The sequence below is a fragment of the Enterobacter cloacae genome (assembly GCF_013375935.1).
Classification (GTDB): domain Bacteria; phylum Pseudomonadota; class Gammaproteobacteria; order Enterobacterales; family Enterobacteriaceae; genus Enterobacter; species Enterobacter pasteurii.
The window spans coordinates 3,901,593-4,125,460 of the sequence record NZ_CP056117.1; the positions used below are offsets into that span (position 1 = coordinate 3,901,593).

Genomic DNA, 223,868 nt, shown 5'->3' on the forward strand with positions numbered 1-223,868 from the left:
TTCGCGTCTATTCTGAGCGCCGTTGCCCGTCTGCACAACGCGACGCAGCTGGGTAAAATCAGCTTCCTGACCATCGGCACCTTGCTCTTCACCACGCTGATTGCGGCGCTGGTGGGTGTGCTGGTGACCAACCTGTTCGGCCTGACCGCAGAGGGCCTGGTTCAGGGCAGCGCTGAAACCGCGCGTCTGACGGCGATCCAGACCAACTACGCGGGTAAAGTGGCCGATCTTACCGTTCCGCAGATGGTGCTCTCCTTCATTCCGAAGAACCCGTTTGCCGATCTGACCGGTGCAAGCCCAACCTCGATTATCAGCGTGGTTATCTTCGCCGCGTTCCTGGGCGTGGCTGCGCTGAAGCTGCTGAAGGACGATGCGCCTAAGGGCGAGCGCGTTCTGACGGCCATCGATACCCTGCAAAGCTGGGTGATGAAGCTGGTACGTCTGGTGATGCAGCTGACGCCGTACGGCGTGCTGGCGCTGATGACCAAGGTGGTGGCAGGCTCGAACCTGCAGGACATCATTAAGCTGGGTAGCTTTGTGATTGCCTCATACCTGGGTCTGGGCATTATGTTTGTTGTGCACGGCATCCTGCTTGGCGTGAACGGCGTTAGCCCGCTGAAATACTTCCGCAAGGTCTGGCCGGTGCTGACCTTCGCCTTCACCAGCCGTTCCAGCGCGGCCTCTATCCCGCTGAACGTGGAAGCGCAGACCCGTCGACTGGGCGTGCCGGAGTCTATCGCCAGCTTCTCTGCCTCCTTTGGTGCCACCATTGGACAGAACGGCTGTGCGGGCCTCTACCCGGCAATGCTGGCCGTGATGGTTGCGCCGACGGTGGGCATTAACCCGCTGGATCCGGTCTGGATTGCGACGCTGGTGGGTATCGTAACCATTAGTTCCGCAGGTGTGGCGGGCGTGGGTGGCGGGGCGACGTTCGCCGCGCTGATTGTTCTGCCTGCGCTGGGCCTGCCGGTGACGCTGGTTGCCCTGCTGATTTCCGTAGAGCCGTTAATCGATATGGGTCGTACCGCGCTTAACGTCAGCGGCTCGATGACCGCCGGTACGCTGACCAGCCAGTGGCTGAAGCAGACCGACAAAACGGTTCTGGAAAGCGAAGACGACGCCGAGCTGGCGCACCGTTAATTCACGACTGTTAAAAAAACCGCCTGATGGCGGTTTTTTTTTGTCTGCTACTCTTCAACCTCTTCATCCTGGCGAACCTGCACCGCCCAACGCTGCGCCGACTCCGGCACCGTAAATGCGGGAGACCGACGGAAGTGCTCGCCGATCAGCACAAAGGCCACGTATTTACCCCGCAACATCCAGACATCGCGAAAACCATCCACTTTCTGGGCGTGGTCTGGCGGCGCGGGTTCAACGCGGGGCACATAGCTAATAACCTGGCGGTTTTGTTGACGAAGAGGTTTCATAAGCGACTGGTTCACTAAAGCAAATTCTTAAAGCAGGAAATTTCTATCATAGCCGATCCTCACCCCGCCCGTCGCGCCCGGCGTGTGGCAGATGGCTCCTTTCGCTAATCAATCGCTCTGAAAACACTTAGTTCGCCTGCTAATTCATAACATTGTTCTATCCTTAATAGGGTTTTTAGGAATGAACAAAGGAGAAGCGTGCAATGTCGAACAATGATAAACCACATCAGTCACCCATTCATGGCACCGAAGAATCTCAACCGGGAATGGATTCACTCGCCCCTGCTGACGGCTCTCATAAACCATCCCCGGGCCCTTCCGCACCGGGGGAACAGCCTACCGCACCGGGAAGCATGAAGTCCCCCGATGCGGAAAACGAGAAGTTAAAATCCCTCGATCCGCACCGCAAAGGTGGCGAAGGTTATGCGCTGACCACCAATCAGGGCGTGCGTATCGCCGATGACCAGAACTCCCTGCGTGCCGGAACGCGCGGCCCGACGCTGCTGGAAGATTTCATTCTGCGGGAAAAGATCACCCATTTCGACCATGAGCGTATTCCTGAGCGTATCGTTCACGCGCGTGGCTCCGCGGCGCACGGCTATTTCCAGCCGTATAAAAGCCTGAAAGAGGTAACCAAAGCGGATTTCTTATCCGACCCGAATAAAATCACCCCGGTGTTCGTGCGCTTCTCCACCGTACAGGGCGGCGCTGGCTCGGCCGACACGGTGCGTGATATTCGCGGCTTCGCCACCAAATTCTACACCGAAGAGGGTATTTTCGACCTCGTCGGCAATAACACCCCGGTTTTCTTCATTCAGGATGCGCATAAGTTTCCTGACTTTGTCCATGCGGTAAAACCAGAGCCTCACTGGGCCATACCGCAGGGACAAAGCGCCCATGACACCTTCTGGGACTATGTCTCGCTGCAGCCGGAAACCCTGCACAACGTGATGTGGGCGATGTCTGACCGCGGGATCCCGCGCAGCTACCGCACCATGGAAGGGTTTGGTATTCATACCTTCCGTCTGATCAATGCCGAAGGTAAGGCAACGTTTGTGCGGTTCCACTGGAAGCCGGTCGCGGGGAAAGCGTCCCTGGTATGGGATGAAGCGCAGAAGCTCACCGGTCGCGATCCGGACTTCCACCGCCGCGAACTGTGGGAATCCATTGAAGCCGGAGATTTCCCGGAATACGAGCTGGGGTTACAGCTGATCCCGGAAGAGGACGAGTTCAAATTCGACTTCGACCTGCTCGATCCGACCAAGCTTATTCCCGAAGAGCTGGTGCCGGTTCAACTGGTGGGCAAAATGGTGCTTAACCGCAACCCGGACAATTTCTTTGCCGAGAATGAGCAGGCGGCGTTCCACCCGGGCCACATCGTGCCGGGGCTGGATTTCACCAACGATCCGCTGCTTCAGGGCCGCCTCTTCTCCTACACCGATACGCAGATCAGCCGACTCGGCGGGCCAAACTTCCACGAAATTCCGATCAACCGTCCAACCTGCCCGTACCACAACTTCCAGCGTGACGGGATGCACCGCCAGGATATTGACACCAACCCGGCGAACTACGAACCGAACTCCATTAACGATAACTGGCCGCGTGAAACGCCGCCGGCACCGAAGCGCGGCGGGTTTGAGTCGTATCAGGAGCGCGTTGATGGAACGAAAATTCGCGAGCGCAGCCCGTCCTTCGGCGAATACTACGCCCATCCTCGCCTGTTCTGGAACAGCCAGACCCCGATTGAACAGCAGCATATTATCGGCGGCTTCAGCTTTGAGCTGAGCAAGGTGGTGCGCACGTACATTCGCGAGCGCGTGGTCGATCATCTGGCGCATATTGATATTCAGCTTGCCCAGGGCGTGGCGAACAACCTCGGAATTACGCTCACCGACGAGCAGTGCCATGCCGCACCGCCGAAAGACGTGAACGGGCTGAAAAAGGATCCGTCCCTGAGCCTGTATGCGGTACCCGGCGGGTCAATTAAGGGCCGCGTGGTGGCGATCCTGCTGAACGATAAAACCCGCGCCAGCGACGTGCTGGGGATCATGAAGGCGCTGAAAACCCAGGGAGTGCATGCCAAGCTGCTTTACTCACGCATGGGCGAAGTAACGGCCGATGACGGCTCTGTCCTGCCGATTGCCGCCACCTTTGCGGGCGCACCGTCGCTGACGGTTGATGCGGTGATTATGCCGTGCGGTGACGTAGAGAGCCTGCTCGGCAACGGTGATGCCGCCTATTATCTTCTGGAAGCCTATAAGCACCTGAAGCCAATAGCCCTGGCAGGCGATGCGCGGAAGTTTAAAACCCTGCTGAAGGTGCCGGACCAGGGAGAAGAAGGCATTGTTGAGGGGGATAACGTTGACGATGCGTTCATGACCCGGCTGTTTGATCTGCTCGCCGCGCACCGCGTGTGGTCGCGCAGCAGTAAAACCGACCAGATCCCGGCGTAAGCAAACCATACCCGGCTGTGCGGCCTGATGCCCGCGCCCCTCTCCCACGGGAGAGGGAAACAATAGTAAAAACGGTAACCCAGGGGTTACCGTTTTGCTTTTATCGCGACACCGGCACGTTTTAAAGATCCCTGAACGTCCCCAGACGATACCCACGTTCGGCAATCGCGTGCTTCAGCGACGCCGATGTCAGAACATACAGTTCATCCAGGCGCGGCCAGCAGTAGGCGCTCTTACGCACGGTCTGGTCGATAAACGCCGGGTGCGCCATCACCTCAAGCGAGCGTTCCCCTTTTGCGGCAGAATCGTCCAGCACCCTGAGGAACAGCGCTTCGTCGATCGCGTCGCCGTAAAATGCGCTGCTGAACCCGTCCGTTGCCGTCACGGCGACCTCCGGCAACCCGCGCACGTCACGATCCACGCGCATCGCCACGCCTTTGCGCTGGGCAAACTCTGCCACTATCGGAAAAATCGCCGGGATCATATGCACATGATGGTGACTGTCAATATGCGTTGGCTCACGGCCAAACGCGTCGACAAAGCGATTAAACTGGCAGTCCAGCTCGCGGGCAATCTCATCGAGCGGCAGCGCGTTCTGCTCCGCCAGTTCCCAAATCCATTTCCCCAGCTGCCCGTCGCGCGTCAGGCCCGGCATTGGCGACAGCGGTAACCCAAGCGTCAGCACAAAGTGCATACCCACGCCCAGCTCTGGTACCTCACGGCTCAGCTGAGCCGCGTGTTCTGCCGCCTCGCCGTTGATAAGCGCTGTTGTGGAGGTCACGACGCCCCGGCGACAGGCCTCAATAATGCCGTAGTTCTGCCCTTTCGACAGGCCAAAATCATCGGCATTTACGATCAGCAGGTTTTCCATCGCGCCTCCTCTTAACGGTGTTTGAGCTTCTCAACCGTGGCGGCAAAGTTTGGCAGCCATTTTTCATGCGCCAGGATCATTTCGCTCGCGAGTTTTTCGGCATCACGGTCAGAATGCACCAGCGGGCTCAGGTTCAGCGCCAGCAGCACGTCATTCAGCTCGCCGCTCAGCGCCGCGTTGCTTGCGGCCACTTCAAAGCCCTTGATGGTATGAATGAGGCCCATCACCTTATCGTCGAAGTGGGTAATGCGCGGATGCGGTTTCGCTCCCTCGCGCCCAAGAATACAGGTCATCTCAACGGCCCAGTCTGCCGGAATATTGTCGATGTGCCCATGATGCGGAACGTTCACATAGTGCTCGGCCTGCTTGTCATTGTAAATGGCGTTGATCACCTCACACGCTGCATCCGAATAGTACGCCCCGCCGCGCTGCTCCAGCTCTTTCGGCTTCACGTTGAGGTTCGGATCTTTATACAAATCAAAAAGCTGCTTCTCCACTTTCTGCACAACCTGCGCACGCGCGCCGCCTTTGTAGTACTCGCCCATTTCAATCGCCAGCATCTCTTTCTGCTTGAAGTAGTAGAGCAGATACGAGCACGGCAGCAGATTCAGGGAGCGGATCAGCCCTTCGCTGAACGGCAGATCGAAAATGTTTTTCACCGAGGCCGCGGTCAGGCGACCGGAGGCGACGCCGTCGAGCAGCTCCGCAAAGCGCGACTGCCCGTTCACCATCACGTCCTTGATAAATACCATGTGGTTGAGGCCGAACAGGTCAATGGAGAGTTCATCGCTATCGGTCAGTTCCAGCACGTCGCGAATGAACATTTTCATGCCGATCGGAATGTTGCAGACGCCGATAAAGCGTTTAAAACCGGTGTGGCGATAGACTGCCTCGGTCACCATCCCGGCCGGATTGGTGAAGTTAATGACCCAGGCGTTCGGGCAAATCTCTTCCACGTCTTTAATGATGTCAAAAATCACCGGAATGGTACGCAGGCCCTTAAACAGGCCGCCTGCGCCGTTAGTTTCCTGGCCCAGATAACCGTGGCTCAGCGGAATACGCTCGTCAAGCTCGCGCGCCTTCAACTGACCAACGCGCAGCTGCGTGGTTACGAAGTCTGCATCCTTCAGCGCCAGGCGGCGATCCAGCGTTTTATGCACGGTTAACGGCACACCGGCTTTTTCAACCATGCGTTTGCACAGGTCGAAAATAATATTCAGCTTTTCCTGGCCTTCTTCCACATCCACCAGCCATAACTCGCTGACCGGTAATTCATGATAACGTTTCAGGAAACCTTCAAGTAATTCCGGGGTATAGCTGCTGCCGCCGCCGATGGTCACGACTTTTAATTTCTGTTGCATAATATCTCCCTTAGCGTATCAGGTTAACCGCCTGCAAGGTATAGCGTTCTCTTCCAGCTATTTGGGCAAGCAATTACGTCAATGTTCGTCGCGGATAATCCGCGGAAGGTTAATTTATTACCGTTAAATTTTTGCGGTAACTGTTCGGTGTGAATGAAGTAAACTTTTTAAAGGTTTTAATAAACAGGCTGGGGCTACTGTAACCGGATTCGTAAGCGATATCGGTGACCGAGTAGTTAGTAATTTCCAGCTGTTTTTTGGCAAAATTAATGCGGATTTCATTAATAATTTGCACCGGGGTTTTGCGGTAATAACGCTGCGTGGCGCGCGTTAAATATTCCTGAGATTTACCCGACAGCGCCACCATATTTTCAAGCGCGTTATCGCTGAACTGCCCTTTGTCGTGCATCAGCTCCACGGTACTGCGCAGCCACTGCGGAATATCATCAACCACCTGCTGTTCTTCACGGTGATGGCGAAGACGGTTCATCACGTAGAACGTCACGGTTTCAATAAATTCATCAAATTCACTGTCGCGGAAGTTCAGCGAGGCTATAACCGTTTCAATCCAGGTCATAAACTCGTTTTTGACGCGATACACCTGTGACGCCACGAAGCAGAACGGCACCAGCGGCAGATAGTGCTTTTCGAAGAAGCGCCGGCTCACCCCCACGTTCAGGATCCGCGTAGCACCAAATTCATAAAAGCTCTGGTGATAAGAGCCCATCGGCAGAAAGACGAAATCGCCGCGCTCAAGCAGGACGCGCTTACCGTTGATCTCCTGGTAGTATCGGCCGGTCAGAACAATCGTGAACTCGTAGTAGTCATGCTGGTGCAGACCACTGGCGCTCTCCGTTTTGTTGTAAATAACCACGTGAAAATTTTTGCCATTAAACAGCTGCTGCTCATGTGCGGTTTTGATTTCCATCGTGCTGACCTCCTGATGCCTGTTCGGACTTACTGCATCTTCTCGTGAAGCTCAATGAGCTCTGCCACCAGCTCGCGCGCCAGCATGGAGGTCATCAGGTGATCCTGCGCATGAACCAGCACCAGGCTCACCTTCATCTTCCCTTCGCCCTGATCGCCTTCAATGAGCTTCGTCTGCACCAGGTGCGCTTCGTTTAACGCAGTGCGGGACTGATCCATCATGGTTTTCGCGGCGACAAAATCGCCCTGCTTGGCCTGCTTGAGCGCGGCATACGCCAGGCTGCGCGCCTGCCCGGAGTTGATGATAAGGCCCATCACCACTTCTTCCAGATCGTTCTCTGCGGCCTCTTCGGCAACGATACTATCCAAATCTAACATCTTTTAGCTCCTTTTCGCCGGCGCGGGTTGCCCCGCGCCGTGCAATTTTTAGAATTTCAGTGCGAGGGCGATATCCTCTTCGCTCTCTTCTTCATCGATAACCGTTGCGGCTTTGTTGGCAATCGCCACGAACGGCATGTAGAGCAGGGTTGCAATTCCGAGGTTGAATATCGCCAGCAGGAAGGCGGCTACGCTACCGTTGGTGTTGAAGAACGCGCCCAGACCGGCCGGCATCGTCCACGGTGCAATGTTGGTCACCGGCGGGATAATGCCCAGGTAGTACGCCGTCAGCGTAATCGCAGCCAGCAGCGGTTGAACCAGGATAAAGGGAATGAACATCACCGGGTTCATGATAATTGGCAGACCAAACAGGATTGGCTCGTTGATCTGGAAGATACCTGACGGCAGGGCCAGCTTCGCAACCTGACGATGGTCAGCGCGGCGAGAGACAATAAAGACCGCGATGATAAGACCCAGCGTCGCCCCGGTCCCCCCCAGGAAGATATAGGAGTCAAGCATCGGCTTCGCCCACACATGGAAAGTTTTACCGGCTGCCAGCGCCGCGTCAACGGAGCCGTACTGCTGGTAAAGCGCAACGTTTTCCAGTGCCCACGGGGTCATAATGCCGCTGTCCAGCGCCGCCAGTGCCAGTGAACCATGCACGCCGAAGAACCACAGCAGGGAGGTAAAGATGACATACGCCCAACCGACCACGCTACCCATCGACGCCAGCGGCGTTGAGATAGAGTCCATGATGATCTGGTGGAAGTTAGTCCCCCAGTGAGAGAGCGCCCAGGCAATAATCCCCATGATGGAGAGAATAATGAAGCCCGGAATCAGCGCGGAAAATGAACGAGAAACGGAGGCCGGTACGCTATCCGGCAGGCGGATAACCCAGTTGCGGCGAATGATAAAGGTGAACATTTCGGCCACCACCAGCCCGATGATAATACCGGAAATGATATTTGCCCCGCCCAGCCAGTTAGCGCCAACCGCATAGGCATCGCCCACGCTGTACGGTGTAACGGTCATAAACGCGGCAATAGACAGTAAGCCCGCCGCCAGCGGATCCACCTTACGCTCTTCCGCCAGCGCCATTCCTATAAAGAAAGGCGCCATCAGCGACATAATACCCAACGTACCGTTGTATACGTTGCCGCCAATGGCTTTCAGGCCGTTAAGGGTTTCAATAGTGGATGCGTCTAACCTAATTCCTAATGAATAAAAAAAGGAACCTTCACCAAAGCTCAGAAAAACGTTGTTAATTAAAACGAACATTGCCCCTGCTAACGTCAACGGCATTAATTTAATAAAACCGTTTTTAATGGCGTTAACGTGAGGCTGCTTTCCTATTTTAACAGCAAAAGGAAGGAGTACCTTTTCAAGTGAAGCGATAACTTTACTCATAGGAAAATACCCTTAAATGCCGCAACGCGGGTTACGGCGTATTGTGTGTGAAATTACTCTTTGACGGGAAAAATAAAAAATTAATTAGCAGCTTTTTTAATCGCCGCAACAGCAGCTTTTAATACACCTAAACCATCAATTTTGCCGTACAGGCCAGAATCGATCACTTCGACCGGCTTATTCGGCAGCAGACGCTGAATTTCTGGCAACATATACGCAATTTGCGGACCCAGCAAAATAACGTCTGCCGTCCGGCCCTTTTCACCCGCCAGCGTTTCCGGAAACGCTTCAATCACCACGGGGACTTCATATTTTTCAGCCTGCGCGCGCATCTTTGAAACCAGCAGTGAGGTTGACATGCCCGCAGAGCAGAACAGGTAGATATGTTTCTTTTCCATGATAACTTCCCTCTTGTTTGTCTGACCGCCGTCGCGCTATCACTCGACTCGCTCTCCTGGCTGACGGACAGTGTGCTGAACATTGTTTGTCGTTGAAGTGAGTATACGCAATGGTACAGGGAGGGGATAATTCTGGATAGGCTGAAATTGTCTCTCATTGACCTGGCTTGTTGACTACCTTCACATTTCAGGCAAATAATTCGCGGCAAGAATTAAGATTTACGCAGGTATAAAAAAACCGGCCTTCAGGCCGGTTTTTTAACGCTCTCAGGCAAGCGCGGTTACTGCGCCTTAGGTGCCTGTGGGTCGGTGTCGTATTCAGCACAGGTCTGGTAACCAGAATTGATCACGTGACCGGTATCGTCCAGAGCAACAAAGTACGTCTCTGCCTTACCATCACGTTGACCCAGAATATAGGTCTGGCAGGTACCGCGCGCGTGGATCATGGTGACCTCAGATGAAGGTTTACCGGCAATAGCCGCAACCTGCGAACGCGTCATGCCTTTCTTGACGTCTTTAACCACTGGCTGTGTGAACTGATCCGCGGTGCGATCGTAAGCCGTACACCCTGCCAGCATAGTCAGTACCGCCGCTGCGCTTAAAATTCCTGCTACGTTCTTGTTCATATTCCGTCCTCTTGTTTATCAGCGTGTTAACTAAGCATGGGATAAAAATTACTATTGTTCAACTTTGCGAGTTACGCCAGGCGAATTTCGGAAAATTCTAATAAAACAACGATAAGCTGCTAAATCGCTGTAAAACGATACACTCAAAACTGTGATCCTTGTCGTTTTCCCGACAAAGGGTTAGTTTTAACAGATCACTTTCTGTTTGGTTCTGCATAGGGAGGGCGTAATGGCTCTGCAACAAGAGATTATTCAGGCGCTGGGCACGAAACCTGCGATTGATGCAAATGAAGAGATCCGTCGTAGCGTTGATTTTTTGAAAGCTTATCTGTCAGCACATCCCTTCCTGAAGACGCTGGTGCTGGGCATCAGCGGCGGGCAGGACTCCACTCTGGCCGGTAAGCTTAGCCAGATGGCCATCTCCGAGCTGCGCGAAGAGACCGGTGACGCCGCGCTGCAGTTTATCGCCGTACGCCTGCCGTACGGCGTTCAGGCCGACGAGCAGGACTGCCAGGATGCTATCGCCTTTATCCAGCCGGACCGGGTGCTCACCGTGAACATTAAGGGTTCGGTGCTGGCAAGCGAGCAGGCGCTGCGCGAAGCCGGTATTGAACTGAGCGATTTTGTCCGGGGCAATGAGAAAGCCCGCGAGCGCATGAAGGCGCAGTACAGTATCGCCGGGATGACCAAAGGGGTTGTCGTAGGAACCGACCATGCGGCGGAAGCCATTACCGGTTTCTTCACTAAATACGGCGATGGCGGCACGGACATCAACCCGCTCTTCCGCCTGAACAAGCGTCAGGGCAAGCAGCTGCTGGCTGCGCTGGGCTGCCCGGAGCATCTCTACAAGAAAGCGCCAACGGCCGATCTCGAAGACGATCGCCCTTCCCTGCCGGATGAAGCGGCGCTGGGCGTGACTTATGACAACATTGACGATTATCTGGAAGGCAAAACGCTCGACGACGCTACCGCTAAGATTATCGAAGGCTGGTATCTGAAAACCGAGCACAAGCGCCGTCCACCGATTACGGTGTTTGACGATTTCTGGAAAAAGTAAAAGCAGAACGGTAACTCAGTTTTGCAGGCCGGGTGAGGTACCGCCGCCCGGCTCTTTTTTAACCACCCAACTCCTGCTACACTGTATGCCTGAACAGTATATGGAGCAGTATGTGAGCAGGCGTCAATCCGCCCCGCGTCTTGAGTTTGAAGCGGCGGCTATCTACGAATATCCCGAGCATCTTCGCCCCTGGCTTGAGGCACTGCCTAAACAGCCTGGCGTCTACTTCTTTCACGGCGACAGCGACACCATGCCGCTCTATATCGGCAAAAGCGTCAATATCCGCAGCCGGGTAATGTCGCACCTGCGAACGCCGGACGAAGCGTCAATGCTCAGGCAGTCGCGGCGCATCACATGGATAGAGACGGCAGGCGAGCTGGGCGCGCTTCTGCTCGAAGCCAGGCTTATCAAGGAGCAGCAACCGCTGTTTAATAAACGCCTGCGCCGCAACCGCCAGCTTTGTTCCCTGCAGGTCAACGCCGGAAAACCGCAGGTCGTCTACGCGCGTGAAGTCGATTTTTCGCATGAACCGAATCTCTACGGCCTGTTTGCCAACAAGCGTGCCGCGCTGCAAACCCTGCAAACGCTGGCAGATGAATTACAGCTTTGTTATGGCCTGTTGGGGCTGGAAGCCACCACCCGCGGGCGCGCCTGTTTCCGCTCCGCGCTGAAGCGCTGCGCCGGAGCGTGCTGCGGAAAGGAGAGCGTTGAAGAGCATCATGCCCGCTTTATGGCGGGCCTGGCCTCCATCAGCGTCAACTGCTGGCCGTGGGACGGCGCCGTGGCGTTGAAGGAAACCCGCGACGGCATGACGCACTATCACATTATCCGCAACTGGCTCTGGCTTGGCGCCGTCGAAAACCTGAATGACGCAGCCGCTCTGCTGCGCACCCCTGCGGGGTTCGATCAGGACGGCTATAAAATTCTGTGTAAGCCGCTGTTAACCGGAAAGTATGAGATTATCGTGCTTAATGACCCGGCAGCCAGGTGATTTCGCTGAACAGCAGCGTGCCTTTCGATGCCAGTAAACGAAGGGTATGCGTGCCCTCTTCCCAGCTGGCTCCCTGATCGGCGGTCAGCAATTTATCTCCCAGCTGCCAGGCACCGCTTAACACGAACGCCACGCCGCCGCGTGACGCGAAGGTGGTGAACGTACGATTAGCGACGCGCACCTTAGCCTGACAGCGGTCCCGCCGGGTCATGATGTTAAAGTCCATCGACATCTTCCCCTCCGTGAGCACGGCCTTCACCGCCAGATCCCCCGCAAAGCCGTAAGGCTGATGGTGCTTCAGGGTATGGCAAAACGCGCTGCCCGCATCCAGGGTCACTTCGCCGCCTTCCAGCAGCGTAATCACCCGGTCAACGCCCGGAAAGCGGAGAATTCGCCGTTGCTGGCGATGGAGGCAATGCTGGCCCGCCAGAAAAACTCCCGCGTCGCGGGAGGGAAACAGCAAATCTCACGCGTCTCACCCGCGCCGTTACGCCAGAGGCTGACCGGCATTTTACGGATATCAAAGAATTCCATTACCACTCCTGAAGGACGCACCGTGCGTATGGGCATTTTCACAGGGGTATTATCGGCAGCGGTAAGGCCAGACCTTAGGCATGGAATAAAAGAAAAACCGCCGGTCCTGTCCACAGCGTTTTCGCTTTTGTAGACAGGAGCCCGGCGGTCTTAAGAGTGTGAGCCGATTATTCGGCTGGTGCTGGCATTTTACCTTCCGGCGCGGCACGTTCTGTCAGACACTTCTCAAAATTGGCATTAAACTGTTTTTTCTGTTCCGGCGTCAGAATGTTGTAAATCTTGTTCTGGGTTTCCATATGGGCCAGCATGCGGGCCTTATGCTGCTCAGCCATCTTGTCGATCTGCGCTTCGGCTTTGGCCTTATCGAAGCTGTCGCTGGCAATGATGTCGTGCATCGCGCGGCGCTCTTCCAGCGGAGGACGCTTCATCTGGTCACGCTGGCTTTTCCTGATGTCGCGGATCTGCTGTTTCTGCGCGTCGGTCAGATTCAGATCTTTAAACATCATCATTTCATGGTGCATACCCGGCTTGCCTTTATGATGCATCATCATTTTGCCTTCAGCTGGCGCGGCGGTGGTGGTCGCGGTATCGGCGGCGAACGCGGTGCTGGTAGCGCCCAGAGCCAGGGTAGAGGCAACAAACAGTGCAGTTAATTTACGCATAATGTCTTTCCTTACTTTCAGTTATTCTTCGGCGCTACGCCGTGTTGACGAGATTAACTTTACGGGGTTTAGCGTCAATTAATCAGAGCAACGGTAAAACAATGAAAGTATAAAAAACACTTTTTCGCCAATTGTGGAGAAATTAAGGAAAAATAATGGAGAGATGAAAGTAAAATATTCAACAAGATGATTTTAAAGAGATTATGGAGAAGTATAGCGAAGTGGCGTTTAATAATAAAGCAATTATCCAGGAATATTCCGCAAACAAAACAAGAACGCTTTTATCGCTAAGAAATTAATAAACCGTTTCCCCTCCGGTCGACGCGAGGGGAAACGATCAGGCCATTTTTTCCAGCATCAGCCCGGCTCGCAGACCAAACGCGACCGACGGATTGGGGAATAACACATATTCCGTGGATAGCTGTACCACATAGCGTTCATCTCCATCTTCCGCCAGCAGGACGCCCTGCCGGAACGGCGTAAAGTTCAGCGTATGGGCCGCCATATGCAGACGGAAAGCATCGCTGCGGCGCGTGATCTGCTGCACCACCCGATAGCGCGCCACGTGCCCCTGCGCGCGTGTCTGCATCTCACCTCCCAGCAACGCCGAAAGCGCATGCTGCGTAGGGGCAAAGCGCGTCAGGTCGTTATGCCCGAACGGCAGCGCTTTTCCCAGCTCCAGCGTGCAGGACAGCGCGCCGAAATTCTCGCAGGTGAAGTGGGTGAAGGTGCCGCCCGGCGCCTGGTGAAAGACCAGCGCCTCTAGCCCCGCGTCGCCAAGCCAGGCCAGAAACGCTTCATCCCACGGCTGGTGACGCTGCGGCAACACGCCAAAACGTACGTGGTACGAGGCGCGGATGGCGGTATGCAGATCGAGGTGCCAGCGCGCTGTCCCCGCGTCGGCAAAAAACGCGGCAACGGTAGCCTCCAGCCACCGGGCGCGCGCCGTTTCATCACTCACCGGGAACTGTGCCCAGCGGCCACCAAACATGCGGTTGAGGTCGCTTGCGAGATAGCGCTGGTTTTGCGCCAGCGCGGGCGGATTCCCCAGCACCACCAGCAGACGACAGCGCAGCGCGAACGCCCCGCCGAACAGCGCGCGCAGCACAATATCGACAATCTCCACGGGTGCCGTTTCGTTTCCGTGAATGCCGGCAGAAAGCAGCAGCGACAGGTCATACTCCCCTGTCGGCGTCAGCTCAAGCACGCCCGGCCCCAGCCATCGCCAGTGGAACGAGGGGCCTTCCCCCTCTTGTAGTTCCGGCGTCTCTGCTGCCAGGGTCAGCGCCAGTAAATTCTCCATACCCTCTCCTTAGCGCTGGAACGGATAAACCGAACCCAGCCGCAGGATAGTCGATAATGCATCCAGCGCCTCGCGGCCTTCACGCAGCAGCTGCGGATCGACCAGATCGGCCTGAACCAGACGATCGCGATAGTAGCGGTCCACCCAGTCGTTGAGGGTGTTGAACAGCGCGTCGCTCATCATCACCGCCGGATTCACCGCCTGCAATTCGTGTGGCGTTAACACCACGCGCAGGCGCAGACAGGCCGGTCCCCCGCCGTTGGCCATACTTTCCCGCAGATCGAACACGCGGAGTTCATCAATCGGATTATCCGCCTGCACCAGCTCGCTGAGATAGCGCCAGACGCCCTGATGATTGCGGGACTCCTGGGGCAACACCAGCATCATGCTGCCGTCATCCCGGCTCAGCAGCTGGCTGTTGAAAAGGTAGGTTTCAACGGCATCCTGCACGCTAACCGCCCGCGTGGGTACCTGAATCGGCATAAATCCCGGCACGCGCTCGCGCAGCGTAGCCAGCAGCTTTTCCTGATGGACGAACGCCTGCTCGTGGCAGAACAGCACCTGACGGTTGGAAACGGCAATAACGTCGTTATGGAACACGCCCTGGTCGATCGTCTGCGGATTTTGCTGAGCAAAAATGACCTGGGACGGATTAACCTGGTTCAGCCGGGCAACCGCCTGGCTTGCGGCCAGGGTTTGCCTCGCCGGATAGCGAACCGGCGCAAGGTGGCCGCCCTCCTCCCGTCCGTAGATAAACAGCTGCAGCCCCGGATCGCCATAATCGCCGCCCAGACGGTTATGGTTGGCTGCGCCTTCGTCGCCAAACATCGCGACCTGCGGCAGAGCCTGATGCACCTCAAAATGGGCGTCATGATTAAAGATGGCGCGCAGCACCCGCCAGGTGGTGTCCGCTTCGCTGGCGCGGTGGAATTTGTTGTTCAGGTTAGCGACGGTGAGATGCACTTTGCCGTCCAGCGTATCCGCCGACGGGGCGACGGTGGCGGCATTCGCCACCCACATCGAGGAGGCAGAGCTGGCCGCGGAAAGCAGGTGTGGCGTCTGCGTGCCCGCTTTTTCCACCACCTGCTCATCCGTGCCGCTAAAACCCAGCTGGCGCAGTACCGCCACGTTCGGGCGCTCCTGCGGCGGGATCACCGCCTGCGGGAAACCGGCATCGGACAGCGCCTTCATTTTCAGCAGCCCCTGCTTCGCCGCCAGCTTCGGGTTCGAAACCTGGAACCGGTGCTTTGTCGAGGCTTCATTACCGAAGGAGAGCCCGGCATAGTGGTGCGTCAGCCCCACCAGCCCGTCGAAGTTAACCTCACGCGCTTTCATGGGCGTCTCCCTGGGTGAAATCCAGCCCCGGATTGAGCGTCTCCGGCAGCGTCAGCGACGGGGTTTCGAGGCTTGCCATCGGCCACGCGCAGTAATCAGCGGCATACCACGCGCTGGCGCGATGGTTGCCCGAGGCGCCTACGCCGCCAAACGGCGCGGTGCTCGCCGCCCCGGTCAGCGGTTTGTTCCAGTTCACGATCCCGGCGCGCGCTTCGAGCAGCAGCTGTTCGAACTTCTCGCGGTGCGGCGATATCAGGCCGCTCGACAGGCCGTATCGGGTATTATTGGCCATCCCGATTGCCGCATCAAAATCGTCATAGCGCCAGACGCACAGCAGAGGGCCAAAGACCTCCTCGTCCGGCACGCCGTCGGCGCCGCTCATCTCAATAATCCCCGGCGTCAGTAACGACGTGCCGGGGGCTACCTGTTTCGGCTCCAGCAAAGTTTTGGCCCCGCCGTTGACGCGATCCTGCCAGGCCTTCAGCACGTTCTGCGCGGCCTGTTCGGAGATCAGCCCGCCAATAAACGGCTGCGGCTCGGCGTCCCACCGGGAGGGCACCAGACGCGCGCTCACCTCAACCAGACGCTTCAGGAATGCATCCCCCTGCGCGCCGCGCCTGACCAGCAGACGACGCGCGCAGGTGCAGCGCTGTCCGGCGGTAATAAAGGCCGACTGGATAGTCAGGTGCACGGCGGCATCAATATCGTCCGGATCCTCGACGATCAGCGGGTTATTGCCGCCCATCTCAAGCGCCAGAATTTTTTCCGGCTGCCCCGCCAGCTGGCGATGGAGCTGATAGCCCGTTCCGGCACTGCCGGTGAACAGCAGGCCGTCAACGTCGCTCAGCGCGCTCAGCGCCTGACCCGCTTCACGCCCGCCCTGCACCAGATTCAGCACGCCCGGCGGCAGCCCGGCCTGCTCCCAGAGTTTCACCACCGCTTCGCCGGTTAACGGCGTGAGCTCGCTCGGCTTGAAGATAACGGTATTCCCCGCCAGCAGCGCGGGGACGATATGCCCGTTCGGCAGGTGCCCGGGGAAGTTATACGGGCCAAACACCGCCAGCACCCCGTGCGGACGGTGGCGCAGCGTGGCGGCGCCGTCCGGCATGTCGGTATGCTGCTCGCCGGTACGGGCGTGGTACGCCTTCACCGAAATTGCGATTTTGTTGATCATCGCCGTGACTTCGGTTGTCGCCTCCCAGCGCGGCTTGCTGGTTTCGGCAGCGATAATGCGGGTCAGCTCGGCTTTATTGGCCTCCAGCAGCGCCGCAAATTTCTCAACCAGCGCCTGGCGCTCGGTGAAAGGCCGTTTCGCCCATGCCGGAAACGCGCGGCGTGCGGCACGGCAGGCCTGCTCAACCTGTCCGGCGCTGGCGTCGTTTCCCTTCCAGAGCACCTCCTGACCCACCGGATTGGTTTTAATCCGCGCCTCGCCTTCGCCCGTTATCCAGTCGCCGTTAATCCATAATGTCATGCTGTTTTCTCCTCAGGGCAGAGTCGCACCAGGCGAACCGCGTCGCCGGCGTTACATTTCAGGGCATCCAGCTGCGCGGCGGTCAGTACCAGCCGCTCGCAGGTCGGGTTGGTTCGCACCAGCATGGCGCGGAAGTTGGCGTAATTCTCGTTCGATACCAGGCAGGCGGGCCACTCGCCCGGCGCGGGCTGGCCTTCAGAGACCTCAACCAGACGGCTCTTGCGGATGGCGCGCACGCGGTCGATGTCGCATTCCAGCGTGGGGCCGCCGTCGAAGATGTCGACGTAGTTACGGTAGCGAAACCCCTCTTTCTCCAGCACCGCTCGGGCCGGAGCGGTTTGCGGATGGACCTCGCCAATCACCGCCTGCGCCTCCGGCGTTAAGAAATGGGTATAAATAGGATGCTTCGGCATCAGCTCGGCGATAAACGCCTTCTGGCCGGTGCCGCACAGGTAGTCCGCACGGCTGAACTCCATGGAAAAGAAGCGTTCCCCCAGGCTCTCCCAGAACGGCGAGTAGCCCGTCTCGTCGATCACGCCGCGCATCTCGGCAACCACCTTTTCGTTGAAGCGGTCGCGAAAGGCGGCCATGAACATAAAGCGTGATTTGGAAAGCAGATAGCCGTTGCCCTCCTTGCGCCAGTCCGGATCGAGGAAAAGCGTGCAGAGCTCGCTGGCGCCGGTATGGTCATTGCAGAGAAAGAGCGTCGGCAGCGCGTTGTAGACGTTCAGCTCTTTCGAGGCGTGAACCATCGTGCCGACGCGGTAGTTGTACCAGGGATCGTTAAGCCCGACGGCCACTTCGATGGCGCAGATCCCCGCCACGGTTCCCGTGTCGGTATCTTCCAGCACGAACACATAGCCCTGTTCACTCTTTGGCAACGTCCCCTGCCAGGTTTGCAGGGCGCGCTCAATGCGCGCCGACAGCGTTTTTTCATCGGCAGGCAGCGAGGTCAGCCCGCCGCCTGTCTTACCGGCAAGCTGCATAAGCCCGGCGAGATCGCCGTGCGCAACGGGACGGATAACCATCATGATGACACCCCGGCCTTCACCGCTTCGCAGGCCAGCGCAAAACGGTCCAGCCCGGTTCTGACCTCTTCTTCGCTGACGATCAGCGCAGGAGCAAAGCGCACCACGCTGGCACCGGCAATCAGCACCATCACGCCCTGTTTTGCCGCCTCCTGCGAAATCAGCTTCGCCTTGCCGGCAAACTCGGGGGCGAGTTCGCAGCCAATCAGCAGCCCCAGGCCGCGGATCTCTTTAAACAGGCCGGTCTTACTGTTAATGGCATTCAGACGCTCCACAAACCAGTCGTGACGTTGTTTAACACCCTTCAGCACTTCCGGGGTATTGATGATATCCAGAACCTGCCCGGCCACGGCCGTTGCCAGCGGGTTGCCGCCATAGGTGGTGCCGTGCGTGCCCACGGTCATCACGCTGGCGAATTTTTCCGTGGTCAGCATCGCGCCGATCGGGAAGCCGCCGCCCAGCGCTTTGGCCGTCGACAGCACATCCGGGGTTACGCCATAGTGCATGTAGGCGTACAGCTCGCCGGTGCGGCCCACGCCCGTCTGCACTTCGTCAAAAATCAGTACCGCGTTATGACGGTCGCACAGCTCGCGCAGCCCCTGAAGGAACGCCTGCTGCGCGGGCATGACGCCGCCCTCGCCCTGCATGGGCTCCACGATCACCGCGCAGGTGGCGTCGTCAATCAGCTCGCTGGCGGACTGCAAATCGTTGTATGCCGCGTGACGGATATCGGGCGGCAGCGGTGCAAAATCCTGCGAATACGAGGGCTGACCGCCCGCGCTGACGGTAAACAGCGTGCGGCCATGGAATGCGTTCCTGAACGCGACGATCCCGCTCTTGTGCGCGCCAAATTTATCGTGGGCATACTTACGCGCCAGCTTCAGCGCCGCTTCGTTAGCTTCCGCCCCGGAGTTACAGAAAAAGACTTTTTCTGCAAACGTGGCGTCGATCAGCTTCTTCGCCAGACGCAGCGCGGGCTCGTTGGTATACCCGTTGCCGGTGTGCCAGAACTTCGCCGCCTGATCGTTCAGCGCCTGACGCAGCGCCGGGTTCGCATGGCCCAGCGCATTTACCGCAATGCCACCCGCAAAGTCGATGTACTCCTTGCCCTGCTGATCCCACAGGCGCGAACCTTCCCCACGTACCGGAATAAAAGCCGCCGGAGCGTATACCGGCATCATCCATTCATCGAAATTTTCACGCGTAATTGACAGAGACATAGCGACCTCATCCGGTAAATAAAAGGTTGTTTAAATGTTAAATAATTGAGTGTTTGCACTGTGAATGTAGATTGCAGCGTTCGTGCCAGCCAGCGATAAAAATGCATAAAAGGGAGGAGGTAACAGAATATCAACGGGTTAGAATATGGAGTTATTCACTGTTAATGCATAAAAAGTGAATATTTTTACGGTAAGCGGCGCTTTGCGGCATGAAAACTAGAAAGAGTATGCAGAAGCCAAATATAATTCTGGAATTGTGATCGCTCGCGAAATTTATTGGTTCTTTACGCCCTGTCAGAGAGCAAAGCGCGTTGAAATGGTGCAAATATTGCACCACCGGGATTATCTGTCGCAGTAATTGGGCGAAGCGGATAACAGACGACGCAAATTCTGCTACCATCCTTGCACTATTCACCCTGCATTGGCAGCGACTATGAAATTTGTCTCTTTTAATATCAACGGCCTGCGTGCCCGCCCTCACCAGCTTCAAGCGATTGTTGAGCAACATCAGCCAGATGTGATCGGCCTGCAGGAGACAAAAGTTCACGACGATATGTTCCCTCTCGAAGAGGTAGCGAAGCTGGGCTATAACGTCTTTTACCACGGACAGAAAGGCCACTACGGCGTTGCGCTACTGACTAAAGACACGCCGGTTTCGGTGCGTCGTGGCTTCCCGGGCGACGGGGAAGAGGCGCAGCGCCGCATCATCATGGCGGAAATTCCTTCCGCACTGGGCAACATTACCGTTATCAACGGCTATTTCCCGCAGGGTGAAAGCCGCGATCATGAAACCAAATTCCCGGCCAAGGCGAAGTTTTACCAGGACCTGCAAAACTACCTGGCAACCGAGCTTAAAAAAGAGAATCCGGTGCTGATCATGGGCGACATGAACATCAGCCCGACGGATCTGGATATCGGCATTGGCGAAGAGAACCGCAAGCGCTGGCTGCGCACCGGTAAATGCTCCTTCCTGCCGGAAGAGCGCGAGTGGATGGAGCGCCTGCTCGGCTGGGGTCTGGTGGATACCTTCCGTAATGCCAACCCGGAAACGCAGGACCGCTTCTCGTGGTTTGACTACCGCTCGAAAGGCTTCGATGACAACCGCGGCCTGCGCATCGATCTGCTTCTTGCCAGTTCGCCGCTGGCCGAGCGCTGCATCGAAACCGGAATCGACTATGACATCCGCAGCATGGAAAAGCCGTCCGACCATGCGCCCGTATGGGCAACGTTCAAGCTGTAACTTCCGGTGAACGTAAAAAAATCCATTCTCCTGTGCGCCCTTACGGGCGCATTTGTTTCGATCGTTGTTTTGCTTCCTCCGGGCACCCTCACCCTCGACGCGTTAAAAATGCACCAGCAAACGTTGCTCGATCGGGTGGAGCAGGCGCCCGTTCAGAGTGCGCTGTTCTATTTCGCGGTTTACGTCGCGGTCTCCGCGCTGTCGATACCCGGCGCGGCCCTTCTGACGCTGCTCGGCGGGGCGCTGTTCAGCCTGTGGGAGGCGGTGCTGCTGGTTTCATTTGCCTCAACGCTCGGCGGGACGCTTGCCATGCTCGCCAGCCGCTACCTGCTGCGCAACGGGGTTCAGCGGCGCTTTGCCGCCCAGATGCAAACGATCGATGCGGGAATGGCGCGCGACGGCGCGCGCTACCTTTTTGCCCTGCGCCTGATGCCGCTGTTCCCCTTTTTTCTGGTCAACCTGCTGATGGGGCTGACCAGGATTACGGTGCGTCGCTACTGGTGGGTAAGCCAGCTTGCCATGCTGCCCGCCACCGTCATCTATCTGAACGCGGGACGCGAGCTGGGGAAACTCGCCTCGCTGCGCGATATTCTGTCGCCGGGATTGCTGTTCGCCTTTACACTATTAGGGCTATTACCGCTGGTCACTCGCTGGCTGTTTTCCCGTTACAACCCTTCGAATAAAAAGTGAGGCATTATGCGCCGGGTGCGTTTTTGCGCGTTTCTGACTGGCCTGCTGCTGGCAACGTCTGCCGCTGCCGCAGAGGGCTGGCAGACCATTCAACAGCAGGCTAAAGGGCAGACCGTCTGGTTTAACGCCTGGGGCGGCGATGGGGCCGTTAACCGCTATCTCGACTGGGTAAGCGGCGAAATGAAAACGCACTACGCCATTAACCTTAAGATCGTTCATCTGGCCGATGCCGCCGACGCGGTCAAACGGATCCAGACGGAACGGGCCGCGGAACGCGGCAGCAACGGGTCGGTAGATCTGCTCTGGGTGAACGGCGAAAATTTTCGCACGCTGAAAGAGGCAAACCTGCTGCTCAGCGGCTGGGCGCAGACCCTGCCCAACTGGCGCTACGTCGATACCCGTAAGCCGGTGACGGAAGATTTTGCCGTCCCGACCGACGGGGCGGAATCACCGTGGGGCGGCGCGCAGCTGACCTTTATCGCCCGGAAAGCGAGCATGCCGACACCTTTGGCAGATCCGCAGGCGCTGCTGGCCTACGCGCAGCAGCACCCTGGCAAGGTGAGCTATCCGCGCCCGCCGGATTTTACCGGCACCGCGTTTCTTGAGCAGCTGCTTTTAACGCTGACCGCCCGCCCGGACGCGTTAAAAAAAGCGCCTGACGGCACCTTTGCCCAGGTCACCGCCCCGCTGTGGGCCTATCTTGATACCCTGCACCCCCTGCTCTGGCGCGAAGGGAACGATTTTCCCGCCTCGCCCGCGCGCATGGATACCCTTCTCGCCAGCGGCAGCCTTAACCTGTCGCTGACCTTCAACCCCGCTCACGCGCGGCAAAAGGTGGCGAACGGTGAACTGCCTGCCGACAGCTACAGCTTCGGCTTTCGTCAGGGCATGCTCGGCAACGTCCATTTTGTCGCTATCCCGGCAAATGCCGGCGCGAGCGCGGGCGCAAAAGTCGTGGCGAACTTTCTGCTTTCACCGCAGGCGCAGATCCGCAAAGCCGATCCTGCCGTCTGGGGTGACCCGAGCGTGCTGGATGCCGACAGGCTGCCTGCGGATGAGGCAAAACGGCTTCGTCTATTTACGCCCGCTGGCACTCCTGACGTGCTTCCCGAACCGCACGCCGCCTGGGTTAACGCCCTGGAGCAGGAATGGCTTCGCCGCTACGGTACCCGCTAGCCGGGCTGGCGTGGGCTGCTATGGCAGCCATCTATCTGCCGCTGCTTCCCGCCAGCGGAATGCTGCTCGCACCGGCGTTTTCCCCCGCCGGCTGGGCGGCGCTGTTTGCCGACCCGCAGCTGCCGCAGGCGCTGGCTGCCACGCTGGTTTCATCGCTTATCGCGACGCTGGGCTCTCTGTTCATCGCCCTGAGCCTGCTTGCGCTTCTCTGGCCGGGTGAAGGCTGGCAGCGCCTGACCGCCCGCCTGCCGTGGCTGTTAGCCGTGCCGCACGTCGCCTTCGCCACCAGCGCGCTGCTGCTGTTCGCCGAAGGGGGCGCGTTTTACCGGATGTGCACGCTCTGCTCGCCGCAGCTGGACCGCTACGGTATCGGGCTTGGGCTTACGCTCGCGGTCAAAGAGAGCGCGTTCGTCCTGTGGGCGCTGTACGCCGCGCTGCCTGAAAAGCGTCTCGCTCAGCAGAAGATTGTGCTGCATACCCTGGGCTACGGACGGATGCAGGCACTCTGCTGGCTGATAATCCCGGCAATCGCCCCCGCGCTGGGCGCCGTGATGCTGGCGGTGCTCGCCTGGTCGCTTTCCGTGGTGGACGTGGCGATCGTGCTCGGGCCGGGCAATCCGCCCACGCTGGCGGTGCTGGCCTGGCAGTGGCTTACCCAGGGCGATGCGCAGCAGCAGATAAAGGGAACGTTGCTGTGCCTGGCGCTGCTCCTGCTGCTGGCCGCGCTGGCCGCGGCGGGATACGGCCTCTGGGCCGCATGGCGGCGCTCGCAGCCTGACGTCTCGGGGCGTCGTCGTGCTTCGCACAGCGCGTTGCCCGCGCGGACCCTTGGCGGATTACTGCCGCTGTGCGGCGCGCTTTGTGCCATTGTCCTGCTGATGCTGGCGGGTCGGGACGACGTCGGCCCGGTCAGCGACAGCCTGTCTCTGGGGCTGCTGTCCAGCCTGCTTGCGCTGGCGCTCCTCTTTCTCTGGCTTGAGTGGGGACCGCCGCGCGGCGCGCGGTGGATCTGGCTGCCGCTTGCGCTTCCCGCACTGCCGCTTGTGTCCGGACAGTATGCCGTTGCGCTGCGGCTGGGCATCGACGGTCAGTACGCCGCCGTGCTCTGGAGCCATTTGCTCTGGGTTATCCCGTGGATGCTTCTGGTGCTGCAGCCGGCCTGGCGCAGGCTCGATCCCCGCCTGATCCTGACCGCCAGAACGCTGGGATGGGGGCAGGCGAAAATTTTCTGGTTAGTGAAATGCCCCCTTATGGTTCGTCCGGCCCTGCTGGCCTTTGCCACCGGATTTTCCGTGAGCATGGCGCAGTACATGCCCACCCTCTGGCTGGGGGCTGGACGCTTCGCCACGCTGACGACGGAGGCGGTTGCCCTCAGCAGCGGCGGCAGCGTTCCCGTTCTGGCGTCCCGGGCGCTGGGCCTGCTGCTGTTGACCAGCAGCGTATTCGCCCTTGCCGCGCTGCTCTCGCGGCTCGCAGGCCGCTACCGACAAGGATTACGTTAATGCTGAACGTGAAAAATCTCACCATCTCCCCCCTGTTTCATGATGTGAACTTCAGCGTCCCTGCGGGTGAGATCGTGACACTGATGGGACCATCCGGCAGCGGCAAATCGACCCTTTTTTCCTGGATGGTGGGGGCATTGTCCGCTGATTTTAAGGCGCACGGCGAGCTGTGGCTGAACGATCGTCGCTGCGATACCCTCGCCGTGGAAGCGCGCGGGATCGGCATCCTGTTTCAGGATGCCCTGCTGTTTGACGCCTTCAGCGTTGGGCAAAACCTGATGCTGGCGCTGCCGGCGCGCGTCGCCGGGCGCGCACGTCGCCAGGCGGTAGAGCAGGCCCTGGCGTCAGCCGGGCTGGCAAACCACTACGCCAGCGATCCGGCCACCCTGTCCGGCGGCGAGCGCGCCCGGGTCAGCCTGCTGCGCGCCCTGCTCGCCGAGCCGCAGGCGCTGCTGCTCGACGAGCCGTTCAGCCGCCTTGATAAAGCGCTGCGCGCGTCATTTCGCGCATGGGTATTTGAGGTGGCTCGCCAGCGCGCTATTCCGGTGGTGCTGGTCACGCACGATGAGGACGATATTCCCCCCGGCGGGCAGGTGATTGAAATTTCTCGCTGGCAATAATGTGCTAACGCAATGTTTTTGGCGGCAGGAGAGACGACAATGCCATCCCCTTTTAATGACGTCAGGTTTATCGATGAAACGTGTTTCTCAACTGACCGCGCTGGCCCTGCTCTGCGGCCTCGCCTCACTCTCCTCCACGGCGGCTGATATGCCCCACGCCCTCACGCTGGCCCAGCTACAGGCACAGAACGGCGCGGTAATCGATACGCGTATCAGCGCGTTCTATAACGGCTGGCCGCAAACCCTGAGCGGAACGTCCGGGCATGAGCCCGCCGCGCTTAATCTCTCCGCCAGCTGGCTTGGGGCGATGAGCGATGACCAGCTCAGCGGCTGGGCAACGCGGCATCGTCTTTCGCCGGACGCGCCAATTGCGCTCTATGGCAGCGATGAAGACAACCGGGCCGTCAAAGCGCGGCTGGAAAACGCGGGCTTTAGCCGCATCACCACCCTGAGCGATGCCCTGCAGCAGGCCGATCGCCTGCAGCGGCTGGCGCACTTCGAGCAGCTGGTCTATCCGCAGTGGATCCACCGGCTACAGCAGGGCAAACCGGTTACTGCCGCACCGGCTGGCGACTGGAAGGTGATTGAGGCCGGATGGGGCGCGCCAAAGCTGTATCTGCTGAGCCATATTCCCGGCGCGGGCTACATCGACACCAACGAAGTGGAAAGCGAGCCGCTGTGGAATAAAGTCTCTGACGAGGCGCTGAAAGCGATGCTGGCTAAGCACGGGATCCGTCACGATACCACCGTCATTCTGTACGGTCGTGACGTCTATGCCGCCGCGCGCGTGGCGCAGATTATGCTCTACGCGGGCGTGAAGGATGTGCGCATTCTGGACGGCGGCTGGAGGGCGTGGTCCGACGCAAACCTGCCCGTTGAACGCGGTACGCCTGCAAGCGTGAAGCCAGCCCCTGATTTTGGCGCGCCGATCCCGGGCCAGCCCCAGCTGATGGTGGATATGGATCGGGCCCGCGGGATGCTGCACCGTCAGGATGCGTCGCTGGTGAGCATTCGCTCCTGGCCGGAATTCACCGGCGAAACCAGCGGCTACAGCTATATCAAGCCGAAAGGTGAAATTGCCGGCGCGCGCTGGGGCCACGCGGGCAGCGACGCGACCCACATGGAAGACTTCCACAACCCGGACGGCACCATGCGCAGCGCCGACGATATCGCCGCCATGTGGAAAACGTGGAATATCCTGCCGGAGCAGCACGTTGCGTTTTACTGTGGTACCGGCTGGCGCGCCTCTGAAGCCTTTATGTACGCCCGCGCCATGGGCTGGCAGAACGTCGCGGTCTATGACGGAGGCTGGTACGAATGGAGTAGCCATCCGCAAAACCCGGTCTCCCGCGGCGAGCGCGGCCCCGAGAGTTCACGCTAGCGGTTGAGCGATCTCAGCGTCGCGTAACCGCTCCAGACGCGCGTTGTGGTGGTCAGCCAGCACAGCGCGCCAAACGCCCAGGCAAACAGCGTGAAGTGCGCCGGAAACAGGCAGCACAGCACAAACAGCGCGATGGTCTCCGTCCCTTCCGTCAAACCTCCGATGTAATAAAACGACTTGTGCGCATAGCCAGAATTATCAATATCGTGTTTCGCGGCCAGCGCGGCGAAGGCGAGGAAGCTGCTGCCCGTGCCGATAAACGCGAACAGCAGCCAGGCGGCGGCCAGCGCATTTTCAGCCGGCGCAGCCAGCGCAAAGCCAAACGGCACCAGGGCGTAAAACAGGAAGTCGAGGGCGATATCAAGAAATCCTCCCGCGTCCGTCAGGCCGCGTCGACGCGCCAGCGCACCGTCCAGCCCATCCAGCAGCCGGTTCAGCACAATGGCGACCAGCGCCGCCGGGTACCAGCCGAGCGCCAGAAAGGGCAGCGCCAGCGCGCCTGCGGCAAACCCGACGAGCGTTAGCCCGTCGGGCGTGATAAACGGCTTATCCAGCGCGGCAGCCAGCTGGTTAAGCCCGGGCCTCAGCCGGGGGTGCAGATGTTTATCCAGCATGCGGTTTTCCTTTAAACGTGGCGCACAGCCCCTGAGCCGGAATATCGAGTACCGCATTGAAGCGGGCGGACAGGTTCTGAAACGCAATCAGGGCCGTCATTTCGGTGATAGCGTCCTGCGTAAAGTGGCGCTTTAGCTGGCTTTTAATGCTGTCATCGACACGAGGCGGCGTGGCGGTGACCGCTTCCGCAAAGGCCAGCGCGGCGCGCTCCTCCTCGCTGAACAGGGTGGACGTTTGCCAGTCGCTAACGGCCTGCACTTTATCCAGCGCCCCGCTCCGCTCGGCCAGACGCAGGCTGTTGGCATCGATACAAAATGCGCAGTGGCAAATCTGCGAGACGCGGGTCATCAGCAGCGATCGCAGCGCCGGGGACAAACGCGCCTGGCGCCGCTCCAGATAGCCGACAAACAGCGCCACCAGCCAGAAAAGACGCGGCATGCGCCCCCACCAGCGGGTGGGATTAAGCACCGCGCCAAAATGTTTTTTCTGCATGGCGGCAATGGGTTTGAGGCTGACGGGAAGGGATTCAATGGGGGCAACCCAGGCGGGTGTCTCTTTCACCTGATTCTCCTGATGACTGGACTCTTTGAAAGGGGACGATAATATGTCGTTTTCCGCTATTAATTATTGACGAACATGCTGAAAACACTCGATGTTGTTGCGGCCATCCTCGAAAAAGAGGGCAAAATTTTACTGGCGCAGCGTCCAGCCCATGCCGATCAGCCCGGAATGTGGGAGTTTGCAGGGGGCAAGGTTGAAGCCGGTGAGACCCAGCCACAGGCGCTGATCCGCGAACTGCGTGAAGAACTCGGCATTGAGGCCGTACCCGCGCGGTACGTGGCAAGCCACCAGCGGGAGGTGTCGCAGCGCCTGATCCATCTCCACGCGTGGCACGTGCCCGACTTTAGCGGCGAGCTCAGGGCGCATTACCACTCGGCGCTAGTGTGGTGCACGCCGGAAGAGGCTTTCGCCTATGATTTAGCCCCGGCGGATATTCCGCTGCTTGAGGCGTTTATTCTTTTACGCGACGCCAGACCAGCGGGTTCGTACTGATGGTGCGCTCATCGCGCTGGCACTGCAGCAGCACGCCCTCCGCCCTGACCACCGCGCCTTCTGAGTAGTTTTGATCCTGATAGATGCAGCACTGATTGCACGGCTGGGCACGCTGGCCGCCGCTGCTAAAGACCTCCGGCGGCACGTTAACCTCGACATCCGGTCGAAAGCGGTCAGCCTGCGCGGCTGCGGATAACGTCAAACATAGCGCGGCCATTGCGTAACGGTTCATAGACTTTATTTCCTTTGCATCGTTTATATCTATAACGGTAGATCGGGACGGGATCTTTAATTTATCGCATCATCGCTTTTGGTTATGGCGCGCGCCTCGTCATTAATTTCCCTTTCGGGCTGCATTTCTGCTTGCCTCTCAAAGCGGTGCGGGTGGTATAGTCAAAAAAACGACACAAAACATCTACGCCACGCGCATAAAATATTATAAGAGGTTCTTATATCTATGGATCAGACACGCTCTCTGGAAAGCTTCCTTGCCCACGTTCAGCAGCGCGACCCGCATCAAAGCGAGTTTGCCCAGGCCGTTCGTGAAGTGATGACCACCCTGTGGCCCTTCCTTGAAGAAAATCCGCGTTACCGCCAGATGGCGCTGCTCGAACGTCTGGTGGAGCCCGAGCGCGTGATCCAGTTCCGCGTGGCATGGGTGGACGACCGCAATCAGGTGCAGGTGAACCGCGCGTGGCGCGTGCAGTTTAACTCCGCCATTGGGCCGTTTAAGGGCGGAATGCGCTTCCACCCTTCGGTGAACCTGTCGATCCTTAAATTCCTCGGCTTCGAGCAGACCTTCAAAAACGCGCTCACTACCCTGCCGATGGGCGGCGGAAAAGGCGGCAGTGATTTTGATCCGAAAGGTAAAAGCGAAGGTGAAGTGATGCGCTTCTGCCAGGCGCTGGTTACCGAACTCTATCGCCACCTTGGCCCGGACACCGACGTACCTGCCGGAGATATCGGCGTGGGCGGGCGTGAAGTGGGCTTTATGGCCGGGATGATGAAAAAGCTTTCCAACAACAGCGCCTGCGTCTTTACTGGCAAAGGCCTGTCGTTTGGCGGCAGCCTGATTCGCCCTGAAGCGACGGGCTACGGCCTGGTCTATTTCACCGAAGCGATGCTCAAGCGTCACGGGCTGAGCTTTGAGGGGATGCGCGTGGCGGTCTCCGGCTCCGGCAACGTGGCGCAGTACGCTATCGAGAAAGCGATGGCGTTCGGCGCGCGCGTGGTTACCGCCTCCGACTCCAGCGGTACCGTGGTGGATGAAGCCGGCTTTACGGCAGAAAAACTGGCGCGCCTGTGCGACATTAAAGCCAGCCGCGACGGCCGCGTGGCAGATTATGCCCGCGAGTTTGGCCTGACCTATCTGGAAGGTAAACAGCCGTGGGGCGTGCCGGTGGATATCGCCCTGCCGTGCGCGACGCAAAACGAGCTGGACGTGGAGGCCGCCCGTACGTTGATTAGCAATGGCGTAAAAGCGATCGCGGAAGGGGCGAACATGCCTACCACCATCGGAGCGACCGATCTGTTCCTCGACGCGGGCGTGCTGTTTGCGCCGGGCAAGGCGGCGAACGCGGGCGGCGTGGCAACGTCCGGCCTGGAAATGGCGCAGAACGCCGCAAGAATGGGCTGGAAGGCAGAGAAAGTGGATGCCCGCCTGCATCACATCATGCTTGATATTCACCATGCCTGCGTGGAGTACGGCGGCGAGGCCTCGCAGACCAACTACGTGCGCGGGGCGAACATTGCCGGGTTCGTGAAGGTGGCGGATGCAATGATTGGGCAGGGTGTGATTTAAGTTTTATCGTGCGGCCGGGGACCCTCACCCCGGCCCTCTCCCACGGGGAGAGGGAAAAAACGGGCGTATCAGGCCGCGCTCTTTTTCTTTTTAAACGGTTTCTTCGCACCGCCGCCCGGCGCCACCATTCCCCTGAACCGCTTCACCGGCGTGCTGCGCGCCTGGTCAATCAGCTGGTAAAGCGTCCCGACCAGCGGCTGCATAAAGTCCTGGTAACGGCACTGCTTTTCGCTGATTTGCGTCAGCACCGACTCCCAGTGCGCCGTCATGTCCGGCCTTGCCGCAAGCTCAGGAAGGGAATGTATGAGCGCCCGGCCCGGTTCCGTTGAGTGGATGTAACGTCCCTTTTTCTCCAGGAAACCGCGCTTGAACAGCAGTTCAATGATCCCTGCTCGCGTCGCTTCCGTACCCAGCCCGTCGGTCGCGCGAAGGATCTTCTTCAGATCTTTATCCTGCACAAAGCGGGCGATCCCGGTCATGGCGGACAGCAGCGTCGCGTCGGTGAAGTGACGCGGCGGCTGGGTCTGACGCTCTATCACTTCGCCCTTCTCGCACAATAGCTCATCGTCTTTAGCCACCACCGGCAGCGGCGTGCCGTCGTTCTCCTCGTCACGCTCTTTGTTGCCAAGCAGGGTGCGCCAGCCCGCTTCCGCCAGAAAACGCGCTTTGGCAATAAATTTGCCTTTGGCGATGTCCAGCTCAATGACGCACTTGCGAAACACCGCGTCCGGGCAGAACTGCATCAGGTACTGACGGGCAATCAGGTTATAGACCTTCGCTTCGTTGTCGGTCAGGTTGACGCTGCTGGCGCGCGCCGTCGGGATAATCGCGTGGTGGGCATCGACTTTTTTATCGTCCCAGCAGCGGTTATGGGTGTCCGGGTTAACGACCGGCTGAGGAAGCAGATCCGGCGCGTGCACGCCGATGGCGTTCATCACCGCATGGCGTCCGGCAAAATGTTCTTCCGGGAGATAGCGGCTGTCCGAACGCGGATAGGTGATAAGCTTATGGGTTTCGTAGAGCTTCTGGCAGATATCGAGCACGTTCTGCGCGCTCAGGCCAAATTTTTTGGCGGCCTCAATCTGTAACGCCGACAGGGAGAACGGCAGCGGCGCGGGTTCTGATTCCCGTTTATCGTTATAGCTGGTGACGATAGCGGGCTGGCCGGTAATGCGGTTGACCACGTGCTCCGCCAGCGGGCGATGCAGCAGGCGTCCCTCTTCGTCCTGATACGATTCACAGGCATCGCTCGGCTGCCAGACGGCGGTAAAGCGCTCGTCTTTTGGCGTGACGATATGCGCTTTAACCTCAAAGAAGTCCTTCGCGACGAAATTCTCGATCTCTTCGTCACGACGCACCACCAGGCCCAGCACCGGGGTCTGCACGCGGCCCACGGAGAGCACGCCCTGATAGCCCGCATTGCGCCCCAGGATCGTGTAGGCGCGGGTCATGTTGATCCCGTACAGCCAGTCGGCGCGCGCCCGCGCCAGCGCGGAGACGCACAGCGGAATAAACTCGCTGTTGGCGCGCAGGCGCGAAATCGCGCGCTCAACCGCCTGCGGGTTGAGGTCGTTGATCAGGCAGCGCTGCACCTGCTGGCGTTTTTCGGGTGCCAGCTCAAGATAGTCCAGCACCTCGTCCACCAGCAGCTGCCCTTCCCTGTCCGGGTCACCCGCGTGGACAACCTCCGTCGCCTCATGCAGAAAGCGCTTGATGACGTTGAGCTGTTTGGTGACGGAAGGTCGGGGTTGCAGGCGCCACTTTTCCGGGACAATCGGCAGATCGCTGAGGTTCCAGCGGGCATAGCGGCTGTCGTAGACATCCGGCTGCGCCTGCTCAAGCAGGTGGCCGATGCACCAGGTGACCACCTGCCCGTTACCGCATTCGATAAAGCCGTCGCCTTTGCGATGCGGCTTAGGCAGCACGTCGGCGATGGCGCGCGCCAGGCTCGGCTTTTCGGCAATAAACAACCGCATCGAATTAACGGATCTCAATCATCGGGCGGCCGCCGCGGGCGGTTACCAGCTCGCCGATGGCCGTCAGGGTGATGCCGAACTCGGCGGCCGTCGCCTGCACGTCAGCTTCCGCTTCCGGGGTGACCGCCAGCAGCAGGCCGCCGGAGGTTTGCGGATCGCACAGCAGGTTGCGCCATTCTTCAGGCATCTCGCCCATCAGGTGGCCGTAGCTGGCGAAGTTGCGCTGCGTACCGCCCGGCACCGCGCCCTGGGCAATGTACTCCTCCACGCCCGGCAGCTTCGGCACGTCCTGGTACCAGATCTGCGCCTGCACGCCCGCCCCCTGACACACTTCGGACAGGTGCCCGAGCAGACCAAAACCGGTCACGTCGGTCATGGCCTTCACGCCGTCGATACAGGCGAACGCCGCACCCGCGAGGTTCATCTGGCACATGACTTCTGTAGCCAGACCTTTGTGCTCGGGCTTCAGCAGGGATTTTTTCTCGGCGGTGGTCAGCACGCCAATGCCAAGCGGCTTGGTCAGGTACAGCTTGCAGCCCGCCTGCGCGGTGCTGTTACGCTTCACGCGCTCGGTCGGCACCACGCCGGTAACGGCCAGGCCGAAGATCGGCTCAGGTGCATCGATAGAGTGACCGCCGGCCAGGGCGATCCCCGCCTGCTGGCAGGCAAAGCGTCCGCCTTCGATCACGTCGCGGGCGATTTCCGGCGGGATGGTGTTGATCGGCCAGCCCAGAATAGCGATCGCCATGATGGGCTTACCGCCCATCGCGAAGATATCGCTGATGGCGTTGGTGGCCGCAATTCGGCCGAAGTCGAACGGGTTGTCGACGATCGGCATAAAGAAATCGGTGGTGCTGATAATGCTGGTGCCGTTACCTAAGTCATAAACCGCTGCATCGTCACGCGTTTCGTTACCGACAAGCAGGTTCGGGTCGACAAACTTCGCCTGTTCACTGTGCAGGATGGTTTCCAGCACTTTTGGGGAAATTTTACAACCGCAACCGGCTCCGTGGCTGTATTGCGTTAAACGAATGGTTTGCTCGCTCATGGACATCTCCTGTCATTGCAATCGCGCTATGGTAGCGCTCATTCCATAAAGAGGTAAGTATGACTGTCTGAATTCTGCGGCGGATGCTCAGAATCCAGACAGTTTAGCGCGTGGGATTAAAAACGGCTGACGAAAGGCGTGGTGTCCGGCACGCTAATGGTGCTGGACGCTTTAAGCTGCGGGGTACCGAGGTAGAGGAAACCGACAATTTTATCGTGCTCACCGCAGGAGAACCCTTCCCGCACGGCGGCGCTTTCGGTCAGCGGACCGGTACGCCAGATGCCGTTAAAGCCCTGCGCGACGGCGGCCATCTGCATCGCCATCACGGCGCAGCCGGCGGACATTTCCTGCTCCCAGACCGGCACCTTATGATCGGCCCTGCACTTCGCAACCACGGCAACGATCATCGGCGCGCGGAACGGCGCGTTGCGGGCTTTATCAATGCCCTTTTCATCCTGACCGGCGGCTACAGCGCCCTGCTCCAGCAGCTGGCTGAAGCGATCGCGTCCTTCGCCTTCAATGATAAAGAAGTGCCACGGCTGTAAGGTGCCATGGTCCGGCGCACGCATTCCGGCACGCAGAATGTTTTCCAGCTGCTCGCCGACCGGTGCCGGTTCAGCCAGGCGGGAAGCGCTACGACGGTTAACAAGCAGTTCTAGTGCGTCCATTGGTTAACTCCTTTCTTGAAATTTACTCACAAAATTAACACGACAGCAGAATTTGTTACAGCGTGGCAGGCGATTCCTGCTGACAAGTGGCGGTTGGGTCATTACGATAACCGCACATTACCGTCCCGTGGCGACGGAAACAGTCATTTTCTGGTTAGGGAGAATACATGCGAACCCTTTGGCGAATCTTTGCCGGTTTCTTTAAATGGACGTGGCGACTGCTCAACTTCGTCCGCAACCTGGTGATGAATATCTTCTTCATCTTCCTGGTACTGGTCTGCGCAGGTATCTGGATGCATCTCAGCAGCGCCAGCCAGTCGCAGAACTCGACGCGCGGCGCGCTGCTCCTCGATATCACCGGGGTAATTGTCGATAAGCCCTCCACCAGCAACCGTCTGGGCGTGATTGGCCGCCAGCTGTTCGGCGCAACGTCTGACCGCCTGCAGGAAAACTCCCTGTTTGATATCGTCGACACGATCCGTCAGGCCAAAGACGATCGCAACATTACCGGTATCGTGCTGGATCTGAAAGATTTTGCCGGTGCCGATCAGCCTTCGATGCAGTACATCGGTAAAGCGCTGCGCGAATTCCGCGACAGCGGAAAACCGGTGATTGCCGTCGGCGACAGCTACACCCAGGGGCAATATTATCTGGCGAGCTTTGCTAACAAAATCTGGCTCTCTCCGCAGGGCACGGTCGACCTGCATGGCTTTGCCACGAACGGTCTGTACTACAAATCGCTGCTCGACAAGCTGAAGGTCACCACCCACGTCTTCCGCGTCGGGACCTATAAGTCTGCCGTAGAGCCGTTTATCCGCGATGATATGTCCCCGGCGGCCCGTGAAGCGGACAGCCGCTGGATCGGCGAGCTGTGGCAGAACTACCTCGGCACCATTGCCGCTAACCGTCAGATGACCCCTGAACAGATCTTCCCGGGCGCGCGCGGCGTGCTGGACGGTCTGCGTAAGGTGGATGGCGATACGGCGAAATACGCGCTCGACAACAAGCTGGTCGATAGTCTGGGCTCCAGCGCCGAGATTGAAAAAGCGCTCACCAAACAGTTCGGCTGGAGTAAAGAAGACAAAAACTACAGCGCCATCAGCATGTATGACTACGCGGCGAAAAAACCGGACGACAGCGGCGACAGCGTTGCAGTGGTGTTTGCTAACGGTGCCATCATGGACGGTCAGGAAACGCCGGGGAACGTGGGCGGAGATACCACCGCCTCGCAGATCCGCGATGCCCGCCTCGATCCTAAAGTGAAGGCGATTGTCCTGCGCGTAAACAGCCCTGGCGGCAGCGTCAGCGCCTCAGAGGTGATCCGTGCGGAGCTGGCCGCCGCCCGCGCCGCGGGTAAACCGGTTGTTGTTTCCATGGGCGGCATGGCGGCGTCCGGGGGATACTGGATCTCAACGCCTGCTAACTACATCGTCGCTAACCCGAGCACCCTGACCGGCTCGATTGGCATCTTCGGGGTTATCAACACCGTTGAAAACAGCCTTGATTATCTTGGCGTTCATACCGATGGCGTTTCCACCTCACCGCTGGCCGACGTGTCCGTGACGAAATCGCTGCCGCCTGAGGTGTCTGAGATGATGCAGCTCAGCATTGAGAGCGGCTATAAGCGCTTTATCACGCTGGTTGCTGATTCCCGTAAAAAGACGCCAGATCAGATCGACCAGATTGCTCAGGGCCACGTCTGGACAGGCCAGGATGCAAAAAGCAACGGTCTGGTAGACAGCCTGGGCGACTTTGATGATGCGGTGAAGAAAGCGGCAGAGCTGGCCAAACTGAAGCAGTGGCACGTGGACTACTATCAGGACGAACCTACGTTCTTCGATATGATCGTGGACAGCATGTCCGGCTCCGTTCGCGCCATGCTGCCGGAAGCGCTTCAGGCTTACCTGCCTGCGCCTGTTGCCACGGCAGCGAAAGCGATGAAGGCGGAAAGCGACAAGCTCGCGGCCTTCAACGATCCACAGAGTCGTTACGCGTTCTGCCTGACCTGCGCGAACGTCCGTTAAAACCCGTCCCCTCTTCCCGCGAAGAGGGGATTTTTTCTTTTGAAGAACAAGAACTCACTACCATGCAGAAGAAATCAATTTATGTCGCCTATACCGGCGGTACCATCGGTATGCAGCGCTCTGAAAACGGCTATATCCCGGTTTCCGGCCACCTGCAGCGCCAGCTGGCGCTGATGCCCGAATTCCATCGCCCGGAAATGCCGGACTTCACCATCCACGAATACGAGCCGCTGATGGACTCCTCCGACATGACGCCGGAAGACTGGCAGCATATTGCGGATGACATTAAAGCCCATTACGACCAGTACGACGGCTTCGTGATCCTGCACGGCACCGACACCATGGCGTTTACCGCCTCGGCGCTCTCCTTCATGCTGGAGAACCTGAGCAAGCCGGTCATCGTGACGGGCTCGCAGATCCCGCTGGCGGAACTGCGTTCAGACGGGCAGATCAACCTGCTTAACTCCCTGTACGTTGCGGCCAATTACCCGATCAACGAAGTGTCACTGTTCTTCAACAACCGCCTTTACCGCGGCAACCGCACCACCAAAGCGCACGCCGACGGCTTTGACGCGTTTGCCTCACCGAACCTGCAGCCGCTGCTGGAAGCGGGTATCCATATCCGTCGTCTGGGCACGCCGCCTGCGCCAAACACCGCGGGCGAGCTGATTGTTCACCCGATCACCCCGCAGCCGATTGGCGTGGTGACGATTTATCCGGGCATCTCCGCCGACGTGGTGCGCAACTTCCTGCGCCAGCCGGTGAAGGCGCTGATCCTGCGCTCCTATGGCGTGGGTAACGCGCCGCAAAACGGTGAGTTCCTGAAGGAGCTACAGGAGGCAAGCGATCGCGGAATTGTGGTGGTCAACCTCACCCAGTGTATGTCCGGTAAGGTCAACATGGGCGGCTATGCCACCGGTAATGCCCTGGCGCACGCGGGCGTTATCAGCGGTTTCGATATGACCGTTGAGGCAACCCTGACTAAACTTCACTATTTACTGAGTCAGGATCTGGATATAGATTCCATTCGCCGCGCGATGATGCAAAACCTGCGCGGTGAGCTGACGCCGGACGAATAAGGAGTTCCCATGAAGCAACGCGCCCTGTTACTGGTCGATTTGCAAAATGATTTCTGTGCGGGCGGCGCGCTGGCCGTCGCCGAAGGTGACAGCACCGCGGACGTGGCAAACACGCTGATTGACTGGTGCAAAACCCGCGGCGAAGCGGTGGTCGCAAGTCAGGACTGGCATCCGGCAAACCACGGCAGCTTTGCCAGCCAGCATAGCGTTGAGCCTTTCACTCAGGGCGAACTCGACGGGCTGGCGCAAACCTTCTGGCCGGATCACTGCGTTCAGCAAACGGAAGGCGCAGAGCTGCATCCGCTGCTGAACCAGAAGGCCATCGACGCGGTGTTCCATAAAGGCGAAGATCCGCTTATCGACAGCTACAGCGCGTTTTTTGATAACGGACATCGTCAGAAAACGGCGCTCGACGCCTGGCTGCGCCATCACGAAATCACGGAGCTGATCGTGCTGGGGCTGGCGACGGACTACTGCGTGAAGTTCACCGTGCTCGACGCGCTCCAGCTTGGCTACACGGTTAACGTCATTACCGACGGCTGTCGCGGGGTGAACCTTCAGCCGCAGGACAGCGCCCAGGCGTTTATGGACATGGCTTCCGAAGGCGCAACGCTTTATACGCTGGCCGACTGGCTGGAAACGCAGGCCTGATGCTTTTTGCCGGGTGGTGCTTGCGCTTACCCGGCTCTCCCCTCTCTATCTCCCATAAAGTGAACTCCCTCGCATCACCAGCGAAACGGTAATGGTATTCTTTTCAGGCTGTTTTTTCGCCACGCCTTTTCTGTGGCGTGGTTATTTTTGTTTAGTCAAAGAGGAACACCTATGAAACGTTTGCCCTTGCTGGCAGCTCTACCCCTGCTTTGCGCGTCGGTTGCTACTGCCGCACCTCTGATGTCCGTGGGCTACTTCAACGGCGGCGGTGACGTCACCGCAGGACCAGGCGGCGATATTAATAAACTCGATGTCCGCCAGATAACCCACCTGAACTACTCGTTTGGTCTGGTCTATAACAGCGAGAAAGACGAAACCAACGCCGCGCTGAAAGATCCGACAAAGCTGCATCAAATCTGGTTATCCCCGAAGGTGGCGTCCGACCTGGCGCTGATCCCTCAGCTTCGTAAACAAAACCCTGACATTAAGATTCTGCTTTCCGTGGGCGGCTGGGGGGCGCGCGGCTTTTCTGGCGCGGCGGCGACGAAAGAGACCCGCGCGGTGTTTATTCGTTCCGCGCAGGAGATCGTCGATAAGTACGGCCTGGACGGTATCGATCTCGACTGGGAATTTCCGGTCAACGGCGCGTGGGGCCTGGTGGAAAGCTCACCTGCCGACCGGGATAACTTCACCGCGCTGCTAAAAGAGATGCGTGACGCGTTCGGCAAGAAAAAGCTGGTCACCATTGCGGTGGGCGCGAATGCGGAAAGTCCGAAAAGCTGGATTGACGTTAAGGCCATTGCGCCGCTGCTCGACTACATCAACCTGATGACCTACGACATGGCGTACGGCACGCAGTATTTTAACGCGAACCTGTATGACTCCAGCGACTGGCCGACCGTGGCGGCAGCAGATAAATACAGCGTCGATTTTGTGGTGAACAATTATCTGGCCGCTGGCCTGAAGCCGCAGCAGATGAACCTCGGGATTGGCTTCTACGGGCGCGTGCCAAAACGGTCCGTTGAGCCGGGCATTGACTGGAGCAAGCCCGATGCGCAAAAAAACCCGGTGACGCAGCCTTACTTTGGCCCTCGGGAGATCGCTTTGTTCCGCTCACTCGGTTATGACCTGACCAAAGACACCTACGTGAAATACAATGATATCGTTAAGAAGCTGCTGAACGACCCGCAAAAGCGCTTTACCGAACGCTGGGACGACCAGGCGAAGGTGCCGTGGCTTTCCGTGAAGGGTGCAGACGGGAAGGATCTGTTTGCCATCTCTTATGAGAATCCGCGTTCCGTTGCCATCAAAGCGGACTACATCAAAGAGAAAGGTCTGGCAGGCGCAATGTTCTGGGAGTACGGGGCCGACGACGAAAACCGGCTCGCGAAGCAGCTGGCAGCGTCATTGGGGATTAAGCACTAGCTGGATTGTGCCGGGTGGCGCGAGGGCTCACCCGGCCTGTTCAGGCGCGTTATTTGAACGTCGCAATCGGCTTTGGCGTGATGCCAAACTCTTCTTTCAGCTCGCGCTTGCTCTTCATCACCATCTGCCCTTTAGTGTCGATGGTCATATGCTGCGCGTCCGTATTGTTGCGCGCCTGCCACAGCATCACCAGCTGGAGGCTGTTCTCTTTTTGCTCCGGCGTCAGCGCTACCCCGTCCGGCCATTTTCCCAGCTCAACGGCCGTTACCAGACGCTGATAAACCTCCGGGGTCATTCCCGCAATCATGTCATCAATATTCACGATTTCTCCCTTACAAAGGAATAATTTGCTGAATCGTTTTTTCAACCTTTGGTCTGGTCGCCGTTTTCGTCATCGGTGAAGCTCATGGAGGCCGAATTTACGCAGAAACGTTCGCCCGTAGGCTGGGGACCATCCGGGAAGACGTGGCCCAGATGCGCATCACAGTTCCCGCAGCGAATTTCAGTGCGCACCATCCCGTGGGAAGAGTCCGTCAGGTAGCGGATCGCCTCGTCGCTGACGGGCTCGTAGAAGCTTGGCCAGCCGCAGCCAGAGTCATACTTGGTCTGGGAGTTAAACAGCGGTGCATCACACACAAGGCAGTGGTAGACGCCTTCCCGCTTATTGTGCAGTAAACGCCCGGTAAACGGCGGCTCTGTGCCGTGATTCTGCGTCACGTAAAACTGCATTTCCGTGAGGTTTTTTTTCAAATCGTCGGGGTTACGTTGGTTCGACATATGCTTACATCTCGCTGTTGAAACAGACATCTTTTAACCCAGATTCTAACAAAACATTAACACCCGCGCGTGCACTTTTGTTCTAAACTTATGTGTCGCGAAAAGGCGGTCAGGCAATTGTGATCTGTTTCACATTTTAATCCTGCGAGGCCTTTAAAATTCCGGGCGCAGCCCCCATGTGGTTGCTAGCTCAAAGGGAAAGTGAGGCGAGTCAGTTGCACAAACGTTAGTCACAGGATTGATTTGTCGCAATGATTGACACGATTCCGCTTGACGCTGCGTAAGGTTTTTGTAATTTTACAGGCAACCTTTTATTCACTAACAAATAGCTGGTGGAATATATGACTATCAAAGTAGGTATCAACGGTTTTGGCCGTATCGGCCGTATTGTTTTCCGTGCTGCTCAGAAACGTTCTGACATCGAAATCGTTGGTATCAACGATCTCCTGGACGCTGAATACATGGCGTACATGCTGAAGTACGACTCAACTCACGGTCGTTTCGACGGCACCGTTGAAGTGAAAGACGGCCACCTGGTTGTTAACGGCAAAACCATCCGCGTTACTGCTGAGAAAGACCCAGCTAACCTGAAATGGAACGAAATCGGTGTTGATGTTGTAGCTGAAGCTACCGGTATCTTCCTGACCGACGAAACTGCACGTAAACACATCACTGCGGGTGCGAAGAAAGTTGTTCTGACTGGTCCTTCCAAAGACAACACCCCAATGTTCGTTCGTGGTGCAAACTTCGAAACTTACGCTGGCCAGGACATCGTTTCCAACGCATCCTGCACCACCAACTGCCTGGCACCGCTGGCTAAAGTTATCAACGACAACTTCGGCATCATCGAAGGTCTGATGACTACCGTTCACGCTACCACCGCTACTCAGAAAACCGTTGATGGCCCGTCTCACAAAGACTGGCGCGGCGGCCGTGGCGCGGCTCAGAACATCATCCCATCCTCTACCGGTGCTGCTAAAGCAGTAGGTAAAGTACTGCCAGAACTGAATGGCAAACTGACTGGTATGGCGTTCCGCGTTCCAACTCCTAACGTATCCGTTGTTGACCTGACCGTTCGTCTGGAAAAAGCTGCTTCTTATGAAGAAATTAAGAAAGCAATCAAAGCTGCTTCCGAAGGCCCAATGAAAGGCGTTCTGGGTTACACCGAAGACGACGTTGTATCTACCGATTTCAACGGCGAAGTGTGCACTTCCGTGTTCGATGCTAAAGCAGGTATCGCACTGAACGACAACTTCGTGAAACTGGTTTCCTGGTACGACAACGAAACTGGCTACTCTAACAAAGTACTGGACCTGATCGCTCACATCTCCAAATAAGTTGAGATGAGTTCTTGATCCTAAAAGGCGACTTCGGTCGCCTTTTTTATTGTTTTTAGACAGAGGATTGCGTAATGATTAATAAAATATTTGCACTTCCGGTAGTCGAACAACTTACCCCTGTGCTCTCCCGCCGTCAGATTGACGGTGCCGACGTTATTGTCGTTGACCATCCGCGCGTGAAAGCCTCCGTGGCGCTCAATGGCGCCCACCTGCTCTCCTGGAAACCAGAAGGCGAAGAAGAAGGCCTGTGGCTGAGCGAGGCCACATCGTTTAAGAAAGGCGCGGCGATCCGCGGCGGCGTACCGATCTGCTGGCCATGGTTTGGCCCGTCCGCGCAGCAGGGTCTACCCTCTCACGGTTTCGCCCGTAACCAGCAGTGGACGCTGAAGGCGCACAACGACGATGACAACGGCGCGGTGCTGACCTTTGAACTACAGGCGAATGAGGAAACGCGCGCCCTGTGGCCGCACGAGTTCACCCTGTATGCCCGCTTCAAGCTGGGTAAAACCTGTGAGATTGAGCTGGAGGCGCACGGCGAGTTCGAAACCACCTCCGCGCTGCACACCTATTTCAACGTCGGTGATATCCAGGCGGTTAAGGTTAGCGGCCTTGGCGATACCTTTATCGACAAAGTGGATAACGCGAAAGAAGGCAAACTGGACGACGGCGTGCAGACCTTCCCGGACCGTACCGACCGCGTTTACCTGCACCCTGAAGCCTGCAGCATGATCCACGACAGCGCCCTGAACCGCGGAATCGAAGTGGTTCATCACCACCACAGCAACGTTGTGGGCTGGAACCCGGGCCCGGCCCTTTCCGTCAGCATGGCGGATATTCCGGACGACGGTTACAAGACCTTTGTCTGCGTGGAAACGGCATGCGTGACTGCCCCGCAGAAAACCAGCGAAGAAAAACCGTCCCGCTTAGGTCAGACGATTAAGATTGTGAAGCGTTGATTTTTCTGAAGCTTGAAAAAACAAACGGGGCGCAAGCGCCCCGTTTTAATGCATAGCATTCCGATCAGAACTTGTAGGTTACACCCACAGAGAAGATGCCCGCCCAGGACTTATCGACCATCGGGCTGTCTTTCACTTCATCGCTCAGACGGATATAACGACCGGTACCGTATACGTTCCAGTCACCCAGGAAGTTATAGGACGCGGTGAGTTCCAGGTACGGATCCCAGCCATCATCCGCGCTGTAGCTCTTCAGGCCACTGCGGCGAGACTCATCTTTAGAGACGCCATAGTAGTAGTCGTTGTAATTCTCGCTGCTGTACTGCACGCCAATACCCGGCGTCAGGGTCACCGCGCCGTTGGTGTAGCGATAAAGCCATGCCAGATCCCAGATGAAGCCGTTGCTGTTATCCAGCGTATCGCCCGCCAGCGCAGTGCGCAGGAAGCCATACTCGGTGTTATGCACGTAAGAAAGCCCCGCCATCAGTGAGCTTCTGCGCTTGTCCAGCTGGCGAAGCGCATTGCTGTCGCTGTCGCCCGGCTTAAAGTGCGTTGGATCGTAGTACGCCATGATGGAGAGCTTATCTGCCGTGTCGTTCCACAGATAGTAACCGCCGCCCAGTCCACGGAACCAGAAGTTATCGCCTTCATAGGTGACAACGGGGACAGGATATACGTCGCGGTCATACTGTTTGTACGGGCTGTTAATCACGCCAGCACCCGCGCCAACCGTCCACTGGCCTTCAGCCTGTACGGTGCTCGCTGCGGTAGCGGCAAGGATGCCCAATGCCAGAAGTTTGAGTTTGGTCACAATCCATTCTTTCCTGTAGTCAAATAATCAGCGGAGGAAGTGTAACCGCCAATCCCGCACATCCCAAAATTTTTTGCGCGCTAATCCGTTTGATTAACCCGTTATTTTTCATTTTTCAGATGACAACCCGCTTTCATTTATGTGACCGATAAATGAAAAACCCACTTTCGCCTTATACGCGCAGTGGAAATTTTTGGATGAGTTATTGATATGTCATTGAAAGTAGATTTTATGCGTATGCAAGTTTTGCAATTGCCATCTACGCTTTAATTTAAGAAGAGGTTTTGCTGAACACCCTGCGGTTCTTAGCCTTCGACCTGGCACACAGGTTGCTGCTCTGGCAGTGAGGTGCGAGAAATTCTCTTCCGGGAGCCTCCACTACTCATACGAACGGCTCTTATCCTGTGCTAAAAAACGAAAGGACGGCATGCCATGAATATATTCGATCACTATCGCCAGCGCTACGAAGCTGCCAAGGACGAAGAGTTCACACTGCAGGAGTTTCTTACCATTTGTCGGCAAGATCGCAGTGCCTATGCCAATGCGGCAGAACGGCTATTGATGGCTATTGGTGAGCCAAACATGGTTGATACTGCCCTGGAGCCACGGCTTTCCCGTCTATTTTCGAATCGGGTAGTCGCCCGATATCCGGCGTTCGAAGAGTTCTATGGTATGGAAGATGCCATAGAGCAGATCGTCTCCTACCTGAAGCATGCCGCTCAGGGGCTGGAAGAGAAGAAACAGATCCTCTATCTGCTGAGCCCGGTTGGTGGCGGTAAATCCTCGCTGGCCGAACGGCTGAAGGCGCTGATGCAGCGCGTGCCGATCTATGTCCTGAGCGCCAACGGCGAACGCAGCCCGGTGAATGACCATCCGCTGTGCCTGTTTAACCCGCAGGAAGATGCGCAGATTCTGGATAAAGAGTTTGGCATTCCGCATCGCTATCTCGGCACAATCATGTCGCCGTGGGCGGCGAAACGTCTGCACGAGTTTGGCGGGGACATCACCAAATTCCGCGTCGTCAAAGTCTGGCCGTCGATCCTTGAGCAGATCGCCATCGCCAAAACCGAACCCGGCGACGAGAACAACCAGGATATCTCGGCGCTGGTGGGTAAAGTCGATATCCGTAAGCTGGAGCATCACGCGCAAAACGACCCGGACGCCTACGGTTATTCCGGCGCGCTGTGCCGCGCCAACCAGGGGATAATGGAATTTGTCGAGATGTTCAAAGCGCCGATCAAGGTGCTGCATCCGCTGCTGACCGCTACCCAGGAAGGGAACTACAACGGCACGGAAGGTATCTCCGCCCTGCCGTTTAACGGCATTATCCTTGCCCACTCAAACGAATCTGAATGGGTTACGTTCCGTAATAATAAAAACAATGAGGCGTTCCTTGACCGCGTGTACATCGTCAAAGTGCCTTATTGCCTGCGGATCTCGGAAGAGATCAAGATTTACGAGAAACTGCTGAACCACAGCGAGCTGATGCATGCCCCCTGCGCGCCGGGAACGCTGGAAACGCTGTCGCGCTTCTCTATCCTGTCGCGTCTGAAAGAGCCGGAAAACTCCAGCATCTACTCCAAAATGCGCGTATATGACGGTGAAAGCCTGAAGGATACCGACCCGAAAGCGAAATCGTACCAGGAGTACCGCGATTACGCCGGGGTCGATGAAGGGATGAACGGCCTGTCGACGCGTTTTGCGTTTAAGATCCTCTCCCGCGTCTTTAACTTCGACCATGCGGAGGTGGCCGCCAACCCGGTTCATCTGTTCTACGTGCTGGAACAGCAAATCGAGCGCGAGCAGTTCCCGCAGGAGCAGGCTGAACGCTACCTTGAGTTCCTGAAAGGCTACCTGATCCCGAAATATGCGGAGTTCATCGGTAAAGAGATCCAGACCGCCTATCTGGAATCCTATTCAGAATACGGTCAGAACATCTTCGACCGCTACGTCACCTATGCTGACTTCTGGATCCAGGATCAGGAGTATCGCGACCCGGACACCGGCCAGCTGTTTGACCGTGAATCTCTTAACGCCGAGCTGGAAAAAATCGAGAAGCCGGCCGGGATCAGCAACCCGAAAGACTTCCGAAACGAGATTGTGAACTTTGTCCTGCGCGCCAGAGCGCATAACAACGGACGCAACCCGAACTGGACCAGCTACGAAAAACTGCGCACGGTCATTGAGAAGAAAATGTTCTCCAATACCGAAGAGCTGTTGCCGGTAATTTCGTTTAACGCCAAAACCTCAACTGACGAGCAGAAAAAGCACGACGATTTTGTCGACCGTATGATGGAGAAAGGTTACACCCGCAAGCAGGTACGCCTGCTCTGCGAATGGTATCTGCGCGTGCGTAAATCGTCTTAAAACAAGTGCCCGGTAGCGCTCGCGCATACCGGGCCGACAAATGCTAGTTGGCAAATGCAGTACGGGGGGTATATGACCTGGTTTATTGACCGGCGTCTTAACGGCAAAAACAAGAGCACGGTTAACCGCCAGCGCTTCTTGCGTCGTTATAAATCGCAAATTAAACAGTCGATCTCCGAGGCCATCAACAAACGCTCGGTGACCGACGTCGACAGCGGCGAATCCGTCTCCATCCCCAACGATGACATCAGCGAACCGATGTTTCATCAGGGGCGTGGCGGCCTGCGCCATCGCGTCCACCCAGGCAACGACCACTTCGTCCAGAACGACAGAATCGAGCGTCCGCAAGGCGGAGGCGGCGGTTCCGGGAGCGGTCAGGGCCAGGCCAGCCAGGACGGTGAGGGCCAGGACGAGTTCGTCTTCCAGATTTCTAAAGATGAATATCTTGACCTGCTGTTTGAAGATCTGGCCCTGCCGAATCTGAAAAAGAATCAGCATCGCCAGCTCAACGAATATAAAACGCACCGCGCGGGGTATACCGCAAACGGGGTGCCCGCCAACATCAGCGTCGTACGTTCGCTGCAAAACTCGCTGGCGCGACGCACGGCAATGACGGCAGGTAAGCGGCGCGAACTGCGCGAGCTGGAAACCAGCCTGAAAGTGGTGGAAAACACGGAACCGGCGCAGCTGCTGGAAGAGGAGCGCCTGCGTAAAGAGATTGCCGAACTGCGGGCGAAGATTGACCGCGTGCCGTTCATCGACACCTTCGACCTGCGATACAAAAACTACGAAAAACGTCCGGAGCCTTCCAGCCAGGCGGTGATGTTCTGCCTGATGGACGTGTCAGGCTCAATGGATCAGGCCACCAAGGATATGGCGAAGCGTTTTTATATCCTGCTCTATCTGTTCCTGAGCAGAACCTATAAGAACGTGGAGGTGGTCTACATTCGCCATCACACTCAGGCGAAAGAGGTGGACGAGCATGAGTTCTTTTACTCGCAGGAGACCGGCGGCACCATCGTGTCGAGCGCCCTGAAGCTGATGGATGAGGTGGTGAAGGAGCGCTACGATCCGGCGCAGTGGAACATCTACGCCGCGCAGGCATCGGATGGCGATAACTGGGCGGATGACTCGCCGCTGTGTCATGAAATTCTGGCGAAGAAAATTCTGCCGGTGGTGCGTTACTACAGCTACATTGAAATTACCCGTCGCGCCCACCAGACGCTGTGGCGTGAATATGAGCATCTGCAGTCGATGTTCGATAACTTCGCGATGCAGCACATACGTGACCAGGATGACATCTATCCGGTCTTCCGGGAACTGTTCCAGAAACAGTCATCCACCAGCAATGCGTGACTCAACGGCCAGCAAAAACCCGCTGGCCGTCTTCTTTCGACCCTCTCCTTCCCGTGCTAAGGTAGCAAGCTGCATAGTGGCAACTCACAGGTAAATTCATTATGTCTGATGACGTTTTTGGGATGACTACCCATCAGCAGCTAATCAGCTTATTAACCGAGCAGGGCGCGCGCTTTCGCGTGATCGAGCATGAGGCGGTCGGGAAATGCGAAGCGGTTAGTGAAATTCGTGGAACCGCTCTCGGGCAGGGTGCAAAAGCGCTGGTCTGTAAGGTGAAAGGCAACGGCGTAAAAAAACACGTGCTGGCGATCCTCGCCGCCGATCTGCAGGCCGATTTAAGCCGGCTGGCGAGCCATTTCGGTGGGCTGAAAGCCTCACTCGCCAGCCCGGCTGAAGTGGATGCGCTGACCGGCTGCGTTTTCGGCGCCATTCCCCCCTTCAGCTTTCACCCGGATCTGACGCTGGTCGCCGACCCGCTGCTGTTTGAACGCTTCGACGAGATCGCCTTTAACGCCGGCCTGCTGGAAAAGTCGGTGGTTATGGATACCCGGGACTATCTGCGTATTGCCCGCCCTGAACGGGTGACGTTCCGTAAAGGATAATTTATGCGGCTGGCTAAGGGTCAGCCGTTTTCCAGCAACAGCACGGATGCGATCAGAATAATGGCGATGACGAAAAACGATGAGGAGATAATCAGCGTTTCTACAAACATGGGATCGTTCATGATGCGCCCTGCTTTGCCTGAATACCTCTTTTTTACCCCCGCCCGGTGACGGTTAGATGACGGTGATGCGTCAGCTAAATGACGTTTTATTCGCTGAAACGATTCCTGGATAATTATCCTCCGCCGCGTAATGTCACTCTTTTAACGCTTTATTTGTTACCGGTATCACGAAAAGAAATTTACGTAACCCCGATGCCAGATCTCGCAATTGTTAACCTTTTCCCCGTGGTTAAACCTGTTTAACGGAGCACCTCAATAATAAACCTTACACTGGCAAGGTGATTACAATGACCGAGAAAATTACCCGTAAAGAAAAAATCAGTTATGGGTTAGGCGATATGGCAAGCCATATTGGGCTGGATAACGTTATTATTTTTCTGACGTTTTACTATACGGATGTGGTGGGATTACCCGCGGCGTTCGTGGGAACCATGTTTTTACTGGCACGAACGGCGGATGCCATTATTGACCCGGCGATGGGCTATATCGCAGACCGGACGCGCACCCGCTGGGGAAAATTTCGTCCGTGGATGCTGTGGCTGGCGCTGCCCTTTGGCGCAAGCTGCCTGCTGACCTACGCCGTACCGGAGTCGCTCGACCTGCACGGTAAAATGATTTTCGCCACCGTCAGCTACACCCTGATGATGCTGATGTATACCGCTATTAATATTCCCTACTGCTCCATGGGCGCGGTCATTACCCCCGACAACGATGCGCGAATTTCCCTGCAGTCCTGGCGCTTTTTCCTGGCCACGCTGGGCGGCGCGCTGTCGACATTCTTTATGATGCCGCTGGCGGAATTTTTGGGCGGCGACGATAAATTACTGGGCTATCGCTGGGCGATGGCCATAATGGCAACCGTCGCGGTAGTGATGTTCTGGATCTGCTTCGCCAACACGCGTGAACGTATTAACGCCCCCGCGACCCACAATAATTATCTTGCGGAGCTGCGGGATTTATTGCGTAACGACCAGTGGCGCGTGGTCGCCGTCCTGGTATTAACCAATATTGGCTTTGGCGTTATTCGCCTTGGCGCAATGATGTATTTCGTCACCTACTATCTCGGCAGCGCCAGCTATTTTATGTGGATGCTCGGCGCGCATATTCTTGGCAAAGCCGCGGGCAGCGCGCTGGCCAAACGCCTGACGCAAAACGTCAGCAAAGTGCAGATGTTTGGCTACTGCTCCGTGCTGGCGGGCGTGTTCAGCATCGCCCTGTTCTTTGCGCCTAAGTCGGTGCTTATCCTGGTGCCCATGACGTTCATCGTCTCTACCCTTTACCAGGCCACCACCACGCTGATGTGGGTAATGATGGCAGACGTCGCCGACTACGGGGAATGGAAACAGGGCAAGCGCATGGACGGCGTGATCTTCTCCACCTTCCTCGCCGTGCTCAAGCTGGGTATGGCCATCAGCGGCGCAATTGTTGGCTGGACGCTGGGCTTAAGCGGCTATGTGGCGAATGCCCCGGAACAGACCACCACGGCCATGTACTGCATTATCGCCCTCTTCACCCTCGTGCCCGGCGTACTGTCGCTCTGCGCGTTCGCCACGCTGCGCTGGTACAGGCTTGACGACAGCACCATGAAATCCATCCATCTCGCCAAACACCCCATTTAACAGGACGCATTATCCATGAGTGAGCTGATTCAGCATTCCAACAGTATTGAATGGCGATTTGAACGCCAGACCCTGCGTATTGAACCCTGGGGGGAAAACAGCCTGCGCGTCAGGGCCACCTGCTCGCCCACGTTTGATGACGCCCTGCAGGCGCTGCTGCCCGCATCACCTTGCCAGGCAGAGATTACCGCCGAAGCAGAAAGCCTGACGCTGCGTAACGGCAATATTACCGCGACGCTGAACCTGAAAGGCCAGCTGGCCTTCTACAACCAGCGCGGTGAACTGCTGCTGGAGGAGATGTGGCGCCAGCGCTCAACCGTCGGGATCGGCGCCAGCGAGAAGAGTCAGGATAAGTATGTCAGCGCCCTGAAGCTGGATGGCCGCGAGTTTAAGCCGCTGACGGGAGGGAAATACCAGCTCACCGTTCGCTTTGAGTCGCGAGCGGATGAACACCTCTACGGCATGGGTCAATATCAACAGCCGTGGCTGGATCTGAAAGGCTGTACGCTGGAGCTGGCGCAGCGCAATTCCCAGGCCAGCGTGCCCTTTATGCAGTCCAGCCTTGGCTACGGCCTGCTGTGGAACAATCCGGCGATTGGTGAAGTCAGTTTTGCGAAAAATCAGACGGAATGGCGCGCCCGCGTGACCGGCGAAATGGACTACTGGATCACAGCCGCCGACGCGGTGGCGGATATCACCCGCCAGTACGCGAAAGCCACCGGTACGCCACCGCCAGCCCCGGCGTTTATCAGTGGCCTGTGGCAGTGTAAATTGCGCTACCGCACGCAGCAGGAGGTGCTGGAGGTCGCCCGCGAGTATCGCCGCCGCAACCTGCCGCTGTCGGTTATGGTCATCGACTTTTTCCACTGGCCGAACCAGGGCACCTGGTGCTTCGATCCCGTGGACTGGCCCGATCCTGAAGCGATGGTCAACGAACTGCGCGAAATGGGCATTGCCCTGATGGTATCGGTGTGGCCAACGGTAGAAGCCCGCAGCCCGCTTTATCCGCTGATGAAGGCGAAGGGCTGGCTGGTCAGCAGCGAACGCGGCGTGCAGGTTAACCTCGATTTTATGGGCAATACCACGTTCTTTGACGCCACGCACCCCGAGGCGCGCAGGTTCGTCTGGGACACGGTGAAGAAGAATTACTACGACGTGGGGATAAAGCTGTTCTGGCTCGACGAGGCGGAGCCGGAATACCGCGCCTATGATTTTGACAACTACCGCTATCACGCCGGCCCGGTGCTGGAGGTGGGCAACCGCTATCCGCGTGATTTTGCGCAGGGCTTTTACGATGGGCTACGGGTAAACGGTGAAACCGACATTGTTAACCTCGTACGCTGCGCCTGGGCAGGCAGCCAGCGCTACGGCGTGCTGGCGTGGTCGGGGGACGTTCACTCCTCGTTTCATGCCTTCCGCAATCAGCTCGCCGCCGGGCTGAATATGGGGCTGGCGGGGATCCCCTGGTGGACCACGGATATCGGCGGCTTCCAGGGAGGTAACGTTAACGATCCGGCGTTCCACGAACTACTGATTCGCTGGTTCCAGTGGGCGGTATTCACGCCGGTTCTGCGCATGCACGGCTACCGCGAGCCGCAGATCCAGCCACCGGAGCGCTACCGGGACGGCATTCCTCAGTGTAACAGCGGTTCGCCTAACGAGCTGTGGAGCTACGGTGAAGAGAATTACGCCATCATGCAGCACTGGCTTACCGTGCGTGAAACCCTGCGTCCGTATATTGACGCGCTGTATCAACAGGTGCATCAGCACGGCGACCCGCTTATGCGCCCGCTGTTCTGGCACTATCCGCAGGATAAGCAGAGCTGGGAGTGCGAAGATCAGTACCTGTTCGGCGAAGACCTTCTCGTGGCGCCGGTAATGCACGCCGGCCAGCGCGAGCGCGAGGTTTGGCTTCCGCCAGGCAATGGCTGGATCGCCCTGAACGGCGAGCGCTACCCTGGCGGTGAACATATCCGCGTCGCCGCCGCGCTCGAAACCATCCCGGTATTTATCCGTGAGGGCAGCCCGCTGGTGGACGATCTGGTGAACTGATTTCAGGCAAGCGCCCAAAAATAGACAATTTTTTTCGTAAAGCCTGTTTGCTGCCGCGTTTGCGCGTAAAGTAAGCAGGCTTACTATTTTTGGCAAGGATCACCTCATGCTCGACCCTACTCTTCTCATCCTTCTGGCGCTGGCAGCGCTGGGCTTTGTCAGCCACAACACGACGGTGGCTATCTCCATACTGGTGCTTATCATTGTTCGCGTCACGCCGTTAAACACCTTCTTCCCGTGGATAGAAAAACAGGGGCTTACCATCGGGATCATCATTTTAACCATCGGCGTGATGGCACCGATTGCCAGCGGTACGCTTCCGGCCTCAACGCTGCTCCACTCCTTTATGAACTGGAAGTCGCTGGTGGCAATTGCGGTGGGTATTTTTGTCTCATGGCTTGGCGGACGCGGCGTGACCCTGATGAGCAGCCAGCCTTCTCTGGTAGCGGGTCTGCTGGTTGGAACCGTGCTGGGCGTGGCGCTGTTTCGCGGTGTGCCGGTTGGCCCGCTGATTGCCGCCGGGCTGGTTTCGCTGTTTATCGGGAAGTCGTAGTCAGGCTGGCAATATAGCGGGCAGGCGTCTGGCCCAGCCCTTTCTTAAACATGGTGATGAAGGCGGTGGTGGAGTCATACCCCAGCGCCTGCGCCACCTGCTGCACCGACCTGCCGCCGATAAGCAGCTGCAACGCGACGATCAGCTGGAGCTGGTGCCGCCAGCGGCGAAAGCTTAAGCCGGTCTCTTTCACCACCAGCCGCGCCAGATTGCGCTCGCTCATGGCAAAGCGGCTTGCCCACTGGGCGAGCGTCTGCCAGGCGGCAGGCTCGTTTGCCATGGTCTCACTCATCAGGCGAATTTTCGGATGCGGAGACACCGGCAGCTGTAAATGCTCCTGCGGCTGCAGGGGCAGTTCATCAAACAGGACGTCAACCAGCCGGGCGGTGGCGGGAAGATGCCGATCATCCCGGGATCTGTCCGCCAGCGACAGCACCAGCTCCCGGACCAGGGGCGATATTTTGAGGGTGCAGGAGCGCGTCGGCAGCTCGAGCGCTCCGGGCTCAATAAACAGCAGGCAGAGCTGCGCGCCGGGCGTCGCCTTGTTGCTGTGCGGCGTTTGACCGGGGATCCACACCGCATACTGTGGCGGTACCATCAGCATCGCGTTCTGCACCTCGCAGGTGATCGCGCCACCCAGCGCCATTATCAGCTGCCCCTTGCGGTGCTGATGCAGCGGTATATGCTGTTCTTCCGCCACGACGCGAATGCGAAAGGCAACCGCCGCATCGTGCTGGCTGTCGGGATCGTAGCCATCGAGACCCAGTCCGTGCATAATTTTGTCCGATATTAGCGATAAACTGTCATTTTAGCCTGATTTCAACCACGACTTAAATCGGTATCGTATGCGCTCGCCTGAACGTAAGAGACAATGATGACTACTGCTATTCAACCTTCCGGGAAACAGGGTGCGCTGCTGATTGCCGGCATCCTGATGATTGCCACAACGCTGCGCGTCACGTTTACCGGCGTCGCCCCCCTGCTCGACACCATTCGCCAGGACTATGGCTTAAGCACTGCGCAAACCGGCCTGCTCACGACGCTGCCTCTGCTGGCCTTCGCCTTTATCTCGCCCCTTGCCGCAGGCGTCGCGCGAAAAATGGGCATGGAGCGCAGCCTCTTCGTTGCCCTGCTGCTGATTTGCATCGGGATTGGGGTGCGTTCACTGCCGTCAGCCTCGCTGCTGTTTACCGGTACCGCTATCGTCGGCTGCGGGATTGCGCTGGGCAACGTGCTGTTGCCCGGACTCATCAAACGCGATTTTCCGGGCCAGGTGGCGAAACTCACCGGGGCTTACTCGCTGACGATGGGGGCCGCCGCTGCCGCAGGATCGGCGCTGATCGTTCCGCTGTCGCTGGGAAGCGCAGGCTGGCACGGTGCGCTGCTGATGCTGATGTTCTTCCCGCTGGTGGCGCTGCTCCTGTGGTTACCGCAGTGGCGCCACAGGCCTGCCGCCACCCTGACGGGCGCGGGCGCGTTGCACAATCGCGCCATCTGGCGCTCCGCCCTCGCCTGGCAGGTGACGCTTTTTCTGGGTATCAACTCGCTGATTTACTACGTTATTATCGGCTGGTTGCCCGCGATTCTGCTCAGCCACGGCTACAGCGAAACGCAGGCTGGCTCCATGCACGGGCTTCTCCAGCTGGCGACCGCTGTCCCCGGCCTCGCTATCCCGCTGATCCTGCATCGTCTTAACGATCAGCGCGGCATTGCCGGGGCTGTCGCCCTGATGTGCGCCGTGAGCGCGGCCGGATTCTGGTTTGCACCGACGCTGGCCGTCGTGTGGACGCTGGTGTTTGGCTTTGGATCTGGCGCCACCATGATCCTCGGCCTGACGTTCATCGGGCTGCGGGCCAGCTCGGCCCATCAGGCCGCCGCGCTCTCCGGTATGGCTCAGTCGATTGGCTATCTGCTGGCGGCCTGCGGTCCACCGATGATGGGGAAAATTCACGACGCTGCCGGAGACTGGCACATTCCGCTGATCGCCTGCGCGCTGGCCGCGGTGGTGATGGCCCTCTGCGGCGTGCTTGCCGGGCGTGACCGGGAAATCACGCCCCGCTGACAGCCAGAGCAGACCTTCCGGTCTGCTTTATTAACCCTGCGCCGCCCGCAGCATGGCCTGCACCAGCACTACCGGGCGCCCTTGCAGCGCGGCGCGTTCGTGCTGGAACAGGGTGATCACAAAGAAGGGATGAGTCACCAGCTCTGCCGCGCGGATCTCGCCCTGCTCGTCCCAGCCCGTCACGCGCATGTCGCCCCGCTCAAGTTCGAGGGCAAACTCAGGCGAGACGCCGTAGCTGCAATGATAGCCTTCCTCAATTTCCGGCCTACCGTACGCTTTAGCAATCAGCGTGTTATTACGCAGCTCAATTGCATCGGTCTTTTCCACCAGCGAGCAGGCCAGGGGCGCAATCACCATAGTCCCTTCCGCGTCGGTTTCGGCGTGGGCCGCGTCGTGCCAGCCCAGCACGTTGCGGGCGTATTCAATCAGCGCATGCTGGAACCCGCCGCAGGTCCCTAGGAACGGAATGCCGTTTTCTCGCGCGTAACGCGCCGCGATAAACGCCGCCTCGGCGTTTTTATACGGGCTTGCCGGCACCAGCCAGATGGCGTCGTAACCGACCAGGTCTTCGGGGCTGGTGAGCTCTTGCGTGGCGATCCAGTCATAATCAGCGGTGAGCTCCAGCACCGCAGCGGCGTCGTCGATCGCCAGCGGAATCGCCTGGTGCGCAATAACATCGGAATTGTAATCACCAACCAGCGCAATGCGCAGCGTCGTTTTAACCGGGGAGAGTTCCATGAGGGATTCCTTATGCCAGAGGATTTTCAGATAACATAAGGAACCTCAGACTACCGATCTTTTGCAGTTATCACAATACCTTAAATTGGGTGGGTTAAAAGCTGGTGCTATAGTGTTCTCGCTAAACGTCTTACGGTATGAGGAGGAAGCGTGATTCAGTGTAAGCGCGTGTATGAGCAACCGCATTCAGAAGATGGTTACCGTATCCTGGTAGACAGGCTCTGGCCGAGGGGAATAAAAAAGACCGACCTCGCGTATGATGAGTGGTGCAAATCCCTGACGCCGTCCGGCGAACTGCGAAAAGCCCTCCACGGTGAAGCTATCGATTTCACCGCGTTCAGCGAAGCGTACCGGAAAGAGCTGGCGCAGCATGTGGACGAAGGAAAACGCGTCGCAGCCATCGCCCGCCAGCAGACGGTAACGCTACTCTATGGCGCAAAAGATACGCAGCAGAATCACGCCCTTGTGCTGGCGGACTGGCTGCGCAGCCTGTAATTAACCGATCGCCAGCTCATCGTGAACCTCAGGCATGGCGTCCGGGGTGAGCGGTATTAGATGCTCCGGGCGGACAAAGGCAAAGCCGTGCTGGTTATCAAACGCGAATACGTCACCGGTAACCAGCCACAGCGCACGCTCTGACGTGGCGGGTAGCTGCGTCATGACGCCGTTAACCGGGTTGACGAAACGCTGGCCAGGCTGACAAAGGCCAAACAGCTCAACGGATTTACCGATATTTCTACGGCCTGCCGCCGTACGCGCACCCACGATCATCGCCATGCTGCCCGGTTTTAACTGAAACATACTTCTTCTCGCAATCGTGCCGCCAGAAACTGGCTAAGAATAATCCTAAAGAGAAGTGTATCGCAGTTTTAATACCGCTGTCATCTGGTCGGTTGCGGGCGATCGCGACGGTAGAGCTCCCATTCATCGATCGCTTCTCCCCCAGGCAGCTTACATTTGGTGCGCACGCCCTGAGGGCTTTGTACGGGGATTTGCTCTCCCCCTTTCTCCAGGCAATGTACTGAAGCCGGATTCGCCATACCGATAGCGTGCGGGGGCTTAGGCGCATCGGGCGGGGTTGGCTTTGTTGAACATGCGGCAAGGGGTAACGCCAGCGCCAGAAGAAGATATTTCATCATTACGATCCTTCAGGTGTTGTAAAAACCTCAGAGTAACGGCTCATCACCGTTTTCTCCATGATTTCTCCATTAAACCTGCACTATTCACCCCTATAGTGGTACTCGTTCTCACACTGACCAGAGAACAACATTCCATAATCAAGATGTTTTGCCCCGATCTCCGCGTCGGGGCTTTTTTTGGCACCTCATCCCCGCGCCCTGAAGAATATATAAAATTTTTCATATTCATGTTTTACTATTACTGGAGTCTATATTTTCAGCATAACATGCAGTTACAGAGGCCTTCTGCATGGGAGTCGACCAGCCTAATGTCAGATATCATTCTTGCCCGCGTTTCGGAAACCCTCTCAACTGAGCAATCTCTCGACAGCCTGGTGCGACAGCTGCTGGAAATGCTGGAAATTGTGACGGATATGGAGTCAACCTACCTGACCAAAGTCGATATCGACGCGCGTTTGCAGCACATTCTCTATGCCCGTAACAGCAAGCAGATGCAGATCCCGGAAGGGTTCAGCGTGCCCTGGGACGAGACGCTGTGCAAGCGCGCCATCGACAGCGATACGTTGTTCAGCAACGAGGTGCCCGACCGCTGGCCGGAGTGCGTGGCCGCAAAAGCGCTGGGTATCACGACCTATATGAGCGTGCCCGTTCATCTTGCCGATGGTTCTCTGTACGGAACGCTATGCGCAGCCAGCACCGAAAAGAAACTGTTCAGCGATCGCGGCGAGCAGGTGATCCGACTCTTCGCCGGGTTAATTGCCCAGTACATCCAGAAAGAGTCGCTTGTGCTCCAGCTTCGCGAAGCAAACGCGGCGCTGATTGCCCACTCCTACACCGACGCCCTCACCGGCCTGCCGAACCGGCGCGCCATATTCGAAAACCTGACGACCCTGTTTTCGCTGGCGCGCCATCTTCAGCGCAACGTCACGATCGCCTTTATCGACCTTGATGATTTCAAGCGCATTAATGACCATTACGGGCATGAAGCGGGAGATCGGTTCCTTATTCAGGTCGGTGCGCGGCTGACGGACCAACAAACCCAGGACGAGATCATTGGCCGCCTCGGCGGGGATGAATTTCTGGTTGCCTGCCTGAGTAAAAGCGATGATGGCGATACCGGTTCAGAGATAAGCGCGATTAAGACCAGCCTCAACGATCGTATCGCGGGCGAATACGGGTTGGGGAATGTCACTATCAGATATCCGGGGGCAAGTATTGGCGTGATTATTGTCGATCCGCACAGCACCGATGAGGATAGCGCCCTGCGCACCGCTGACGTCGCGATGTATCAGGATAAAAAAGGAAAAAGCAAAACAGGCTTTGTCGCACTGGATTAAGCCCGTACACTCTACGGCCTTAAGCAAACAAAACGGGTGATGGTATGAGAATAGGGATCCTCTTTCCGGTTGTGATATTTATCACGGCAGTCGTCTTTTTGGGCTGGTTTTTCATTGGCGGATACGCCGCGCCGGGGGCATAAATGAGAAAAACGACCATTATCATGCTCATCGTGGCCGCAGTGGCCGTCGCCGGTACGCAGATGGGCTGGTGGTAACGCTCAAAGTAAAAAGGCCGCCGTCAGGCAGCCTTTTTTTAACACAGGTCAGATTTAGCTTTTGATTTTTCTGTAGATAAACAGAACAACCAGCGCGCCAATCACCGCGACGACAAAGCTGCCGAAGTTGAAGCCATCAACTCTGCCAAATCCGAACAGGGTACTGATCCAGCCACCGACGACTGCACCCACAATCCCCAGAATGATCGTGACGATGAAACCGCCGCCATCTTTGCCCGGCATAATCCACTTCGCCAGGATACCCGCAATCAGCCCAAAGATAATCCAGGATAAAATTCCCATAGCTTTCCTCTCTGTATGGTTTTTGTCATTAAATCAACGACACAGAAAAGGATAGCACAGGATCTGAGAAAGGAAATTTGTGATAAGAATCACACGGTTCGTTTGAGCAAAATCTGAACAGAAAAAAATCGTCGTTCCACATAAAACGTGGGGTTGCATCTTTTGTTGAGAAAGATTATCTTTCTCAATACTGAATAGTTGAGCAAAACACTCAGGTATTCAGTACGACATTGCTCACATTGCTTCCAGTATTTTTTGCCCACCTCTGAGTGGGCTTTTTTTTGCGCTAAACCACCAGAATTCAGCGTTTTTTCTGCATCCGTGAGACGCTATTCTCTACGGCTTCTTAACAGCACAATGGCTTTGATAACATGAACGTATCGAGCAAGTTTGTCATCTGCCTTAACCTTGTTTCTGCCAGTACGCTACTGTTACTGCTTTCAGCCCGGTATGCGTGGTTCTGAGAGGTTAAAGCCCGGCACGCCTGCGGGCTTTATCGTTGACCCCATGCGGGGTTCATTCTGCGATTTGTAGCTTTTATAGCCTGTGTTAAGATCCCAGCACTTAAGGACGTGGCGGGACAGCAGGAAAATGAAGAAGATCATTACCGTTGCTATCATCTCAACATTACTGGTCATCCTGTCCCTGTATGCTGTTAACGCCATCATCGTTGAGCAGCAAAAGAACCGGCAGCTGGACGTTTCCCGGACGCTTTTGCACTATTCCGAAGACCTGACGCAAAATATTACCAGCACCCTCAAAAATACCTCCGCCCAGGGATGCGATAACGCAAGCCTGGACATATACCGAAAATTAAAAATCCAGAGCCCCCATATCGCCGACGTGGGGTTTATCGAAAAAGGTAAAATCGTCTGCACTGCGTTCTGGGGCAGGCTGGCAAACCCCGTAGCCCTGCCCTCCGAGCTTCATAACACCTTAAACGGATTCAGCCTCGCGCAATTTTCGCAGAAAGGGTTCTTTACGGGCAACGCGACCATTTTTAATCATCTTATTATTTTCACCTCACGTTCGGCTTACGACAAATTTACTCCCGTTACGGCGAACTACTCGCTTCGCACTTCCACCCGGGATTTCGACAGAACCTTTTTCACCGTCACGCCGTCCAGTGACGAACAGAGCCAGATAACGTCCCCGTTATTTACGCAGTCCGTTACGCAATGCAGCAGGCAATGGGATTTGTGCGTTACCGTCACCCACTACGACGCCGGGCTGGCCTCGCTGTCGGGCATCGTCATGGTGCTGCTTTGCCTGTTTTTATATTTTATCTGGGTCGCCCTGACGCTGTTTTCGTTTCGAATTTACGAAGACCGCCTTTCGCTGGAGCGCACGCTGGTCAAGGCGGTGAAAGCGAACACGATAAGCGTGCATTTTCAGCCCATTATCCGGGTTAGCGATAAAAAAATTGTCGGCGTAGAGGTTCTGTCGAGATGGCGGGATAACAATCATAAAGACGTCTCCCCTGAGCTATTTATTCCGTTAATCAAAAAGATTGGGCTGTATCCCTATTACTACACCAACATGATTAAAAAATCGCTGGCAGAAATTGCCCCGCTGGCCAATGAATATCAGCTGATGGTTTCAGTGAACGTTGGCAGAACGGAAATTGAAGACGGCAAATTCCTGGCTGTTTTACGTCGCGAATGTTTGCTGAACAACATGCCGTTATCGCTGATAAAGGTTGAGTTATCCGAGAATGGGGTCTCTACGTCGGCGATCCTTGAGGAATTTTGTGAAGAACTCAAGTCAGCGGGGGTGAAGATCTCTATCGACGATTTTGGCGTGCAAAACTCTAATCTTGCCAGGCTGACGAACCTGAAGTATGACGAGATCAAGGTCGATAAGTCGCTAGTGGATGGCATCAACGAAGATTACAAACAGGATATCCTGGCGATCTTTAGCGATGCGCTCGCTAAACTGCAAAAAACCCTTGTTTTTGAAGGGGTTGAGAGCGAAACGCAATATCAATTTATCGTCCAGAGATATCCCGATGCCCTGATACAAGGGTGGTATTTTTCAAAATCGCTGCCGCGGCAGGATCTGGCCCGCCTGCTGGCAAACCCGGCGCGATAGTGCGTTACTCATTACCCCACTGATTCAGGAACCTGGCGATATCGTCAATACGTTCTTCATCAATAGCCGCCTGGGCCGCCATCTCATGCTGCGCCTCTTCATCAATCTCTTCATTATTGTACAGACGGGTGAGCAGCATCTGGAAATAGCGTGCCAGCGGCGTGCGTTCCGCCTCATCCACCGGCTTCGCAGATTCTGTGGCATATTCATCGACAATGTCGTAAAACCTGAGCGGGATATCGTTGGTCATAGCGTTGTTTCCCTCTTTTATGCATAAAAAACGGGAACCCTCAGGCTCCCGTTCACGTTTAACCCAGCGAATGGATTACATGTTCGCGACGATCGCGTCGCCAAACTCTGAGCATTTCAGCAGCTTAGCGCCTTCAATACCTTCAACGATCCGGCCAGGGGCTTCGAACCATTCCATGTGACGCAGGAGTATTTCATCGGAAATTTGATTATTGATGGATAGAAAAAGAAACACAACAGATAAATTATAATTTTAATGCAACCCTGGCTCCTCACCAACCAATGATTTAGCGTAACCATCTTTGGGATTGTTTGGTACTTTTGAGGATTAAGTAATTATTCACTTTCTGGTATTGGCGTATCCCTATTTTCTCCCACGGCCTATACTTTCAGTTTGCTCTCTGGCTGCAGCCATTTGCATAAGCTTCCCGCAGCGTTGATAATGCGGGCGAACGCTGAGTGGGTATGAGAACCTTCTTTGTCGCAGTAAAGCCGTAATTTTGCTCTTTCAAACGCAACGGGGGACGTTGCTGCATATGATCTCCTGCTTAGCCGAAGCTATTGCTTCTGACGAGGCAGCTCGGTTAGCATTAGGATAAATTATCAATATTTCAAGATAAGGGGAAGAGCGTGATCAAATGGCTTAGGAAAGCAAACAGATCAAAAAATTATTATCTGAAAAGGACGAAATTAAAGCTTAAGCTTAGCCTCTTAAGTGAAATTACTGCTCGCGCTCGCTCTAAAAATATCGGTCATGATTTAGGCACAGATCATTTAGTAATCCCTTTCATCGCTAAGGGTATCGGAGATGCGGTTGTTATCGGGGGAGTGATTGATACTCTGGTGAAAAACGATTTCCAGGTCTCTGTTATTGCTGATAAAAAAACGCATTTTTTATTTAAGGAATGGACGACATTAGCAGGTTTGTATTTATATGAACCTCATAATAAAAAACCTTTGCTTAATGAACTGAAGAAAATAGGGCCCTTCGCGTTCATTGACTCGCATGAGATTACTCATTCAAATATTGATACATTCAATTTAATTAGACTTACCAAGCCTTTTAGAACAGTCGGCTTTACGGAAAAGTATCGAATTTATGATGAAGTCATCAATATTAAACATCCTCAGTCACACATAAGCACCAGGTATGTAGATTTACTTGAACGCTTAGGTATCTCGGTAACAGATTATGATTATTCTGTAATCATTCCTGAAAAAGATGCTGCAGCCGCCCGGAAATTCATGCAAAAAACCACCGATAAAAAGATAATTTCCTTTATTCCTTACGGTAGCGTTAGTGAACGTTTTTTCTCCGACTTACAAATTGAAGCTATAACGAACCATATTTCAAAATACAGTCATTCATATCACACGATCATCATCGGTGAACAACACAAAATTGCCACTATCCCTGATTCAGAGAATGTTACAAAAAACACAGTTCCATCATTCTTTTCAGCTGCACAGATAATTAAAGATAGCGAGCTTATCATTTCGCCAGATACATCATTTGTACATGTCTCAAGAGCTTTTAACAAAAAAATTATATGCGTCTACCCCTTCAAGATTATCGGCGAATCTGCTGATAACGCCGATGTTTGGGGGCCAAATTATAAATCAGCAATACAGCTTAGATTGAAAGAACGCCGCGTTATGGATGCCGATGTTCGACCTATACTAAATATGATAGATGAACAATTGAAAGATATAACAAATTAAGGTTTCGTATAGATATAAATATAATATCGTGATCGAATTTTACTCAGTCTTCTCAGGTCTCTCTATGTTTATGGCCTGAGGCTCACTCACTCCTGGCAATTGCTTAAAGTTTGCAAATTTTTAAAAATATGCATGAATTGGTTATTTCATTCTGAGTAAAATTGAACAGCGCGCGTTTATTTCAATAACCGTTATAAGCTAAAAATAAAAAACGGGAACCCTCAGGCTCCCGTTCACGTTTAACCCAGCGAGTGGATTACATGTTCGCGATGATCGCGTCGCCAAACTCTGAGCATTTCAGCAGCTTAGCGCCTTCCATCAGACGTTCGAAGTCATAGGTAACGGTTTTGGCGTTGATCGCGCCTTCCATACCTTTAACGATCAGGTCTGCGGCTTCGAACCATTCCATATGACGCAGCATCATCTCTGCGGACAGGATGATAGAGCCCGGGTTCACTTTGTCCTGCCCCGCGTATTTAGGTGCAGTACCGTGGGTCGCTTCGAACAGCGCGCACTCGTCACCGATGTTCGCGCCAGGCGCGATACCGATACCGCCAACCTGCGCCGCCAGGGCGTCAGAGATGTAGTCACCGTTCAGGTTCATACAGGCGATGACGTCATATTCAGCAGGACGCAGCAGGATCTGCTGCAGGAACGCATCGGCAATCACATCTTTAATGACGATCTCTTTGCCGGTGTTCGGGTTCTTGATCTTCTGCCACGGGCCGCCGTCGATCGGTTCACCGCCGAACTCTTCGGTCGCCAGCTGGTAGCCCCAGTCTTTGAACGCGCCTTCGGTAAACTTCATGATGTTGCCTTTGTGAACCAGGGTCACAGAGTCACGGTCGTTGGTGATCGCGTATTCGATGGCTGCACGCACCAGACGCTTGGTCCCTTCTTCGGAGCACGGCTTGATACCGATACCGCAGTGCTCAGGGAAGCGGATTTTCTTCACGCCCATCTCTTCACGCAGGAATTTAATCACTTTTTCCGCATCAGCAGAGTCCGCTTTCCATTCGATACCGGCGTAAATGTCTTCTGAGTTTTCACGGAAGATAACCATGTCGGTCAGCTCAGGGTGCTTAACCGGGCTTGGGGTGCCCTGATAATAACGTACCGGGCGCAGGCACACGTACAGATCCAGCTCCTGACGCAGCGCCACGTTCAGGGAGCGAATGCCGCCGCCGACGGGGGTGGTCAGTGGGCCTTTGATAGCTACGCGATAGTCGCGGATCAGGTCCAGCGTTTCGGCTGGCAGCCAGACGTCCTGGCCATAAATTTGAGTCGATTTTTCACCGGTGTAAATTTCCATCCAGGAAATTTTACGCTCGCCTTTGTAGGCTTTCTCAACAGCGGCATCAACCACTTTCAGCATTGCCGGGGTAACGTCTACGCCGATACCATCACCTTCGATGAACGGGATAATCGGGTTGTGAGGAACGTTAATCTTGCCGTTTTGCAGGGTGATCTTTTTACCTTCCGCCGGAACAACTACTTTGCTTTCCATTAACCTCTCCTTCGAGCGCTTCTGGTTGTTACTGATCTTATGTTAATAAATTGTAATGAGCCTTCCGATAGTACCTGATTGTCCGACGCCATGAAAGGTCTTCGTTATTAGGCTATAATGCGGCAATTGATAAAGCCTGAAAATACCATGAAGAAAACTTCTTTTAGAAAACACCGGGTTGAGCGATTCAGCTCACGACAAGCTCCCAGAAAAACCCCAGAAACCCAGCCGACGCGGGTGATTCTGTTCAATAAACCCTACGATGTATTGCCGCAGTTCACCGACGAGGCCGGGCGCAGCACGCTTAAAGAATACATCCCGGTTCAGGGCGTCTATGCAGCCGGGCGACTGGATCGCGACAGCGAGGGACTGTTGGTTTTAACCAACGATGGCGCCCTGCAGGCGAAGCTCACCCAGCCGGGCAAACGGACCGGGAAAATTTACTTTGTGCAGGTTGAAGGCGAGCCGGACGACGAGACGCTGGTAAAGCTGCGCAACGGCGTAACGTTAAACGACGGCCCCACCCTGCCCGCTGGTATTGAACGCGTGAATGAACCGGAGTGGCTGTGGCCGCGCAATCCGCCCATCCGTGAACGCAAATCCATACCCACCAGCTGGCTTAAGATCACCCTTTATGAAGGCCGCAACCGTCAGGTTCGCCGTATGACCGCGCACGTGGGCTTCCCTACCCTTCGCCTGATTCGCTACGCCATGGGCAGCTACACGCTGGACTCGCTGGCAAACGGGGAATGGCGGGACGTTACCCCTAAGGAGAAATAATGTTCAAACCTCATGTTACGGTTGCCTGCGTGGTTCACGCTCAGGGAAAATTTCTGGTTGTAGAAGAGAGTATCAACGGCAAGGCGCTGTGGAATCAGCCTGCCGGGCATCTTGAAGCTAATGAAACCTTACTGCAGGCAGCAAAGCGCGAGCTGTGGGAGGAAACAGGCATCCGCGCCGAGCCGCAGCACTTCATTCGCATGCACCAGTGGATTGCGCCTGACCAAACCCCTTTCCTGCGCTTTTTATTCGCCGTTGAGCTTAACGAAACGTGCGCCACTGAACCGCATGATGACGATATCGACCGCTGCCTGTGGGTCACGGCAGACGAGATACTGAACGCGCCAAACCTGCGCTCGCCGCTGGTTGCGGAAAGCATTCGCTGCTGGCAATCTGCTGGCCGCCTGCCGCTGGATGTCATCGGCGCGTTTAACTGGCCGTTTACAGAGGGTGTCAACGGTGGGGGGGCGTGATAGAATACGCCGCCTTGAAGTTCAATGTCGTGAGTATTCCATGTCAGATAACAGCCAGAAAAAAGTGATCGTCGGCATGTCCGGCGGTGTCGACTCCTCCGTTTCCGCCTACCTGTTGCAGCAGCAGGGCTATAAGGTGGAGGGCCTGTTCATGAAGAGCTGGGAGGAAGACGATGGCGAGGAATACTGCACTGCCGCTGCGGATCTCGCCGATGCGCAGGCCGTGTGCGACAAGCTCGGCATCGAACTGCACACCGTTAACTTTGCCGCAGAATACTGGGACAACGTCTTTGAACTCTTCCTCGAAGAGTACAAAGCTGGCCGCACGCCTAACCCGGACATTCTGTGCAACAAAGAGATCAAATTTAAAGCCTTCCTGGAATTCGCCGCTGAAGACCTGGGCGCGGATTACATCGCGACCGGCCATTACGTGCGTCGTGCAGACGTGAATGGCAAAAGCCAGCTGCTGCGCGGTCTGGACGGCAATAAAGATCAGAGCTACTTCCTTTATACGCTGAGCCACGAACAGATTGCCCAAAGCCTGTTCCCGGTCGGCGAGCTGGAAAAGCCGGAAGTGCGTAAAATCGCTGAAGAGCTGGATCTGATCACCGCGAAGAAAAAAGACTCCACCGGTATCTGCTTTATCGGCGAGCGCAAGTTCCGCGAGTTCCTCGGCCGCTACCTGCCTGCACAGCCGGGTAAAATTGTTACCGTTGACGGCGACGAAATTGGCCAGCACCAGGGGCTGATGTACCACACCCTTGGCCAGCGTAAAGGTCTGGGTATTGGCGGCACCAAAGACGGCAGCGAAGACCCGTGGTACGTGGTCGACAAAGACGTCGAAAATAATATTCTGATTGTGGCTCAGGGTCATGACCATCCGCGTCTGATGTCCGTTGGCCTCGTCGCGCAGCAGCTGCACTGGGTCGATCGCGAGCCGCTGAAAGGCACGCTGCGCTGCACCGTGAAAACGCGCTACCGTCAGACGGATATTCCCTGCACCGTTACCGCGCTGGATGACGATCGCATTGACGTGCGTTTCGACGAACCGGTTTCCGCCGTTACCCCTGGCCAGTCAGCCGTCTTCTACAGCGGCGAAATTTGCCTCGGCGGTGGGATCATTGAACAGCGCCTGCCGCTGCCTGCTGTTTAAACCGATAGCACACATAAAGGAGACCGTGTGGCGAAGAACTATTACGACATCACCCTGGCGCTGGCGGGAATTTGCCAGTCAGCTCGTCTGGTGCAACAGCTGGCGCATCAGGGTCACTGCGACGCCGATGCCCTGCACGTTTCGCTCAACAGCGTTATCGATCTCAACCCGGGCTCAACGCTGGGTGTGTTCGGCGGCAGTGAAGCCAATCTTCGTCTCGGTCTTGAAACCCTGCTCGGCGTGCTCAACGCCAGCAGCCGTCAGGGGCTCAACGCGGAACTAACCCGCTACACCTTAAGCCTGATGGTGCTGGAACGTAAGCTGAACGCCGCAAAGGGCGCGATGAATACCCTGGGCGACCGCATCGCCGGGCTACAGCGCCAGCTCGACCATTTCGACCTCCAGTCGGAAACCCTGCTGAGCGCAATGGCCGGTATTTACGTCGACGTAATAAGCCCGCTCGGCCCGCGTATTCAGGTGACCGGTTCACCCGCCGTACTGCAAAGCCCCCAGGTGCAGGCGAAGGTTCGCGCCTCGCTGCTGGCCGGCATTCGTGCCGCCGTGCTCTGGCACCAGGTTGGCGGCGGCCGCCTGCAATTAATGTTTTCTCGTAATCGCCTGACGACTCAGGCAAAACAAATTCTTGCTCATTGTTAACCTCCCGGAGTTGCGAATTATGGAATTATCCTCCCTGACCGCCGTATCCCCTGTCGATGGACGCTACGGCGATAAAGTCAGCGCGCTGCGCGGGATCTTCAGCGAATATGGCCTGCTGAAGTTCCGTGTTCAGGTTGAAGTACGCTGGCTGCAAAAGCTGGCCGCCCAGGCAGCAATCAAGGAAGTTCCTGCTTTTGACGCAGAGGCAAACGATTACCTTGATAAAATCGTTGCCGGGTTTAGCGAAGAAGATGCCGCGCGCATTAAAACCATTGAACGCACCACCAACCACGACGTAAAAGCGGTTGAGTACTTCCTGAAAGAGAAAGTGGAAAGCGTCCCTGCCCTGCATGCGGTTTCCGAATTTATCCACTTCGCCTGTACGTCTGAAGATATCAACAACCTGTCTCACGCGCTGATGCTCTCAACCGCGCGCCAGGAAGTGGTGCTGCCTTACTGGCGTAAAATCATTGACGCGGTAAAAGCGCTTTCAGTGGAGTACCGCGATATTCCGCTGCTCTCCCGTACTCACGGCCAGCCGGCGACGCCATCTACCATGGGTAAAGAGATGGCGAACGTGGCGTACCGCATGGAGCGGCAGTATCGTCAGCTGGAACAGGTTGAGATCCTCGGCAAAATCAACGGTGCGGTCGGTAACTATAACGCCCACATCGCCGCCTACCCTGAAGTTGACTGGCACCAGTTCAGCGAAGCGTTCGTGACCTCGCTGGGCATCCAGTGGAACCCGTACACCACCCAGATTGAGCCGCACGACTATATTGCCGAGCTGTTTGACTGCATCGCGCGCTTTAACACCATCCTGATCGACTTCGATCGTGACGTCTGGGGCTACATCGCGCTGAACCACTTTAAGCAGAAAACCATCGCCGGCGAAATCGGTTCGTCCACCATGCCGCACAAAGTGAACCCAATCGACTTCGAAAACTCCGAAGGCAACCTGGGCCTGGCGAACGCCGTGCTTCAGCATATGGCGAGCAAACTGCCGGTTTCCCGCTGGCAGCGCGACCTGACCGATTCTACGGTGCTGCGTAACCTGGGCGTGGGCATTGGCTACGCGCTGATCGCGTATCAGTCTACCCTGAAAGGCGTGAGCAAACTGGAAGTGAACCGCGATCGCCTGCTGGACGAGCTGGATCACAACTGGGAAGTGCTGGCGGAGCCAATTCAGACCGTGATGCGCCGCTACGGCATCGAAAAACCGTACGAGAAGCTTAAGGAGCTGACCCGCGGCAAACGCGTTGACGCCGAAGGCATGAAGCAATTTATCGACGGCCTGGCGTTGCCAGAAGAAGAAAAAGCGCGCCTGAAAGAGATGACCCCGGCGAACTACATTGGCCGCGCCGTCACCATGGTTGACGAGCTGAAGTAATCACTCTCCCCCTTTCCGGCCGGAAAGGGGGCTGCTTTTTGGTATCGCGCCATTCTTCCGGATGGCGGACGCTTTTAATATTCCGGCACCCTCACGCCTTGCAGTGGTTAAAGCATAGTATTGGATTGATTGTTATTTTTCGGCGTGGAATAACTTTGCGGAATATACCGCTTCAGCCCGAACGGGCACAGTTTGAACTGGCAAGGTGCCTCAACCGAGCACGGGCGATCCATCTCCTGCCGATTCCCTGGGCATTCATTTTTCTTCCTGAACCCCATCCAGCCTATTGATGAAAAGGGCATTGCCTGCGCAATCCAGACCCGTCGGCGTCTGTCGTTAATCAGGATCCCTTCGTTTGAGGTAGTGATAATCTCACCTGCACGAACGTAATAATCGCCCTTAAGCCATAAAATGTAATTCAGGCCATAGTGTGTTTCAACTTTGCAAAAGATAGTGCCGCTTTCCGGACTCGCAATAGTCTCAACAACCTTCCATTCCATAAGCCCCTCTTTACTCGATATTCCGCCGGTTTGTTGTGTGAAAATGCTGCTTTTATGGTATCTGTTATGAAAATCTAATTTCGCACCATAAAATAAGTGTAGACACAGATTTATCGAATGAGAACATCCTTACAAAAAAAGTGGCAATATTTACAAAACTCATGTGCAGCTTACGCGTGTCACAGATAAGAAATCGGCTTGAAACATAAGATAAGAAGAATGAAAGGCTGTTTTCCGGGCGCTTGATTTACGGTCTGCCTTCTCGCCTGGCAAATTGAAACGCACCTGAATGAAGGTCAGAGCAAAGATTGCCCGGGTGTCGCCGATGGGTTTGAACGTTTATGAACTCATAAAGTCTAATAAACATACTCAACCAAAGAAGGATCGTTATGACAGCATTTATGATCGCTACTGCCGTGGCAGTGGTTCTTGGGCTGATGATATTGAGCCTGGTTAAAATCGGCATCAGCACATCGAATAATCCCGATTAACTGCTTTAAGCTTTAGCCCGCTTAGCGTATGGAATCGCTGGATGGTTCTTTGTTGCCAGAGCCGCCAGGATACCTGTACTTATCAAACTCAACGCAAATAAAAAGGCCGCCTTAAGCAGCCTCTTTGAAAAATTATCCGTTCAACGGGCGGGTTCACTCGTTACATCCTCATTCGGGAGCGGGTAAAACGGTGCCTCCTGAGACAGATACTCCTGATAATCACCCCTCTGTAACAGCGACAGCTCTGCGCAAAGTTCCTGTTCGCCGTAGTCGACCCGCTTTGAAAACTGAAAGAAGAATTTCATCATACCGTTTCTGTTCTCTGATGCGGCTCCCTGGTTGTGGTTGAGGGAGCCAGACGACTATGCTTTTTTAGCGCTGTAAACTTCTTCACCAGCGAAGGAAGGTTCAGCCCAGAAGTTGATATTAAACTGAGCATCATCGGTCATCTCAATGCGATGCCAGTACTGTGGTGGGCTGGTTGCGAAGCTGCCAGCGTTTATTACCACTTTCACTTCCGGCTCTGTCGCCTCTTCATTCGCAAAGCCATAGTAGGTCACTGTTCCTTCCATAACGCAAAGCTGACCAAAGACTCCGGCAGCGGTATTGTGATGGCTGAGAAGAGCAGCTGGAACATTTTCCTTTGTAAAAAAGGGAGTGGAACGTTTGATCGTCCAGTGGCTGGGAATTCTTTGATGGCTCATACATACCTCCTGCAATAAAGATGCATTTAAAATACACCTTATGATTTTCACTGTAAAGGCAATTGAGAATAAAAATCATTAACAGGAAATGCTTTTGGGACGCCCGGCAGCACGCTTACAGGATCGGGCAGACGTATAGGTGAAATTTTCATCGTATGCCGGAGGGATACCTGCCCTCTGCCCGTGGAAAAAGCTGCGCGCCTTCAACAGTCTATAAACAGATGGCTGTTTTCTCCGAAACGCGGAAGCTTACGCTCGCAACTCGGTTAATATTACGCGCTCCGTATAAGAGCGTATTGAGGGTGAAGCCTGTCCCGGACGGCCAGCGCTAACCCTCTTCTGGTACCGGCCCCAGATAAGGCACAAACGTTGCAGCAGATTGAATCCATGTAAAGGCCATGTCCAGTTAACATGCTGGATAATCAAACGCCTGCAGCGATGCGTTCGGGGGAATGAAAACACTCATTTAATTTCATGACGCTGGTTTCAAACCCTGTAATCAGCGTTAAACTATTCATATTATTTATTAATGGAGAAGCGATAATGCGCGTACTGGTTGTTGAAGATAACGCATTGCTACGCCATCACCTGAAGGTTCAGCTTCAGGAGATGGGCCATCAGGTGGACGATGCCGAAGATGCGAAAGAAGCCGATTATTATCTCAATGAACACCTGCCGGATATCGCCATTGTCGATTTAGGGTTGCCTGACGAAGACGGCCTGTCCCTTATCCGCCGCTGGCGCAGCCATGATATTTCTCTCCCGGTGCTGGTGCTGACTGCCCGTGAAGGCTGGCAGGACAAGGTTGAAGTGCTGAGCGCAGGCGCGGACGATTACGTTACCAAGCCGTTCCATATAGAAGAGGTGGCTGCGCGCATGCAGGCGCTGCTGCGCCGCAACAGCGGGCTGGCGTCGCAGGTGATCTCACTGCCGCCGTTCCAGGTGGATCTCTCCCGCCGCGAATTTTCGATTAACGATGAGGTCATTAAGCTGACCGCATTTGAATACACCATTATGGAAACGCTGATCCGAAACAGCGGGAAGGTGGTGAGCAAAGATTCCCTGATGCTTCAGCTTTATCCGGATGCCGAGCTGCGCGAAAGCCACACTATTGACGTGCTGATGGGCCGTTTACGTAAAAAAATTCAGGCGCAGTACCCGCATGAGGTGATCACCACCGTGCGCGGTCAGGGCTACCTGTTCGAATTACGCTGATGAAAGGAATTTTGCGCCACATTTTGCCCCTTTCGCTGCGGGTGCGTTTTCTGCTGGCTACCGCTGCCGTAGTGATGGTGCTGTCTCTTTCTTACGGGATGGTGGCTCTGGTCGGGTATAGCGTAAGCTTCGATAAAACCACCTTCCGCCTGTTACGCGGGGAAAGTAACCTATTTTATACCCTGGCGAAATGGGAAAACAACCGGATCACCGTCGAGATGCCGGAAAACCTGAATCAGCAGAGTCCGACGCTGGCGCTGATCTACGATGAAAAGGGAAAATTGCTCTGGGCGCAGCGTAATGTCCCCTGGCTGAAAAAACGCATCCGGCCGGAATGGCTGAAAACCAACGGTTTTCATGAGATAGAAGCCGATCTCAACTCCACCAGCACCCTGCTGCATGACGATCGCGCGTTACAGAACAGGCTCAACGAGATCCGTGAAGAAGATGACGACACGGAGCTGACCCACTCGGTGGCCATCAACCTTTATCCCGCCACGGTGCACATGCCGCAGTTGACCATTGTGGTGGTAGACACGATACCGGTGGAGCTGAAACGCTCATATATGGTCTGGAACTGGTTCGTCTATGTTCTGGCCGCCAACCTGCTGCTGGTGATCCCCCTGCTGTGGGTCGCTGCGTGGTGGAGCTTGCGCCCGATTGAATCCCTGGCCAAAGAGGTGCGCGAGCTGGAGGAGCATCACCGCGAGAAGCTTAACCCGGAGACCACGCGCGAACTGACCAGCCTGGTGCGCAACCTCAACCGCCTGCTGAAAAGCGAGCGAGAACGCTACGACAAATATCGTACGACCCTCACCGACCTTACGCACAGCCTGAAAACGCCGCTGGCGGTGATGCAAAGCACCCTGCGCTCAATGCGCAGTTCAAAGATGAGCGTTGATGATGCCGAGCCGGTAATGCTGGAACAGATCAGCCGCATATCACAGCAGATAGGTTATTACCTGCACCGGGCAAGTATGCGCTCCGGAAGCGCCCTGCTGAGCCGGGAGCTGCACCCGGTTGCCCCGCTGCTGGATAACCTGACCTCCGCGCTGAACAAGGTATACCAGCGTAAAGGGGTCAATATCAGCCTCGATATTTCACCGGAAATTAGCTTTGTCGGTGAGAAAAATGACTTTATGGAGGTGATGGGCAACCTGCTTGATAACGCCTGTAAATACTGCCTGGAGTTTGTCGAGGTGTCCGCGCGCGTTACGGATAACGAACTGCATATTATCGTTGAGGACGACGGCCCCGGCATTCCCCGCAACAAACGTGAGGTGGTATTCGATCGCGGTCAACGCGCCGACACCCTGCGTCCGGGACAAGGGGTGGGATTGTCCGTCGCCCGTGAAATTGTCGATCAGTACGATGGCAGGATCGAAACCGGCGAAAGTTTGCTGGGCGGCGCCCGAATGGAGGCCATTTTTGGCCGCCAGCAGCCTGTATCGAACGATAGTTAACCCGTTATGTGAAAAATACGCGGATCGCGCACCCAGGGTTCTGTGCTTCCGTTATAATCCGTCTCAGTAAGAGCCTGCGGAATACAAAAATATGGATTATCAATTAACGCTTAACTGGCCCGAATTTATTGAACGTTACTGGCAAAAGCGCCCGGTCGTTCTTAAGCGCGGGATCAGCAATTTTATCGACCCTATCTCCCCTGACGAGCTTGCCGGTCTGGCGATGGAAAACGAGGTGGACAGCCGTCTGGTAAGCCACCAGGACGGAAAATGGCAGGTCAGCCACGGTCCATTTGAAAGTTACGATCACCTGGGCGAGAGCAACTGGTCTTTACTGGTACAGGCGGTTAACAACTGGCACGAACCTACCGCAGCCTTAATGCGTCCTTTCCGCGCCCTGCCAGACTGGCGAATGGACGATCTGATGATCTCCTTCTCCGTTCCGGGGGGCGGCGTTGGCCCGCATCTGGACCAGTACGACGTGTTTATCATTCAGGGCACCGGCCGCCGCCGCTGGCGCGTGGGCGAGAAAGTGCCGATGAAGCAGCACTGTCCGCACCCGGACCTGCTTCAGGTTGATCCGTTTGAAGGGATTATTGACGAGGAGCTGGAGCCGGGCGACATCCTATATATCCCGCCAGGATTCCCGCATGAGGGTTATTCTCTGGAAAACTCGCTTAACTATTCTGTCGGCTTCCGCGCGCCAAGCGGCCGCGAAATGATCAGCGGATTCGCTGACTATGTGTTGCAGCGCGAGCTGGGCAGCCACCGTTACAGCGATCCGGACGTACCGTCGCGTGAGCACCCGGCAGATATTCTGCCAGAGGAGCTGGATAAGCTGCGCGGCATGATGCTGGATCTGATCAACGAGCCGGAGCACTTCAGGCAGTGGTTTGGCGAGTTTATCAGCCAGTCGCGTCACGAGCTGGACGTCGCACCGCCGGAGCCGCCGTATCAGGCAGATGAAATTTACGATGCGCTCCAGCAGGGCGATAAGCTGGTGCGTCTGGGCGGGTTACGCGTCCTGCGCATTGGCGAAGAGGTTTTCGTGAACGGCGAGAAGCTCGACTCCCCGCACCGCCCGGCGCTGGAAGCCATTGCCAGCCACATGGTGTTGACCGCGGATACCTTTGGCGACGCGCTGGACGACCCTTCTTTCCTCGCCATGCTGGCCGCGCTGGTAAACAGCGGCTACTGGTTTTTTGAAGACTAAGTCGTGATTGTGCCGGGTAGCGCTTCGCTTACCCGGCAACGCCTCATCGCTTCGCGGTTAACTCTGCAATTCGCACAATCACCTGCACCGCTTTCTCCATCCCTTCCAGCGTCACGAACTCATGCTTGCCGTGATAGTTATACCCGCCGGTAAACAGGTTCGGGCACGGCAGCCCCATAAACGACAGCTGTGAACCATCGGTGCCGCCGCGGATCGGTTTCAACACCGGTTCGATGTCGCAATCGCGCATCGCCTGCTGAGCGATATCAAGAATGTGCGGATGCGCCATCACCTTCTCGCGCATATTGTAATAGCTGTCTTCGATAATCAGCTCAATATAGCAGTCCGGGTGCAGCCCCTTGCCGACCTTCTTCGCGATCTCCATCATCTTGCGCTTGCGCGCCTCAAAGGCTTTGCGGTCAAAATCGCGGACGATGTAGTGCATCTGCGCGCTGTCTACGGTTCCCTTGATGCTGGTCAGGTGATAAAAACCTTCATACCCTTCCGTCATCTCCGGGCTCTCTTCGGCCGGAACTTCCGCATGAATGCGAGCGGCAAGCGACAGCGCATTGACCATCACCCCTTTCGCCGACCCCGGGTGCACGTTATTACCGACGATTTTGATGGTCACCGATGCCGCGTTGAAGTTCTCATACTCAAGTTCACCCACGCCGCCGCCATCAACGGTGTAGGCCCACCGGGCGTTGAAAGCCTCAACGTCAAAGTGTTTTGCCCCTTTCCCCACTTCCTCATCCGGCGTGAAGGCCACGCGAATGTCGCCATGGGGAATATTTTTGCCCTTCAGCACCGCCAGCGCCGTCACGATCTCGGCGATGCCCGCTTTGTCATCGGCGCCCAGCAAGGTTTTGCCGTCGGTAGTGATTAACGTCTGCCCAAGCAGCTGATGCAGGACCGGGAACATCACCGGCGACAGCACTTCATCGCCAATCCCCAGCGCAATATCACCGCCGCGGTAGTTTTCAACAATCTGCGGGTTAACGTGTTTACCGCTAAAATCGGGTGAAGTATCGACATGAGAAATAAAGCCAATAGCCGGGATATCTCCGTCCACGTTCGCCGGCAGCGTTCCCATCACGGTCCCTTTTTCGCTCAGCGTGACGTTCACCAGCCCCATGGCCTCAAGCTGCTCTTTCAAAAGGTTTAGCAGCTTCCACTGGCCTTCAGTGCTGGGCACCTGTCGGACACCCGGTTTAGATTGGGTATCCAGCGAAACGTAATGTAAAAAACGCTCAAGTAGTTTATCCATGCAGTCACCCTCACTTTTTGTGACAACATTATCATTAAGCAGCAAAACGCAAATATTGCGTCAGGTCACTTTTATCCCGCAAACGAGAACTTTTTACGTTTATATCGTTCTGCGTTAATAAATGTAGCTTATGAATAAGGGAGAAGGATTGGCGATTCAATGGGTTTGCCGTAGAATGTCCGCCCTCATTACGAGTCACCAAGGTGGTTACACACAAACCCCGCTTCAGTCTGCTGCCTGAGGCGTCTATATGGGACAGCGCGAAAATTGAATACACAACCCCGTTCCCTTTCACCACTGGTGCAACTGGAACGAATTCGTAAAAGTTTTGATGGCAAAGACGTCATTTCCGACCTCAACCTGACCATCAATGACGGTGAGTTTCTCACGCTGCTTGGCCCCTCCGGCTGCGGCAAAACCACCGTACTGCGCCTTATCGCCGGGCTGGAAAGCGTCGATAACGGCCATATCCATCTTGAGAACCAGGACATTACCCAGGTTCCTGCCGAAGACCGCCACGTCAACACCGTCTTTCAGAGCTATGCCCTGTTCCCGCACATGACCGTGTTTGAAAACGTGGCGTTTGGCCTGCGCATGCAAAAAACGCCCGCCAGCGAGATCCCGCCGCGCGTCACTGAGGCCCTGCGGATGGTGCAGCTGGAGGCGTTCGCCCAGCGCAAGCCGCATCAGCTTTCCGGCGGCCAGCAGCAGCGTGTGGCCATCGCCCGCGCCGTGGTCAATAAGCCGCGCCTGCTCCTGCTGGATGAGTCGCTCTCCGCGCTGGACTACAAGCTGCGCAAGCAGATGCAGAACGAGCTGAAGGCGCTTCAGCGCAAGCTCGGCATTACGTTCGTGTTCGTCACCCACGATCAGGAAGAGGCTCTGACCATGTCAGACCGTATCGTGGTGATGCGCGACGGTAAAATTGAACAGGACGGCACGCCGCGTGAAATTTACGAAGAGCCGAAAAACCTGTTCGTCGCCAGCTTCATAGGCGAAATCAATATCTTTAACGCTACGGTGATTGAGCGCCTGGACGAACAGCGCGTTCGCGCGAACGTCGAGGGCCGCGAATGCAATATTACCGTCAACTTTGCCGTCGAAAAGGGACAAAAGCTTAACGTCCTGCTGCGCCCGGAAGATCTCCGCGTTGATGAGATCCACGATACGGCTGAAGTCGAAGGTCTGATCGGTTACGTTCGCGAACGTAACTATAAAGGGATGACCCTCGAATCCGTAGTGGAGCTGGAAAACGGCAAAATGGTAATGGTCAGCGAGTTCTTTAACGAGGACGATCCGGACTTTGACCATTCGCTGGATCAGAAAATGGTCATCAACTGGGTAGAAAGCTGGGAGGTTGTACTGGCTGATGAAGAACACGAGTAAGTTCCAGAATGTGGTGATTGCCACGATCGTCGGTTGGCTTGTGTTGTTTGTCTTTCTTCCCAACCTGATGATCATCGTAACCAGCTTCCTGACCCGCGACGACGCAAACTTCGTTGCGCTGGTCTTTACGCTGGACAACTACGCGCGCCTGCTCGATCCGCTCTATTTTGACGTGCTGCTGCACTCGCTCAATATGGCGCTGATTGCCACCGTTGCCTGCCTGGTGCTGGGGTATCCGTTCGCGTGGTTCCTGGCACGCCTGCCGCAGAAAGTGCGCCCGCTGCTGCTGTTTTTACTCATTGTGCCGTTCTGGACCAACTCGCTAATCCGCATCTACGGGCTGAAAATCTTCCTCAGCACGAAAGGCTATCTGAACGAGTTTCTGCTGTGGCTGGGGGTAATCGATACGCCGATCCGCATCATGTTCACGCCGGGCGCGGTGATCGTCGGGCTGGTTTATATCCTGCTGCCGTTTATGGTGATGCCGCTCTACTCCAGCATTGAAAAGCTCGATAAGCCGCTGCTGGAAGCGGCAAAAGACCTGGGCGCCAGCCGGCTGCAAACCTTTATCCGCATCATTATTCCGCTGACCATGCCGGGCATTATCGCCGGCTGCCTGCTGGTGATGTTACCTGCGATGGGTCTGTTCTACGTGTCGGACCTGATGGGCGGCGCGAAAAACCTGCTGATCGGCAACGTGATTAAGAGCCAGTTCCTGAACATCCGCGACTGGCCGTTCGGCTCGGCCACCAGCATTACGCTGACGGTGGTGATGGGGCTGATGCTGCTGGTCTACTGGCGTGCCTCGCGCCTGCTGAACAAGAAGGTGGAGCTGGAATGATCGGTCGACTGCTTCGCGGCGGTTTTATGACCGCCATTTATGCGTATCTCTATATTCCGATTATCATTTTAATCGTGAACTCGTTTAACAGCTCCCGCTTCGGGATTAACTGGCAAGGCTTTACCACCAAATGGTATGGCCTGCTGATGAACAATGACAGCCTGCTCCAGGCCGCGCAGCACTCGCTGACGATGGCGGTGTTTTCTGCCACCTTCGCCACGCTGATTGGCTCGCTGACCGCCGTGGCGCTGTACCGCTACCGTTTCCGCGGGAAGCCGTTCGTCAGCGGCATGCTGTTTGTGGTGATGATGTCCCCGGATATCGTGATGGCCATTTCACTACTGGTGCTGTTTATGCTGCTGGGCGTCCAGCTCGGCTTCTGGTCGCTGCTGTTCTCGCATATCACCTTCTGCCTGCCGTTCGTGGTGGTCACGGTCTATGCGCGTCTGAAAGGGTTCGATGTGCGAATGCTGGAAGCAGCGAAAGATCTCGGTGCCAGCGAGATGACGATTCTGCGCAAAATCATCCTGCCGCTGGCGATGCCTGCCGTGGCCGCCGGGTGGCTGCTCAGCTTTACCCTGTCGATGGACGATGTGGTGGTCTCCTCCTTCGTCACCGGGCCGAGCTATGAAATTCTGCCGTTAAAGATCTACTCAATGGTTAAGGTCGGTGTTTCACCCGAAGTGAACGCGCTGGCGACGATTCTGCTGGTGTTATCGCTGGTTCTGGTCATCGCCAGCCAGGTTATTGCTCGTGATAAAACAAAATCTCAGGGGACACAGAAATGAAAAAAATGCTAGCCGCCGCGGCACTGGTGCTCGGAATGGGTGCCGCGCATGCTGATGACAGCAAAACGCTCTATTTCTACAACTGGACCGAGTACGTGCCGCCGGGCCTGCTGGAACAGTTCACCAAAGAGACAGGCATCAAGGTGATCTATTCCACCTATGAGTCGAATGAAACCATGTACGCCAAGCTTAAAACCTACAAAGATGGCGCGTATGACCTGGTGGTGCCGTCGACCTATTTCGTCGACAAAATGCGCAAGGAAGGCATGATCCAGAAGATCGACAAAACGAAGCTAACCAATTTTTCAAACCTCGATCCGGAGATGCTTAACAAGCCGTTTGACCCGAATAACGACTACTCCATCCCGTATATCTGGGGTGCGACGGCAATTGGCGTTAACAGCGACGCCATCGATCCCAAAACGGTTTCAGGCTGGGCCGACCTGTGGAAACCGGAATACAAAAGCAGCCTGCTGTTAACCGACGATGCGCGCGAAGTGTTCCAGATCGCGCTGCGTAAACTTGGATACTCCGGCAACACCACCGATCCAAAAGAGATCGAGGCGGCTTATAACGAGCTGAAAAAGCTGATGCCAAACGTGGCGGCGTTCAACTCGGACAACCCGGCCAACCCGTATATGGAAGGTGAGGTGAATCTGGGCATGGTCTGGAACGGCTCTGCGTTTGTAGCGCGTCAGGCCGGTACGCCGCTGGAAGTGGTCTGGCCGAAAGAAGGTGGGATCTTCTGGATGGACAGCCTCTCGATTCCGGCCAACGCGAAAAACGTCGATGGCGCGCTGAAGCTGATTAACTTCCTGCTGCGCCCTGACGTGGCAAAAGAGGTTGCGGAAACCATCGGTTACCCGACGCCAAACCTGGCCGCACGCAAGCTGTTAAGCCCCGACGTTGCGAACGATAAATCGCTCTATCCGGATGCGGAAACCGTCAGCAAAGGCGAATGGCAGAACGACGTCGGTGATGCGAGCCGCCTTTATGAAGAGTATTACCAGAAGCTAAAGGCGGGTCGATAAACTATAACGGGCGATGTAAAGTCGCCCGTTACGCTTACAGCCCCTTCAGAAGTTTATCCACAAAGGCCGGCACCACTTCACTCGCCAGGCCGTAATGCTTCTCTTCAAACTCGCTTCCTACCTGGCTTGGCTCCAGATTGAGCTCCACCGTGTGGGCGCCCTGCAGTCGCGCTTCGTGCACAAATCCCGCGGCCGGATAGACATGCCCTGAGGTGCCGATAGCGATAAAGACGTCCGCCATCGCCAGCGCACTGTAGATATCGTCCATCCCCAGCGGCATTTCACCAAACCAGACCACGTGCGGGCGCAGACGCGAAGGGAACTGGCAGCAGTGGCACCGGTCCTCGTCCAGCACGTCCTCTTTCCAGTCCAGCACCTGGCCGCTCCAGGCACAGCGCACCTTGAGCAGTTCGCCATGCATATGGATGATATTGTGGTTACCGGCTCTTTCATGAAGGTTGTCGATATTCTGCGTGACCAGCAGAAAACGATCCCCCAGCGCTTCCTCCAGCCTGGCCAGCGCCAGGTGCGCCGCGTTTGGCGCAATCTCCGGCTGCTGAAGCTGGCGGCGACGGGCGTTGTAAAACGCCTGCACCAGCGCCGGATCGCGGGCAAAGCCTTCCGGCGTCGCCACGTCTTCAACCCGATGCTCTTCCCACAGCCCGTCCGCTGCGCGGAAGGTCTGAATACCGGATTCAGCGGAGATCCCCGCCCCGGTTAACACCACCACTCTGGGTTTGTCCATCGCTTCTGGCATCATCCTGTCTCTGAAAAAGATCCGCTGACGCAGGCGTTCACGTAAGCGGCGTTTATTTTTGCGAAAACGGCTGAGTCGACCCTGGCGACGCGACAGCATAGTAACCTCGTAAACTAATCGGTGAGATGAAGGAATGCGGCTCCGCGCATGCCTCCTGCGTCCCCGTGTCGCGCACGCTCAATGCGCGGCACGCGGGCAACCGGCAATAAATGTCGGGGCAAACGCCCGGACAACCGTTCCGTAATCGCGGTAAAGTTTGACAGCCCTCCCCCGATCACCAGCAGGTCCGGGTCAACGATGGTCAGGATATTTCCCAGACACACCGCCAGCAGGTCGAGATAGCGTTCAACGTGCTCTCGCGCCTGCGCATCCCCTTGTTCCCACAAGGTAATGATTTGGGGGGCCTCACGTTTCTGATGATAGAAGTGTTCATACAGCCATGCAAACCCCCGTCCCGACAGATAGTTTTCAATGCAGCCGTGCTGGCCGCAGCCGCAGCGGGTAAGCGGGAAATCGCGCCCGACTACGTCCAGCGCGTCCACCGGGAGACGAATGTGGCCAAATTCGCCGGTGATGTAGCTGCGCCCGGTGATGGGTTTGCCGTTAATGACAATCCCCCCCTCCGACGCCCGTGCCGAGGATCAGCCCCATCACCAGCGGGTAGCGACGAAACTCGTCGTCCCAGGCTTCGGAGAGGGCAAAGCAGTTGGCATCGTTGTCTAAGCGCACGTCGCGTTCAAGGAGGGCAGAAAGATCGGCGCGCAGCGGCTTGCCGCTGGCGGCGGGAACGTTGGCGGCATACAGCGTGCCGTCGTCGGTTTCGGGCATACCCGGAATACCAATGCCGACGCTGCCCTTGACGCCAAAGCGTTCATCCGCCTGCGCCACCAGCGCGGCGATGGCGGTTAAAAATTCATCGTAGCTATCGCGCGGCGTGGGCACGCGGGTTTCCCACTGGAGTTTGAGATCGTTATCAAAAACGCCCAGCGCAATCTTGGTGCCGCCAATATCAAATCCGTAATACATGATGCATTCCTCTGCTTGATTCAGCGGCCAAAAGACCGCTAAACCATGACGAAATTACTGGCCACTTAATACCCTCGCCGGATCGATACGGCTTGCGCGACGCGCCGGATACCAGCTTGCCAGCAGACTCAGTAAAAGTGCCGTAACCAGCACATAAATAACGTCCAGCCAGTGCAGTTCAGACGGCAGGAAGTCAATAAAATAGATATCGCCCGACAGGAACTGATGGCCAATGAGCTTTTCAATCCCGTTGATAATCGGCGTCAGCTGGAGGGAAACCACCACGCCGATCGCCACGCCGCAGAGGCTGCCAAACAGCCCCGCCAGCAAACCGTACCAGACGAAGATGGCGCGGATAAGACCGTCTTTCGCCCCAAGGGTACGCAGCACGGCAATGTCGCCGCTCTTGTCCTTAACCGCCATGACCAGCGTTGAGACGATGTTAAAGCACGCCACACCAATCACCAGCACCATCGCCAGATACATAATCGCGCGGATCATCTGGATATCACGGTACATATAGCCGTAAGTGCCGATCCAGCTTTTGATGTAAACGTAGCTATTGGTCACGCTGCCGGCATCGCGCACCAGCGTGTTGGCGTTAAAGACGTCGTTAACCTTGATGGCAATACCCGTCACGCTGTCGGGCATATCGAGGTACTGCCGCGCATCTTCCAGCGGCACCATCGCAAAGCTATGGTCAAGCTGGCCGCTCAGCTGAAGAATGCCGGTAACGTGCAGACGTACGCGCTTAGGCTGCTGCAATTTGTGGTCAGCGCTGGCGTTCGGGATCATGATCGATACCCAGTCGCCCTGCTTCACCTTCAGCGCATCGGCAACGCCTTTGCCCATGATGATCTGCTGCTCGCCGGCCTTAAAGTTTGCCCATGCGCCATTTTGCACGTAGCGCGGCAGCGCGCTCAGGCGCGCTTCCTGACGCGGATTTACCCCTTTCACCTGAATGGCGCGCAGGTTCACCCCGCTCTCCACCAGCCCGGTAAAGTTAATATAAGGAGCAGCCGCGGCAATGCCGGGCACGTTTTCCACTTTGTTAAGGGCATTGCTCCAGTCAGACCACGGCTGGTTAACCGGCTCGATTTCACCATGGGGCACAACGGCCAGAATGCGGTTATTCAGCTCACGCTCAAAGCCGTTCATGGCGCTCAGCCCGACGATCAGCACCGCCACGCCAAGGGCAATACCGATTGTGGAGATTACGGAGATAAGCGACACCATTCCGCTCCGGCGACGACCGCGGCTGAAGCGTAACCCGATGAGTAACGATAACGGTGAAGCCATTACTCCGCTCCCATCAGGGTCAGTTCTGCATTCAGGTGGCCATCGCGCATTTCCAGCTGACGCCCCATCCGTTTAGCCAGCTGCAGATCGTGGGTTACCACCAGAAACGCGGTGCCCTGCGAGGCGTTCAGCTCGCCAAGAAGCTGGAAAATGCTGTCCGCGTTGCGCGCGTCGAGGTTACCGGTCGGTTCATCCGCCAGCACCAGCCGCGGATTATTGACCAGCGCGCGGGCAATCGCCACGCGCTGACGCTCGCCGCCGGAGAGCTCGGACGGGCGGTGATTACCGCGATGACCGAGCCCTACCGCTTTCAGCATGTCGCTGGCGCGGGCGTTGATCTCTGCCGGCTTCTTTTTACCAATCAGCAGCGGTATCGCCACGTTTTCCAGCGCGGTGAAGTCCGGCAGCAGATGGTGGAACTGGTAGATAAAGCCCAGCTCGCGGTTACGCAACTCGGCTTTCGCCGTAGAGGACATTTTGCTCAACGGCTGGCCGGAGAAGATCACATCGCCTTCGGTTGGCGTGTCCAGCCCGCCCAGCAGGTGCAGCAGCGTACTTTTGCCGGAGCCGGAGCTGCCGACAATCGCCATCATTTCGCCTTCACCCACGCTAAAACTCACATTGTGCAGCACGTCGGTCTGCACGGTGCCTTCCTGATAGCGTTTGGACAGGTTGTCGCATTGCAACAGGATCTTATTCATAACGTAAAGCCTCAGCGGGTTGAGTGGCGGCAGCGCGCCAGGAAGGATAAAGCGTAGAAAGCAGCGCAACGGCCATCACGGCCAGCGCAATACCGACCACCTGCAGCGGCTCGATAGCCACCGGCAGCGCCGCGCCATCAAGCAGCGCGCCGATAATCGGCATGAGGTTATTCAGCTGGCTGGCCAGCAGCGCGCCCAGCGCCGCGCCCAGCAGCGCGCCGATGATGCCGGCGCTGGCACCCTGGACCATAAACACCGCCATAATCTGGCGCGGCGTCAGCCCCTGGGTTTGCAGAATGGCGACTTCGCCCTGCTTCTCCATCACCATCAGACCCAGCGAGGTGATGATGTTAAAGGCGGCAACGGCCACGATCAGGCTCAGCAGCAGCCCCATCATGTTTTTCTCCATGCGCACGGCCTGGAACAGCTCACCTTTACGCTCGCGCCAGTCCTGCCATTTTGCCCCTTCCGGCAGCGCCTGCTGGCTGAGGGTATCCACCTTCAGCGGCGCGTCCAGCCACAGGCGCCAGCCGGTGATATTGCCCGCCGGATAACGCATCAGACGCGAGGCGTCCTGAATGTTGACCAGCATCTGATAGCCGTCGACTTCGCTGTTCGCCGCAAAGGTGCCAATCACGTTGAACAGGCGCTGGCTCGGCAGGCGCCCCATCGGCGTAAACTGGCTGGCCGAGGGCACCATCACGCGCAGCCGATCGCCACGGTTGACGCCAAGCTGCCCGGCGAGCTGCTCGCCGAGGATCACGTTATATTTGCCTGCCTGCAGGTCGGTTTGTTTCACATTGACCAGGAACGGCGTCAGCGGGTCTTTTTGTGCTGGATCGATACCCAGCATCACCCCCACCGCCACGCTGCGGGCGCTCTGCAGCACCACATCACCCGTCGTGAGCGGCGCAACGCGCGTGACGCCCTGTAACTTCGCCGCGCTTTCCGGCAGCTGCTGTGGGTTAACGGAACCGTTAGTCGAAGAGAGTACGGCCTGCGGCATCAGCCCCAGGATATTGTTTTGCAGCTCGCGCTCGAAGCCATTCATGACGGAAAGCACCGTCACCAGCGCCATCACGCCAAGCGTAATGCCGATGGTTGAAAGCCAGGAGACAAAGCGACCGAAGCGGTCCGCGGCGCGCCCACGCATGTAACGTAAGCCTATGAAGAGTGCGACAGGTTGATACATGAAATCCGTCTGTTTGCTGGTAGCAGACCCACGAGTATATAAGCGAATCCGCTGAGCGTAAATGACTGAAACCGTAAGATTTGGTAATCATTTTTCCGAAAAATTCAGATAAATCATCATGCTACTGCCTGAAGTTGCGCCAGCCAGCCTCCACCTTTTCCGAAAATCGTCCTGATACAGACTGTTACCCGTTACATCAGGTTTTCAATTTACAACAATCGGCCTTTCGTTTATGGCAAAAGGTCTTCACGCACGATGAAACAAAAAGCATTATGGATTAACCAGATAAAGGGGCTGTGCATCTGTCTGGTGGTGATTTACCACTCGGTGATCACCTTTTATCCGCACCTGGACGGCCTTCAGCACCCGTTATCGGGCCTGCTCGCCAAATGCTGGGTCTACTTTAACCTTTATCTTGCTCCGTTCCGTATGCCGGTATTTTTCTTTATCTCCGGCTATTTAATCCGTCGCTATATTGACGACGTGAACTGGCGGGACAGCCTCGACAAGCGGATCTGGAGCATTGTCTGGGTGCTGGCCCTGTGGGGCGTACTGCAATGGCAGGCGCTAACCCATCTGAATGCCTGGCTCGCGCCCGAGCGTGAGCTGGCCACATCCTCCAATGCGGCTTACGCCGATTCTGTCTCAGGGTTTGTGCTGGGCATGCTCACGGCCAGCACCAGCCTGTGGTATCTGTACGCTCTGGTGGTCTACTTTACCCTCTGTAAGCTGCTGAGCCGCTGGAAACTGCCGGTGTTAGGGCTTCTGGCGCTGGCAAGCGTCGCGATCAACTTCCTGCCGCTGCCGTGGTGGGGCATGAACAGCGTGGTGCGCAATATGGTCTACTACAGCATCGGCGCATGGTACGGCGCGCAGCTGATGGCGTGGATGAAAGGGCTGAATCTGCGCCGCGGCTGGCTGGTGCTTATTGCATCCGGGGCGGTGTCGGTAGCGCTTTGGTTCGCTAACGTCCCGCTGCCGCTCTCTTTGCTGTCGATCGTAGTTATCATGAAGCTCTTCTACAGCGTCGAGCAGCGTTATGCCGTTCACCCCAATAACCTGCTGAACGTCATTGGCTCAAACACCATCGCCATTTATACCACTCACCGTATTTTAATCGAGGCGTTTAGCCTGCTCCTGATTGGCGAAATGAACGCGGCGTACTGGCCGGTGTGGGCTGAGCTGGCGCTGATTCTGGTCTATCCGTTTGTCAGCCTCCTCGTCTGCACCCTGGCTGGGCTGGGGGTTCGCAAGCTATCCACCGCCCTCTTTGGCGATCTTTTCTTCTCCCCTCCCGCGCGTCTTACGCCGCAGCCCGCCAGCCGCTAACCTTCCCTGCCCCCATCCGGGGGCACTTTTCCTCTTGTGCGGTTACGATTTGCTTATGCAAAACGATCGAGGATAATAAAGACATTGCGTATCAGTGATATGCCCCAATACTGTTGGTATATCCCAAAGAGACTCTGACATAGCCATGCCTGAACACTATCGTTACTCCTTGCCTGTTAAAGCAGGTGACCAACGCCAGCTGGGCGAACTTACAGGCGCGGCCTGCGCCACGCTGGTGGCGGAAATTGCTGAACGGCATCCAGGGCCGGTGGTGCTGGTTGCCCCGGACATGCAAAACGCCCTGCGCCTGCACGACGAAATTCGTCAGTTCACCGACAGTCTGGTATTCAGCCTGGCCGACCGGGAAACGCTTCCCTATGACAGTTTCTCCCCGCACCAGGAGATAATCTCCTCGCGCCTGTCGACCCTGTATCAGCTTCCCACCATGCAGCGCGGCGTGCTGATTGTGCCGGTAAATACGCTGATGCAGCGCGTCTGTCCGCACAGCTATCTGCACGGCCATGCGCTGGTGATGAAAAAAGGCCAGCGCCTGTCGCGCGACGCCCTGCGCGTGCAGCTGGACGGTGCCGGTTATCGTCATGTCGACCAGGTAATGGAGCACGGCGAATACGCAACGCGCGGCGCGCTGCTGGATCTCTATCCGATGGGCAGCGACCAGCCGTATCGTCTGGATTTCTTCGATGATGAGATCGACAGCCTTCGCGTGTTCGACGCCGACACCCAGCGCACGCTGGAAGAGGTCGAATCCATTAACCTGCTGCCCGCCCATGAGTTCCCGACGGATAAAACCGCCATCGAACTGTTCCGCAGCCAGTGGCGCGACAGGTTCGACGTGAAGCGCGATGCCGAACATATCTATCAGCAGGTCAGCAAAGGGACTCTGCCTGCCGGGATTGAATACTGGCAGCCGCTGTTCTTTAACGAACCCTTGCCTGCGCTGTTCAGCTATTTCCCGGCGAATACGCTGATTGTGAATACCGGTGATATCGACGCCAGCGCCAGTCGCTTTGAAAGCGAGACCCGCGCGCGCTTTGAAAACCGGGGCGTAGACCCGATGCGTCCGCTGCTGCCGCCGGAAATGCTGTGGCTGCGCACCGACGAGCTGAACGCCGAGCTGAAACGCTGGCCGCGCATGCAGCTCAAAACCGATTCCCTTGCGGACAAGGCGGCGAATACCAATCTGGCGTTCAGAACGCTGCCCGATCTTTCCGTGCAGGCGCAGCAGAAAGCGCCGCTGGATAATCTGCGCAAGTTTCTTGAGTCCTTTACCGGACCGGTGGTGTTCTCCGTAGAGAGTGAAGGCCGTCGTGAAGCGCTGGGCGAACTGCTGGGGCGGATTAAGATAGCGCCGAAGCGCATTCTTCGCCTGAGCGAAGCGACAGGCAATGGCCGTTACCTGATGATCGGGGCCGCCGAGCACGGATTCATTGATACGCTCAATAACCTGGCGCTGATTTGCGAAAGCGATCTGCTGGGCGAGCGCGTGGCGCGTCGTCGTCAGGACAGCCGTCGCACCATCAACCCGGACACGCTGATCCGCAACCTGGCCGAGCTGCACCCCGGGCAGCCGATCGTTCACCTGGAGCACGGCGTGGGCCGCTATCAGGGGATGACCACCCTTGAAGCAGGCGGCATCAAAGGTGAATACCTGATGCTGACCTACGCTAACGACGCCAAACTGTACGTGCCGGTGTCGTCCCTGCACCTCATTAGCCGCTACGCCGGGGGCGCGGAAGAGAACGCGCCGCTGCACAAGCTGGGCGGCGACGCCTGGGCCCGCGCGCGGCAGAAGGCGGCGGAAAAAGTGCGCGACGTGGCCGCCGAGCTGCTGGACATTTACGCCCAGCGTGCGGCCAAAGAGGGCTATGCGTTTAAGCATGATAAAGAGCAGTACCAGCTGTTCTGCGACAGCTTCCCGTTTGAAACCACGCCGGACCAGGCTCAGGCCATCAACGCCGTGCTGAGCGACATGTGCCAGCCGCTGGCGATGGACCGGCTGGTGTGCGGCGACGTGGGCTTCGGTAAAACGGAAGTGGCGATGCGCGCCGCTTTCCTGGCCGTTGAGAACAACAAGCAGGTGGCCGTGCTGGTGCCCACCACCCTTCTTGCCCAGCAGCACTTTGACAACTTCCGCGACCGCTTCGCCAACTGGCCGGTACGTATTGAGATGCTGTCCCGTTTTCGCAGCGCCAAAGAGCAAACGCAGATCCTGGAGCAGGCCAGCGAAGGCAAAATCGATATTCTCATTGGCACCCACAAGCTGCTGCAAAGCGACGTGAAGTGGAAAGATTTAGGGCTTCTGATCGTCGATGAAGAGCACCGCTTCGGGGTGCGCCATAAAGAGCGCATCAAAGCGATGCGCGCCGACGTCGACATCCTGACCCTGACCGCAACGCCGATCCCGCGTACGCTTAACATGGCGATGAGCGGCATGCGCGATCTGTCGATTATTGCCACCCCACCGGCGCGCCGTCTGGCGGTGAAAACCTTCGTACGCGAGTACGACAATCTGGTGGTACGCGAGGCGATCCTGCGTGAAGTGCTGCGCGGTGGCCAGGTTTATTATCTCTATAACGATGTCGAAAACATCCAGAAAGCCGCCGACAGGCTGGCGGAGCTGGTGCCGGAAGCGCGCATCGCCATTGGCCACGGCCAGATGCGCGAGCGCGAGCTTGAGCGGGTGATGAATGATTTCCACCACCAGCGCTTCAACGTGCTGGTGTGTACCACCATTATTGAGACCGGCATCGATATTCCAACCGCGAACACGATTATTATCGAACGCGCGGATCACTTCGGTCTGGCCCAGCTGCACCAGCTGCGGGGGCGCGTCGGGCGTTCGCACCATCAGGCCTATGCGTGGCTGCTTACGCCGCATCCGAAGGCGATGACCACCGACGCGCAAAAGCGTCTGGAAGCTATCGCCTCGCTGGAAGATCTGGGCGCTGGCTTTGCGCTGGCGACGCACGACCTGGAGATCCGCGGCGCCGGTGAGCTGCTGGGTGAAGATCAGAGCGGCTCTATGGAAACCATCGGTTTCTCGCTGTACATGGAGCTGCTGGAAAATGCCGTCGACGCCCTTAAGGCCGGACGTGAACCGTCTCTGGAAGATCTCACCAGCCAGCAGACCGAAGTGGAGCTGCGCATGCCTTCCCTGCTGCCAGATGATTTCATTCCTGACGTGAACACTCGCCTGTCATTCTACAAACGCATTGCCAGCGCGAAAAGCGAAGGCGAGCTGGAAGAGATCAAAGTCGAGCTGATCGACCGTTTCGGCATACTGCCCGACCCGGCGCGCAACCTCCTTGATATTGCCCGACTGCGTCAGCAGGCGCAGAAGCTGGGGATCCGCAAGCTTGAAGGCAACGAAAAAGGCGGCGTGATTGAGTTTGCCGAGAAGAACCATGTCGATCCGATGTGGCTGATTGGCCTTCTGCAAAAACAGCCGCAGCATTTCCGACTAGATGGCCCGACGCGCCTGAAATTTACGCAGGATCTGACGGAACGTAAAACCCGCATGGACTGGGTGCGTAACTTTATGCGCCAGCTGGAAGAAAACGCCATCGCCTAAGCCGCTCCCCCGCCAGCGCCCGGCTGGTGGGGGACAATTTACAAACTCTTTGCACTTCGCCCGATCTTCCCGACTATACATTCGCCATAATTATCATTAACCCCTTATAAAACAATAACCTTATCATTTATATGGATTTTGATAATGATGACCTCTTCGCGTTTTACCCGCTGGCTAACCGTGTTTGCGCTGGCCGCAGCGGTTGCCGTTGCGCTCCCCGCCGGAGCCAATACCTGGCCACTTCCTCCTCCCGGCAGCAACGTGGTGGGGGAAAACCGCTTTCACGTGGTTGAAAACGATGGCGGTTCGCTTGAAGCCATTGCCAAAAAATATAACGTCGGGTTCCTGGCGCTGCTGCAGGCCAACCCGGGCGTTGACCCTTACGTTCCTCGTGCCGGCAGCGTGCTGACTATTCCGCTGCAAACCATACTGCCGGACGCGCCGCGTCAGGGGATTGTGATAAACCTCGCCGAGCTGCGTCTTTACTATTACCCGCCGGGGAAAAATGAAGTAACCGTCTACCCTATCGGCATCGGCCAGCTGGGGGGGCGATACGCTCACGCCGACCATGGTGACCACCGTCTCCGACAAGCGCGCTAATCCAACCTGGACTCCGACGGCAAATATCCGCGCCCGCTATAAGGCGCAGGGTATCGATCTCCCTGCCGTGGTACCTGCGGGCCCGGATAACCCGATGGGGCACCATGCCATTCGCCTGGCGGCATACGGTGGAGTTTACCTGCTGCACGGAACAAATGCGGATTTCGGGATCGGGATGCGCGTCAGTTCCGGCTGTATTCGCCTGCGTGATAACGACATCAAAACGCTGTACAGCGTGATCTCACCGGGGACGAAAGTGAATATTATCAATACCCCGATTAAGGTGTCTGAAGAGCCGGGCGGCGTCCGTCTGGTAGAGATCCACCAGCCGTTATCGAAAAACATCAACGACGATCCGCAGACGCTGCCTATTAACCTGAATGCGGCGATGGTGAGCTTTAAAACGAATGCGAATACCGATGGCACGGTAATGGAGCGGGCGATGGAGGCACGTTCGGGTATGCCGACTGACGTCACGCGCCATCCCGACATCGCTCAGCAGTCGCTGTAATCAAGCCATAACGAAAAACGCCCTGCTTGTGCAGGGCGTTTTTTATTGCAGTGGCATAACGGAGGGTTGCGTTACGCTTATTTGTAGATAACTGCGGTACCGTGCAGGGTGTTAGGACCGGTCACGGAGGTGATGCGGAACGATTTTGCACCCATTGCGTCAGCTTTTTGCGCCAGCTGATCTTCCAGAGAGCCCAGGTTAGTCCCGGCAGTGGCGGAGATGGTACCGACTTTTTGCTGGTCTGCTGGAGTAGATTGCACTTCAACAGCAGCGAAGCTTGCGAAAGAGAGTGAACTCAGAACGGCGGCAGCGATGAGGGTTTTAACGTTTTTCATAATTTATACCTTTGGGCAGATGATGTAGTGGTCGTTAGCTATTTACTTAACGATCGATAGGTAAATGATAGGTGTGATCCAGGTCACACGTCAACCCATTTTTATAACGACCATTAAATTAATTTCATTTCCCTTATTTTTCATGAAGATAAAATTAAATTTTTTTTCAGAAATCACCGCTGGTGATAGCTGACGTTTATTTTTATAATGATTATTCAACAAAACAACTGAGGACCAACGGCACATGACAACCGACGTCACGAGTTGCGCAAAAAAAAGCCGTGGCCGACCAAAAGTGCTCGACAGGGATGCGGCGCTCGATAAGGCCATGACGCTCTTCTGGCAGCATGGGTATGAAGCCACCTCGCTTTCCGACCTGGTGGAAGCAACCGGCGCAAAAGCCCCTACCCTGTATGCAGAGTTCACCAACAAAGAGGGCCTGTTCCGGGCCGTTCTGGACAGATACATCTCGCGCTTCGCGGCAAAACACGAAGCGCAGCTGTTCTGTGAAGAGAAAACGGTAGAACAGGCGTTGCAGGATTATTTCTGCGCGGTCGCCACCTGCTTTACCAGTAAAGACACCCCGGCGGGCTGTTTTATGATCAACACTTCCGCCACCCTCGCGGCATCGTCAAAAGAGATAGCCAACACGGTTAAATCACGTCATGCGATGCAGGAGGAGACCCTAAGCACGTTTCTGGCACAGCGCCAGCAGCGCGGCGAAATACCGGCGCACTGCCGTCCGCAGGAGCTTGCCCGGTATCTGAGCTGTATTTTGCAGGGTATGTCGATCAGCGCCCGTGAAGGCGCGACGCTTGAAAAGTTACAGAGCATTACGCAGACAACGCTGCGCCTGTGGCCTGAGCTGCTAAAACTCTGAGGCAAAAAAAAGCTCCTCAGCCTGAGCGCATGAGGAGCTAAGTTCAGAGAACATCTTTTTTACACTTTGTTATTCAGTATCAGCTGACCATTCCCGTCCAGTGGGATCTGCGTGCCGGGGTCTCTGTCCATGCGGATTTTGCCCTGCTGATCGCCAATTTTGTAAGTCACGTCGTAACCCAGCATTTTTTCCGATTTGTCATAAACGGTTTTGCAGCGCTGCTGCGTCGTGGTGTAGGTGTCATTTTCCTGCATGGCGCCCTGCACCTGATTACCGGCATAGCCACCGCCCAGCGCGCCGACAACCGTCGCCACGTCCTTACCGCGTCCACCGCCGAACTGATGGCCAATCACCCCACCCGCGACCGCACCCAGCACGGAGCCGGCGATACGGTTTTCATCCTGAACCGGACGACGATGGGTAACAGAAACGTTACGGCACTCCTGACGAGGCGTTTTGATCGTCTCTTTAATGGGAGTAGCGGAAACAACCTGAGCGTACTGCGGGCCACGATCCAGAACGTTGAGACTGGCAACGGCAGCCACACCTAACGCAGCAGCGACGCCAATCCCTATACCCGCCAACATTGATTTATTCACGGGACTTCCTCCTTTGTTGCTATTGAGAGCAAGTTTGCAACGCGGCAAGCGCTTCGCCAATAAGATAAAGGATCAAAAACAGGGAGGTTGATAAGGGATATATCGTCTTTAAGAGAACTCTTAGGCACTCAGGGGGAAATGAGCAGCATGATATGCTAAAAACTCCCTCCGGCGGGCCCGGAGGGAGAGAATAATTAGTGCAGCTTCAGACGCGGGCGGATCACGCGGTTGATTCGACCGACCAGCATCATCAAGCCGGTTTTGAAGTAGCCGTGCAGCGCTATCTGGTGCATACGGTACAGAGAAATGTACACGAAGCGTGCGATACGCCCTTCAACCATCATTGAGCCGCGCATCAGGTTGCCCATCAGGCTGCCCACGGTGGAGAAGTTTGAGAGCGATACCAGAGAGCCGTGATCTTTGTAGACATAGGCTTTCATCGGTTTGCCTTTTATCTGCGCCAGGATGTTATGCAACACGAGGCTTGCCATCTGGTGTGCAGCCTGAGCGCGCGGTGGCACAAATCCGCCCTCCGGACGCGCGCAGGAGGCGCAGTCACCGATGGCGAAGATGTCCGGATCGCGCGTGGTTTGCAGCGTCGGCTCCGTCACCAGCTGGTTAATGCGGTTCGTCTCCAGCCCACCGATGTCCTTCATGAAATCAGGCGCTTTGATCCCTGCGGCCCATACCATCAGGTCGGCCTGGATGTATTCCCCGTCTTTGGTGTGCAGACCGCCCTCGTCCGCGCTGGTTACCATGGTCTGGGTCAGTACGCGCACGCCCAGTTTGGTCAGCTCGTTATGCGCAGCGCCGGAAATGCGCGGCGGCAGCGCAGGCAGAATGCGCTCACCCGCTTCCACCAGCGTGACGTTCAGCGCTTCGTTGGTCAGCCCTTTGTAGCCATAGCTGTGAAGCTGCTTCACCGCGTTGTGCAGTTCGGCCGACAGTTCAACGCCCGTTGCGCCGCCGCCCACGATGGCGATATTGACCTTACCGTTGGCACCCATGTTGCTGGTGTACTTCAGGAACAGGTTAAGCATCTCCTGATGGAAACGACGCGCCTGATGCGGGTTATCCAGGAAGATGCAGTGCTCCTTCACGCCCGGGGTATTGAAGTCGTTAGAGGTGCTGCCCAGCGCCATTACCAGCGTGTCATAAGCCAGCTTGCGCTCGGGAACCAGCAGCTCGCCTTTATCGTCGCGCAGCTCTGCCAGCGTAATGGTTTTGTTTTCACGGTTGATGTCTACCACAGAACCCAGCTGGAACTGGAAATGATGGTTACGCGCATGGGCCAGATAGCTCAGCGCATCAACGCCCTCATCCAGCGAACCGGTCGCCACTTCGTGCAGCAGCGGTTTCCACAGGTGGCTGTGGTTACGATCCACAAGCGTAATTTTGGCTTTCTTGCCGCGGCCCAGCTTTTTACCCAGCTGCGTCGCCAGCTCAAGCCCGCCAGCACCACCGCCGACAATCACTATCTTTTTCAATGGCGTAGTCAACGTGACCCCCTCAAATTATTAACCAATTGTTAATTAAAAGTTATAGAAATAACCCTTAATTAACAACAGGTTACTGCGCTGAAACCATTCAGATTCATTGAGAATAGCACGTCAGGCGCATTGGTCATACCAAAATTGATATGTATCAAGTTTTGATGGTTTAAAAGTAGACAACTCTGACAAAAAAGAGGCCCGGCACGCTTTCACGTACCGGGCCTTTGTCAGGTTCAGGGAGGTCAGCTCAGCGTTTTGAAGGCTTTGATACGCTGCAGGTGCGGCGAAATGTTTTTGAACTTGTGGGTCTGCTCTTCGTCCCAGACAATTTCATAGTAATGATGCAGAAGGTCGGCGGCGCGGGAGCTGTCCAGCGCTTCATCGTTGCGGGAGAGGATCACCAGACAACGGTCGCGGTTCTTTTCACGGAAATTGCTCACGCACTTAGTCGCGATGTCGGCGTACTCTTCCGGGCGATCGATCTTGCCTTCCATGTTCTCGTTCGGGAACAGATTCGGGTTAAAAATGACCTGACGGATATCGCACAAAAAACCGATGCGCTCTGCCCAGTATCCACCAAGCCCAACGCCGCAGATCAGCGGCCGCTCGTCGATATTGAGCTGCAACATTTTGTCCACTTCCTTGAGCAGATGCTGCATGTCATGCTTCGGATGACGCGTGCTGTAACCGATCAGCCGGACATCCGGATCGATAAACTGCAGTTGCAGCACTTTCTCATGATTACCAGGACTGTTTGAGTCAAAACCGTGTAAATAGATGATCATCGTCTCACCACGCTACGCCTTCCGGGATGAATTAAAGGGCCGCTTTATGCGCCTGCCAGCGTTCGTTCAGGGCTTCAAGCTGGGCGTGGACCGTTTTCCAGCGCGCCGAGTCCATCAGCTCCTGACGGCTAAATGAACCTTTATGATACAATTGTGTAACACGTTCAGCATTGATCGGCGACAGGTTATCCAGCACGCTTACCGCACCCTTACGATTATTGCAGACGAGAATCATATCGCAACCCGCATCCAGTGAGGCCTGCCCACGTTCGGCATAGCTGCCCATGATTGCGGCCCCTTCCATGGATAAATCGTCAGAGAAAATCACGCCGTTGAAGCCCAGCTCCTGACGCAGCACGGTTTTCAGCCAGTGCGGAGAGCCGCTGGCCGGACGCGGATCGACCTCGCTGTAGATAACGTGCGCAGGCATGATGGCGTCCAGCCTGTTATCGGTGATCAGCGAGCGGAAAACGGACATATCCTTAGCGCGAATTTCCGCTTCCGGGCGCGGATCGCGCGGGGTTTCTTTATGGGAATCCGCCGTCACCGCGCCGTGACCCGGGAAGTGTTTACCGGTGGTTTTCATGCCCGCATCGTGCATGCCGTCAATGAAGCGCGTCGCCATTGCCAGCGCGATACGCGGATCTTCATGATAAGAACGCTCGCCGATTGCCGCGCTGATATGCCCCACGTCCAGCACCGGGGCGAAGCTGATATCGATATCCATGGCGATCATCTCGCTGGCCATCAGCCAGCCAGCGTCCTGCGCCAGCTTACCGCCCTCTTCGGTGCCCAGCAGCGCAGCAAAAGACTGCGCGGCGGGTAAGCGGGTAAACCCGTCGCGGAAGCGCTGCACGCGGCCGCCTTCCTGATCTACCGCCACCACAAGGTGATTGCGCGAAGCCGCACGGATCTGGCGAACCAGCTCGCGCAGCTGTTCCGGGTCATGATAGTTGCGGGTGAAAAGAATCAGCCCCCCCCCACCAGCGGGTGCGCCAGAATTTCGCGCTCTTCCGCGTCCAGCTCATACCCTTCAACATCCAACATTACTGGACCCACACCAACCTCTCTTATCCTTTCGTTTGTAACTGACGCCAGGCATCATCTGCCAGCGCCATAAATTGTTTGTCATTCGTCTGCCGGAAGCGCATTTCAAACCAGCCCGCCATCAGCATGAGCACCCACGGACGCCAGCGCGCAACCTGTCGCGCAAGCGTGAGCGCATTCATGTTCGCGTTGCGCGCATAGGCGCTTACCAGCCGCTCGCGCGATGGCGCATCGGGCATCCAGACTGCGGCAAGTTCGAGCGCCACGTCACCATCTCCGGCATATTCCCAGTCAATCAGCTTTTCACCTGCCGCGGTATGAACGATGTTTCCGGCGTGGATATCCATATGCAGCGGAGCCAGGCGTAGCGGCTGCGGCTCTCCCGCTTTGCGCAGCCGCTTAAGCTGCGCCAGCCACAATGGCGTGCGTCGTTCTGGCGCGGCCTGCTGCCAGTAGCGTTCAAGCAAGGGAAGCAGCGTTACCCGCCAGCCCAGACGCGGCTGCCGGTGCAGATGATACAGCATGGCTGCCAGCGTGGGAGCGTCGGGCAACTCGCTTTTGATCTCACCCGCAATAAACGCCACCGCCATCCAGCCCCTGATAAAGAAATGGGGCTGCGGCGCAAGGTCTGCGGGCAGGCGCTTCAGGGCGCGGAACTGGCGACGAAAATGGAAGGCAGGCGCGGCGGCATCGTGATGCTGGCGTAAGACCAGCCGATGCTCTCCGCGCGCAATAATGCAACTCGCGCCGCCAAGCCCGACGGGGGCCTGCGGCGCGATAACACGATACTGAGGGAAATAACGCGTCAGGACATCATCACGCGTGGGCTTACTGTTGCGTAACGGCACCTTTACCTGACCAGATAATTTCGCCGGTCTGAACCAGCATTAGCTGCATCTGCAGCGACGGGGTATTCACGTTACCGGTCGCGTTTGAATAAAGGACATACTGCGCGCCAACGTTGCGGGCGATGCCGATCGCTTTACTGCGCGACCCCAGGCTGTCCTGCGGCGACAGGCCAAGCTGCTGCTTCGCCACCGCCAGCTGCTGAGCCGAAACCAGCGTGAACTTACCGTTGTTCGCCAGCGCGTTACGCAGGGTATCCGTCGCTTCGCTCGCGTTCAGCGAACCGTTGGTGCGGTTATTCACGCTGTCCACCAGCAGCACGCTGCCGGGCGTCACGCCCTGCGCCTGCAGCATTTTGCCCACCATTGGCTGCATGGCGCCGTTCCAGTCATAGTGGCGCACGCGCGGCGTCGGCTGTGCGGTGTCGTCCGGATGTTCAATCGGCCCAGGCTGCGCCGGAATGGTTGGTACGGACGGCACGGTTGGCACAGGTTCCGCTGGCGTTGTTGGCTGTTCCGTTCCCGGTTTCGCCTGATCTACAGGTGCAGGTTCTTCAGTTCGCGTCACGCAACCGGCCAGAAAGAGTGCAAACGCACTCAGGAGCGCATAACGGCTCATTGTTTTAATCAAGGTTCACCCCTTACAAATAAAGATAAAGTCTCACCTTATGTGCACCCAGATAGCTGGCGCTACCGTAGAGCGTGACCGACGATCTAGCCGGGATCGTCACGCTGCGCGGCGCTTCAAGCGGGTGCATCTCGAGACCTCTCACGTCATACCAGTAGAAGCGATAATGCACCGTCACTGGCTCCTGCCTTTCGTTATAGAGCGTAGAGGAAGCAGAAGACTGGATTTCGCTTATGGTCAGCGAAGGCTGCTCCGCCGTAATCCCCGCTGCAAGCACCGAGGACTCCATCACCAGCGTCTGTTCATCGCTGACCGGAATAGCAGGACGCGCGCTGCACCCCACTATTACCAGCGTCACGATCAGCGCTGCAATACGCCCAATTAACATATTAAAGACCTTTATGTGCCAGCATCGGTCCCAGTGGACGTCCACCCAGCAGATGCATATGAATATGATAGACTTCCTGCCCGCCATGGCGATTGCAGTTCATAATCAAACGGTATCCGTCTTCAGCAATCCCTTCCTGCTCGGCAATTTTCGCGGCAACCGTAAGCATACGGCCTAACGCCACTTCATGCTCGGTTTTAACGTCATTGACGGTCGGAATCAGAATATTAGGAATAATAAGGATGTGCGTAGGCGCCTGGGGTGAAATATCCCGGAAAGCCGTTACCAGTTCGTCCTGATAAACAATATCCGACGGAATTTCGCGGCGAATAATTTTACTGAAAATCGTTTCTTCAGCCATGACCTTTTCCTTATACGTTTAATCTGGCGTCGTGCGTCCGTTGTTAACACACATTGTCTGTTTAAGTGAGTGACACAACACAAGAGTATGAGCGAGTTTCTCCTGTCCTTTCAACCTTCTCCCGTGATTTCTTTCCTGATTGTCCTCCATCTGGCTGAAGAGCCATCGCTTTAGGACATTTCGCTTCTGAAACCTTATTTCAGTTCATCCCGAAACATCTGTTTACAGCGTTAATCACAATGCGTATATTTCGCATTTGCATTTTCATGCGCATTTTTAACATAGAAAACGACGTCAGCCCGTGCCAGCGGAGCTGTCGCGCACCACCTTCACCATTCATTAAGGGTTTGATAATGTCTTTCATTAATCACTCCAGGGATGGGCAACGTCAGCCTGCCGCAACACCTTCGTTGCTGGCAGCCTGCATTGCTATGGCATTGACGCCAACCGCCGCTTTCTCTGCTTCAACGGCTGAAGACACCGTTGTGGTAGACGGGGGTTTTGACAATACACAGGATCCTTCAGCAGGTCAGGACCGGGATTACAGCGTAAAAACCACCACTACCGGCACCAAACTGCTGCTGGTCCCCCGCGATATCCCGCAGTCCGTCAGCGTAATCAGCCAGCAGCGTATGGCTGACCAGAATCTGCAGTCCATCGGGCAGGTGCTGAGTAACACCACGGGCGTGACTGCGCAGGTGCAGGACAGCGACCGCACCGTGTTCTACTCCCGTGGATTCTTCGTCAGCAACTATGCCTATGACGACCTGCCGACCTCCATCAGCGAGGTGTGGAACTTTGGCGATACCGCCGCCGATACCGCGATTTACGATCGTATCGAAGTGGTCCGCGGCGCCACCGGCCTGATGTCCGGTACGGGCAACCCGGCGGCGTATGTCAACATGGTGCGTAAGCATGCGGACAGCGCGGAATTTAAGGGTAACGTCTCGGCCAGCTACGGTAGCTGGGACAAGCAGCGCTACGTGCTGGATCTCCAGTCTCCCCTGGTGGAGTCCGGTAAGGTACGGGGACGCCTGATCGCGGGCTATCAGGACAACGACAGCTTCGTGGATAATTATCACTACCGTAAAAAATTCCTCTACGGCGTGATGGATGCGGACGTCACCGACAGCACGACCCTCTCGGTGGGGTATGAGTATCAGGAGAGCCATACCGCCGACCCAACCTGGGGCGGACTGCCGACCTGGTACAGCGACGGAAGTAAGACCAACTACAATCGCAGCCAGACCGTTGCGCCTGACTGGGCCTATTCGGATAAAGACAGCACCCGCATCTTCGCTAACCTGACTCAGCGTTTCGATAACGGCTGGGAAGCGCACGTTAACGGCATGCACGCTGAAACCAACTTGACTCCAAACTGATGTATATGTCCGGTTATCCGGATAAAGAGACCGGTGCGGGCATGGTGGGTTACGGCGGCTGGAACCGCGGTGAACGTAAACAGGATGCGGTTGACGCCTTCCTGCGCGGCGGCTTCGATCTCTTTGGCCGTCAGCACGAAATGATGTTTGGCGGCAGCTACAGCCGTCAGCGTAACCATTATGACAATACCATGCCGGATGCGCTTTACGGCATGGTTGACGTCGGCAACTTTAAGAACTGGAACGGGAACATCGCCGATCCGCAGTGGACGCCGTGGAAGCTCTACAGCAAGGACGATATTCGTCAGTCCTCTGCGTATACCTCCGCCCGTTTCTCGCTGGCCGATCCGCTGCACCTGATTCTGGGCGCGCGCTACACCAGCTACAACATTCGCTATAATCCGGCGGGTTCCCCGAACACCCGCCTGGAAAGCACCGAAGATGATGTTACCCCGTACGCGGGCCTGGTGTATGACATCAACGAAGACTGGTCGACCTACGTCAGCTATACCTCCATCTTCCAGCCGCAGGATAAACGCAACGCCAGCGGACGTTACCTCGACCCGACCACGGGCAAAAGCTACGAAGCCGGCGTGAAGGCAGACTGGTTTAATACTCGTCTCACCACCTCGCTGGCGATTTTCCGCATTGAGCAGGATAACGTCGCAAGCAATACCTATACCTACATGCCGAGCGGTGAATCAATTTATGAATCGCTGGACGGCGTGATCAGTAAAGGGGTTGAGTTCGAGCTGAACGGCGCCCTGACAGATAACTGGCAGTTGACGTTTGGGGCGACCCGCTACATCGCTGAAGACAAGAATGGCAACGCCGTCAGCTCCGATCAGCCGCGCACGACCATGAAGCTGTTCACCCGCTATCAGCTACCAATGCTGCCCGAGCTGACCGTGGGCGGTGGCGTAAACTGGCAGAACAAAGTGTGGACGGATGTCGAAGGCGGCCCGGCGGGACAATCCCGTGCAGAGCAAGGCAGCTATGGTCTGGTTAACCTGTTCAGCCGCTATCAGGTCACCAAAGACTTCGCTCTTCAGGCTAACGTCAACAACCTGTTCGACAAAGAGTACTACGACTACGTAGGCTCTTACGTGGTGTATGGCGCGCCGCTTAACTTCTCCGTGAGCGCGAGCTACGACTTCTGATTGTAAAGCCGGGCGGCGGCTACGCCCTGCCCGGCCTGCATTTGCTTACCGGCACTATCTCCGCCAATAAAAAAGGCAGCCATTCGGCTGCCTTAGTCTCCCCAGGTCACAGCTTAGTTGTTGCGGATGTACTCATCCATTTCGGTTTTCAGGTTATCGGATTTCGTACCGAAGATTGCCTGAACACCAGAACCTGCAACAACCACGCCCGCTGCGCCCAGCTTTTTCAGACCCGGCTGGTCTACTTTCGCAACGTCGGCAACGCTCACACGCAGACGGGTGATACACGCGTCCAGGTTAGTGATGTTTTCTTTACCGCCGAAAGCAGCTACCAGCGCAGGTGCCATTTCGCTGGTCACACCGGCTTTGCTGTCCTCAGTTGCATCTTCACGACCCGGCGTTTTCAGATCCAGCGCTTTGATCAGCACGCGGAAGACGGTGTAGTACACCACCGCGTAGCCTGCACCCACGATTGGGAACAGCCACAGTTTGCTGCTGTTACCGGACAGAACGATGAAGTCGATCAGGCCGTGAGAGAAGGACGTACCGTCACGCATACCCAGCAGAATACAGATTGGGAATGCCAGACCTGCCAGTACCGCGTGGATGAAGTACAGGATCGGCGCAACGAACATGAAGGAGAACTCGATCGGCTCGGTAATACCGGTCAGGAACGAGGTCAGCGCTGCGGAGATCATGATACCGCCCACTTTTGCACGGTTCTCTGGCTTAGCAGAGTGCCAGATAGCAATTGCCGCAGCCGGCAGACCGTACATTTTGAACAGGAAGCCGCCAGACAATTTGCCTGCGGTCGGGTCACCCGCCATGTAACGAGGGATATCACCGTGGAACACCTGACCTGCCGCGTTGGTGTATTCACCAATCTGCATCTGGAATGGAACGTTCCAGATGTGGTGCAGACCAAATGGTACCAGGCAGCGCTCAATGAAGCCGTAGATACCAAACGCCACTACCGGGTTCTGATAGGCAGCCCACTGAGAGAAGGTCTGGATAGCCGTACCGATTGGTGGCCAGATGAAGGACAGAACCACACCGGTGAAAATCGCTGCCAGACCAGAGATGATCGGAACGAAACGTTTACCCGCGAAGAAGCCCAGATACTCAGGCAGCTTGATACGATAGAAGCGGTTAAACATATACGCTGCAATCGCACCGGAGATGATACCACCGAGAACACCGGTATCTGCCAGGTGTTTAGCGGCAATCTCTTCAGCAGGTAAATGCAGAACCAGCGGCGCAACCACAGCCATGGTTTTCACCATAATGCCGTAGGCAACCACGGACGCCAGAGCAGATACACCGTCGTTATTGGTGAAGCCCAGAGCAACACCGATAGCGAAGATCAGCGGCATGTTAGCAAAAACAGAACCGCCTGCTTCTGCCATCACGTGGGAAACTACGGCTGGCAGCCAGCTGAAGTTAGCAGAACCGACGCCCAGCAGGATACCTGCGATAGGCAGTACGGATACTGGCAGCATCAGCGATTTACCGACCTTTTGCAGGTTAGCAAATGCATTCTTAAACATAATTGAGAGTGCTCCTGAGTATTTGTGCTTTTTTTACGCTTTCACGCATTGGCCCGGGGGGAGTACCGCGCCGTGGACAGGACATCTAAGCGCCCTTTATTTATTACACAGAGTAAAATAATTCCCTCTGAGTTTGTTTGACGGCTATCACGTTTCAGTTCAAGACGGCCAAAAAACTTGCAGATATTTACATAAAGCATGTCTGGATGTGTCTAAAAACGCCATCACCGCCCCGAATGAGGCGGTGAGCTTTACTCGTTTTACCTATTAATTACGAGCCTAAAAAAAACAGGTGTATCAGACAGACTGCAGGCGGACGGGGTCGATATGGAACAGGCTGGCGAAGTTTTCCGTCGTTACACGAGCCAGTTCGTCAATACTGACACCCTTCAGTACGGCCATGTACTCAGCGACATCTCGGGTCATCGCCGGCTGGTTCTCTTTACCCCGATGCGGCACGGGTGCCAGGTACGGGGAATCGGTCTCCACCAGAATACGATCCAGCGGTACGTAACGCGCCGCATCACGCAGCTGCTCAGCATTACGGAACGTCACGATCCCCGAAAACGAGATATAAAAGCCCAAATCAAGCAGTTTACCCGCCGTTTCTCTGTCTTCTGTGAAACAGTGTAGTACGCCACCGCAATCCGTCACCTTTTCTTCCCGCAGGATCTCAAGCGTGTCGGCACGCGCGTCGCGGGTGTGAACGATAACGGGCTTGTTCAGCTCGCGGCCAATCCGGATATGGTTACGGAAAGATTCCTGCTGGCGGGGCTTAGTTTCCGGCGTGTAGAAATAGTCTAGACCGGTCTCGCCCATCGCCACGACGCCCTCTTCTGCGGCAAGGCGGCGTAAATCTTCAACGTCATACGCGTCGTCCTGATTGAGCGGATGGACGCCGCAGGAGAAGACGACGTTTTCGCGCTCGCCAACCAGCTCACGCATTGAGCGGTAGCCCGGCAGCGTGGTCGCCACGGCCAGGCAAAATTTCACATCGCGCGCGGCGGCTTTCGCCAGCACATCGTCCACGTCTTTATGCAGGGATTGGTAATCGAGGCCATCAAGATGGCAGTGTGAGTCGACTAAAAACATAATGTCTCTCTCAGAGATGGGAAACCGGCGGTATGACGCCGGGTTGCAGGTAATGTTCGATACGCAGCAACTGGTCGGTCAGTAAAAGCTCGCGATTAAGACCGGTTACCGTCAAAAGTTGTTCACGACTCTGGCAGATATCGTGGAGGATAGCGCGCAGCGACTGTCCTGACAGACGATTCGCCAGCGTGTTAACCAGCGGCCAGACGTCGGGATTCGTCAGAAGCGTAGCCCCCTGCTGAATTTTAAGGGCATCAAGCAGCAGCGCGGCCAGCCAGTGCAGGCGCTCCGGGGCCGGATCGCCGTTCAGGGCAGGCAGCACGCTCAGCCAGTCATGGCTGTCCAGGGCAGATTCAATCGCACGACAAAGGGTTTCGCGCTGGGACCAGACTTCCGGCTGCAGAAGCGCCAGCGCAGCCGCAGGCGCGCCGCTGCACAGGCGCAACGCTGACAGCGCGGCGTCCTGTGACACCGTCACTTCACGTTCAAGCCAGGCGAGTGCCCACGACTCCTGGGGAACAGCCAGATGATGAAGACGACAGCGGCTGCGCAGCGTCGCCAGCAGTCGGCCCGGCTCGCGGCAGGAGAGGAAGAACCACGTTTTCTCAGGCGGCTCTTCCAGCGTTTTTAAAAGCGCATTGGCAGCGACCTCCGTGAGCAGCTCGGCGTCCTTCAGCCACACCACCTTTGCCCCGCCCAGACGCGCGTGTTCATACAGCTTCTCGCCGACCTCACGCACCGCGTCTATCCCGAGCGTACTTTTGCCTTTTTCGGGTTCGAGGATGTAGTAATCCGGATGCGTGCCGGCCTGCATCAGCTGGCAGCCGCGGCACTTACCGCAGCTTTTATGCCCATCAGGCTGGTGGCACATCAGAAAGCGCGTAATGGCGTAAATCAACGCATCATCGCCCATTCCCGGCAGCGCCTGTATCAGTAACGCATGATGCCCCCGACCAACCTGATAGCTGCCGATCAGCTGTTCAAAGTGCGGGCGCAGCCATGGATACCATTTCATGCCCGCTGCTCCTGCACCCAGCGTGTGACCGTTTCCTGAATAGCACGGGTAACGTCGTCGAGGGATTGTGTCGCATCGATGGTGCGAATAGCGCTGTCCTGTCCGGCCAGCTCAAGGTAACGCGCGCGGGTGCGGTTAAAGAAGTCGTAAGACTCCTGCTCAATGCGATCCAGCTCGCCGCGCGCCCTGGCGCGCTTCAGACCCACCTCAGGCGTGACGTCCAGATAGAGCGTCAGGTCCGGACGAAAATCGCCGAGCACCGCGTCGCGAAGCGTAGCCAGCATGGTACGATCGATACCGCGCCCTCCCCCCTGATACGCCTGGGTGGAGAGATCGTGACGATCGCCGATCACCCATTTTCCCTCTGCCAGCGCGGGTTTAATCACCGTCTCGACCAGCTGAACGCGCGCCGCATAAAACATCAGCACTTCCGCTTTGTCAGTGATAACCTCGTCGCCAACGGATTTGATATCCAGCACCAGGCTGCGCAGTTTTTCCGCCAGCTGCGTACCGCCCGGCTCACGGGTGAAGACCATCTCGGCGACGCCAAGCGATTTAAGCGTATCAACCACCACGTTACGGGCGGTGGTTTTCCCCGCCCCTTCGAGTCCCTCAATGACAATGTATTTACTGCGCATTTTTTTCCTTAAGTGCCTTCAGATAGTCCTGAACAGAGCGATTGTGGCTGGCCAGGTTGGTATTGAACGTATGCCCCCCTTTTCCATCAGCCACAAAATAGAGATACGGTGTTTTTGCCGGGTGCGCCGCGGCGCGCAGTGAGGCTTCGCCCGGCGTCGCGATTGGTCCCGGCGGCAGGCCGCTAATGACGTAGGTATTATACGCCGTTGGCGTCTCCAGATCTTTTCTGGAAATCTTGCCGTTGTAGTTTTCGCCCATGCCGTAGATGACGGTAGGATCGGTTTGCAAACGCATACCGATGCGCAGGCGGTTTATAAACACCGAGGCGACCTGGTCGCGCTCGGCGGCAACGGCGGTCTCTTTCTCGATGATGGAGGCCATCGTCACGAACTGGTTTTGATCTTTATACGGCAGGCCCTCAGCGCGTCCTTCCCAGGCCGACTCTACCGCCGCGACCATTTTATTATGCGCGCGCTTCAAAATCGCCACGTCCGTCGTGCCTGCCGTGTACATCCAGGTGTCGGGCCAGAACCAGCCTTCAACCCATTCAGGGTGCTCGAATTTTAGCGCGTCTGCCACGGTTTCGTAGCGATCGTCTTTCAGCGTGTGCCTGATATACGGCGCGTCACGCAGTTGTCTGAGGTAATCGCTCAGGCGCATCCCCTCGACAAAACGTAGCGGAAACTGGGCCTCTTTGCCGCTTTCCAGCAGTTGCAGCATTTCGCGCACGGTCATACCCGGAGTGAAGCGATAGGTGCCCGCCTTAAAGTTCGAAAGTTCAGGCTCAACGCGCAGCAGCCACTGGAATACACGCGGACGATTGATAATTTTATCGCCATACAGCTGCTGGCCAAGCGCCTGACGCCCGGTCCCCGCTTTCAGGGTAAAAATCGTCTCGTCTTTAATCAGGATCTTACTGTCCGCCAGCTGGCGGACTTTCCACACTCCCGCTCCGCCAGCGATACCGAACGCAACGATGAGAAGGAGAACAACGCGTAACATTTTCTTCATGACTACCTGGTTTGCTCACATAACGGGGCCAGAAACTGGAACAGCTCGCGGGATGACCATGAAAGCGGGCCATAAGCGCGAACGGGGACAACGGGCATCAGCGCATTGCAGATAACGACTTCATCGGCGGACTGCAGCGCGTCTTCCTTTACGCTTACTTCGACAACGCTAAAACCGGCACGTGCCAGCTGCTGCAAACAAAACTGACGCATAATGCCGTTGACCCCGGCCTGTTCCAGCGAAGGCGTGAATACGTCACCGCCCTTCCGCCAGAGTAAATTAGCCGCACAGCATTCCGTAATGTACCCTTCGCTGTCAAGAACCAGCGCCTCGCCGGCATCCGTCTGTTCAAGATGAGTACGAATAAGCACCTGTTCAAGGCGGTTAAGGTGTTTTATTCCGGCAAGCATCGGGTTCCGCCCCAGCCGAACCGGGCTAAGCGTCAGGGTAACGCCCTCTTCGCGCCAGCGTTCATAATGGGAAGGGTAATCTGAAACGGAAAGGATCCGCGTTGGATGCTGACAGGCAGCGCCGCTATACCCCCGCCCACCGCTGCCGCGGCTGATAATCACTTTTACTACGCCGCATCTTTTACCTGACGCCAGCCGACGCATTTCACCTTCAAGGGTGTCCCACTGCGTGAAGGGGATCAGTAATGTCTCGCAGGCCTTTTGTAAGCGGCGGATATGGGCATCACGCAGGCACACTTCCCCGTCGAGAATACGCGCCGTGGTAAAACAGCCGTCGCCAAACTGGATCGCCCTGTCGCCTGCCGGCAGCGTTTCTTGCTCAAGGCCATTGATTAAAAACATGGTGGCTCCTCATGCGTGGAGGCTCAGTCTGGCAGGATGTTAATAGCCGGACAAGGAGATTTCACCTAATAAAAAAGGCCCGGCAAGCGGACCTTTTTTATCGTCAGTGACTAAACAGGCTCAGACCTTTTTGAAGATCAGAGAACCGTTTGTCCCGCCGAAGCCGAAGGAGTTACACAGGGTGTACTCCATACCGCTAACCTGGCGCGCTTCGTGAGGAACGAAGTCCAGATCGCAACCTTCATCCGGGTTATCCAGGTTGATGGTTGGTGGTACAGCCTGATCGCGCAGCGCCAGGATAGAGTAGATTGACTCTACTGCACCCGCCGCACCCAACAGGTGACCGGTCATGGATTTCGTGGAGCTCACCATTACGCGGCTGGCAGATTCGCCGAAGATAGACTTAACAGCCTGAGCTTCTGCTTTATCGCCCGCAGGGGTAGACGTACCGTGGGCGTTAACGTAGCCAATCTGTGCCGGCGTAATGCCCGCATCACGGAGCGCGTTAGCCATTGCCAGCGCTGCACCCGCACCATTTTCTGGTGGCGACGTCATGTGGTAAGCATCGCTGCTCATACCAAAGCCAACGACTTCAGCATAAATTTTCGCGCCACGTTTTTTCGCATGTTCGTACTCTTCAAGTACGATCATGCCTGCACCGTCGCCCAGCACGAAACCATCGCGGTCTTTATCCCACGGACGGCTTGCCGCCTGAGGATTTTCGTTACAGGTAGAGAGCGCACGCGCTGCACCGAAGCCACCGACGCCCAGTGGGGTACTGGCTTTTTCAGCACCGCCCGCAACCATAGCATCTGCATCGCCGTACGCGATAATACGCGCGGCCTGGCCGATGTTATGCACGCCAGAGGTACAGGCTGTTGCGATTGAGATGCTTGGGCCACGCAGGCCGAACATAATGGTCAGGTGACCTGCCACCATGTTTACAATCGTAGACGGAACGAAGAATGGGCTGATTTTACGCGGGCCGCCGTTCATCAGGGATGAGTGGTTTTCCTCAATCAGGCCAAGACCGCCAATCCCGGAGCCAATAGCAGCACCGATACGGGACGCGTTCTCTTCCGTAATCTCAAGGCCAGAATCCTGCATGGCCTGAACGCCAGCGACAATTCCATATTGAATGAAGGCATCCATCTTGCGCTGTTCTTTGCGCGAGATGATCTCTTCACAGTTAAAATCCTTTACTAAGCCAGCAAATTTCGTTGCATAGGCGCTAGTATCGAAATGGTCGATTAGGCTGATGCCGCTCTGACCGGCAAGGAGAGCTTTCCAGGTGGACTCTACGGTATTGCCGACAGGAGACAACATGCCAAGTCCGGTCACAACTACACGACGCTTAGACACGTTTGTCCTCCAGGGAGGGATAAAAAAAGAGATTCGTGGGACTACAAAAGATAAAACTCAGGCGGTCGAATGACCGCCTGGAGATGTTCACTTACGCCTGGTGACCGTTGATGTAATCAATGGCAGCCTGAACGGTGGTGATTTTCTCAGCTTCTTCGTCCGGAATCTCAGTATCAAACTCTTCTTCCAGAGCCATTACCAGCTCAACGGTGTCAAGAGAATCTGCGCCCAGGTCTTCAACAAAGGAAGCGGAGTTCACAACTTCTTCCTGCTTAACGCCCAGCTGTTCGCCGATAATTTTCTTAACGCGTTCTTCGATAGTGCTCATACTCTTAAATTTCCTATCAAAACTCGCTTTCGCGATGGTTTTCGTAGTGTATAAAATGTTGAAAAATTTGCAACTAAATCCCGGCAGGTCTTACCACGATTTTACGTTATTTTGAGGCCATTTGCCCAAATAACGCAAATATTTTCGATCGTGATTAAACCATGTACATCCCGCCGTTGACGTGGAGGGTTTCACCAGTGATGTAACCCGCTTCGTCAGAGGCTAAAAATGCAACCGCGCTGGCGATTTCTTTAGGGTCGCCAAGACGACCCGCCGGAACTGCCGCCAGCGTACCCGCACGCTGCTCATCCGTCAGCGCACGCGTCATGTCCGTTTCAATAAAGCCCGGAGCAACAACGTTTACAGTAATACCGCGGGACGCGACTTCACGCGCCAGCGACTTACTGAAACCGATCAGACCTGCTTTCGCCGCAGCGTAGTTAGCCTGACCAGCATTTCCCATGGTACCAACCACAGAACCTACAGTGATAATACGACCATGACGCTTTTTCATCATAGCGCGCATTACCGCTTTTGACAGACGGAATACAGATGACAGGTTGGTTTCGATAATATCGTTCCACTCATCATCTTTCATTCGCATCAGCAGGTTGTCGCGCGTAATCCCGGCATTATTGACCAGAATATCCACTTCGCCAAACTCTGCGCGAATATTTTCCAGAACAGATTCGATAGATGCTGGTTCAGTCACATTCAGCACCAGACCTTTACCGTTCGCACCCAAATACTCGCTGATGGCCTGCGCGCCGTTCTCGCTGGTCGCAGTCCCGATCACCGTCGCGCCGCGCGCAACCAGTGTTTCAGCAATAGCGCGCCCAATACCGCGGCTCGCGCCGGTCACCAGGGCAATTTTTCCTTCAAAACTCATGGTAGTCCTCTTTTATTGCGAGAGTGCCGCTTTCATTGCTTCCGGCTCATTAATCGCCGAGGCAGTCAGGGTGTCAACAATACGTTTGGTAAGACCGGTAAGCACCTTACCAGGCCCCACTTCATACAGATGTTCAACGCCCTGAGACGCCATATATTCAACGGTTTTGGTCCACTGAACCGGGCTGTAGAGCTGGCGAACTAGCGCGTTACGGATAGCCTCCGGCGCGGTTTCGCACTTCACGTCGACGTTATTCACAACGGAAATCGTCGGCGCGTTAAAGGTCATTTTTTCCAGCTCAACCGCCAGCTTATCGGCGGCTGGCTTCATCAGCGCGCAGTGTGACGGCACGCTCACCGGCAGCGGCAGCGCGCGTTTAGCGCCCGCGGCTTTACAGGCAGCGCCCGCACGCTCAACCGCTTCTTTATGACCGGCGATAACCACCTGGCCCGGCGAGTTGAAGTTTACCGGAGAAACCACCTGACCTTCAGCAGATTCTTCACACGCTTTTGCAATAGAAGCATCATCAAGACCGATGATGGCAGACATGCCGCCCGTACCTTCTGGCACCGCTTCCTGCATGAATTTTCCACGCAATTCAACCAGGCGCACCGCATCAGCGAAGGCAATCACGCCTGCACAAACCAGCGCAGAGTATTCGCCCAGGCTGTGACCCGCCATCAGTGCAGGCGCTTTACCGCCCTGCTGCTGCCATACGCGCCACAGCGCGACGGATGCAGCCAGCAGCGCAGGCTGCGTCTGCCAGGTTTTGTTTAACTCTTCAGCGGGGCCCTGTTGGGTCAGCGCCCACAGATCATAACCCAGCGCATCAGAAGCTTCACGGAAAGTCTCTTCAATAACCGGATAGTTTGCTGCCATTTCAGACAACATCCCAACGGTTTGCGAGCCCTGTCCCGGGAACACAAAAGCAAATTGCGTCATTTTTTAATCCTTATCCTAGAAACGAACCAGCGCGGAACCCCAGGTGAACCCGCCACCAAAGGCTTCAAGCAAGACCAGTTGGCCCCGTTTAATTCGTCCATCGCGTACCGCTTCGTCAAATGCGCACGGTACCGATGCCGCAGAGGTATTGCCGTGGCGATCCAGCGTCACCACAACGTTATCCATTGACATGCCCAGCTTCTTCGCCGTCGCGCTGATGATACGCAGGTTAGCCTGATGCGGCACCAGCCAGTCGAGGGCGGAGCGATCAAGGTTATTCGCTTCCAGCGTTTCTTCAACGATATGGGCCAGTTCAGTCACGGCAACCCTGAACACCTCGTTACCCGCCATCGTCAGGTAAATCGAGCTGTCCGGGTTAACGCGATCGGCGTTAGGCAGCGTTAACAGCTCGCCGTAGCGACCGTCAGCATGAAGATGCGTGGAGATGATGCCCGGCTCGTCGGACTGCCCCAGCAGCACCGCGCCCGCACCGTCGCCAAAAATAATGATCGTGCCGCGATCGGCTGGATCGCAGGTACGCGCCAGCACGTCAGCACCGATTACCAGCGCATATTTTACGGCACCAGATTTTACGTACTGATCGGCGATGCTCAGCGCATAGGTGAAGCCCGCACACGCTGCTGCCACATCAAATGCCGGGCAGCCTTTAATGCCGAGCATATTCTGTACCTGACACGCTGCGCTTGGGAAGGCATGCGTGGCGGAGGTTGTCGCCACCACGATAAGCCCGATCTGATCTTTATCAATCCCGGCCATTTCAAGCGCACGCTGTGCAGCTTCGAAGCCCATGGTGGAGACAGTTTCGTCTGGCGCGGCGATACGGCGTTCACGGATACCTGTGCGCGTGACAATCCACTCGTCAGACGTATCTACCATTTTTTCAAGATCGGCGTTGGTACGCACTTGTGTTGGCAGGTAGCTGCCGGTACCTAAAATCTTCGTATACATGTACGCTCAGTCACTTTTAGCTAATACAGATCCCAGGCGAGCGGCAATTCTCTGAGGAACTTGTCGCTGCACCGCCTGCACTGCCTGTTCAATCGCGACGGTAAATGCTCGCTGATTGGCGGCGCCATGACTCTTAATCACGATGCCGCGCAATCCTAACAGACAGGCGCCATTATACTGGTCGGGGTTGAGGTGACTGAATCGCCGCGTCAGGCTTTTTTGTAACCAACGCTTTAATAAAATCAGCCACCAGGACCTTTTTTTACCTTCTCCCTGCGATTTCAGCAGAGAAAGGAACATTCTTACGACCCCTTCCATGGTCTTCAACGTTACGTTTCCGGTGAAGCCATCACACACTAATACATCCGTTTTGCCCGTCAGCAGCTCATTGGCTTCGAGATAACCAATATAGTTGATGGACGGAACCTGTTTGAGTATTTCCGCAGCGTCGCGGATACTGTCCAGGCCTTTGGTTTCTTCTTCACCAATGTTCAACAACGCAACGCGGGGATGCGTAATCCCGACCACGTCTTCTGCCAGCACCGACCCCATGACGGCAAACTGAGCCAGCATTGTACTATCACAATCCACGTTAGCGCCCAGATCGAGCACCACCGTTTTGCCCTTCTGCTGATGCGGTAACACCGTCACCAGCGCCGGACGCTCAATGCCCTCAATCGGCTTGAGCAATAATTTCGACAGGCCCATCAGCGCGCCGGTATTTCCCGCGCTGACGCAAGCCTGCGCTCGCCCTTCTTTCACCAGCTCCAGCGCAATTCGCATAGAGCTGCCGCGGCTATTGCGAATAGCCTGCGATGGCCGGGCATCACTGGCAATAACTGACTGCGCAGGGATAATCTGCAGACGCGAACGTTGTTCAAAGTCAGCTTTTGCGAGTAATGGCGTGATTGTGTCGGGATTACCGACTAAAAGAAGTGTGAGTTGCGAATTAGAGTTCAGTGCCTGCAAAGCTGCAGGCACTGTCACGGTAGGGCCAAAATCTCCCCCCATGACATCTAACGCCAGGGTTAGACGTGTCAAGGTATCGTCGCAGCCTGGTTCGGTAAACTCCCCGTTTGCACGGGGAAGTTCCTCACTAAGCCTAATCACGCTGACGCGTGATTACTTAGTGATAACCTTGCGGCCGCGGTAGAAACCGTCAGCGGTGATGTGGTGACGCAGGTGTTTCTCACCAGAAGTCTTGTCTACAGACAGGCTGGTAACTGCAGTCAGTGCGTCATGGGAACGACGCATGCCACGTTTGGAACGGGTTGGTTTATTCTGTTGTACGGCCATGGACCTTACTCCTCAATTACTTACGCTTTAAGCTGGCTAATACGGCAAATGGGTTTGGTTTTTGCGCTTCATCAGGCAGTTCCCCAAAGACCATGTCCGCCTCGGACACTTCACAGTGTTCAGAATCATGCACCGGAACGACTGGCAAGGTGAGGATGATTTCATCTTCAACCAGAGCCAGAAGATCGATTTCACCGAATTCGTTAACCTCAATCGGCTCATACGCTTCCGGGAGTGCTTCAGCCTGTTCGTCAGAACGAACCGGACTAAAACAATACGTTGTGTGAACATGCTGTACAAACGGTTTCCCGCAACGCTGGCACTCGAGCGTTACCGTCACCTTCGCATCACCGGTTAAAACGGCGAGACGCTGGTTGTCGATAGCGAACGACATGGAGCATTCTACATCACTGTCCACACTGACTACGGATTCGGCAATACGCTCCGCCTGATCGGAAGAATAGATTCCTTCGTAATCGAGGCGTTTTTGAGCCGTACGAACCGGATCAAGAGTCAGGGGTAATTTTACCTTTTGCATAGGGCGCGCATATTAACTTTGTAACGTCATAGAGTCAAAGAAAAAGGCAACCAGAGCTGCCTTTTGCCAATTATTCGCACACATTGCGGCCTGTAGTTTAAAATGGCTGGCATCGATACGCTATATCTGGTGATAAAAATATGCCAAATCTCGTACTTGCTTCCACTTCACCCTATCGCCGAATGCTGTTGGAAAAGCTCGGGATCCCGTTTGAATGTGCGGCACCGGACGTTGATGAGACCCCACAACCCGGCGAGTCGCCGCGTCATCTGGTGACCCGTCTTGCGCAGGAGAAAGCGCAGTCGCTTGCCGAACGTTACCCTGCACATCTGATTATAGGCTCCGATCAGGTTTGTGTGCTTGACGGTGAAATCACCGGTAAACCGCATACCGAAGAGAACGCCTGCAAGCAGTTGATGCGCGCACGCGGCAGTATTGTGACCTTTTATACGGGCCTGGCGCTCTATAACCCGGCCTCCGGCCACCTGCAAACCGAATGCGAGCCGTTCGACGTCCATTTTCGCCATCTCAGCGAGCAGGAGATTATGGATTACGTGCGCCGGGAACGCCCGCTGAACTGCGCGGGGAGCTTTAAAAGTGAAGGTTTGGGGATTGCGCTATTCGATAAGCTGGACGGTCGAGACCCGAATACGCTGGTGGGGTTACCGCTGATTGCACTATGCCAGATGTTAAGGCGAGAAGCGTGTAATCCGCTGACGGCGTAACCGCTGCGGCCTGATGCCCTCTCCCCAGGGAGAAGGTGCAAACATTAAAAACGGCAACGTCGTTGCCGTTTTACGTTTACCTTAGCCGCGCAGAACCTTCAGGCAGCGCTTCAGCTGCTCATCCAGCGGCGCTTCAATACGGATGATTTCACCGGTATTGGGATGGGTAAACTTCAGCGCAGCCGCATGCAGGAACAGACGAGACAGCCCCGTGCCCGCCAGCTGCTTGTCAAACTCGCTGTCGCCGTAACGATCGTCAAAGGCAATCGGATGGCCTGCAAACTGGGTATGTACGCGGATCTGGTGGGTTCGCCCCGTCACCGGGCTACAGCGAACCAGCGTGGCAAATTCGTAGCGCTCTTCCACTTTAAAGCGCGTCTCGGACGGTTTCCCCTCCTGGTTCACGCGAACAATGCGCTCGCCGCTTTGCAGAATATTTTTCAGCAGCGGTGCCTGGACCACTTTCACATGGGACTGCCACTGGCCGCGCACCAGCGCCAGGTAATCCTTCTGCATCCCTTTTTCACGCAGCTGTTCATGCAGCGAACGCAGCGCGGAACGTTTTTTTGCCACCAGCAGTACGCCAGAGGTATCACGGTCAAGGCGGTGAACCAGCTCGAGGAAACGCGCTTCCGGGCGCAGGGCCCGCAGCCCTTCAATTACGCCAAAGCTCAGTCCACTTCCCCCGTGCACCGCGGTTCCTGAAGGTTTGTTCAGCACCAGGATGTGGTCGTCCTCATAAAGGATAACGTCACTCAGGGCCGCGACTTTTTGCAGCTTCGGCGAAACCGCCTCTTCTTCGCGCTCCGCAACGCGGACCGGTGGAATGCGCACTTCATCACCCGCTTCGAGCTTATATTCGGGCTTCACGCGCTTTTTGTTCACCCGCACCTCGCCCTTGCGCAGGATGCGGTAAATCATACTTTTTGGCACGCCTTTCAGCTGGGTGCGCAAAAAGTTATCGATACGTTGCCCCGCTTCGTCTTCGGCAATGGCAACCATTTTTACGGCTGGAGTCTCTGTTTTCATGGTTGGCGATTCTAAATATCGTCTGGCATTAGCGCCACTCATTTTTCTATGCTTATATTTACTTTTATCCGGAACGCTCCCCTTTCGCGCAATCGATTTGGTGGTTATTAAACCAATCGCCTCGTTGAAGTGAAGAAACTGTGAGTAACCGGGTGATAATTGGTAAAAGTCATCTTGCTATAACCCGGCGAGCAGTGGAATAATGAATCCGTTTTCCGCGTTAAATCCGGGTTTTGTAAGGATGTCGACGGAATGACCAATTTTGTCTGACCGATCATCCACGCAGCAATGGCGTAAGACGTATTGATCTTTCAGGCAGTTAGCGGGCTGCGGGTTGCAGTACTTCCCGGTATAAGGATTGTTCTCTGGAGAGTTTTCCCAGGCAATTCCCCTGATAATTGCGCTGTGTTTCCGTATGAAACACGGGCAACCGACACTCTGCGCCTCTTAAGCGAGCGACAACCGTGAGGTTGGCGACGTGAATAGACACGAGGCCATCGGTTCATACCCCGGAAAGCGTCACCTTGCCCGCAGCTTTGTCGTCAATGTAAGAATAACGAGTAAGTTACGATGAAAAGAATGTTAATCAACGCAACTCAGCAAGAAGAGTTGCGTGTCGCCCTTGTGGATGGGCAGCGCCTGTACGATCTGGATATCGAAAGTCCTGGACACGAACAGAAAAAAGCGAACATTTACAAAGGTAAAATCACCCGCATTGAACCAAGCCTTGAGGCTGCATTTGTCGATTACGGTGCTGAGCGTCATGGTTTCCTTCCTCTTAAAGAAATCGCCCGCGAATATTTTCCTGCAAACTACAGCTCCCATGGCCGTCCGAACATTAAAGATGTTCTGCGTGAAGGTCAGGAAGTTATCGTTCAGATCGATAAAGAAGAGCGCGGCAACAAAGGTGCCGCACTGACCACCTTTATCAGTCTGGCAGGAAGCTATCTGGTACTGATGCCAAACAACCCGCGTGCGGGTGGTATCTCACGCCGTATCGAGGGTGATGACCGTACCGAGCTGAAAGAAGCGCTGGCAAGCCTTGAGCTGCCGGACGGCATGGGGCTTATCGTGCGCACCGCAGGCGTCGGCAAATCTGCCGAAGCATTGCAGTGGGACCTGAGCTTCCGCCTGAAGCACTGGGAAGCCATTAAGAAAGCGGCTGAAAGCCGCCCTGCTCCGTTCCTGATCCACCAGGAAAGCAACGTCATCGTGCGTGCCTTCCGCGATTACCTGCGTCAGGACATCGGGGAAATCCTGATTGATAACCCGAAAGTGCTTGAGCTGGCTCGCCAGCACATCGCCGCGCTGGGCCGTCCGGATTTCACCAGCAAAATAAAACTGTACACCGGTGAAATCCCGCTGTTCAGCCACTATCAGATTGAATCCCAGATCGAGTCGGCCTTCCAGCGTGAAGTGCGTCTGCCATCCGGCGGCTCTATCGTTATCGATACAACCGAAGCGCTGACCGCCATCGACATCAACTCCGCGCGTGCAACCCGCGGCGGCGATATCGAAGAGACGGCCTTCAACACCAACCTTGAAGCCGCTGATGAAATTGCCCGCCAGCTTCGCCTGCGCGACCTGGGCGGTCTGATCGTCATCGACTTCATCGACATGACCCCGGTTCGCCACCAGCGTGCGGTTGAAAACCGCCTGCGTGAAGCCGTTCGCCAGGATCGTGCGCGCATTCAGATCAGCCATATTTCCCGCTTTGGCCTGCTGGAGATGTCCCGTCAGCGCCTCAGCCCGTCACTCGGCGAATCCAGCCATCACGTCTGCCCACGCTGTTCCGGTACGGGTACCGTGCGTGACAACGAATCTCTCTCCCTCTCCATTCTGCGTCTGATTGAAGAAGAAGCGCTGAAGGAGAACACCAAAGAGGTTCACGCCATCGTTCCGGTGCCAATTGCCTCTTACCTGCTGAACGAAAAACGTGCGGCGGTAAGCGCAATCGAAGCGCGCCAGGGCGGCGTTCGCTGCATCATCGTGCCAAACGACGAGATGCAGACTCCGCACTATCACGTGCTGCGTGTCCGTAAAGGTGAAGAGACAAGCACCCTCAGCTACCTGCTGCCTAAGCTGCATGAAGAAGAGATGGCACTGCCATCCGATGAGGAGCCTGCCGAGCGTAAACTGCCCGAGCAGCCTGCTTTAGCGACCTTCATCATGCCTGAAGCCCCGCCGGAAGCGACGCTGGAAAAACCGGCAGCCAAACCGGCCGAGCAAAAAGCTGCCCCTGTCGCGCCAAAAGCGCAGCCTGAGCAGCCGGGTCTCCTGAGCCGCCTCTTCGGCGCGCTGAAGAAGATGTTCGCTGGCGAAGAAGCGCAACCTGAGCAGCCGAAAGAGGCACCGAAAGAAGCGAAGCCAGAGCGTCAGCAGGAACGCCGCAAGCGTCAGAACAATCGTCGCGACCGCAACGACCGCAGCGAGCGCAATGAGCGTGGCGATCGTAATGAACGCCGTGACAATCGTTCCGACAACAACGAAGGCCGCGAGCAGCGCGAGGACAACCGTCGCAACCGTCGCGAGAAGCAACAGCAGAATGTTGAAGATCGTGAAATTCGCCAGCAGGCGGGCGACGAGTCCGAGAAGAGCAAACCGCGTGACGAACAGCAGCCGCGCCGCGAGCGTAACCGTCGCCGTAACGACGAGAAGCGCCAGGCGCAGCAGGAAGTTAAAAGCCTGAACCGCGAAGCGCCTGTTGAACAGCAGGAAGCCGAGCAGGAAGAGCGCACGCAGGTTATGCCGCGTCGCAAGCAGCGCCAGCTCGCACAGAAGGTGCGCGTGGGCGAGGTACAGGCTGAAGAAACCGCCGTTGTCGCGGTTGAAGCAGCAGACAGCGCAACCGGTACGCAGGTGGCGAAAGTCGATCTGCCAGCGGTGGTAGAAAATCAGGTTGAGCAGGACGAAAGCGGTGAAAACCGCGACAACGCGGGTATGCCGCGTCGCTCACGCCGTTCTCCGCGTCATCTGCGCGTTAGCGGCCAGCGTCGTCGTCGCTATCGTGACGAACGTTACCCGTCCCAGTCCCCGATGCCGCTGACCGTGGCGTGTGCGTCGCCTGAAATGGCCTCCGGTAAGGTCTGGATCCGCTATCCGGTTGCTCGTCCGGAGCAGGCTGTTGAAGAACAGGCTGTGACCGAAGAGGTAATTGCACCGGTAGCAGCGGCAGAAGAAGTGGTGACTGAAGCGGCAACCGTGGTTGAACCTCAGGTGGTTGAACCTCAGGCTGTAGAAACGACAGAGCCTCAGGCTGTGGAAGTTGAAACTACCCATCCTGAAGTTATTGCTGCGCCGGTTGATGCCGCACCGCAGATTATTGCCGAAGAAGATGCCGTAGTGGCTGAAGAGGTAGCGGAGCACGCTGAACCTGCACCAGCAGTGGAAGAAACCGCAGACGCTGCTGTCGAAACGGTTACCGAAGAGGTGGTTCAGGACGTCGAGATTCAGGTTGAGCCTGTTGTCGAAGAAGCGAAAGCGCCTGAAGTGAAGCCAGCTCCGGTGGAAGCTGTCGCCGCACCAGCGCCTGCGCACGTTGCAACGGCACCTATGACCCGCGCGCCGGCACCAGAGTATGTGCCTGAAGCGCCGCGCCATAGCGACTGGGTACGCCCGGAATTCCACTTCGAAGGTAAAGGTGCTGCCGGTGGCCATAGCGCAACGCATAAGGCTACTGCCCCAGCTACCCGTCCGCAGTCCGTGGAATAACGCACGCTAAGTCAGAAAGCCGACCTCCGGGTCGGCTTTTTTTATGGCTGCTGCACGGGCTTTCTCATCCCGGTCACCTCCGGCATTATCTGGCGCATCATCTCAAGAAAGCGCCGCAGGCGCGCCGGATAATAACGAGACCACGGATAAACCAGATGCACCGGTAACGCCGCCGGTTGCCACTCCGGCAACAAATGCACCAGACGCCCTTCCCGAATATCATCCTGAACCGTCCAGCTGGATACAACCGCCACGCCAAGCCCGGTTAGCGCCGTATTGCGTGCCACGTACAGGCTGTCGGTGCTCAGGCGTGGCGTAATGGCTACCCGCACCGGTACCGGGGAGGCATCATGGAAAAGCTCCACATGGCGCTGGTAAAAGGAGCTGATGGCAATCCAGGGAAGCTGCTGCAAATCTTCCGGCGTTTTAACCGCCGGAAAGCGGGCCAGTAGCTCCGGTGAAGCCACCACCGAGCGCGGCACTTCGGCCAGCAGTACGGATACGGTTGCCGGATCGACCTCAGCGCCCACCCGGATAGCGCAGTCGAGATTGTCCCCGAGAAAATCAGCTGACCGATCGTTGAGAAGCCACTCAATGGAAAGTAGCGGGTAGCGCTGCAAAAATTCGGTTAATGGTTTCAGAAGCTGATCCTGACCAAACGCGTGCGGTGCCCGCACCCGCAGCACCCCCACCGGTTCATCTTCCGACTGCCCCACCTCATCTTCCAGCGCCAGCCAGCTGTCAATGACCCGGCGCGCGTGCTGATAGCAGCGTTCGCCGTCATCGGTCGGCCGCATCGTGTGGGTGGTGCGCAGCATCAGGCGCACCCCAAGCATTGTCTCAAGCGACTGTAGTCGCCGGCTTACCGTGGCCTGGGTTGTCGCCAGCTGGCGCGCCGCGGCGGAAAGCGATCCTGCCTCAACGATACGTACAAACGTCCGCATCAGCTCCACCCTGTCTATACGCTCAGCTCTTTTCATATTCCACCGTGCCATACGTCTAACGTATAAGCGTTTTACCACCGTGCCCGCTACCGCCGCAAGGCGTAGTAAGAAAAAATAGCCCCACACGATGAATGAGGAACGTCATATGAACACAACAACTGCCGCCCGGGCCGTAAGCCGCTGGGTAATCTTAATGCTGGCGCTCGGGGCTGGCTTCAGCGTGGCATCCATCTATTATGCCCAGCCTCTGCTGCCGCTGATGGGCGCAGACCTGCACCTGAGCATCGAAGGAATGGGCATGGTGCCGACGCTTACGCAGGCGGGTTACGCCTTAGGGATCCTGTTCCTGTTACCGCTCGGCGATCGCCATGACCGCAGGACGTTAATTCTGATAAAAAGCGCGGCCCTGGCGCTGTTCCTGCTGGCCTGTAGCCTGACAGGACAACTGCACTCCCTGCTGCTCGCCAGCCTGCTGATCGGCATGGCCGCCACCATGGCGCAGGACATCGCCCCCGCCGCGGCGATCCTGGCGCCCGAAGGGAAGCAGGGAAAAACCGTCGGCACGGTGATGACCGGCCTGCTGTTGGGCATTCTGCTCTCCCGGACCGTAAGCGGCGTGGTGGGTGAAGCCTTTGGCTGGCGGGTGATGTACCAGCTGGCTGCCGCAAGCATTGCGTTTGTCGGTGTGGTGATGTGGGCCGTGCTTCCCCGCTTTGCCGTTCACTCCACGCTGAGCTATCCGGCCCTTCTGCGCTCTATGGAGCACCTCTGGCGTCGCTACCCGGCGCTGCGTCGGGCCGCACTGGCACAGGGTTTTCTGTCGATTGCCTTTAGCGCGTTCTGGTCAACGCTGGCGGTGATGCTGCTGGAACGTTATCACCTCGGCAGCGCCGTGGCGGGTGGGTTTGGTATTGCCGGAGCCGCCGGGGCGCTGGCCGCACCGCTGGCAGGAGGCCTGGCCGATAAGCTGGGTGCCGGTAAAGTAACCCAGCTGGGTGCCGCGCTGGTGACCGTCTCGTTTGCCCTGATGTTCCTGATGCCGGCGCTGGGCGTACATGGCCAGCTGATCCTGATAGCCCTTTCCGCTGTCGGTTTCGATCTCGGCTTGCAGTCCAGCCTCGTGGCGCACCAGAATCTGGTTTACAGCCTTGAGCCGCAGGCGCGTGGACGCCTTAACGCCCTGCTGTTTACCGTCGTCTTTATCGGGATGGCGCTGGGTTCGGCATTAGGCAGCAATATCTATACCCTGGCAGGCTGGTCTGGCGTGGTGGCGCTGGCAACCCTGTGCGGCGCGATTGCGCTGGTCATCAGGCTGGTAGAAAGCGCCCGGGTGACGTCTGCGCAGGCTGAAGGTGTATAAAAAAAATGCCCAACCCCTGCGGGTTGGGCAGTCAAAACATGCCCAGTTTCATGGCATGTTCTAAAAGGCGAAAGTCTTATCTGTTAAGCTGGAACAAAGACATACCCTGCATATCGCTAAAGGCCTTATACGAGGCCTGCAGCGCCGCCTGCTGCATGGTGTAGGAGGAAATCGCAGCGTTCCAGTCCACGTCAACCAGGTCGCTCATCTGCTGAGTCTGCCCCAGCGCGCGCTCGTCACCCAGCGCATCCAGCTTGTCCAGCTCGTTCAGTTTGGTACCCAGGTCAGCGCGCACCGTCAGTATGTTGTCTAGCGAGTTGCTGAGGCCGCGGTTAGCTTTATCAATACTTTGCGTCAGGGCCTCGGCTTTTGCAGCATCACCCTCGATTGGGTCTTTCAGCGCGGCAATCGCCGTATCGAGAATTTTGAACAGGTTCGTTTCCTGCGTGCTGCCTGCGGGTTCCGGCTTGGCATTACTGGTAAAGGTGTCAAAGACTTCAGTGCCGGTATGGCCGATCTGCATCGTGCGAGCGGAATCAACCTGCTGAGAAATCCCGATATCGCCACCGCTGTAATCGCCGTTAGCCTGATCGAACGGCGCTTTATCCGTTTTGTATCCGGCAAAGATATAGCGGCCGTTACCGTCAGTGCTGTTTGCCAGGTTCATCAGCTGATCGCGAATACCCTGCAAATCGTTCGCCAGCGATGCACGGTCGCTATCGCTTAATGAACCGTTGCCGGCGTACACGATTTTCTCCTGCGCCGACTGAATCGCGCTATTAACCTGGCCGAGAACGCTCTCTTCGAGGGACACTTTCTGCGTGGCAAAGGTGCGCGCCAGGGCAAACTGGCTATTCTGGGACTGCGCCTGAGAAAGTACCACCGCCTGGGATGCCGCAATCGGGTCGTCAGACGGACGGTTTACGCGCTTACCGGTGGACATCTGCTCGCCAAAGCCTAACCAGCGGCTCTGGGAATCGGTGATGCCACGCATGTTCTGTTCGTACATCATTTGGGTGCTAATACGCATTTTTCACCTCGTCTTTAGCGAATATTGATTAACGCGTCAAAAAGCGTATTGGCCGTTTGCAGAACCTGAGCATTCGCCAGGTAATACTGCTGGTAGCGCTGCAGGTTGCCGTACTCTTCGTCGAGGTTAACCCCGGAGATAGACTGCTGCTGGTTGCTTAACTGCGTCACCACGTTGGCTTTCGTCTGGCTGCTGGTTTTCAGCGATGCCGTAGTGCTGCCTACGGTACTGACCAGCGCGGCATAGGCGTCGTTGAAGGTTTTGTTGCCGCCAACGACTTTGCTGTTTTGCAGATCCACCAGCGCCTTGCCGTTACGGTTATCGCTCTCGCCGCCGTCAGCAGCTTCCGCCATCGCCAGCTGGGATTCATCAGAGATAGCCACGCTCATGTTGACGATGCTGTTAACGACCGGCTTGACGATAAAGCTGTCTTTAGGGGCGGCGGTGCCGGAGACGTTCACCGTCAGGCCGTCAAAGGTCATCTTACCGCTGGCATCCGGCGTGGCCTTGAAGGAGGTTTTGTCAGCCAGACGCGTAACCGTCCAGTCGGTACCGTTAAACTCGAGCCTGTAATCGGTCGCCTGCACGTCCGAGCTTTTCGCCACGGTCGCCGTCACGCTCGCGCCGGGCAACGAGTTTTTGCTGTTGCTCACCACGGCAGGCGAGCCAATGTTAAACAGCGCTTTACCCTGATCGCCGTTGGCATCAAAACCCTTTTCATGCTGGGTATTCATCGCATCGGCAAAGGCCAGCGCCAGCTGGTTGAGAGTATTACGCGCTTTATCCAGATCTTCCGAACGGAACGTTAACAGGCCGCCCAGCGATCCGGTGTTCAGCGCTTTTTCAGGAATTTCAATTGCGCCCGCGACTTCATCAACATACGCCACCGCGATGCGGGTTGGGTCTGCGCTGGAGCTTACCGCTGCCAGCTGACTCGCCTTGCTGCCCTGAACCAGGCTATAGCCGTTGCCGAACGAAACGTTATAGGTACCGCTGTCCTGGACAGAGACCTCAACGCCGACAATCTTGTTCAGTTCGCTGACCAGCTGATCGCGCTGATCGAGCAGGTTGTTTGGCGATGCGCCAGCCCCCACGCCCGTCAGACGGGAAATCTGATCGTTGAGGTTGGCGATCTGCTGCGCGTAGTTGTTGATCTGATCGACGCTGGTCGCAATCGCGGTATTCACCTGCGAATCCTGATCGCGGAGGTACTGATCGTTAACCTTGAACTGGTTTACCAGCCCGTCCGCCTTGCCCAGCACCGTCTGACGGGCAGCCGGATCTTCGGCGTTGCTCACCAGGGTTTGCAGGCTTTTGAAGAAATCCTGCAGCGTGCTGGAAACGGAGTTGGTGGTATCCGAGAGCACGTCGTCAATCTTTGACATCTGCTGGTAGCGCGTGGTCAGCCCGCTGCTCTGGTTCTGCGCCGCGCGCAGCTGGTTGGTGATAAAGGCGTCATATTCACGCTGAACACCGGAGACATACACTCCGTTACCCACCCAGCCACCGCCGGTCAGGGTGCTGTTTGATGCCCCCAGGATGGTAGTCTGGCGGGTATAACCTGCCACGTTATAGCTTGAAATATTATTACTGACGGTATTGAGTGCCGACTGGGCAGCACTGAGGCCACTCATGGCGCTGTTAATCAAACTGGACATGGGGGTTCCTTTTATACGTTCAGACACGAGTCCTGATGAAGGTTATCGGCAACCTCCACCGGGACTTGAGAACTTTCAGAACAGATTTTCGAGATCGGCGCTATAGGCTTTGCTGACCTTTTCGGACATGGATTTCAGCTGCTGGATCATGCTGGTCAGCTTGCGGGCATAGTTAGGATCGGTGGCGTATCCGGCATTCTGCAACGCCTGTGCGCCCTGCTCCGGCGTGGCCGCTTGCGTCACGGCGGTATAGCGCGGATTTCGGCTCAGCAGCCCGACATAATCCGACAAGGCTTCCAGATACGAGCTGTAGACGCGGAATTTGGCCTTCACCTTCACTGCCGTACCGTTTTCATATTCGGTGGTGGTGATTTCCGTGGTCGGCCCCTTCCAGCTTGAGGAGGCCTTCACGCCAAAGATGTTAAAGCTCGGCTCGCCGTTTTCCCTGCGGATTTGCCGCTGCCCCCAGCCGGACTCCAGCGCCGCCTGCGCCAGGATCAGGTGATGCGGCACGCCGCTCTCCTCGCTGGCGAGACGGGCGGGCAGCGAAAGCTGCGCCAGAAAATCTTTGCTGTCTCCGGAGAGCGGTTCGCCACGCGCCTCTGCCGGCTTCGGCATCGCCTTACGCACCATCTGCGTCAGCGCCTGATTCTGATAACTGGTCACCTTTTCCAGATCGAACTTCAGCGGCACCTGCTGTGGGGCCTCCTCTGGCGGAAGCCCCTGCGCCGCTGCGGTCTGCTTAACAATCATGTCCGCCAGGCCGAGCCCCTTACCGGCGGTCATCTGCTGGGCAATCTGCTGATCGTACATGCTGGTGTAAAGCCGCGTGGAGTCGCTGCTGAACATGCCGTCTTTCGGCAGCGTTTCACGCATGCTTTTCAGCATCATCTGCACGAACATGCCTTCCACCTGGCGGGCGACCGGGCGGATATTCGCCGCCGGATCCTGGCCTGCTTTGGTTTTCAGCTCGTTGAGCGACTGGGCATCCCAGGCGGCACTGGTCAACAGTTTGCTATCGGTCAGCATTTAGATGATTTCCAGTTTGGCGCGCAGGCAGCCTGCGCTTTGCATGGATTGCAGGATGGACATCAGATCCATTGGCGTTGCACCCAGCGCGTTCAGGGCACGCACCACGCTGTTCAGGTTGGCGCTGGAGCGCACGCTCTGCAGCGAACCGCCGCTCTGACGTAAATCAATCTGCGTTTGCGGCGTCACCACGGTCTGGCCGCCGCCGAACGGCGTATCGGGCTGGCTGACGTTGGCGGAACGGTTAACCGTCACGGAGAGGTTACCCTGCGCGACGGCACAGCTGTCCAGCGTCACTTCACGGTTCATGACCACCGAGCCGGTACGGGAGTTGATGATCACTTTCGCGTCCTGAAGCGGTACGTTCACTTCCATATTCTGGATATCGGCCAGCATTCGCACCTGGTTACTGCTGCCTGTAGAGGTACGGATCTGCACGGTGCGGGCATCCAGCGCGGTGGCGCTGCCGTAGCCGCGGCTGCGGTTGATGGTGTCAGCGATCTGCTGCGCCATCGTGAAGTCTTCCGTATTGAGCTGCAGGTTAATGGTGTTGCCGGTGCCGAACTGGGTCGGCAGTTCGCGTTCAATGATCGCGCCGTTGGTAATGCGTCCACCGTTCAGCTGGTTCACCTGCACGCTGCTGCCGCCCGCCGACGCGCCTGCCCCGCCAACCAGAATATTGCCCTGCGCCAGGGCGTACACCTGGCTGTCGACGCCCTTCAGCGGGGTCATCAGCAGCGTGCCGCCGCGCAGGCTTTTGGCGTTACCCATAGACGAGACCACCACGTCAATGGTCTGGCCCTGGCGCGCAAAGGCCGGATAAGACGCGGTCACCATCACCGCCGCCACGTTTTTCAACTGCATATTGGTCCCGGCCGGTACGGTAATACCGAGCTGGGAGAGCATGTTGTTCAGGCTCTGGGTGGTGAACGGCGTCTGGGTCGTCTGGTCACCGGTACCGTCAAGCCCCACCACCAGGCCATAGCCAATCAGGGAGTTTTCACGCACGCCCTGGACGCTGGTGAGATCGCGAATGCGGTCGGCCTGGGCAACGGCTGCAGCCAGCGACAGCGCCACGGCGAAGAGAAATTTATACATAGGTCACCTCGCTTACATCGGCGATAGGTTAAGGAAGAAGCGCTGCAGCCAGCCCATATTTTGCGCCTCGTTGATATAGCCGTTGCCGACGTATTCAATGCGCGCATCCGCCACCTGGGTGGACGGTACGGTGTTGGTGCCGCTGATGGTACGAGGGTTAACCACACCGGAGAAGCGAATGAATTCCGTGCCCTGGTTAATGGCGATCTGTTTCTCACCCACCACGTGCAGGTTGCCGTTCACCAGAACCTGGTCAACCGTTACCGTCAGCGTGCCGCTGAAGGTATTGCTGGCGTTCGCCCCGCCTTTACCGTTGAAGGTGTTGCCGCCAGAAGCTTCCACGTCCGCACGGGCGTTGCCGAACAGACCCTGCAGATAGCGCGGTACGGTGTCGAAGCCAAAATTGGTTTTGCCGTCGCGGCTGGCGTTCGCCGACGAGCTCTTGCTCGCGCTGACGTTTTCCTGCAGCACAATGGTCAGCGTATCGCCAACGTTACGCGGACGACGGTCTTCAAACAGCGGCTGATAGCCGTAGTTAATCGGCTGCGCGGTCTGGAAAATGGAGCCGTTCACCACCGGCGCGGGGCCGGGAACGGGTTGGGCGGTAGTCGCACCCTGAACCAATGGTTTAGACGGGATCCAGGCACACCCGCTGAGGGTGACGGCCAGAACTGTCAGTATCGGATAACGAAACGCCGCGTTTTTTTGCATTGCCTTCATCTTCGAAAACAGGGAGCCGGTGCGGCGTTTACCGCACCGGGCTACGCCTTAGAGTTGCGTCAGTTTTTGCAGCATCTGGTCGGTCGTCGACACTGCTTTACTGTTAATTTCATACGCGCGCTGAACCTGGATCATATTCACCAGCTCTTCCGCCACGTTGACGTTCGAGGTTTCTACATACCCCTGGTACAGCAGCCCCGCACCGTTCAGGCCCGGAGTACTTTCATTTGGCGTACCGGAGGATTGCGTTTCGGTGTAGAGGTTCTCGCCGATGCTTTCGAGGCCGGTATCGTTCATGAAGGTCGTCAGGTTGAGCTGGCCAACCTGAACCGGTGCCGCCTGGCCCTGCTGAGTCACGCTCACGATGCCGTCACGACCAATGGTAATGCTCAGGGCGTTCGCCGGAATGGTGATTGCAGGCTGAACCTGGAAACCGCCCGCCGTCACCAGCTGACCGTTCTGATCCACCTGGAAGGAGCCATCGCGCGTGTAGGCAGAGGTGCCGTCCGGCAGCTGGACCTGGAAGAAGCCCTGGCCTTTAATAGCAACGTCTTTACTGTTGTTGGTCTGGGACAGGTTACCCTGGCTGTGCAGACGCTCGGTGGCAACCGGGCGCACGCCGGTACCGATTTGCAGACCGGACGGCAGCGTGGTTTGCTCGGATGACTGCGCCCCCGGCTGACGAATCGTTTGGTAAAGCAAATCTTCGAAAACCGCACGCTGGCGCTTGAAACCGTTGGTGCTGACGTTTGCCAGGTTGTTGGCAATCACATCCATGTTGGTTTGCTGGGCGTCCAGACCGGTTTTCGCGATCCATAAAGAACTGATCATAATGAGTCCTGTTAGCTGATAGCCAGAAGTTGGTTAGCCTTGCCCGCGTTTTCATTGACGCTGCTGATGATCTTCATCTGCATTTCAAAGCGGCGGGCGCTGGCGATCATGTCGGTCATGGCTTCTACCGGTTTGACGTTACTACCTTCCAGCACGCCGGACATCACGCGGATGGTCGGGTCGGCCTGTAACGTCGCACCGCGGGCGGCCTGGGCCGCCTGGGTCAGACGGAACATCCCGTCATCGCCACGCTGCACTTCATTGCCTTCCGCTTTCACCAGCTTGAGGCGACCAACGGGCGCAACGGTGTTGGCCGGGTCGCCCGGATTTAACGCCGAGATCGTCCCGTCTGCCGCAATGGTCAGCTCTGACCCTTCGGGCACCGTCAGCGGTCCCGCTTCGCCCATAACCGGATGACCCTGAATCGTCAGCTGTCCGGTGGCGCTCACCTGAATATTGCCGTTACGGGTATAACCTTCCCCGCCGTCAGGCGTCTGCACCGCCAGCCAGCCGTCCTGCTGAAGGGCAACGTCCAGCGGACGCGCGGTGTAATCCATCTGACCCGGCGTCATGTCGGCGCCCGGCGTGGAGGCGGTCACCAGCGTACGCGTCGGCAGCGTCAGACCTTCTACCGGCACCGCGCGCAGGGCGTTAAGCTGGGCACGAAAGCCAGGCGTTGAGGCGTTCGCCAGGTTGCTGGCGGTAACAGCCTGCTGATTGAGCGTCTGGCTTGCCGCGCCCATCGCTGTATATATTGCGTGATCCATTGCGCTTTCCCGTCAGCTGCTTAACGCAGGTTAACCAGCGTGTTGAGGATCTGATCCTGGGTTTTGATGGTCTGCGCATTGGACTGGTAGTTACGTTGCGCGACGATCATGTTCACCAGCTCTTTACTCAGATCGACGTTGGAGGCTTCCAGCGCGCCGTTGGTCAGCGTGCCGAAGTTACCGGAACCCGCGGTACCCAGCAGGGCAACGCCGGAGGACTGGGTGGCAGACCAGACGTTATTCCCTTCAGACTTCAGACCTTCGTTATTGGCGAAGTTTGCCAGCACGATCTGGCCCAGCACCTGGGTCTGTTCGTTTGAATAGTTACCCACAACGGTGCCGTCATCGTTAATCTGGTAGCTCACCAGATCGCCCGGCTTGTAGCCGTTCTGGTTAGTCGCCACGATGTTGTTCGCGCCGGTGTTTTGCTGCATGGAGTTAGCGAAGCTCATGGCAAACGTGGCCGGCGTTGCTCCCGGAACGGTACCCGTCGTGATATTGACGTTTCCGCCGCCCGTCAGCACGCCGCTCTCGTTAAAGGTCAGCGTGGTCTCTTCCGTTATCGCGCCGCCCGCCACGCTGCCGTCCCGGGAAAAGACTTTCCACGAGTTGGCCGGCGTTGCGTTCTTAACGTAGAACAGGTTCATGTTGTGGGCATTACCCTGGCTGTCAAACACCGTCACGGTGCCTTTCTTGTTGTAAGAGTCAGGGTTGGCCGGGTCGAAGGCGACGGTTGGCGCGGTATCGGTGGAGTTGAGGTTGATCTGCTGAGAAGCCGTGGTGGTGGATTTCGCCGCCATCAGCGTCGTTGGAATGGAAATCGCCTGCGGGTTCGCACCGGTTTGCACCGTTGGCGGCGTACCCGCAACCGGATAACCGGTTAACTGAAGCCCCTGCATGTTCACCAGGTTACGGTTTTCGTCCAGCTTGAACTGGCCGTTACGGCTGTAGAACACGGAACCGTTAGCATCCACCATGCGGAAGAAACCGTTCTGGCTGATGGCAACGTCCAGACCGCGACCGGTGTTGGTGGTCGTGCCGTCGGTGAAGTCCTGGGTGATGCCCGCGACCTTCACGCCCAGGCCCACCTTAGAGCCTGCAAACATGTCTGCGAAAGACGCAGTACCGGATTTAAAACCATAGGTCGCGGAGTTGGCGATGTTGTTGCCAATGACGTCCAGGTTGGTGGCCGCAGCATTCAGGCCGCTGACCGCTTGAGAAAAGGCCATGACTTACTCCTGATAAGTATTAAGGCTTAGATAATCTGCCGAACTTCGTCGAGCGTGGTGGTACCGGAGGTACCCAAATCCAGTTTGTTACCGTCGCTACCCCGGATGACGCCCTGAACCAGCGCAAACTGCAGCGGCTGAGCCACCAGCTGGGTGGTACCGCTGCTGGCGCTAATCGCCACCTGATACGATCCATTAGGCGCTTTGGTACCGTCGGTCAGGCTGCCGTCCCAGGTAAAGGTATGGACGCCCGCCTTCAGCTCGCCAATCTCAATCGTGCGCACCACGTTACCGCTGGCGTCTTTGATGGTGGCGGTGACCTTGTCTGCCGGCTGCTGCAACTCAACGCCAAACGGCGTGGTGGTGGTGGTGGACGTGCCATCGGTGGTGCTGGTGCCAGCCAGAATAGTGGTGCCCGGGATCATCACCCCGTGGCCGATCAGGTTGGCGGCCTGCAGGGACTGGCTGTTGTCGATTTGTCCGGAAACAGAGCCGAGCGTGGTGTTCAGCTTCTCGATGCCGCTGACGGTACTGATCTGCGCAAGCTGCGTGGTCAGTTCGTTGTTCTGCATCGGGTTGGTAGGGTCCTGGTTCTTCAGCTGCGCCACCAGCAGGGTCAAAAAGCTGCTCTGTAAATCGGAGGCATTACTTCCCGTGAGGGAGCTGGAACCGGTGGCGCTTCTGGCGCTGTTGACGCCCGTATTTGTCGGGTCATTCACGTTTACGGCGATGGACATGCGTGTCTCCTTTACTGGCCGAGAGTGAGTGTTTTGAGCATCATGCTCTTCACGGTATTAAGCACTTCGACGTTTGCCTGGTAGCTGCGGGACGCGGACATGGAGTTCACCATCTCCCCGACCACATCCACGTTCGGCATTTTCACGTAACCGCTGGCATCCGCGAGCGGGTTGCCCGGCTCGTAAACCAGCTTGTCAGGCGCCTGGCTCTCAACCACCTCCGCCACCTTCACGCCGCCCGTTGCCGCACCCGGTGCGGCATTGACCTGAAAGACCACCTGCTTCGCGCGGTACGGCTGTCCGTCCGGCCCGGTTACGCTGTCGGCGTTGGCAAGGTTACTGGCGGCCACGTTCAGCCGCTGGGACTGCGCCGTTAGCGCCGAACCGGCGATATCAAAAATATTCAGCAAGGCCATTTACTAGTTGCCCCCCTGCAGGACGGTCATCATGCCTTTGATTTGTCCGCCGAGCAGCGTCAGGCCTGTCTGGTATTGCAGGCTGTTATCGGCAAACTGTGTACGCTCCCGGTCCATGTCGACGGTGTTACCGTCAAGCGAGGGCTGATCGGGAATACGGTAAAGCAGGTCGGTTGGTGGCGCGGTCATCGCCTGAGCGGGAATATGACGTGAAGACGTCAGGGCAAGTGCGACACCCGTTCCTTCGGCACGTCCACGCTCCATCACTTTTTTGAGTTCACTGGAAAAATCAATATCGCGCGCCTGATACCCGGGGGTATCCGCGTTAGCGATATTGGCGGCTAAAATCTCCTGCCGCTGGGCGCGTAAGTTGAGCGCTTCCTGCTGAAAACGTAACGCGGCGTCGAGTTTATCGAGCATGTCTCCTCCGCTGATGGCAAAATTTCAGTTCACAGCTTAAATCTCAGGGCGTCTCCCTTATCGACGGAATAAGCGCAAAATGCGTCGCTATTTGTTGCGTTGATGCAAAACCGCTGCGGGTAGAATTTGGTTAATTCTGGAAATGGTGGGACATGCGATGCAGACTTTAAAACGTGGCCTGGCGGCAACCCTGCTGCTTGTAAGCCCCCTCGTGCAGGCTGGGGGCGTAGAAGAACAGCTCAACGCCTTCTTTGCACAGAAGCTGGCCGGTTTTAGCGATGACGTTCGCGTGACGGTGCGTACTCCATCCAATCTTTATCCAACCTGTGAGGCACCGTCGTTCAGCGTTACCGGCAGCACAAAGCTGTGGGGCAACGTGAACGTGCTGGCGCGCTGCGCCAACGAAAAGCGCTATTTACAGGTTGCGGTTCAGGCGACGGGCAATTATGTTGTCGCCGCGGTCCCCATTCCCAGAGGCAGCCTGTTGCAGCCAGAGAGCGTGACGCTGAAGCGAGGCAGGCTGGATCAGCTTCCGCCACGCACCATGCTCGATATTAACCAGGCGCAGGAGGCCGTCAGCCTGCGCGACGTCGCGCCGGGACAGGCGATACAGCTCTCTATGCTGCGCCAGGCGTGGCGGGTAAAAGCCGGTCAACAGGTGATGGTGGTTGCCAACGGAGAGGGCTTTAGCATCAACAGCGAGGGGAAGGCACTGAACAATGCCGCCGTGGCGCAAAACGCGCGGGTCAGAATGTCCTCAGGCCAGGTGGTCAGCGGCACCGTCGGTCCTGATGGGAATATTCTGATTAACCTGTAATCTTTTTAAAGATTTCGCGGCGACTGCCGATAAATATTCAACAAATGATGATGTCAGGCGCCAACGCCGCGAACCCTCGATGAGGACAACACTATGAGCATTGATCGTACATCAGCCCTGAAGCCGGTTAGCACTGTACAACCTCGCGAAACGAATGACACGCCAGCGCAGAAAACGCGTCTGGAAAAAACCTCGACGGCTAACAGCACCAGCGTCACCCTGAGCGATGCCCAGTCGAAGCTGATGCAGCCAGGCAGCAGCGATATCAACATGGAACGCGTTGAAGCCCTGAAAACGGCCATCCGTAACGGTGAACTGAAAATGGATACCAGCAAAATTGCTGATGCGCTGATTCAGGACGCCCAGAGTTTCCTGCAGAGTAACTAATCGTATGAGTCGACTGTCAGAAATACTGGATCAGATGACGGTGGTCCTGAACGATCTGAAAACCGTGATGGACGCAGAACAGCAGCATCTCTCTTCTGGTCAAATCAACGGCAGCGCGTTGCAACGCATTACTGAAGACAAAAGCTCGCTTCTGGCGACGCTGGATTATCTCGAAAAACAGCGTCGCGCTGAGCAGGATCAGAAACGCAGCGCCAATGACGAGATGAATGAACGCTGGCAGACCATTACAGAAAAAACCCAGCATCTGCGCGATCTCAACCAGCACAACGGCTGGCTGCTGGAAGGTCAGATTATCCGGAACCAGCAGGCGCTTGAGGTGTTAAAGCCCCATAAAGAGCCAGGGCTGTACGGTGCGGATGGCCAGGCAGCCACGGCACGCATTACGGGCGGGAAAAAGATTTCGATTTGACGCGATAGCGGCAGGTCATGAAGCGGGGAGCACCGTCCGGTGAACTCCCCTTTTGTCGTTTATACCGTGCGGCGGGTAAACTCTTTTACCTTGAAGCCGAGCACCGCCAGCGTGGCAAAGTAGGCCACCACGCCCACGGCCACCACGGCCATCAGGCGCATCAGACGGTAAGGCATGGTGCCCTGCGCCCAGTCGGGCATCACGTACAGCATGCCAGCCAGCGCTGCCGCCATCACCAGTACCGCGATCACCAGACGCAGCAGAAAACGTGCCCAGCCAGGCTGCGGCGTAAAGATATCCTGCTTGCGCAGCTGCCAGTACAGCAGCCCGGCGTTCAGGCAGGCTGCCAGGCCAATCGACAATGACAAACCCGCATGCTTCAGGGGACCGATAAACGCCAGGTTCATCAGCTGCGTCATAATCAGCGTCACAATGGCAATCTTAACCGGCGTTTTGATGTCCTGACGGGAGTAAAAGCCCGGTGCCAGCACCTTAACCACAATCAGCCCCATCAAACCCACCGAGTAGGCGATAAGCGCCCGCTGCGTCATGGCCGCATCAAAAGCGGTGAACTTTCCGTACTGGAACAGCGATACCGTCAGCGGTTTCGCCAGGATCCCCAGCGCCACCGCGCTGGGCAAGGCCAGCAGGAAACAGAGACGCAGACCCCAGTCCATCAGGCGGCAATATTCATCGTGATTGCCGCTGGCAAAACTTTTCGACAGCGACGGCAGCAGAATGGTCCCCAGCGCCACGCCCAGCACGCCGGACGGAAACTCCATCAGACGGTCAGCGTAGTACATCCAGGAGACCGAGCCCGACACCAGGAAAGAGGCAAAGATGGTATTGATGATGAGCGAGATCTGGCTGACGGACACCCCGAGTATCGCCGGCCCCATCTGTTTGATTACGCGCATTGCGCCAGCATCTTTGAAATTAATGCGCGGCAGGACCAGCATGCCGATCTTTTTCAGGTGCGGAAGCTGGTAAGCAAGCTGCAGCACGCCGCCAACGGTCACGGCCCAGGCCAGCGCCAGCACCGGTGGGTTAAAATGCGGCGCGGCAAACAGGGCAAAGCCGATCATGCTGACGTTAAGGAACGTGGGGGCAAACGCCGGAACGGAGAAGCGGTTCCAGGTATTCAGGATCGCCCCCACCAGCGACGCCAGCGATATCAGCAGAATATAGGGAAACGTGATACGCAGCAGCTGCGTGGTCAGGGCAAATTTATCCGCCGTGTCGGCAAAACCCGGCGCCGTCACCATGATCACCCAGGGGGCGGCCAGCATCCCCAGCACGGTAACGATCGCCAGCGCCAGCGTCAGCAGGCCGGAGACGTAGGCAACAAACACGCGGGTGGCATCTTCGCCCTGCTTGCTTTTATATTCCGCGAGGATCGGGACAAATGCCTGCGAGAACGCCCCTTCGGCAAAGATGCGGCGCAGCAGGTTCGGCAGCTTAAACGCGACGAAAAAGGCGTCAGTCGCCATCCCTGCGCCAAAAACCCTGGCCACAATGGCGTCGCGCGCAAAGCCAAGCACGCGGGAAAACATGGTCATCGAGCTGACGGCCGCCAGCGATTTTAATAAGTTCATTAACGTGAAGTTCCACAACCATACGGCAAAACGCCTGCAAAGCAGGCGTTGAAGAAGCGCTTAGTCTACCGCGATTTAAACGAATTACTATCGGCAGATGTTACAGCGGGTTATTCCGACATCGCTTCGCGCCAGAGTCGTTCTACGATGCGTTGCGCCAGAATCGCCTGCTCTCCGGACGTTTCAGGAACCGTCTGATTTTGCACGCAGGTGATGAAGTGACGCGCGCAGCCGACGAAGCCCCGCTGCTCCAGCGTGCTCTGCCAGCCGGGAACGGGTAACGTGACCACGCCCTTGCCCTTCTCTTCCCGCCACTCTCGCATATCGGTTACGTCATACAGCGCGCCATCCGTTACGGCCTGCACGGACTCGCGCTGGCTGCCCGCACGGCGGTGCATACTGGTCGTCACCTGCAAATGCTCAACGGCAAAATGATGTTCGGCGTAAACCATCTCTCCCTGCTCGTTGGTGAGCAACGTGCCGCTTTGCAGTTGCGCATTGCCGTTGCTCAGCCACAGCGCCGTATCCACCACGTGCAGATAGTCATCCAGCAGCGTGAAGCGCAGATCGTTCGGGCCAACGCTGTCGGTACGGTGCTTGTCCATTCGCAGCGAGGCAAAGGACCCTGACTGCGCCTTAAGCTGCTGGTAGAGAGGCGCGAAGCGGCGGTTGAAACCGACCATAAGCGTCAGGTTTTTACGCGCGGCCAGATCTATCAGCCTTTCAGCATCCTGCACGTTTTCCGCCAGCGGCTTATCCACGCAGACGTGAACGCCCGCGTTCAGCAGCTCGCTCACGACCTGGTAATGCGTCGCGGTCGAAGTATGTACAAATACCGCATCGCATTCTCGGGCTAAATCCTGCAGCGAACCCGCATAAGGGATGCGCCAGGTTTCGCAGATACGCTCTGCCTTTTCGCGAGTGGGCGACCACGCCCCCTGCAGCGTCCAGTCCGACGCTGCGCCTAAAACCGGCAGCCAGGCTTTTTGCGCAATCCCGCCCAGGCCCACAACACCAATGCGTAATGTCGTCACGATTAATCTCCCAGATGAGCGAGTAAAGCATCCAGACGCTGTTTCAGCCCGGCAACCTCGTCCTCCAGCGCTTCCACGCGGGCAGCCAGGCTGTCGTTTGCCGCAGGCGTGCTGGCTCCAACGGCCAGCGCGGAGGTGTCCACGTCGCCGCTGAACAGATGCATATAGCGGCTTTCACGCTTGCCCGGCTCGCGGGCCAGGCGCACCACGTAAGGGCCGTCGTCACGGGAAGCCAGCCCGTCCAGCGTCTGTTCAACCTCCTGCATGTCACGAAACTCATGCATGCGGGAGGCGCGAGTGCGCAGCTCGCCCGGCGTCTGCGCCCCGCGCAGCAGCAGCGTGGCGATCGCCGCCACTTCTGCGGCGCTGAATTTTAGATCGCCAAATTCAGAATTGCAGAAGCGCTGTTCGTACTTGGTGACGCGATTACCGAAGCCGCTGACGGTGCGCAGATAATGGCGTTTCACCAGCTCGTCGAGCGTGTCCTGCACCTCGTGTTCGGCGAGGTTCATGACCGGCTCACGGTTCGTCTTTTGATTGCAGGCCATCGTAACGGCATTGACGGAAAGAGGATACTGTTCCGGCGTCGTGACCTGTTTTTCCAGCAGGCAGCCGATCACGCGCGCTTCGGTGCCATTTAAACGATATTTCATTTTTTCTCCTTAACGACCCGCGGTCCAGTCCTGCGTGGTGAGCGCGGTAAGAACATGGTCCCGCCACTCGCCGTCAATCAGCAGATAATCTTTGGCATAGCCCTCTTTTTCAAACCCCAGGCGGGCCAGCAGATCGCCGCTGCGCTTGTTGTGCGGCATGTAGTTCGCCATGATGCGATGAATATGTTGCGTACGCTGCATATAGCGAATCGCCGCCGTCAGCGCCTCAAACATAAGCCCCTGCCCCTGCCATTTCTGGCCAATGGAGTATCCGAGGTAGCAGGCATGAAACGATCCGCGCACCACGTTTGAAAAATTGGCGATACCAACGATCTCTTTCTCTTCCGGATCGAGAAGCGCGAAGTAAAACGCGCTTCCCTGTTTATGAAATTCCGCAATCATGCTGAGGCGCGCCTGCCAGCCGGAGGGGTAGCAGTGGCTCTCGTCCCGAACGGGTTCCCAGGGTTTTAAAAACTGGCGATTCTCGGCGTAATAATCCGCCAGACGCCAGGCATCACGCTCATGCACCAGACGAACGACCAGCCTGTCCGTTGTCAGACGCACTTTCGGCACATTACTGCGATAGCCAAACATCGATACCACTCCTTCCCGTCGCTTCTGCTCTGCCTGTTAGCTTTACTATACCTGCGCCCGTGCCTTCTGTGAAAACAGTGACATACCATTTTTATCGCTTTTTGCATTTTTCGATGAGAACTCTCTATCAAAGCACCCTTTTGATAAAAAAATATTGTCGCCTTGAGGTATGGGAAAAAGCCCGGCGACAACGCAGAATGTTAGCGTGCTCACCTTTTATTTTCCCTGGAGGGAAAATGTCCCGCGTATCACAGGCCAGGAGCCTGGGTAAATATTTCCTGCTCGTCGATAACATGCTGGTCGTGCTCGGCTTTTTTGTCGTTTTTCCGCTGATATCGATCCGCTTTGTCGATCAAATGGGCTGGGCGGCGCTGATGGTCGGTATTGCCCTGGGCTTGCGCCAGTTTGTTCAGCAGGGACTGGGCGTGTTCGGCGGCGCCATTGCCGATCGCTTTGGCGCAAAACCGATGATCGTCACCGGCATGCTGTTACGCGCGGCGGGCTTTGCCACCATGGCTATCGCCCATGAGCCGTGGCTGCTGTGGTTCTCCTGCTTCCTTTCCGGGATTGGCGGCACCCTTTTCGATCCACCGCGTACCGCGCTGGTGGTCAAGCTCATCCGTCCGCAGCACCGGGGAAGGTTTTTCTCAATTTTGATGATGCAGGACAGCGCGGGCGCCGTCGTGGGCGCTCTGCTGGGAAGCTGGCTTCTGCAATACGATTTCCGCCTAGTCTGCGCCACCGGAGCGGTCTTATTTATGCTCTGCGCCCTGTTTAACGGCCTGTATCTTCCGGCGTGGAAGCTGTCGACGGTCAAAGCGCCGGTGCGTGAAGGGCTTGACCGCGTGCTGAGCGATAAACGCTTCGTGACGTATGTTCTGACGCTCACCGGCTACTATATGCTCGCCGTGCAGGTCATGCTGATGCTGCCGATTATGGTTAATGATATTGCAGGCACGCCGGCGGCGGTGAAATGGATGTATGCCATTGAGGCCTGCCTGTCTCTGACCCTGCTTTACCCGATTGCCCGCTGGAGCGAGCGTCGTTTCCGGCTCGAGCACCGCCTGATGGCCGGGCTTTTACTGATGACGCTGAGCATGATGCCCATCGGTCTGGTGAGCTCGCTTCAGCAGCTGTTTATGCTGATCTGCACGTTCTACATCGGCTCCATCATTGCCGAGCCGGCGCGTGAAACGCTGAGCGCGTCACTTGCCGACGCCCGTGCCCGCGGCAGCTACATGGGGTTCAGCCGCCTCGGACTGGCCCTTGGCGGTGCGCTGGGCTACACCGGTGGCGGCTGGCTGTTCGATGCCGGAAAAGCGCTCCACCAGCCGGAGCTGCCGTGGGTAATGCTCGGCATGGTCGGCTTTATGACGCTTGTTGCCCTCTGGTGGCAGTTCAGCGATAAACGCAGCACGCGCGGCATGCTGGAGCCTGGCGCCTGACCTTCCGCGGGGACTATTCTGCGCCCTTCACTATCGGTTTTTTCTGCTGGTTTCTGCGGGATCACCCTGACATACTGGCGTATCAGGACAGATGCGCCGATTTTATGTTGAGGAACGCCATGAAAAAGATCGTTATTGCCGCTGCGTTAATTGTCAGCGGGCTGCTGGTGGGATGTAACCAGCTTACGCAGTACACCGTCAGTGAGCAGGAAATTAATCAGGCGCTGGAAAAACATAATAACTTTTCAAAAGATATCGGCGTGCCCGGCCTTGCGGATGCGCATATCGTCCTGACGAATCTCGCCAGCCAGATCGGGCGCGAAGAGCCAAACAAGGTTACCCTTTCCGGCGATGCCAGCCTGGACATGACCTCGCTCTTCGGCAATCAGAAAGCAGATATTAAACTGAAGCTCAAGGCGCTGCCGGTCTTCAATAAAGAGAAAGGGGCGATTTTCCTGCAGGAGATGGAAATCGTCGATGCGGTTGTGACGCCGGAGAAAATGAAACCGGTGCTGCAAACGCTGATGCCTTACCTTAACCAGTCGTTGCAGAACTACTTTAACCAGCAGCCTGCCTATGTCCTGAGCGAAGAAAAGAGCAAAGGCGAATCGCTGGCGAAAAAATATGCCAAAGGGATAGAGGTTAAACCGGGAGAGATTATCATACCGTTCACCGACTAACCGCACAGGGCGCTCAGGCGCCCTTTTTTTTACGGAAAAGTGTGCAAACGAAAACGTTTACGCTTATGATTTGTGTCCGGCAAAAACAGCCATCTTATGACTGATCCCTTTCAAGCCGGAGCTTCCATGACTGTACAATCCCAGGTTCTCAAAATCCGCCGCCCTGACGACTGGCATATCCATCTGCGCGATGGCGATATGCTGAAAACCGTTGTGCCTTATACCAGCGAAATCTATGGCCGCGCGATTGTAATGCCCAACCTGGTTCCGCCAGTCACTACCGTCGATGCCGCTGTCGCCTACCGCCAGCGCATCCTTGACGCCGTTCCGGCCGGACACGATTTCACCCCGCTGATGACCTGCTACCTGACGGACTCTCTGGATCCGAATGAGGTCGAGCGCGGCTTTAACGAAGGCGTGTTCACCGCCGCTAAGCTCTACCCCGCCAATGCCACCACCAACTCCAGCCACGGGGTGACCAGCATCGACGCCATCATGCCCGTGCTGGAGCGTATGCAAAAGCTGGGAATGCCGCTGCTGGTGCACGGGGAAGTGACTCACGCAGAAATTGACATTTTCGATCGCGAAGCGCGTTTTATCGAAACGGTGATGGAGCCTCTGCGCCAGCGTCTTCCGGCACTGAAGGTGGTGTTTGAGCACATCACGACGAAAGATGCCGCGGAGTACGTCCGCGACGGTAACGAGCTGATCGCTGCCACCATAACCCCTCAGCACCTAATGTTTAACCGTAACCACATGCTGGTGGGCGGCGTGCGTCCACACCTGTACTGCCTGCCGATCCTCAAGCGTAATATCCACCAGCAGGCGCTGCGTGAGCTGGTCGCCAGCGGCTTCTCCCGCGCCTTCCTGGGCACCGACTCCGCCCCGCACGCCCGCCATCGTAAAGAGGCAAGCTGCGGCTGTGCGGGTTGCTTCAACGCGCCAACCGCGCTCGCAAGCTACGCAACCGTGTTTGAAGAGATGAATGCGTTAGCGCATTTTGAAGCGTTCTGCTCCCTCAACGGCCCGCGCTTCTATGGGCTGCCGGTCAATGACACCTTCATTGAACTGGAGCGTAAGGAAAGCCAGGTCGAAGAATCTATCGCACTCACCGATGATACGCTGATCCCATTCCTGGCAGGTGAAACCGTAAGCTGGTCGGTCAAACGCTAAAAAAACCACGCCCCCTGTTGTCAAACCGCTTAGATAACTGTATAAATACACAGTACATTGCACAGGGGGCATTTATGCGTATTGAAGTCACGATTGCCAAAACCAACGTTCTGCCTGCTGGCGCGCTTGACGCCCTGGCGGGTGAGTTATCCCGACGTATTAACAGCACATTTCCTGAAAACGGTGGCGCCGTAACGGTACGTTATGCAACGGCAAACCATCTCTCCGTCATCGGCGGAGCGAAAGAAGACAAAGAACGCATCAGCGAAATTTTGCAGGAAACCTGGGAAAGCGCCGACGACTGGTTCATCACGGATTAAAATTTGCTCCCTCATTGTGTTTTTTTGCCGGGTCGCCCCGGCTTTTTTTCGTTTCGCTTCCCGAAAGTTCAAAATATTTCAGCATCTTCTTAGAAAATCGTGAACAAGATGGCGTTTTATTGTTCGAACAATCCTAAAAACCATAAAAATGTGTTGCTACCCATTTAATTTTTCCTGCGGAACCCTTATTAATTGGTATACTGAAAATGCTTCAGAAAAACATGCATTGAACCTCAAAGTCGTTGTCTTCTAACACGCATTAAGGGGGTTATAATGGAAAAGAATAGTGAAGTCATCCAGACCCATCCGCTTGTTGGCTGGGATATCAGCACCGTAGACAGCTACGACGCGCTGATGCTGCGTTTGCACTACCAGACCCCGAATCAGCTAAACCGTGACGAAGCGGAAGTTGGACAGACGCTGTGGCTTACAACAGACGTCGCCCGTCAGTTTATCTCTATTTTGGAAGCAGGCATTGCAAAAATAGAATCTGGCGACTATCAGGAAAATGAGTATAAACGGCATTAATCTCATGCCCGCATTTTCACTCCACAGGCACCCTCGCGGTGCCTTATTTATTTCGTTCTTGTATAAGCCCGCACAGTTAATTACTCTGCTAACAAAGCGTTAGTGAAGAGAAGCCTATGACTTACGATTTAATCATTATTGGAAGCGGCTCCGTAGGATCTGCCGCCGGCTATTACGCCACGCAGGCCGGCCTGAATGTGCTGATGATCGACGCGCACCTTCCCCCGCATTCAGAAGGAAGCCATCACGGCGATACCCGCCTGATCCGTCACGCTTATGGTGAGGGTGAACGTTACGTACCGCTTGTGCTTCGTGCGCAAACGCTGTGGGACGAGCTTGCCGCGCAGACCGAGGAGCGCATATTTGAGCGCACCGGGATTATCAATCTCGGGCCAGCCGACTCGGCGTTTCTGTCCACCGTCGAAGAGAGCGCAAAAGCTTTCCACCTGGACGTCGAGCGTCTGGACGCGAACGGCATAATGGCGCGCTGGCCGGAAATTTCCGTTCCTGACGATTACATTGGTTTGTTTGAGGCCAACTCTGGCGTACTGCACTGCGAAACGGCCATTAAAACCTGGATTGATTTAGCCGCCAGGGCGGGCTGCGCGCAGCTGTTTAATTGCCCGGTTACGGCCATCAGTCACCATGCCGGGGGTGCTACGGTCACCACACCTGACGGCGAGTATACTGCGACGCGCCTGCTGGTGAGTGCGGGAACGTGGGTAACGAAGCTGCTGCCGGACCTGCCCGTCCAGCCGGTACGCAAGGTCTTCTCCTGGTTCCAGTCTGATGGACGCTACAGCAGCCAGAATAAATTCCCGGCGTTCACCGGCGAGTTACCCAACGGCGATCAGTTCTACGGTTTCCCTTCCGAAAAAGACGCGCTCAAGATCGGCAAACACAACGGCGGACAAATCATCACCTCTCCTGAAGAGCGCAAGCCGTTCGGGGCTTATCCGCAGGATGGCTCCGAAGCCTTTATGTTCCTGCGCAACATCCTGCCGGGCGTAGGCGGCCTGCTGTATGGCGCGGCGTGCACCTATGACAATACGCCAGATGAAGACTTTATCATCGACACCCTGCCCGGACACGACAACACCCTGATCGTAACCGGGCTTAGCGGTCACGGGTTTAAATTTGCCTCGGTGTTGGGGGAAATCGCCGCCCAGTTCGCCCAGGGTATTTCGCCTCATTTTGATCTGAAACCCTTCGCGCTCTCGCGCTTTGACCGATAATACCTCCCCAGGCTCCGAATAAGCGGAGCCTGTTTAGCTACAGAGGCGTTATGCGCAGACTGGTAAATTACCTTATCAATAACATCCGCGAGCATTTCATGCTCTACCTTCTTCTCTGGTCGCTGCTGGCGATTATCGATGTCATTTATATTGTCTTCTTCTGAAAACCCTCGCTGACGTTTACTGACACTCCCTTAAGTTTATTTAACTTCCTTTTTTTTAAAAATCAGCCCCTCAAATTTATTGAACGAAGCAATTGAAATACATTGCGGAAAAACATTCAAATTCGCTGAAATAAATTAAATAAAAATCATTATCCTTTTTTTTCAGTTGCATTATTTATTTATCACGTTCATTTTTACTGCTCGAACATCTGAAAACGGAAATTCATATGCAATGGCGAAACTCTTCCAGCCGCTACGGAATAATATCCATGTGTTTACACTGGCTATTTGCCCTTGCCGTCTATGCCATGTTTGGTCTCGGGCTGTGGATGGTGACGCTGAGCTATTATGACGGCTGGTATCACCAGGCACCCGAGCTGCACAAAAGCATTGGGGTGCTGCTGATGATGGGGCTGGTTTTCCGTATCATCTGGCGGCATGTCTCTCCCCCGCCGCCGGCGCCCAAAAGCCACAGCCGATTCACCCGCATCGCTGCTGTTGGCGCACATATCGTACTCTATGCCCTGCTGTTGGCTATTCTTGTCAGCGGCTATCTCATTTCGACCGCAGACGGCAAGCCGATTAGCGTGTTTGGGCTTTTCGACGTCCCCGCCACGCTGGCCGATGCGGGCGCGCAGGCTGACACCGCCGGTGTGGTTCATCTGTGGCTGGCATGGAGCGTTGTGATCCTCTCAGTTCTGCATGGCCTCGCGGCTCTGAAACACCACTTTATTGATAAAGACGATACGCTTAAGCGCATGCTTGGCCGTTCGTCAGCTGACTCTGGAGCATAAAATGAAAAAACGCCTGTTGGGTATCGCATTAGGTTCGCTGTTATTTACTGCCGGTTCGGCCGTTGCCGCTGACTATAAAATTGATAAAGAGGGCCAGCACGCCTTCGTCAATTTCCGCATTCAGCATCTGGGCTACAGCTGGTTATATGGCACGTTCAATGACTTCGACGGCACCTTTAGTTTTGACGAGAAAAATCCCGCTGCCGATAAGGTGAATGTCACCATCAATACCAACAGCGTTGATACTAACCACGCCGAGCGTGATAAGCATCTGCGCAGCGCCGAGTTCCTGAACGTGGCGAAATTCCCGCAGGCTACCTTCGCCTCGACAGACGTGAAGAAAGACGGGGACAAGCTCAATATTACCGGTAATCTGACGCTGAATGGCGTGACAAAACCAGTCACTCTTGAAGCGAAATTAATGGGACAGGGCGACGATCCGTGGGGCGGAAAACGTGCTGGCTTTGAAGCGGCAGGTAAAATTCATCTGAAAGACTTTAATATCACCACCGATTTAGGTCCGGCGTCGCAGGACGTTGAGCTGATTATTTCAGTGGAAGGCGTACAGCAGAAGTCGTAAAAACAGGCCCGGCCGGCAATCGCGCCGCCGGGCAGTTATTTATTCCGGGTCCGGAATACCCAGTTTCGTATTCAGTCGACCGCGGGATTTATTAAAGATCTTATTCCCGTTCTCGCGCCCTGCCCGACGGCGGCGCTGCTCCTCTTCCGGCAAAACGCTCTCTTCGCTGCACAGCTCGCTACAGCAGCCGTTAAACTTTTCGGCGCAGGCCGGGCACTGAATAAACAGCAGGTGACACCCGTCGTTTTTGCAGTTGGTGTGCGTGTCGCACGGCGTACCGCACTGGTGGCAGTGCGCAATCACATCTTCTGAAATGCGCTCGCCCATACGCTCATCAAACACAAAGTTTTTACCGATAAAACGCACCGGTAAGCCCTGTTCGCGGGCGCGGCGAGCGTATTCGATGATCCCGCCTTCAATGTGCCAGACCTTATTAAAGCCGTTGTGCTTCATCCAGGCGCTGGCTTTTTCGCAGCGTATCCCCCCGGTGCAGTACATAACGATCTTTTTGTCTTTATGTTCCTGCATCATCTCAACGGCTTTCGGCAGCTGTTCACGGAAGGTGTCGGCCGGAATTTCCATCGCGTTCTCGAAATGCCCCACTTCATACTCGTAGTGGTTACGCATATCGATGAATACCGCATCCGGATCGTCGAGCATGGCGTTTACTTCAGCGGCCTTGAGGTATTCCCCCACGTCACCGGCATTGAAGGTCGGATCGTCGATCCCGTCTGCGACAATACGCTCGCGCACTTTCATGCGCAGCACCCAGAAGGATTTTCCGTCATCGTCCAGCGCGACGTTCAGGCGCAGCCCGTCAAGCGCCGGATCAAACCCGTAAAGGCAGTCACGGAACGCGCCGACTTTGCTTTCCGGCACGCTGATCTGGGCGTTGATACCCTCACGCGCCAGATAGACGCGGCCAAACACGTTCAGGCTGGTGAAAGCCTGGTAAAGCGCATCGCGGGTAGCCTGCGGATCGTTGATGGTGAAATATTTATAGAAAGAGATGGTCGTGCGCGGCTCGGTTTCGGCTAACATACGCGCTTTCAGCATCTCATTCGAAACGCGGTTGTGTAACACTGGCATGGTGTACAAGTCCTGCAATCGTCAGAGAGAAGTAAAAATCGGTCGGCATCATATAGCAAACAAAGACAATTTACATCCACACAATTTACGCTACATTTCAGTCAACCTGATTAAACAGACTTAACAGGTACGGTCATCCTGCATGTTTCGATGACAGACATTTTGGCTATGCCTTAAAAAATGAGACAATAGCTCCTCAGGACGTTAGAACACAGGACAGACATGACCCAGTTACCGAAATTTACTGCCGCGCTTTTGCATCCCCGCTATTGGTTAACATGGTCAGGCATTGGCTTGTTGTGGCTTATTGTACAACTTCCTTATCCCGTTCTCTTCCGGATGGGTAAAGGTCTGGGTCGCATTGCTCAACAGTTTATGAAGCGTCGCGCCAGGATCGCGTATCGCAACCTTGAGCTTTGCTTTCCTCAGATGAGCGAATCTGAGCGCCACGACATGGTGGTTAAAAACTTCGAATCTGTCGGCATGGGGCTGATGGAGACAGGTATGACCTGGTTCTGGTCGGATAAACGCATGGCGCGCTGGACAGAGGTGGCCGGTACCGGTATGGATCCGGTGCATAATCTCCAGGCTAACCAGACCGGCGTTCTGCTGATTGGCGTCCATTTCCTGACGCTTGAAATTGGCGCCCGCATGTTCGGCATGCAGGCGCCGGGCATTGGCGTGTATCGTCCTAACGACAACCCGGTGATCGATTTGATCCAGACCAACGGCCGCATGCGCTCCAATAAAAGCATGATCGACCGTAAAGACCTGAAGGGAATGATCCGCGCCCTTAAATCAGGTGAAGTGGTCTGGTATGCCCCCGATCATGACTACGGCCCGCAATCCAGCGTGTTTGTTCCGTTCTTCGCGGTAGAGGACGCGGCTACCACTACCGGGACCTGGATGCTGGCGCGGATGTCCAAAGCGGCTATCGTGCCGTTTGTGCCGCGCCGCAAGCCGGACGGTTCGGGCTATCAGCTCATTATGCTTGAGCCGGAACTCGCGCCACCCCTGGATGACGCAGAAACCACCGCGCGGTGGATGAACGGCATCGTCGAGCAATGCATCATGCTAGCGCCGGAGCAATACATGTGGCTGCATCGACGCTTCAAAACCCGCCCAGAGGGCGCCCCTTCCCGGTATTAAACTGCATGCGGCCTTCCGGGGCCGCATCGCGTTTTAGCTTTAAAAGCTCTCCCGCATTGCGACAACCATAACCCAGGCGCATAATTAGCAGGCTTATTACCTCACTGGTCACGGTGCCCTGCACCTCTTAATGCGGATAGTTATGTCCCCCTCAGATGCTCCCATAAACTGGAAACGTAACCTGACGGTTGCGTGGCTGGGTTGTTTTCTTACTGGCGCCGCCTTTAGCCTGGTGATGCCCTTCCTCCCCCTCTACGTTGAACAGCTGGGCGTCACCGGCCACGGCGCGCTGAACATGTGGTCGGGGCTGGTATTCAGCATTACGTTCCTGTTCTCCGCCATTGCATCGCCGTTCTGGGGCGGGCTTGCTGACCGTAAAGGCCGAAAAATCATGCTGCTGCGCTCGGCGCTCGGAATGGCCATTATCATGCTGCTGATGGGGGTGGCGCAGAACGTCTGGCAGTTCCTGATACTGCGCGCGCTCTTGGGCCTGCTCGGCGGGTTTATCCCGAATGCCAACGCCCTTATCGCCACTCAGATCCCGCGTCACAAAAGCGGCTGGGCGCTCGGCACGCTCTCCACCGGGGGAGTAAGCGGCGCGCTGCTTGGCCCGCTGGCAGGCGGGCTGCTGGCCGACCACTACGGTCTTCGGCCCGTCTTCTTCATTACCGCCAGCGTGCTGTTTCTCTGTTTCCTCGTGACGCTTATCTGCATCCGCGAGAACTTCACGCCCGTGACCAAAAAAGAGATGCTGCGCGCCCGCGACGTGCTGGCCTCGCTAAAAAATCCGAAGCTGGTGCTGAGCCTGTTCGTCACCACCATGATTATCCAGGTGGCGACCGGCTCGATCGCCCCTATCCTCACGCTCTACGTGCGCGATCTGGCCGGAAACGTCAGCAGCATCGCGTTTATCAGCGGACTGATCGCCTCCGTTCCCGGCGTGGCCGCGTTACTGAGCGCGCCACGGCTCGGCAGGCTGGGCGATCGCATTGGCCCGGAAAAAATCCTGATCTGCGCCCTGATCGTCTCCGTTCTGCTGCTGATCCCCATGTCGATGGTGAACTCACCGTGGCAGCTCGGCGTGTTGCGCTTCCTGCTGGGAGCAGCGGACGGTGCGTTGCTCCCGGCCGTGCAGACGCTGCTGGTCTATAACTCCACCAACCAGATTGCCGGACGTATTTTCAGCTACAACCAGTCGTTTCGCGATCTGGGTAACGTCACCGGGCCGCTGGTCGGGGCGGGGATTTCGGCCAGCTTCGGCTTCCGGGCCGTTTTCATCGTTACGGCTGGCGTCGTGATGTTCAACGCGGTTTATTCGTGGCTCAGTTTATCCCGGGCGCTACGTCCGGCGCGGGAATAAGACACTATCGTGACGGCTAATTTTCGCATTCGTACTTGCAAAAGCAGATAATCAGCTATCCTTTCCCTGAATACCTTCACGAAAAACAGGGAGACACCAATGACCATGTACGCCACGCTGGAAGAAGCTATCGATGCCGCTCGCGAAGAATTCCTCGCCGATAACCCCGGCATTGAGGAAGAAGATGCTGACGTGCAACAGCTTAATATTCAGAAATACGTCCTTCAGGACGGCGATATTATGTGGCAGGCCGAGTTCTTTGCTGATGAGGGCGAAGACGGAGAATGTTTGCCGTTATTGAGTGGTGAAGGTGCGCAGGCCGTGTTCGACGGCGACTATGACGAAATTGAATTACGTCAGGAGTGGCTCGAAGAGAATACGTTACATGAATGGGATGAAGGCGAGTTTCAGCTCGAACCGCCGCTGGATACGGAAGAAGGTCAGGCCGCAGCGGACGAATGGGACGAGCGATAAGTTGCCGCTATTCGTACGGGCCGTGGCTGGCATCGATGGGCAGCAATAGCGTATCGAAAATCAGCGAAAACGGCAGATCGAGCACGGTGAGATAGCGCCATGCGGAATCGCGAACGTCCCACTGCACGCCGGGATAATACTGATTCCCGTGGCCCTGTCCGGGGATGGTGCGGCTGATAATGCTGCCGCAGCCGCTGAGCAGGCATGCCGTTATGATAACGATGAAGATTTTCATTGTTTAACCTCTAAAAAAATACCGGCGCTTAAGCCGGTATTTTATGTGGCGGGTAAAGAAGCGTCACTTCGCCTTCAGCGCAAGCGGATTCAGCTTCACGTCCTTATAGTAGTTCACCCACGAAGAGTATCTCTCCGGTGCGGACCACACGCGGTAGTGAAGCCTTGCCATCGTCACCGGATCGCTCAGCAGTACCAGACGACGGTCGCGGTTAAGCTTCTCTGGCGTCTCGTTCAGCGCCTGCTCAACGTGACGATCGCGGGCGATCTCCAGCACCTGGCTGGCACGGTGACGCGCGGTCGCCATTGCTGTCGCCAGCGCGTTAAATGACGGGTTAAACACGGCGTGCATAAAGCCATCATCGAGCGAGCGTTTGCGGTTCTGCTCCAGATAGGTATCGGTATCAACCAGCACCTGCGGCGGAGAATACTCTTCCGGGATCAGGAACAGCTTCCAGCGCTTGGTGCGCAGGCCCACCGTCGAACGGCTGGAGATCACCGACACAAACGGCGACAGGATCAGCGAGAAGACGATTGGCGCAAGCCAGAACAGGAAACGCAGATCCAGCCATGCCATACCGACCGCCCACACCAGGCCCAGCAGCAGCTGGGAGCCATGGCGCATAAACGCTTCGCTCCACGGCGTAGAGTCATCGTCACGCTGCGGCGAATTCCACACCACTTCCCACCCCAGGAACGCGCTCACCACGAACACCGTATGGAACAGCATGCGCACCGGTGCCAGCAGGACCGAGAACAGCACTTCCAGCAGCAGTGAGAGGGTAACGCGTAAGAAACCGCCGTACTCTTTCGAGCCTTTGCACCAGATCAGAATGATGCTGAGCAGCTTAGGCAGGAACAGCAGCACCATGGTTGAGGCAAACAGCGCAATCGCCAGTTCCGGTCGCCACTGCGGCCACACCGGGAACAGCTGGCGCGGTTGCAGGAAGTACTGCGGTTCCGTCAGGGCATGCACGACCTGCAGCGCGGTAGAGAGCGCCAGGAACATAAACCACAGCGGCGCGGACAGATAGGACATCACGCCCGTCAGGAACACCGCGCGGTGAACAGGGTGCATCCCTTTCACCAGGAACAGGCGGAAGTTCATCAGGTTACCGTGACACCAGCGGCGGTCACGCTTGAGTTCGTCCAGCAGGTTCGGCGGCAGCTCTTCATAGGAGCCCGGCAGATCGTAGGCAATCCAGACGCCCCACCCTGCACGACGCATCAGCGCAGCTTCCACAAAGTCATGCGACAGAATGGACCCGGCAAACGACCCTTCACCCGGCAGCGGCGCCAGCGCACAGTGCTCGATGAACGGCTTCACGCGGATAATGGCGTTGTGGCCCCAGTAGTGAGATTCACCCAGCTGCCAGAAGTGCAGACCGGCGGTAAACAGCGGTCCGTAGACGCGGGTGGCAAACTGCTGGCAGCGCGCATACAGCGTGTCCATGCCGGACGCCTTAGGCGAGGACTGAATGATACCCGCGTTCGGGTTGGCTTCCATCAGACGGACCAGCCCGCTCAGGCAGTCGCCGCTCATCACGGAGTCCGCATCCAGCACGACCATGTAGCTGTACTGGTTACCCCAGCGACGGCAGAAGTCATCGATGTTCCCGCTCTTACGCTTCACGCGGCGGCGGCGGCGACGGTAGAAAATCTGCCCTTCACCCTGCACTTCGGCAATCAGCTCCATCCAGGCCTTTTGCTCTGCCACGCAGATGTCCGGGTTGTAGCTGTCGCTCAGGATATAGACGTCGAAATGCGCCGCGTTACCGGTAGCCTTTACGGACTCCCAGGTCGCACGAAGCCCCGCGAATACGCGGTCAACGTCTTCGTTACAGATAGGCATAATCAGCGCGGTACGGTGCTCAGGATTGAGGGGTTCATCCCCGACCGTCGACGCGGAAATGCTGTATTTGTCACGCCCCATCAGCAGCTGCAGGAAGCCCATCAGCGCGGTCCAGAACCCGGCAGAGACCCAGCAGAACAGCACGGCGAACAGCAGAAGGATGCCGCTCTGTAAGATATACGGCAGCAGCTGCATGAAGGAGACCCAGATATCCTGGCCAATCATGTCAGCAGGGTTAATCAACGCCCAGCCCTGGTACGGCAGAATAGATTTCATGTACCAGGTGGCGACGACGGTCTGCGCCAGCGTCAGCAGCAGCAGAATGTAGCGACGAATGGTTCCCACGGTACGCCACTTCTGCTCAGACGCCTGCTGCTCTTTGGTCAGACGTGACAGATAGCGCGGCGTAACGTCACGCCCGCGCAGGCGATCCCAGAAGCGGCCCACCGGGTTGGTGCGCCACGGATCGGGGAACATGGAGGAACGCGTGGCCTTCGGCATTGCCTGCAGCTGGTCACGCCCTTCGTCATCCTTGATCAACTGCCCTTCCGCCAGCGAGTCCGGCCACGCCTGTTCCAGGCGTGCCTTTACTGACCCCAGCGGCGTGTCATCATCACGAGAAAACGGACGATGTTCGCCATCCAGCGCGGTGTGAACCGCGCGGATGTCGCTCGCAGGGAGTGCCGCTTTTTCAATGTCCGTCAGCGGCATGGCATCAATATATTCAGATGTATTATTCATTGGCAGGTAGCTGGTAGCTCCAGGTTTCACTCAGCGGCTTATCGTTACTGACCAGCGCGGCGCGCATTTCAGTGGTCTGTTTCGGATCTTTCACTTTCACGCGCAGGGTCAAACGCCACCCTTTGGTTACCGGGTTGTAGCGCACGGCATTTTCAACGATTTCACCGTTATCGCCAATGCTGGCCTGTGCCGTCACGGCAGTATCCGGCGCCAGTTTTTTCATATCCTGGCCGGTGAAGTCCACGATAAATGCCAGCGTACCGTCCGGCTGACGAATAAGGTTGGACTGCTTCACATCACCCGTTGAACGACGCGTCTGCATGACGTACGCGTTATCCGGTGCGTGGAGCTTGTCTTCGTCACGGCTGAAGGTGATCGCATATTTGAAGTTCATCTCTTTACCGGCTTCCGGCAGCCGATCCGGCGTCCAGTAAGCCACGATGTTGTCGTTCGTTTCATCGTTGGTTGGAATTTCAACCAGCTCGACCTTGCCTTTACCCCAGTCGCCCTTCGGCGTAACCCAGGCGCTCGGGCGCAGATCGTAGCGGTCATCCAGATCTTCAAAGCGGGAGAACTGACGGCCACGCTGCAGAAGACCAAAGCCCTGCGGGTTTTCCATCGCAAAGCTGCTGACGGCCAGATGTTTCGGGTTGTTCAGCGGACGCCAGATCCACTCGCCGTTACCGGCATGGATGGACAGGCCATTGGAGTCATGCAGTTCGGGACGGAAGTTGGTCGCCGGAGACGGCTGGTTCGGCCCGAACAGGAACATGCTGGTCAACGGCGCAACGCCCAGCTTGCCCACTTTATCGCGCAGGTAAACTTTAGACTGCACGTCCACCACCGTGTCACGCCCTGGCATAATCACGAAGCGATAAGCGCCAGTCGCGCGAGGGGAGTCAAGGAGCGCATAGATGGTGAGACGTTTGTCGGTTGGTTTTGGACGTTCGATCCAGAACTCGCGGAAACGCGGAAACTCTTCACCTGATGGCAGCGCGGTATCAATGGCCAGGCCGCGCGCAGAAAGCCCGTACACCTGCCCCGCGCCGATTACGCGGAAGTAGCTGGCGCCAAGCATGCTGACGATTTCGTCGTTTTTATCTTTGCTGTTGATCGGGTAAAGCACCTTGAAGCCTGCGAAGCCGAGGTCTTTCACCGTATCTTTATCGTGTTGCACATTGCCAAAATTGAAATAATCCGGGCTGTACTTGATCTTGCGAACCGCGGTTGCCGTCACTTCATTGATGGCAACAGGCGTGTCGAAGTACATACCCTGATGATAAAATTCAAGCTTGAACGGGGTTTTAATATTGTTCCAGTACGCTTTATCGTGATTGAACTGGATCTGCTGATAGTCCGCGTATTTCATGTCGCGGAAAACGGAGGGCAGGTTACTTTTTGGCGCTTCATAGCTCTTGCCAGCCATCGATTTTGCCTGTTTTGCGACATCATCGATGTTAAAGGCCAGTGCAGATGAGGTATACAGAGACAACAGCACTGCAACACCCAACCAACGCATTTTCATTACTTGTGGTTTATGTTTCATAATAAGTAAGCACTTCCCCCTTTGTGTGCTTATATCGATCCGATCCATTTTAATGGAAACTCAGGCAATCCGACAACATTATCACTGCTTTGTTCAGCTCGCTGGCTCATGGAATAAGCAAATGAAAGAACCCGCTTTTCACTTTGCGTGCTTATCCTGGAGACAGGGTGTCGGTCTTGGTGTAGGGTTGGCTCCGAATGTAACCATTAAGAGCCTTATGGATAAGGCGAAAAGTCTGAGAATGCGCAACGCGATATGAGCACACCCCCTGTAGAACGTGAATATTTCCTCGACTCGATCCGCGCATGGCTGATGCTGTTGGGGATCCCTTTTCACATTTCACTGATTTATTCCAGCCATACCTGGCACGTGAACAGCCAGATGCCTTCGTGGTGGCTTACGCTGTTTAACGATTTTATTCACGCCTTCCGCATGCAGGTGTTTTTCGTTATTTCCGGCTATTTCTCCTACATGCTCTTTTTGCGCTATCCCCTGAAGCGATGGTGGAAGGTCCGCGTGGAGCGCGTTGGGATACCGATGTTGACGGCGATCCCCCTGTTGACGCTGCCGCAGTTTATTATGCTGCAGTACGTCAAAGGGAAGACGGAAAGTTGGCCGAATCTCTCTCTGTATGAAAAATACAACACCCTGGCCTGGGAGCTGATATCTCATCTCTGGTTCCTGCTGGTGCTGGTGGTGCTGACCACGGTAAGCCTCGCGATCTTCAGCTGGCTGCGCCAGCGGGCGAGCACAGCATCCCGCACCTTCTTCTCCAGCATCACCCTGGGCAAGCTGTCGCTGCTGTTTTTTGCGCTGGGAATCGCTTATGCGGCCCTCAGGCGCACCCTTTTCATTGTCTACCCGCCCATTCTGAGCGACGGGCTGTTTAATTTCGTGGTGATGCAAACGCTGTTCTACATTCCCTTCTTCCTGATCGGGGCGCTGGCATTCATTCATCCGCGGCTTAAGGCGCTGTTTACTACCCCCTCCCCCTGGTGTGCCGTGGGTGCTGCTCTGGCCTTCGCGGCCTATTTGCTCAATCAACGCTACGGCAGCGGGGACGCGTGGATGTACGAAACGGAAAGCGTGATAACCATGCTGATGGGCCTGTGGATGGTGAACGTGGTGTTCGCGCTCGGCCATCGCCTGCTGAATTTTAAATCCAGCCGCGTGACCTACTTCGTTAATGCTTCGCTGTTTATCTACCTGGTTCACCACCCGCTGACGCTGTTCTTCGGCGCTTACATCACGCCGCATATCGCGTCAAACGCGCTGGGCTTTTTCACCGGCCTCGTCTTTGTGGTTGGCATTGCCGTTGTGCTGTATGAAATCCACCTGCGGATCCCGCTATTGCGTTTCCTGTTCTCAGGAAAACCACAGGTTAAAGCAGGATAAAAAAACGGCGCCGCAAGGGCGCCGTTTTTGCCTCCCAGACATCAAAACGCCTGGCTGCGCTCGGTCAGCAGCCGTTGATACAGGTCGGCGGTCTCTTCATCGAAACAGACAAAAATGACTTTTTCCGGCATGGGCTTGAGGGAAAGGTAGTGATAAACGGTATTCACGGCGATGGCTGCAGCCGCCTCTTTTGGATAACCGTAAACGCCCGTGCTGATAGCCGGGAATGCCATCGTCTTATACCCGTTATCTGCCGCAAGCCGCAGGCAGTTGCGATACGCCTGCTCCAGAATCTCAGCCTCATGGCGATCTCCCCCGTGCCAGACGGGGCCAACGGTATGGATCACCGCTTTGGCCGGCAGATCGCCCGCCAGCGTAATAACAGCATGCCCCGGCGGGCACTCTCCCTGCTGCTGTCTTACGACCTTACACGCCTCAAGGAGCCGAGGTCCGGCAGCCCGGTGAATGGCACCATCCACGCCGCCCCCACCCAGCAGGGAAGAATTGGCAGCGTTGACGATCACGTCTACGTGCACCGTCGTGATATCGCCATGAACTACGTCGATTTGCGGTCTCATAAACACCCCCTACACCCCGCCTTTTTCATCAGTGTATCGCAGAGGGCGAAGGAGAAAAACCGTCGTACCAGAATCGGCGATTAACGGTAGTCCACCTGAACGACCGCGAGCGTTTTCTGTTCATTCAGGTATTTCATGGTGACGGCGGCCAGATTTGACCGAGACTGATGGCCGCTTAAAGCCTCGTCATAGCTGATGGTTTGCGTGTTGATATGGTTATTATCCGGGCAGGAAATGGAAAGCTGCCGATGCTGCTGAGGAGTGACGTCGCACGGATCGGCCACAATCGCGCCGCGAAAATGAATAATCCCGCCCTTTTCAATCGTGGCTGAATACGCCGGAGAAAAAAAGGCGGACAGGATCAGTCCCATACCGGAAATAATACACGCTGCGGATTTGATCATTATTTGTACTCCTCAATGAAATTCGTCCTTGAGGGGTAAAAACGCTCCGTTATGACCTATGAAGTATCACGTTACGGAACCAAATTGCGGGGTTCTTGATATCAGCATAGCTCACCTTTGCAGGTCCGCCACTTTTATAAATCATTGATTTCATGAATCATTAAAGCGTACTCATCGGCGCAGTCCACTGCTGGGATAAATGAAGCGATTTTCCATCGGTAACGGTGACAATTATTTTTACCGCATCCCCTGAACCCATATTTAAACGTATACGGGTTAAATCAATCGGCTGATTAGCGGGGATAAAAAGGGTATTTTTCTGCCGGGAGATACTTTTCCCAGCCGGTCCCTGGCGTACGGATAAAACGTCGACCCGGCAGCGGCAGGCGTCCACCAGCGTGACCCGCGGAATAATGGCGATCGTTTCGTCCTGCCGTGAGGTATTGAACGTTATCGGGCCTGAAAGCGCGGCCAGGAGAATGAGTGTGCTCATGATGTCCTCACGAAAAAAAACAGGGCACACGCCCTGTTTTTAGCACGGAGCAGAATCAGTACTGATGCGCGGTGGCGTTGTTGCCGAAGCCAACCTGCTGCACGGTCACCGTTGAACCGGACGCGGTCTGGTCTACAGCCGCGCCGTTACCGCCGCCGAACTGTTTCACGCTGATAACCGAGTCTTTGCTGTTCCACTGGTCAATGGTTGCACTGTTACCAAAGCCTTTTTGCAGCAGATCGATGGAGCTGTCATCAGAGCCCTGCCCTACATCTGCGCCGTTACCGCCACCATGCTGGGTAATGGTCAGTTCAGAGTCTCTGGCATCCGTCTGCAGGGCCAGCGCGGAGTTACCGCCACCGTACTGGTAAATGCTCAGGGTTGAGTCAGGGCCATTATTGCCGCCTCCCCATCCACCGCCGTGGCCGCCGCCAAACTGTGGTACCGCACCTGCGAAAGCACTGCCAGAAACTACGATTGCTGCAATAACTGCCACTTTGAAAAGTTTCATGGTAAACCCCCATCGGATTGATTAAGCCGTCGCGGATGGCTAGCGTTGAATAACGCGAATAGCCATTTGCGACTGTCTCTGTACTACAACTGCTGTTTTCTGCGTACCGTACTGCGTTATATTCGCCCTGTTACCCGAGCCTTTCTGGATAATCATGGCGGTATTGCCGAAAGCCCCCTGCTTAATACTCGCATCGTTGCCGTTACCCGACTGATCGATATAAGCAAGGTTATAAGCCCCTGACTGATCGACGTTCACTCGGTTATTTTCCCCATCCTGAGAAATTACGGACAGTAATTTAGCACCGCCCTGGCGAACATCAGCATTATTCCCGGATCCCTGTTGACCAATAATGGCGGCCTGATTATATGAAGCTTTACTTAATTCATTAATCGCGAAGTTATATTCAGAAACGGCTAAATCTGAAGCTCCTGCGATTACAAATCCAGGCGCACCCAGTAATGTAAACATCATAAGCAACGTTTTGTTTTTCATGCTGTCACCCTGGGCCTGGCTATAAAAGAAACGTTTACTCCGTCGTTAACGCGGTTCGTTTTGTTAACGCCGCGTTACGAAAAACATTATGTCTGCCGGAAGTTATTTAATATCTCACCCGTGCTTATTATTTTTATATACCGCTTCACCTCAAAGTCGTAAACTTCGCCCCGGAAGCTGCCCCGCACGACAAATGCAAAAAGAAGATACTCGCTTTGCCGTTGTACAACGAACAGGCGGACCGTCTAACTTTGGCTGGCCTCCTGCGCATGAAAAAGCACATCCTTTACGATCCGCGTGACGCGAAGCAAGTTTTCTTAAGAAAAACGTCCTGCTTAGAAAGGGCTTACTTTTTTTACGCTTCTCATACCCTCTGCCGGCTGGCCTGCGATAATACAAAGCAATAAACATCAGCCGGTTATAATAGTTTGCATGACGGATAAAATCTGTGCATCATTATTCACCTGTACAACTTTCACATTAACGTAAAATCAATATCTCGCGCAAAATACACATTTTAATATCCAGAGTTACATTCTGTTACAGTATTAACATTTGCTTTAAAGTTTGCAATAGCTAGATTGAAAACAGCAGCACGTTATTTGTTTTTAAATTTACCGCCTCCTCTGGAGGGGGTTTTTAACTACACACAGCAGTGCCACACCTGTCAGTACTTCTGGTTCCTCTTTCAATTACACGAGAGGGCAGCTGCCGGGTGTCATAAATAAAGTGGGGTTTCATCATGTTTAATGAAGTCCATAGCTTACCCGGTCATACGTTATTGTTGATCACCAAACCTTCTTTACAGGCTACAGCGTTGTTGCAGCACTTAAAGCAATGTCTTTCACTGAGCGGGAAACTGCATAATATTCAACGTTCTTTTGATGACATCGCGCCTGGCAGCATCATTCTACTCGATATGATGGAAGCGGATAAAAAACTGATCCATTACTGGCAGGATAATTTAAGCAGGAAAAACAATAATATCCGTTTGCTATTATTGAATACCCCTGATGAGTATCCCTTCCGCGAAATAGAGAGCTGGCCACATATCAACGGCGTATTTTACGTCACTGAAGAAGAGAACCGTGTCGTAGAGGGGTTGCAGAGCATATTGCGCGGAGAGTGTTATTTCTCGCAAAAGCTTGCCAGCTACCTGATTACCCACTCCGGCAATTATCGCTATAACAGTTCAGAATCCGCACTTTTGACGCACCGTGAGAAAGAGATCCTGAACAAACTGCGTATCGGTGCTTCAAATATTGAAATCGCCCGTTCGTTATTTATCAGCGAAAATACGGTTAAGACGCATCTTTATAATCTTTTCAAAAAGATAGCTGTTAAAAATCGCACGCAGGCGGTGTCGTGGGCAAACGATAACCTCAGGCGCTAATAGCATGAAAAGCACGCTGAACTGGATTGCCGCCGCAGGCTTCCTGTTTGCTGTCGGAAGCCTTCAGGCTGTTGAGGTTGAAGTTCCGGGGCTGTTAACCGACCACACCGCTACCTCTGTCGGACACGATTTTTATCGCGCCTTCAGCGACAAGTGGGAAAGCGACTATCCCGGTAATTTAACCATCAACGAGAGGCCCAGCGCGCGCTGGGGAAGCTGGATCACAATAACCGCTAATCAGGACGTTATTTACCAGACCTTTTTATTTCCAACGAAAAGAGACTTCGATCGGAACGTCGCTTTCGCGCTGGCACAAACAGAAGACGCTATTAACCGCCTGCAGTTAGACAAAGCTCTTTTGAGCACCGGCGATTTAGCAAAAGATGAGTTCTAGCAACGATACCTATTTCGGAGGCTGTTATGCGTCTCGCACACACGGTGATTTCGTTAATGCTCATTGCGCCATTAAGCTGGGCCGGAAATATGACCTTTCAGTTCCGCAACCCCAATTTTGGCGGCAACCCGAATAACGGGGCATTTATGCTTAATCAGGCTCAGGCTCAAAACTCGTATAAGGACCCCAGCTATGACGATGATTTCGGTATCGAGACCCCGTCCGCGCTGGATAACTTCACTCAGGCGATCCAGTCGCAAATATTAGGAGGCTTGTTAACCAATATTAATACCGGCAAACCCGGCCGCATGGTGACTAACGACTTTATAGTCGATATTGCCAACAAAGATGGGCAGCTTCAGTTAAATGTGACCGATCGTAAAACCGGAAGAACGTCGACAATTCAGGTTTCCGGCTTGCAGACCAGTTCAACTGATTTCTGAACACCTCCGAAATAAGGACAATCATCATGCAGCGCTTTTTTATTTTAGTTGCGGTGTGCTTATTAAGCGGTTGTTTAACTGCTCCGCCGAAAGAAGCGGCTAAGCCAACGTTAATGCCCCGCGCCCAGAGCTATCGCGACCTGACGCATCTGCCGGTGCCAACCGGGAAGATATTCGTCTCGGTGTATAACATTCAGGACGAAACGGGACAGTTCAAACCGTATCCGGCCAGCAACTTCTCGACGGCCGTCCCGCAGAGCGCAACCGCGATGCTGGTTACCGCCCTGAAAGATTCGCGCTGGTTTATTCCGCTGGAGCGTCAGGGACTGCAAAACCTGCTGAACGAACGAAAAATCATTCGTGCCGCTCAGGAGAATGGGACCGTCGGCGTCAATAACCGCATGCCGCTTCAGTCTCTCACCGCAGCCAATATCATGGTGGAAGGGTCGATTATCGGCTACGAAAGCAACGTGAAATCGGGCGGCGCAGGTGCGCGTTACTTTGGCATTGGAGCCGACACGCAGTATCAGCTGGATCAGATTGCCGTCAGCCTGCGCGTGGTTAACGTGAGTACGGGCGAAATTTTGTCCTCCGTAACCACCAGCAAAACGATACTCTCTTATGAGGTGCAGGCCGGGGTATTCCGCTTTATTGACTACCAGCGTTTGCTGGAGGGGGAAATTGGCTACACCGCCAACGAGCCGGTTATGCTGTGCCTGATGTCGGCTATCGAAACCGGGGTGATTTTCCTGATTAATGACGGTATCGATCGCGGCCTGTGGGATCTACAGAATAAGAGTGACGTAAGAAATGCGGTACTGGTGAAGTACCGTGAGATGTCGGTGCCGCCGGAATCGTGATCGGCAGCGCTAAAAAAGGCGAGATATCACTCTCGCCTTTTTTTATTCACTTACCGCCGTAACGCTCTGGTGCTTTTCTCGTCGGGCTGCAAGCCACAGACCGCTGTTCTTCATGGCATAGCCAAACAGTAATCCCAGCATTACCGAAGGCACCACCAGCTTCCACTCCCCCTGCCCGGCAAAGGTGGCGCAGGCGCCCATAAACGTGCCGGGCACGAAGGAGAGCAGCAGATGTTTTGCCTGAATGCACATCAGGAAGGCCACAACCCCGGTCATGACGTAACCCAGCATCTCGATATGCGGCGCCAGCGCGCTGCCCTTCATGATGACCATCGCCCAGGCTACCCCGCTCAGCAGGGTACAGCCCGAAATAAACAGCCCCTTCAGGCCACCCTGCGGGCAGGCGAAATAGGCCGTGCAGCCCAGGAAACCCGCCCAGCTCAACAAACCGAGAGACACCGCTACCCATCCCCAGATGCCGGAGAGGATGCCTGTCGTGAGTGCAATACAAAGTAAGATATTCATGGTGCGCATCTTAGCAGATGCGCACCGGGGAAATGAGATCGGAAGCACATTACGTGCAAGTTGAAATGTATCGTTGCAGGATTTTTGTGACTTAAATCACTCTTCGTTCTCTTCTTCCAGCTCATCCCACATCGCAGCGATGGCATCGCGCGTCAGGGGTGCCAGCGTTCTCCAGAATGGCGAGGTGGCGTGAGCCTCAACTTTGCCGAGGAAAGTGCCGCACCAGGGCAGCAGGTACGTATCGAACAGGGTTTCAATCGCCTCATTCTCATCGTCCCCCGCATTATCCTCAATCCACGAGGCCGCCAGCAGCAGCGTACCGATATGATCGGCTGGCATATCCGTCAGCGGCATGCCGCGTTCTGAAAGAAATGCCCGCACCTCCGCCTCGGTTGCACCTTCCTGCCATGCAGAACGATACGGCGAAACGCGACACTCTTCCCCCACGAACAGCGCGTTGTAATCGGTTGAAATCTGCTGCATGTCGCAGCTTTTTTGCAAACGTTCCAGCAAATCATCCTGCTCCAGCGGCCAATTCTGCGCCAGTTTACCTTCACGGATTAGGGTAAACAGCGGAACCAGCAGCGGGTCCTGCGGCTGGCGGTAATATAAGGTGCCCAGCACGCGACAAAGGATGGAAAACTCATTCATGTTTCTGTTCCGTAATTAATTAAAGATCGGCAAATTCATCAATCGGTGCCATGCCGCGCGACTCAAGGAAGTCGAGCATACGCCGCGGCGTGACGTTCAGGATCCGTTCTTCCGGGAAGTTCACGTCCTGCATAATTTTCAGGCACTCGCTGAAGTCACCCAGCGTGAAGGCGGTGTGTGAATCAGAGCCCAGCGCCACCATCCCGCCCGCGTCACGCACGGCCGCCGCCACGGCGCGACAGTTTGCTTCACTGCCCTTGCGCGAGTGAACAAACGAGGAGTTATTAATTTCCAGCGCCACGCGGTGTTTTGCCGCCGCCTGCGCCACGGCCTCAATATCAATCGGGTATTTAGGGTTGCCCGGATGGCTGATAATGTGCACGTTGCCGCTGGCTATGGTGGCGATCATCGCCGCGGTATTGGTGTCTTTATCCTGCGGCGCAAAAACGGGCTCATGAAAACCGGCGAGGATCAGATCTAACGAGGTCAGCATCGGGCCGGTGCAGTCAATTTCACCGTCGATATTTTTGATATTCGCTTCAATGCCGCGCAGTATCCCGATGCCGTCTACCAGACGAGGCCAGATACGCATATTCACAAAATGCCAGTAGTGCGGCGCATCCGCCATATCCGGGCCGTGATCGGTTATCGCAAACAGCTTAATGCCCTTAAGCTTCGCCTGAGCGATATAATCATGGAGGTTGCTGTAAGCGTGGGTGCTGGCGACGGTATGCATATGCAGGTCAACGGGATACATCTTTCTCTCCTCTGCGTTTTTTCCAAAGGATAGCAGTTATCAGCGGCGAATATTAGCAAAAACCCGGCGAACGCCGGGTTTCTCTCAGTAGCCTCGCTGTCTGTCGACCTGTCCGGTCACCGCGTTGCCCTTCTCTATCTCGCTGATGGTATGCGAGATATACGCTACGGCCTCTGCCGGACGCGTCACGGCCGCAACATGTGGCGTCATCGCCACGCGGGGGTGAGCCCAGAGCGGGCTTTCCGCCGGCAGCGGCTCGCGGCTATACACGTCCAGCATGGCGCCTTTCAGCTTACCGCTGTCGAGCGCGTTCAGCAGATCGTCCTCTACAACGTGCACCCCGCGCGCCAGGTTCATCAGGTAGCTCTGGTCAGCCAGCTGGCTGAGGAGCGCACCGTTAATAATGCCAACCGTCTCCGCCGTATTCGGCAGCAGGTTAATGAGGACACGCGTCTGTTTCAGGAACGCGGGGAGTTCGTCCATGCCGGCAAAACTCTCGACGCCCAGGTAATTCTTGCGGCTGCGGCTCCAGCAGCGCAGCGGGAAGCCCCACGGCGCGAGCGCTTCTGCCACTTTTGAGCCCAATACCCCCGCCCCGAGAATGCCGATGGTAAAATCTTCACGCTGATAGTCCGGGAGCGGTTCCCAGTGGGCCCTCTGCTTAAACGCCTGATAATCGTCAAAGCGGCGGAACCAGTGCAGCACCTGGCTCACGGCATATTCCTGCATCTGCTGGCCCATGCCGGTATCTTCCAGCCGGAACAGGGGAATATCCTCCGCCAGCATTTCCGGGTGTGCCTTCAGCTTACTTAAAATGGAATCCACGCCAGCGCCGAGGGCAAACACCGCCTTCAGCCTGCGCCCCTGAAGCATTTCAACCGGCGGATGCCAGACGAGGGCGTAGTCGGCATGTTCATTATCGCCCCGCTTCCACTCGCGAACGCGTGCGCCAGGCAGTGCAGCCGCGATCGCGTCAATCCAGTAAGCCGTATCAAAAGTGGGGTGATAGAAGATAATATCCATAGTCATTCCTGCCTTTTTCGCGCGGTTTTATTTTCATTTTCAACTGGATTGCCAGCATAACAAATTTAACGGGAAACCGCGTTGCTGATAAAAGAGGCGCTTTTCGCACATTTCGGAATCAGGTTGCCTGAAGTTTGTCTAAACGCGCTAAATTACTGAAAAAGTGAGTTGACGGCAGTACGGCTTTTCCTTACATTAGCGCCCGTCCCGACAACAACGGGATGACAATATGGTGAGGTGTCCGAGTGGCTGAAGGAGCACGCCTGGAAAGTGTGTATACGGCAACGTATCGGGGGTTCGAATCCCCCCCTCACCGCCATATTTAAAGAAGAGCTCGCATGAAAATGCGGGCTTTTTTTTTCGCATATTGCACGCCAGTGGGGGGATGAGAATCCCCGACCGGGGTTCGACAATTGGCGCAGCCAGTTGGACAGACTGAGAGCGCAGCGAACAGGCTCCCCGCAGGGCGAGCGAAGCGAGTCAATCCCCCCCTCACCGCCATATTTAAAGAAGAGCTCGCATGAAAATGCGGGCTTTTTTTTCGCATATTGCACGCCTGCGGGGGGATGAGACCCCCCGACCGGGGATCGACAACTGGCGACAGCCAGTTGGACAGACTGAGAGCGCAGCGAACAGGCTGCCCGCAGGGCGAGCGAAGCGAGTCAATCCCCCCCCCTCACCGCCATATTTAAAGAAGAGCTCGTACGAAAGTACGGGCTTTTTTTCGCATATTGCACGCCTGCGGGGGGGATGAGAATCCCCGACCGGGGTTCGACAACTGGCGCAGCCAGTTGGACAGACTGCGAGCGCAGCGATTCAGTCCCCCCCTCACCCTAACCCTCTCCCCAGAGGGGAGAGGGGATATTTCGGTGCTCGCATTCAGTTGTCCCCCGGAAACGTTACTCCTCCACCATTCGGGCATATTCTTCGGTAAGAAAATCCACCAGCGTCCTGACCGACGGCAGTAAACCGCGCCGGGAAGGATATACTGCGTGAATCACTTCCCGTCTTGGCTCCCACGCGTCCAGTACCCTAACCAGTTCCCCTGACGCAAGCTGATCTTTCACCATCAAAATCGGCAGCTGCACCACGCCCACGCCCGCCATCGCCGCTTCCCGCAGCGCCAGCATGTCGGTCGTCACCAGGCGCGGCGTAAAGTGAACCTCTGCTTTCGCCCCCTCCGGCCCGCTCAGATCCCACTTATGCAGGTGCCTGCCGGCCCCCATACTTAAACCCGGCCATTTGCTGAGTTCAGAGGGCATCGACGGGCTACCCATCCGTTCTATCAGCGACGGTCCGGCAACCAGGCAGTGTCCCCTGTCAGCCAGCACCCTTAACACTAAATCGCTGTCGTCAAACGGACGCGGGCGAACGCGGATCGCCACATCCACTCCCTCACCGACCAGATCGACCCGGCGGTTGGTCGCTTCCAGCTGGAGGTTAATCCCCGGATAGCGTGCCATAAACGTTGCCAGCATTGGCCCCACGTGAACGTGCAGTAACGTCACCGGACAGGCGATCCTGACCATACCGCGCGGTTCAGCCTGTAAGGCAGCCACGGCCTCCTCCGCCGCTTCGGCCTCTACCAGCATCGCTTTACAGTGCTGATAAAACGTCTGCCCCACCTCAGTCACCGTGAACTGCCGCGTGGTGCGCTGTATCAACCGAACGCCGAGCCGCTCCTCCAGCTGTGCGATCCGGCGACTCAGTTTGGATTTAGGCTGATCCAGCGCTCGCCCTGCCGCCGCAAACCCACCATGGTCCACCACCTTCACGAACCACACAAAATCATTGAGATCCTGCATATGCCCCCATTGTTCTATTTGAAGAACAGTGAATGTCATTTTCGCTATCTACCGGGATATTAACCCTGAATATAAGCTAATTACATCAACAGAACATCAGGAGTTATTCATGAAAAACGTAACCGGCGTTTATACCGCACCTCGTCCGCACTGGGTCGGCGACGGTTTTCCCGTTCGTTCGATGTTTTCTTACCAGACGCATGGCGAAACGCTAAGCCCGTTTCTGCTGCTGGATTACGCCGGGCCTCACACCTTCCCGGCGGATGGCGTAAAACGCGGCGTGGGCGAGCATCCTCATCGCGGCTTTGAAACGGTCACCATCGTCTACGCCGGTGAGGTAGAGCATCGTGACTCCACCGGCAGAGGCGGCGTGATTGGCCCGGGAGACGTGCAGTGGATGACGGCTGGTGCAGGCATTCTGCACGAGGAGTTCCACTCCGGCGCGTTCGCGCAGAAAGGCGGCGAACTGAAAATGATGCAGCTGTGGGTCAACCTGCCCGCCAAAGACAAGATGGCGACGCCGGGCTACCAGAGCATCACTCGGGCGGATATCCCGTCGGTTACCCTGCCGGATAACAGCGGAACGCTACGCGTCATCACTGGCCGCTATGAAGATGTAACCGGCCCGGCTCATACCTTCTCGCCGCTGAACGTGTGGGATCTCTCGCTGAATCAGGGCAGCCATCTGACGCTCCATCAGCCAGAGGGCTGGAGCGCGGCGCTGGTTGTCGTTGAGGGCAGCGTGACGGTAAATGGCGCCACGCCGGCGGGTGAAGCGCAGCTGGTCGTGCTAAGCCAGAGCGGTGACAAGCTGCATCTCGAAGCCAGCAGCGACGCGAAGATACTGCTGATGGCCGGGGAGCCGCTGAATGAACCGATTGTCGGCTATGGCCCGTTTGTGATGAACAGTAAAACCGAAATCGCCGAGGCAATTCGCGATTTCAACTCCGGCCGCTTTGGCCAGATCTGAACGTAATAAAGGAGCGCATTATGTCTACCCCTGCAAACTTCAACGGTGCACGTCCCGTTATTGACGTAAATGATGCAGTCATGCTGCTTATCGATCACCAGAGCGGGCTGTTCCAGACCGTTGGCGACATGCCAATGCCCGAGCTGCGCGCCCGTGCGGCGGCGCTGGCAAAAATTGCCTCGCTGGCGAAGATCCCGGTGATCACCACGGCGTCGGTGCCACAGGGACCAAACGGCCCGCTTATCCCGGAGATCCACGCCAACGCGCCGCACGCGCAGTACGTTGCGCGTAAGGGCGAGATCAACGCCTGGGATAACCCGGAGTTTGTGGCGGCGGTAAAAGCCACGGGGCGTAAAACGCTGATTATCGCGGGCACTATCACCAGCGTCTGCATGGCTTTTCCCTCTATCAGCGCGGTGGCGGATGGCTACAAAGTGTTTGCGGTAATAGATGCGTCCGGCACCTACAGCAAGATGGCCCAGGAGATCACTCTTGCCCGCGTGGTGCAGGCAGGCGTGGTGCCGATGGATACGGCAGCCGTTGCTTCTGAGATTCAGCGGACATGGAATCGTGAAGATGCGGCTGAATGGGCTGAGGTTTACACGCATATCTTCCCGGCCTACCAGCTGCTCATCGAAAGCTACGGCAAAGCGCAGGACGTGGTGAAAAACAGCGAAGTGCTCGATTCACAGCGTTAATCCTACGCTGTGCGGCAAAAGCTGATTAAGGCTTAACCGAACAGGCACGAATGCAGAAAATCTGCTTGACCGTTTTGGCGCAAATCCCTATAGTAGCGCCCCGTTGCCCCCCAAGCGGTCAGGCAGCAAAACAATATGGTGAGGTGTCCGAGTGGCTGAAGGAGCACGCCTGGAAAGTGTGTATACGGCAACGTATCGGGGGTTCGAATCCCCCCCTCACCGCCATACTTTAAGAAGAGCTCGTACGAAAGTACGGGCTTTTTTTTCGCATATTGCACGCCTGTGGGGGGATGAGAACCCCCGACCGGGGTTCGACAACTGGCGCAGCCAGTTGGACAGACTGCGAGCGCAGCGAACAGGCTGCCCGCAGGGCGAGCAAAGCGAGTCAATCCCCCCCTCACCGCCATATTTTAAGAAGAGCTCGTACGAAAGTACGGGCTTTTTTTTCGCATATTGCACGCCTGTGGGGGGATGAGAACCCCCGACCGGGGTTCGACAACTGGCGACAGCCAGTTGGACAGACTGAGAGCGCAGCGAACAGGCTGCCCGCAGGGCGAGCGAAGCGAGTCAATCCCCCCGGTACGAACTCAGCCGCCTCACTTATAAAAAAGCCCGTGCGTTGGCACGGGCTTTTTTATTTTAATCCTCAGCTATTCAACTTCCCTGCCGGCTGCTTTCCTTCAGGAGATGCGACCTGCCCAGGCTGAGCACCCCCCTCATCCCTGCGCTCCCCCAGCCAGTAATCCGCATTTTTGATGCCAAGCCGAACCGGATCAAACTGTGGATCAATCCCCTGCGCGTTCTGGGTCTCGTAATCCTTCAGGCTGGCAAAGGCTTTTTTATGCAGGAGGACAATGGCAATAATGTTGAGCCATGCCATCAGCCCTACCCCGATATCCCCTAATCCCCATGCCAGATCCGCGGTGCGGATTGTGCCATATACCGTGGACGCCATCAGACATAATTTAAGCAGGAATGTCAGCCACGGGCGGTGAATTTTACGGTTGATGTAGGCGATATTGGTTTCGGCGATATAGTAATAGGCAATGATGGTGGTGAAGGCAAAGAAGAACAGCGCGATAGCAACAAAGTAATTGCCAAAGCCCGGCATCATACTTTCCATCGCCGTCTGCACATAGCCGGGACCGGCCGCGACGCCCGAAATACCGGTATAAAGCGCCGCGCCGTCAACGCCCTGGACATTATACAGCCCGGTGATCAGCAGCATAAATCCCGTCGCGGAGCAGACAAACAGCGTATCGATATAAACGGAGAATGCCTGAACCAGCCCCTGCTTCACCGGATGGCTCACTGCCGCCGCCGAGGATGCATGCGGTCCGGTACCCTGCGCCGCCTCGTTGGAATATACGCCGCGCTTAACGCCCCACATGATAGCCTGGCCGAGGATTGCACCAAAGCCCGCTTCGAGGCCGAAAGCACTTTTCCAGATCAGCAGAATAACGGCAGGCAGTTTTTCAATATTGATGGCGATAATAACGCAGGCAACAATAATATAGCCGAGCGCCATAAACGGAACCACCATGCTGCTAAAGCTGGCGATCCTTTTCACACCGCCGAAAATAATGAAGCTTAACAGCACAGCCAGCAATGCTGCCGTGACGTTTGGGTTAAGGCCGAAGGCAATATCCAGGCTGGCGGCAATGGAGTTTGCCTGAACGCCCGGCAGTAATAATCCGCAGGAGAAAATGGTGACGATAGCAAATAACCATGCGTACCACTTTACCCCCAGCCCTTTCTCAATATAAAAGGCGGGGCCACCACGGTATTCACCGTTAATTTTTTCTTTATATACCTGCCCTAACGTGGACTCTACAAATGCAGAGCTGGCGCCCAAAAACGCCACCACCCACATCCAGAAAAGCGCGCCCGGCCCACCAAAGGTAATGGCGGTGGCCACACCGGCGATGTTCCCGGTACCCACGCGACCCGCCAGCGTCATTGTCAGCGCCTGAAACGACGATACGCCGGCATCGGTAGCCCCACCCTGAAACATAAGGGTAATCATATGTTTTATATGGCGTAACTGCAGGAAACGACTACGCAGTGAAAAATAGAGGCCAACACCCAGACATAAAAAAATTAACGCCGGGCTCCAGATAACACCATTAATTGCACTAACCAGTTCGTTCATGTATGACCCTCAGCGTGATGTGCCAGGGAAAATGCTTCCCTGGTGTATTTCTTCTTAGAATTGTGTTTGAACAAGTACGAAACATAGATAATTAACCAGAAGACACCAACTTAATTTTCACGCCTTAGCAATGTTCTGTGACAACATTCACGTTTAAATTTAGCGCAACAATTAGCACGATCATTATATTCACAGATATTTTGTGGCTATTATAAATACACATCACACTTCTGCGCTTTTTATAAAACCGACCTCCGCAAAATAATACGTAAATCCCGCCCCGTTCGACAGGAAATTAATATGAGCTAAGCAGAGGATTATATTATAAAGGGAATAAGCGAAGCTTCCCGGCATTATGCCGGGAAGGAATGGCTCAGAAAGTGGAATGATGAAGCTTTGCCTTAATCGGAATAAACTTCCAGCGTGCGCTGACACAGCGCCGAGCGGACGCAGTCCTCTTTGGTAAAGCGAACAACGCCTATCATTTCATCTTCCTCAAAACGTGACATGGCATCGCTGAGGCCGGACTTAACGCCCGACGGCAGGTCACACTGGGTAATATCGCCATTGACGATAACCGTCACGTTCTCCCCGAGGCGCGTTAAAAACATCTTCATTTGCGCAGCGGTCACGTTCTGAGCCTCGTCAAGAATAACGACCGCATTTTCAAATGTACGTCCGCGCATATAGGCGAACGGCGCGATTTCCACCTTGCCAATCTCTGGCCGCAGGCAGTACTGCATAAAGGAAGCGCCCAGCCGCTTCACCAGCACGTCATAGACGGGCCTGAAGTACGGGGCAAACTTCTCCGAAATGTCGCCGGGCAGGAAGCCAAGATCTTCATCAGCCTGCAGTACCGGACGGGTCACGATGATCCGTTCCACGTCCTTATGAATCAGCGCCTCCGCCGCTTTGGCTGCGCTGATCCACGTTTTCCCGCATCCGGCTTCCCCGGTTGCAAAGATGAGCTGTTTACTCTCGATAGCATTCAGGTAGTGCGCCTGAGCTTCATTTCGCGCCACAATTGGCGATGCATCGCGGCTATCCCGCGCCATGCCAATGGATTCTACGCCGCTCATCTGCACAAGCGAGGTGACCGATTCTTCTTCACGCTGCTTATGGCTACGTGAATCCCGTCTCAGCACACGTTTTGCTTCACGACGAGCTTTGATCACTGCTTTTTGTCTTCCCATGGATAGCACCTTGAGTTGTTGGTATTCATCACACGCGCCAGCGTCGGCACGATTATGCGCACGAACATCAGAGGGTTGGCTTCCTTGTAAGCCATTGCTTGCATTACCGGATGACGATACAGAACGGCTACGCGCACCGCTATGCACGTCGGTAGAAACAGGTTTTTGAGGTGAAGGGGAGATTGTAGTGGTGAGGAAATCGCTGCCGGAGTCTGAGCCTCCGCGCCGGGTGCTGCGGTTGATGTGTTTACCTTGTCCAGTACAGGACGCAACCATTCGCGATCTCCATAGTGAGTAACATCACTGCCGGGAACTACCGCTGTCTTATCTTAAGTACATCAGGCTTTATCATAAACGCAACATTTATTTTACCTGAATGCAACTTTTCAGACTGTCCCTACATGGAAAATCAGTCTCATATAGAAATATTACAGAAATATAACAATAAGATAGTCTATGGAAAAAATAATGTCCCTGCGAACGGTCACAGGGACGATTATCAGGCTTCAATCAGCCCTTGTGCGAGATACGCGTTCCCGTCGCACGGGCCAGGCAGGGCAAAGAAATAGCCGCCACCGATGGGCTTAATATACTCCTCCAGCGCTTCGCCGTTCAGCCGCTTCTGCACGGTGAGAAACCCTTTCTCAAGATCGTGCTGATAGCAGACAAACAACAGCCCCATATCAAGCTGCCCGGAGTTGGTCACCCCCAGCGAATAGCTGTAGCCCCTGCGCATCATCAGGCTGGACTGCGTCTCTCTGGTGCGCGGATTGGCGAGGCGAATATGGCTGTCCAGCGCGATGACATCGCCATCCGGATCGCGGGCATAGTCAGGCTCATCGTGCTCACTCTTCATGCCCAGCGGTGCGCCGGTCTGCTTGTCGCGGCCAAAGATAGTCTGCTGCTCCTTTAGCGGCGTGCGGTCCCAGAACTCCACGTGGAACTGAATGATACGGACAGCCTGATAGCTTCCGCCCACCGCCCAGGCCGGTTCGCCCTGGTCCGCCGTAACCCACACCACGCTGTCCATCAGCGCGCCATTGCTGCTGTCCGGGTTAGCGGTGCCGTCCCTGAAGCCCAGCAGGTTGACCGGCGTCTCTTTGCCTTTGCTGCGCGCCGCGTGGTCGGAGATAAACCCTTCCCGCTTCCAGCGCACGCTCAGCAGATCCGGAGCGTGCTTGATGATATCGCGCAGGGCGTGGATGACCGTGTCCTGGGTGTTGGCGCAGATCTGCAACAGCAGATCGCCGTGGCACAGCGCCGCGTCAAGGGAATCATTCGGGAAACGCGTCATTTTTTGCAGCGCTTTCGGCTTCTGCTTCGCCAGCCCGTAACGGTCATCAAACAGCGATGCCCCTACCGAGACGGTGATGGTCAGGTTATCGGGCGCAATAAACGCGCCGAGGATACCGGAATCCATCGGCGGCAGGCGCGGATTGGGCGTTTCCGGCGCCGGGCCGCCCGCGGTAAGAAAGGCGATGCGCGCGGTCAGCAGCCTGAACAGGCGCTCAAGGTCGGCCCTATCGCTCGCCAGGGAATCAAACGCCACCAGCATCATGGAAGCCTGCTGCGGCGTCAGGATCCCCGCCTGGTGCTCGCCGTAAAACGGCTGCGTTTCCATACGCGCATCCGGCGACAGCGTGCCCGGCGCGCTTTGCGGTTTGGCCGCATGCGCCACCGGGCAGCCCCCCGTCAGGGCAAGCGCGCCGCCCAGCGCCCCAGCCCCTTTCAGTAAACGACGGCGGGAAGGCTCCGCTACGTCGTACTCGTCATGCTTGTTCATCGCGCTTAGTCCAGACCCAGCATGCCACGCAGCAGGGAGAGATCTTCCGCCAGCGTGGTAATCGGGCCTTTCAGCGCGTTACGATCGGCATCGGTCAGCTTATCGTACGTTTCAAACCCGTCTCTGGTGCGGTATTTCGCCAGGATAGCGTCCACTTTTTTGAAGTTGGCATCCACCTTCGCCAGCAGCTCGCCGTTCTCTTTTTGCAGCTGAGGACGCAGCAGATCGACAATTTTCTGCGCGCCGTCAACGTTCGCCTGGAAATCCCACAGGTCGGTGTGGCTGTAGCGATCTTCTTCCCCGCTGATTTTGCTCGCGGCCACTTCTTCTATCAGCCCCGCCGCGCCGCCAACCACCTTCGACGGCGGGAAGGCCAGCTCGCTGATGCGTTTTTGCAGCTCCAGCACGTCGGTGTTCAGCTGTTCGGCGTATTTCTCCATCCCTTTGGTGGAGTTATCGCCAAACAGGGCTTTTTCCAGACGGTGGAAGCCGGTGAATTTCGGGTCGGCGGCCTTCTGCTCGTAGTCGTCTTCACGGGCATCGATGCTGCCGTCAAGGTCAGAGAACAGCTCGGCAATCGGCTCAATGCGCTCGTAGTGCTGTCGGGTTGGCGCATACAGGGATTTTGCTTTGTCGATATCCCCCGCCTTCACCGCGTCGGTAAAGGCTTTGGTGCCCGCCGCCAGATCCGCCGTCTCTTTGGTGACGTAGGCTTTATAGGCGGTAATGGCGTCGCCCAGGCTCAGTAAGGCCGTGCCTTTGGCGGCGTCTGCCGTCGCTGCACCTTTGACAATCAGCTTGCCCTTAGGGTTAGTCAGCAGGCCGCAGGTCATCTCGTACTCACCCGGCTGTAGGCTGGCGGTCATCTTCTGGCTGAAGCCCGGCGCGATATTCTCGCGCTCTTCCACCACCATCACGCCCTTCAGGATCTCCCACTCCAGCGCCTTCTGGCTGTGGTTCTGAATAATAAACTGGGTTTTGCCGCTGTTAACCGTGATGGTCATCGGTTCGCACTGCTTATCGGTTACGGTCACTTTAACCTGTGGAATATCCGCAGCCTGCGCCGCGAATGCGGACGCAATCAGCGCCGCCACACCAGCCCGTAACGTACTACGACGAAATTGAATTGCCATGGTCCTTCCCTTTTAAAGTATGTTGTAACTAACCGGTACGCGTCAGGATGCGGTGCGCGACGTCTGAGCGCCGGGGCGTGCTGGCATGAAAAACAGCACCAGCGCCGGAATGAGGTAGATAAAGTACATCGCCACTTCGCTGACGCTCGGCGTTTCCTGATAGCCGAAGATGCCTTCGAGCAGGGTGCCGGTCAGTGAATGGGTGGAGAGGACGTTGCTGAGATCGAACGCCACGTCCTGGAAGTGGTTCCACAGCCCCGCCTCGTGGAAGGCGCGGATCGCGCCTGCCGCCAGCCCGGCTGCTACCAGCAGGATAAAGAGGCTGGTCCACCTGAAGAACGCGCCGAGGTTCAGGCGAATGCCGCCCCAGTAAAGCAGGAAGCCCAGCACCACGGCGGTGGCAAGCCCCAGCACGGCGCCCAGCGGCGGCCAGATGCCAACGTCCTGCTGGAACGCCGCCAGCAGAAAGAACACGGACTCCAGGCCTTCACGCGCAACGGCAAAAAAGACCATCAGAATCAGCGCCCAGCCGTGGTTGCTGCTTTTTTGCAGCGCGTTATCCACCGCCTGCTCCAGCTGAACCTTCACGTTGCGCGAGACTTTGCGCATCCAGAACACCATCCAGGTGAGGATGAGCACCGCAATCACGGCGACGATGCCCTCAAACAGCTCCTGCTCTTTCTGGGGAAACTCGCCGGTAGTTTCGTTGATGAGGATCCCGAGCCCCAGGCAGAGCGCCGCGGCGAGGAAAACGCCAGCCCACATCGCGCCAATCCAGCGTCCACGCTGGGTACGCTTCAGGTAACTGGCGATGAGGCTGACGATCAGGGCCGCTTCAAGGCCTTCACGTAACATAATGAGAAAAGGAACAAACATGCAGACACCTTTAAATGTTTATCTCGGTCAACTCATGCAAAGAAAAGTAAATTCTTGTGATAGTGATTATCATTACGCAAAAAAGAAAAACAAGCGAAATGTAGGGCGTTTTGATGACCAGATGTAAACGCATTGCCGGATAATCATTCGCAGGGAAACCGTTTTGTTCAGAAGGTTTGACGAAAATGTTCGTTTACGGTTAACCGCCGCTATGGCTAAATGTCCGCCTCGAAAACCAACTGAAAATAAACCATGTTTAAGATTGTCCATTTCCTGCTGGCGCTGGTGATTATTCTTGCGCTTGCCTGGCTGGTGAGTTTCGACCGCCGAAAAATTCGTATCCGCTTTGTTTTACAGCTGATCGTCATTGAAATCGCGCTGGCATTCTTTTTTCTGCACGCGGAAAGCGGCCTGTTCATTATTAAATACGTCTCCGGCTTCTTTGAATCGCTGCTGAAATTCGCTGCCGAAGGGACTAATTTTGTCTTTGGCGGGATGGGCGATAAAGGGCTGGCGTTCATTTTCCTTGGCGTGCTCTGCCCCATTATTTTTATCTCGGCCCTGATTGGTATTCTTCAGCACTGGCGCATTCTGCCGATCTTTATTCGGATCATCGGGACGCTGCTGTCAAAACTTAACGGCATGGGCAAGCTGGAGTCGTTTAATGCGGTGAGCTCGCTTATCCTCGGCCAGTCGGAAAACTTCATTGCCTACAAGGGCGTGCTGGGCGATCTCTCCTCCCGCCGCCTCTTTACCATGGCGGCAACGGCGATGTCGACGGTCTCCCTGTCGATCGTCGGCGCCTATATGACCATGCTCGACGCCAAATTTGTCGTCGCGGCGCTGATACTGAATATGTTCAGCACCTTTATTATTCTCTCGGTTATTAACCCGGCGCGCCCGGAAGCCGAGCCGGATATCAAACTGGAAAAGCTGCATGAGTCCCAGAGCTTCTTCGAAATGCTGGGCGAGTATATTCTGGCAGGCTTTAAGGTGGCGATGATTATTCTGGCGATGCTGATTGGCTTTATCGCCCTTATCAGCGCCGTTAACGCCCTCTTCTCCAGCGTATTCGGCATGAGCTTCCAGCAGATTCTGGGCTACGTATTCTATCCGCTGGCGTGGCTGGTCGGTATTCCGCTGAGCGATGCCTTAAGCGCGGGCAGTATTATGGCAACCAAGCTGGTGGCGAATGAATTTGTGGCGATGATTGAGCTGCAAAAAATTGCCCATCAGATGTCGCCGCGCGGGCTGGGTATTTTGTCGGTGTTCCTGGTGTCGTTTGCTAACTTTGCCTCTATCGGCATTGTTGCCGGGGCCATTAAGGGGCTGAACGAGCAGCAGGGCAACGTGGTCTCGCGGTTTGGTTTACGCCTGGTGTACGGCGCGACGCTGGTGAGCCTGCTGTCGGCGAGCTTTGCGGGGCTGGTGCTGTAAGCGAAAACGGCGGCTGAGGCCGCCGTTTTTGATTCAGAACTGCACGCACGCCGGCAAATCGACCCGCATTACCGACTCCTGCGCGAAGCGGGATTTATAGATCCCGCGCAGCGCTTCAATATTCGTCTCGCTCTGGGCATCTTTTGCGTGGATCAGCATCAGCGCCTTGCTCGGCTCGCGGGCCACCTTCCCGTCGTTCCCCAGCCACTGCCCGCGCGCGTCCATCACCGTTAAGCCGTCGCGAAAGCGCGGCGTCACGTCCCGGTCAACGAACTGCTGCCACTCGCTGGCGGTGATTTGCTCCCCGGCCGGGCGATTTAGCCCGAAATAGAGCGTGGTCTGCTGCATCTGGTTTTCCGCCTTGCAGGTTTCAGCTGGCGCGCGCTGCGAGGGTGCATTACAGCCCGCCAGCGTCACTAATGCTGCCACCATTAACCCTGTTTTAATCATCATTTATCATCTCGCACTGGTGAGCGGTCTATCCCCTCTCCCCTGTGGGGAGAGGGGATATGTTTTTACTCAGCCTGAAGCTTAGCTGGCGGCGCAGAGTGATAGTGCGCGTCCGCTTCAGCAAAGTGCATCGCGGCAGACGGCGCTTTACCCAGCAGGCTGAACACCACAATCCCGATGCTGCCGAAGATGAAGCCCGGAATGATTTCATACAGCCCCAGCCACGCGAACTGTTTCCAGACGATGACGGTCACCGCACCGATAATCATCCCCGCCAGCGCGCCGTTGCGGGTCATGCGTGACCACAGCACGGAGAACAGCACCACCGGACCAAACGCGGCGCCAAAGCCCGCCCAGGCGTAGCTTACCAGGCCCAGCACGCGGTTCTCCGGGTTCGCCGCCAGGGCGATGGCAATCAGCGCCACCAGCAGCACCATAAAGCGCCCTACCCATACCAGCTCTTTCTGGCTTGCGCCCTTGCGCAGGAAGGCCTTGTAAAGATCTTCCGTGATGGCGCTGGAGCACACCAGCAGCTGGCAGCTCAGGGTGGACATCACCGCCGCCAGGATGGCGGAGAGCAGAATACCGGCAATCCACGGGTTAAACAGGATCTGCGCCAGCTCGATGAACACGCGCTCGGCGTTCTGGTTCACCGCGCCCGCCTGTGCCGGGTTGTTATTGAAGTAGGCAATGCCGAAGAAGCCGACCGCGCACGCGCCCGCCAGGCACAGGATCATCCACGTCATGCTGATGCGGCGCGCGTGAACGATGGTGTGGTGGGAATCCGCCGCCATAAAGCGCGCCAGAATGTGCGGCTGACCGAAGTAGCCCAGCCCCCAGCCCATCAGGGAGACGATGGCCACGAAGTTCAGCCCTTTCAGCATGTCGACGTTTTCGATGCTCTTCTGCTTGATGACTTCGAGCGATTCGCCAAAGCCGCCAACGGTGAAAATCACAATCACCGGGGTCAGGATCAGCGCGAAAATCATCAGGCTCGCCTGCACGGTATCGGTCCAGCTTACCGCCAGGAATCCGCCCACGAAGGTATAGAGGATAGTCGCGGCCGCACCGGCCCACAGCGCCGTTTCATAGCTCATGCCGAAGGTGCTTTCAAACAGGCGCGCGCCCGCCACGATGCCCGAGGCACAGTAGATGGTGAAGAACAGCAGAATAACTACCGCGGAGATAATGCGCAGGATACGGCTGTTATCCTCAAAGCGTCCGGTGAAGTAGTCCGGCAGCGTCAGGGCGTTGTTGTTGGCTTCGGTATGCACGCGCAGACGGCCCGCCACCAGCTTCCAGTTGATCCACGCGCCAACTGTCAGGCCGATGGCGATCCAGCTTTCGGAGATGCCGGAGATGAAAATTGCGCCCGGCAGGCCCATCAGCAGCCAGCCGCTCATGTCGGATGCGCCCGCAGAGAGCGCGGTTACCATCGGGCCCAGGCTGCGCCCGCCCAGTATGTAGTCGTCAAAGTTTTTAGTGGAACGCCACGCCAAAAACCCTATCAGGATCATGCCAAAAATATAAACGAGAAATGTCACCAGCATCGGTGTGCTAATAGCCATTCAAATTCTCCAAAATGTCGAGCGACAGCCGTCCGGGCTGCCTTGTTATGTCATCACCGGAACGTAGTGATGTGTGTATGTGTTTCCGTTGGGCGCGCTATCCTGCCGTATACGCCTCCCACTGACAAACGATTTAACACTGCATTTACATGAATTTCATCCCTGGTTTTATACGTCTTTCCTATAGGTTGCACTCGCTCACGCTTTTAAAGGTTGCACCTTTAAAAAGTGTTAAGCACCGCATAAAAACTGGGCCCGACAACAACGACCGGTGCGTTTTCTCAGCTAACTAATCGTTAACAATCCATTCATTTTCCAGCTTGCAGACCAGGTCACATTTAACACGGTTGCACAAAGTTGCAACATGGTGGATATTTCACGCTATCTACAGAACGCTATTACAGAACAACAGGAGTTTTGGCATGGGGATGACCACCATGGGGGTTAAGCTTGATGACGCTACCCGCGAACGGATTAAAAACGCGGCGACCCGCATTGACCGCACGCCGCACTGGTTAATCAAGCAGGCGATTTTTAACTATCTGGAAAGGCTGGAGAGCGAAGACGGTCTGCCGGAGCTGCCTGCCCTGCTGGCGGGCGCTGCGAACGAAAGCGAAGACGCCGCGACGGCTGTTGAAGAGAACCATCAGCCGTTCCTCGAATTTGCCGAGCAGATCCTGCCCCAGTCCGTCAGCCGCGCCGCCATTACCGGGGCCTACCGTCGCGCCGAAACCGATGCCGTGCCGATGCTGCTGGAGCAGGCCCGCCTGCCGGAAGCCATTGCCGCCCGGGCGCACAGCCTGGCGTACCAGCTGGCCGACAAGCTGCGTAATCAGAAAAGCGCTAGCGGCCGCGCCGGGATGGTGCAGGGCCTGCTGCAGGAGTTCTCCCTCTCCTCACAGGAAGGCGTGGCGCTGATGTGCCTGGCCGAGGCGCTGCTGCGTATCCCCGATAAGGCCACCCGCGATGCGCTGATCCGCGACAAAATCAGCAACGGCAACTGGCACTCCCACATTGGCCGCAGCCCGTCGCTGTTCGTCAACGCCGCCACCTGGGGCCTGCTGTTTACCGGCAAGCTGGTCTCCACCCATAACGAAGCCAACCTGTCACGCTCCCTGAACCGCATCATCGGCAAGAGCGGCGAGCCGCTGATCCGCAAGGGCGTGGACATGGCGATGCGCCTGATGGGCGAGCAGTTCGTTACCGGAGAAACCATCGCCGAAGCGCTGGCTAACGCACGCAGGCTGGAAGACAAAGGCTTCCGCTACTCCTACGACATGCTGGGCGAAGCAGCGCTGACCGCCGCCGACGCGCAGGCCTATATGGTCTCCTATCAGCAGGCAATCCACGCCATCGGCAAAGCGTCCAACGGTCGCGGTATTTATGAAGGCCCCGGTATTTCCATTAAGCTTTCCGCCCTGCACCCGCGCCACAGCCGCGCGCAGTACGACCGGGTGATGGAAGAGCTGTACCCGCGCCTGAAGTCCCTGACCCTGCTGGCCCGCCAGTACGACATTGGCATTAACATCGACGCCGAAGAGGCCGACCGCCTGGAGATCTCCCTCGATCTGCTGGAAAAACTCTGCTTCGAGCCGGAGCTGGCCGGCTGGAACGGCATTGGCTTCGTTATCCAGGCCTACCAGAAGCGCTGCCCGTTCGTCATTGATTACCTGATTGACCTGGCCAGCCGCAGCCGTCGCCGCCTAATGATCCGTCTGGTGAAAGGCGCGTACTGGGACAGCGAAATCAAGCGCGCCCAGATGGAGGGCCTGGAAGGCTATCCGGTTTACACCCGCAAGGTCTACACCGACGTCTCCTATCTCGCCTGTGCGAAAAAGCTGCTCGGCGTGCCGAACCTGATTTACCCGCAGTTTGCCACCCACAACGCCCACACCCTGGCGGCGATCTACAGCCTGGCGGGGCAAAACTACTATCCGGGACAGTACGAGTTCCAGTGCCTGCACGGCATGGGTGAACCGCTGTACGAGCAGGTGACCGGTAAAGTGGCCGACGGCAAGCTGAACCGCCCGTGCCGTATCTATGCTCCGGTGGGTACTCACGAAACCCTGCTCGCGTACCTGGTGCGTCGCCTGCTGGAAAACGGCGCGAACACCTCCTTCGTTAACCGCATCGCCGACACCACCCTGCCGCTGGACGAGCTGGTGGCCGATCCGGTGCAGGCCGTGGAAAAAATGGCGGCGCAGGAAGGCCAGATTGGCCTGCCGCATCCGAAGATTGCCCTGCCGCGCGAGCTGTATGGCGCAGGCCGCGTCAACTCGGCGGGCCTGGACCTGGCGAACGAACACCGTCTGGCGTCGCTCTCCTCTGCCCTGCTCAACAGCGCGCTGCAGAAATGGCAGGCCAAACCGATCCTTGAGCACTCCGTTGAGGACGGCGACATGCAGCCGGTGATCAACCCGGCCGAGCCTAAGGATATCGTCGGCTACGCGCGTGAAGCGACCGAAGCGGAAGTGGACCAGGCGCTGGAGAGCGCGGTAAACAACGCGCCAATCTGGTTTGCCACCCCGCCGCAGGAGCGCGCCGCGATCCTGGAGCGTGCCGCGGTGCTGATGGAAGATCAGATGCAGTCGCTCATCGGCATTCTGGTGCGCGAGGCGGGTAAAACCTTCAGCAACGCCATCGCCGAAGTGCGCGAAGCGGTCGACTTCCTCCACTACTACGCCGGTCAGGTGCGCGATGATTTCGACAACGAAACGCACCGCCCGCTCGGCCCGGTGGTCTGTATCAGCCCGTGGAACTTCCCGCTGGCGATCTTCACCGGCCAGATTGCCGCCGCGCTTGCCGCAGGCAACAGCGTGCTGGCAAAACCGGCGGAGCAAACGCCGCTGATTGCCGCGCAGGGCATCAATATCCTGCTGGAAGCGGGCGTGCCGGCGGGCGTGGTCCAGCTGCTGCCGGGCCGCGGTGAAACCGTCGGCGCCAGGCTGACGTCCGATAACCGGGTGCGCGGCGTGATGTTTACCGGCTCCACCGAGGTGGCCTCCCTGCTGCAGCGCAACATTGCTACCCGTCTGGATGCGCAGGGCCGTCCAACGCCGCTCATCGCCGAAACCGGCGGCATGAACGCCATGATCGTTGACTCCTCTGCCCTCACCGAGCAGGTGGTGGTTGACGTGCTGGCCTCCGCGTTCGACAGCGCCGGTCAGCGCTGCTCCGCCCTGCGCGTGCTGTGCCTGCAGGACGACGTGGCCGACCACACGCTGAAGATGCTGCGCGGCGCAATGGCCGAATGCCGCATGGGCAACCCGGGCCGTCTCACCACCGACATCGGGCCGGTGATCGATGCGGAAGCCAAAGCCAATATTGAAAACCATATTCAGACCATGCGCGCCAAGGGCCGTCCGGTGTTCCAGGCGGTGCGCGAGAACAGCGAAGATGCCCGCGAATGGCAGACCGGCACCTTCGTGCCGCCTACGCTGATTGAGCTGGCGAGCTTCGACGAGCTGAAAAAAGAGGTCTTTGGTCCGGTGCTGCACGTGGTGCGCTACAGCCGCAACAGCCTCAACGAGCTGATCGACCAGATCAACGCCTCCGGCTACGGCCTGACGCTCGGCGTGCATACGCGTATCGACGAAACCATCGCGCAGGTTACCGGCAACGCCAAAGTCGGCAACCTGTACATCAACCGCAACATGGTCGGCGCGGTCGTGGGCGTGCAGCCGTTCGGCGGTGAAGGCCTCTCCGGCACCGGTCCGAAGGCAGGCGGCCCGCTTTACCTGTATCGTCTGCTGGCGAACCGACCGGAAAACGCGCTGGGCGTGACGCTGGCGCGCCAGGACGCTGACTATCCGGTGGATGCGCAGGTGAAAGCCGTGCTGACCCAGCCGCTGGAGGCGCTCGTTAAGTGGGCAGAAAACCGCCCTGAACTGCGCGCCGTTGCTCAGCAGTACGGCGAGCTGGCGCAGGCCGGAACCCAGCGTCTGCTGCCGGGTCCAACCGGCGAGCGCAACACCTGGACGCTGATGCCGCGCGAGCGCGTGCTGTGCGTGGCGGATAACGAGCAGGACGCCCTGGTACAGCTGGCTGCCGCGACGGCTACCGGCTGTGAGGTGCTGTGGCCGGAAGATGCCCTGCATCGCGATCTCGCTAAGCAGCTGCCGAAAGCGGTCTCGGCCCGCATTCGCTTTGCCAAGGCCGACGCGCTGCTGGCCCAGCCGTTTGACGCGGTGATCTACCACGGCGACTCCGACCAGCTGCGCGAACTGTGCGAGCAGGTCGCGGCCCGCAGCGGGGCGATTGTTTCGGTGCAGGGCTTTGCGCGCGGGGAAACCAACCTGCTGCTGGAGCGCCTGTACGTGGAACGTTCGCTCAGCGTCAACACCGCGGCGGCAGGCGGTAACGCCAGCCTGATGACAATCGGCTAACGCTGTGCTAATAAGGCTCCGGAGACGGAGCCTTATTTTATTGGGGAGAGTATGAAACGATTTCTTATCGCAGGGGTAGCCCTGCTGCTGAGCGCGAGCGCGCTGGCCGACGAGTGCGGCAACGCGACCACCCAGGCTGAACTGAACGCCTGTAGCGCGCAGCAGTACCAGGTCGCGGATAAAAAGCTTAACGAGACGTATCAGGCCGCCATCAAGCGCGCGGCAGCGCCCCAGCGCGACCTGCTTAAAAAGGCGCAGCAGGCGTGGATTACCCTGCGCGACGCGGACTGCGCGTTTATCGGCTCGGGTACGGAAGGCGGAAGCGTTCAGCCAATGATCGTGAGCCAGTGTCTGGCTGAGAAAACCGTAGAGCGCGAAGCGTTTCTGGCCTCGCTGATGCAGTGTGAAGAGGGCGACCTAAGCTGCCCTCTCCCGCCGGGCTGACGAGGCACGGAACTATTCCCTCTCCCTGTGGGAGAGGGTTAGGGTGAGGGGAACTAGCGCACGCGGATCCCTTCGATAATCATCCGCTGCACGTTTTCGAGGGTGCTCTGGAAAAACGCCTCGTCCTGGAGCGTTTTTCCGGTTACCGCCTCAACCTGGGCCGCGAAGTCAGCGTAATGCTGGGTTGAGGCCCAAATCATAAAGATCAGGTGCTGCGGATCGACGGGGGCCAGCTTGCCGCTGGCGACCCATCCGGCAATAATCGCCGATTTATCGCCCACCAGCTGCTTTAAATCCCCCGTCAGCTCGGCCTGCAGCAGCGGCGCGCCCTGCAGCATCTCCAGACAGAACAGCCGCGAGGCCTGCGGATAATCGCGCGATACCTCCAGCTTCAGGCGAATGTACTCCCCGATTGCCACCAGAGGAGCCAGCTCTTCGCGAAACGCCTTAAGCGGCGCAAGCCAGATATCCAGGATCTGCTGCATCACGGCCACGTACAGCGCCTCTTTCGACGGGTAGTAGTAGAGCAGATTGGTTTTGGACACCCTGGCCTGCTCCGCCACCTGCTCAAGGCGCGTGCCGTGAATGCCAAACTGCGAAAACGTCTCCAGCGCGGCGCTGAGGATCGCCTGCTTCTTGGCGCTCACCGCCTGCGAACGTTTACCGGGTGTTTTCACTGCGCCTTGCGTCATTTCCGCTCTCCATTTTCTTTTCTGCGCTCAGCATAGCAAAAGCCCCGTCTCGCCACGACCCTGTGCACCCCCATCGCGCATGAGTGCCTGTTTTGTGTGCAATGTTTTTGACCATTCAGTCCACATTTAACCGTATCAAACCATCAACCCGTGATTAACACATTAATAACATAGCCATTTTCAAAACTGGCACTCCCTTTGCAAAACCCACTCTACACCTGCGACGTAATGAAGAGAGGTTCGTGATGAAAATTGGCGTATTTGTACCGATCGGCAACAACGGCTGGCTTATCTCGACCACTGCCCCGCAGTACATGCCGAGCTTTGAGCTGAACAAAGCCATCGTGCAGAAGGCGGAGCACTACCATTTCGACTTTGCGCTCTCGATGATCAAGCTGCGCGGCTTCGGCGGCAAAACCGAATTCTGGGACCACAACCTGGAGTCCTTCACCCTGATGGCCGGGCTGGCCGCGGTGACCTCCCGCATCCAGATCTACGCCACCGCCGCCACGCTCACCCTGCCCCCGGCGATCGTGGCGCGCATGGCCTCCACCATCGACTCCATCTCCGGCGGACGCTTTGGCGTCAACCTGGTCACCGGCTGGCAAAAGCCGGAGTACGAGCAGATGGGTCTGTGGCCCGGTGACGAGTACTTCTCGCGTCGCTACGACTACCTGACCGAATACGTGCAGGTGCTGCGCGACCTGTGGGGCACCGGCAAAAGCGACTTCAAGGGTGACTTCTTCACCATGAACGACTGCCGCGTTAGCCCGAAGCCGTCGGTGCCGATGAAGGTCATCTGCGCCGGTCAGAGCGACGCGGGGATGGAGTTCTCGGCGAAATATGCCGACTTCAACTTCTGCTTCGGTAAAGGCGTGAATACGCCTGCCGCCTTCGCCCCGACCGCCGCGCGGATGAAAGAGGCCGCCGACAAAACCGGGCGCGACGTCGGCTCCTACGTGCTGTTTATGGTCATTGCCGACGAAACCGACGACGCCGCGCGCGCGAAATGGGAGCGCTATAAGGACGGCGCGGACGAGGAGGCGCTGAGCTGGCTTACCGAGCAGAGCCAGAAGGATACCCGCTCCGGTTCGGACACCAACGTTCGCCAGATGGCCGACCCGACGTCAGCCGTCAACATCAACATGGGAACCCTGGTGGGCTCGTATGCCAGCGTCGCCAGAATGCTCGACGAGGTGGCCGCCGTGCCCGGTGCGGAAGGCGTGCTGCTGACCTTCGATGATTTTCTCACCGGGGTGGAAACCTTCGGCGAGCGCATTCAGCCGCTGATGCAGTGCCGCGCCCACATTCCCGCCGTGACGAAGGAGGTGGCGTAATGACGACCCTTAACGCTCGCCCGGAAGCCATCACCTTTGCGCCAGCGCAGAGCGCGCTGATCGTGGTGGATATGCAAAACGCCTACGCCAGCCGGGGCGGTTATCTGGATCTGGCGGGGTTCGACGTTTCTTCCACCCGGCCGGTGATTGAGAACATCAAAACCGCCGTCGCGGCTGCCCGCGCGGCAGGCATGCTGATTATCTGGTTCCAGAACGGCTGGGACGACCAGTACGTGGAGGCCGGCGGCCCCGGCTCGCCCAACTTCCACAAGTCGAACGCCCTGAAAACCATGCGCAAACGGCCAGAACTCCAGGGCAAGCTGCTGGCGAAAGGCGGCTGGGATTATCAGCTGGTGGATGAGCTGGTGCCACAGGCGGGGGATATCGTGCTGCCGAAACCGCGCTACAGCGGCTTTTTCAACACGCCGCTCGACAGCCTGCTGCGCAGCCGGGGCATTCGTCACCTGGTCTTCACGGGCATTGCCACCAACGTCTGCGTGGAGTCGACCCTGCGCGACGGCTTTTTCCTCGAGTATTTCGGCGTGGTGCTGGAAGACGCTACCCATCAGGCCGGGCCGGATTTCGCGCAGAAAGCCGCCCTGTTCAATATCGAAACCTTTTTTGGCTGGGTAAGTAACGTCGCCGACTTCTGCGACGCGCTGGATCCGCCGCTGGCCCGTATCGCCTGAGGAGAACCGCTATGCCGAAATCCGTGATTATTCCGCCGGGCACCGGTACCCCGATTGCCCCCTTTGTCCCCGGCACGCTCGCCGACGGCGTGGTGTACGTTTCCGGCACGCTGCCGTTCGATAAAGACAACAGCGTGGTGTTCATCAACGACCCAAAGGCGCAAACCCGCCACGTTCTGGAGACCATCAAATCCGTGATCGAAACGGCGGGTGGCACCATGGAGGACGTGACCTTCAACAGCATCTTTATCACCGACTGGAAAAACTACGCCGCGATTAACGAGGTCTATGCGGAGTTTTTCCCGGGCGATAAGCCGGCGCGGTTTTGCATCCAGTGCGGGCTGGTGAAGCCTGAGGCGCTGGTTGAAATTGCCACCGTTGCGCACATCGCGAAGTGAGGCGGTCATGAAGCTGACCCTTTCACCGCCGCCCTTTGAGGGCGCACCCGTGGTGGTGCTGATTGCCGGGCTCGGCGGCTGCGGAAGCTACTGGCTGCCCCAGCTCGCCGCGCTGGAGCAGGAGTATCAGGTGGTGTGCTACGACCAGCGGGGCACGGGGAATAACCCGGCTACCCTGCCGGAAGGGTATACCCTCGCGCAGATGGCTGACGAGCTGGCGCAGGCGCTGGCCGCCGCCGGTATCACCCGCTACTGCGCGGTCGGCCACGCGCTGGGGGCGCTGGTCGGCATGCAGCTGGCGCTCGACAGGCCTGATGCGCTCATCGCGCTGGTTTGCGTCAACGGCTGGCTCGCCCTCCATGACCATACCCGCCGCTGCTTTAGCGTTCGCGAACGTCTGCTGCAGGCGGGCGGCGCGCGGGCGTGGGTCGAGGCGCAGCCGCTGTTTCTCTATCCCGCAGGCTGGATGGCCGCCCACGCCCCGCGCCTGGAGGCCGAAGAGGCGCTGGCGCTGGCCCATTTTCAGGGCGAAGCCAACCTGTTGCGCAGGCTTAACGCGCTGAAACAGGCCGACTTCAGCCGCCACGCCGCACGCGTTCGCTGCCCGGTGCAGATTATCTGCTCCACCGACGATCTGCTGGTGCCGTCCGTCTGCTCAGCTGAACTGCGCGCCGCCCTACCGCACGCCCACAAAACGGCCATGCGTCAGGGCGGGCACGCCTGCAACGTCACCGAGCCGGACGCCTTTAACACCCTGCTGATGAACGGGCTTGCCAGCCTGCTGCACAGCCCAGAACCCGCTTTATAAGGAGCTTTGATGAGCGAAGCCATTAGCCCCACCGCGCTGGAGACGCTGTTCACCGGCGCCCGCACCCACAACGGCTGGCTGGATATGCCGGTCAGCGACGAGACGCTGCGCGAGATTTACGACCTGATGAAGTGGGGGCCCACCTCCGCCAACTGTTCGCCGGCGCGCATCGTGTTTGTCCGCAGCCCGGAGGGCAAAGAGAAGCTGCGCCCGGCGCTCTCCAGCGGCAACCTGACGAAAACGCTTACCGCCCCCGTCACGGCGATTGTCGCCTGGGACGGCGAATTTTATGAGCGCCTGCCCGAGCTGTTCCCGCACGGTGATGCCAGAAGCTGGTTTACCACCAGCCCGGCGCACGCCGAAGAGACCGCCTTTCGCAATAGCTCAATGCAGGCCGCCTACCTTATTTTTGCCTGCCGCGCGCTCGGGCTCGACACCGGACCGATGTCCGGCTTTGACCGACAGAAAGTCGACGAGGCCTTTTTTACCGGCACGCTGCTTAAAAGCAACCTGCTGATCAACATCGGCTACGGCGACTCGCGCAGCGTTTACGGACGATTGCCGCGCCTGACCTTCGAAGACGCCTGCGGGCTGGCGTAAGGAAAACTATGATGACACCTGATAAGCAAACCTTTCGCGACGCGATGGCCTGCGTGGGCGCCGCGGTTAATATCATCACCACCGACGGCCCGGCGGGCAGGGCGGGCTTTACCGCCAGCGCGGTGTGCAGCGTCACCGATTCACCGCCCACCCTGCTGGTGTGCCTGAACCGCGGCGCGTCCGTCTGGCCCACCTTTAGCGAAAACCGCACCCTGTGCGTTAACACGCTGAGCGCAGGGCAGGAGCCGCTCTCCAACCTGTTTGGCGGTAAAACGCCGATGGAGGATCGGTTTGCCGCCGCCCGCTGGCAGACGGGAGATACCGGCTGCCCGCGTCTGGAGAATGCACTCGCCTCGTTTGACTGCCGCATCAGCCAGGTGGTCAGCGTGGGCACCCACGACATTCTGTTTTGCGACATTGCATCAATCGTTCGCCACCCCGCCCCGCAGGGGCTGGTGTGGTTTGACCGCGGCTACCACGCCCTTATGCGCCCCGCCTGTTAACCCGCCTTAAGGAGGCAGAACATGTTCGGATTTCCCCACTGGCAGTTGAAATCGACCTCCACTGAAGCAGGCGTGGTCGCGCCGGATGAAAGGCTCCCGCTCGGGCAGACGATGGTGATGGGCGTTCAGCACGCGGTTGCGATGTTTGGCGCTACGGTGCTGATGCCCATGCTGATGGGGCTGGATCCTAACCTCTCCATTTTGATGTCGGGTATCGGTACCCTGCTGTTCTTTTTTGTCACCGGCGGGCGCGTGCCCAGCTACCTTGGATCCAGCGCGGCGTTTGTTGGCGTGGTGATCGCCACCACCGGGTTTAACGGCCAGGGGATCAACCCCAACCTGAGCGTCGCCCTCGGCGGCATCATCGCCTGCGGGCTGGTCTATACCCTGATCGGTCTGGTGGTGATGAAGATTGGTACGCGCTGGATAGAGCGGATGATGCCCCCCGTCGTGACCGGCGCGGTGGTGATGGCGATTGGCCTTAACCTCGCGCCGATTGCGGTGAAAAGCGTTTCCGGCTCGCCGTTTGAGAGCTGGATGGCGGTAATTACCGTGCTGTGCATCGGCGTGGTCGCGGTCTTTACCCGCGGGATGATCCAGCGGCTGCTGATCCTGATCGGGCTGATTGTTGCCTGCCTGGCTTATGCTCTGCTGGCGAATGGTCTGGGTCTGGGCAAACCGGTAGATTTTACCCTGCTGCATCAGGCGGCCTGGTTCGGCCTGCCGCAGATAACGTCCCCCACCTTTAACGCCCAGGCGATGATGCTGATCGCGCCCGTGGCGGTCATTCTGGTCGCTGAGAACCTGGGCCACCTGAAGGCGGTTGCGGGGATGACCGGGCGCAATATGGATCCGTACATGGGGCGCGCGTTCGTCGGTGACGGGCTGGCGACCATGCTTTCCGGCTCGGTCGGCGGGAGCGGCGTCACCACCTACGCGGAAAATATCGGCGTTATGGCAGTGACCAAAGTCTACTCCACGCTGGTCTTCGTGGCGGCGGCAGCCATCGCGGTGCTGCTCGGCTTTTCACCAAAATTCGGCGCGCTTATCCATACCATCCCCTCCCCGGTGATTGGCGGCGCATCGATTGTGGTATTTGGCCTGATTGCCGTCGCCGGGGCGCGTATCTGGGTGCAGAACCACGTCGATCTGAGTCAGAACGGTAACCTCATCATGGTGGCGGTGACGCTGGTGCTGGGGGCGGGTGATTTCGCCCTGACGCTGGGCGGGTTTACGGTTGGCGGGATCGGCACGGCGACCTTCGGCGCGATCCTGCTTAACGCCCTGCTTAGCCGACGCGACGTGGCCGTGCCGCAGGGTAAGGTTGTGCGTCAGGAGCCGTGACATTCTGTGTCGGGTAACGGCTATGCCTTACCCGACCAGTCCGTTACGTAAGTTCAGCAGAAGGTAACGCGATCATTCTTGCTCAAATAATCGTTCGATAGATTTTGTGGGAAAGAACAGAGCGTTGCTGTTTTCTCCCTTCAGCGGGATAAAACCCTGCTTCAGATAAAACCTTTGCGCCTGTTCATTCAGGGCATCCACAAATATTCCGTGTACACCCACGGCCTGCGATGCCAGATACACCACTCGCATAGCGTGTGCAACAAGGGTTGTTCCCCACTCGTTTCCCTGGAGTGCTTTATGTATGGCGAGACGTCCCAGCGTCACGCTAGGTACGTTGCTGTAAGGGATGCGACGCTGCTGAGTGCTGGACGGAAGCATCGTTTTTTCAAAGCAGCTTCCGGATAACGTGTAATAGCCCAGGACGTGTGGACGGTGGCGTTCTTTAAGCAGGTAGCCTCGTAAAATACGTCCGTTATGCTGACGCACCAGATGTTCTTTAAGAAAGGTGTTGAGCGAGGGTTCACCACAATCGAAATCCTCGAAATTATAATCGGTTCCCTCTGACAGCATTTCGATCGTGAGATTGACCACCACGCTTCACTCCATGTTACGAAGACGTTCTGCCGCTCGCTTCAGCCGTTCATTTGGCTCTGGCGGATTGTCGATGGCATCCATCACCGCATTCCATGATGCTTCGTTTAATACGAGACGCCGATGCTGTTCGATGACTTCTGCAGCGCGCTCCGACGCGCTGTTCACCATAAACTGGGTGATCGTTTGATTGGTCATCGCCGCCGCTTCTTCAATCATAGTTTTGTCTTCGTCCGTTAAGCGAAGATCGATACGCTGTTTTTTAAGTGCTGGCATGATGTCTTTCATCGTGTACGGTATTCATCCGTACATATCGTAGGTAAAGCCGCGCTTTTTTTCAATCAAAACCTTACTCCACGGTCAAATCGCTGGCTTCAGTCCTACGCTTTTTGAGTTTGAGCTCGCTAACCAGCACCCCGGCAATAATAAACGCCCCGCCTAACAGCGCCAGCAGCGGCAGACGCTCGCCGGCGATACGTCCGAAAATACCGGCCCATACCGGCTCTCCGGTATAAATGACCGTCGCGCGGGTCGGAGATACGCTGCGCTGCGCCCAGTTCATGGTGACCTGAATGATGGCGCTGAAAATGCCCAGCCCCAGCGCCACCACGATAAGCCCGGTGGACATCGGCGGGACGGACTCCCCTGCCGGCACCATCGTCGCGAACGCCACCAGCGATGCGGTGGCAAGCTGCACGACCGTGACGCGCTTGACGTCCACCTTTCCCGCCCAGGCGCTAATCAGAATGATTTCCGCCGCAATGGCAACGGCGCCCACCAGGGTGATGATCTCGCCCGGCCCCAGCGCCAGCAGGTTATTTTCCGGCCCGGCTAGCAGGAGCAGACCGATAAACGCCAGCACGATGCCGATGCACGACATCAGGCCCGGTATTCTGCCCAAGCACAGCCACTGCAGCAGCGGCACCAGCGGCACGTACATGGCGGTGATGAAGGCCGATTTACTGCTGGAGATAGACTGGAGCCCCCACGTTTGCAGGCTGTAGCCCATGGCGATTGCCACACCAATGGCGACACCCGCCTTAAGCTCACGGAGGGTCAGCCCGCGCAGGGTTTTAAGGGATATAAGCGCCACGGCAATCGCCGCCGTTGCGAAGCGCAGCCCGACAAAGAAAAACGGATCGCTCATCGTGACCGCGCACTGAACAGCGAGAAACGTTCCGCCCCAGAACATGGTGATCAGAATAAGAATGGCTTCCTGAGGCTTAATGGAGAAGGTAAAACGAGAAGCGGACATGGGGCACCGACGCTAAGAATCAAACCTGTAGTGTGCGATGCATCAGACGACAGTTCAATGTAGCAGGCATAAAAAAACCGCCGGGAAACCCGGCGGCAGGGAGTCAACCCGGCGTACTACTTGTTGCTGCTGCCGTGGCTATTTTTACCCCCTTTTTTACCAGCCTCTGACGCGCGCTGAGGGTCATTTTTAAAGTTACCCCCGCTGGACTGGCCACCTTTACGACCTGCTTCTGATGCTCTTTCACGGTCTTCAGCGAAATTACCTGAACCACCACGATGGTTTGCCATCTCGAACCTCCAGAGTGTGAAACATTAGACATCATATTGCATTCAGTAAAAGAGGATTCTTTCACCTCGCGGCTCAAGGACAGTGCCTTTATCTGTGCCGCGTGAAGTTAAGCTTAGTGTAATGCGGCCATCCGGCAAGCGAGAGGTAATATTCTGCAACATGATCTCAGCCTTTCGTATGAGATATCGCGCCGCTTATTCATAAGCCTTTCTTATCTTTTGAAAAATCTCCCCAGCCAAAGTTGTTTCATTTTGCTACAGCCAGCCTCAGGAAAAGATATTGTTATATATCAAATAAATGCCGTTCATTTTTGCAGTCTCGCCGTGATGTCATATCTTTAAAGTAACGCAGCGATTCGCTGTAAGAAAAACCAACGAGGAGTGATGCAAAATGGCAAAAGTTCTGGTGCTCTATTATTCCATGTATGGACACATTGAAACCATGGCTCACGCGGTAGCAGAAGGCGCAAACAGAGTAGACGGCGTTGAGGTTGTGGTAAAACGCGTACCGGAAACCATGCAGGCGGAAGCCTTCGCCAAGGCCGGCGGGAAGACGCAAAATGCCCCGGTGGCGACCCCGCAGGAGCTGGCGGAATACGATGCCATTATTTTTGGCACCCCTACCCGCTTCGGCAATATGTCTGGCCAGATGCGCACCTTCCTCGATCAAACCGGCGGGCTCTGGGCCTCGGGCGCGCTATACGGCAAGCTTGCCAGCGTATTCAGCTCGACCGGCACCGGCGGCGGCCAGGAGCAGACGATTACCTCAACCTGGACTACCCTTGCACATCATGGGATGGTGATTGTGCCCATTGGTTACGGCGCGCAGGAACTGTTCGATATTTCACAGGTACGTGGCGGAACGCCGTACGGTGCCACAACGATTGCCGGCGGCGACGGTTCACGTCAGCCGAGCAATGAAGAACTCACGATCGCCCGCTATCAGGGTGAATACGTCGCGGGTCTCGCTAAAAAACTGAACGGCTAACCCAACAGGAGGACAAGTATGCCAACGCAAGAATCCAAGGCTCACCACGTGGGTGAATGGGCAAGTTTACGCAACACCTCTCCGGAGATTGCCGAAGCTATCTTTGAAGTCGCCAACTATGACGAAAAGCTGGCGGAGAAGATTTGGGAAGAAGGCAGTGATGAAGTGCTGGTTCGCGCCTTCGAGAAAACGGACAAAGACTCGCTCTTCTGGGGTGAGCAAACCATCGAACGTAAAAACGTCTGAACGTTCCCCCCCGCTCCGGCGGGGGGTTTTCTTCTATTTCGCCGCGCTGTTCATTACCGCATTGAATTTATCGATCGGGCAGAAGCCGTTCGCATCCACCGGGCAACCCTTAAGCTCCAGCGTTACGCGCTGCGCGGGGGATTGCAGCGACAGCACGCTGGCGTTCCGCAGCTGGGCTGAACTCTGGTAGACATACTCAATTTTCATGAGCTCCCGACTGCTGTTTTTATCATGCCAGCGCTGGAAGACAATTTTGCCGCCGATCGGCGTCCGCTCCTGCTGGTCGTGCAGCTGATACGGTTTAAAATCCAGCGCCGTCAGCAGCGAGGCGATATTGGAGTCATGCCCCACCAGCAGGGTAATTTTTGGCGCTTTTGCCTGTCCGGTCACCAGCGCATTATCGATGTACTTCACCAGTGGTTTAGCGACGTTTTGCGCGACGTCCGTCGAGGTAAAGAGCGAGTCCTGATAGCCATTTTTCAGCTTCGACAGCACGCGCCACTGCTGATCGGTTTTGATCTCGCCCCAGGCCACCCGATCTGCCGGGAAACCTTCGTAATATTGCAGGGTGAAGGCGTCCACCAGCGAGTTACCTACCTTCAGCGGCCCGGACACGCCCGGCTCTTTTTGGTAGTCGGCGCTGAAGGTATCTTTCGCCTCCGTCAGGGAGCAGACTTTTTTCTCCCTGCAGGACGGCGAGTCGCTGTAGTTCGTCAGCTGTTCCAGCAGCCTGTAGCTTTCATCAAGCTGCATTTTCTGCCGCTCCGTCTCCATCGCCTTCAGCGCCTTCTCGCGAAACGCGGGGGAATCGTCGGTAATGACCGGATTGAAGGTAGGATCCATGGTGCCCATCTTTTCCTGATGATGTACGGGAACATCGCACCCCGGGAACGCGCCGGCGATAAAGAACTGCGCGGTCGCCACGGTGCGCTGCAGGCTGTTGGCGTAGGCATAAACGGTGTCCGCTGGCGGACATTCTCCCGTCTTCACCATCCCCTGCTCTGCCAGCCACTCGCGCATGTAGTGGCCCATATACACTTCCAGCACGCCACCCTTGGTGGTCAGCTGGCCGCCAGGGACGTCCCACTCCGGCCACTGCTTCGGCGTGGACTGTTCCAGCACGCTGCCGTTGTTGGCGAGCGGCGCGCGCAGGTTGTGACGGCTCATTATCAGCACCTGCTGTAGCTGATATCCCTCAGGCGTCTCCTGGGCCTGTGCGCCCGTCGTTATGGAAAGCGTGCCCGCCACGGCGACAGCAAGTAGTGCTCTTCTCATCCCTATTTCCTCACACGTTTTTATTGTTACGCGGAGTGTGACAGATCCGTGACGGTTTTTTCGGGAAGCATTTCTCAAACTGATGATTACCTGCCGAGACGATCGCCGTATTGTTCCACCCAGTCGGCCAGCGGGGAGAGGGCATTTTGCAGGGTTAGCCCCAGCCCGGTGATTTGATACTCCACGCGCGGCGGGATTTCCGGGTAGACCGTCCGCGTTACCAGCCCGCGCTGCTCAAACAGGCGCAGCTGTTTCGTCAGCTCTTTTTGGGTGATGGGGGCCGCCGCACGCAGCAGATCGCCAAAACGTACGGGGGAATTGATCACAATCAGACGGTAGAGGATCGGGATTGCCCATTTACCGGAAATCAGGTTTACAAACTGCGTCATCGGACAGGCATGCACCGCCGATTTTTTTTCACAACACGCATTCAGCATTTCAGCCATATCACACCTTTTGCCTCTTTAGTATCCAATTGGTACCTGGTTTCCTTTCGATACTAACGTTTCTATAGTGCTTTCTCCAGAGACATTTCAGGAGAAGAAAATGGGTCGTTTAGCAGATAAATATACGCTGATTACCGGCGGGACCAGCGGTATCGGTCTCGCCACCGCGCAGGCGTTTATTGCCGAAGGGGCGCGGGTTGCCGTTACCGGGCGCAACCCGGAAACCCTCGCCGAGGCAGAGCGCATCCTGGGCGATAACGCCTGGGTGATCCCGGCCGATGCGGGTGACGCTGCGGCGCAAAAAGCGCTGGCGGAGACGATTGCCGCCCGCTGGCCGCGGCTGGATGCGGTGTTTATTAACGCCGGTGACGTGACGCACGCGCCGCTGGAAGCCTGGCAGGAGGAGGCCTGGGATCGGCTGATGGGCATTAACCTGAAGGGACCGTTCTTTTTGATTCAGGCGCTGCTCCCGCTGCTCAGTAACCCGTCTTCGGTGATTTTGTGCGGCTCCGTAAGCGCGCGCATCGGCCTCCCTTCCAGCAGCGTCTATGCCGCGAGCAAGGCCGCCCTGCTGTCGCTGGCGCGTACGCTGTCGGCGGAACTGCTGCCGCGCGGGATCCGCGTGAACGGCCTGAGCCCTGGCCCGGTGGAAACCCCGGCGTTTACGAAGACGGGCTTAAGTGAAGAGACGCTCAACGCAATGGTCGGGGAAATCATTAAACTGGTTCCGCTGGGCAGAATGGGTACCACCACGGAGCTGGCGAAGGCGGCGCTCTATCTGGCGTCCGATGAGTCAAGCTACACCGTAGGCACCGAACTGCTGGTGGACGGCGGAATGGGAAGTCTGTAGGTCAAAAGGCGCTGATGCCGGTCACCACGCCGACATACAGCGCCGCCCACACGCAGGCAGAAAGCAGGCTGACGGTGTAAACCTTCACCGCGCTCATTCTCAGCATGCCCGCCGCCAGCGGTACGATATAGCGCAGCACCGCCAGAAAGCGCGACGTAAAGAGCACCAGCACGCCGTTTTTCCGTAACCGGTGCTGCACGCGCAGAAATTTATCGGCATGCCTGGCGGTAAAGCGCGCGACCAAGGGCGTATGCCCCATCAGCTGGCCGATATGGTAATTCAGCACCGATCCCGCGGTGGCCCCCATCACCACGGCAAGCCACGCCAGCCCGGGGGGCAGGCTCGACTGGCTAACGGCTATCCCCGCCAGCAGCATCACCGACGCGGGCGGCAGCACCGAGGAGATCAGCACCGTTGATTTACTCAACGCCATCACGACGAGCAGCGCGAACAGCTGCGCCGGATAGTGCGCAAAATGAATAAGCAGTGTGTCCAGCCATGCCATTTTACTCTCCTCGTCAACCATTTAATTCCCCATTAGAAATGAAAAAAGTTAAATAAAGCCTCAACGTCTTTTGGATATTATTCATTTAAACGATTCTTAAACATTATTAAAATTCTTCAGCAGCCATTTTAAATATGCGTATTATTCGTCACGTTTTACAACGATCTCGTTATGGCGAGGCTCCTGTACAAATACACGTTATCGCTCTGGTGGGTTCGAGAGAACCGGCACAGGGTAAAACAGGCACTGTCGAATCAAGGCTTTGTCAGTATAACTTCCCTTACGGGATACGGTGTACAGTGCTGAACCCAGGACGTGGGGATCTCCTCTTCGACATGCCCTGTCTTGCTCGCCCCTGAGAGATGTTATTATTCAAAGGGAATGTATTATGTCTTACGCTATTCACAACCAAAACCTGGCTTTTAACGACAGCGCAATTGCGCAATATATGAATACCGATTTTATTGTTATCGATATTTCATTATGCGTGGCGTTAGCGCGCGAGCAGTTTTTCGAAAAATTAAAGGACGATGATATTCCGTCGCATATTTTTATCGAAGATAATGGCCGCCTCGCCGGTTTAATTGCCGTACGCAAATTATTGCAGGCCACGGATACCGTGCAGCCGGTTAAGGGGCTGATGATATCGGAGTTTATTCAGCTCAAACCGGAAGACGAACGGGCAGACGTCGCCGGGGTGCTGGCGCACGCGGGTGCGGATGTGGTGCCGGTGGTAACCCACGGCAAGCTGGTGGGCTGTCTTACGGAACGCGAAATCGCCCATCTGCTGGAGGATGACGTCACAGAAGACGCTCAGCTTCAGGGGGCAACGCTGCCGCTGGAGAAGCCCTATCTGGAGACCAGCGCCTTCAGCCTGTGGAAGAAACGCTCCGTCTGGCTGCTGCTGCTGTTTGTCGCGGAAGCGTACACCAGCTCGGTGATCCAGCATTTTGAAGAGGCGCTGGAATCCGCCATCGCGCTGGCGTTCTTTATACCCTTGCTGATTGGCACCGGCGGGAACAGCGGCACCCAGATCACCTCCACGCTGGTGCGCGCCATGGCGCTGGGTGAAGTCCACCTGCGCGACGTTGGCCGCGTGCTGCGTAAAGAGATGAGCACCTCGCTGATGATTGCCGCCACGCTGGGCCTGGCGGGCTGCGTCCGCGCCTGGATGATGGGCATCGGGATGGAAATCACGCTGATCGTCAGCCTGACGCTGGTGTGTATTACGCTCTGGAGCGCGATTGTGTCGTCGGTGATCCCGATGGTGTTAAAACGCTGCAAGATCGACCCGGCGGTAGTCTCCGCGCCGTTTATTGCAACGCTGATCGACGGCACCGGGCTGATTATCTACTTTAAGATCGCGCAGTATACGCTGGGGCTGGAGTAACGCGGTTCGCCAGTTGCCCCACCGCCAGCGCAAACGCCTCGATTGCCAGCGCGACATCCTCAGCCATCACCGACTCTGCCGGATGGTGGCTGACGCCGCCCCTGCAGCGCACGAACAGCATGCCCACCGGCCAGCGCTCCGCCAGCGCTATCGCGTCATGCCCTGCGCCGCTGGGAAGGGATAACGAGCGCCCCTGCACCGATTCGACGGCCCTCCCCAACGCGGTTTGTAGCCCCGCGTCGCACGGCGTGGCGGCGATGCGGTAAAACTCCTCGGCGCCGAAGTCCAGACCGCGACGTGCGGCTATCGCGCGCGCCTGCGCCAGCAGTTCAGTAAGCAGCGCGTCAAGCGGCGCATCCTGCGGACCGCGAATATCCAGCGAGAGTTCAACCTCACCGGGGATCACGTTCACCGCTCCCGGCAGGCAGCGCAGCGTCCCGACCGTTGCCACCAGATTGCCACCGTGGCTGTGGGTGGTTTTTTCAATCACCCCTGTCCACTCGGCGGCGGCGGCCAGCGCATCCTTACGGTGCGTCATCGGCACGGTGCCGGCGTGTCCGGCCTCGCCGGTAAAGCGGCAGTTCAGACGACGCGCGCCGTTAATGGCTTCCACCACCCCCAACGCCAGCCCCTACTGTTCAAGGCACGGGCCCTGTTCGATATGCAGCTCCAGGCAGGCGCTGAAATCCTCCCGATCGCGCGCGGCATGCGATACGCGGGCAGGATCCAGCCCCGCCTGCACCATCGCCTGCGCCACGCTGATCCCGCTGGCGTCGCGCGCTTCCAGCCAGCCCGGCGGCCAGGTGCCCGTCAGGCCGCGGCTGCCCAGCAGCGTGATGCCGAAGCGGGTGCCCTCTTCGTCGCAAAAACCCACGATCTCGATCGCCTGTGCCAGGCGGATCCCCTGCTGGTGCAGGCCGTCCACCACCTCAATGGCGGTAAGCACCCCAAGCATGCCGTCGTAGCGCCCGGCGTTGCGAACCGTGTCCAGATGCGAGCCGAGCAGCACCGCCTGCGCCCCTTCCTGCCGGCCTTCATAGCGACCGCAGATATTGCCCACGCTGTCCTGCCAGACGGTCATGCCCGCCTGGCTCATCCACTGCCCCACCAGCTGGTTGGCCTGCAGATGCTGCGCCGAAAGATACACCCTTGTGAGCGCATCCGGGGTTTCGCTGATGGCGGCCAGCGCGTCGGCGCGGGCCATCACCCGTTCTGCCGCCGGGCTCATTGCGGCGTCTCGCGGCGATAGTGGTCCCACGCGGCCTGCATGGCGGCACCCTGCGTGGTGGTGAACTTCAGGTAGTTCAGCACCGACTCCAGCGCGCTCAGGGTGGTCATCACGCAGTCCTTGCGCGCGTTATAGCCCATGGTGCCAATGCGCCACACCCTGCCGTGCAGCGGCCCGAAGGAGGTGCCGATTTCAATCCCGAAATCCTCCAGCATCAGCTTGCGCACCTGGTCGCCGTTAACCCCCTGCGGGATAACCACGCCCAGCACGTTGTTCATCCTGTGCTTCAGGTCGCCGAAGGTTTCCAGCCCCATCGCCTGAATGCCCTTCAGCAGCGCGTCGCCGTGCAGCTTATGGCGCGCGATGCCGTTATCCAGCCCTTCCTGGAGGATCAGACGCGCGCATTCCCGGGCGCCGAACAGCGCGGTGGTAGCCTCCGTGTGGTGGTTCAGCCGCTCCGGCCCCCAGTAGTCCATCACCATACCGAGATCGAAGTAGTTGGAGTAGATCATCTCCTCGTCGCCGTCGCGGTGGGCGTCGGTACGAATGCCCTCCTCGACGCGCCTGCGCCGGCGGATCGCCTCCTCCATCCGCGGGCTCAGCGTGATCGGCGACGTGCCGGACGGACCGCCAAGGCATTTCTGCATGCCAGCGGAGACGGCATCCAGCCCCCAGGCGTCGGTCTCCAGCGCGTTCCCGCCGAGCGACGCGGTGGCATCGGTGTAAAGCAGCACGTCGTAGCGGCGGCAGATATCACCAAGCTCCGCGAGCGGCTGCAGCATGGTGGTGGAGGTGTCGCCCTGCACGGTCAGCAGCAGGCGCGGACGAATGCGTTTAATGGCATCCTCCACCTGGTCCGGGGTAAACACTTCCCCCCACGGCACCTCGATGGTATGCACCTCCGCCCGGCAGCGGCGGGCAATCTCGCACAGCAGATGACCGAAGCGGCCAAACACCGGCACCAGCACCTTATCGCCCGGGCGAATGGCGGAAACCAGAATCGCTTCAATCCCCGCGCGGGAGGTGCCGTCCACCAGCATCGTCCAGCGGTTGTCGGTGCGGAACACGCCGCGATAGAGCGCCATCACCTCGTTCATGTAGTGGGTCATGGCCGGATCGTACTGGCCTATCAGCTGGCTCGACATGGCGCGCAGCACGCGCGGGTCGGCGTTGATCGGCCCCGGCCCCATCAGCAGGCGCTGCGGCGGGTTGATTTGCGGAAAACGTGCGATATCCATGGTTAAGTCCTTATCAGTTGAGGCCGCGAACCGAGGAGATGAACTGCTTCAGTTCGGTGGTCTGCGGGTTGGCGAACAGCGTTTTGCTGTCGCCCTGCTCCCACACTTTCCCCTGGTGCATAAACACCACGCGGTCGCCCACTTCGCGGGCAAAATTCATTTCGTGCGTCACGAGGATCAGAGTCATCCCCTCGGCCGCCAGCTGCTCCAGCACCTTAAGCACTTCACCCACCAGTTCCGGATCCAGCGCGGAGGTGATCTCGTCACAGAGTAAGACTTTTGGCGACATCGCCAGCGCGCGGGCAATCGCCACCCGCTGCTGCTGGCCGCCGGAGAGGCTCGACGGGTAGTAATCCAGGCGATCGCCCAGCCCGACCTTCTCCAGCATCTGCTGCGCCAGCGCCCGGCAGTCGGCGGCGCTTTTCTTCAGCACACGCCGCGGGGCGAGCATCACGTTCTCCAGCGCCGTCATGTGCGGGAACAGGTTGAAGCTCTGGAACACCATCCCGACCGAGCGGCTGATTTCGCGCGCCTGGGAGTCCCGGTCGGTAATGGTCATGCCGCCCAGCTTGATGCTGCCGTCCTGATACCCTTCAAGGCCGTTGATGCAGCGCAGCAGCGTGCTTTTGCCGGAACCGCTGCGCCCGATAATGGAGATCACCTGGCCCATGTCGATATCCAGATCGACGCCCTTGAGCACGTGGTTGTCGCCGTAGTACTTCTGCACCTGATTAATGGTGATGAGAGGCATTGAATTTCGTCTCCAGATAGCGGCTGTAGCGGGACAGCGGATAGCACAGAATAAAGTAGCCCAGCGCCACCAGCGCAAAGACCTTGAACGGCTGGTAGGTTACGTTGGTCAGCATGGTGCCGGCCTTGGTCAGCTCGATAAAGCCGATAATCGACGCCAGCGCGGTGCCCTTGATCACCTGCACGGCGAAACCCACGGTTGGCGCGATGGCGATGCGCAGCGCCTGCGGCGCCACCACGCGAAACAGCGTCTGGCCGAAGGTCAGCCCCAGACAGCGCGAGGCTTCCCACTGCCCCTTCGGCAGGGCGCGAATGCTGCCAAACCAGATATCGAGCAGAAACGCGCTGGTGTAGAACGTGAGGGCCAGCGAGGCGGCCGTCCACGGCGAGACGTCAATGCCGAACAGCGCCACGCCGAAGAAGGCCAGGAACAGCTGCATCAGCAGCGGCGTGCCCTGAAACAGCTCAATATAGCCGCGGATGATGCGCTTCACCGTGCTGCCGCCCGACAGGCGCAGCAGCAGGAGCGGCAGCGTCACCGCCGCGCCGCCGAAAAACGCCACCAGCGACAGCAGCACCGTCCAGCGTCCGGCCAGCAGCAGGTTGCGAATAATGTCCCAGTCGGTAAAGGTGGTCATCATGCCTGCACCCCCAGCCATTTGCGTCCCGCTGCCATCATCAGCTGGCGCAGGGTAATCGACAGCGCCAGGTAAATGCCGGTTGTCACCAGATAGACCTCAAAGCTCAAAAACGTTCTGGACTGGATCAGGTTGGCGGCAAAGGTCAGCTCTTCATACGAGACCTGCGACACCACCGACGAGCCGAGCATCACGATAATGCACTGGCTCACCAGCGCCGGGTAAATGCGCTGCAGCGCGGGCGGCAGCACCACGCGAATAAAGGTCTGCAGGCGGGTCAGCCCCAGCACGCGTCCGGCTTCCCACTGCCCTTTGGGCGTCACCTGAATGCCTGCGCGAATAATCTCGGTGCTGTACGCGCCAAGGTTTACTACCATTGCCAGCAGCGCCGCCTCCCCCGCCGTCATCTTCAGACCCAGATTCGGCAGGCCGAAGACGATGAAAAACAGCTGCACCACGAACGGCGTGTTGCGGATGATTTCCACGTACGCGCCCCAGATCCGGCTGTACCACGTCGGGCGTCCGCTGCGGATCGCCGCGCCAAAAATCCCTGTCGCCAGCCCGCCGATGGTCGCCATCACCGTCAACTGAATGGTGATCCACAGCCCCGCCAGCAGCTCCGGCCAGTAGGGCCAGAGCGCCGAAAAGTCGAGTTGCTCAGCCATAGCCTTATACGCCGAAGCTTGCCGGCAGCGGGGCCTTCAGCCACTGTTCAGACAGGCCGTTCAGGGTGCCGTTTTTAATGCCCTGCTCAATCAGCGCATCTACTCTGGCTTTCAGCGCCGCTTCGTTCTTCTTCAGGCCAATAAAGCACGGCGAGTCTTTCAGCATAAAGCTCGGCACCGGGGCTTTAGCCGCGTTCTGGCGCGAAATGGCCGCTACCACGAGGTTGCCTGTCGCCACGTACTGCACCTGGCCGGAGAGGTAAGCGGAGAGCGTGGTGTTGTTGTCTTCGTAGCGCTTCACGCTGGCGTCCTTCGGCGCGAGGCTGGTGAGCACCATGTCCTCCACCGCCCCGCGCGTCACGCCGATGCTTTTTCCGCTCAGCGCGGCGGCATCCTTCAGCTCGGCCCCTTGCGGGCCAAACACCCCGAGGAAGAACGGCGCGTAGGCGCGGCTGAAATCGATCACCTTTTCGCGTTCCGGGTTTTTCCCGAGGCTGGAAATGACCAGATCCACCTTGTCGGTTTGCAGATACGGCACGCGGTTGGCGCTGGTTACCGGCACGAGCTGAAGCCTGAGCTTCATCTCTCTGGCGAGATAGCGCGCCATGTCGATATCGTAGCCCTGCGGCTGAAGATCGGTCCCGACCGAGCCAAACGGCGGGAAGTCCTGCGGAACGGCAACGCGAAGCGTGCCGCGCTTCTCGATATCCTGAAGCTGGTCAGCCTTCGCGGGCAGTTGTGCGAAGAGGCATGCGGCCCCGGCCAGTGCAATTAACAGTTTTTTCATGGTGCTTCCCCGTAACGTTAGCGTGAAACAAAAGATTCTTTGAATATGATTTTGCAACTTATGTGCCAGATAAGGCGAAGCGGGAAATTTTCTGTTAAAGCCTGATAAAACGCGGGCGGGGCGAAAATATTCTCCATTTTCGCCCCGCCCGGCTGCACCATTTCAATGCAAAGCACCAGCCCGATGCCCCATTATCGCTGTTCGAGTTCGTCCAGCTGCTGGTAGAGGGAGGCAATCTCGTGAATGCGCGGGCGGCCTTTATCGAGGATCTCGTGCAGGAAGGCGTTCGCCAGCAGGCTGATCAGGCTGTTGACCGACGAGTAGCTGTCGTAGGCGGATACGCTGTCCAGCGGGGCGCAGAGCTGCCAGCTCGCCAGCGGAAACAGGCTGTGGGCCTGCGGCTCGCACATCAGCAGCACCGGAATGCCGCTGCGCTGAAGCTGCTGCATCAGCGGGCGAATAATGCGCGGACGACGGCGAAAGGCCATCATGACCACCAGATCGTCGGGCGTTAAATCCACCAGCTCCTCGCTCAGGCTCTGCCCCGGCTGCGGCAGCACCAGCACCTGGCCGCGCGCCTGCAGCAGCTGCTGGCGCAGGTGCAGCGCCGCGGGATAGGCGTTACGCATGCCGATAATGACAATCCGGCGCGCCCTGACCATGCAGGCCATGGCGTCGGCAAACTGCTGCGCGTCCAGGGCATTGACCCACTGGGTCAGGTTCGCCATCTCCTGCTTATAGTGACGGGCCAGCAGCGTGTTTCCCTGCACCGCATCGCGGTTGTCGGCGAGAGGCATCCCGCTCTGGCGCAGGGTGCGCAGCTCGTCGCGCATCTCTTTATACTTCTCATAGCCCAGGCGCTTAAACAGCCGGCTCACCGTCGCTTTCGACACGCCGCTCAGCTGCGCCAGCTCGGCGCTGTTGTAGCTAATCAGGTCGTCAAAATGGTCAAAAATAAAATCCGCCACCCGCTGCTCCTGCGGCGATAGTGACGCATAGTGCGCTTTCAGTCGTTCATCAAGCTGTTCCATAACGCCTCTGTAACGTTTGTTTCATCCCACCTTTACTATTCATTTAGCATGCCAGCTTCTGCGGCGAACGGCATGAAACTTTTTGTTCAGAACTGGAACAACTTTTGCAGCAACCTGTAACCTACAGGGTTATGAGGACACTCTATGCAAAGTAACGTCTCCACGCGCGGCATGGCCGTCGCGCCCCACCATCTTGCCAGCCAGAGCGCCCTGGGCGTGCTGCGCGAGGGCGGCAGCGCAATAGAGGCAATGGTGGCCGCCGCCGCGACCGTTGCCGTGGTGTATCCGCACATGAACGGGCTGGGCGGCGATGGCTTCTGGCTTATCGTTCCACCGCAGGGCGAACCGATCGCCGTTGACGCCAGCGGCGCGGCGGGGTCGCTGGCAACGCTTGCCGCCTACGACGGATTGCCACACATCCCCCACCGCGGCCCGCGGGCGGCGCTGACCGTCGCCGGCACGGTGAGCGGCTGGGACGAGGCGCTGAAGATCTCGCAGGAGATGACCGGCAGGGCGCTGCCGCTGGCCGGCCTGCTGGCCGACGCCATTGACTACGCGCAGAACGGTACGCCGGTCACCGCGTCGCAGGCCCACGCCACGGCCAGTAAATACGACGAGCTTCACGACGTCCCCGGCTTCGCGGAGACCTGGCTGGTAAACGGCAAACCGCCGCAGGCCGGAAGCCGCTTCTGCCAACCCGCCCTGGCCTTAACCCTGAAGCGCCTGGTGGAGGACGGTCTCGACAGCTTTTATCGCGGCCCGCTGGCGGACATTCTGGCGCGCGGGATGGCAACGCTCGGCATGCCCGTCACGCGGGACGATCTGGCCGCGCACGTGGCCCGGCGAACCGCGCCGCTGAAACTGCAGCACCGGCTGGGAGAGATATTTAATCTCGCCCCGCCGACGCAGGGGCTGGTCTCGCTGGCGATCCTCGGCATTACGGACCGGTTAGCGATGGCCGATGCCGACGACGCGATGACCATTCACCGCATCGCGGAAGCGACCAAGCTGGCCTTCGGCCTGCGCGATGCGCACATCACCGACCCGCGCGAGATGCAAACCGACGTTCAAAGCCTTCTGACTCCCGCCGCCCTCCAGGAGCTTGCCGACAGGGTTGACGACGCCCGCGCGGCGCCGTGGGGCAACGGGAAAGGCCCAGGGGATACCGTGTGGATGGGGGTGATGGACGAGAGCGGCCTTGCCGTGTCGTTTATTCAGAGCATTTATCACGAGTTCGGCAGCGGCGTGGTGCTGCCCGACACCGGCATCGTCTGGCAGAACCGGGGGGCGTCCTTCAGCCTCAACCCGGAACACCTGCTGGCGCTCGCGCCGGGCAAACAGCCCTTCCATACCCTTAACCCGGCAGCGGCGCGCCTTAGCGACGGACGCGTGATGGTTTACGGCTCGATGGGCGGCGACGGACAGCCGCAAACCCAGGCGACAATTTTTACCCGCTATGCCGTACAGGGCGTGCCGCTGCAGGAGTCGGTAAACCGTCCTCGCTGGCTGCTGGGCCGCACCTGGGGGCAAACTTCCGACAGCCTGAAGCTTGAAGGGCGATTCACACCCGAGACGGTCACCCACCTGCAGGCGCTGGGGCATGAAGTGGAAATGTTCCCGGACTTTAGCGAAGCCATGGGCCACGCCGGGGCGATTGTGCGCCACCCTGACGGCCTGTTCGAAGGCGCATTTGACCCGCGCAGCAACGGCACCGCCGCCGGATTCTGAGGAGAGAGCAATGACGACACCACAACCCGACTGGCAGGCGTATCTTGCCCAAATGGAGTCCGTGCTCGGCGTTGAGCTGGACGATGCCCGCCGCGCCGCGCTGCGGGAACAGTTCAGCCGCATTGCCGCCATGGCCGCCCCGCTGATGGCGCTGCCCCTCGATGACCGTCTGGAGATAGCAGGAGTGTATAAAGCATGACGCTACACGAGATGAGCATCGATGAAGTTCAGCAGGCGCTGAGCGCGGGCAGCCTGAGCGCGCGCGAGATTGCCCGCCAGACGCTTGAGTCGGTTTCCCGACTTAACCCGCAGATCAACGCCTGGACCACCGTAACGGAAGCCCGCATGCTCGCGGAAGCCGACCGCATCGACGCCCTGCGTCGGGAAAAGCGCCCTCTGCCCCCGCTGGCCGGCGTGCCTTACGCGGTAAAAAACCTGTTTGACGTTGCCGGACACACCACCCTCGCAGGGGCTGAACTGTTCAGCCAGCGCCCCGCCGCCGCTGACGACTGCTTTGCGGTGCGCCAGCTGCGCGGCGCAGGGGCGTTATTGTCCGGCATGGTGAACATGGACGCTTATGCCTACGGCTTCACGACCGAAAACAGCCACTACGGCGCGACCCGCAACCCGCACGATCTGGCCCGCGTCGCCGGCGGATCCTCCGGCGGTTCAGCCGCCGCCGTGGCCGCCGGGCTGGTGCACTTTTCGCTCGGCACCGATACCAACGGCTCGATTCGCGTTCCCGCCTCCCTGTGCGGCATCTATGGCCTGAAGCCTACCTTTGGCCGCCTGTCGCGCACCGGCAGCCATCCGTTTGTCGCGAGCCTGGATCATATCGGTCCCTTTGCCCGCCGCGTGTGCGACCTGGCGTCCGTGTATGACGCGCTGCAGGGGAGGGACAGCAGCGACGGTTTTCAGGCAGAGAGCTCGCGCGAGCAGACGCGCCCCCTGCTTGAGCGCGGCCTGGACGGCCTGCGCTGCGCGGTGCTCGGCGGCTACTTCACCACCTGGTGCGACAATGATGCGCGCGACGCCGTGGCGCGGGTGGCGAAGGCGCTCGACGTGCAGGACGAGCTGCTGTTCCCGGAGGCCGAGCTTGCGCGCGCCGCGGCGTTTATCATCAGCGCCGCCGAAGGGGGAAACCAGTACCTCCCCGCCCTTCGCCGCGAGCCAGACCGCTTTGAGCCGCACTCCCGCGAAAGGCTGCTGGCAGGGGCGATGATCCCCTCCGCCTGGTATATTCAGGCCCAGCGCTTTCGCGCCCTGGCACGCCAGGCGTTTAAAACGCTGTTCGCCCGTGCCGACGTGCTGATTGCCCCGGCAACCCCGCGCAGCGCCACGTTCATTGGCGATCAGACCATGGAGATTAACGGCCAGCCGCTGCCGATCCGCGCCAGTATGGGCATGCTGACCCAGCCGATCTCGTTTTTGGGCTTACCCGTCACCACCGTACCGCTGCGTACCGCGCAGGGCGCGCCGATTGGCCTGCAGCTGATTGCCGCACCGTTTAACGAGCAGGCGTGCCTGCGCGTGGCGCGGGTGCTGGAAGAGAGCGGCATCACCGATGCCCGTGCGGCGGAGATAGCGGCATGATCAATCACGAAGACGTCAACCTGCCGTGGGTGGTCGCAGAGGTGACGGCCGCGTTTTACCGCTATGAAGAGGCGCTGGTGAGCAACAGCATTGCCGTGCTGGACGAATTGTTCTGGCACGACAAAAGCACGGTGCGTCTGGGGGCGGGTGAAAACCTGTACGGCATTGATGAGATCCGCGCCTTTCGCGCGGCGCGCTCCTCTGCCGGGCTGCAGCGAACGCTGCGTCACACCGTGATTACGACCTTCGGGGAAGATTATGCCGTATGCAGCACCGAGTTTACCCGCGAGGGAACGGAACGGATTGGCCGCCAGCAGCAGACGTGGGTACGGTTTGCCTGCGGATGGCGGATCGTGGCGGCGCAGGTGAGTTTGATGGCATAGTCGCAGGCCGGGTAAGGCGCAGCCGCCACCCGGCAAAAAACGGCTCAATTATTTCTGAAAGGGATGCACCTCCCGCCAGTGGTCGGCAATCTGCTGGCGGGTACAGATCCACACCCGATCGTGCTGCTGCACGTAGTCAAGAAACCGCTGCAGGGCGCGAAAACGTCCCGGCCGCCCCAGCAGGCGGCAGTGCATGCCGATGGACATCATCTTCGGCGCGCTTTCCCCCTCTTCGTACAGCACGTCAAAGCTGTCCTTCAGATAGGTATAAAACTGCTCGGCGGTATTAAACCCCTGCGCGGTGGCAAAGCGCATGTCGTTCGCATCCAGCGTGTAGGGCACAATCAGGTGCGGTTTACGGGTGCCGTCGGGACGCGCCACTTCCGTCCAGAAGGGGAGATCGTCGCCATAGTAGTCGCTGTCGTAGTCAAAGCCGCCGTGCTCCACCACCAGCTGACGCGTATTGGGGCTGTCGCGCCCGGTGTACCAGCCCGTGGGCGGCTTGCCGAACAGGTCGGTCAGGACGTGTACCGCTTTCTGCAGGTGCTCACGCTCCTGGTGGATATCCATGTGCTGATAGTGGATCCAGCGCCAGCCGTGGCTGACCACGTCGTAATCCGCCGCCCCGATCGCCTCAACGATCTCCGGATGGCGCGCCAGCGCCATCGCCACGCCGAAGACCGTCAGCGGCAGGCCGCGCTTCTGAAATTCAGTGTGGATCCGCCAGAACCCGGCGCGGCTGCCGTATTCGTAGAGGGAGTCCATCGACATGTGCCTGTCCGGGTAGCTGGCCGCCCCGATAATGTCCGACAGAAACTGCTCTGACCCGGCATCGCCGTGCAGAACGTGGTTTTCCGCCCCTTCCTCATAGTTGAGCACAAACTGCACCGCGATCCGCGCCTGTTCCGGCCACCGCGCGTGCGGCGGCTTACCCGCATAGCCGCGCAGATCCCGCGGATAATCCTGTTCAAAAAGCCCCATTGCCACCCCCAACACTTAAAATGGATCCAGCCCCTGAAAGGGCCCGCTTAACGCTTTTTTCTCCGGGAACGCCAGGTCCCCGTGCTTGCTGGTCGACAGCCCCAGCGCCACCAGCGATTCCACCATCTTCACCGCCGCGCTGACGCCGTCGATGACCGGCACGCGCAGCTCGCGCGTCAGCTCCCGGGCAAGCGTCGCCATGCCGCCGCAGCCCAGCACAATGGCGCCGCAGCCGTCCTCGTTCAGCGCCTGTATGCAGCGCGCGCGCACCTTCTCCTGCGCCAGCCCGCTGCCGTCTTCCAGGGCCAGCACCGGGAGGTCGATAGCGTGCAGCCCCGCGCAGCGATCGTAAAAGCCATACTGGTGCAGAAGATGGCGGGCAATAATCAGCGTGCGCGGCAGCGTGGTGACAACCGAAAAGCGCGTCGCGACCAGCGTCGCCGCGTGCATGGCGGCTTCGGCAATCCCGATCACCGGCCCCTGCGCCAGCTCGCGCGCCGCCAGCAGGCCCGGATCGCCAAAGCAGGCGATGACGTGACCGTCCACGCCCTGCTCCCTGCCTCTTTTGATCTGCTCCAGTACGCCCACGGCGGCGATGGCCTCATCAAAATGGCCCTCAATAGACGGCACGCCCGCACTGGGGCAGACCGCGAGGATTTCCGTGCCCGGTCCCGCTACCGCACGCGCCGCCGCGCCGATGGTTTCGGTCATTGCGGGGCTGGTGTTGGGGTTAATCACCTGAATACGAACGGATGACATTACGACTCCTTGTGGCCCGCAAACAGCCGGGCAAAATCGGGAAGGCACTCGCCTGCCCGCTCAAAGCAGAGGCTGGCGACGATATGTTCAAAATGGTGCATTAAGGCATCGCTTAAGGGCTGCAGCGCTTTCTGACGCAGCAGCTCCACGAGCTGTTCATGATCGTTGCAGCGGCAGCCCTGACGCCACGGCGCGCCCCAGGCGGCAATCGCCAGCGAGGTGCGCTGGCTCAGGCGGGTCACCATGTCAGTCATGACCTGATTGCCGGAGATGGCCTGCAGCTGAATATGGAAGCTGGCGGAGTGGCGGATCGCCGCCGGGCCGTCATAGGCCTCGTGCGCCTGCTGCTCCTGGCGAATAACGCCCTCCAGCGCGGCCAGATGCGGCGCCCGGCAGCGCGCCAGCACGTCCGGCAGGTTAGCGACCTCAAGCAGCGCGCGGGTACGAAAGATCTGCCGCGCGTCTTCCACCGTCGGGCTGGCCACGTGTGCACCACGCCTGGGCGTCAGGGTGACCATTTGCACAGCGGCGAGTCGCTGCAGCACCTTGCGGATGCCCGTGCGGCTCACGCCAAAGACCTCCGCCAGCGCCTCTTCCGGCAATTTACTTCCCGGCAATAGCTGGTGTTCGACAATGGCCGTCATCAGCGCCTGAAAGATGTATTCATCTTTGTCCTGCAGTTCTGGCGCGGCCTGCAGGCCGTTCGCGTGGTTCATTACCTACTCCGGTTTTTTACTTTTTAACATCAATTCGTATACATAAAATTAATGTATTGAATACAAGATTTATGATTTTTGGCCTGGATCCTGCAACGCCGTCTGCACAACCACTTAACGGGTTTTCATTAACAGGAGCAGGATCCATGCCAAACAGTCAAAACGCGCAGCAGATTACGGCAGCTGATTCCGGTGCGGCATACAGCCCACGCCTTTGCAATGAGGATCTGGCACCGACGCGTGACCAGAACTGGAGCTGGTACAACATCTTTTCTTTCTGGATGTCCGACGTTCACAGCATGGGGGGTTACGTCGTGGCCGCGAGCTTCTTTACGCTCGGGCTGGCAAGCTGGCAGGTGTTGCTCTGCCTGCTGGTGGGGATCTGCATTGTGCAGCTGTGCGCCAACCTGGTGGCAAAACCGAGCCAGATGGCGGGCGTGCCGTATGCGGTGATCTGCCGCCAGGCGTTTGGCGTATTCGGGGCGAACATTCCGGCGGTGATCCGCGGGCTTATCGCTTTTGCGTGGTACGGCATTCAGACTTACCTGGCCGCAAACGCGCTGATGCTGGTGGCGCTGAAATTCTGGCCCTCCCTCGCTGCGCTGACGGCAGACGCCTTCCTTGGGCTTACGCATCTTGGCTGGATCTGCTTTGCCATCATGTGGGTTTTGCAGGCATTGGTCTTCTGGCACGGTATGAACGCCATTAAGCGCTTCATTGATATCGCCGGTCCGGCGGTCTACGTGGTGATGCTGGCCCTGGCGGACTGGATTGTATACAAGACCGGTTTTGACGGGATCTCCTTTACCCTCGCCAGCAAATCCCTGTCCGCGGGCGAGCAGGCCTGGCAGATGATCGCCGCGACCGCGCTGGTGGTCTCCTACTTCTCCGGCCCGCTGCTCAACTTCGGTGATTTCTCCCGCTACGGGAAAAGCATGGGGGAGATCCGCCGCGGCAACCGCTGGGGCCTGCCGTTTAACTTCCTGCTGTTCTCCCTGGTCACCGTGGTGATTGTCTCCGGCACCCAGTCGCTGTTCGGGCGCATGATCACCGACCCGATTGAAACCGTCAGCCGCGTGGGGAACGACCTGGCGGTGGCCATCGGCCTGCTGACGATGATTGTCGCCACCATCGGGATTAACATCGTGGCGAACTTCGTTTCGCCAGCGTTTGACTTTTCTAACTGCTCGCCGCAGAAGATCAGCTTCCGCACCGGGGGCATGATCGCCGCCGTCGGCTCTATCCTGCTCACCCCGTGGAACCTGTTCAACTCTCCGGAGCTGATCCACTACACGCTGGACGTGCTTGGCGCGTTTATCGGCCCGCTGTTCGGTATTCTGATCGCCGATTTCTATCTGATTAAGCGCGGCAGGGTGTCGGTAGACGATCTGTTCGACGACACGCCAAAGGGCAAATACTGGTACCGTAACGGCTTTAATCCGAAAGCCATCGCTGCGCTGCTCCCCTCCGTGGGCGTGGGTCTGGTGATAAGCTTTATCCCGGCCCTGCACGAGGTGGCGAACTTTAGCTGGTTTATCGGCGTCTTTCTCGGCGGCGTGACCTATCGCTGGCTGGCCCGGAAGGATCGCGAGGGCGCGTCCGCCGCGCACTTCACCGCACGCGAGGCCGCGCGCGCTATCAGACAGGAGCCGTGATGGATTACCAGACTGCGCTACGCGGTGCATTTTTCGATATCCCTCAGGTCTGCGACAGCGCGGACCTGATTGCCGAGCACGCGCGCTACCGGGAGGACGGGCTGCTGTTTATCCAGCAGGGAAAAATCGTGGCGCTGCTGGACTGGCACGAGGGCGAGAAGCATCTTGATCCGCACAAGGGCTATACCGACCTGCGCGGCAGGCTGCTGCTGCCCGGATTTGTTGATACCCACGTTCACTATCCGCAAACGGAGATGATCGGGGCATTCGGCGAACAGCTGCTGGAGTGGCTGACCACCTACACGTTTCCGGTGGAGAGCCAGTTTGCCGATGAGGCCTACGCAAAAGAGATTGCCGAATTTTTCATTAACCAGCTGGTGAGCAACGGGACCACCACCGCGCTGGTGTTCTGCACCCTGCACCCTGGCTCCGTCGACGCGCTGTTTACCGAGGCGCTGCGCCTGAACATGCGCCTCATCGCCGGAAAGGTGATGATGGACAGGCACGCGCCGGACTACCTGACCGAGACCGCTGACGCGAGCTATCAGCAGACGCGGACGCTGATCCAGCGCTGGCAGAACCGCGGGCGGCTGGGGTATGCCATTACGCCGCGCTTTGCCCCCACCTCTTCTCCCGAACTGCTCACGGCGGTCAGGCTGCTCAGGGAAGAGTTTCCGGATACCTGGATGCAGACCCACCTGAGTGAAAACCCGCACGAAGTCGCCTGGGTGAGCGATCTCTGGCCCGAGCACGAGCGCTACCTGGACGTTTATCACCACTATGGCCTGACGGGCGAGCGCAGCGTGTTCGCGCACGGTATTCACCTGCACCACAGCGAATGGCAGTGCCTGCACGACACCGGCTCTGCCGTCGCGTTCTGCCCCACCTCTAACCTGTTTCTTGGCAGCGGGCTGTTTCGCCTGCCCGCCTGCTGGCAGCATAAGGTGCGGATGGGCATCGGCACCGACGTCGGGGCGGGAACCACCTTCAGCATGCTGCGCACCCTGGGGGAGGCCTATAAGGTCGGGCAGCTACAGAGCTATCGCCTGCGCGCCTGCGAGGCGTTTTATCACGCCACGCTGGGCGGGGCCCACGCGCTGCGGCTGGACGAGAAGATTGGCAGCTTCAGCCCCGGCAAAGAGGCAGACTTCATCGTTATTGACCCGGCGGTGACGCCGCTACAGCGCCTGCGCCACCGCCGCTGCCGGGATATTTATGAGCAGCTTTTTGTGCTGATGACCCTCGGCGACGAGCGCAACATCAGCGAAACCTGGGTCAGCGGCGAACGGGTGTGGTCAGCTGCCCCGGTAGGTTGACCATCCGCCGGGCGCAATCACGAACGGCAGATGGAAGTGCTCGTCTGCTGCCTCCCCCGTCACAAAATCAATTTGCGCGCAGGGATAGAGCGTGCTGCGGCCGGTGCCGGTAAACCATTCACCGATGTCGGCCACCAGTCGGTAACGGCCAGCAGGCAGATCGGCAACAAATGCGGCAATGCGTCCCTGGGCGTTAGTGACCGCGGTCGCCAGCCGCTCCCCTTCCCGTTCAAGATGCACCGCTACGCCCTCTGCGGGCTTGCCTGTTGAAATATCGAGTATATGCGTGCTGAGCGTGCTCATTCGCCAATCGCTCCTTCCAGTCGTAGTAAGGTAATTTCCCGCAGCTGTTCGAGCGCAATCTCCAGTTCCTGCGCCTCGCTGTTTTCAAGCCGCGCGCGCAGGGCTTCTACTATTTCCCCGCTGGTTCGCCCTTTCGCACGGATCAGAAAGACGCGTCCGAAGCGGGCTTCGTAGCGGGCATTTCCGTCCCGCAGGGCGTCGGCATGATGCTGCTCAACCGCCCCCTGCTCCTGGCGCGACAGCGCGGCCTCCGGCCCCGTTCCCGATGGGGTTTCGCCGATGCGCGGGTGCGCGCTCAGGGCCTGAGCCAGGGCCGCTTCATCCCACTTTTGCGCCAGCGCCTGCGCCGCGCTGAACAACGCTTGCTGGCTGGAATAGGGCCGTCCGCGAACCAGCGCGTCGGCCCAGGCAGGCAACGCCACGCACGCAGAGATCCGCGCCAGCGCCTCTTCGTAAGGCAAATGATTAAAGTCCTGTAGTGCGATCATGTTGGCTCCGTTGAAATCCTCGTCTACAGCCATTGCACAAATTACGCCACTCTTGCCGACGGCGTGAAACAGTCGATTCCGCCATCCTCAGCAGGAAACTATTGATTCATCCTAAGGCAAACCTCGCCCCAAAACGCACCTTAGCAGTGCAAACCCGCGCCCCACAACGCGCTTTTCGCCACGCTGCAGCCTGGTACGCAAATTGCTCACTCCTCTTACACCCTGCGAAAGGAGAGAAGCATGAAAGCGATTGTGATTGGGGCGGGCATCGGTGGGTTAAGCGCGGCCGTCGCGTTAAAAAACGCCGGAATAGACTGTACCGTCTTTGAAGCCGTAAAGGAGATCCGCCCCGTGGGAGCGGCCATCTCCATCTGGCCCAACGGCGTGAAATGTATGCAGCACCTGGGTATGGGCGACATCATCGAGACGTACGGCGGGCCGATGCGCTTTATGGCCTATAAAGATTATCGTCGCGGCGACACGCTGACCCGGTTTAGCCTTGCACCGCTCGTCGAGCGCACCGGCGGGCGCCCCTGCCCCGTTTCGCGCGCGGAGCTTCAGCGCGAAATGCTGGACTTCTGGGGACGCGACAGGGTGCAGTTCGGCAGGCGCGTCGAAGGCGTATGTGAAGATAAGGCTGGCGTGAGCGTCACCTTTACCGATGGCACCACGGCAACAGGCGATTTTCTGATTGCCGCCGACGGCAGCCACTCTGCGGTTCGTCCGTACGTGCTGGGATACGCCCCGGAGCGCCGCTACGCCGGGTACGTGAACTGGAACGGGCTGGTGAAGATTGATGAAGCCATTGCCCCGGCGCACCAGTGGACCACGTATGTCGGGGAAGGCAAACGCGTTTCGCTGATGCCCGTTTCCGGCGGGCGTTTCTACTTCTTTTTTGACGTGCCGCTTCCGGCAGGGCTGGCGGAAGATCGCACGTCCCTGCGCGGCGATCTCGCTCGCTACTTCCGGGGATGGGCACCGCCGGTGCAGAGGCTTATCGCCGCGCTCGACCCCGAAACCACCAACCGTATTGAGATCCACGACATTGAGCCGTTCGACAGCCTGGTGCGCGGCAGGGTTGCCCTTTTGGGTGATGCCGGACACAGCACCACGCCGGATATCGGCCAGGGGGGATGCGCCGCGATGGAGGATGCCGTGGTGCTGGGGGAGTGCCTGCGTGAAAACCGCCGCATCGAGCTTGCCCTGCGGCAGTACGAAGCGCTGCGCTGCGACAGGGTTCGCGATCTGGTGCTGAAGGCCCGCAAACGCTGCGACGTCACCCACGGGAAAGATATGGCGCTGACCGAGGCCTGGTATCGGGAGCTCAAAGAGGAGACCGGGGAGCGCATCATTAACGGTCTGTGCGACACCATTCAGGGCGGGCCATTAGGCTGAGCGTAAGAGGAGAAACCATGAGAAAAGAACCTGCACCGCCCGCACGCTGCACCTTTGAGCCCGGAGACTGGCTGCGCCTCGCGAAATGCTGGCATCCGGTTGCCCGCGCGTGCGACATCGGCCCGGCACCGGTAAAAGCCACGCTGCTGGATGAGCAGCTGGTGATTTATCGTATTAACGATCGCGTCGTGGTGGCCCGGGACGTATGTCCACATCGCGGCGTACCGCTGACGCTGGGCTTTCACGATGAGTACGGCATTATCTGTCCCTACCATGGCTTACGCTTTGGAGAAGAGGGTCGCTGCAACCGCATCCCTTCCAGCCCCAACCAGCCGGTTCCGGCGAAGCTGAACCTCCTTAACTATGCGGTGGAGGAGCGCTTCGGCCTGATCTGGACCTGCCTGGACTTTGATCCGGACAATCCTGTTCCGCTTCCCACCCTGCCGCACTGGGATGATGAGGGCTTTCAGCAGATCAACTGCCCGGCGTTTGAGGTGAATGGTTTCGCAGGCCGTCAGGTCGAGGGCTTCCTGGACGTCGCCCACTTCGCGTGGATCCACACCGACACCTTTGCCGATCCCGCTAATCAGCAGGTCCCTGCCTATCAGCCGCAGGAGACGTCCTTCGGCTTTGTTGCCGATTACTGGAGTTCCGTCAGCAATTATCCCGCCGGTTCACCTGTCCAGGCGCCGGAGGGTTTCCAGTGGCTGCGCCATTTTGAACTGCACCTGCCGTTTACCGCCACGCTGACCATCCATTTTCCCGGCGATGCAAGGCTGGCGATCATGAACGCCGCCTCGCCGGTATCATCGCGCGTGACGCGGATGTTTGCGCCGATTGCGCGCAACTTTGACCTGCATATTCCTGTAGAAGAGGTGCATGCCTTTAACCTGCGCATTTTCGAGGAGGATCGTCTGATGGTTGAAACCCAGCGTCCGGAAAGCCTGCCGCTGGATCTGACCCTTGAAGCCCATATTCCGGCGGATAAAAGCTCAATTGCCTACCGTCGTGGGCTAAAAAAGATGGGCTTTGGCGAGTTTTTCCTGGCATGACGGAGGCGGATATGTTGAACGTTATCGTTGACGGGCTGTGGCGCGAGGGGAATAAAAGCCTCGCCGTCAGGCTGGTGGCTGAAAACGGCGAAGCGCTGCCAGCGTGGCAGCCCGGCGCGCACGTTGATGTGCATCTGCCCTGCGGCGTGGTTCGCCAGTACTCCCTGACCGGAGCATGTGAAAACGCGAGCTATCTTATCTGCGTGGGCCGGGAAACCGCCTCGCGCGGCGGGTCGCGCTATGTACACGAGACGCTGCGCCCGGGGCAGACGTTAGCGATCTCCGCCCCGCGCAATCTGTTTCCGCTTACTCAGGCAGAGCGGGTTGTGCTGCTGGCAGCGGGGATAGGCATTACGCCGCTGTATGCGATGGCCCTGCATCTTAACGCTGCCGGAACGCCGTTTACGCTGCACTATTACGTCAGGAACCGGGAAAGCGCGGCGTTTGCGCGCGAACTTTCGCGGTTGGGTGAGTGCACTATTCATACCGTCAGCCCTCGCTCCGCGCTGGCCGGTCATCTGCCGCTGCCCGCGCCGGGGTTACACGCCTGGGTTGCGGACCGTCAGGCTTTATGGCGAAAGTGCGCGAGGTCGCGCGGTCGAAAGGCTGGCCTGACGAGGCGGTGCACAGCGAGGCGTTTCAGCCCCCGGCACCGCTTATAAGCGGTGAGGCGGGCGAGATCTTCACGGTCAAACTGGCCTCCACCGGCGAGCGCTGGCCGGTGCCCGCGGACAAGACCATCGCCCAGGTGCTGCAGGCGAACGGCGTAGACGTACCGCTGTCATGCGAAATGGGGATCTGCGGAGCGTGCCTGACGCCGGTGATCGACGGGGTGGTAGACCACCGGGATACCGTGCAGTCAGAGGCGGAAAAAAGCGCGCCTGGCCAGCAGGTGGCTCTCTGCTGTTCGCGAAGCCATTCAGGGGAGCTGGTGATTGCGCTGTAAAACGAAAAAACCCTGCGATATTGCTATCGCAGGGTTTTCGAATTTGGCGGAAGCGTAGAGATTCGAACTCTAGAACCCTTTCGGGTCGCCGGTTTTCAAGACCGGTGCCTTCAACCGCTCGGCCACGCTTCCAAAGTGAGGCGCACTATAAACATCTCTGAGCATGATGTAAAGCGTGAAATGGCATAAAGTTGCCCCTCCTTCGTCATTTTCTTGCCCCTCGCATACTTTTTCATCGCACTCTGGCTAAAATGTAAACATTTATTTTTACATTAATTACGCTTATCAGATTCACTATTTGTCATTTAGACTCTTTTTCATACGACATACATTAACGGTACATCGTACGACAAGAGGTTTCCCTTTATATTATGCATTCTCGATTATGAGTATTTTATTTATCAGCGATAACTATTATCTGTGTAGCGGGGTTTTAAGCGCTCAGACAACCGTCCATTTCATTCGCGACGACGAGGATATTCACGACCTTATCGGAGTCGATCCTGAACTGAATTTTATCATTGCGATAGAACAAGATAACCTACGTAACGGGGTCATCAGGCAGGTCAAAAAAATTAAGAATAGTTATATCGTCCTGATGCATGAGATAGAAATGAACAGGGCCGTGAAAATAGATAATATTATCTATTCGTCAATGCATTTTAATATTCGCCCTTTTCAGCAGCTGATGCGTTTTTACAGAGCGCTCAGAATAAACGCATTTACGCGGCGAGAATATGACGTGCTGAAGCTTTTCCATCTGGAAAATCATGAAATTGCCAAAAGGCTTAAACTCTCCCAAAAAACAACCAGCACCTACCGCGTGAAGATCCTGGAAAAATTAAACATGCGCTCAAGAAACATTCTGGCGATGTCCCGCATGAAATCGGCGATTGTCGATCAGAAACTGTGAACCTTTCTCTGCCTCTGGATGCCACAGGCTCACGCACGTCAGCCTGAGTAAAGTTGCGCAGGGTGTTGCGCTCAATCACAACGCATGTATTATGTTATAACATAACATTTTGGGATTGGGTTTTATGTTATCAAAAACAGGGTTATTTCTTTCTGCATTACTCACCGTGACGCCTGCCGCTTTTGCCGCAACCGCCTACCCGCTGACGATTGAAAATTGCGGGGTAAAGCAGACCTTTACGCAGGCGCCGCAGCGCGTCGTTACCGTGGGCCAGCATGAAACGGAACTGCTGCTCGCGCTGGGGCTGGAAAAATCCGTCGCCGCAACGTCGGTCTGGTTTGGTCAGCTTCCGGACTCGCTGGCCGATGCCGGAAAAAAAATCCCCCGGCTTGCCGACAATTCGCCCTCCTTCGAAGCCGTCGTGGGGCAAAAACCGGAGCTCGTTCTCGCCCAGTACCACTGGCACATTGGCCCGCAGGGCGAGGTGGGAACACGCGAGCAGTTTGCGTCGCTGGGAATTAAGACGTGGATCTCCCCCGCCGACTGCACGGACAAAACGGTGACGGAAACCACAAACGCCGACGGAGCGCGGAGCGCGCCGTTTTCACTGGCGGAAATAACGCGCGAAGTCACGGAACTGGCCGCCATCTTTGACGTTTCCGCGCGGGGCGAGCAGCTCAACCGCGCGCTGACGGCGCGTATTGAGAAAGCGCAGGCGCGCGTTTCGGCCAGGCCGCTCAAGGTCGTATTCTGGTTTTCAAGCAGCCGCCTGAACGGCGATCCCTGGGTGGCGGGGAGCTACGGCGCGCCCGGCTGGATAAGCCGCACGCTGGGGTTAAAGAACGTGATTGACTCCCGCGACGAATGGCCCGCCGTCACCTGGGAACATATTGCCCAAATGCAGCCTGACGTTATCGTCATCGCGCAGATGTCGCGCAGGCTCTACCCCGCCGATGACGTTGCGGTAAAGGAGGCCTTTTTACGACGCGATCCGGTAACCCGGAACATTCCCGCAGTCAGGAATAACCAGATTATCGTGGTGCCCGCCATGTCGTTAAACCCGTCGCTGCGTAACGTCGATGCGGTTGAGCTTATCAGCGACCGGCTTGCTTCATTCCGGGGCGAATAATGCGCCATTTCTCCTCTTCCCGCCGCCAGCAGGTGGCGCTTGCGGCAGGCGCCGTGGCGCTGCCGCTGATGCTGGTCTTTGCCGCGAGTATCGGCGATATGCCGGTATCGTATGCCGTTACCGGAAAAGCGATTCTGAACGGGCTGGGGCTGACGTCATATCACCTGCCCCAGCCGGAGGAAGGCATCGTCTGGCAGTACCGCATGAGCCGGGCGCTGATGGCCGCCTGCAGCGGCGGCGGTCTGGCGCTGTGCGGGCTGGTGCTCCAGTCGATACTGCGTAACCCCCTGGCTGAACCCTATCTGCTGGGCATTTCCGCAGGCGCCTCGCTGGGGGCCGTCTGCGTGATGCTTCTCGGCATCGGCGGGAGCGTCATTGGCGTGAGCAGCGGCGCGTTTGTCGGCGCCTGTGCCGCTTTTGCGCTCATCATGCTGATTACCAACGGCATGAGCGAAAGCCCGTCGCGCATTTTGCTGGCAGGCATCGCGGGCACGCAGCTCTTCAACGCGATGACCGCGTACGTCGTCAGCACCTCCGCCAACGCCGAGCAGTCGCGCAGCGTTATGTTCTGGTTAATGGGCAGCCTGAGCGGCGTCCGCTGGCCTGACGCGCTGCTGGCGCTGGCCGTGACGGTGACGGGCCTGCTGGTGGTCTGCCTCTTTGCGCGGGCGCTGGACACCTTCACCTTCGGAGATGAGGTCTCCACCACCCTCGGGATCCCGGTGGCCGCCGTGCGTATTGCCCTGTTGCTGACCTGCGCGTTCGTCACTGCAACCCTGGTAAGCGCCATAGGCGCAGTGGGGTTTGTGGGGCTGGTCATTCCCCACGTGACGCGCATGCTAAGCGGCCCGGGCCATCGTCGCGCTATTCCGCTGACGTTTCTTATCGGCGCGCACTTTATGATCCTGGCCGATATCGTGTCACGCACGCTGATCGTGCACCAGGTTCTGCCCATCGGGGTGGTGACTGCGCTGGTGGGCGCGCCTGTCTTTGTGGCGCTGCTTTATCAAAACCGGAAGGAGCATTTATGAATATTTCCGTCTCCGGGTTAAGCGTAACCCGACAAGCACTGACGGTGCTTGAGAATATCAACCTCGACCTGCCGTCCGGACAGATTGTCGGCCTGCTAGGGCCAAACGGCTCGGGCAAATCAACGCTGCTACGCTGTCTTGCCGGGCTGTTTCCGCACCTCGGTGAACGCGTTGCGCTTAACGGCACGTCGCTTAGCGTAATGCCGTTAAAAACGCGCGCGCGGCACCTGGCATTCGTCCCGCAACATGCCGACGTCGAGGGAGAACTGACCGTAGAGGATATCGTACGGCTGGGGCGAACGCCTTACCGGAAGGCGTTTCAAAGAAGCACGCGCGATGATGATGCGGCGGTTGAAGAGGCGATAAGCCTGATGCAGCTAGGCGGATTACGCCAGCGGCGCTGGCAGCATTTGTCCGGCGGGGAACGTCAGCGAAGCCAGATTGCGCGTGCGCTGGCGCAGCGGCCCCGGGTATTGCTGCTCGATGAGCCGACAAACCACCTGGACATTCAGCACCAGCTGGAGCTGATGCGGCTTATTTCGCACCTGCCGCTCACGGTGGTGGTGGCCCTGCACGATCTTAATCTGGCGGCCAACTACTGCCAGCGGCTGATCCTTCTGAAGGCCGGGCGCGTATCGGCCACCGGCGCGCCCCCCGGAGGTGCTCACCGCGGAGAACATCGAGAAAACCTGGTGCGTCAAGGCGAACGTCTACAGGGCAGACGCCGGGATCACGATCGGCTACAGCATGGGAGGGATGGCGTAGAACAGAAGCAAAAAACCCTGCGATATTGCTATCGCAGGGTTTTCGAATTTGGCGGAAGCGTAGAGATTCGAACTCTAGAACCCTTTCGGGTCGCCGGTTTTCAAGACCGGTGCCTTCAACCGCTCGGCCACGCTTCCTAAGTGAGGCGAACTATAAACACCTCACCGCGCGCTGTAAAGAGCACGCGCATTCGTTCGCTTTAAAAATAGCCAAATTGCGTTTAATCGGTTGAATAGACGACATATTGGCGATTTTGCCAGCATAAAATCCACCACCGAGGTTTAGTGCTTTTTGATGTACATATCTTTCGTGTAGTAATACCCGAGCTTGTCCGGGGTGAATCCCCCTACCCACGGCTTCACAAGGTGCGTGCGAACGTAGTGATAGACGGGGATCGCCGGCACGTCACGCCCCAGCAGATCCTCTGCCTGCTGATAAAACTTTCCGCGCTCTTGCGGCGTTTTTGATTTCGCCGCATTCGCCAGCGCCTGGTCGTACTCAGGATTGCTGTACTGCGTGGTGTTTTGGCTATCCCCGGTACGGAAGTTATTCAGGAAAGTGGAGGCGTCATCGTAATCGGCAATCCAGGCGTAGCGCACCGCGTCAAAATTATGGGTGTGCATGGTATCAAGCATGGTTTTCCACTCCTGATTTTGCAGCTTCGCCTCCACGCCGAGGTTCTTTTTCCACATCGAGCTGGCGGCAATGGCGATACGCTGGTGTGTTTCAGAGGTGTTATACAGCAGATTAAAACTCAGTGGATGGCTGGCGCTATATCCGGCCTCTTCGAGCAGTTTTTTCGCCTCGGCAATACGTTTGTCCCGCGGCCAGCTGGCGTAGTCCGGGTTCTGTAACTTAACGCCACCAATGTCCGGCTGACTGATAAGCCACGCCGGGCGCTGCCCCTGCCCCATCACTTTATCTGCAATGATGTCTTTATCGAGCGCCATATTGAGCGCCTTTCGCACGCGCGCATCGTTGAACGGCGCGCGGCTGGTGTTGAATTCATAATAGTAGGTGGCAAGCTGCGGGGAGACGTCCAGCTGGCTGCCCAGCGTTTTCTTAAGCCGGGCGAACTGGTTTACTGGCACCGTGTAGACAATATCGATTTCTCCCGCTTTATAGCGGTTCACATCAGCCGCCTCGGAGGAAACAGGCAGATATGTCACCCTGTTGATCACGGTATGAGCATTATCCCAGTAGCGCGGGTTACGCTCCGCCACAATGCGTTCGTTAACCACCCACGTCGACAGCTTATAGGCACCGCTGCTGACGATGTGTTCCGGTTTGGTCCATTTATCGTCGAAACGACCTACCAGGACCTTATCTATCGGCACCAGAGACGGGTGTGCCAGCATCGCCAGGAAGGCGGCATTCGGCTGCGTGAGCGTGACTTCCAGCGTGCTGTCATTGATGGCTTTTACCCCCAGCAACGCGGGCGCTTTTTTGCCTTCGGCAATATCGGCGCCGTTAACGATACGCATGCTGCCGGGATAGCTGGCATACGGTGAGGCGGTTTTCGGGTCCACCAGCCGCTGCCAGCTCCAGACGATATCTTCCGCGGTGATGGCGCTTCCATCGCTCCAGGTAATGCCCGGGCGAAGATGGAAGGTCCAGACGGTGTTATCTTTATTTTCCCATTTCTCCGCCAGGCGCGGCTGGATTTCCCCTGCCGGGGAGACGCTGACCAGCCCGTCGAATAAATCGCTGATAATATTGAATTCGACATCGCTTTCGACTTTATGCGGGTCGAGGGAAGCGGGTTCACTTCCGTTATTCCTGACCAGCTCCTGCTTCTCTGCCAGCTGGGTTCCTGCCGGTACGCTAGCGGCCCAGGCGGCCGTGCTGGCGCTCAGGATCCCCGCGGTTATCAGTGAGAGTGCAGCGTGTGTGCGCGTTTGTGGTTTCATTTCCTTCGCCTTATTGTCTGTTTTTATGACGATCCGGAAATAACTCTTAGCGGCCTTAGTGAAATAACGCAATATTTTTCAGTAACCTATAAGAGGTTGATCTGAATACGCCAGGCAAACCGTGCTTCCTTCTGAAGAAATGGGCTTTATCAGAAGAAAAAACCGGCACAAACCCTAAGGGGCTGAGTAAAGATGGGTAAAACCACTTTGAGACTGCCGCGCCGTTTCCTATTCTTTCCGTTAATTACATCTGTCATAAGAGAGTGACTCATGGATCGTATAATTACTTCCTCACGCGACCGCACATCGCTACTCAGCACCCACAAGGTGCTGCGCAATACCTATTTTATGCTCAGCCTGACGCTGGCGTTTTCGGCCATTACCGCCACGGCCAGCACCGTGCTGATGCTGCCGTCTCCGGGCCTGATCCTGACGCTGGTGGGTATGTATGGTCTGATGTTCCTGACCTACAAAACCGCCGACAAACCGGTGGGTATTCTGTCCGCGTTCGCCTTTACGGGCTTCCTGGGGTACATCCTGGGGCCAATCCTGAACGCGTATCTGTCTGCCGGCATGGGTGATGTGATCGGTATGGCGCTGGGCGGTACCGCGCTGGTGTTCTTCTGCTGCTCGGCCTACGTGCTGACCACCCGTAAGGACATGTCCTTCCTCGGCGGCATGCTGATGGCGGGTATCGTGATTGTGCTGGTGGGTATGCTGGCAAACATCTTCCTGCAATTGCCTGCTCTGCACCTGGCAATCAGCGCGGTGTTTATCCTGATTTCATCTGGCGCCATCCTGTATGAAACCAGCAACATCATTCACGGCGGTGAGACGAACTACATCCGCGCGACCGTGAGCCTGTACGTGTCGCTGTACAACATTTTCGTCAGCCTGCTGAGCATCCTGGGCTTCGCCAGCCGCGATTAACTCACCGTGCTGTGAAAAAAGCCCCGCTTATGCGGGGCTTTGTTTTTTTGGTAAACTGCTGCGGTATTTGACTAACGCGTGAATGATTATGTTGAGTTTTGAAGGCAAAAAGATCGAAACCGATAACGATGGTTATCTGAAAGAGAGCAGCCAGTGGAGCGAAGCGCTGGCGGAGAAAATTGCGGAAAACGAAGGGATTACTCTCTCCCCGGAACACTGGGAAGTGGTGCGCTTTGTGCGCGAGTTTTACCTTGAATTCAACACCTCTCCGGCCATCCGCATGCTGGTCAAAGCCATGGCGAACAAATTTGGCGAGGAGAAAGGCAACAGCCGCTATCTGTATCGCCTGTTCCCGAAAGGCCCGGCAAAACAGGCGACCAAAATTGCCGGCCTGCCAAAACCGGTAAAATGCATTTAATAGCGAATACTGAAGTCAGCGTATTCCCGGCCGGGTTGATGCGGTTCCGTTAAGACCTTATCAACCCGCGCGCTTCGCGGCCCGCCCGCTTTCAGCCACGCCACAAGCTTCTCTACCCTATCCGCCTCACCGCAGGCGACAACTTCCACGCTGCCGTCATCCATGTTACGGGCATACCCCGTAAGCCCGAGCTGAAGGGCTTCACGCTGGGTGCTGTAGCGGAACCCAACGCCCTGCACGAGGCCGTGGACCCAGGCTATGGTGCAAACATTTGACATCATCCTTCTCCTTATCCGACTGGCGCGTTGCATTTCCTCACTGAAGTCGGGAAAATGGCGGCCATTTTCTTGAATCGACAGAATAGCAAATTATGAGCGTACGTTTAGTGTTAGCCAAAGGGCGCGAGAAGTCATTACTGCGCCGTCATCCCTGGGTCTTTTCCGGCGCGGTTGCCCGAATGGAAGGTAAAGCCAGCCTCGGTGAAACCATCGATATCGTTGACCATCAGGGGAAGTGGTTAGCGCGCGGCGCATACTCGCCTGCATCCCAGATCCGCGCCCGCGTCTGGACGTTCGATAAAGACGAAACCATCGACATCGACTTCTTTGTCCGCCGCCTGCAGCAGGCGCAGCAGTGGCGTGAGTGGCTGGCAAAACGTGACGGGCTGGACAGCTACCGTCTGATCGCCGGTGAGTCCGACGGCCTGCCGGGGGTCACCATTGACCGCTTCGGCAACTTCCTGGTGCTGCAACTGTTAAGCGCCGGGGCGGAGTATCAGCGTGCCGCGCTGATTAGCGCGCTGCAAACGCTGTACCCGGACTGTGCTATTTACGACCGCAGCGACGTGGCGGTGCGTAAAAAAGAGGGCATGGAGCTGACGCAAGGCCCGGTAACCGGTGAACTACCGCCTGCCCTGCTGCCTATCGAAGAACACGGCATGAAGCTGCTGGTGGATATCCAGGGCGGTCATAAGACCGGCTATTACCTCGATCAGCGCGATAGCCGTCTGGCAACCCGCCAGTATGTTGCCGATAAGCGCGTGCTGAACTGCTTCTCCTATACCGGCGGCTTCGCGGTCTCTGCACTGATGGGCGGCTGTGCCCAGGTTGTCAGCGTCGACACCTCGCAGGAAGCGCTGGATGTGGCGAAACAGAACGTCGAGCTGAACGGGCTGGACCTGAGCAAAGCGGAATTTGTTCGCGACGACGTATTCAAACTGCTGCGTAAATACCGCGACCAGGGCGAAAAATTTGACGTCATCGTGATGGACCCGCCGAAGTTCGTGGAGAATAAAAGTCAGCTGATGGGCGCCTGCCGTGGCTATAAAGACATCAACATGCTGGCGATCCAGCTGCTGAACCCGGGCGGCGTGCTGCTGACGTTCTCCTGCTCTGGCCTGATGACCACCGATTTATTCCAAAAAATCATCGCCGATGCCGCTATAGATGCTGGTCGTGATGTACAATTTATAGAGCAGTTCCGTCAGGCCGCCGATCACCCGGTGATCGCTACCTACCCGGAAGGGCTGTATCTGAAAGGGTTTGCCTGTCGCGTCATGTAACTTGAAATGAGAAATATTGCCCGCACATAGTGTGTATGTAATGTTTCCCGGGAGGTGACTATGATTGCCAGCAAATTCGGTATCGGCCAGCAGGTCCGCCACACCTTGCTTGGATATTTGGGGGTGGTCGTGGATATCGACCCGGAATATTCCCTTGATGAACCGTCAGCGGACGAGCTGGCGGTGAACGCAGAGCTTCGCGCCGCGCCCTGGTATCACGTGGTGATGGAGGGCGACGACGGTCAGCCCGTCCATACCTATCTTGCCGAAGCGCAGCTGAGCGGTGAACTGCAGGATGAGCATCCGGAACAACCCACTATGGACGAGCTTGCTCAGACCATCCGCAAACAGCTTCAGGCGCCGAGACTGCGAAATTAAAGGTGTAAAAAAGCCCGTAACCGGGCTTTTTTTATTTCGCGAGACCGAGACGGGGAATGTCGATCGCCGGACAGCGATCCATAACTACCTTCAGCCCGGCATCACGGGCTAATACTGCTGCCTGCTCGTTGATTACCCCCAGCTGCATCCACAGCGTTTTCGCCCCAATCGCAATCGCCTCCTGCGCTACGCCCCACGCGGCCTCCGAGTTGCGGAAAACGTCCACCATATCCACTTTCTCCGGCACTTCCGCGAGCGTCGCGTAGCCCTGCTGTCCCAGCAGCGTTTTACCCGCCACCTTCGGCGAGACAGGGATCACGTGATAGCCCTGATCCAGAAGGTATTTCATTACACGATAGCTTGGGCGATCGGGTTTGTCGCTCGCCCCGACCAGCGCGATAGTCCGCGTGGACGTCAGTATCTCGACAATGTCGTTCTCTTTCATACTCTTCCTCCTGGTTTTTTTCAAAGTGTACGCCAAAGCGGGCATCTCAACCACGCGCCCCATGCAGAAGCATGAGGGCAAAAGGGCAGAATATGTCTATATGTTAGTAAACGTGATAATCGAAAAAGTTTGATACATTCTTGCAGAGGATGTTTTCTACGGGAGCCCGCTATGAAAACCGGCATTGCCTGGACCGCGATCGCGTTAATCATGCCGGTTTGCGTTTTCGCGACCAGCCTGAGACTTTCAGCCGATATTGACCTGCTGGTTCTGGACGGGAAAAAAGTTTCCAGCTCGCTCCTGCGCGGCGCGGACAGTATCGAGCTGGATAACGGGCCGCATCAGGTGGTATTGCGGGTGGAAAAGACAATCCGCCTCGCCGACGGTGAACAGCAGGTGTACATTTCGCCTCCGCTGGTTGTCAGCTTTAATACCCGGCGCATCAGCCAGGTTAATTTTCGTCTTCCTCGCCTTGAGACAAAAAAAGAGTCTCTGGCATTCGATGCCTCGCCGCGCGTTGAGCTGGTGGATGGGAACGCAGTGCCGATCCCGGTGCAGTTGGATATTCTCGCGCTGACAAAAAGGCCAAAGGGAACAGACTATGAAGCGGATACAGGGATCTACAACAGAGCCAGCAGGCGCGCCTCCCTGCCCCAGTTTGCCGCGGTGATGGCGGATGACAGCGCCCTGCTTTCGGGCGTTTCAGAGCTGGATGAGCTTCCCCCTCAGTCGCAGACGCTTACCGAGCAGCGGCTCAGGTTCTGGTTCCAGAATGCCGATCCGGACACGCGCGCCCGTTTTCTGAAATGGGCGAAACGACAGCCGTCGTCATGAGCCACATTTTTTTGTCCTTTCTCTTGCAGCATCAGTCAGTTCCCGTCATCGTGTGGCGAGGTAACCTCACGGATATGATTATGGAACTGACAACACGCACACTGCCGTCGCGCAAGCACATTGCTCTGGTTGCGCACGATCACTGTAAACAAATGCTGCTCAATTGGGTTCGTCGCCATCAGCCTCTGTTACAGAATCATGCCCTTTCGGCTACGGGGACAACCGGCAACCTGATCCACCGCGAAACCGGTCTGGAAGTGAACGCCATGCTGAGCGGCCCGATGGGGGGCGATCAGCAGGTGGGCGCACAGATTTCGGAAGGAAAGATTGACGTGCTGATCTTCTTCTGGGACCCGCTGAACGCGGTTCCGCACGATCCGGACGTTAAGGCGCTGCTGCGTCTGGCGACGGTGTGGAACATTCCGGTAGCCACCAATCTTTCAACGGCAGATTTCATCATTGAGTCGCCGCAGTTTAACGCGCCGGTGGAGATCCTGATCCCGGACTATCCGCGTTATCTCGCCGAGAGGCTCAAGTAGCCTTATTTGCCCGGTAGCGCTGCGCGTGCCGGGCCAAAAAGTTCTGCGCGGCTCGTTACGGCTTTCTCGCCACCGGCACGTCAATGCTTTTCAGCACGTCGACAAACGCGGACGGCTCCTCTTTATCGAACAGCAGCCACACGCGATGGCGCGCGCGGGTTATCGCCACGTACAGCAGACGCCGCTCCTCTGCGTCCGGAAAATCCTCTGGCACAGGCAGCAGCGCCTGCTCCATGACCGACTCGCGAGCCGGTGCCGGGAAACCATCGCTCCCACCCTTAAGCCCGACAACGATCGCATAGTCGGCCTGCTGCCCTTTGCTGGCGTGAATGGTCATAAAATCGAGCTGAAGCTTTGGCCAGCGGGTCGCCGCCTTATCCAGCGCCGTCGGCCTGAGATGGTGGTAACGCGCCAGCACCAGAATGCGTTCGTCGGGCTTCGCATAGCCGCTCAGCTTATCCAGCAGCGCCTCCAGGCAATCGTCCGCCAGCAGCGTGACGGCTTTCTTATCCCCCGGCGTCAGGCTGTTGAGCGGTTTCGTCAGCTGGTGCGGATTCTGCTGAATAAACCGGTTGGCAATTTCGCCGATGCGCGAGTTAAAGCGGTAGGTGGTGTCGAGATCGCTGCGATCGCCCTCGCCAAAATAGTGGTGGAATGCCGTCGTGAGGGAAAGCTGTGCCCCGCTAAAGCGGTAGATTGCCTGCCAGTCATCCCCCACGGCAAATAGCGACGTGT

222 protein-coding genes, 4 tRNA genes, 2 other RNA genes, 13 pseudogenes and 1 riboswitch (2 of these 242 cut by a window edge) are annotated in these 223,868 nt (G+C 57.1%); of the genes and pseudogenes, 112 read left to right on the plus strand and 129 right to left on the minus strand.

Annotated features, from left to right (window positions below; genetic code table 11):
• Positions 1-1,140 carry the 3' portion of an L-cystine transporter gene (locus HWQ14_RS18310; RefSeq protein WP_176610568.1) on the plus strand. It extends 252 nt beyond the left edge of the window, so the window shows 1,140 of its 1,392 coding nt (coding positions 253-1,392); the start codon falls outside the window, past its left edge; it ends in the stop codon at positions 1,138-1,140.
• 47 nt (positions 1,141-1,187) lie between these two features.
• Here HWQ14_RS18310 and cedA read toward each other — a convergent pair whose 3' ends face one another.
• On the minus strand, positions 1,188-1,427 hold the full coding sequence (cedA, locus tag HWQ14_RS18315; protein ID WP_209007147.1) for a cell division activator CedA: 240 nt from the start codon (positions 1,425-1,427) through the stop codon (positions 1,188-1,190).
• A gap of 203 nt (positions 1,428-1,630) precedes the next feature.
• On the opposite strand from cedA, the gene katE reads away from it, so the two are divergent.
• Positions 1,631-3,880 (plus strand): catalase HPII, encoded by a 2,250-nt coding sequence (gene katE, locus HWQ14_RS18320; protein ID WP_176610569.1) that lies wholly within the window; start codon positions 1,631-1,633, stop codon positions 3,878-3,880.
• 121 nt (positions 3,881-4,001) lie between these two features.
• Here katE and chbG read toward each other — a convergent pair whose 3' ends face one another.
• The 7 genes and pseudogenes from chbG to osmE all read right to left on the minus strand — a co-directional run bounded on the left by chbG (position 4,002) and on the right by osmE (position 9,848).
• Positions 4,002-4,751, minus strand: coding sequence for a chitin disaccharide deacetylase (chbG, locus tag HWQ14_RS18325; RefSeq protein WP_176610570.1), 750 nt, complete (start codon positions 4,749-4,751; stop codon positions 4,002-4,004).
• Positions 4,752-4,762: 11 nt separating this feature from the next.
• Positions 4,763-6,112: a 6-phospho-beta-glucosidase gene (locus HWQ14_RS18330; RefSeq protein WP_148419076.1), complete on the minus strand. Its 1,350-nt coding sequence runs from the start codon at positions 6,110-6,112 to the stop codon at positions 4,763-4,765.
• A gap of 109 nt (positions 6,113-6,221) precedes the next feature.
• Positions 6,222-7,052 (minus strand): annotated as a pseudogene (gene chbR, locus HWQ14_RS18335) (transcriptional regulator ChbR); the annotation flags it as partial.
• Positions 7,053-7,069: 17 nt separating this feature from the next.
• On the minus strand, positions 7,070-7,417 hold the full coding sequence (gene chbA, locus HWQ14_RS18340) for a PTS N,N'-diacetylchitobiose transporter subunit IIA (RefSeq protein WP_148419080.1): 348 nt from the start codon (positions 7,415-7,417) through the stop codon (positions 7,070-7,072).
• 48 nt (positions 7,418-7,465) lie between these two features.
• A complete protein-coding gene (gene chbC / locus HWQ14_RS18345; RefSeq protein WP_017384664.1) occupies positions 7,466-8,824 on the minus strand; it encodes a PTS N,N'-diacetylchitobiose transporter subunit IIC in 1,359 nt (452 codons plus the stop codon).
• Between the two features lie 80 nt (positions 8,825-8,904).
• Positions 8,905-9,234 (minus strand): annotated as a pseudogene (locus tag HWQ14_RS18350) (PTS sugar transporter subunit IIB); the annotation flags it as partial.
• A 269-nt stretch (positions 9,235-9,503) separates the two neighbouring features.
• Positions 9,504-9,848 carry an osmotically-inducible lipoprotein OsmE gene (gene osmE, locus HWQ14_RS18355; RefSeq protein WP_148419084.1) on the minus strand — a complete coding sequence of 115 codons (345 nt, stop codon included), beginning with the start codon at positions 9,846-9,848 and terminating at the stop codon, positions 9,504-9,506.
• A 229-nt stretch (positions 9,849-10,077) separates the two neighbouring features.
• On the opposite strand from osmE, the gene nadE reads away from it, so the two are divergent.
• The gene (gene nadE / locus HWQ14_RS18360) at positions 10,078-10,905 is read left to right on the plus strand and encodes an ammonia-dependent NAD(+) synthetase (protein WP_176610572.1); all 828 of its coding nucleotides are present in this window, start codon (positions 10,078-10,080) and stop codon (positions 10,903-10,905) included.
• A gap of 112 nt (positions 10,906-11,017) precedes the next feature.
• Positions 11,018-11,896 carry an excinuclease Cho gene (gene cho / locus HWQ14_RS18365; protein WP_209007148.1) on the plus strand — a complete coding sequence of 293 codons (879 nt, stop codon included), beginning with the start codon at positions 11,018-11,020 and terminating at the stop codon, positions 11,894-11,896.
• On the opposite strand, the pseudogene ves reads toward cho, so the two are convergent.
• The 7 genes and pseudogenes from ves to astC form a co-directional block, all read right to left on the minus strand.
• Positions 11,874-12,430 (minus strand): annotated as a pseudogene (gene ves / locus HWQ14_RS18370) (environmental stress-induced protein Ves). The gene cho and the pseudogene ves sit on opposite strands and share 23 nt — an antisense overlap.
• A gap of 167 nt (positions 12,431-12,597) precedes the next feature.
• Complete coding sequence (gene spy / locus HWQ14_RS18375; protein ID WP_176610574.1) at positions 12,598-13,092, minus strand: ATP-independent periplasmic protein-refolding chaperone Spy; 495 nt, start codon at positions 13,090-13,092, stop codon at positions 12,598-12,600.
• A gap of 337 nt (positions 13,093-13,429) precedes the next feature.
• A complete protein-coding gene (gene astE, locus HWQ14_RS18380; protein WP_176610575.1) occupies positions 13,430-14,395 on the minus strand; it encodes a succinylglutamate desuccinylase in 966 nt (321 codons plus the stop codon).
• Between the two features lie 9 nt (positions 14,396-14,404).
• Positions 14,405-15,730 (minus strand): N-succinylarginine dihydrolase, encoded by a 1,326-nt coding sequence (gene astB, locus HWQ14_RS18385; RefSeq protein ID WP_176610576.1) that lies wholly within the window; start codon positions 15,728-15,730, stop codon positions 14,405-14,407.
• On the minus strand, positions 15,717-17,204 hold the full coding sequence (astD, locus tag HWQ14_RS18390; RefSeq protein ID WP_176610577.1) for a succinylglutamate-semialdehyde dehydrogenase: 1,488 nt from the start codon (positions 17,202-17,204) through the stop codon (positions 15,717-15,719). The genes astB and astD overlap by 14 nt, the downstream gene beginning before the upstream one ends.
• A complete protein-coding gene (gene astA / locus HWQ14_RS18395; protein WP_176610578.1) occupies positions 17,201-18,235 on the minus strand; it encodes an arginine N-succinyltransferase in 1,035 nt (344 codons plus the stop codon). The genes astD and astA overlap by 4 nt, the downstream gene beginning before the upstream one ends.
• Positions 18,232-19,452 (minus strand): succinylornithine/acetylornithine transaminase, encoded by a 1,221-nt coding sequence (astC, locus tag HWQ14_RS18400; RefSeq protein ID WP_176610579.1) that lies wholly within the window; start codon positions 19,450-19,452, stop codon positions 18,232-18,234. The genes astA and astC overlap by 4 nt, the downstream gene beginning before the upstream one ends.
• 433 nt (positions 19,453-19,885) lie before the next feature.
• On the opposite strand from astC, the gene xthA reads away from it, so the two are divergent.
• From xthA to HWQ14_RS18430, 6 genes are all read left to right on the plus strand, one after another.
• Positions 19,886-20,692 (plus strand): exodeoxyribonuclease III, encoded by an 807-nt coding sequence (xthA, locus tag HWQ14_RS18405; protein WP_148419103.1) that lies wholly within the window; start codon positions 19,886-19,888, stop codon positions 20,690-20,692.
• Positions 20,693-20,698: 6 nt separating this feature from the next.
• Complete coding sequence (locus HWQ14_RS18410) at positions 20,699-21,382, plus strand: TVP38/TMEM64 family protein (protein WP_176610580.1); 684 nt, start codon at positions 20,699-20,701, stop codon at positions 21,380-21,382.
• 6 nt (positions 21,383-21,388) lie between these two features.
• A complete protein-coding gene (locus HWQ14_RS18415) occupies positions 21,389-22,558 on the plus strand; it encodes an ABC transporter substrate-binding protein (protein WP_176610581.1) in 1,170 nt (389 codons plus the stop codon).
• A complete protein-coding gene (locus HWQ14_RS18420; protein ID WP_176610582.1) occupies positions 22,531-24,060 on the plus strand; it encodes a thiamine ABC transporter permease in 1,530 nt (509 codons plus the stop codon). Before HWQ14_RS18415 ends, HWQ14_RS18420 begins: the two co-directional genes overlap by 28 nt.
• Positions 24,060-24,680: an ATP-binding cassette domain-containing protein gene (locus HWQ14_RS18425; protein WP_176610583.1), complete on the plus strand. Its 621-nt coding sequence runs from the start codon at positions 24,060-24,062 to the stop codon at positions 24,678-24,680. The genes HWQ14_RS18420 and HWQ14_RS18425 overlap by 1 nt, the downstream gene beginning before the upstream one ends.
• A 73-nt stretch (positions 24,681-24,753) precedes the next feature.
• Positions 24,754-26,061 carry a sulfurtransferase gene (locus tag HWQ14_RS18430; protein ID WP_176610584.1) on the plus strand — a complete coding sequence of 436 codons (1,308 nt, stop codon included), beginning with the start codon at positions 24,754-24,756 and terminating at the stop codon, positions 26,059-26,061.
• On the opposite strand, the gene HWQ14_RS18435 is transcribed toward HWQ14_RS18430, so the two are convergent.
• Positions 26,058-26,675: a CDP-alcohol phosphatidyltransferase family protein gene (locus HWQ14_RS18435; protein ID WP_176610585.1), complete on the minus strand. Its 618-nt coding sequence runs from the start codon at positions 26,673-26,675 to the stop codon at positions 26,058-26,060. The two genes, HWQ14_RS18430 and HWQ14_RS18435, sit on opposite strands and share 4 nt — an antisense overlap.
• Complete coding sequence (locus HWQ14_RS18440; RefSeq protein WP_176610586.1) at positions 26,665-27,237, minus strand: carboxymuconolactone decarboxylase family protein; 573 nt, start codon at positions 27,235-27,237, stop codon at positions 26,665-26,667. Before HWQ14_RS18440 ends, HWQ14_RS18435 begins: the two co-directional genes overlap by 11 nt.
• A gap of 75 nt (positions 27,238-27,312) precedes the next feature.
• On the opposite strand from HWQ14_RS18440, the gene HWQ14_RS18445 reads away from it, so the two are divergent.
• Entirely contained in the window at positions 27,313-27,729 is a 417-nt protein-coding gene (locus HWQ14_RS18445) for a pyrimidine (deoxy)nucleoside triphosphate diphosphatase (RefSeq protein WP_274857156.1), read from the plus strand.
• Here the strand turns inward: HWQ14_RS18445 and HWQ14_RS18450 are convergent.
• Positions 27,689-27,961: a YnjH family protein gene (locus HWQ14_RS18450; RefSeq protein WP_176610587.1), complete on the minus strand. Its 273-nt coding sequence runs from the start codon at positions 27,959-27,961 to the stop codon at positions 27,689-27,691. The two genes, HWQ14_RS18445 and HWQ14_RS18450, sit on opposite strands and share 41 nt — an antisense overlap.
• Positions 27,962-28,186: 225 nt before the next feature.
• On the opposite strand from HWQ14_RS18450, the gene gdhA reads away from it, so the two are divergent.
• Complete coding sequence (gene gdhA, locus HWQ14_RS18455) at positions 28,187-29,530, plus strand: NADP-specific glutamate dehydrogenase (RefSeq protein ID WP_176610588.1); 1,344 nt, start codon at positions 28,187-28,189, stop codon at positions 29,528-29,530.
• A gap of 68 nt (positions 29,531-29,598) precedes the next feature.
• On the opposite strand, the gene HWQ14_RS18460 is transcribed toward gdhA, so the two are convergent.
• From HWQ14_RS18460 to HWQ14_RS18470, 3 genes are all read right to left on the minus strand, one after another.
• Positions 29,599-31,506 carry a DNA topoisomerase III gene (locus HWQ14_RS18460; protein ID WP_176610589.1) on the minus strand — a complete coding sequence of 636 codons (1,908 nt, stop codon included), beginning with the start codon at positions 31,504-31,506 and terminating at the stop codon, positions 29,599-29,601.
• Positions 31,507-31,510: 4 nt separating this feature from the next.
• Positions 31,511-32,554, minus strand: coding sequence for a selenide, water dikinase SelD (gene selD / locus HWQ14_RS18465; protein ID WP_176610590.1), 1,044 nt, complete (start codon positions 32,552-32,554; stop codon positions 31,511-31,513).
• Between the two features lie 116 nt (positions 32,555-32,670).
• Positions 32,671-33,222, minus strand: a complete 552-nt coding sequence (locus HWQ14_RS18470; RefSeq protein WP_176610591.1) for an NAD(P)H nitroreductase — start codon at positions 33,220-33,222, stop codon at positions 32,671-32,673.
• A 167-nt stretch (positions 33,223-33,389) separates the two neighbouring features.
• On the opposite strand from HWQ14_RS18470, the gene sppA reads away from it, so the two are divergent.
• The 4 genes from sppA (at position 33,390) to HWQ14_RS18490 (ending at position 38,401) form a co-directional block, all read left to right on the plus strand.
• A complete protein-coding gene (gene sppA, locus HWQ14_RS18475; protein WP_176610592.1) occupies positions 33,390-35,246 on the plus strand; it encodes a signal peptide peptidase SppA in 1,857 nt (618 codons plus the stop codon).
• A gap of 62 nt (positions 35,247-35,308) precedes the next feature.
• Positions 35,309-36,325, plus strand: a complete 1,017-nt coding sequence (gene ansA / locus HWQ14_RS18480; protein ID WP_032673734.1) for an asparaginase — start codon at positions 35,309-35,311, stop codon at positions 36,323-36,325.
• A 9-nt stretch (positions 36,326-36,334) separates the two neighbouring features.
• Complete coding sequence (pncA, locus tag HWQ14_RS18485) at positions 36,335-36,976, plus strand: bifunctional nicotinamidase/pyrazinamidase (RefSeq protein WP_176610593.1); 642 nt, start codon at positions 36,335-36,337, stop codon at positions 36,974-36,976.
• A 171-nt stretch (positions 36,977-37,147) separates the two neighbouring features.
• Positions 37,148-38,401, plus strand: a complete 1,254-nt coding sequence (locus tag HWQ14_RS18490; RefSeq protein ID WP_176610594.1) for a glycoside hydrolase family 18 protein — start codon at positions 37,148-37,150, stop codon at positions 38,399-38,401.
• A gap of 49 nt (positions 38,402-38,450) precedes the next feature.
• Here the strand turns inward: HWQ14_RS18490 and HWQ14_RS18495 are convergent, their stop codons facing one another.
• Both HWQ14_RS18495 and msrB read right to left on the minus strand, forming a co-directional pair.
• Complete coding sequence (locus tag HWQ14_RS18495; protein ID WP_148419137.1) at positions 38,451-38,723, minus strand: YeaC family protein; 273 nt, start codon at positions 38,721-38,723, stop codon at positions 38,451-38,453.
• 41 nt (positions 38,724-38,764) lie between these two features.
• A complete protein-coding gene (gene msrB / locus HWQ14_RS18500; protein ID WP_176610595.1) occupies positions 38,765-39,178 on the minus strand; it encodes a peptide-methionine (R)-S-oxide reductase MsrB in 414 nt (137 codons plus the stop codon).
• Positions 39,179-39,519: 341 nt separating this feature from the next.
• On the opposite strand from msrB, the gene gapA reads away from it, so the two are divergent.
• The gene (gene gapA, locus HWQ14_RS18505) at positions 39,520-40,515 is read left to right on the plus strand and encodes a glyceraldehyde-3-phosphate dehydrogenase (RefSeq protein ID WP_006809136.1); all 996 of its coding nucleotides are present in this window, start codon (positions 39,520-39,522) and stop codon (positions 40,513-40,515) included.
• 74 nt (positions 40,516-40,589) lie between these two features.
• Entirely contained in the window at positions 40,590-41,474 is an 885-nt protein-coding gene (locus HWQ14_RS18510) for a D-hexose-6-phosphate mutarotase (RefSeq protein ID WP_148419141.1), read from the plus strand.
• Positions 41,475-41,538: 64 nt separating this feature from the next.
• Here the strand turns inward: HWQ14_RS18510 and HWQ14_RS18515 are convergent, their stop codons facing one another.
• A complete protein-coding gene (locus tag HWQ14_RS18515) occupies positions 41,539-42,285 on the minus strand; it encodes a MipA/OmpV family protein (protein WP_148419143.1) in 747 nt (248 codons plus the stop codon).
• Positions 42,286-42,717: 432 nt separating this feature from the next.
• On the opposite strand from HWQ14_RS18515, the gene yeaG reads away from it, so the two are divergent.
• From yeaG to HWQ14_RS18530, 3 genes are all read left to right on the plus strand, one after another.
• Positions 42,718-44,652 (plus strand): protein kinase YeaG, encoded by a 1,935-nt coding sequence (gene yeaG, locus HWQ14_RS18520; RefSeq protein ID WP_176610596.1) that lies wholly within the window; start codon positions 42,718-42,720, stop codon positions 44,650-44,652.
• 72 nt (positions 44,653-44,724) lie between these two features.
• Positions 44,725-46,008 carry a YeaH/YhbH family protein gene (locus HWQ14_RS18525; protein ID WP_148419145.1) on the plus strand — a complete coding sequence of 428 codons (1,284 nt, stop codon included), beginning with the start codon at positions 44,725-44,727 and terminating at the stop codon, positions 46,006-46,008.
• Positions 46,009-46,109: 101 nt separating this feature from the next.
• A complete protein-coding gene (locus HWQ14_RS18530) occupies positions 46,110-46,610 on the plus strand; it encodes a YbaK/prolyl-tRNA synthetase associated domain-containing protein (RefSeq protein WP_176610597.1) in 501 nt (166 codons plus the stop codon).
• Positions 46,611-46,630: 20 nt separating this feature from the next.
• On the opposite strand, the gene yoaI is transcribed toward HWQ14_RS18530, so the two are convergent.
• A complete protein-coding gene (gene yoaI, locus HWQ14_RS23380; RefSeq protein ID WP_227009728.1) occupies positions 46,631-46,732 on the minus strand; it encodes a small membrane protein YoaI in 102 nt (33 codons plus the stop codon).
• Positions 46,733-47,019: 287 nt separating this feature from the next.
• Here yoaI and HWQ14_RS18535 point away from each other — a divergent pair, with 287 nt between their 5' ends.
• The 3 genes from HWQ14_RS18535 to HWQ14_RS18545 all read left to right on the plus strand — a co-directional run bounded on the left by HWQ14_RS18535 (position 47,020) and on the right by HWQ14_RS18545 (position 50,956).
• A complete protein-coding gene (locus tag HWQ14_RS18535; RefSeq protein ID WP_176610598.1) occupies positions 47,020-48,351 on the plus strand; it encodes a glycoside-pentoside-hexuronide (GPH):cation symporter in 1,332 nt (443 codons plus the stop codon).
• A gap of 15 nt (positions 48,352-48,366) precedes the next feature.
• Positions 48,367-50,403, plus strand: a complete 2,037-nt coding sequence (locus HWQ14_RS18540) for a glycoside hydrolase family 31 protein (RefSeq protein WP_176610599.1) — start codon at positions 48,367-48,369, stop codon at positions 50,401-50,403.
• A 106-nt stretch (positions 50,404-50,509) separates the two neighbouring features.
• Complete coding sequence (locus tag HWQ14_RS18545; protein ID WP_176610600.1) at positions 50,510-50,956, plus strand: DUF441 domain-containing protein; 447 nt, start codon at positions 50,510-50,512, stop codon at positions 50,954-50,956.
• Here the strand turns inward: HWQ14_RS18545 and HWQ14_RS18550 are convergent.
• The gene (locus HWQ14_RS18550) at positions 50,940-51,731 is read right to left on the minus strand and encodes an AraC family transcriptional regulator (RefSeq protein ID WP_274857158.1); all 792 of its coding nucleotides are present in this window, start codon (positions 51,729-51,731) and stop codon (positions 50,940-50,942) included. The genes HWQ14_RS18545 and HWQ14_RS18550 overlap by 17 nt on opposite strands.
• 99 nt (positions 51,732-51,830) lie before the next feature.
• On the opposite strand from HWQ14_RS18550, the gene HWQ14_RS18555 reads away from it, so the two are divergent.
• Positions 51,831-53,018, plus strand: coding sequence for a CynX/NimT family MFS transporter (locus HWQ14_RS18555; protein ID WP_176611229.1), 1,188 nt, complete (start codon positions 51,831-51,833; stop codon positions 53,016-53,018).
• A 30-nt stretch (positions 53,019-53,048) separates the two neighbouring features.
• On the opposite strand, the gene HWQ14_RS18560 is transcribed toward HWQ14_RS18555, so the two are convergent.
• Positions 53,049-53,756 carry a CTP synthase C-terminal region-related (seleno)protein gene (locus HWQ14_RS18560; RefSeq protein ID WP_176610601.1) on the minus strand — a complete coding sequence of 236 codons (708 nt, stop codon included), beginning with the start codon at positions 53,754-53,756 and terminating at the stop codon, positions 53,049-53,051.
• A 150-nt stretch (positions 53,757-53,906) separates the two neighbouring features.
• On the opposite strand from HWQ14_RS18560, the gene HWQ14_RS18565 reads away from it, so the two are divergent.
• Positions 53,907-54,251 (plus strand): DUF488 domain-containing protein, encoded by a 345-nt coding sequence (locus tag HWQ14_RS18565; protein ID WP_176610602.1) that lies wholly within the window; start codon positions 53,907-53,909, stop codon positions 54,249-54,251.
• Here the strand turns inward: HWQ14_RS18565 and HWQ14_RS18570 are convergent, their stop codons facing one another.
• Positions 54,252-54,557, minus strand: a complete 306-nt coding sequence (locus HWQ14_RS18570; RefSeq protein ID WP_148419160.1) for a hypothetical protein — start codon at positions 54,555-54,557, stop codon at positions 54,252-54,254. It lies immediately after the preceding gene.
• 80 nt (positions 54,558-54,637) lie between these two features.
• On the minus strand, positions 54,638-54,892 hold the full coding sequence (locus HWQ14_RS18575) for a putative hemolysin (protein WP_176611230.1): 255 nt from the start codon (positions 54,890-54,892) through the stop codon (positions 54,638-54,640).
• 311 nt (positions 54,893-55,203) lie between these two features.
• Here HWQ14_RS18575 and HWQ14_RS18580 point away from each other — a divergent pair, with 311 nt between their 5' ends.
• Complete coding sequence (locus HWQ14_RS18580) at positions 55,204-56,232, plus strand: sensor domain-containing diguanylate cyclase (protein ID WP_148419162.1); 1,029 nt, start codon at positions 55,204-55,206, stop codon at positions 56,230-56,232.
• Positions 56,233-56,276: 44 nt separating this feature from the next.
• A complete protein-coding gene (locus HWQ14_RS18585; protein WP_032673531.1) occupies positions 56,277-56,375 on the plus strand; it encodes a YoaK family small membrane protein in 99 nt (32 codons plus the stop codon).
• 129 nt (positions 56,376-56,504) lie between these two features.
• Here HWQ14_RS18585 and HWQ14_RS18590 read toward each other — a convergent pair whose 3' ends face one another.
• Positions 56,505-56,753, minus strand: coding sequence for a GlsB/YeaQ/YmgE family stress response membrane protein (locus HWQ14_RS18590; RefSeq protein WP_003857896.1), 249 nt, complete (start codon positions 56,751-56,753; stop codon positions 56,505-56,507).
• A gap of 371 nt (positions 56,754-57,124) precedes the next feature.
• Between HWQ14_RS18590 and yncL the strand changes: the two genes are divergently transcribed.
• Positions 57,125-57,217: a stress response membrane protein YncL gene (yncL, locus tag HWQ14_RS18595; protein ID WP_148419165.1), complete on the plus strand. Its 93-nt coding sequence runs from the start codon at positions 57,125-57,127 to the stop codon at positions 57,215-57,217.
• A gap of 127 nt (positions 57,218-57,344) precedes the next feature.
• The gene (locus tag HWQ14_RS18600; RefSeq protein ID WP_176610603.1) at positions 57,345-58,844 is read left to right on the plus strand and encodes an EAL domain-containing protein; all 1,500 of its coding nucleotides are present in this window, start codon (positions 57,345-57,347) and stop codon (positions 58,842-58,844) included.
• A gap of 4 nt (positions 58,845-58,848) precedes the next feature.
• On the opposite strand, the gene HWQ14_RS18605 is transcribed toward HWQ14_RS18600, so the two are convergent.
• Complete coding sequence (locus tag HWQ14_RS18605) at positions 58,849-59,094, minus strand: DUF2543 family protein (RefSeq protein ID WP_148419168.1); 246 nt, start codon at positions 59,092-59,094, stop codon at positions 58,849-58,851.
• Positions 59,095-59,169: 75 nt separating this feature from the next.
• Positions 59,170-59,298 (minus strand): annotated as a pseudogene (locus HWQ14_RS23385) (NADP-dependent isocitrate dehydrogenase); the annotation flags it as partial.
• Positions 59,299-59,723: 425 nt separating this feature from the next.
• Here HWQ14_RS23385 and HWQ14_RS18610 point away from each other — a divergent pair.
• A complete protein-coding gene (locus tag HWQ14_RS18610) occupies positions 59,724-60,815 on the plus strand; it encodes a glycosyltransferase family 9 protein (RefSeq protein WP_176610604.1) in 1,092 nt (363 codons plus the stop codon).
• Between the two features lie 256 nt (positions 60,816-61,071).
• On the opposite strand, the gene icd is transcribed toward HWQ14_RS18610, so the two are convergent.
• Positions 61,072-62,322, minus strand: a complete 1,251-nt coding sequence (gene icd, locus HWQ14_RS18615; RefSeq protein ID WP_148421697.1) for an NADP-dependent isocitrate dehydrogenase — start codon at positions 62,320-62,322, stop codon at positions 61,072-61,074.
• A gap of 117 nt (positions 62,323-62,439) precedes the next feature.
• On the opposite strand from icd, the gene rluE reads away from it, so the two are divergent.
• Genes rluE through purB form a run of 5 tightly spaced genes read left to right on the plus strand, consistent with a single transcriptional unit; the run spans position 62,440 to position 66,775 of the window.
• Positions 62,440-63,102, plus strand: a complete 663-nt coding sequence (gene rluE / locus HWQ14_RS18620) for a 23S rRNA pseudouridine(2457) synthase RluE (RefSeq protein ID WP_176610605.1) — start codon at positions 62,440-62,442, stop codon at positions 63,100-63,102.
• Positions 63,102-63,575, plus strand: a complete 474-nt coding sequence (locus HWQ14_RS18625; protein ID WP_176610606.1) for an NUDIX hydrolase — start codon at positions 63,102-63,104, stop codon at positions 63,573-63,575. The genes rluE and HWQ14_RS18625 overlap by 1 nt, the downstream gene beginning before the upstream one ends.
• Before the next feature lie 40 nt (positions 63,576-63,615).
• Positions 63,616-64,728, plus strand: coding sequence for a tRNA 2-thiouridine(34) synthase MnmA (gene mnmA / locus HWQ14_RS18630; RefSeq protein WP_176610607.1), 1,113 nt, complete (start codon positions 63,616-63,618; stop codon positions 64,726-64,728).
• Positions 64,729-64,755: 27 nt separating this feature from the next.
• Complete coding sequence (gene hflD / locus HWQ14_RS18635; RefSeq protein ID WP_148421701.1) at positions 64,756-65,385, plus strand: high frequency lysogenization protein HflD; 630 nt, start codon at positions 64,756-64,758, stop codon at positions 65,383-65,385.
• Positions 65,386-65,404: 19 nt separating this feature from the next.
• Complete coding sequence (gene purB, locus HWQ14_RS18640; RefSeq protein WP_176610608.1) at positions 65,405-66,775, plus strand: adenylosuccinate lyase; 1,371 nt, start codon at positions 65,405-65,407, stop codon at positions 66,773-66,775.
• A 107-nt stretch (positions 66,776-66,882) separates the two neighbouring features.
• Here purB and HWQ14_RS18645 read toward each other — a convergent pair whose 3' ends face one another.
• Complete coding sequence (locus HWQ14_RS18645) at positions 66,883-67,275, minus strand: hypothetical protein (protein ID WP_176610609.1); 393 nt, start codon at positions 67,273-67,275, stop codon at positions 66,883-66,885.
• Between the two features lie 401 nt (positions 67,276-67,676).
• Between HWQ14_RS18645 and HWQ14_RS23540 the strand changes: the two genes are divergently transcribed.
• A complete protein-coding gene (locus tag HWQ14_RS23540; RefSeq protein WP_370627195.1) occupies positions 67,677-67,766 on the plus strand; it encodes a YnaM/YnfT family protein in 90 nt (29 codons plus the stop codon).
• A gap of 362 nt (positions 67,767-68,128) precedes the next feature.
• On the opposite strand, the gene HWQ14_RS18650 is transcribed toward HWQ14_RS23540, so the two are convergent.
• Positions 68,129-68,470: a DUF1971 domain-containing protein gene (locus HWQ14_RS18650; RefSeq protein WP_176610610.1), complete on the minus strand. Its 342-nt coding sequence runs from the start codon at positions 68,468-68,470 to the stop codon at positions 68,129-68,131.
• 543 nt (positions 68,471-69,013) lie between these two features.
• Between HWQ14_RS18650 and phoP the strand changes: the two genes are divergently transcribed.
• From phoP to HWQ14_RS18665, 3 genes are all read left to right on the plus strand, one after another.
• Complete coding sequence (gene phoP / locus HWQ14_RS18655) at positions 69,014-69,685, plus strand: two-component system response regulator PhoP (protein WP_148421705.1); 672 nt, start codon at positions 69,014-69,016, stop codon at positions 69,683-69,685.
• Positions 69,685-71,148, plus strand: coding sequence for a two-component system sensor histidine kinase PhoQ (phoQ, locus tag HWQ14_RS18660; protein WP_148421706.1), 1,464 nt, complete (start codon positions 69,685-69,687; stop codon positions 71,146-71,148). The genes phoP and phoQ overlap by 1 nt, the downstream gene beginning before the upstream one ends.
• Before the next feature lie 91 nt (positions 71,149-71,239).
• Positions 71,240-72,361 carry a cupin domain-containing protein gene (locus tag HWQ14_RS18665; RefSeq protein WP_176610611.1) on the plus strand — a complete coding sequence of 374 codons (1,122 nt, stop codon included), beginning with the start codon at positions 71,240-71,242 and terminating at the stop codon, positions 72,359-72,361.
• Positions 72,362-72,404: 43 nt separating this feature from the next.
• Here HWQ14_RS18665 and pepT read toward each other — a convergent pair whose 3' ends face one another.
• On the minus strand, positions 72,405-73,628 hold the full coding sequence (gene pepT, locus HWQ14_RS18670) for a peptidase T (RefSeq protein ID WP_176610612.1): 1,224 nt from the start codon (positions 73,626-73,628) through the stop codon (positions 72,405-72,407).
• 237 nt (positions 73,629-73,865) lie between these two features.
• Here pepT and potA point away from each other — a divergent pair, with 237 nt between their 5' ends.
• From potA to potD, 4 genes are read left to right on the plus strand one after another with little or no spacing between them, the layout of a single operon-like run.
• Entirely contained in the window at positions 73,866-75,014 is a 1,149-nt protein-coding gene (gene potA, locus HWQ14_RS18675) for a spermidine/putrescine ABC transporter ATP-binding protein PotA (protein WP_176611231.1), read from the plus strand.
• Positions 74,998-75,855 (plus strand): spermidine/putrescine ABC transporter permease PotB, encoded by an 858-nt coding sequence (gene potB / locus HWQ14_RS18680; RefSeq protein ID WP_148421710.1) that lies wholly within the window; start codon positions 74,998-75,000, stop codon positions 75,853-75,855. Before potA ends, potB begins: the two co-directional genes overlap by 17 nt.
• Entirely contained in the window at positions 75,852-76,643 is a 792-nt protein-coding gene (gene potC / locus HWQ14_RS18685) for a spermidine/putrescine ABC transporter permease PotC (RefSeq protein WP_015570805.1), read from the plus strand. The genes potB and potC overlap by 4 nt, the downstream gene beginning before the upstream one ends.
• On the plus strand, positions 76,640-77,674 hold the full coding sequence (gene potD / locus HWQ14_RS18690; protein WP_148421711.1) for a spermidine/putrescine ABC transporter substrate-binding protein PotD: 1,035 nt from the start codon (positions 76,640-76,642) through the stop codon (positions 77,672-77,674). Before potC ends, potD begins: the two co-directional genes overlap by 4 nt.
• Before the next feature lie 34 nt (positions 77,675-77,708).
• Here potD and cobB read toward each other — a convergent pair whose 3' ends face one another.
• From cobB to lolC, 5 genes and pseudogenes are all read right to left on the minus strand, one after another.
• Positions 77,709-78,530 carry a Sir2 family NAD+-dependent deacetylase gene (gene cobB / locus HWQ14_RS18695; RefSeq protein ID WP_148421712.1) on the minus strand — a complete coding sequence of 274 codons (822 nt, stop codon included), beginning with the start codon at positions 78,528-78,530 and terminating at the stop codon, positions 77,709-77,711.
• 14 nt (positions 78,531-78,544) lie between these two features.
• Positions 78,545-79,457 (minus strand): annotated as a pseudogene (gene nagK, locus HWQ14_RS18700) (N-acetylglucosamine kinase).
• 54 nt (positions 79,458-79,511) lie between these two features.
• Positions 79,512-80,756, minus strand: coding sequence for a lipoprotein-releasing ABC transporter permease subunit LolE (gene lolE, locus HWQ14_RS18705; protein WP_176610613.1), 1,245 nt, complete (start codon positions 80,754-80,756; stop codon positions 79,512-79,514).
• The gene (gene lolD, locus HWQ14_RS18710) at positions 80,756-81,457 is read right to left on the minus strand and encodes a lipoprotein-releasing ABC transporter ATP-binding protein LolD (RefSeq protein WP_176610614.1); all 702 of its coding nucleotides are present in this window, start codon (positions 81,455-81,457) and stop codon (positions 80,756-80,758) included. Before lolD ends, lolE begins: the two co-directional genes overlap by 1 nt.
• Complete coding sequence (lolC, locus tag HWQ14_RS18715) at positions 81,450-82,649, minus strand: lipoprotein-releasing ABC transporter permease subunit LolC (protein WP_176610615.1); 1,200 nt, start codon at positions 82,647-82,649, stop codon at positions 81,450-81,452. Before lolC ends, lolD begins: the two co-directional genes overlap by 8 nt.
• Before the next feature lie 255 nt (positions 82,650-82,904).
• Between lolC and HWQ14_RS18720 the strand changes: the two genes are divergently transcribed.
• The 3 genes and pseudogenes from HWQ14_RS18720 to ldtC all read left to right on the plus strand — a co-directional run bounded on the left by HWQ14_RS18720 (position 82,905) and on the right by ldtC (position 88,681).
• Positions 82,905-83,978: an acyltransferase family protein gene (locus tag HWQ14_RS18720; RefSeq protein WP_176610616.1), complete on the plus strand. Its 1,074-nt coding sequence runs from the start codon at positions 82,905-82,907 to the stop codon at positions 83,976-83,978.
• A gap of 145 nt (positions 83,979-84,123) precedes the next feature.
• Positions 84,124-87,570, plus strand: a complete 3,447-nt coding sequence (gene mfd, locus HWQ14_RS18725; protein ID WP_176610617.1) for a transcription-repair coupling factor — start codon at positions 84,124-84,126, stop codon at positions 87,568-87,570.
• Positions 87,571-87,714: 144 nt separating this feature from the next.
• Positions 87,715-88,681, plus strand: a pseudogene (gene ldtC, locus HWQ14_RS18730) (L,D-transpeptidase LdtC).
• Positions 88,682-88,758: 77 nt separating this feature from the next.
• Here the strand turns inward: ldtC and bhsA are convergent.
• On the minus strand, positions 88,759-89,016 hold the full coding sequence (gene bhsA, locus HWQ14_RS18735; RefSeq protein WP_176610618.1) for a multiple stress resistance protein BhsA: 258 nt from the start codon (positions 89,014-89,016) through the stop codon (positions 88,759-88,761).
• Between the two features lie 244 nt (positions 89,017-89,260).
• Between bhsA and HWQ14_RS18740 the strand changes: the two genes are divergently transcribed.
• Positions 89,261-89,896: a TetR/AcrR family transcriptional regulator gene (locus HWQ14_RS18740; RefSeq protein ID WP_176610619.1), complete on the plus strand. Its 636-nt coding sequence runs from the start codon at positions 89,261-89,263 to the stop codon at positions 89,894-89,896.
• A gap of 59 nt (positions 89,897-89,955) precedes the next feature.
• Here HWQ14_RS18740 and HWQ14_RS18745 read toward each other — a convergent pair whose 3' ends face one another.
• The 8 genes and pseudogenes from HWQ14_RS18745 to hinT all read right to left on the minus strand — a co-directional run bounded on the left by HWQ14_RS18745 (position 89,956) and on the right by hinT (position 96,042).
• Positions 89,956-90,495 (minus strand): glycine zipper 2TM domain-containing protein, encoded by a 540-nt coding sequence (locus HWQ14_RS18745; RefSeq protein ID WP_148421721.1) that lies wholly within the window; start codon positions 90,493-90,495, stop codon positions 89,956-89,958.
• 194 nt (positions 90,496-90,689) lie between these two features.
• Positions 90,690-91,994, minus strand: coding sequence for an NAD(P)/FAD-dependent oxidoreductase (locus HWQ14_RS18750; protein WP_148421722.1), 1,305 nt, complete (start codon positions 91,992-91,994; stop codon positions 90,690-90,692).
• A gap of 236 nt (positions 91,995-92,230) precedes the next feature.
• Positions 92,231-92,773 carry an alpha/beta hydrolase YcfP gene (gene ycfP, locus HWQ14_RS18755; RefSeq protein WP_176610620.1) on the minus strand — a complete coding sequence of 181 codons (543 nt, stop codon included), beginning with the start codon at positions 92,771-92,773 and terminating at the stop codon, positions 92,231-92,233.
• A gap of 31 nt (positions 92,774-92,804) precedes the next feature.
• Positions 92,805-93,832: pseudogene (gene nagZ / locus HWQ14_RS18760) on the minus strand (beta-N-acetylhexosaminidase).
• 11 nt (positions 93,833-93,843) lie between these two features.
• Complete coding sequence (gene thiK, locus HWQ14_RS18765; RefSeq protein ID WP_176610621.1) at positions 93,844-94,668, minus strand: thiamine kinase; 825 nt, start codon at positions 94,666-94,668, stop codon at positions 93,844-93,846.
• Complete coding sequence (lpoB, locus tag HWQ14_RS18770) at positions 94,649-95,293, minus strand: penicillin-binding protein activator LpoB (protein WP_209007159.1); 645 nt, start codon at positions 95,291-95,293, stop codon at positions 94,649-94,651. The genes thiK and lpoB overlap by 20 nt, the downstream gene beginning before the upstream one ends.
• Positions 95,294-95,306: 13 nt before the next feature.
• The gene (locus tag HWQ14_RS18775; protein ID WP_176610622.1) at positions 95,307-95,681 is read right to left on the minus strand and encodes a YcfL family protein; all 375 of its coding nucleotides are present in this window, start codon (positions 95,679-95,681) and stop codon (positions 95,307-95,309) included.
• Position 95,682: 1 nt separating this feature from the next.
• Positions 95,683-96,042: a purine nucleoside phosphoramidase gene (gene hinT, locus HWQ14_RS18780; RefSeq protein ID WP_006809243.1), complete on the minus strand. Its 360-nt coding sequence runs from the start codon at positions 96,040-96,042 to the stop codon at positions 95,683-95,685.
• A gap of 353 nt (positions 96,043-96,395) precedes the next feature.
• Here hinT and fhuE point away from each other — a divergent pair.
• A pseudogene (gene fhuE / locus HWQ14_RS18785) lies at positions 96,396-98,584 on the plus strand (ferric-rhodotorulic acid/ferric-coprogen receptor FhuE).
• A 113-nt stretch (positions 98,585-98,697) separates the two neighbouring features.
• Here fhuE and ptsG read toward each other — a convergent pair.
• The 14 genes from ptsG to yceD form a co-directional block, all read right to left on the minus strand.
• Positions 98,698-100,131 carry a PTS glucose transporter subunit IIBC gene (ptsG, locus tag HWQ14_RS18790; RefSeq protein ID WP_148421729.1) on the minus strand — a complete coding sequence of 478 codons (1,434 nt, stop codon included), beginning with the start codon at positions 100,129-100,131 and terminating at the stop codon, positions 98,698-98,700.
• Positions 100,132-100,428: 297 nt separating this feature from the next.
• A complete protein-coding gene (locus HWQ14_RS18795; protein WP_176610623.1) occupies positions 100,429-101,223 on the minus strand; it encodes a metal-dependent hydrolase in 795 nt (264 codons plus the stop codon).
• A gap of 10 nt (positions 101,224-101,233) precedes the next feature.
• On the minus strand, positions 101,234-102,238 hold the full coding sequence (gene holB, locus HWQ14_RS18800; RefSeq protein ID WP_176610624.1) for a DNA polymerase III subunit delta': 1,005 nt from the start codon (positions 102,236-102,238) through the stop codon (positions 101,234-101,236).
• The gene (tmk, locus tag HWQ14_RS18805; RefSeq protein WP_176610625.1) at positions 102,235-102,876 is read right to left on the minus strand and encodes a dTMP kinase; all 642 of its coding nucleotides are present in this window, start codon (positions 102,874-102,876) and stop codon (positions 102,235-102,237) included. Before tmk ends, holB begins: the two co-directional genes overlap by 4 nt.
• Complete coding sequence (gene yceG / locus HWQ14_RS18810; protein WP_148421733.1) at positions 102,866-103,888, minus strand: cell division protein YceG; 1,023 nt, start codon at positions 103,886-103,888, stop codon at positions 102,866-102,868. Before yceG ends, tmk begins: the two co-directional genes overlap by 11 nt.
• Before the next feature lie 2 nt (positions 103,889-103,890).
• Positions 103,891-104,700: an aminodeoxychorismate lyase gene (pabC, locus tag HWQ14_RS18815; RefSeq protein ID WP_176610626.1), complete on the minus strand. Its 810-nt coding sequence runs from the start codon at positions 104,698-104,700 to the stop codon at positions 103,891-103,893.
• Positions 104,701-104,820: 120 nt separating this feature from the next.
• Positions 104,821-106,062 (minus strand): beta-ketoacyl-ACP synthase II, encoded by a 1,242-nt coding sequence (fabF, locus tag HWQ14_RS18820; protein WP_176610627.1) that lies wholly within the window; start codon positions 106,060-106,062, stop codon positions 104,821-104,823.
• A gap of 91 nt (positions 106,063-106,153) precedes the next feature.
• Positions 106,154-106,390, minus strand: a complete 237-nt coding sequence (acpP, locus tag HWQ14_RS18825; RefSeq protein WP_003857954.1) for an acyl carrier protein — start codon at positions 106,388-106,390, stop codon at positions 106,154-106,156.
• A 154-nt stretch (positions 106,391-106,544) separates the two neighbouring features.
• On the minus strand, positions 106,545-107,279 hold the full coding sequence (gene fabG, locus HWQ14_RS18830; RefSeq protein WP_148421736.1) for a 3-oxoacyl-ACP reductase FabG: 735 nt from the start codon (positions 107,277-107,279) through the stop codon (positions 106,545-106,547).
• A gap of 12 nt (positions 107,280-107,291) precedes the next feature.
• The gene (gene fabD, locus HWQ14_RS18835) at positions 107,292-108,221 is read right to left on the minus strand and encodes an ACP S-malonyltransferase (protein ID WP_148421737.1); all 930 of its coding nucleotides are present in this window, start codon (positions 108,219-108,221) and stop codon (positions 107,292-107,294) included.
• A gap of 15 nt (positions 108,222-108,236) precedes the next feature.
• Complete coding sequence (locus HWQ14_RS18840) at positions 108,237-109,190, minus strand: beta-ketoacyl-ACP synthase III (RefSeq protein WP_176610628.1); 954 nt, start codon at positions 109,188-109,190, stop codon at positions 108,237-108,239.
• Positions 109,191-109,196: 6 nt separating this feature from the next.
• Positions 109,197-110,231 carry a phosphate acyltransferase PlsX gene (gene plsX, locus HWQ14_RS18845; protein ID WP_209007149.1) on the minus strand — a complete coding sequence of 345 codons (1,035 nt, stop codon included), beginning with the start codon at positions 110,229-110,231 and terminating at the stop codon, positions 109,197-109,199.
• 81 nt (positions 110,232-110,312) lie between these two features.
• Positions 110,313-110,486, minus strand: coding sequence for a 50S ribosomal protein L32 (gene rpmF / locus HWQ14_RS18850; RefSeq protein ID WP_003857964.1), 174 nt, complete (start codon positions 110,484-110,486; stop codon positions 110,313-110,315).
• Between the two features lie 16 nt (positions 110,487-110,502).
• Positions 110,503-111,024, minus strand: a complete 522-nt coding sequence (gene yceD, locus HWQ14_RS18855) for a 23S rRNA accumulation protein YceD (RefSeq protein ID WP_006174678.1) — start codon at positions 111,022-111,024, stop codon at positions 110,503-110,505.
• Between the two features lie 140 nt (positions 111,025-111,164).
• Between yceD and HWQ14_RS18860 the strand changes: the two genes are divergently transcribed.
• Complete coding sequence (locus HWQ14_RS18860) at positions 111,165-111,749, plus strand: Maf family protein (protein WP_176610629.1); 585 nt, start codon at positions 111,165-111,167, stop codon at positions 111,747-111,749.
• Between the two features lie 81 nt (positions 111,750-111,830).
• Here the strand turns inward: HWQ14_RS18860 and rluC are convergent, their stop codons facing one another.
• Positions 111,831-112,778: a 23S rRNA pseudouridine(955/2504/2580) synthase RluC gene (gene rluC / locus HWQ14_RS18865; RefSeq protein ID WP_176610630.1), complete on the minus strand. Its 948-nt coding sequence runs from the start codon at positions 112,776-112,778 to the stop codon at positions 111,831-111,833.
• 570 nt (positions 112,779-113,348) lie between these two features.
• On the opposite strand from rluC, the gene rne reads away from it, so the two are divergent.
• Positions 113,349-116,489 (plus strand): ribonuclease E, encoded by a 3,141-nt coding sequence (gene rne / locus HWQ14_RS18870; protein WP_176610631.1) that lies wholly within the window; start codon positions 113,349-113,351, stop codon positions 116,487-116,489.
• Positions 116,490-116,530: 41 nt separating this feature from the next.
• Here rne and HWQ14_RS18875 read toward each other — a convergent pair whose 3' ends face one another.
• The gene (locus HWQ14_RS18875) at positions 116,531-117,484 is read right to left on the minus strand and encodes a LysR family transcriptional regulator (RefSeq protein ID WP_176610632.1); all 954 of its coding nucleotides are present in this window, start codon (positions 117,482-117,484) and stop codon (positions 116,531-116,533) included.
• 94 nt (positions 117,485-117,578) lie between these two features.
• On the opposite strand from HWQ14_RS18875, the gene HWQ14_RS18880 reads away from it, so the two are divergent.
• The gene (locus HWQ14_RS18880) at positions 117,579-118,793 is read left to right on the plus strand and encodes an MFS transporter (protein WP_176610633.1); all 1,215 of its coding nucleotides are present in this window, start codon (positions 117,579-117,581) and stop codon (positions 118,791-118,793) included.
• 76 nt (positions 118,794-118,869) lie between these two features.
• On the opposite strand, the gene flgL is transcribed toward HWQ14_RS18880, so the two are convergent.
• From flgL to flgB, 11 genes are all read right to left on the minus strand, one after another.
• Positions 118,870-119,823 carry a flagellar hook-associated protein FlgL gene (flgL, locus tag HWQ14_RS18885; RefSeq protein WP_148421745.1) on the minus strand — a complete coding sequence of 318 codons (954 nt, stop codon included), beginning with the start codon at positions 119,821-119,823 and terminating at the stop codon, positions 118,870-118,872.
• Between the two features lie 14 nt (positions 119,824-119,837).
• A complete protein-coding gene (gene flgK / locus HWQ14_RS18890) occupies positions 119,838-121,481 on the minus strand; it encodes a flagellar hook-associated protein FlgK (protein WP_176610634.1) in 1,644 nt (547 codons plus the stop codon).
• Positions 121,482-121,556: 75 nt separating this feature from the next.
• Positions 121,557-122,510: a flagellar assembly peptidoglycan hydrolase FlgJ gene (gene flgJ, locus HWQ14_RS18895; RefSeq protein WP_148421747.1), complete on the minus strand. Its 954-nt coding sequence runs from the start codon at positions 122,508-122,510 to the stop codon at positions 121,557-121,559.
• A complete protein-coding gene (locus HWQ14_RS18900) occupies positions 122,511-123,608 on the minus strand; it encodes a flagellar basal body P-ring protein FlgI (RefSeq protein ID WP_148421748.1) in 1,098 nt (365 codons plus the stop codon).
• A 12-nt stretch (positions 123,609-123,620) separates the two neighbouring features.
• Entirely contained in the window at positions 123,621-124,319 is a 699-nt protein-coding gene (gene flgH, locus HWQ14_RS18905; protein WP_003857987.1) for a flagellar basal body L-ring protein FlgH, read from the minus strand.
• A gap of 57 nt (positions 124,320-124,376) precedes the next feature.
• Positions 124,377-125,159 (minus strand): flagellar basal-body rod protein FlgG, encoded by a 783-nt coding sequence (gene flgG, locus HWQ14_RS18910; RefSeq protein WP_000625853.1) that lies wholly within the window; start codon positions 125,157-125,159, stop codon positions 124,377-124,379.
• 11 nt (positions 125,160-125,170) lie between these two features.
• Complete coding sequence (locus tag HWQ14_RS18915) at positions 125,171-125,926, minus strand: flagellar basal body rod protein FlgF (protein ID WP_148421749.1); 756 nt, start codon at positions 125,924-125,926, stop codon at positions 125,171-125,173.
• A 20-nt stretch (positions 125,927-125,946) separates the two neighbouring features.
• On the minus strand, positions 125,947-127,155 hold the full coding sequence (gene flgE, locus HWQ14_RS18920) for a flagellar hook protein FlgE (protein WP_176610635.1): 1,209 nt from the start codon (positions 127,153-127,155) through the stop codon (positions 125,947-125,949).
• A gap of 26 nt (positions 127,156-127,181) precedes the next feature.
• Entirely contained in the window at positions 127,182-127,892 is a 711-nt protein-coding gene (gene flgD / locus HWQ14_RS18925) for a flagellar hook assembly protein FlgD (RefSeq protein WP_148421751.1), read from the minus strand.
• Between the two features lie 11 nt (positions 127,893-127,903).
• Positions 127,904-128,308 carry a flagellar basal body rod protein FlgC gene (gene flgC, locus HWQ14_RS18930; protein WP_148421752.1) on the minus strand — a complete coding sequence of 135 codons (405 nt, stop codon included), beginning with the start codon at positions 128,306-128,308 and terminating at the stop codon, positions 127,904-127,906.
• Between the two features lie 3 nt (positions 128,309-128,311).
• Complete coding sequence (gene flgB, locus HWQ14_RS18935) at positions 128,312-128,728, minus strand: flagellar basal body rod protein FlgB (protein ID WP_148421753.1); 417 nt, start codon at positions 128,726-128,728, stop codon at positions 128,312-128,314.
• A gap of 157 nt (positions 128,729-128,885) precedes the next feature.
• Between flgB and flgA the strand changes: the two genes are divergently transcribed.
• The 3 genes from flgA to flgN all read left to right on the plus strand — a co-directional run bounded on the left by flgA (position 128,886) and on the right by flgN (position 130,362).
• A complete protein-coding gene (flgA, locus tag HWQ14_RS18940) occupies positions 128,886-129,545 on the plus strand; it encodes a flagellar basal body P-ring formation chaperone FlgA (RefSeq protein ID WP_148421754.1) in 660 nt (219 codons plus the stop codon).
• A 93-nt stretch (positions 129,546-129,638) separates the two neighbouring features.
• A complete protein-coding gene (gene flgM, locus HWQ14_RS18945; protein WP_148421755.1) occupies positions 129,639-129,932 on the plus strand; it encodes a flagellar biosynthesis anti-sigma factor FlgM in 294 nt (97 codons plus the stop codon).
• A 4-nt stretch (positions 129,933-129,936) separates the two neighbouring features.
• On the plus strand, positions 129,937-130,362 hold the full coding sequence (gene flgN / locus HWQ14_RS18950) for a flagella biosynthesis chaperone FlgN (protein WP_176610636.1): 426 nt from the start codon (positions 129,937-129,939) through the stop codon (positions 130,360-130,362).
• A 59-nt stretch (positions 130,363-130,421) separates the two neighbouring features.
• Here the strand turns inward: flgN and murJ are convergent, their stop codons facing one another.
• From murJ to rimJ, 4 genes are all read right to left on the minus strand, one after another.
• A complete protein-coding gene (murJ, locus tag HWQ14_RS18955; protein ID WP_148421757.1) occupies positions 130,422-131,957 on the minus strand; it encodes a murein biosynthesis integral membrane protein MurJ in 1,536 nt (511 codons plus the stop codon).
• Between the two features lie 110 nt (positions 131,958-132,067).
• The gene (locus tag HWQ14_RS18960; protein WP_148421758.1) at positions 132,068-132,991 is read right to left on the minus strand and encodes a Gfo/Idh/MocA family protein; all 924 of its coding nucleotides are present in this window, start codon (positions 132,989-132,991) and stop codon (positions 132,068-132,070) included.
• Between the two features lie 2 nt (positions 132,992-132,993).
• Complete coding sequence (locus HWQ14_RS18965; protein ID WP_176610637.1) at positions 132,994-133,644, minus strand: YceH family protein; 651 nt, start codon at positions 133,642-133,644, stop codon at positions 132,994-132,996.
• Between the two features lie 9 nt (positions 133,645-133,653).
• Entirely contained in the window at positions 133,654-134,238 is a 585-nt protein-coding gene (gene rimJ / locus HWQ14_RS18970; RefSeq protein WP_047353553.1) for a ribosomal protein S5-alanine N-acetyltransferase, read from the minus strand.
• 236 nt (positions 134,239-134,474) lie between these two features.
• Between rimJ and mdtH the strand changes: the two genes are divergently transcribed.
• The 9 genes from mdtH (at position 134,475) to HWQ14_RS19015 (ending at position 141,157) form a co-directional block, all read left to right on the plus strand.
• Entirely contained in the window at positions 134,475-135,683 is a 1,209-nt protein-coding gene (gene mdtH, locus HWQ14_RS18975; RefSeq protein ID WP_148421760.1) for a multidrug efflux MFS transporter MdtH, read from the plus strand.
• Between the two features lie 119 nt (positions 135,684-135,802).
• Complete coding sequence (locus tag HWQ14_RS18980; RefSeq protein ID WP_176610638.1) at positions 135,803-136,363, plus strand: lipoprotein; 561 nt, start codon at positions 135,803-135,805, stop codon at positions 136,361-136,363.
• A gap of 126 nt (positions 136,364-136,489) precedes the next feature.
• Complete coding sequence (gene pyrC / locus HWQ14_RS18985; RefSeq protein ID WP_176610639.1) at positions 136,490-137,536, plus strand: dihydroorotase; 1,047 nt, start codon at positions 136,490-136,492, stop codon at positions 137,534-137,536.
• Between the two features lie 74 nt (positions 137,537-137,610).
• A complete protein-coding gene (dinI, locus tag HWQ14_RS18990) occupies positions 137,611-137,856 on the plus strand; it encodes a DNA damage-inducible protein I (RefSeq protein WP_176610640.1) in 246 nt (81 codons plus the stop codon).
• A 273-nt stretch (positions 137,857-138,129) separates the two neighbouring features.
• On the plus strand, positions 138,130-138,384 hold the full coding sequence (gene bssS, locus HWQ14_RS18995; RefSeq protein ID WP_003858012.1) for a biofilm formation regulator BssS: 255 nt from the start codon (positions 138,130-138,132) through the stop codon (positions 138,382-138,384).
• Positions 138,385-138,500: 116 nt separating this feature from the next.
• Positions 138,501-139,619: an N-methyl-L-tryptophan oxidase gene (gene solA / locus HWQ14_RS19000; RefSeq protein ID WP_176610641.1), complete on the plus strand. Its 1,119-nt coding sequence runs from the start codon at positions 138,501-138,503 to the stop codon at positions 139,617-139,619.
• 50 nt (positions 139,620-139,669) lie between these two features.
• The gene (locus HWQ14_RS19005) at positions 139,670-139,783 is read left to right on the plus strand and encodes a DUF2770 family protein (protein WP_148421764.1); all 114 of its coding nucleotides are present in this window, start codon (positions 139,670-139,672) and stop codon (positions 139,781-139,783) included.
• A gap of 227 nt (positions 139,784-140,010) precedes the next feature.
• Positions 140,011-140,577: a cytochrome b gene (locus tag HWQ14_RS19010; RefSeq protein ID WP_176610642.1), complete on the plus strand. Its 567-nt coding sequence runs from the start codon at positions 140,011-140,013 to the stop codon at positions 140,575-140,577.
• Position 140,578: 1 nt separating this feature from the next.
• Complete coding sequence (locus HWQ14_RS19015) at positions 140,579-141,157, plus strand: YceI family protein (RefSeq protein WP_148421766.1); 579 nt, start codon at positions 140,579-140,581, stop codon at positions 141,155-141,157.
• Between the two features lie 39 nt (positions 141,158-141,196).
• On the opposite strand, the gene HWQ14_RS19020 is transcribed toward HWQ14_RS19015, so the two are convergent.
• On the minus strand, positions 141,197-142,246 hold the full coding sequence (locus tag HWQ14_RS19020) for a rhodanese-related sulfurtransferase (RefSeq protein WP_148421767.1): 1,050 nt from the start codon (positions 142,244-142,246) through the stop codon (positions 141,197-141,199).
• A gap of 222 nt (positions 142,247-142,468) precedes the next feature.
• On the opposite strand from HWQ14_RS19020, the gene HWQ14_RS19025 reads away from it, so the two are divergent.
• The 3 genes from HWQ14_RS19025 (at position 142,469) to HWQ14_RS19035 (ending at position 145,229) form a co-directional block, all read left to right on the plus strand.
• Entirely contained in the window at positions 142,469-143,395 is a 927-nt protein-coding gene (locus tag HWQ14_RS19025; RefSeq protein WP_176610643.1) for a Kdo(2)-lipid IV(A) acyltransferase, read from the plus strand.
• Between the two features lie 142 nt (positions 143,396-143,537).
• On the plus strand, positions 143,538-144,755 hold the full coding sequence (mdtG, locus tag HWQ14_RS19030; RefSeq protein WP_176610644.1) for a multidrug efflux MFS transporter MdtG: 1,218 nt from the start codon (positions 143,538-143,540) through the stop codon (positions 144,753-144,755).
• A 99-nt stretch (positions 144,756-144,854) separates the two neighbouring features.
• The gene (locus HWQ14_RS19035) at positions 144,855-145,229 is read left to right on the plus strand and encodes a MysB family protein (protein ID WP_176610645.1); all 375 of its coding nucleotides are present in this window, start codon (positions 144,855-144,857) and stop codon (positions 145,227-145,229) included.
• Positions 145,230-145,236: 7 nt separating this feature from the next.
• On the opposite strand, the gene HWQ14_RS19040 is transcribed toward HWQ14_RS19035, so the two are convergent.
• The 3 genes from HWQ14_RS19040 to mdoG form a co-directional block, all read right to left on the minus strand.
• Positions 145,237-145,464 carry a YceK/YidQ family lipoprotein gene (locus HWQ14_RS19040; protein ID WP_148421771.1) on the minus strand — a complete coding sequence of 76 codons (228 nt, stop codon included), beginning with the start codon at positions 145,462-145,464 and terminating at the stop codon, positions 145,237-145,239.
• A gap of 63 nt (positions 145,465-145,527) precedes the next feature.
• Entirely contained in the window at positions 145,528-148,056 is a 2,529-nt protein-coding gene (gene mdoH, locus HWQ14_RS19045; RefSeq protein WP_176610646.1) for a glucans biosynthesis glucosyltransferase MdoH, read from the minus strand.
• Positions 148,049-149,602 carry a glucans biosynthesis protein MdoG gene (gene mdoG, locus HWQ14_RS19050; protein ID WP_176610647.1) on the minus strand — a complete coding sequence of 518 codons (1,554 nt, stop codon included), beginning with the start codon at positions 149,600-149,602 and terminating at the stop codon, positions 148,049-148,051. Before mdoG ends, mdoH begins: the two co-directional genes overlap by 8 nt.
• A 255-nt stretch (positions 149,603-149,857) precedes the next feature.
• Here mdoG and mdoC point away from each other — a divergent pair, with 255 nt between their 5' ends.
• Positions 149,858-150,997 carry a glucans biosynthesis protein MdoC gene (gene mdoC / locus HWQ14_RS19055; protein ID WP_148421774.1) on the plus strand — a complete coding sequence of 380 codons (1,140 nt, stop codon included), beginning with the start codon at positions 149,858-149,860 and terminating at the stop codon, positions 150,995-150,997.
• A gap of 41 nt (positions 150,998-151,038) precedes the next feature.
• Here mdoC and ymdB read toward each other — a convergent pair whose 3' ends face one another.
• The 5 genes from ymdB to csgB form a co-directional block, all read right to left on the minus strand.
• Positions 151,039-151,575: an O-acetyl-ADP-ribose deacetylase gene (ymdB, locus tag HWQ14_RS19060; protein ID WP_176610648.1), complete on the minus strand. Its 537-nt coding sequence runs from the start codon at positions 151,573-151,575 to the stop codon at positions 151,039-151,041.
• An 80-nt stretch (positions 151,576-151,655) separates the two neighbouring features.
• Positions 151,656-151,979, minus strand: a complete 324-nt coding sequence (locus tag HWQ14_RS19065; protein WP_148421776.1) for a type 1 fimbrial protein — start codon at positions 151,977-151,979, stop codon at positions 151,656-151,658.
• A gap of 160 nt (positions 151,980-152,139) precedes the next feature.
• Entirely contained in the window at positions 152,140-152,472 is a 333-nt protein-coding gene (gene csgC, locus HWQ14_RS19070) for a curli assembly chaperone CsgC (RefSeq protein WP_176610649.1), read from the minus strand.
• A gap of 55 nt (positions 152,473-152,527) precedes the next feature.
• Positions 152,528-152,983: a curli major subunit CsgA gene (gene csgA, locus HWQ14_RS19075; protein ID WP_148421778.1), complete on the minus strand. Its 456-nt coding sequence runs from the start codon at positions 152,981-152,983 to the stop codon at positions 152,528-152,530.
• A gap of 39 nt (positions 152,984-153,022) precedes the next feature.
• Positions 153,023-153,478 (minus strand): curli minor subunit CsgB, encoded by a 456-nt coding sequence (gene csgB / locus HWQ14_RS19080; RefSeq protein WP_176610650.1) that lies wholly within the window; start codon positions 153,476-153,478, stop codon positions 153,023-153,025.
• 742 nt (positions 153,479-154,220) lie between these two features.
• Between csgB and csgD the strand changes: the two genes are divergently transcribed.
• Genes csgD through csgG form a run of 4 tightly spaced genes read left to right on the plus strand, consistent with a single transcriptional unit; the run spans position 154,221 to position 156,568 of the window.
• Complete coding sequence (gene csgD, locus HWQ14_RS19085) at positions 154,221-154,871, plus strand: biofilm master transcriptional regulator CsgD (protein WP_176610651.1); 651 nt, start codon at positions 154,221-154,223, stop codon at positions 154,869-154,871.
• 4 nt (positions 154,872-154,875) lie between these two features.
• Positions 154,876-155,265: a curli production assembly/transport protein CsgE gene (gene csgE / locus HWQ14_RS19090; RefSeq protein WP_176610652.1), complete on the plus strand. Its 390-nt coding sequence runs from the start codon at positions 154,876-154,878 to the stop codon at positions 155,263-155,265.
• Between the two features lie 26 nt (positions 155,266-155,291).
• Positions 155,292-155,708 carry a curli production assembly/transport protein CsgF gene (gene csgF / locus HWQ14_RS19095; protein ID WP_006809295.1) on the plus strand — a complete coding sequence of 139 codons (417 nt, stop codon included), beginning with the start codon at positions 155,292-155,294 and terminating at the stop codon, positions 155,706-155,708.
• Positions 155,709-155,734: 26 nt separating this feature from the next.
• The gene (csgG, locus tag HWQ14_RS19100; protein ID WP_148421783.1) at positions 155,735-156,568 is read left to right on the plus strand and encodes a curli production assembly/transport protein CsgG; all 834 of its coding nucleotides are present in this window, start codon (positions 155,735-155,737) and stop codon (positions 156,566-156,568) included.
• A gap of 42 nt (positions 156,569-156,610) precedes the next feature.
• Here csgG and HWQ14_RS19105 read toward each other — a convergent pair whose 3' ends face one another.
• The 4 genes from HWQ14_RS19105 to ghrA all read right to left on the minus strand — a co-directional run bounded on the left by HWQ14_RS19105 (position 156,611) and on the right by ghrA (position 159,524).
• Positions 156,611-157,093 (minus strand): DUF1097 domain-containing protein, encoded by a 483-nt coding sequence (locus HWQ14_RS19105; protein ID WP_176610653.1) that lies wholly within the window; start codon positions 157,091-157,093, stop codon positions 156,611-156,613.
• Positions 157,094-157,189: 96 nt separating this feature from the next.
• Positions 157,190-157,744: a TorD/DmsD family molecular chaperone gene (locus HWQ14_RS19110; RefSeq protein ID WP_148421787.1), complete on the minus strand. Its 555-nt coding sequence runs from the start codon at positions 157,742-157,744 to the stop codon at positions 157,190-157,192.
• Between the two features lie 19 nt (positions 157,745-157,763).
• Positions 157,764-158,501, minus strand: coding sequence for a phosphatase (locus HWQ14_RS19115; RefSeq protein ID WP_176610654.1), 738 nt, complete (start codon positions 158,499-158,501; stop codon positions 157,764-157,766).
• 84 nt (positions 158,502-158,585) lie between these two features.
• Positions 158,586-159,524: a glyoxylate/hydroxypyruvate reductase GhrA gene (gene ghrA, locus HWQ14_RS19120; RefSeq protein ID WP_176610655.1), complete on the minus strand. Its 939-nt coding sequence runs from the start codon at positions 159,522-159,524 to the stop codon at positions 158,586-158,588.
• 231 nt (positions 159,525-159,755) lie between these two features.
• On the opposite strand from ghrA, the gene HWQ14_RS19125 reads away from it, so the two are divergent.
• Positions 159,756-159,843 (plus strand) — tRNA-Ser (locus HWQ14_RS19125).
• A 45-nt stretch (positions 159,844-159,888) separates the two neighbouring features.
• A non-coding RNA gene (locus HWQ14_RS19130) (RtT sRNA) lies at positions 159,889-160,025 on the plus strand.
• A 398-nt stretch (positions 160,026-160,423) separates the two neighbouring features.
• Here the strand turns inward: HWQ14_RS19130 and HWQ14_RS19135 are convergent.
• Positions 160,424-161,329 carry a LysR family transcriptional regulator gene (locus tag HWQ14_RS19135; RefSeq protein WP_176610656.1) on the minus strand — a complete coding sequence of 302 codons (906 nt, stop codon included), beginning with the start codon at positions 161,327-161,329 and terminating at the stop codon, positions 160,424-160,426.
• A gap of 109 nt (positions 161,330-161,438) precedes the next feature.
• Here HWQ14_RS19135 and HWQ14_RS19140 point away from each other — a divergent pair, with 109 nt between their 5' ends.
• From HWQ14_RS19140 to HWQ14_RS19155, 4 genes are all read left to right on the plus strand, one after another.
• A complete protein-coding gene (locus tag HWQ14_RS19140) occupies positions 161,439-162,299 on the plus strand; it encodes a pirin family protein (protein WP_176610657.1) in 861 nt (286 codons plus the stop codon).
• 20 nt (positions 162,300-162,319) lie between these two features.
• Positions 162,320-162,997, plus strand: coding sequence for an isochorismatase family protein (locus HWQ14_RS19145; protein WP_176610658.1), 678 nt, complete (start codon positions 162,320-162,322; stop codon positions 162,995-162,997).
• Between the two features lie 137 nt (positions 162,998-163,134).
• Positions 163,135-163,222 (plus strand) — tRNA-Ser (locus HWQ14_RS19150).
• A gap of 44 nt (positions 163,223-163,266) precedes the next feature.
• Positions 163,267-163,403, plus strand: a non-coding RNA gene (locus HWQ14_RS19155) — RtT sRNA.
• 240 nt (positions 163,404-163,643) lie between these two features.
• Here the strand turns inward: HWQ14_RS19155 and HWQ14_RS19160 are convergent.
• The 5 genes from HWQ14_RS19160 to efeU all read right to left on the minus strand — a co-directional run bounded on the left by HWQ14_RS19160 (position 163,644) and on the right by efeU (position 170,134).
• Positions 163,644-165,149 (minus strand): alanine/glycine:cation symporter family protein, encoded by a 1,506-nt coding sequence (locus HWQ14_RS19160; protein ID WP_176610659.1) that lies wholly within the window; start codon positions 165,147-165,149, stop codon positions 163,644-163,646.
• 401 nt (positions 165,150-165,550) lie between these two features.
• A complete protein-coding gene (phoH, locus tag HWQ14_RS19165) occupies positions 165,551-166,342 on the minus strand; it encodes a phosphate starvation-inducible protein PhoH (RefSeq protein ID WP_017384762.1) in 792 nt (263 codons plus the stop codon).
• 499 nt (positions 166,343-166,841) lie between these two features.
• Positions 166,842-168,125: an iron uptake transporter deferrochelatase/peroxidase subunit gene (efeB, locus tag HWQ14_RS19170; RefSeq protein WP_176610660.1), complete on the minus strand. Its 1,284-nt coding sequence runs from the start codon at positions 168,123-168,125 to the stop codon at positions 166,842-166,844.
• Positions 168,126-168,130: 5 nt separating this feature from the next.
• Positions 168,131-169,258 (minus strand): iron uptake system protein EfeO, encoded by a 1,128-nt coding sequence (efeO, locus tag HWQ14_RS19175; RefSeq protein ID WP_176610661.1) that lies wholly within the window; start codon positions 169,256-169,258, stop codon positions 168,131-168,133.
• Positions 169,259-169,300: 42 nt separating this feature from the next.
• Positions 169,301-170,134 (minus strand): iron uptake transporter permease EfeU, encoded by an 834-nt coding sequence (gene efeU, locus HWQ14_RS19180; RefSeq protein ID WP_176610662.1) that lies wholly within the window; start codon positions 170,132-170,134, stop codon positions 169,301-169,303.
• On the opposite strand from efeU, the gene HWQ14_RS23430 reads away from it, so the two are divergent.
• Entirely contained in the window at positions 170,133-170,261 is a 129-nt protein-coding gene (locus tag HWQ14_RS23430; protein WP_274857808.1) for a hypothetical protein, read from the plus strand. The two genes, efeU and HWQ14_RS23430, sit on opposite strands and share 2 nt — an antisense overlap.
• A 125-nt stretch (positions 170,262-170,386) precedes the next feature.
• Positions 170,387-171,571, plus strand: a complete 1,185-nt coding sequence (locus HWQ14_RS19185; RefSeq protein WP_148421803.1) for a NupC/NupG family nucleoside CNT transporter — start codon at positions 170,387-170,389, stop codon at positions 171,569-171,571.
• Positions 171,572-171,604: 33 nt separating this feature from the next.
• Here HWQ14_RS19185 and HWQ14_RS19190 read toward each other — a convergent pair whose 3' ends face one another.
• Positions 171,605-172,024: a DUF3574 domain-containing protein gene (locus HWQ14_RS19190; RefSeq protein ID WP_176610663.1), complete on the minus strand. Its 420-nt coding sequence runs from the start codon at positions 172,022-172,024 to the stop codon at positions 171,605-171,607.
• Between the two features lie 62 nt (positions 172,025-172,086).
• Entirely contained in the window at positions 172,087-173,589 is a 1,503-nt protein-coding gene (gene putP, locus HWQ14_RS19195; protein WP_176610664.1) for a sodium/proline symporter PutP, read from the minus strand.
• 422 nt (positions 173,590-174,011) lie between these two features.
• Between putP and putA the strand changes: the two genes are divergently transcribed.
• Together putA and HWQ14_RS19205 are read left to right on the plus strand one after the other, a co-directional pair.
• Complete coding sequence (gene putA, locus HWQ14_RS19200; protein WP_176610665.1) at positions 174,012-177,974, plus strand: trifunctional transcriptional regulator/proline dehydrogenase/L-glutamate gamma-semialdehyde dehydrogenase; 3,963 nt, start codon at positions 174,012-174,014, stop codon at positions 177,972-177,974.
• Positions 177,975-178,025: 51 nt separating this feature from the next.
• Positions 178,026-178,418: a lysozyme inhibitor LprI family protein gene (locus tag HWQ14_RS19205; RefSeq protein ID WP_176610666.1), complete on the plus strand. Its 393-nt coding sequence runs from the start codon at positions 178,026-178,028 to the stop codon at positions 178,416-178,418.
• A gap of 53 nt (positions 178,419-178,471) precedes the next feature.
• On the opposite strand, the gene rutR is transcribed toward HWQ14_RS19205, so the two are convergent.
• Positions 178,472-179,110, minus strand: a complete 639-nt coding sequence (gene rutR / locus HWQ14_RS19210; RefSeq protein WP_176610667.1) for an HTH-type transcriptional regulator RutR — start codon at positions 179,108-179,110, stop codon at positions 178,472-178,474.
• 245 nt (positions 179,111-179,355) lie between these two features.
• On the opposite strand from rutR, the gene rutA reads away from it, so the two are divergent.
• From rutA to rutG, 7 genes are read left to right on the plus strand one after another with little or no spacing between them, the layout of a single operon-like run.
• Positions 179,356-180,447 (plus strand): pyrimidine utilization protein A, encoded by a 1,092-nt coding sequence (rutA, locus tag HWQ14_RS19215; RefSeq protein WP_176610668.1) that lies wholly within the window; start codon positions 179,356-179,358, stop codon positions 180,445-180,447.
• Complete coding sequence (rutB, locus tag HWQ14_RS19220; protein WP_148420880.1) at positions 180,447-181,136, plus strand: pyrimidine utilization protein B; 690 nt, start codon at positions 180,447-180,449, stop codon at positions 181,134-181,136. The genes rutA and rutB overlap by 1 nt, the downstream gene beginning before the upstream one ends.
• A gap of 11 nt (positions 181,137-181,147) precedes the next feature.
• Complete coding sequence (gene rutC / locus HWQ14_RS19225) at positions 181,148-181,534, plus strand: pyrimidine utilization protein C (RefSeq protein WP_148420882.1); 387 nt, start codon at positions 181,148-181,150, stop codon at positions 181,532-181,534.
• A 7-nt stretch (positions 181,535-181,541) separates the two neighbouring features.
• Positions 181,542-182,342, plus strand: a complete 801-nt coding sequence (gene rutD / locus HWQ14_RS19230) for a pyrimidine utilization protein D (protein ID WP_176610669.1) — start codon at positions 181,542-181,544, stop codon at positions 182,340-182,342.
• A gap of 9 nt (positions 182,343-182,351) precedes the next feature.
• On the plus strand, positions 182,352-182,942 hold the full coding sequence (locus HWQ14_RS19235) for a malonic semialdehyde reductase (RefSeq protein WP_148420886.1): 591 nt from the start codon (positions 182,352-182,354) through the stop codon (positions 182,940-182,942).
• An 8-nt stretch (positions 182,943-182,950) separates the two neighbouring features.
• Positions 182,951-183,445: an NADH-dependent FMN reductase RutF gene (gene rutF / locus HWQ14_RS19240; protein ID WP_176610670.1), complete on the plus strand. Its 495-nt coding sequence runs from the start codon at positions 182,951-182,953 to the stop codon at positions 183,443-183,445.
• Between the two features lie 21 nt (positions 183,446-183,466).
• Positions 183,467-184,789: a pyrimidine utilization transport protein G gene (gene rutG, locus HWQ14_RS19245; protein ID WP_176610671.1), complete on the plus strand. Its 1,323-nt coding sequence runs from the start codon at positions 183,467-183,469 to the stop codon at positions 184,787-184,789.
• A gap of 72 nt (positions 184,790-184,861) precedes the next feature.
• Here the strand turns inward: rutG and HWQ14_RS19250 are convergent, their stop codons facing one another.
• The 4 genes from HWQ14_RS19250 to HWQ14_RS19265 form a co-directional block, all read right to left on the minus strand.
• Entirely contained in the window at positions 184,862-185,386 is a 525-nt protein-coding gene (locus tag HWQ14_RS19250) for a GNAT family N-acetyltransferase (protein ID WP_176610672.1), read from the minus strand.
• A gap of 3 nt (positions 185,387-185,389) precedes the next feature.
• Complete coding sequence (locus HWQ14_RS19255) at positions 185,390-185,659, minus strand: DUF1778 domain-containing protein (RefSeq protein WP_148421116.1); 270 nt, start codon at positions 185,657-185,659, stop codon at positions 185,390-185,392.
• A 73-nt stretch (positions 185,660-185,732) separates the two neighbouring features.
• Entirely contained in the window at positions 185,733-186,638 is a 906-nt protein-coding gene (locus HWQ14_RS19260; protein WP_176610673.1) for a DMT family transporter, read from the minus strand.
• Positions 186,639-186,754: 116 nt separating this feature from the next.
• Positions 186,755-186,928, minus strand: coding sequence for a general stress protein (locus HWQ14_RS19265; RefSeq protein WP_032639520.1), 174 nt, complete (start codon positions 186,926-186,928; stop codon positions 186,755-186,757).
• 391 nt (positions 186,929-187,319) lie between these two features.
• On the opposite strand from HWQ14_RS19265, the gene wrbA reads away from it, so the two are divergent.
• Both wrbA and HWQ14_RS19275 read left to right on the plus strand, forming a co-directional pair.
• Entirely contained in the window at positions 187,320-187,916 is a 597-nt protein-coding gene (gene wrbA, locus HWQ14_RS19270; protein ID WP_176610674.1) for an NAD(P)H:quinone oxidoreductase, read from the plus strand.
• 18 nt (positions 187,917-187,934) lie between these two features.
• The gene (locus HWQ14_RS19275; protein ID WP_148420895.1) at positions 187,935-188,162 is read left to right on the plus strand and encodes a YccJ family protein; all 228 of its coding nucleotides are present in this window, start codon (positions 187,935-187,937) and stop codon (positions 188,160-188,162) included.
• Between the two features lie 33 nt (positions 188,163-188,195).
• On the opposite strand, the gene agp is transcribed toward HWQ14_RS19275, so the two are convergent.
• Together agp and HWQ14_RS19285 are read right to left on the minus strand one after the other, a co-directional pair.
• A complete protein-coding gene (gene agp, locus HWQ14_RS19280; protein WP_176610675.1) occupies positions 188,196-189,437 on the minus strand; it encodes a bifunctional glucose-1-phosphatase/inositol phosphatase in 1,242 nt (413 codons plus the stop codon).
• 86 nt (positions 189,438-189,523) lie between these two features.
• Positions 189,524-189,883 (minus strand): winged helix-turn-helix transcriptional regulator, encoded by a 360-nt coding sequence (locus HWQ14_RS19285; protein WP_176610676.1) that lies wholly within the window; start codon positions 189,881-189,883, stop codon positions 189,524-189,526.
• A gap of 100 nt (positions 189,884-189,983) precedes the next feature.
• Between HWQ14_RS19285 and HWQ14_RS19290 the strand changes: the two genes are divergently transcribed.
• Entirely contained in the window at positions 189,984-190,733 is a 750-nt protein-coding gene (locus tag HWQ14_RS19290; RefSeq protein ID WP_176610677.1) for an SDR family oxidoreductase, read from the plus strand.
• A gap of 1 nt (position 190,734) precedes the next feature.
• On the opposite strand, the gene HWQ14_RS19295 is transcribed toward HWQ14_RS19290, so the two are convergent.
• Positions 190,735-191,238 (minus strand): DedA family protein, encoded by a 504-nt coding sequence (locus HWQ14_RS19295; protein WP_176610678.1) that lies wholly within the window; start codon positions 191,236-191,238, stop codon positions 190,735-190,737.
• Positions 191,239-191,396: 158 nt separating this feature from the next.
• A riboswitch (M-box (ykoK) riboswitch) is annotated at positions 191,397-191,566 on the plus strand.
• Positions 191,567-191,626: 60 nt separating this feature from the next.
• On the opposite strand from HWQ14_RS19295, the gene HWQ14_RS19300 reads away from it, so the two are divergent.
• Positions 191,627-192,628 carry a magnesium transporter gene (locus HWQ14_RS19300; protein WP_176610679.1) on the plus strand — a complete coding sequence of 334 codons (1,002 nt, stop codon included), beginning with the start codon at positions 191,627-191,629 and terminating at the stop codon, positions 192,626-192,628.
• Here the strand turns inward: HWQ14_RS19300 and hpxK are convergent.
• From hpxK to hpxU, 7 genes and pseudogenes are all read right to left on the minus strand, one after another.
• A pseudogene (gene hpxK, locus HWQ14_RS19305) lies at positions 192,594-193,856 on the minus strand (allantoate amidohydrolase). The gene HWQ14_RS19300 and the pseudogene hpxK overlap by 35 nt on opposite strands.
• The gene (locus HWQ14_RS19310; RefSeq protein WP_176610680.1) at positions 193,853-195,094 is read right to left on the minus strand and encodes a pyridoxal-phosphate-dependent aminotransferase family protein; all 1,242 of its coding nucleotides are present in this window, start codon (positions 195,092-195,094) and stop codon (positions 193,853-193,855) included. Before HWQ14_RS19310 ends, hpxK begins: the two are co-directional and overlap by 4 nt.
• 13 nt (positions 195,095-195,107) lie before the next feature.
• A complete protein-coding gene (locus tag HWQ14_RS19315) occupies positions 195,108-195,845 on the minus strand; it encodes an amino acid ABC transporter ATP-binding protein (protein ID WP_148420907.1) in 738 nt (245 codons plus the stop codon).
• Positions 195,826-196,482, minus strand: a complete 657-nt coding sequence (locus tag HWQ14_RS19320; protein WP_176611232.1) for an amino acid ABC transporter permease — start codon at positions 196,480-196,482, stop codon at positions 195,826-195,828. Before HWQ14_RS19320 ends, HWQ14_RS19315 begins: the two co-directional genes overlap by 20 nt.
• A complete protein-coding gene (locus tag HWQ14_RS19325) occupies positions 196,482-197,147 on the minus strand; it encodes an amino acid ABC transporter permease (protein ID WP_176610681.1) in 666 nt (221 codons plus the stop codon). The genes HWQ14_RS19320 and HWQ14_RS19325 overlap by 1 nt, the downstream gene beginning before the upstream one ends.
• Before the next feature lie 4 nt (positions 197,148-197,151).
• Positions 197,152-197,934: a transporter substrate-binding domain-containing protein gene (locus tag HWQ14_RS19330; RefSeq protein WP_176610682.1), complete on the minus strand. Its 783-nt coding sequence runs from the start codon at positions 197,932-197,934 to the stop codon at positions 197,152-197,154.
• Between the two features lie 191 nt (positions 197,935-198,125).
• Positions 198,126-198,965, minus strand: a complete 840-nt coding sequence (hpxU, locus tag HWQ14_RS19335; protein WP_176610683.1) for a MurR/RpiR family transcriptional regulator HpxU — start codon at positions 198,963-198,965, stop codon at positions 198,126-198,128.
• Positions 198,966-199,109: 144 nt separating this feature from the next.
• Here hpxU and hpxW point away from each other — a divergent pair, with 144 nt between their 5' ends.
• Genes hpxW through hpxZ form a run of 4 tightly spaced genes read left to right on the plus strand, consistent with a single transcriptional unit; the run spans position 199,110 to position 202,669 of the window.
• A complete protein-coding gene (gene hpxW, locus HWQ14_RS19340) occupies positions 199,110-200,693 on the plus strand; it encodes an oxamate amidohydrolase (RefSeq protein WP_176610684.1) in 1,584 nt (527 codons plus the stop codon).
• A 10-nt stretch (positions 200,694-200,703) separates the two neighbouring features.
• Positions 200,704-200,892, plus strand: coding sequence for an oxalurate catabolism protein HpxX (hpxX, locus tag HWQ14_RS19345; protein ID WP_176610685.1), 189 nt, complete (start codon positions 200,704-200,706; stop codon positions 200,890-200,892).
• On the plus strand, positions 200,889-202,286 hold the full coding sequence (locus HWQ14_RS19350; RefSeq protein WP_176610686.1) for an AtzE family amidohydrolase: 1,398 nt from the start codon (positions 200,889-200,891) through the stop codon (positions 202,284-202,286). The genes hpxX and HWQ14_RS19350 overlap by 4 nt, the downstream gene beginning before the upstream one ends.
• On the plus strand, positions 202,283-202,669 hold the full coding sequence (gene hpxZ, locus HWQ14_RS19355; protein WP_176610687.1) for an oxalurate catabolism protein HpxZ: 387 nt from the start codon (positions 202,283-202,285) through the stop codon (positions 202,667-202,669). The genes HWQ14_RS19350 and hpxZ overlap by 4 nt, the downstream gene beginning before the upstream one ends.
• 48 nt (positions 202,670-202,717) lie before the next feature.
• Here hpxZ and puuE read toward each other — a convergent pair.
• The 3 genes and pseudogenes from puuE to HWQ14_RS19370 all read right to left on the minus strand — a co-directional run.
• A pseudogene (puuE, locus tag HWQ14_RS19360) lies at positions 202,718-203,569 on the minus strand (allantoinase PuuE); the annotation flags it as partial.
• A pseudogene (hpxA, locus tag HWQ14_RS19365) lies at positions 203,535-204,409 on the minus strand (allantoin racemase). The pseudogenes hpxA and puuE, both read right to left, overlap by 35 nt.
• Positions 204,409-205,125, minus strand: a complete 717-nt coding sequence (locus HWQ14_RS19370) for a GntR family transcriptional regulator (RefSeq protein WP_176610690.1) — start codon at positions 205,123-205,125, stop codon at positions 204,409-204,411. The pseudogene hpxA and the gene HWQ14_RS19370 overlap by 1 nt, the downstream one beginning before the upstream one ends.
• Before the next feature lie 146 nt (positions 205,126-205,271).
• On the opposite strand from HWQ14_RS19370, the gene HWQ14_RS19375 reads away from it, so the two are divergent.
• Together HWQ14_RS19375 and guaD are read left to right on the plus strand one after the other, a co-directional pair.
• On the plus strand, positions 205,272-206,780 hold the full coding sequence (locus tag HWQ14_RS19375) for an NCS1 family nucleobase:cation symporter-1 (protein ID WP_176610691.1): 1,509 nt from the start codon (positions 205,272-205,274) through the stop codon (positions 206,778-206,780).
• Complete coding sequence (guaD, locus tag HWQ14_RS19380) at positions 206,777-208,096, plus strand: guanine deaminase (RefSeq protein ID WP_176610692.1); 1,320 nt, start codon at positions 206,777-206,779, stop codon at positions 208,094-208,096. The genes HWQ14_RS19375 and guaD overlap by 4 nt, the downstream gene beginning before the upstream one ends.
• On the opposite strand, the gene uraH is transcribed toward guaD, so the two are convergent.
• The gene (uraH, locus tag HWQ14_RS19385; protein WP_176610693.1) at positions 208,076-208,399 is read right to left on the minus strand and encodes a hydroxyisourate hydrolase; all 324 of its coding nucleotides are present in this window, start codon (positions 208,397-208,399) and stop codon (positions 208,076-208,078) included. The two genes, guaD and uraH, sit on opposite strands and share 21 nt — an antisense overlap.
• Positions 208,396-208,887: a 2-oxo-4-hydroxy-4-carboxy-5-ureidoimidazoline decarboxylase gene (uraD, locus tag HWQ14_RS19390; RefSeq protein WP_176610694.1), complete on the minus strand. Its 492-nt coding sequence runs from the start codon at positions 208,885-208,887 to the stop codon at positions 208,396-208,398. Before uraD ends, uraH begins: the two co-directional genes overlap by 4 nt.
• A gap of 240 nt (positions 208,888-209,127) precedes the next feature.
• Here uraD and hpxO point away from each other — a divergent pair, with 240 nt between their 5' ends.
• The 3 genes and pseudogenes from hpxO to HWQ14_RS19405 all read left to right on the plus strand — a co-directional run bounded on the left by hpxO (position 209,128) and on the right by HWQ14_RS19405 (position 212,280).
• Entirely contained in the window at positions 209,128-210,282 is a 1,155-nt protein-coding gene (gene hpxO / locus HWQ14_RS19395; RefSeq protein WP_176610695.1) for an FAD-dependent urate hydroxylase HpxO, read from the plus strand.
• A gap of 17 nt (positions 210,283-210,299) precedes the next feature.
• Complete coding sequence (gene hpxD / locus HWQ14_RS19400; protein WP_176610696.1) at positions 210,300-211,334, plus strand: molybdenum cofactor-independent xanthine hydroxylase subunit HpxD; 1,035 nt, start codon at positions 210,300-210,302, stop codon at positions 211,332-211,334.
• An 11-nt stretch (positions 211,335-211,345) separates the two neighbouring features.
• A pseudogene (locus tag HWQ14_RS19405) lies at positions 211,346-212,280 on the plus strand (PDR/VanB family oxidoreductase).
• Between the two features lie 44 nt (positions 212,281-212,324).
• On the opposite strand, the gene HWQ14_RS19410 reads toward HWQ14_RS19405, so the two are convergent.
• Positions 212,325-212,412 (minus strand) — tRNA-Ser (locus tag HWQ14_RS19410).
• Between the two features lie 253 nt (positions 212,413-212,665).
• Here HWQ14_RS19410 and HWQ14_RS19415 point away from each other — a divergent pair.
• From HWQ14_RS19415 to HWQ14_RS23390, 4 genes and pseudogenes are all read left to right on the plus strand, one after another.
• Complete coding sequence (locus HWQ14_RS19415) at positions 212,666-213,193, plus strand: helix-turn-helix domain-containing protein (protein ID WP_176610697.1); 528 nt, start codon at positions 212,666-212,668, stop codon at positions 213,191-213,193.
• Between the two features lie 124 nt (positions 213,194-213,317).
• Positions 213,318-214,322, plus strand: coding sequence for an ABC transporter substrate-binding protein (locus HWQ14_RS19420; RefSeq protein WP_176610698.1), 1,005 nt, complete (start codon positions 213,318-213,320; stop codon positions 214,320-214,322).
• Positions 214,322-215,353, plus strand: a complete 1,032-nt coding sequence (locus tag HWQ14_RS19425; RefSeq protein ID WP_176610699.1) for a FecCD family ABC transporter permease — start codon at positions 214,322-214,324, stop codon at positions 215,351-215,353. The genes HWQ14_RS19420 and HWQ14_RS19425 overlap by 1 nt, the downstream gene beginning before the upstream one ends.
• A pseudogene (locus HWQ14_RS23390) lies at positions 215,350-215,790 on the plus strand (ABC transporter ATP-binding protein); the annotation flags it as partial. The gene HWQ14_RS19425 and the pseudogene HWQ14_RS23390, both read left to right, overlap by 4 nt.
• Here the strand turns inward: HWQ14_RS23390 and HWQ14_RS23395 are convergent.
• The 3 genes from HWQ14_RS23395 to HWQ14_RS19440 all read right to left on the minus strand — a co-directional run bounded on the left by HWQ14_RS23395 (position 215,740) and on the right by HWQ14_RS19440 (position 218,028).
• Positions 215,740-216,033: a hypothetical protein gene (locus tag HWQ14_RS23395; RefSeq protein WP_245166419.1), complete on the minus strand. Its 294-nt coding sequence runs from the start codon at positions 216,031-216,033 to the stop codon at positions 215,740-215,742. The pseudogene HWQ14_RS23390 and the gene HWQ14_RS23395 sit on opposite strands and share 51 nt — an antisense overlap.
• 134 nt (positions 216,034-216,167) lie before the next feature.
• A tRNA-Ser gene (locus HWQ14_RS19435) sits at positions 216,168-216,255 on the minus strand.
• Positions 216,256-216,399: 144 nt separating this feature from the next.
• On the minus strand, positions 216,400-218,028 hold the full coding sequence (locus tag HWQ14_RS19440; RefSeq protein WP_176610700.1) for an ABC transporter substrate-binding protein: 1,629 nt from the start codon (positions 218,026-218,028) through the stop codon (positions 216,400-216,402).
• Positions 218,029-218,298: 270 nt separating this feature from the next.
• Between HWQ14_RS19440 and yccA the strand changes: the two genes are divergently transcribed.
• Together yccA and tusE are read left to right on the plus strand one after the other, a co-directional pair.
• Positions 218,299-218,958 carry an FtsH protease modulator YccA gene (yccA, locus tag HWQ14_RS19445; RefSeq protein WP_003858127.1) on the plus strand — a complete coding sequence of 220 codons (660 nt, stop codon included), beginning with the start codon at positions 218,299-218,301 and terminating at the stop codon, positions 218,956-218,958.
• A gap of 88 nt (positions 218,959-219,046) precedes the next feature.
• Positions 219,047-219,376, plus strand: coding sequence for a sulfurtransferase TusE (tusE, locus tag HWQ14_RS19450; RefSeq protein ID WP_176610701.1), 330 nt, complete (start codon positions 219,047-219,049; stop codon positions 219,374-219,376).
• On the opposite strand, the gene yccX is transcribed toward tusE, so the two are convergent.
• The gene (gene yccX, locus HWQ14_RS19455) at positions 219,373-219,654 is read right to left on the minus strand and encodes an acylphosphatase (RefSeq protein WP_003858131.1); all 282 of its coding nucleotides are present in this window, start codon (positions 219,652-219,654) and stop codon (positions 219,373-219,375) included. The two genes, tusE and yccX, sit on opposite strands and share 4 nt — an antisense overlap.
• A gap of 92 nt (positions 219,655-219,746) precedes the next feature.
• On the opposite strand from yccX, the gene rlmI reads away from it, so the two are divergent.
• On the plus strand, positions 219,747-220,937 hold the full coding sequence (gene rlmI, locus HWQ14_RS19460) for a 23S rRNA (cytosine(1962)-C(5))-methyltransferase RlmI (RefSeq protein ID WP_176610702.1): 1,191 nt from the start codon (positions 219,747-219,749) through the stop codon (positions 220,935-220,937).
• A gap of 60 nt (positions 220,938-220,997) precedes the next feature.
• Positions 220,998-221,315 (plus strand): heat shock protein HspQ, encoded by a 318-nt coding sequence (gene hspQ / locus HWQ14_RS19465; RefSeq protein ID WP_148420968.1) that lies wholly within the window; start codon positions 220,998-221,000, stop codon positions 221,313-221,315.
• Positions 221,316-221,346: 31 nt separating this feature from the next.
• Here hspQ and HWQ14_RS19470 read toward each other — a convergent pair whose 3' ends face one another.
• On the minus strand, positions 221,347-221,760 hold the full coding sequence (locus tag HWQ14_RS19470) for a CoA-binding protein (RefSeq protein ID WP_148420970.1): 414 nt from the start codon (positions 221,758-221,760) through the stop codon (positions 221,347-221,349).
• Positions 221,761-221,931: 171 nt separating this feature from the next.
• Here HWQ14_RS19470 and csgI point away from each other — a divergent pair, with 171 nt between their 5' ends.
• Positions 221,932-222,594 (plus strand): curli synthesis inhibitor, encoded by a 663-nt coding sequence (gene csgI / locus HWQ14_RS19475; protein WP_176610703.1) that lies wholly within the window; start codon positions 221,932-221,934, stop codon positions 222,592-222,594.
• Positions 222,595-222,674: 80 nt separating this feature from the next.
• Entirely contained in the window at positions 222,675-223,133 is a 459-nt protein-coding gene (gene mgsA / locus HWQ14_RS19480) for a methylglyoxal synthase (RefSeq protein WP_176610704.1), read from the plus strand.
• 55 nt (positions 223,134-223,188) lie between these two features.
• Here the strand turns inward: mgsA and helD are convergent, their stop codons facing one another.
• Positions 223,189-223,868: the 3' end of a DNA helicase IV gene (gene helD, locus HWQ14_RS19485; RefSeq protein ID WP_176610705.1), read on the minus strand. 1,375 nt of this gene lie beyond the right edge of the window; the window shows 680 of its 2,055 coding nt (coding positions 1,376-2,055); the start codon falls outside the window, past its right edge; the stop codon is at positions 223,189-223,191.

What these genes read in the sequence shown, in the direction of transcription:
- csgG (WP_148421783.1), top strand. Translation starts at nt 155,735, where the DNA reads ATGCAGCGCTTTTTTATTTTAGTTGCGGTGTGCTTATTAAGCGGTTGT.
- rluC (WP_176610630.1), bottom strand. Translation starts at nt 112,778, where the DNA reads ATGAAAACAGAGACTCCAGCCGTAAAAATGGTTGCCATTGCCGAAGAC.
- cobB (WP_148421712.1), bottom strand. Translation starts at nt 78,530, where the DNA reads ATGCTGTCGCGTCGCCAGGGTCGACTCAGCCGTTTTCGCAAAAATAAA.
- HWQ14_RS19440 (WP_176610700.1), bottom strand. Translation starts at nt 218,028, where the DNA reads ATGAAACCACAAACGCGCACACACGCTGCACTCTCACTGATAACCGCG.
- HWQ14_RS19140 (WP_176610657.1), top strand. Translation starts at nt 161,439, where the DNA reads ATGAAAAACGTAACCGGCGTTTATACCGCACCTCGTCCGCACTGGGTC.
- pabC (WP_176610626.1), bottom strand. Translation starts at nt 104,700, where the DNA reads ATGTTTTTAATCAATGGCCTTGAGCAAGAAACGCTGCCGGCAGGCGAC.
- HWQ14_RS19300 (WP_176610679.1), top strand. Translation starts at nt 191,627, where the DNA reads ATGTCTTACGCTATTCACAACCAAAACCTGGCTTTTAACGACAGCGCA.
- dinI (WP_176610640.1), top strand. Translation starts at nt 137,611, where the DNA reads ATGCGTATTGAAGTCACGATTGCCAAAACCAACGTTCTGCCTGCTGGC.
- HWQ14_RS19325 (WP_176610681.1), bottom strand. Translation starts at nt 197,147, where the DNA reads ATGGCTGAGCAACTCGACTTTTCGGCGCTCTGGCCCTACTGGCCGGAG.
- HWQ14_RS19020 (WP_148421767.1), bottom strand. Translation starts at nt 142,246, where the DNA reads ATGCCAGTGTTACACAACCGCGTTTCGAATGAGATGCTGAAAGCGCGT.
- rimJ (WP_047353553.1), bottom strand. Translation starts at nt 134,238, where the DNA reads ATGTTTGGCTATCGCAGTAATGTGCCGAAAGTGCGTCTGACAACGGAC.
- mdoC (WP_148421774.1), top strand. Translation starts at nt 149,858, where the DNA reads ATGAGCACACCCCCTGTAGAACGTGAATATTTCCTCGACTCGATCCGC.
- HWQ14_RS18460 (WP_176610589.1), bottom strand. Translation starts at nt 31,506, where the DNA reads ATGCGGTTGTTTATTGCCGAAAAGCCGAGCCTGGCGCGCGCCATCGCC.
- HWQ14_RS18545 (WP_176610600.1), top strand. Translation starts at nt 50,510, where the DNA reads ATGCTCGACCCTACTCTTCTCATCCTTCTGGCGCTGGCAGCGCTGGGC.
- gdhA (WP_176610588.1), top strand. Translation starts at nt 28,187, where the DNA reads ATGGATCAGACACGCTCTCTGGAAAGCTTCCTTGCCCACGTTCAGCAG.
- murJ (WP_148421757.1), bottom strand. Translation starts at nt 131,957, where the DNA reads ATGAACTTATTAAAATCGCTGGCGGCCGTCAGCTCGATGACCATGTTT.
- osmE (WP_148419084.1), bottom strand. Translation starts at nt 9,848, where the DNA reads ATGAACAAGAACGTAGCAGGAATTTTAAGCGCAGCGGCGGTACTGACT.
- HWQ14_RS18570 (WP_148419160.1), bottom strand. Translation starts at nt 54,557, where the DNA reads ATGTTTCAGTTAAAACCGGGCAGCATGGCGATGATCGTGGGTGCGCGT.
- HWQ14_RS19370 (WP_176610690.1), bottom strand. Translation starts at nt 205,125, where the DNA reads ATGAACCACGCGAACGGCCTGCAGGCCGCGCCAGAACTGCAGGACAAA.
- uraD (WP_176610694.1), bottom strand. Translation starts at nt 208,887, where the DNA reads ATGATCGCACTACAGGACTTTAATCATTTGCCTTACGAAGAGGCGCTG.
- astC (WP_176610579.1), bottom strand. Translation starts at nt 19,452, where the DNA reads ATGTCTCTGTCAATTACGCGTGAAAATTTCGATGAATGGATGATGCCG.
- HWQ14_RS18650 (WP_176610610.1), bottom strand. Translation starts at nt 68,470, where the DNA reads ATGAGCCATCAAAGAATTCCCAGCCACTGGACGATCAAACGTTCCACT.
- HWQ14_RS19015 (WP_148421766.1), top strand. Translation starts at nt 140,579, where the DNA reads ATGAAAAAACGCCTGTTGGGTATCGCATTAGGTTCGCTGTTATTTACT.
- HWQ14_RS18420 (WP_176610582.1), top strand. Translation starts at nt 22,531, where the DNA reads ATGGCTTCGCCGCTACGGTACCCGCTAGCCGGGCTGGCGTGGGCTGCT.
- HWQ14_RS18590 (WP_003857896.1), bottom strand. Translation starts at nt 56,753, where the DNA reads ATGGGAATTTTATCCTGGATTATCTTTGGGCTGATTGCGGGTATCCTG.
- yccX (WP_003858131.1), bottom strand. Translation starts at nt 219,654, where the DNA reads ATGTCAAATGTTTGCACCATAGCCTGGGTCCACGGCCTCGTGCAGGGC.
- HWQ14_RS19135 (WP_176610656.1), bottom strand. Translation starts at nt 161,329, where the DNA reads ATGCAGGATCTCAATGATTTTGTGTGGTTCGTGAAGGTGGTGGACCAT.
- ycfP (WP_176610620.1), bottom strand. Translation starts at nt 92,773, where the DNA reads ATGATCATCTATTTACACGGTTTTGACTCAAACAGTCCTGGTAATCAT.
- rne (WP_176610631.1), top strand. Translation starts at nt 113,349, where the DNA reads ATGAAAAGAATGTTAATCAACGCAACTCAGCAAGAAGAGTTGCGTGTC.
- flgC (WP_148421752.1), bottom strand. Translation starts at nt 128,308, where the DNA reads ATGGCCTTGCTGAATATTTTTGATATCGCCGGTTCGGCGCTAACGGCG.
- HWQ14_RS19295 (WP_176610678.1), bottom strand. Translation starts at nt 191,238, where the DNA reads ATGGCATGGCTGGACACACTGCTTATTCATTTTGCGCACTATCCGGCG.
- potD (WP_148421711.1), top strand. Translation starts at nt 76,640, where the DNA reads ATGAAAAAAATGCTAGCCGCCGCGGCACTGGTGCTCGGAATGGGTGCC.
- agp (WP_176610675.1), bottom strand. Translation starts at nt 189,437, where the DNA reads ATGAGAAGAGCACTACTTGCTGTCGCCGTGGCGGGCACGCTTTCCATA.
- tmk (WP_176610625.1), bottom strand. Translation starts at nt 102,876, where the DNA reads ATGCGCAGTAAATACATTGTCATTGAGGGACTCGAAGGGGCGGGGAAA.
- cedA (WP_209007147.1), bottom strand. Translation starts at nt 1,427, where the DNA reads ATGAAACCTCTTCGTCAACAAAACCGCCAGGTTATTAGCTATGTGCCC.
- HWQ14_RS18795 (WP_176610623.1), bottom strand. Translation starts at nt 101,223, where the DNA reads ATGTTTTTAGTCGACTCACACTGCCATCTTGATGGCCTCGATTACCAA.
- HWQ14_RS19260 (WP_176610673.1), bottom strand. Translation starts at nt 186,638, where the DNA reads ATGTCCGCTTCTCGTTTTACCTTCTCCATTAAGCCTCAGGAAGCCATT.
- phoQ (WP_148421706.1), top strand. Translation starts at nt 69,685, where the DNA reads ATGAAAGGAATTTTGCGCCACATTTTGCCCCTTTCGCTGCGGGTGCGT.
- HWQ14_RS18535 (WP_176610598.1), top strand. Translation starts at nt 47,020, where the DNA reads ATGACCGAGAAAATTACCCGTAAAGAAAAAATCAGTTATGGGTTAGGC.
- wrbA (WP_176610674.1), top strand. Translation starts at nt 187,320, where the DNA reads ATGGCAAAAGTTCTGGTGCTCTATTATTCCATGTATGGACACATTGAA.
- flgB (WP_148421753.1), bottom strand. Translation starts at nt 128,728, where the DNA reads ATGCTCGATAAACTCGACGCCGCGTTACGTTTTCAGCAGGAAGCGCTC.
- HWQ14_RS18540 (WP_176610599.1), top strand. Translation starts at nt 48,367, where the DNA reads ATGAGTGAGCTGATTCAGCATTCCAACAGTATTGAATGGCGATTTGAA.
- HWQ14_RS18560 (WP_176610601.1), bottom strand. Translation starts at nt 53,756, where the DNA reads ATGGAACTCTCCCCGGTTAAAACGACGCTGCGCATTGCGCTGGTTGGT.
- astD (WP_176610577.1), bottom strand. Translation starts at nt 17,204, where the DNA reads ATGACATTATGGATTAACGGCGACTGGATAACGGGCGAAGGCGAGGCG.
- rutB (WP_148420880.1), top strand. Translation starts at nt 180,447, where the DNA reads ATGACGACCCTTAACGCTCGCCCGGAAGCCATCACCTTTGCGCCAGCG.
- HWQ14_RS19010 (WP_176610642.1), top strand. Translation starts at nt 140,011, where the DNA reads ATGCAATGGCGAAACTCTTCCAGCCGCTACGGAATAATATCCATGTGT.
- HWQ14_RS18720 (WP_176610616.1), top strand. Translation starts at nt 82,905, where the DNA reads ATGAAACAAAAAGCATTATGGATTAACCAGATAAAGGGGCTGTGCATC.
- HWQ14_RS19330 (WP_176610682.1), bottom strand. Translation starts at nt 197,934, where the DNA reads ATGAAAAAACTGTTAATTGCACTGGCCGGGGCCGCATGCCTCTTCGCA.
- HWQ14_RS18880 (WP_176610633.1), top strand. Translation starts at nt 117,579, where the DNA reads ATGAACACAACAACTGCCGCCCGGGCCGTAAGCCGCTGGGTAATCTTA.
- HWQ14_RS19040 (WP_148421771.1), bottom strand. Translation starts at nt 145,464, where the DNA reads ATGAAAATCTTCATCGTTATCATAACGGCATGCCTGCTCAGCGGCTGC.
- HWQ14_RS19470 (WP_148420970.1), bottom strand. Translation starts at nt 221,760, where the DNA reads ATGAAAGAGAACGACATTGTCGAGATACTGACGTCCACGCGGACTATC.
- ansA (WP_032673734.1), top strand. Translation starts at nt 35,309, where the DNA reads ATGCAGAAGAAATCAATTTATGTCGCCTATACCGGCGGTACCATCGGT.
- rluE (WP_176610605.1), top strand. Translation starts at nt 62,440, where the DNA reads ATGCGGCAATTGATAAAGCCTGAAAATACCATGAAGAAAACTTCTTTT.
- yeaG (WP_176610596.1), top strand. Translation starts at nt 42,718, where the DNA reads ATGAATATATTCGATCACTATCGCCAGCGCTACGAAGCTGCCAAGGAC.
- mdoH (WP_176610646.1), bottom strand. Translation starts at nt 148,056, where the DNA reads ATGAATAATACATCTGAATATATTGATGCCATGCCGCTGACGGACATT.
- HWQ14_RS23540 (WP_370627195.1), top strand. Translation starts at nt 67,677, where the DNA reads ATGATCGCTACTGCCGTGGCAGTGGTTCTTGGGCTGATGATATTGAGC.
- HWQ14_RS18575 (WP_176611230.1), bottom strand. Translation starts at nt 54,892, where the DNA reads ATGAAATATCTTCTTCTGGCGCTGGCGTTACCCCTTGCCGCATGTTCA.
- icd (WP_148421697.1), bottom strand. Translation starts at nt 62,322, where the DNA reads ATGGAAAGCAAAGTAGTTGTTCCGGCGGAAGGTAAAAAGATCACCCTG.
- sppA (WP_176610592.1), top strand. Translation starts at nt 33,390, where the DNA reads ATGCGAACCCTTTGGCGAATCTTTGCCGGTTTCTTTAAATGGACGTGG.
- lolD (WP_176610614.1), bottom strand. Translation starts at nt 81,457, where the DNA reads ATGAATAAGATCCTGTTGCAATGCGACAACCTGTCCAAACGCTATCAG.
- csgB (WP_176610650.1), bottom strand. Translation starts at nt 153,478, where the DNA reads ATGAAAAACAAAACGTTGCTTATGATGTTTACATTACTGGGTGCGCCT.
- csgD (WP_176610651.1), top strand. Translation starts at nt 154,221, where the DNA reads ATGTTTAATGAAGTCCATAGCTTACCCGGTCATACGTTATTGTTGATC.
- fabG (WP_148421736.1), bottom strand. Translation starts at nt 107,279, where the DNA reads ATGAGTTTTGAAGGAAAAATTGCCCTGGTGACCGGCGCGAGCCGCGGT.
- bhsA (WP_176610618.1), bottom strand. Translation starts at nt 89,016, where the DNA reads ATGAAAAACGTTAAAACCCTCATCGCTGCCGCCGTTCTGAGTTCACTC.
- purB (WP_176610608.1), top strand. Translation starts at nt 65,405, where the DNA reads ATGGAATTATCCTCCCTGACCGCCGTATCCCCTGTCGATGGACGCTAC.
- HWQ14_RS18555 (WP_176611229.1), top strand. Translation starts at nt 51,831, where the DNA reads ATGACTACTGCTATTCAACCTTCCGGGAAACAGGGTGCGCTGCTGATT.
- HWQ14_RS18645 (WP_176610609.1), bottom strand. Translation starts at nt 67,275, where the DNA reads ATGGAATGGAAGGTTGTTGAGACTATTGCGAGTCCGGAAAGCGGCACT.
- phoP (WP_148421705.1), top strand. Translation starts at nt 69,014, where the DNA reads ATGCGCGTACTGGTTGTTGAAGATAACGCATTGCTACGCCATCACCTG.
- HWQ14_RS18430 (WP_176610584.1), top strand. Translation starts at nt 24,754, where the DNA reads ATGAAACGTGTTTCTCAACTGACCGCGCTGGCCCTGCTCTGCGGCCTC.
- flgM (WP_148421755.1), top strand. Translation starts at nt 129,639, where the DNA reads ATGAGCATTGATCGTACATCAGCCCTGAAGCCGGTTAGCACTGTACAA.
- HWQ14_RS19115 (WP_176610654.1), bottom strand. Translation starts at nt 158,501, where the DNA reads ATGTATCCCGTTGACCTGCATATGCATACCGTCGCCAGCACCCACGCT.
- msrB (WP_176610595.1), bottom strand. Translation starts at nt 39,178, where the DNA reads ATGTCGAACCAACGTAACCCCGACGATTTGAAAAAAAACCTCACGGAA.
- csgC (WP_176610649.1), bottom strand. Translation starts at nt 152,472, where the DNA reads ATGAGCACACTCATTCTCCTGGCCGCGCTTTCAGGCCCGATAACGTTC.
- HWQ14_RS19425 (WP_176610699.1), top strand. Translation starts at nt 214,322, where the DNA reads ATGCGCCATTTCTCCTCTTCCCGCCGCCAGCAGGTGGCGCTTGCGGCA.
- hpxD (WP_176610696.1), top strand. Translation starts at nt 210,300, where the DNA reads ATGAGAAAAGAACCTGCACCGCCCGCACGCTGCACCTTTGAGCCCGGA.
- ptsG (WP_148421729.1), bottom strand. Translation starts at nt 100,131, where the DNA reads ATGTTTAAGAATGCATTTGCTAACCTGCAAAAGGTCGGTAAATCGCTG.
- astA (WP_176610578.1), bottom strand. Translation starts at nt 18,235, where the DNA reads ATGATGGTTATCCGTCCCGTTGCGCACGGCGATCTCGCCGGGCTTATG.
- HWQ14_RS18450 (WP_176610587.1), bottom strand. Translation starts at nt 27,961, where the DNA reads ATGAACCGTTACGCAATGGCCGCGCTATGTTTGACGTTATCCGCAGCC.
- HWQ14_RS18605 (WP_148419168.1), bottom strand. Translation starts at nt 59,094, where the DNA reads ATGACCAACGATATCCCGCTCAGGTTTTACGACATTGTCGATGAATAT.
- efeU (WP_176610662.1), bottom strand. Translation starts at nt 170,134, where the DNA reads ATGTTTGTTCCTTTTCTCATTATGTTACGTGAAGGCCTTGAAGCGGCC.
- yncL (WP_148419165.1), top strand. Translation starts at nt 57,125, where the DNA reads ATGAACGTATCGAGCAAGTTTGTCATCTGCCTTAACCTTGTTTCTGCC.
- efeB (WP_176610660.1), bottom strand. Translation starts at nt 168,125, where the DNA reads ATGAACAAGCATGACGAGTACGACGTAGCGGAGCCTTCCCGCCGTCGT.
- HWQ14_RS19235 (WP_148420886.1), top strand. Translation starts at nt 182,352, where the DNA reads ATGAGCGAAGCCATTAGCCCCACCGCGCTGGAGACGCTGTTCACCGGC.
- hpxZ (WP_176610687.1), top strand. Translation starts at nt 202,283, where the DNA reads ATGATCAATCACGAAGACGTCAACCTGCCGTGGGTGGTCGCAGAGGTG.
- rlmI (WP_176610702.1), top strand. Translation starts at nt 219,747, where the DNA reads ATGAGCGTACGTTTAGTGTTAGCCAAAGGGCGCGAGAAGTCATTACTG.
- flgG (WP_000625853.1), bottom strand. Translation starts at nt 125,159, where the DNA reads ATGATCAGTTCTTTATGGATCGCGAAAACCGGTCTGGACGCCCAGCAA.
- HWQ14_RS18530 (WP_176610597.1), top strand. Translation starts at nt 46,110, where the DNA reads ATGTCTGATGACGTTTTTGGGATGACTACCCATCAGCAGCTAATCAGC.
- xthA (WP_148419103.1), top strand. Translation starts at nt 19,886, where the DNA reads ATGAAATTTGTCTCTTTTAATATCAACGGCCTGCGTGCCCGCCCTCAC.
- efeO (WP_176610661.1), bottom strand. Translation starts at nt 169,258, where the DNA reads ATGGCAATTCAATTTCGTCGTAGTACGTTACGGGCTGGTGTGGCGGCG.
- mgsA (WP_176610704.1), top strand. Translation starts at nt 222,675, where the DNA reads ATGGAACTGACAACACGCACACTGCCGTCGCGCAAGCACATTGCTCTG.
- spy (WP_176610574.1), bottom strand. Translation starts at nt 13,092, where the DNA reads ATGCGTAAATTAACTGCACTGTTTGTTGCCTCTACCCTGGCTCTGGGC.
- hpxO (WP_176610695.1), top strand. Translation starts at nt 209,128, where the DNA reads ATGAAAGCGATTGTGATTGGGGCGGGCATCGGTGGGTTAAGCGCGGCC.
- HWQ14_RS18965 (WP_176610637.1), bottom strand. Translation starts at nt 133,644, where the DNA reads ATGAAATATCGTTTAAATGGCACCGAAGCGCGCGTGATCGGCTGCCTG.
- HWQ14_RS19415 (WP_176610697.1), top strand. Translation starts at nt 212,666, where the DNA reads ATGAGTATTTTATTTATCAGCGATAACTATTATCTGTGTAGCGGGGTT.
- flgE (WP_176610635.1), bottom strand. Translation starts at nt 127,155, where the DNA reads ATGGCCTTTTCTCAAGCGGTCAGCGGCCTGAATGCTGCGGCCACCAAC.
- rutR (WP_176610667.1), bottom strand. Translation starts at nt 179,110, where the DNA reads ATGACGCAAGGCGCAGTGAAAACACCCGGTAAACGTTCGCAGGCGGTG.
- HWQ14_RS18585 (WP_032673531.1), top strand. Translation starts at nt 56,277, where the DNA reads ATGAGAATAGGGATCCTCTTTCCGGTTGTGATATTTATCACGGCAGTC.
- hinT (WP_006809243.1), bottom strand. Translation starts at nt 96,042, where the DNA reads ATGGCTGAAGAAACGATTTTCAGTAAAATTATTCGCCGCGAAATTCCG.
- flgD (WP_148421751.1), bottom strand. Translation starts at nt 127,892, where the DNA reads ATGTCCATCGCCGTAAACGTGAATGACCCGACAAATACGGGCGTCAAC.
- HWQ14_RS18425 (WP_176610583.1), top strand. Translation starts at nt 24,060, where the DNA reads ATGCTGAACGTGAAAAATCTCACCATCTCCCCCCTGTTTCATGATGTG.
- mdtH (WP_148421760.1), top strand. Translation starts at nt 134,475, where the DNA reads ATGTCCCGCGTATCACAGGCCAGGAGCCTGGGTAAATATTTCCTGCTC.
- rutG (WP_176610671.1), top strand. Translation starts at nt 183,467, where the DNA reads ATGTTCGGATTTCCCCACTGGCAGTTGAAATCGACCTCCACTGAAGCA.
- solA (WP_176610641.1), top strand. Translation starts at nt 138,501, where the DNA reads ATGACTTACGATTTAATCATTATTGGAAGCGGCTCCGTAGGATCTGCC.
- HWQ14_RS19005 (WP_148421764.1), top strand. Translation starts at nt 139,670, where the DNA reads ATGCGCAGACTGGTAAATTACCTTATCAATAACATCCGCGAGCATTTC.
- nadE (WP_176610572.1), top strand. Translation starts at nt 10,078, where the DNA reads ATGGCTCTGCAACAAGAGATTATTCAGGCGCTGGGCACGAAACCTGCG.
- HWQ14_RS18900 (WP_148421748.1), bottom strand. Translation starts at nt 123,608, where the DNA reads ATGTATAAATTTCTCTTCGCCGTGGCGCTGTCGCTGGCTGCAGCCGTT.
- HWQ14_RS19190 (WP_176610663.1), bottom strand. Translation starts at nt 172,024, where the DNA reads ATGATGATTAAAACAGGGTTAATGGTGGCAGCATTAGTGACGCTGGCG.
- HWQ14_RS18525 (WP_148419145.1), top strand. Translation starts at nt 44,725, where the DNA reads ATGACCTGGTTTATTGACCGGCGTCTTAACGGCAAAAACAAGAGCACG.
- HWQ14_RS19145 (WP_176610658.1), top strand. Translation starts at nt 162,320, where the DNA reads ATGTCTACCCCTGCAAACTTCAACGGTGCACGTCCCGTTATTGACGTA.
- chbC (WP_017384664.1), bottom strand. Translation starts at nt 8,824, where the DNA reads ATGAGTAAAGTTATCGCTTCACTTGAAAAGGTACTCCTTCCTTTTGCT.
- HWQ14_RS19290 (WP_176610677.1), top strand. Translation starts at nt 189,984, where the DNA reads ATGGGTCGTTTAGCAGATAAATATACGCTGATTACCGGCGGGACCAGC.
- potB (WP_148421710.1), top strand. Translation starts at nt 74,998, where the DNA reads ATGAAGAACACGAGTAAGTTCCAGAATGTGGTGATTGCCACGATCGTC.
- bssS (WP_003858012.1), top strand. Translation starts at nt 138,130, where the DNA reads ATGGAAAAGAATAGTGAAGTCATCCAGACCCATCCGCTTGTTGGCTGG.
- lolC (WP_176610615.1), bottom strand. Translation starts at nt 82,649, where the DNA reads ATGTATCAACCTGTCGCACTCTTCATAGGCTTACGTTACATGCGTGGG.
- HWQ14_RS18875 (WP_176610632.1), bottom strand. Translation starts at nt 117,484, where the DNA reads ATGGCACGGTGGAATATGAAAAGAGCTGAGCGTATAGACAGGGTGGAG.
- HWQ14_RS18445 (WP_274857156.1), top strand. Translation starts at nt 27,313, where the DNA reads ATGCTGAAAACACTCGATGTTGTTGCGGCCATCCTCGAAAAAGAGGGC.
- tusE (WP_176610701.1), top strand. Translation starts at nt 219,047, where the DNA reads ATGTTGAGTTTTGAAGGCAAAAAGATCGAAACCGATAACGATGGTTAT.
- HWQ14_RS19105 (WP_176610653.1), bottom strand. Translation starts at nt 157,093, where the DNA reads ATGAATATCTTACTTTGTATTGCACTCACGACAGGCATCCTCTCCGGC.
- HWQ14_RS18550 (WP_274857158.1), bottom strand. Translation starts at nt 51,731, where the DNA reads ATGCACGGACTGGGTCTCGATGGCTACGATCCCGACAGCCAGCACGAT.
- HWQ14_RS19065 (WP_148421776.1), bottom strand. Translation starts at nt 151,979, where the DNA reads ATGATCAAATCCGCAGCGTGTATTATTTCCGGTATGGGACTGATCCTG.
- HWQ14_RS19265 (WP_032639520.1), bottom strand. Translation starts at nt 186,928, where the DNA reads ATGGCAAACCATCGTGGTGGTTCAGGTAATTTCGCTGAAGACCGTGAA.
- HWQ14_RS18600 (WP_176610603.1), top strand. Translation starts at nt 57,345, where the DNA reads ATGAAGAAGATCATTACCGTTGCTATCATCTCAACATTACTGGTCATC.
- rutF (WP_176610670.1), top strand. Translation starts at nt 182,951, where the DNA reads ATGATGACACCTGATAAGCAAACCTTTCGCGACGCGATGGCCTGCGTG.
- ymdB (WP_176610648.1), bottom strand. Translation starts at nt 151,575, where the DNA reads ATGAGACCGCAAATCGACGTAGTTCATGGCGATATCACGACGGTGCAC.
- csgA (WP_148421778.1), bottom strand. Translation starts at nt 152,983, where the DNA reads ATGAAACTTTTCAAAGTGGCAGTTATTGCAGCAATCGTAGTTTCTGGC.
- HWQ14_RS23430 (WP_274857808.1), top strand. Translation starts at nt 170,133, where the DNA reads ATGCAGACACCTTTAAATGTTTATCTCGGTCAACTCATGCAAAGAAAA.
- HWQ14_RS18330 (WP_148419076.1), bottom strand. Translation starts at nt 6,112, where the DNA reads ATGCAACAGAAATTAAAAGTCGTGACCATCGGCGGCGGCAGCAGCTAT.
- katE (WP_176610569.1), top strand. Translation starts at nt 1,631, where the DNA reads ATGTCGAACAATGATAAACCACATCAGTCACCCATTCATGGCACCGAA.
- HWQ14_RS18840 (WP_176610628.1), bottom strand. Translation starts at nt 109,190, where the DNA reads ATGTATACGAAGATTTTAGGTACCGGCAGCTACCTGCCAACACAAGTG.
- ghrA (WP_176610655.1), bottom strand. Translation starts at nt 159,524, where the DNA reads ATGGATATTATCTTCTATCACCCCACTTTTGATACGGCTTACTGGATT.
- HWQ14_RS19315 (WP_148420907.1), bottom strand. Translation starts at nt 195,845, where the DNA reads ATGCCTCTCATCACCATTAATCAGGTGCAGAAGTACTACGGCGACAAC.
- rutA (WP_176610668.1), top strand. Translation starts at nt 179,356, where the DNA reads ATGAAAATTGGCGTATTTGTACCGATCGGCAACAACGGCTGGCTTATC.
- mdtG (WP_176610644.1), top strand. Translation starts at nt 143,538, where the DNA reads ATGTCCCCCTCAGATGCTCCCATAAACTGGAAACGTAACCTGACGGTT.
- gapA (WP_006809136.1), top strand. Translation starts at nt 39,520, where the DNA reads ATGACTATCAAAGTAGGTATCAACGGTTTTGGCCGTATCGGCCGTATT.
- yceD (WP_006174678.1), bottom strand. Translation starts at nt 111,024, where the DNA reads ATGCAAAAGGTAAAATTACCCCTGACTCTTGATCCGGTTCGTACGGCT.
- HWQ14_RS19310 (WP_176610680.1), bottom strand. Translation starts at nt 195,094, where the DNA reads ATGGATATCGCACGTTTTCCGCAAATCAACCCGCCGCAGCGCCTGCTG.
- rutC (WP_148420882.1), top strand. Translation starts at nt 181,148, where the DNA reads ATGCCGAAATCCGTGATTATTCCGCCGGGCACCGGTACCCCGATTGCC.
- HWQ14_RS18740 (WP_176610619.1), top strand. Translation starts at nt 89,261, where the DNA reads ATGACAACCGACGTCACGAGTTGCGCAAAAAAAAGCCGTGGCCGACCA.
- HWQ14_RS18915 (WP_148421749.1), bottom strand. Translation starts at nt 125,926, where the DNA reads ATGGATCACGCAATATATACAGCGATGGGCGCGGCAAGCCAGACGCTC.
- HWQ14_RS18775 (WP_176610622.1), bottom strand. Translation starts at nt 95,681, where the DNA reads ATGTTAATTGGGCGTATTGCAGCGCTGATCGTGACGCTGGTAATAGTG.
- HWQ14_RS19375 (WP_176610691.1), top strand. Translation starts at nt 205,272, where the DNA reads ATGCCAAACAGTCAAAACGCGCAGCAGATTACGGCAGCTGATTCCGGT.
- HWQ14_RS23395 (WP_245166419.1), bottom strand. Translation starts at nt 216,033, where the DNA reads ATGTTCTCCGCGGTGAGCACCTCCGGGGGGCGCGCCGGTGGCCGATAC.
- HWQ14_RS18490 (WP_176610594.1), top strand. Translation starts at nt 37,148, where the DNA reads ATGAAACGTTTGCCCTTGCTGGCAGCTCTACCCCTGCTTTGCGCGTCG.
- mdoG (WP_176610647.1), bottom strand. Translation starts at nt 149,602, where the DNA reads ATGAAACATAAACCACAAGTAATGAAAATGCGTTGGTTGGGTGTTGCA.
- HWQ14_RS18665 (WP_176610611.1), top strand. Translation starts at nt 71,240, where the DNA reads ATGGATTATCAATTAACGCTTAACTGGCCCGAATTTATTGAACGTTAC.
- HWQ14_RS18625 (WP_176610606.1), top strand. Translation starts at nt 63,102, where the DNA reads ATGTTCAAACCTCATGTTACGGTTGCCTGCGTGGTTCACGCTCAGGGA.
- pncA (WP_176610593.1), top strand. Translation starts at nt 36,335, where the DNA reads ATGAAGCAACGCGCCCTGTTACTGGTCGATTTGCAAAATGATTTCTGT.
- yccA (WP_003858127.1), top strand. Translation starts at nt 218,299, where the DNA reads ATGGATCGTATAATTACTTCCTCACGCGACCGCACATCGCTACTCAGC.
- astE (WP_176610575.1), bottom strand. Translation starts at nt 14,395, where the DNA reads ATGGAGAATTTACTGGCGCTGACCCTGGCAGCAGAGACGCCGGAACTA.
- HWQ14_RS19185 (WP_148421803.1), top strand. Translation starts at nt 170,387, where the DNA reads ATGTTTAAGATTGTCCATTTCCTGCTGGCGCTGGTGATTATTCTTGCG.
- csgI (WP_176610703.1), top strand. Translation starts at nt 221,932, where the DNA reads ATGAAAACCGGCATTGCCTGGACCGCGATCGCGTTAATCATGCCGGTT.
- HWQ14_RS18435 (WP_176610585.1), bottom strand. Translation starts at nt 26,675, where the DNA reads ATGCTGGATAAACATCTGCACCCCCGGCTGAGGCCCGGGCTTAACCAG.
- HWQ14_RS18980 (WP_176610638.1), top strand. Translation starts at nt 135,803, where the DNA reads ATGAAAAAGATCGTTATTGCCGCTGCGTTAATTGTCAGCGGGCTGCTG.
- putP (WP_176610664.1), bottom strand. Translation starts at nt 173,589, where the DNA reads ATGGCTATTAGCACACCGATGCTGGTGACATTTCTCGTTTATATTTTT.
- flgL (WP_148421745.1), bottom strand. Translation starts at nt 119,823, where the DNA reads ATGCGTATTAGCACCCAAATGATGTACGAACAGAACATGCGTGGCATC.
- holB (WP_176610624.1), bottom strand. Translation starts at nt 102,238, where the DNA reads ATGAAATGGTATCCATGGCTGCGCCCGCACTTTGAACAGCTGATCGGC.
- HWQ14_RS18860 (WP_176610629.1), top strand. Translation starts at nt 111,165, where the DNA reads ATGCCAAATCTCGTACTTGCTTCCACTTCACCCTATCGCCGAATGCTG.
- csgF (WP_006809295.1), top strand. Translation starts at nt 155,292, where the DNA reads ATGCGTCTCGCACACACGGTGATTTCGTTAATGCTCATTGCGCCATTA.
- HWQ14_RS18470 (WP_176610591.1), bottom strand. Translation starts at nt 33,222, where the DNA reads ATGGACGCACTAGAACTGCTTGTTAACCGTCGTAGCGCTTCCCGCCTG.
- flgK (WP_176610634.1), bottom strand. Translation starts at nt 121,481, where the DNA reads ATGTCCAGTTTGATTAACAGCGCCATGAGTGGCCTCAGTGCTGCCCAG.
- HWQ14_RS19285 (WP_176610676.1), bottom strand. Translation starts at nt 189,883, where the DNA reads ATGGCTGAAATGCTGAATGCGTGTTGTGAAAAAAAATCGGCGGTGCAT.
- flgH (WP_003857987.1), bottom strand. Translation starts at nt 124,319, where the DNA reads ATGCAAAAAAACGCGGCGTTTCGTTATCCGATACTGACAGTTCTGGCC.
- rutD (WP_176610669.1), top strand. Translation starts at nt 181,542, where the DNA reads ATGAAGCTGACCCTTTCACCGCCGCCCTTTGAGGGCGCACCCGTGGTG.
- potC (WP_015570805.1), top strand. Translation starts at nt 75,852, where the DNA reads ATGATCGGTCGACTGCTTCGCGGCGGTTTTATGACCGCCATTTATGCG.
- putA (WP_176610665.1), top strand. Translation starts at nt 174,012, where the DNA reads ATGGGGATGACCACCATGGGGGTTAAGCTTGATGACGCTACCCGCGAA.
- yceG (WP_148421733.1), bottom strand. Translation starts at nt 103,888, where the DNA reads ATGAAGAAAATGTTACGCGTTGTTCTCCTTCTCATCGTTGCGTTCGGT.
- hpxX (WP_176610685.1), top strand. Translation starts at nt 200,704, where the DNA reads ATGACGACACCACAACCCGACTGGCAGGCGTATCTTGCCCAAATGGAG.
- phoH (WP_017384762.1), bottom strand. Translation starts at nt 166,342, where the DNA reads ATGGGAAGACAAAAAGCAGTGATCAAAGCTCGTCGTGAAGCAAAACGT.
- HWQ14_RS19255 (WP_148421116.1), bottom strand. Translation starts at nt 185,659, where the DNA reads ATGCCAGCACTTAAAAAACAGCGTATCGATCTTCGCTTAACGGACGAA.
- astB (WP_176610576.1), bottom strand. Translation starts at nt 15,730, where the DNA reads ATGAAAGCGCGTGAGGTTAACTTCGACGGGCTGGTGGGGCTGACGCAC.
- HWQ14_RS19420 (WP_176610698.1), top strand. Translation starts at nt 213,318, where the DNA reads ATGTTATCAAAAACAGGGTTATTTCTTTCTGCATTACTCACCGTGACG.
- hpxU (WP_176610683.1), bottom strand. Translation starts at nt 198,965, where the DNA reads ATGGAACAGCTTGATGAACGACTGAAAGCGCACTATGCGTCACTATCG.
- mnmA (WP_176610607.1), top strand. Translation starts at nt 63,616, where the DNA reads ATGTCAGATAACAGCCAGAAAAAAGTGATCGTCGGCATGTCCGGCGGT.
- pepT (WP_176610612.1), bottom strand. Translation starts at nt 73,628, where the DNA reads ATGGATAAACTACTTGAGCGTTTTTTACATTACGTTTCGCTGGATACC.
- HWQ14_RS19205 (WP_176610666.1), top strand. Translation starts at nt 178,026, where the DNA reads ATGAAACGATTTCTTATCGCAGGGGTAGCCCTGCTGCTGAGCGCGAGC.
- hspQ (WP_148420968.1), top strand. Translation starts at nt 220,998, where the DNA reads ATGATTGCCAGCAAATTCGGTATCGGCCAGCAGGTCCGCCACACCTTG.
- flgA (WP_148421754.1), top strand. Translation starts at nt 128,886, where the DNA reads ATGCAGACTTTAAAACGTGGCCTGGCGGCAACCCTGCTGCTTGTAAGC.
- csgE (WP_176610652.1), top strand. Translation starts at nt 154,876, where the DNA reads ATGAAAAGCACGCTGAACTGGATTGCCGCCGCAGGCTTCCTGTTTGCT.
- HWQ14_RS19035 (WP_176610645.1), top strand. Translation starts at nt 144,855, where the DNA reads ATGACCATGTACGCCACGCTGGAAGAAGCTATCGATGCCGCTCGCGAA.
- pyrC (WP_176610639.1), top strand. Translation starts at nt 136,490, where the DNA reads ATGACTGTACAATCCCAGGTTCTCAAAATCCGCCGCCCTGACGACTGG.
- acpP (WP_003857954.1), bottom strand. Translation starts at nt 106,390, where the DNA reads ATGAGCACTATCGAAGAACGCGTTAAGAAAATTATCGGCGAACAGCTG.
- chbG (WP_176610570.1), bottom strand. Translation starts at nt 4,751, where the DNA reads ATGGAAAACCTGCTGATCGTAAATGCCGATGATTTTGGCCTGTCGAAA.
- HWQ14_RS19275 (WP_148420895.1), top strand. Translation starts at nt 187,935, where the DNA reads ATGCCAACGCAAGAATCCAAGGCTCACCACGTGGGTGAATGGGCAAGT.
- mfd (WP_176610617.1), top strand. Translation starts at nt 84,124, where the DNA reads ATGCCTGAACACTATCGTTACTCCTTGCCTGTTAAAGCAGGTGACCAA.
- yoaI (WP_227009728.1), bottom strand. Translation starts at nt 46,732, where the DNA reads ATGAACGATCCCATGTTTGTAGAAACGCTGATTATCTCCTCATCGTTT.
- HWQ14_RS19110 (WP_148421787.1), bottom strand. Translation starts at nt 157,744, where the DNA reads ATGAATGAGTTTTCCATCCTTTGTCGCGTGCTGGGCACCTTATATTAC.
- HWQ14_RS18580 (WP_148419162.1), top strand. Translation starts at nt 55,204, where the DNA reads ATGTCAGATATCATTCTTGCCCGCGTTTCGGAAACCCTCTCAACTGAG.
- flgJ (WP_148421747.1), bottom strand. Translation starts at nt 122,510, where the DNA reads ATGCTGACCGATAGCAAACTGTTGACCAGTGCCGCCTGGGATGCCCAG.
- HWQ14_RS19160 (WP_176610659.1), bottom strand. Translation starts at nt 165,149, where the DNA reads ATGAACGAACTGGTTAGTGCAATTAATGGTGTTATCTGGAGCCCGGCG.
- lolE (WP_176610613.1), bottom strand. Translation starts at nt 80,756, where the DNA reads ATGGCTTCACCGTTATCGTTACTCATCGGGTTACGCTTCAGCCGCGGT.
- HWQ14_RS19350 (WP_176610686.1), top strand. Translation starts at nt 200,889, where the DNA reads ATGACGCTACACGAGATGAGCATCGATGAAGTTCAGCAGGCGCTGAGC.
- HWQ14_RS18510 (WP_148419141.1), top strand. Translation starts at nt 40,590, where the DNA reads ATGATTAATAAAATATTTGCACTTCCGGTAGTCGAACAACTTACCCCT.
- HWQ14_RS19025 (WP_176610643.1), top strand. Translation starts at nt 142,469, where the DNA reads ATGACCCAGTTACCGAAATTTACTGCCGCGCTTTTGCATCCCCGCTAT.
- hpxW (WP_176610684.1), top strand. Translation starts at nt 199,110, where the DNA reads ATGCAAAGTAACGTCTCCACGCGCGGCATGGCCGTCGCGCCCCACCAT.
- fabD (WP_148421737.1), bottom strand. Translation starts at nt 108,221, where the DNA reads ATGACGCAATTTGCTTTTGTGTTCCCGGGACAGGGCTCGCAAACCGTT.
- HWQ14_RS18415 (WP_176610581.1), top strand. Translation starts at nt 21,389, where the DNA reads ATGCGCCGGGTGCGTTTTTGCGCGTTTCTGACTGGCCTGCTGCTGGCA.
- uraH (WP_176610693.1), bottom strand. Translation starts at nt 208,399, where the DNA reads ATGAGCACGCTCAGCACGCATATACTCGATATTTCAACAGGCAAGCCC.
- rpmF (WP_003857964.1), bottom strand. Translation starts at nt 110,486, where the DNA reads ATGGCCGTACAACAGAATAAACCAACCCGTTCCAAACGTGGCATGCGT.
- selD (WP_176610590.1), bottom strand. Translation starts at nt 32,554, where the DNA reads ATGAGCGAGCAAACCATTCGTTTAACGCAATACAGCCACGGAGCCGGT.
- chbA (WP_148419080.1), bottom strand. Translation starts at nt 7,417, where the DNA reads ATGTTAGATTTGGATAGTATCGTTGCCGAAGAGGCCGCAGAGAACGAT.
- flgN (WP_176610636.1), top strand. Translation starts at nt 129,937, where the DNA reads ATGAGTCGACTGTCAGAAATACTGGATCAGATGACGGTGGTCCTGAAC.
- HWQ14_RS19320 (WP_176611232.1), bottom strand. Translation starts at nt 196,482, where the DNA reads ATGACCACCTTTACCGACTGGGACATTATTCGCAACCTGCTGCTGGCC.